The sequence below is a fragment of the Legionella massiliensis genome (assembly GCF_000756815.1).
In the GTDB taxonomy this organism is placed as follows: domain Bacteria; phylum Pseudomonadota; class Gammaproteobacteria; order Legionellales; family Legionellaceae; genus Tatlockia; species Tatlockia massiliensis.
Genome location: NZ_CCVW01000002.1, coordinates 1 through 230,686 on the forward strand (window position 1 = coordinate 1; position 230,686 = coordinate 230,686).

Genomic DNA, 230,686 nt, shown 5'->3' on the forward strand with positions numbered 1-230,686 from the left:
TGATGATACATGATGAAATGGGAATAAAATCCCGAAATACACTTTGGTTATATCTTAAGAATTAAAAAGAGGCTAGGACAATTGGGACGGCTGGGACAGCATGTAAACACTGGCTTTAAACTGTCCCGTTATGTCCCAAAACTTAAAAATAATGGGACAAATTTCTGGTTCATTGCAAAACTTATTCCCAGCCCCAAAACTTAATAGTAAAAACATATACTCTAGACGTTCCTACCCCCTTGATTCTGGGCTTTTGCGTAGGCGTTCCATCTGCTGCAGGTACTAACCAACCCTCATTTATTAATACCCGTACTACTGATCGTGGCTCAAATCCCTGACAGAGTTCGTTTTTAAATACTCCCGGTAAAACCATAAATCATCGGTTTTATAGAATCCTGCACGATTTTGAATCCGAGCATTGTTTGGATCATTCACGTTATCAAAACGACTAGTGCCATAAGATTCAAAAAAAGCCTTAACCTGAGCCAAGATTGCTCTGTCTTCTCGATTTCCATCACTACCAAAATGCTCTAGCCATGCTTGGTAACATTTATAAGCTGCATTTTGGGAGTCGCCTGCTGCCCAGCCAGTCAAACCATATTGGCTGGCTAACTCACCTGCAACAGCAACTAAAGCAAAACGGCGTGCTACTCGGATAATCTGTTCCGTTGAACCCGGTAGGACAACCCTATTCACAAACTCCTGTATTGACTCAGCAATCTTTTCCGCAATACTTTGTTGATTGGCAACGACCTTCTGCAACCAGGCTAACCCTACCGCACCATAATACTTAGAGGCATATTCTTTTAAGGATAAAGCCATAGTAGCTGGACTAAGCTGATTATGGATTTTTTCAAAAATTCCCATCTTCAATCCAGCATCGGCTTCAATATCAGCAAGCCTAATCTCCTGACCGACATTTGTCTTTTGACCTACTTTGGCCATAAGAGACATTAAGGACTCCTCGCCTGCGGAGAGAAAGAACAATTACCAGCGAGATGATGGTCTAACTGTTCCCTGACGCGAGGCGCGTGTTTTTCCTTGGCCATTAGCGAGTAGATAAGCTGCCTCCCCTGTTTCTTTTGGTTCCATCTGACTTAATTCATCGAGAATCAACAAGCCGTCATTATGCAAGGCAGCCAAGCCTTCAAGGTCGTTAGTCGTGCTACGCCATAATCGGCAATAAGCTTGAGGATTTCCCCAAACCGAAGCAGCTACTTTTAAAGCAGTACTTTTGCCGCTTGAGGAAGCACCTCTGAAGTGAAAACCACCAGAATCTTCTCCTGCAATCCTTGCCAAAGCTGGAGCAAAAGCAGCAGAGATAGCGAAAATCAATCGTGAATTGCCAGATGCGAGCAGTGCTATTGTTTCCCGCCAATTTTCAACGGTACCCGATACAGACATTGCTGATTCGACAGCATGGCTATTTTGGAAAACAACTTTCTCGGAAGAATGACCAATGGTTTGCGAAGCAGCAACAAAAATATCCTCATGCCAGCCCAGCTTATCAACGCATCGCGCCCTATCTTCTACAGGAAAAACCTGCAAATAACTAATGAGTAAATCGCGAGCTAGTCTATTCGGCGAAATGGTTAAACCAAGACAGGCTAACTCTCTTCTCACCTCAGACGCATCGCCTTGTAATAGAGACAGAGGCACTGCCCATTGATGAGTCACCCGATCATCATCCTGCCATTCCAATAATCGCCCCCACTCTCCGCTTTTCGCATCACGGGTTTTAGCCACTACGTGTAAAAACGAGCAAATCCATCGGGGAGCGGTTGGATTGCCATCTTTGTCTTTGCCATAAAACGACAGACCCTGCTCAGTTAATTTAAAATACCCGCCTGCATAGTCACAGAGCACAGGATAATTATTGTTTGTATTTTTTAATGTAATAACTTGGTTTTGTTGCATGACTATTTCCTCCAGCAGAGTTCATGGAAGAGAGAAAATCTATCCTTCCGTGAACAGTTTATTCATTCAGTGACAAGTGAAAGGAACTGCCCTTCATCACAGGTAGAACGATAGATTTTTTGTCGCTGGAGAAATGACATAACGTCAGATTTACGATACAAAACCTTGCGGCCAATTTTAAGGTAAGGAACACCCTTTCCTTCCCAACGATTACGTTCTAAAAGCTGGGTTGAACAGTCTAAAACTGCTGCTAAAGTTTGTTGATTAAATAAAGCAGAATCTGGTGCAGATTCAAATTCGTTTAATAGTCGTAAACGGGTTTGTTTATTATTCATATAGCCCTCATCAAATGATTTATTCATTCAGCATAATATCGACGGTTTGCGTCTTGCTCGATGAATATCAGTTGACTATCCGGCCGGGTTCCCTTGAGGGAAAAAGTCGTGATATTTCGTTTGCCGTCACTTTAATTGAACCGTAAAAATTCACAGTTCAGACGAAGTATTGCGTGGAATTTAAAGGGCCGTCAAGGGCTTTGGAGGCTTACGATCAGAATGATACTAAATGATATCGATTGATACTCAAAAAATTTTTCTTGCCGGATTTGTCCCTGATGTCCCAATTGAATTTTTTACTTTGGGACAACAAAATTCAGTGTTTGTATAGTTGTCCCTGTGTCCCGTTTGTCCCAGTGATTTCTATTAACTGATTTTCATAAATCGCGGAACTATGGAACCCTCATATTCAACTTGCTCAAAAAACATTATTTTAGGTCGAACCCAAATTTGATCTTTACCAAACTCTTCGCATTCATAAAGCGCTTTATAAATAATCATCTCTTCTAATGTTTCACTATGTCTGGCTACACCAATCACCTCGTATAAATTTTTATTTTTAAAATGCTGGTATTTGCCACAATAATCTTCGTTAGCTGATTTCATTTACATTGTTCTCTATTCTACTATATTTGCACCGAAGTAATTTCTTTGCTCTGTACTAATAAATGCTCGCATCGCTTTGTGATAATTTCCTGATACTGCCTTAAATATTTTTTTTCATTCTCATCAACTAACAATAATTTGATTTCCTCTTGCAAAGCATCTGTTAATCTTTCAATTAAATATATCAAACGATTTGTTACTAGCGATCTTGGTAATCGGCAAGTATCTGCAAAATCAGCTAATTGATAAGCATAGATGTTATTCTCATCAAATTCATCGCCTAATGCCATAGCTAGTGCATGCTCATATTCAGGGTACATTTTTATATTGACCAAATCATAAAAGGGTGCCAGTGAAATACCCTTTGAGCCAACAAAAAAACTTATATTTTTCCCGTGAGCATCACAATTAAAAATCAAAATATTAAATAAAACCCAATCAAGGATTTGTTGCTTGGTTTTTGCAGGATTTATACACTGATTAGCAAAATCAAACAGCTTAGGTAAGCTTACCCCATCCCTAATATGTGCCACATCCCTGCTATTTCCAAAATTTTGTTCATATTTGTAATCGGGTGGTAGATTCAGTGCTTGACAACCATCTATTAAGTGGCGTCTTTTCACAATATTGTTAGTAATCGATTTCCTGTCAAAGCGCTCTACCAATAAAGCTGAATGCGGGCCAAAATGTTTTATCTGGACATTCGCCACATTTAAGGCACAACGTTTAGCTAAACGCATAGAAAGATATTCGTTTAAAACAATAGATGAATTTTTTTTTGTCTCAAATTTGAGGATATGAGTAGAACACAAACTACCTTCTCCAAAACCAAGCTGTCCCTGATCGTTAAGGACTACGTTAATTTTATCCTGTACTCCGGCAACTGAAAGACGAGGTTTTCCATCCCAAATGATTAGACTATATCTGTCGCGATGGTCTAAACGTTGTGCTAATTCCTCATCAGTGATTACTCGAAAATTAGCTTGCTCTGGAATTAGTTGATTAGAGGCTAATATAACTAAGGAACCCGGTGTATCTAGTCCTAAAGCTCGAACCAGACCAAAGGTATTGTTTCTACTTAAATGAAAGTTATTCAATAATTCTTCTAGAGCAGCTCCCTCGGGTAATAAATTTCGTAGGAATCGCTGCACATTTAGTGGTGGAATCTCTTGCTGCAAGGGCAAATGTGGAGAAACTGCATACCCTTCTCTTTTCCAGGGATCAGAATAATTCCAATATAACTGATCATCGATAAGTGCTAGTTGCGCTATTTGATCTTTGCCTAAATAAACATCTAAAACCTGCTTAGCTCCAATCATTTTCACTCTCATTACTTGTCCATGGCGCTACATGGAGTTTTATTCCTAATGCAGAACAAATTTGTAATACGCTTCCTAATTGACAAGTCGATTGGCCATGTTCAACTTTCATCAATGTATCTTTAGCTACACCGCATAATGCAGCTGCATCCTCTAAGCGCAAATCACTTTGCGTTCGACGCGCCTTAATTATTTTTCCTAGCAACTCTGCGGTAATTACTTGTTGCAGATTCGGCGTTTCTAATTTTTTGATTTGCTTGGCCATATAATCCTACTACTATAGTCTTAATTAGAAATCTTAATGAAACCTCTTCATTAATCCTACTATTATAGGATTAATCTAAAGAAATAGTAAATTTTAAATATAATCCTATACAAATAGGATTATATTTAAAAAGCTAATTAATTTCTTCAACTTCTGGAGTATTAGCCATCTGACAATTTAAATGATCAGCGATACGTTGCATAGGAGTTCTTAATCGTTCAACATCCCGCATAATATAGCCAGCTGTCACATCATTTGTCATTTTGTGATTCAACAAGCGCTTTAGTGCATAGGCCGGTAAGTCCAAGCTTTCTGCTGTTGTAGCAAAGGTTCTTCTTAAATCATGCACTGTAAAAGAAACTCCCGAGAGTTCGACCACTTTTAACATTGCCTTTCTTGGTTCCACAACATGACCACTTTTACTTGGTGCAGGAAAAACAAATTCTTTTGTTTTGCTTTGCTTCCTTCGCAGGAATAATTAATAGAGAACATCAGACATAGGCAAGGTATGAATCTCTCTATTTTTAGTATCTTGTACAGTAAAGGTCTTCGCTTGAAAATCGATGTCCTTCCAAGACAAAGAAGCTGCTTCCATCCGTCTTAAGCCTGTATAAAGAATCAATAAAAAATAATCTTTCCACATCGTTGCTTGCGGATAACTTTCTTGCTCACCGAGCTTTGTTAAAGCCTCAGACCAAGCAGCTAATTGATGATTTTTGATCATGGTATTTTTACGATCGACTCGGTACCAACTACGCGCATGTGATAAATATTCCACTGGATTAATCGCAATAATAGGTTGGCCATCATCTAACTGATACTCATGAACAGCAAAATTAAATACCGCACGTAAAACTCGCATCGCATAATTAGCCCGTGCTTTACTATTCGTTTGGCCATATTGCGCGTGACGCTTGGCAATCATTTCTCTTGTAATATTAATCAGGGGTTTGCCAAGCCCATCAGGCATCACTTGCTTTAGAACACTTTGATAATCTTTGATAGTCAGCGCTTTTAAATCTTTACGGGCTTTAAGGTAATCATTAAACACCTCCTGCAAACTAAGCGATTTAATTTTATTTGTCTTATTCTCAGCAACAGGATTATCCCCTTTCGCAACCTGCCCTAATAAATGCTTTGCCTGCTTGCGCGCTTCTTCAGCGGTAAGCTGACCATACTTGCCTAGAGTAATGCGTTTAACTTTATTGGTAATGCGAGTTTCAACAACAAAGCTTTTTACTCCGGCAGCAGTCACTCTTAATGCAAACCCTTTTAATTGCTCATCTCGATAAAACACCTGATCTTTTCCTTCCACAGGTTTGATTTTATCAATCACCGATTTAATGAGTTTCACCGACTTATTGTTTTCCATATTCTTCTCCAGAGAAAACCGAGGATTAATTTCCATGTAGACACAAGGAAAAATTATTTCTCATAAAAAAAACCTGAACCATATAAAGATGTTCCAGCTGCGAGAAGAAAGAAGTGATTCTATATAATCCTCTTGATGGGGATGCCATCACAAGCTCAATTACAATCTGATTTTTCGGCAAGAGTGCGTAACTAAAGGCAGAGCTGTTGTTAGCCTATAACCCCGATGATTTAATCATCCTCAGCAGCCTTCACCTAGCGTCATTGGGGAATATGATTTTCTAAAAGATGGAAAAATTAAATAGTTAATAATTAAAAATCAATAGGTTCTATAACTAAGGTTGGAGTAAGCTGGCGGTTCTACTCATTCACAACCCCTAACAGCTCATTCATCAGTACTCTGCTGAAAATCCACGATTAACTGTCAATTTCCGATGATAAAAATTTCCGAGGCTTTGTAGAAACTTGCATGGGTTTAACTCTTCTGAGGTAGGTAGGTAATCGGACTTATCAAAGTTAGCTTCTTGCTGACCATTTGCTAGGGTTGGAGCTATAAAACCAGAGCTAATGCATGCGTAATGAACATTCTAAATCACCCTAACATATCCCCCAGATGCTTGTGAAATTTCCTGGGTTGTATCATTCAATATACTATTTAGCTCGTCACTGCGAATTTCCACATCTGCTCCATAAACAAATCTAATCGCTTGCCAATACTCTGACACTAGTTAACAGTAAGAGCTGTCAAGCGTTTTTGTAAGACATTTCTCACAATATTTACCAATCCGGTCTTAATGACGCACAACATGAATTACGTCATACTAATATCCATGGAAGTTGCAAATTTGGGGACATTGATGTCCTTAAAAGGAAACAATACAAGGATGTATTGACCACAGGAAGTGGAATTTGCAACTACCCCCTACCCACTGCTAAGCAGACAACATAGTTAGTACAAATGCTCTAACGGAGTATACTATTTTCATTTCAATCAACCATTGTAAAAAATGATAAAGATATCGGGATTGATAGCTAAAAAATAGAAACTATTTAAGGATGAAGTAATGTTTTATGACAAGTTGTATCAATCTAAATTAGTCACAGCTGAACAAGCGGTGGAACGAATTAATAATAACTCTACGTTAGTAGTAGCAATGGGTGCAGGGGCTCCACCTGCCTTGTTATCAGCTATCGCACAAAGAGTTCTTCATAATGATCTGCAAAACCTTTCAGTGTATTACAAAATCGCTACTCGCCATTTGGCAGATACCCTTCTAACCGAAAAAGTTTTAGAGAAAATTCGGGCTCATAGTTTTTTTGTGGCAGGTATCGATCACAACATTATTAAAGAACAACAGCAGACGGGTAAAAAGCTATTGAGTTTTGTGCCTTGTAATTTCAGTCAGATTCCCCGTGTATTGCGAGAAATTATTAAAGTTAATACATTTATAATCACTGTGTCACCTATGGATTCTGGTGGTTATTTTTCTATGGGAACTAATAATGATTATGCTTCCACTGCTGTAAGGCAATGCGACCAGTTATTATTGGAAGTGAATCCAAATATGCCAAGAGTATTTGGTCAATCACAAATTCATGTTTCTCAAGCTGCCGCTATCGTTGAAAACACGGCACCGCTAATAGAGTTCCCCTCCGCATCGCCCAGTGAGAAGGATATTAAAATAGGGAAATTGGTTGCCCCCTTAGTTCCAGACGGCGCTACAATACAACTCGGTATTGGCAAAGTCCCTGAAGGCATTGCTCGCGCACTTGAGGGACATAAAAACCTGGGTATTCATACAGAACTCTTTTCTAATGCCATGACGCAATTAATCCACAAGGGAGTTATCAACGGAAACAATAAGTTTATGAATCCGCAAAAGCATGTCTTTACTGTAGCTCTTGGTGATAAAAATACTTATGAGTATATGAATAACAATTCGGCCATGGAAAGTTATTCTTCGGAGTACGTGAATGGCATTAATACCATCGCTTTGCAAAATAATTTTGTATCCATAAATACCGCGATTTCCGTTGATTTATATGGTCAGGTGAATGCTGAATTTATTGAAGGTCATGAATATAGTGGCTCAGGAGGGCAATTTGATTTCGTCAAAGGGGCTGCTCTGGCAAAAAATGGGATTTCTGTCATCGCTCTTCACTCTAGTGCAAAAAATGGGGCAGTATCTACCATAGTTCCCAAGGTTGAAATGGTAACTGATGTACGTATGGATGTTGAATATATTGTGACAGAAAATGGCATAGTAAATTTGCGAGGAAAATCAACAAAAGAGCGTGCTCTAGCCTTAATTGAAATAGCAGATCCCAAATTTCAGGAAGAACTGATTCAAGCGGCCCAGAAATTAACATTAATATAAGAGCTCTTATGACATTAATAAAAACCAAAATTGAAGATGCAATTGGTACTATCGCCTTAAATCATTATGAAAGAAGAAATGCTCTGAGCTCTGAGTTAATTAAATCATTGTTACTCGCGTTAGAAACCATGACCAATAAAAAAGTAAAGGTGGTTGTTCTGCGACAAGCAGAAAATTATCCCGTTTGGTCAGCAGGCCACGATGTTACAGAATTGCCCCTAGCTAATACTGATCCTTTACCTTATAACGATCCTTTAGAAATCTTGTTAAGAGCAATACGTCATTACAAAATCCCTACTATTGCAATGATTCATGGCTCTGTCTGGGGAGGTGCATTCGATCTCGTTATAAATTGTGATCTCATTATTGCTGATGAAAGCTGCACTTTTGCCATGACCCCTGCAAAACTTGGCTTACCGTATAATGCCAGTGGTATTCAACATTTTCTATCTCGCTTACCTATCAACTTGGTAAAGGAATTATTTTTTAGCGCAAATCCTATTAATGCCGAACGAGCACTTCACTATAATCTTATTAACTCCCTCATTCCTGAACTGCAATTGGAAAAGTATACTTATGATCTCGCCAAAACAATTGCCAGTCGATCATCTGAAGCTATTTCCGCTTTCAAAGAACAAGCAAGAATTATTAATGATTCTTGTGTAATTTCGCCAGAGCTATTTGAATACATTGAGCAAATTCGGCGTAATGTCTATCAAGGGCATGATTATAACGAGGGAATACAGGCTTTTTTAGAAAAAAGACCGCCTAAATTTAATTAATTTCCACCTACTTTTTGGATATAAAATGCGTTATTACCCATCCATTACTTACAGAGTAACTCATGAGAATCTTTAGAAAGAAAAATAAACCCTTTTTGACAATTAAAAAGAAGTCGGTGAAACCTGATAATTTCTTAATCAAAACTCTTCCAAAAATTGATTATGCTGAAGCGTTAGTAGGCAAATATAACCCCAATAAAAATTATCCAATTGAAATCATAGCAGACTTATTTTTCAACGCCTCTCCACTATGGGCTCGTCATCTTTTAAATATCAGGAATAGCCTGGTAGGCTGGCTCGGTCTTAAAACACGAGCCATTCCAATAAGCAAAAAAGTTGACGTTACACTCATTGTCGGAGAAAGAATTGGACTATTTCGCCTGTTTGAGATTAATCTCACAGAATTGATATTTGGTGAGGATGATAAGCATTTAGATGTGCGAATGATTTTAAAAAAATCTGATAATGAACTTGCAATAATTACACTGCTTAAGTTCCATAATATCTGGGGAAGATTTTACTTTAAAACCATTCGAATTTTTCATCAAAAAATCATTAAATCACAGTTAAAACAAGTGATAAAAAAACTAAATTCCCTTTAAGTTTTCGCCATAGGTTCCACTTGGATTTGATTTTAGGGTTGTTGAGATAAATGTACGCTTGTATCCTTCTTCAAATTGCTATTATCTAATTGTTTCGGGGTCTGCTTAAATAGCAAACTCAGGCTTCCTAGCTGGCTAATATTTTGAGTAGGGTCTCGTAATTGTTTAATCCATTGAGGCCGTTCACAATTAGTCATCCGTTTCCATTCCGTCAAAACGATATCGTCAATTTCTTTTTGAGGGGGATTAACTCCAAAGTGTTTTTCATAATCCTTTATGAATTTGCTAATGAAATCTTCTGCTGTTATTTTTTCGAAAAAAATAGCTAAGGATCTTGGTTGTTGCTCTTTTAAAATTTTCCTTATTTCAAGTGCTAGCTCATTATTCCATTTTTTATGTGTTTCTATATGGGAATCAACGATGAGTTTTAACCAGTCTTTGAATGAATCAGAAGGTTGTTCTTCCAAAAGTTTTTTTAAACTTTTAAAGCTGGTTTTTGCTAAATCTTCTTGTGCAAGCTTTAATAATTGATTACTCAGTGAAAGATTTATTTCTCTTAAACAAAATATGTTTTTTAAGACACCCAAAGATCCTTTTTCTTGACCTACCAAGGCACGATAGAGAGGTTGATCCGCAAGATGATCCGATTTAAGAAAGCTTCTACCATCTACCCCAAATTTTTCAAGACCATGAATTGAAAATAACTGTATTCCTCTTGCTAGTAATTTAGTTTGTAGTCGCGGTAGAGCTGAAATTGTTTCTGGATGAATAAAAGAGGTGCGAAGTTTGCCCTGAGGTAACAATTCAAAATCCTGTAAAAAATAAAAATCCATGATTTTTTCTTCTGGGTTTTCCTCTGGATTTTCTAAGGCAACCTGATCAATATAGTCAGTTAATTTTTTAACTTCTTCTTGAGAGTTAAAAACTGTATTTGGAAAGCATTTTTTTATAAATAGCTTGTAGTTACTTTCAAATTGAGAATTAAAACCTGTATCCGTGGAGCATTTTTCTACAAGTAATTGGTAGTTATTTTCAAATTGATCAGAACGGTTTCTTAGGCAAGCAAGCAAAGCGTCTTTTTGAGTAGGACTATGAAAAATTGATAGGCCTCCAGACGTTAACGGTATCTTATCAAAAATACTCGGAAACCTTTTGTAAAGAGATACGGCATTACGTATAAATTGATTATCTAAATCCTTCGTAGCTCGGTACAGGGAAAATAGATTGTCTTTTAATGCGGCATGCTTAAGAATGAACTTAACTTCGTTTTCAGGAAGCGATAATAGTTTTAAAGTAAATTTCTTCTTTTCCTTATTTTTATAAAAACAAGCAAATTGAGGGTTACGCTTTTTAATTGCCTCTAAACTCCAGATTTCCATTTTCATGTTATTCCATGGATTAATTAGAGTAAATTCATATCCACCAGGTACTTGGAGATTGGGTGTTATACTGTGAATTCTTAGTGCATGATATCCATGAATTATCCCCTGCCTATCTGGCTTACCATAGGCCATAGAGATATAGACTGGCTCGTCCGGAATAGCTTTTTTTAACTTGATTACTTGCTCAATATTCTTCAAAGAACCCGCTTCAAATCCAACAATTTTAGCCATAAAATCAGGTGCAGTACCTGCATACCGCCATTGACTATTATGTGCTTGAAGACTATCTGCATTTGAATCCAAAAAATAATAAGAGCTAAGGTGCTCTAAAATTAAAACAGCTAAACTATTTGTTTTGGCACCCCTCGTGTCTTTAACAAAGGTTTCCAGGGAAGCTTTAGGTATGGTAATAATGTCTTGATTATCCCTATACTCATAGTGATAATTTTTTTGATTGATCTTATTAGGTTTAAGAAAAGAACTTTGATCACTGCGCTTAATTCTTACTTCTACGTCTCCATTTTTTAGCTCAGTAAACATGTTTTTTAACCTTTTTCTTCCCTCCGTAGAGTTATAAAGACAATCAAAAACAGTAAGTAGATAGCAATCACCTATACTGCCTTGTTCTATAAAAACAGGCTGGTCATTTTCAGGAAATAAAGGGGGCATGGCAAAACCTCATGAGTCATTTATATGTTCAAATAGATATCGCAATTGACAATTTTCTACTTCGAGCTTGAAGTTCAAATGTCTGAGTAAAATTTAATCATATTGATGTTAGCCAAACATTAGAAAGGAATGAAAATATCGACTTTGCCTGTTTCCAATTTTGATTACCCTTAACGGGTGATTGATAAGTAATAAGGGCTTTGGGAGTCGCGAACTATGAATTTGAGCTAATTATTAGAACTCCATTCTTGATTTTAGCCTACTTTTAATGTGCTAAAATAAATTCAATAGGTTTCACTTAATAGAAAAACAAATTGTATGAACAGCAATGAATTAAAATCTTTTTTAATGGCCTACGAATACCGCTCGTTTACGATTGCTGCAAAGCGTTTGCATATAGCTCCATCAACTATCAGTAAACGCATTAGTAATTTGGAACAGGTGTTTAAAGTAAAATTATTTGAAATGAGAGGCAACATGCTTTTTCCAACCACAGAAGGAAAGCAACTTATCCCTTATGCTCGCTCTCTTTTACATACCATGTGCAATGCTCTTGATAATTTTAAAAATCCTCAGCTTTCTGAAATCCCAGTTATTATTGGTATTTCAGCCTATCCATCCTTGCAGTTTTTACCGCGATTCATCAATTATTTAATCAAAAATGAAATTATTTTCCCTAATTTTCAAATTAAGCAAATGCCAAAGCCAAGCCTAGTTTCAGCGCTGCAAAATGGCATGATTGATATTGCTTTAACCTCCGAGGATTTAATAGTTGACAGTGAAATCAAATCTAATCCGCTCAAGGAGGAAGATGTGTTCTTTATTGCGACACCTACCCATGAATTAGCCCAGGAAAAAAATATCGGTCTAAAAGAGCTCTCTCAATATCCATGCATCTTAACACAGCGAGGTTTTGCTATCCGTGATAATTTGGAATTTATCCTTTTGACCCAAGGGCTAACTCTTTTTGTAGAACATGAATTACTTTCTTTAGACGCAATAAAACTATTGGTGAAAACTGGCTTAGGATGGAGTGCTTTGCCCGAGCAATACTTCGATGACGAGTTGGTAAAATTAGAGCTTCAAAATCACTCACAAAAAATAACTCTGTGTTGGTATTGCCATAAAAATCGATTCGAATCAAAACTAATACAATATATAGGCCAATTGTTGAGTGATGGCATTAAGCATATTTACATAGCCTGAAGTATCTTGTTTCATTAAGAAAGCCGCCAACTTAACTTAAAATTAATTTTTAAACACTTCATAGTCAATAAATACGGCATGAGCAAAATATTTGTCACAGCAAGAATGTATTTAAAAGGGGCGCCCAAATTAACGGTCAATGGCATTTATGGGATTACTACCCTTGAATTAGGATAAAACTTGTTTTAAATACTAAGCGCCACTTGACGGTTCTTAAATCAAAGTGTGACTGAGGTATCATATTTAATGCAGGGCTTTCGGCGGTCCTGTATCACAGCAGCCTTTCTGTTTGTAGGGATAGCCAACTTTACATTGGTATCAACTAAGCTACCTTACTTATTAGCAGCAGAACTTTATCACTATGCTTTTCATTCTAGACACCAGGCAGGTGTATCAATACCCGCTCAACATCGTTATTTTCTTCAAGCTTGCCATAATATTCATTTTTCCATCGAGGATGAATAGCCGATGCAGGAATGGACTCTAATGGTTCACTGATGACTAGTTTGTACTTTTTGAAAAATTCGACTAGAAACCCCTTAAATGCATACTCAACAAAACTATTCCCTGCAGGACATCCGCGACTACCTGCTGAAAATGGAAAAAAGTTTTCACCGATAAAGTGTAATTCATGAGCTGCAGCCTGTTTCATGAACCGCCATGGGTTAAATAATTCAGGGTTCCGCCATAATTCTGGATCATGATGAATAGGACGAATTGCAAAGAATAAATAAGCATTAGGATAAATAGTACAAGAGGATTTTTGGCCGTTTGTACTTACAACATCTATGACTGAACTTTTTGATGTATAGCGAGGCACCACGGCTGTTGGAGAAGCAAAACGTAGGGCTTCTCTGTAAATACAATCTAAAAATAGAAGCTGCTCAAAGTCTTGGGGACTGTTTAAGTCTACATCTTTAACTTCATTTTGTAGTTGCTCAATAATATCGGATGATGCACTAACATAGGCTAAGGCAACCATGATTAAAAAGGATAAATTACTCTCAACAATGAAGCCAGCACCAGAATGTGATGCGATTAATTTTTCCTTCATTTCTTCTGAGCTTTCATTACCAGTTGATTCGAACTGAGTACTTGCATAAGCATTTTTACTCAAAATCTCATCGCTATTTCCACTAAGGATTTCAGCACTCATCTGCAATATTTTCCTGCGCATATCAGCAAATTCATCTGAACTAGCATCCCCATCAGCAATTAGATCATTAGCTTCTCGTAAAAATCTAATATATTTTTTAGGAAATTCACTAATTCCTAAAAAACAATTGCCAATAATTTTTGCGCCAATGTAGGTAATATTATCTTGAAGGCTTAACTCGTCATCCCAAAATTGGTCAATATTGGTTCCTAACATTCTTGCATAGGAAAATGCCTGCGTGCTCGATAAATTTCGGGTGATTTTTCGCTTTTCGCTGCGTGCTTCTTTACCCAATTGATTTACGATAGTTGTTGCACCCGTCGCCTCTTGCACACGGTCATGTGGTTTGCGCGCTTTTTCATCTTTATTTTGCTCGCCATATTGAGCAATAGCTGTTAAATTCTGCCTTGTACCAGAAAATATATAAATAGAGGGAACTAAATTCGCGGCCCGAGAAATTAATGGAAGTTTTCGCAAAACTCCGCCAAGTGGAAGTGGATCAATAATGGCGACCCCTGTCTCCTTTGAGCGCTCATACCCCTCACTCATAAAATATTCACTACCATTTTGCCAAAGTTGATAAGCATCATTTACTGGTCTTATAAAGTTTACATTGAAAAAATTATCTACACTTTCCAGGACATATTCAGCAAACTGAGGTATTACCATCTGTGGTAAGGCATTGTTATCAGCTTCTTTACCCATATTGCGTTCTTGCATAAAATTAACCCTAATTGTGAATTGATTACTGTGTAATTTTTCTAACTTATCATAAAACAGGTTCAAAATTAAACACAGCACGACCGATTAAAAATAGAGCATTATACACAATTTTAGACCGTTTTTGTAGGTAAGAGTAATCTTATTAGATAAAGAAAAAGTAATGAGGCGAGGCTTCTGGCACAAAGTACAGGCCTATTATTTAGGTATAGCAATGCAGGTAACTTCAACTAACAATTCAGGAAGGGCTAATGCTGCAACCCCTACAGAAGTGCTAGTATAAGAAGAAACTGGCATGCATTCTTTTCTCGTTGCAAAATAAGCGGGACCATTTTTCTCAATGTTAATAATATAGGAGGTCATGGATATAATTTGTTCTAGACCTGAGTTTGCAGCTTGAAGAGCATATTCAATATTTTTAAATAATTGTTTAGTTTGGTCTTCAATATTATCTGCAATAACTCGTCCTTCTTTATCTTGCCCTGCCTGGCCAGTGACAAAAATTAAATTATTCACTTGGACGCATTGCGTGAATCCGTATTTTTCATAAGAAAGTAACTCTGAAACCTCAATTACCGTTTTTGTCATTATTCGTCCCTCTTTTTATCACCTATCTAGAAATAGCCTATTATATACATACAATGTCAAAAAGGATTTACCATGAATACCGTCATGAACTGGATAGATCTTGGCTTTTTTATTATTTTTCTCTTATCTTTTATCTTTGGTCTAGTTCGTGGATTCATTAGAAGTATCGTATCACTATTTTTTTTGATTGTGGCGGTTTATTTAGGCATTAAGTACGCGCCTCAATTAGCTGAGTACTTTGCAAAACCGAAGGGAAATGATCAGGCTATTCCCTATCTGCTTTTGATTGGCATGTTTCTCCTTATTTTTATAGTTACGCTTATTATTGGAGGATTTGTTAACTATTTTTTAAGAATGATATTTCTATTTAGTGATTTAGGGTTTATTGATAACTTTTTTGGAGCCTTATTTGGTCTTGTTCGGGCGGCAATTATAACTATTATTATTATCTACATTGTCCAGCTGACTCCTTCAGCCTCTAAACCAGAATGGCGTGAATCAAAAGTTGTTATGTATTTTCAGCCGATGACAGAATGGATAGTAAACAAGATATCTCCTACTCTTCAGAATTTAAAAGAAAAAGTGAACAAAACAATTGAGAAGATTGAACCTAAGAATAGTGGGTCTACAAATACTGTACCTGCTAATACTCAGCCTGTTAATACTCAGCCTGCTAATACTGGAACCACAAAATTTTAATCAAAATAGAGTTGTTTATTAAAGAGTTACGTTCTTCTTATACCGTTTAAGCCTGAGTGGAATCCATTGTAATAGGTTCCTTAAGCGCAAAATTCTGTCATAGGGTAATAGGTCAGTCCCATCACGAATTCCCGCGGTCAAGCCGCGGGAATTCGATACTGGGGCGGGGCTGACCTATTACAAAAAAGGCTTAGGTAGAATGGCTACGCGCCCTTTTTTCAATCGCAAAATTTAAATCTGAATGTCATACAAGCAAAGAAAGTTATAGATATTTAATGAGCTCTGCTGAATATATCTTATCAATGCTACTAAGGATGGGAATTCGACCAAATCTTACCAAATGCTATATGTGCAAGCTGATCTCTGCCTTTAATTCATACCCTTATCCTTTAACTCCTTCAACGCATTCTGATTTTTTTTAATATCTAAATGCATTCCCTTTAAAACTTGAGGAGCTTTTGTAAACTGAATATCGGCGTATTCAACGACTTGAATACGATTACCCCAAGGATCTAAGAAATCTAGAAACTGACCATCAATTAATTTTGCCCCGGCTTTAATGGCTAATTCTTTTACATTATTACGATTGTCTACAACCAGGCCGAAATGTCTTCCTTTATCAGGAACAGTGTTTTCACTTTTCATTAATGCCAGAAATTGATCACCTAAATCGATAAAAGCCATTGATTTTCCTTTGCCTCGTAATTTAAAAGAGAAAATTTCTTCATAAAAGCTGAGAGCTTCTTCGATATTCCCGACTTCAAGAGCAACATGATTAATTCCAACTAAATTAGGTTTCTGCATCATTTTCTCCTAATTTTGGGGTTACTTACTAACTATAGTCGATACTGAGATCGCTTGTTTGTTTAATTAAACACAGACTTTAACTTGAGGATCCCCGAATATCTTTTATATCAACCATTAGTAATTCACATACGGACTATTAGCTTTCTAATAGCAATTTTAACTCCTCATTAATCAATCAAATAGCGCAATTATCATTCAATCAGCGACAGTGATTACATGTCGTCTGATTTTTCAAAATTATTGATTATAGGAAAAACAAATATGGCAGCTTCAAACGAACATATAACGTCATTGGTAGATGGATGATTCATTCACCTTAGCCCCAAAAACTTCGTTGGAAAAGGCTTGGTAAACCCACAGATTTATTTCAACCAATCTTACAGAGCGGGGCGTTAATCCCTGCTCTACACACACTTAACTTTGAGGAAATGGAATGTACTAACACTGAATCCTTTTCCATATTTTTTCCTATTCAAGAAATTATCAAGGAATCATAGATATTCTTTATCTATCTAATGGCTCTATATTAGTAAACCTTATAGAAGGAGGATCAGCAATAAGCTGGTTGTTAATATAGCCTCCCTTCAAATACAAGTCACCTTGAGGAGGTGATGCGAAACCTCCCCAAAGAGTGTCTCTATTCTCTACAAAGTTATCACTCGTTTTGGTTTTTATATTTAAAGGACCGCCATGAGGAACTCCACAGGGTGCCAGCAGACATTCATGGATCGACATTTCAAACCAGTGACCATCCAAATATCCACGAGCCGAGCCGGCCCAGACAGGAACACATTCATCCGAAATGGGATGTGTATGAGCAGCAAATGAATCCCCAGGCGCGCAACGCGTTAAATGAAATCCGCATTGACGAGTGCCATGTCCAGGCCACAGAATAAATCGCATAGGACTGCCATTAGCATTAAATTCGGCCCCTCTAAAGACATTGAACAAAGCGCCATTACGACGAATATCAGATGATTTTAAATTCCAGGCGCGTATCTCTTGATGAGTGTCTCTATAACGAAGGAAATTGGCAGGAGAAATTTTCCCGCGACCAGCTGTTTTCTTTGCCTCTTCTGCTGCGTCAAAATCAATAGATCCCAGTTCACGAATATAAAAACCCGCGGCTTCATATAAACTTACCAAAGGAGGGGTAATCGAGTGCACCAAAATAAAATCTTCCTTATTGCTGACTGGATTACGCAATGCGTGCGGAACATTTTCCGGAAAATAGGCCATATCACCAGGCTCAATACTTACCCATTTTCCCCGAAGATATATTTCGCCTTTACCTTGAACACATAAAAAAGCCTCTTCTGAAATCTGATAAGTATACATGGGAGATTCCATCTCAGGCGACAGTGTTGATACATGTACGCTTTCTGTTTGAAACCCATTCCCTGGCCATGCAATTAACCTTGTTGGAATATCATGCAGTATTATTTCAATTCCTTCATTCAGATCACCGATCGCGCCTGCCCGCCTAATTTCATCATAACTACGGTTTTTAGCCAGATAATCTTGTTTTGTTAGTGCCATTTTATTTTCTCTTAAATTTTATCCAAGTATAGACCAGTTGCCAGGATTTGCTATTTGGCCTTGTTTTATCAATGATGTGAGGGAGCAATAAATACGGGTTGAAGTAATCTAATAGATGCAGACATCCAGGTTAAGAGATAACGTGCTTAACAGGGGAAAGTAATGACGATAAATCCTAAAGAATTTAAACTTGATACAATTAGCCTCTTCTTAGAACAAGGTAGGTCATAAGAATGCATTGAAGTCATTTGTGAGGTTTCAGTAGAGTATCGATGAATGTGCTGTTAGGGGTTGTGAATGAGTAGAACTACCAGCTTAGACCGACCCTAGTTATAGAACCTTTTGATTTTAATCGTTAATTATTTAATCTTGCCGTCCTTTAGAAATACATAATTCCCAAGGGCTCCAGGCAAAGAGTTACCCAATGTGATTGAGAAGTCTCAAGAAGAGATAGAAGAAATCATTAACTTTGTTTAATCATCAAATCTTCCTGACGAAATAAAGCCTTTTGTGATTGGCTGTATTAACCTTGCCTCATGGATACCCAAAGCGTTAGTCGAGCATAAAATTACGGTATCGAATTTAAAGCGGCTTCTCTTTGGCAAAGGCGCTAAAACTACTCAAAAGCAATCACCAACGATAGCAAAGCCCGACGCCATCACAGACGCTGAAAAATCAGAGGCTTCTAATCAAGCCCCTTGTGAGGCTAAAAAACCTAAAGGACATGGCCGTCTACCCCACACCGCATATACCCATGCTATAGAGATGTCTTTAGTCACGCAGCTCTGCCGCAAACTCAGAATAAAGCTTATGTATCCGATATTACGTATATCTGGACTCAGGAAGGCTGGCTTTATTTAGCGGTTGTTATGGATTTATTTTCAAGAAAAATAGTGGGTTGGAGTATGGGTTCTAGAATGGTTTCTCTTTGTATATAAAAGATGGCAAGATCAGTCTACTTCTATATCTCTTGCAGCACATCTATTTAGGCACCTTCATCTCCTTTATTCCTGATTATCGGTTGCGTTGCAAAAAATATTTCTTGCTTTTAGAGACAGCTCCTGAATTTAATATGATCAATAGCTATTTATTGTCAGAGTAACAATGGAGAAGCTTTGGGTTTCAAAAAAAACAGGTGTCATCATCTTGCTTGGCAGCGTACTGCTAATGCTTGTGATTGGCTTATTGCTCCCACCTATTCCACAATCGCAAAGTTATCACAACTTTGCCGATCAACGAAGTTGGTTAGGTATCAACAATGCCTTCAATGTTTTATCTAATCTGTCTTTTGCCTTAATAGGAATTTGGGGCTTGTTCCTCTTATTTTCTCATAGCAAAATCCAGTTTATAGATAGTAGTGAGCGCTGGTTTTGGGTCAGCCTTTCGCTTGGACTGATTTTGGTAGCATTGGGTTCAGGCTACTACCATTTAGTACCAGACAATAGTCGCCTAGTATGGGATCGGCTACCGATGACTATTGTTTTTATATCATTTGTCTCAGCCCTAATATCCGATAGAATAAACAGCCGTCTAGCTTTTTGGTTATGGCCTTTTCTTCTAATGATTGGCATTTTTAGTGTTTTACAATGGCATGTTAGCGAGCTTCATGGAGCTGGTGATTTGCGACTTTATGCGGCGGTGCAAGCCTATACATGCTTATTAGCATTGATAATGCTGCTGTTGCAGTCTCATTATACCCGCTCCTGGGATATCGCTATAATTACCTTGTTCTATGGTTTAGCAAAAGCATTCGAACTCTATGATGCACAGATTTATCAGTTCTGTAGAGGTATTATCAGTGGACATACTTTGAAACATTTAACCGCAGCATTATCGGCTTTCTGGATGATTCGGATGATATGGAAGCGACAAATTTTATAGAGCGCACGGGTATAAATTAGGGAAATTAGCTTGGCTTTCTTTGTTGAAAGAGAAGAGCCTTAGGGATAAAAAGATGAGAATTTTATATAACCGTTTGTTATTGAGCAGTTTTTTCATTATTGCACTGGTTGTGGTAGCCTTTATCTCAGCTTACGTCGTCCTAAACTTCACGGGTGCTGGCCCAATCCCTTCTCGCTCAGCATTCACCTCTCGTTTACCCAGCATCCAGAATGGAGATCCTCAGCGCTTTCAATTTTTTTACAGCACCAATCGCATTAATAATAAGCAAACCATAAAAGACCAAGGAAACCAACTCAGTAATAATATTACCTTCGGCACATTTAATGTACGTATTTCCCCCTATTTACCCATAAAGCCTTTGGCTTGGTTTGATACCAATAACATGGAGTGGTTAGCCCATAAAGAACTACCTGAAGATCAATTTTTGTCTCAATTACGTCAAGCTGTACTTGCTTCTCCGCAAAAATCGCTGTTAATTATAGTTTGGGGTTATAGAGATTGGTTTCAGTCTGCAGCACTCAAAACAGCCTATACTGGTTATGTCTTAGATATTAATACACCGATCTTGCTGTTCGATTGGCCAGGTAATCAAGGAGATGGACTTAGAGGGTATCGGTCAGCCCAAAATATAGCGAACCAGTCTGCTCCTGATTTGGGTAAGGTTCTCACCTCCGTTATTCACCACGCAGGAGCAGACAAAGTTTGGTTGATGGGCAGTAGCCTTGGTTGCCAACTAATCTGTGATTCTTTCGATTGGCTAGCTAAACGACCAGACATGCTCCAGGGAGGTCCTAAGATCGATCATGTAGTGTTTTCTGCGCCAGATGTCTCTGCCCAAGCTTTTGATGAAAAATTTGCCGAACAAGTCAAAGCATTGTCCAAGCATTTGACGGCCTATGTAAGTTCAAATGATCGTGCCTTGCTAATGAGTTATTGGTTGAATGGGAGCCGACCACTGGGTCGAAAAGCTCAAATCTCGATACCTCCTGAAGACAGAACTACCGAATATGAGTACGAGGAGGCTCTTGAATTGCTGAATTTACAGAGCAAAGGAGCAAAAGAAGTTTCTGTTGTCGATGCAACGCCAATTAACCGTACTAGGAATTTGCATCACTTCTTTACTGATTCGCCAGAGTTTTTTGATGATCTCTTTCGTCGTTTATTACAGCCAGAAAATAACCTTAGCCGACCTCTTTATACTGTTCGAACAAAAGAGAAGTCTACCTATTGGATTTTATGGAACAATTAAGTAATTAGAGTATCAATTCTGAGAGACTTTTGAGCTAGAGGCAGTAAGGACTGTGAAGTCCCTATTGCCCGATGGATGTCTGTTAATATTGAGGACCAGCATAGGTATCCAATGGCGCTGGATGCAAGGTTGAGCAATTTAGAAAATCATTTGGGGATAAATGAGTTACTGGGGAATCAAAACAACCTTTTTCAGCATTTTCTTTGCTATGCAGTGAAAGATCACCTTTGCCGTTAACAAGGATTACTGCAGAATCATCGATATGCCAAACAGGAAGATCCAAATCTTCATCAATCGGACCCTTTTTTGCGATTTTAATCTGATAGATTGCGCAAGAGTCTGCAGGTTTAATATCAGACCGCTGGATTGCTAAAGCAGATCTTCTAGGGGTGTGCCTAGCATTACCTTCATTATCACGAACCAAGGCCATCAAATCTTTGTTATTAATATCGGGTTGAAAATTTGCATCAGACTCTATTTTTTTGCATGCAATCTCAAAATTATTTGAGAAATGTGTAAATTTAGTTCGCATATATTTTTTTCCTTACAATCTTAGATATAGCTATTAATTGTACATAGGTTTGCTTGTCAAGGCTGCGGATTTATTGAAATCAGGCAGGCTATCTCAAATCCAGAGCCAAGCCCATATTTTAATCACATGGCGCATATTTTGTCGAGAAATACTGCAAGCAAAAAGGAAGGGACAATTGTTTACTCTTCTTAAGTTGAGCAATTAATAAAAAGTTGGCTGAAAACGGTCTGAATTGCGTTCTGCAACAGTCGTTGCAAACTCCCACAGATATCCTTCAGGATCTAAAACACGAAAAACGCGATCTCCCCAAAACTGTAAAGAAAGAGGAGCTACTATTTGCAAACCATAATCCATTGCTTTTTGATAACGGCTATCTAGATCATCACAATAAACATAGATTTTCACTGGCGTTTTTGTATTGGAAGCATAGGGACTTAACCCCAAATTACTCTCTTGATCATCAAATGTATCTGGCAAATAAAGACAAATATTTGAGTTTTTATAAGTGATTCGGGCTGATGTGAATGCAGGGGAAATTCCTCCTCTTTACACACTAAAGCGGCACCGTTGAGGACGACATTACTGAGGAAGCGCGGAAAGTAGCAAAATTCCTCTTGAAAAATAACGCGCAGCTTCACAGCAGCCAATTTGGCGCTGCGTTCTTTGATAATTACGAGGAATGCTATAGTACATCTAATCCTAGAAAAAACAGTTGATGTGCCCAATAGGAACTGATCTGAAAGGTCTAGAAATATCAGGTTGGCTCAATTGCTTAAGAGATACTAATCTTATCTATAATAATGATTAATGAATTAATGAGGAAACTATGAACGTCATTCAGATAATAAATAATATTGAACAAATAAGACAATGGAGCCAAAAAACAGACACGAGTAGATTACCAGAAAATGCACGCGACAAGATAAAAGAGCGTGACAAAGTAAATCATGCTAAAGCAAAAGATAGCCTCATCAAATTACTCAATGTTATAACAACCTCCCATGATGCAGATAAAATAATGTATTTCAAAAAGTTAGTGGTTGGTTATGGCTTGGGTGATTTATTATCTTCTAATGACATTCTACCTGCTTCCGAGATGCATCCCAATTCAGGTCGTTGGGGTATTCATTATAATCATTCTTTATATCAAAAAATTCTTCCTTTATGTCAATTAGCCTATCTTGAGGAAAAAAACGGGATCGCAGAGGATCATGCGCTCAAGTTATCTCTGATATTTAATGATGAAAAGTCCGTAAATGAATATCTAAAAGCCATTTCTGTAGGCACCAAGTCAAGATATCTTGTTCATGATGCCTGTTTGTTTGATTTACCTGCACCTGAAGAATGTAATTTTGAGCAATGGAAAAAAATAGCTAATAAAAAATCATACATGGCAAATCCACGTTTCAGAGAGTTGCTTCCTCATATTCCGGCAATTGAGGCTATTGCACAACGCCAAGAGAGAAAATCACTAAATATCCAAGCAATAACCGCTAAAGAAAAGGAATTACAATCAGTAAACCAAAAATATTCGAAAATTGAACAAACTCCTATAATCAATCCAACAGAAGCAGACAAATTAAATCGTAAACAAGAGCTAATGCAATTAAGTCAGGAAAAATCTCGCTTGAGTATAGAACTTGCTGAACTGAGTAAAGGGTTACCTTTACAAGATGCCTCTGTAACAATATTACAAGCCTTTTATGAAGCGTATAAAGCGGATAATAATGCAGCGCATAAAATCCTAATCGACCATGGAATTAGCACACAAAATATCGAATTATTTTATTCTCTTAAACGACACAATGACGATCAGGCCATACCGGCAATCCTAATTAAGGGCTCTGATCTTGGATATCCTAACTGTTATTTAACCAAACTTGATACCCAAAGTGATGCTGGTGCTGCACTTGCTGCTTGCCTGGGAAAAATAACCGATTGTTGCCAATATCTAGGCGGAGCAGGTACTGATTGCGCGAAACACGGCATTGAGTCGCCTAATAGTGGATTCTATGTGATGTTTCAAGGGGATGAAAATTATCCCAATCTGACTGATCGTATTATTGCACAATCATGGGTATGGTGTGATAGAGACGGAAACTTGTGTCTTGATTCTATAGAAGCAGTCTCGCAAGTACATTTATCTCAAGTTTCTGATTTTTATCGCTACCTCAGTATAACTCTATGCGAAAATCATGGCATCAGACAAATAAATACTGGCGCACAAAGCGGTATTACCACTCAGATAGCATTACAAGACTATCCAACAATCAAACTGAACGCGATAGATTATATAGGCTATAGTGATTCCATCTCTCAATTATTAATAGCCGACGCATCGATGCCTTATATTTTTTTGGGGAGAGTAGATTCAGGGACTCTTCAACACAAGATTACGACCAAAACACATGAATACTTCAAGGGATTATTTAGCAGCAATACAGACTTAAAATCGAATGTAGAGTTACAAAAAGCGATAAGCTATTTGATCTTTTCTACTCAAGACCAAGAAAGTAGCCCTCTCTATCAGTTGTTAGTTGATGCAGCAGGTAATCGAACAGAAGAGCTTATTCAGCTAATTCAAATTAATCGTAAATATGTTGATCACTTGAATAATAACGAGCTGAATCTTGCCTTCGCTTTACTTGATCAAGGTGCGTATATTAATTCCATAAACACTCATGGACAAAGTCTTTTGCATGCAACAGTACTATCTGCCAATCATAAATTACTTGAACAATTAACTGAACGGAACATTAATCTGGATATTCAGGATACATATGGGAACTCCGCTTTAATCAATGCATTGGAATCGCTCCTTTATACACAAAAATCAGAAGAAGGAAGAGCTATTGCTCGATATCTTGTTGAGAAAGGTGCCAATGTGGATATGAAAGACGACTACGAATTTACCCCATTAATAATTGCCGTAAGGAATAACGATCTGGATATGACTCGATATTTAATTGATAAAGGTGCCGGAATTGATATTTATGATGGATATATGAGAACCGCAATGTTTTGGGCGGCAAACGGAGGTTATTGGGAGGTTTTTTCTGAACTAGCAAGTAAAAATTGCAGAACTGATGTAGTAAATTATATAAACGAAGATAACCTATTAATGACGGCTCTCAGAGGCCAAAATCGCGATATAATTCGTCACCTCATCAATACGATGCCCGTTAATATTCATTATCAAAATAAGAGAGGCGAAACAGTATTACATTTAATGGTACATCATTCTGAATTCTTTAACATGATTATCGCTTCACTATCCGCAGATCAACTATTCAAAGCACTTAGTGTACGCAATGTTGATGGCAATACAGTCTTGCACTATGCAGTGAGCAATCCGAAGCTTTTACAAACCATACTTCAGCGTCTACCAACAGATAAAAGAGTCGAATTGTTGTTTTTAGCTAATTCTGATGGCGACACATTGCTAATGCTAATAGCAATAAATACATATTTTTTGGAAGACACCCTTGAGCTTATTCCCGAATCGCAACGGATAGAGTTAATCAGTGCCACTGATAATCAAGGAAATACAGTACTGCATCGAGCCTCCCACAACCCAGACACGTTGAGAACCATTCTTGAACTTATACCTGAGACTCAACGATTTGCATTAGTAAATTTGTGCAACAAAAATAATGAAACGGTGTTGCATTTGGTAGCAGCGAATTATGGTTCTTTGAAGGGAACTCTTGAATTTCTTACTGAGCAGCAAAGGGTCGATGCAGTAAACCGTATCAATAATAAAGGCTTGAGTGTATTGAGTATAGCATCTACAAATCTTCAAATACTGAAGGCAATTTATGAATTATATCCAGAAAACCAAAGACCAGAAGGTTTTGGTGGGCCAAATGAAGAACAAGTTTTATCAGAAATTTTAAACGCGTTTAAACAACAACGACAAGTTGATTACTATTCTTATGGCGACGAAAGTTTCGAGCTCAATTTTGATGTAGCTGTAAATGAAAATAATACAACTGAAGCAAACGAACCAGCGACATCTTCTACCGATAGCTCAAATGATGAGCTTTATGAAAAGCTTAGTATCATTCTGGACAACCCTGAATTTATTGAACCGGGCGTAAAACTAAAGAGTTCGTTGTATCCAAATTTATCCAAGCTAAAAAACGCTCTGAATCATAAAGAGGCGTTTAATGTAATCCAAGAGATTGCGGCCAAAGGAGTTGCAAAAAACAAGAAAGTCAAAGAGACAGCATCGCCAGAGAGGTACAGTTATATTGATAAGCGAATTAGTTTATTGACAGCAATAATGGAAGCCCACAATTTTGAACAAGCGCTTGAAAATATAAAAGAAAAATTACCAGATATAGACATTCCGTACAACTTTGTTTCTTAACCTCGTAATAGGTCACCCCCATCCCAAAATCCCGCGGCTTGACCGCGGGATCTATGGGCTCAGAGTGAACACCGGATCCCGCGGTCAAGTAGATAAATACACTCAAGAGAATTAAAGCATGATGATCAAAGCAGCTATAGGGCAAATCATTTGCTCAAACATACTGAATATTCAAAGGCAATTGGAGAGTTCAAAGATACGGTCATTCAATTAACTGCTTTTTTCAGTACCACAACAAAAGAGCAACTAAACCCAACGGAATATTATATTCGCTCAGGAGTTCCCTTCCCTGAGGTTGAAAATGGCGTCGCGCGCTTAAAAGAAAGCAAATTAGAGACGCCAAAGACGCTTGAAAACAAATCGCAAATGGTTAAGCGTTTAGAGACAATTGCCCAGAATGGCAAAGCGGTGAAAACTCGTTTTGAGGAAATGCGAGCAATTACTGAGGAGTTTTCTATAGTTGTCACAAAATTAGCTTAGCTATACTTACCTAATTAAAGATTGGGGAAACGGAAGAAGTAATATCTTGAGTTGCTAAGAATTTGTAATTGCCTTACACCTACAAGTAGGACTCTAAAAATTCCAACATATCCGCTCTTGCTTCCTCTGCCAGTGATGTTGGCATCATAGTAAAACCATGGATACCTCCAGGGCAAAGAATGAGTTTTGCTTCATTTCCTGCAGCCAGCCATCGCGTATACATAAATAACGAATCATCCAACAAAGGATCTAAGGTACCAATAGTAAAGAGCGCTGGCGGCATTGATCTTAAATCTGCATAAAGGGGCGAAACATAATGATTAGAGTGTTTTCCTCGGTGGGTTTAAATCACTATGATAAAATGGTTATTTTGAGAGCAGAGAAATAATGACCTCTTCCAGGCAGATAACAACATGAGCCGCACGTTTCTTACTAATATAAGTCAGTTACTTAATGAACACGGAGAAATCTCTGATACCCTACCTGCTTCGGCGAGGAAACGTACTGCAGCAATTATTGGAATTATCAGCTCAGTAACGGCATCTGGACCTTGCTCTAAGGCACACATTTTATGCTGGAATAGTGTTCATAAAAAACGCTGCACAGGAAAAATTGATGCCTGTATCGACTCAAGAAGTTTCTTCATTATCTGGCATTGCTTGCGCTGCGGGGATAATGGCTCCATTAGCCACTGGCAAAATACCCTTTGGGATGGTGGTAGTCGCTAATATAGGGCTATAATCAAGCTCCCGCGCACTGAGATATAGGCGAATAAATGACTGTTGAAACCCGCTTTGTGGTGATTCGCAATGGCCAGGAGGTAGAAACCTTTGTGGATAGAAAAGAAGCTGACAATTACGACAAAATGCTGGATATGGCAGAATTCATTGCAGACCTGCTGGAAAAGTCTCCTGTTGAGTTAACTGAACAACAACGTGAATCATTAGGAATCTATTTGGCTAAACGTCGCGAAGAGCTTCTTGCCGTACTGCAGCCTAAAAAGGTGAAACCGAAAACCGATGAGTCTGCGTAGCAGTCAGTCCTCTGATAAATTTTACTTAAAAATTTATCAGAGGACTGTAAATTCCGCGCATTAAAAATCAATAGTTCAAAATAGATGACTTTTCAATTCTGTAGAGCTACTACGCTCAAAGCGTTTAAATCATGTAAAGCGTTGATAGATTCCTCATGCCCTTGATCCGCAGCCATTTGAAAATATTTTTTTGCTTCCTCCATGAATTGTTCGCGTTCATTGGGGCTTGGAAAGAATTGAGATGATTTCGCAGTTTCTGCTCGTTCTGCTTTTCTTGAATAATATTTTCCTAGCTTATACTGGATATTTTGTACTTTTTCTTGTGTGTTTCTTAAGTCGCTTTTTTCAGCAGCGTTTAAAGATTTCTCAGGAGCAGTGAGTGTTTCAATCCATTTAAGCGATTGGTCACAGGCCTTTTTGAAGAATTCAACCCAATAGGACTCTTCCCTTAATACGCTTGGATCTTTAAGTCGTTCTTTGGCAATAGGATGCGAGCTTTGTTCGTAATATTCAAGCGCTAAAAATATATCAGGCTCTGATGAACCTATATCCTCTCCTGTAGAAAAACATAAGCCTGAATAAAAATCACCTAATCTCAAGGCTGCTTCCGGATGGTTTTTACTCAGCGCAATTTTCAGGAAAATCTCTGCTTTTAATGAGCTTTTTTGAGGCTTAACAAGGTTTTCATGATATTCCCGCGCAATTCTCCTTGTTTCTTCCGGCGTTTTTTCACTGAAAAAAGATTGAAATGTGGGAGGCAAACTATTTTTATATAATCGTTCGACAACACCAGAAAATATACGTGCCGTCTTGAATATAAGTTCCGACGGATCTTCTGCAGGTATATTTTTTTCAGGAGTTGAAAGCATCGGGCTGGCAGGTATAAGTAAAGCAGAAAATACATCTTTATTATTTACTGGCAGTAATGGTTTGAGTCGAGGCAAAGGTTCTTGTTCTGACAGTTTTTGGGATTCCATGAGGAGACTCTGTTCTTTATCGCAATGATCAAGGAAGAGCTTTCTTTTGTGATGCACTGCTTGCGCATAGTTCAGATAATACTCAAAAGCCTTATTTGGTTTACCCCTTTCATCATATAAAAGACCCAGTTCGAAATAGGCTTCGTCTATGCCTTGTTTGCTTGCAGCAATAAATAAATCTTTAGCTTTTTCTTTATTCGTCTCCGTACCTTTTCCATACATATAACATAATCCAAGAGCAAAACTTGCTTGGCCTAAGTAGGGGTTTTTTGCTGCTTTTTCATACAATTCAAAGGCTTTCTTTAATGCTAATTCCTTTTTAGGTTTGAAAGACTTTTGTGTATTTAACTCCTTCATCAAATCGCTGTCACAGCCTATATCATGTTCATAACACCAGCCTAAGTGAAACATTGCTTCGGTATGGGCATTGTTTTTCTCGTAAGCTTTTTTAAAATTGTCGAAAATTTCTTTTTCTCGTATTTCCTTATCAAAGCCAGAAGGCCCCCATCCGTTTTTAAGTGATTCTCCCAGATAAAAGAAGGCTGGTACGTATCCCGCTTTGCTCGCAAAGACAAAATAGCTGTGTGCGCTGGAAAAGTAGCCTTCCCTTTTATTATAAAGGCCCAATTCCAGTGCCGCTCTAGGACACTCTTTCGCAAAGGCCTCATGAAAATACTCAAGGGCTTGCTTCTCGTTCTTTTCAACGCCAAATCCTCTTTCATAACATTGACCTAAAACAGTGATTGCATCTGTGATGGATTGGCTCGCTTGCTCAAGAAGTGGAATCACTTTTTCTTTAGCTGTTTTGGTATCCAGGCCGTCGATGATATTCAATGCGGTGCTATATACAGCAGGTATATAGTTTTGCTGTGAAGCACGCTCACACCAGCTAAGTGCAAGATTCATATCCTTTTGAATACCTAAGCCGTCGCGATAACAGAGAAAAAGATTATACATTGCTTCGGCAGAGCCAAGGTCAGCCGCTTGTTTATAACAGATAAAAGCTTCAATCAGATCGGTTTTTGTTCCTGTTCCAGTTTGATAACACTTTGCCAATGCACATAGCCCTTCCGTATGTGTTGTACCTTTAAAAACGCTGAAATGTTTTGTAAATGCTTCTGTCTTACAATCTAAAGTTGTACTTCTTATATCGTCTGATAATAACAAAGCAGCTCTATAGCGCGCATCCAGATTGCCTGCATTAGCTAATTGCATATATTTGTCATAGGCTAACGGTCTGTCTTGCTTAATGCCGAATCCCAATTCCAGGCAACGGACTAGTGCAAATCTTGCTTGATCATTTCCTTTACTTGCAGCCGTCTTATAAAGCTCATAAACAGTTTCACGGGATATGGACACACTGACTGTGAAGTCCTTTGCTCCATAGAATTGTTCCATATAAAAGCCTGCTTTATAGGCAGCTTGGTGGGATGCTTCTCTTGCTTTGTAATAATATTCAAAGGCAAGTTTATGGTTTTGCTCAGTTTCATAAAGCTCGGCTAATCGCATGGTTGCGATTCGATATCCCAAGGCATCAGCTCTTTTATAATACTCGATAGCCAAAGTGCGATTCGGCTCTGTTCCTATTCCTCTGAAGTAACAGTCTGCAAGCTTAGTTAATCCAGCAGCATGTTGTCCAATATTTTGATTGGCAAAAATCTTGTAATGCCAGTTAAATGCTTGTTTTTGAGCGTCTTCTAGGGTTCTACCCGGCATGAGTTTTTCATAATTAGCTAATAATAAAAAAGCTGCCTGAAAATGAGCCTCCGGGATATTCGCCAAGCTGGCTGCTTCCAAGTAATGCCCATAGGCTTGGATTTCACTTTTTGGCGTGCCAAAACCATCTTGATAAAATTTCCCAAGCTTTAAACAAGCTAGTGCATACCATCTATTTTGAACGCGCCATTCTGATGTGGTCTTTTCTGCGAGTTTCAGGGCTTGAGCATAAACAGAACAAATAGTTTCTGGTGTTATTGCATAGTTATTGACCGCTTCAATCATCCCTGCCTTATGGCGGTTTTCTATAAAGGAACCTATAAAAAAGCCTGCTTCTGCATAACCACCTATAAACGCCTTATTATAAAGAGCAAAAGCCTCTATCCCGTTTTTCTGAGTACCTATGCCCCTCATATAACATTGGGCTAATTCGAATATAGCCGGTGTGAATAACCTGTCAGCAGCCAACTTGAATTTATTGAATGCCTCATTCGGATTATTTGATTTTAATTTAATTCCTTCTTTATAAAGAGATTCTGCATGAAGATCTTTATCAAGTGCTATTCTTTTATATGGATTTAGAAGCGTATTTTCGGATGGTCTTTTCATGAGTTAGTCTGCTTTTGGTTGGGGACCCTATAGCTATACAAAAAGCTGAGCGTCAACGTCTGTTCTTTCTAAAAAGTTTACAAAGTAAAGATGAGTGCATTGCAGGACAGATTTATCGCTGAGCAAGTTTCATGAATGGTTTTGTTACCTTATTCATTCCATCTTTACCTCACCGACAAACCCGTTTAATGATTAAATCTAGGAAAATTCCAGTCCTCTTTCGTCCTTAGAGAGAAGATAAGTCGTTTGCTTGGATAAGTTTAATCTCCAAGGCAGCCTATTATGGTTTTCCTATATTAAGGAATACTTAACTGGGTTACGCAAAAATACCGGTCAGAATCCTAAAACCAACTCCGGTATTCTTTCATTGAAACATGAGCTCGAATACAATTTGATTGGTGCCTTTAATAAAGCAAGTTCCAACATAGCCATTATTCGTTAGTTGTGTTAACTGCTCATCATCCAAGGCGGATACTGTACAGCGATTTACAGTCTTTAAATTTGATGTTGTTTCAGATAAATTTTTTTCCATAATGCATCTGAATGTATCCGGGTATTCAGCACCTAGATAGGCAGGAACAGTTTTAACAATTTTATAACCATGCTTCATATAAGTGGAAATTACACGTCCATTTTGGGGGATCACTGCTAGTTGACAGTATTGTAATGCATGTTCTTTTGCAATTTGTTCAGTTAATTTGATGAAATATTCGCTTAAGCCTAATCCATAGAACTCTTTTTTTATAGCAGCACCCATTCCAAAAAGACAATTAGGTCTTTTTTCACGCCATAGGTATCCCACTATTTCCTTATTCACTAACAACCACAATAGAATATCTTGCTTATTATAGGCAGATAATAATTCATCATTCGTTAAAACTGGAGGACAACGAGATGCCTCAATACCTAACTCGCTCATCACTTCAATAAGGTGAATACGATCAAACTCAATTAAAAGAGGAAAATCTTTCGGTTTAATCGTTTGAGTTTCTATAATCATACACGACCCTTTAAGAGCTATTTATGGGGTTGTAATTCGTATTTGCCCCGTTCCTGTAATTTAACCCTAAATCCAGTTTTCATTGGCGGTAAAGGCGATGGTTAGCCAACGTTGAGGCGTATCTTCACCAATAGCCAATGCGATTTCATTGCGAATCTCATCCAAGGTTACAATGTTCAAAATTAGGTAATCCTTGGGGACTACTATATGTATTTCAATAAATTGTGCTCTCCCTATTTTTGCAATATAGCTTGTATAAGTTTTAAAATGACGTTGTTTGATAAGTTCATCTAAAAATGCTCTTATTTTTTCATCAAGCTCTAAGGGAGCCATACGAAATATATCTCGCATGGCATCACCGACGGTGGTCATAGGCACAAAAATCAAACAAGCAGTAAGAATTGCTAAAATAAGAGGGTCAATGTAGACCGTAAAATATCCATAGGGTCCGCCATTCAATAAGGCTGCGATGCCAAATGCTAGTAATAAAGAGGAGGAAATCAATGCGGACATTAACCAGCTTTGGATGTCTAATCGCAAGAATTCAGATTTAATTTTGCGGTTCTTTTTAGTCAAGTAAAAATACATACAAGTAGATAAAAGAAATACCAAAAGAGCAAATACAAATGCCGCGTCAAAATTCAGTTCATGTCCACCAGACATTAAACTTCCAATTGCATTGATTAGTGCATAGGTACAAAGAAGTATTAAGATACTGCCATTCAAAACAAGAACCATAGGTTCTATATGCCAGTAACCATATTGAAATTTCCGATTCCCTTTACTTGTTAAAAGGCGAGCAACAAAAAAGGCAAGGGTTGATATAACGGTATCCACCATATTAAACATACCATCAAAGACAATAGCCAACGAACCTGACAATAATCCAAATATAATACCTACTACAGCCAAGAGGAAGGTTACCCCTATGGATAATTTAAGCGCTTGTTGTTCATGTAACCCTTCTTGTGTTTTCATTTGAGTAATCTTTCCTATGGATTGGCCTAGCCTCATGGCGCGCCAGGTCTATTTAGGGTCTTTGCTTTTTTAGAACGCGATATGGTGTGTAAGAGCGAGCTCAAACAGGCAATTCAAAACAAGCCTTCGAGGAAGGACTGATTATGTAACCTAGCCCTTTCTTGCTTAGATCCCGGCCTGAAGGTCTCTCCTGTTATATTGATAAGGAGAGCTCTTGGTTTTCATTCTTCGGTGAACTATTTAAGCCATCTCTTGCAAATAAGCCAAAGAGACTAAGGCCACCAGCACAAAAGGCCACCGCTCCGATACTAAAAAGTATTGGATTAGTCATAGCAAGCCCAGCAATCAATAAGACTCCACCTGTTACAAGTGCCAAACCAGATAAGCATTTAAAGTAGAAAGAGTAATTAGTCGCACCAGTATTATTTCGAGCATTTGAAAAAGCAATATCGATTTTATTCAATGGGCGTAATTCACTTTGCTTAGTTGCCAACAAAAAAGCATCCAGTGGTTTTGGTGCCATGGCGAATAAAGTAATTGGTCCATTCTCTTGGCTTTGAGTAGAAAGCTCAACATAATACCGTTCGTCAAAAATCTCAGCTTTTTCTGTCCCATCAGTAAAATTAGCAACAATACCTGCACCTTCAAAAAAGACGTTAAGCTGATTGACCTCAACGATACTCCGCTTCTTCCGAATACGGGCACTTTCTGCGATATAAGTGTTGACCTGAGTTTGTGATGCTGAGGCGCCTTTATCTGAAAACTTTGCTTCACTCTCAATTTCGACACGCAGATCATCCACACGAGGCAAACCATAAAAATTTTCTAGCCCGACAAAAGCGTTATAGATTCCTTGGTTTGTTTCGAGTTTACTTTGTATTGAATGTTGGTTAGAACTATGAGGGGCAACAATATGAAGTTCTACTCCCTGATCCTCTCTTTTTCTAAGCGTAAAACCATTTATAATTTGCTGATTACCTTCTTGAAGCGAATTAAGAGACTCTAGCACTGCATCACTTAAACGAAAGTCTCGAACAATCCAATAACTCTTTCCATCTTCTCGTATGAATGGCTTTGTCCACTTCTCATTTTGCGCAATTTTTGTAGTGAAAATGACTTCGTCAGCATTTTCAATATGTACAAAGCTGTTCGCTTTAGTTTGCAAAGCCTTATATAACTGCGGGCATCTTGATCTTACCGCACTAAGGAATTGGTTTCTGTCGGCCAAACCAATTGTGAATTCAAATTCTAAAGTCTCTCGCTTTGGAGCATTTAACAGCTCGACCCAGTCAATATCATCGAGCAGCATATCAAGTTGTTCTTTAGTTACATTCTGGTTTAGCTTAGCAACAACTTGTCTTCGTTGTTCTTCATCCAGGCCTGCATAAGCAATTAAAAATTGTATCGCGTGCATAGGAGAACGGGTAAATCGATCGCTGAGCACACTTGGATCTTCTGCATCAAGCTGGCTTTGCATTTGATTCAGCAGCACAAAAAGTTCATTTTCTTTTAAATCAGTCAGAGATCTTATAGTCATTTTTAATACTTACACATCAAAAAAGGATGCTAAGGATAGCATATCTGCAACTCTTGGCGAAACGACCAATATAAACTTAACTCGTTGTATCACAGCAATATTCACTAATAGGAAAAATGGGAGCAACTGATGGGTTGCGCGCTTACATTGCGGTGATTCCAGAAAAACGTAAAGGGGTTAAATAATGTAGGCTGGGCTGACAAGCCCAACCTATAGTGAAGGGAAAGGGAGTTTTCCTTAATTTAATTATTGTGCTTATGGAGTCGGGTTATTATTCTCAAGCATCAACTCAACCAGAGCCTCTTCCTCCTGATTCAAAGCCATGCTCAAAGGGCTAGCTCGCTCATTATTTTCCTGTTGAGGATCAGCGGCTCTTAGTAATAGAAGTTGAACCAAAGGGAGTATTCCTGGTTTATCAGCATCCGCAGCCTTTAGATAGTCACTTGTTACCAACAATAAAGCACTATCACCAGCACTATTGGGAAGGCTAACAAGGCTTGGATCTTCTATTAACATATTTTCAATTTGAACCAGGTCATGTAATAAAACTGCTTCAAAAAACGCATTATGGACAGGATTAACGACTGGCTGTGCTGCGGGTGCAAAAAAGCCTAGGCTATTCCCAACCTGTGATTCCTCTACCTGTGAACCAGAGGGCTGATGCATTGATGATCTTGTTGGAGCATTGTGAGCGGTAGGCCGCACAATTCGGGTATTCAATAAATCAAATGGTGTCTCTATCTGTGAACTAGAGGGCTGAAGCCTAGATGAGCTTGTTGGAGCATTGTGAGCGATCGGCCGAAAAATTAGGGTTTTCGATAAATCAAATGGTGTCTCTACCTGTGAACTAGAGGGCTGAAGCCTAGATGAGCTTGTTGGAGCATTGTGAGCGATCGGCCGAAAAATTAGGGTTTTCGATAAATCAAATGATGACTCTACCTCTAAACCGGAGGGGTGATGGCTAGATGAGCTTGTTGGAGCATTATGACTTGTCAACCTATGGGGAATCATGGAATTCAAGAAATCCATTTTGCACTCGATACTTGCAGAGGATGATGTTGAAGGCATCGTTTGAGAGCTCAGCTCAGGAGTTGTATTCATAAGCGCTAAGAGCCGTTCACCATATTGTTTAGCACCTATAGCCAAACGTGCATCAGACCAGCCATTGTTTGCCATGTTCTCAAATTGATCTGCCAAGATCTCTACAGCGTTTCTATTGTCTTTAGATCTCAGACGAACCTGAGCACCTCTCTCGAGCAGGCGATCGATAATGGTTGAGTGTTGAAAATAATCCTGGCAGGACATTTCCAGTGCTGTCATCAAAGGTGTAGTACCATTTGCTAGTGTTGCAATGTTAACGTCAACAGAAGGATAGGCAAGGAGAGCCTCAACGGCCTCTTGTTTCAGGCTACGGCAGGCCGCAAAAAGTGGTGTCCAGCCTCTCAGATTAGTAACGTTGGGATTAGCCCCCTTGTCTATCAGCCGCCGTATTTCATCTGGGTTGTTTTTACGTACAGCCAGAAATAATTGCTCTTCAAGAGAAACACTGGCTTCCAGTATTTGTGTTTGATTGGGCGTTGATGCAACATCCTTAGACGGCTCTTCAATTAATGCTCTTATAGCTGCTTGAGTATGACGAATAATCGTAGCAACTTCGATCTGAGCGCTTACACTGTAACCGTGGAAGTTTGAAGCAGCATTATTCCGGTTATTCCAAAAGGAACTAATCATTTGCAACGCCATGCGAACATTGAAGTCGGCTACATCTTCAAACCTGTCTTCGGTGCTCATTGCCCTGCGCAGAAGCGCTTTGCGTTCAAGTGGATTTTCTATTGCATCGGCAATATCCAAAAATGAATCTTCCAGCCCCTTTCTCGTACTTTCAAGAATTTGAGTATACACAGGATCAACATAAACTACCTGGCTGCTGGAAGGGCCTTGTACAGGAACCACAGGAGACACAGGTGCAGCAGTAGCGTTCAGGTTCCTAAGGTTCACTGTAAGTGAATTCAACAGGAGCGGAGAAAAAGTGTTAACCAGCCTTTGCTTGATAGCAGGCGACATGCTGGCCGTATCTATATAGGTTTTGACCGCATGGTCAACTTTTCTATGAAAGAACTGTAGGCTCTCTGCCCTAGCGGGAAGAGTTGACGACTCCGTACGAATCGGTGGAAAAGTATTACGACCTATGATTGGCTGCTGACTCAGCTGCATGCTGCTGACATCGCTCAAAGGCCACATTTTAACGGCAGGATTCTTCGGGTCGAAGGCAAGAGCAACCGGCACTGTAGGTTTAGAATAAGTAGAAATGGTCACACCACCCCTTATTCCCCCGAGGTCAATCACCATATCCCCCACATTGGGAATATCTATCAGACCAAAGTGAATATTGGAAATCGACGTAGCTTCGTGGTCATGGTCATCAGGAAGCCAGCCAACACGCTTTTCCCGCCCAATTACATACATCGATGCCTCTTGATCCTCAGCTAGGGTCTGCAGGATTATTCGTGTATACACTTTTGCTGCCATGCGATTAAATGCCGCTTCTTGCACAAGCTCTTCATCATGTGGCACATTAGGTGGCAGTTTTGCCACACTTCTAATAAAGTCTTTGACGGCGTTGATATCGCCTGTGACCTCACGTTTGTACACTTCATCATAAACTTCTAGCACGTCTGCAATTCGCACTCTCTTCATTCCCGGCATCATAAGCCCCTAATAAATTCTGAATTTTTTGATGCAGGTCAAAAGGAGAATCAGACATATTGAATCACAAGCTTTTACCTGCCATCTGAACTTACAATTATCTCAAGCCATCGCTTAATGAATGCTTAAAAACCTTAGTAACTTTCTAATAGTTGGGATTAAAACCAAATACCCCTTATGGAGCAAACATCAAGAAGCCCCCACTGAGGACTTAGTGCCTAAGCTGACTTCTTAAGATATATTAGACTCATGGCTCCGTTGCAAAAATGTGGACTAGCTACGCGCTGCTTCGATCGGCTGGACGGACGGAAGGCTATTGGAGTAGACCAAGTTAGTAAGACGATGTACGGTGAAAGACTTGAAAGAGCACCTGGCCAAGGAAGAGGTAGAGAAAAGGGGCAGTCCCAAAGGCTTGTCTCAATAATAAAATGATATTGGAATCCGAGCACCTGAGGGTATGTATTTTTAAGTCGGATTAAATTAGGCTCTGCAGCAGGATAATGAAAACATCCTTCATATTATTTATTACTCCAGATAATTATAAGTTGTCGCCATCTTTACTTTTTAAGGAAGCAAGATAGAGGGTTTCAATTTCAGTCCTTGCCCATGGTGTTTTGCGCAGGAATTTAAGGCTTGATTTGATGCTGGGGTTGGAAGAAAAACAGTTAATCTTGACTCTTTCCGCCAAGCCTTCCCAGCCATAACAGATCAACAAACTATTTAAGATAGCCTCTAGGGTAATTCCGTGCAGTGGATCATTAGAAGTTCTTTCCATCAACTATACCTTTTCTTGTTGCTCCCCTCTTTCTGAACTGCCTTGAGAGCTGAAATATAATCTGTAGTTTATTAAACTAGCAATGAGTTCAACATCATCCATTTATGCTGACCTTTTTGCAAGACTGCAGAAAGGTCAGCATTTATGCAACAACGCCCTCTAGCAGACTCAAAAATAACTGGTGGAGTTTGCTTTAACCGATTCATCTGCTCGAGGTGATCTCCTTTTGCTTGAGGCAGTAGCTCATCCAAGAGTTTATTTCCCTGATGTCCATTTACAGTATAATTTTTGAGCCAGGTCATAATCTCTATTTCATCCCTTAAGGCTTGAAGCTCATTTAATGGACCTGAATTATTAACTTGCCTGGCAAAAAAGCTAAGATTGCTTTTCTGAGAGGACTGCTCTTGGAAAAATCTAGCTGTTTTAAAAATTTAATGAGTTCTCCGACATACAAGAGATGAAATTGAGTTGCGCCAAGTTTCCTCATCAACTTATAACGTACCGCAGCAGGACTTAACTGCATTTGCAAGCCCTCAAAATGATATTTCTCAAGGGATAGCTCTGTGGCTTGTAAGGTCTTTGAGTGTTTTCGTTTTCTGGCATTCATGGCGAGTTGACGAAGCTCTCCACAGAATATTGCAGCGAGGTTATCTTCTTGCCAGGCTGATACAGGCGAGCGAGGCTCATCATTTCTTTTGTTCTTATGAACACCACTACTTACTCGATAGCGATGCTCTTGCATAAAACGTGAAGATACAGACTTTCCCTCCGAACTTTGCGGAAAAGCTTTATCGAATTTAAGCACTCTTTTGTTTTTGCTGAGCAGTCTTTTTTCCAATGCTTTAAAATCAGAATTGGCTGATTTTTTATCTATTTTTTCATAGGGAAACTGAATACCGCGATAGCGAACTTCCTTTAATAATCGTAGACTTATCATTTGACAAATTAGAAACTCAATACAATCAATTTTTCTTAAACGAAACTCTTCACTCTCATTGCGATAAGTCGTTGCTATATAATCTTCTACTTCTAATAACTTTTCTTTGAAATAATCAGAATCAACAAGAATTTCATCATTTATAAAATCAAATTTATCCTCAAATAAAATAGAGAATACAAGCTGCCTTAATTTTTTATTAGATTTTAACTCTTCTGAGGTGGGTGTGTAATCAGACTTATCAAAGTTAGCTTTTTGCTGATCAAAATATTTATAATTCCTCATCTCTTTATAATTTATAATTTTTTTTGGATCAAAAATTTTCTTATGCAATTTTCGGAAAGTTCAACAATTTTCTCGGATGTTTTTAATATAAAATATGTCATAAAATTAGCGATTAAAAATCAGCAAAAAAACAAGCGACTCATCATAGTAAATGGACAATATTTCGTCAATTTATTGATTGTTTATTTGATCTAATAGGCGCCGTCAACTTAACAATGAGTTAAACTGAGTATTATTTATCAGCATAGCAGTATGGAGTTACCATCGGTTTAATGACAGTTATCGGATGTGTCGGAGCATCTACTATAGGCCTAGTGTGTCGCCTTTGTTTTACAAGTCAAGTAAAGCTGTTTTATCTTTGAAATAAGCTAGTCGTAAATAGCCCCCATATGTTTTTTAATAATTCTATATTACTCATTCATGGCTTCTTAGTGATTCTTAACAATCAAATAAGCTGCAACTAAAAGAATAGGTTAAAGATTAATCAGACTTAATCTAGATTTTGCCTACTCCAAGAAAAGAGAGCCTTTATTTCTCCCTTACTTTCCAAGGGCTTTAATAACTTTGTTGACCTCTTCTTCAATAATTTTATTAATTTCTGAAATTTGATCAGAATAACCAACAGACTCAACAACTAAGCTAGCGACTTCTTCGTAAAAAGCATCTCGTTCGTGATGTTGTTTTTCTAAAAATCTTTTCATATCATCCTCCGGAAGCAATGTTATTTCGGTAATGGCTCACGGTTGAAAAACCTCCGACCGGGATCCGAGTAACTGATAATAGGTTATAGACGATGATTTATTGTGTTATCTTCTAGTTCATCTCCTGGTTCTCGATGTTCATATTTAGCACGTTTATCATTTATAAATCCTTTGAAATCGGTTGAAACCAAACCTCCTCTTTGCGCTGCCCCTAACACCCTATTCTTTAGAGCACTGTCGTTATAATGCTCAAAGAAGGCTTTTGCAGAAGCTGTTTCTCCAAATTTGCTAGTAAATAAAGAACCCCAACTACTTTCTCTCTGTCTTGACGCAGCAATAATAAAGCGCAATAAATAATTATCTGCATCTTGAGGGCTAGCTGCGTTCTCGTATAAGGATTTCAAATTATTTAATTGGTCGCTTTTAGTTTGATGGCTATCTGTTGAAAGATGAGACTTTTTACTTAAAGCAGCAATTGCAGCATCCATAGCATTTACTACATCTGCGTTTACATAGTTTTTATTCTTTACCAAGGGAGGGGCAAGCTCATCTTTGTTAGTAGGTTTCACACCAGGCACAGAGTTAGGATTCTTTACAACAGGCTCCTCTATCCTGGAGGGATCTGTCCGTTGTAAGCTGTCTACGCGTTGTAATTCCGCTTCAGTGACTGGTTTTTTATTAAGAAGTTCCCTAAGGTCAGCAAGTTCTTCCCCTTCTTTTGCTAGTTTTTTATACTCAGCAAGCTCTACAGTGGTAAATATTGATAAACAAATATCAATATTATTTACCCCAGATTCTCTTACTAGTTTAATGGCTTGAGATACTGATTTAGCTATGGCTTTTTTATCATTTCCAAAAGCGCTTCCACCAACCATGGTAAAAGAAACTGGAATACGTTTGCCAGGATTCTGTTGAGCCTCTAAAATAGCAACTGCGGCGACTGCTTTATATTGTGCGCCAAGTAAAATCTCTGTCATTTCGCTTAAATGAACAACAGCCTTAGGTGTTCTTTGAAATGGCGCATATCGACCTAAAGCTAGCCCTGAGTTTAGTACTTGAATTGCTGTTTGATCAGGTACACCATCAATAGCAACGCGCTCTACATTTAAAACAAGTTTATTAATATGTTTCTTTAAAAATGCTAACCCTTGCTCTTCTCGCCCTTCTTTGGGTGTTAAATAACCAAAGCGATAATCAAATAAATTATTGAATTCAGCTTTTAAAGCGGGATGAGCTAATATGGCTGCAAAACTATCGCAACTTCTGTTATGCGCGTAACGAGCAATAGCCGCACCGCCAGACGTTCTTTGCTCTGCAGGTCCTTGAGTAGGATCGGTATGAAAATTATCAGGTTGAGTCAGATACCGGCCTTGAGATTCGCCATTGTTAAATTGCGAAGCAATTTGGCGTACAGAGCCGTTCATCGAAGAAAATGCAGGCGCTTTTCGTGCGTCACAGCCTTGTAGAAGATATAAACCAACTCTATGCTCTGCCTTTTCCTGTGCGCCATCTGGTATTTGCCCTAATAAATCACCAATAGAAATCATTGTGGGTTTTGGGCAAGATTTTTTACCTGAACGAATCTCATCTACTAATGATGCTGTTTCTGAAGGCTTTGCTTTATCAGGACTATATTCAGGAAAAACAGGGATAATGGGATTTTCAAAAAATGATTTAGCTCGAACTATATTCATCTCCGTTGGAGGAAGAGGTTCAGTCTTTTTAATCTCAATTTGAGCAGATATGTGGCCTAATTGAGCAGTAATACTGGCTGAATCATTATGAGTAGCAAAGTCCCAATGTTTATCTAAAATAGCACCTGCTTCATACTGAGGTACTCCTTTTCTGATTAGTTCCCAACGTAAAAATTCTTCAATAGAGCGAACAGTACAATTCCCAGTAGTTTGAGGGGCACTTAAAACAGAATGAGTAGTTTCTACTGGGCCAAGACGAATACTTTGATTTAACTTTCTCCATTTAGCTTGCTTTTCTGCATCTAATGTACCTACTTCATTGTTCGGCCCTTTTTTACCTGGGAGATCATGAAACACAAGCAAAGCTCGTTCTACATCAACTAGTTTAGCAATTTGCTCTTGCATTGCTTCGTCACTATAGGGAACACCAACTGGTAGTAAAACCTCTTGAGTACATACGGAATAGGTTTTTCCATCCGCATTAGGAGAAAATATCTCATGATACAAGGCAGGAGGATCAGTTCTTATATCATAAGTAGTTCCAAAACCAGCGTTAGAAACCGTTCTATAAACTCGGTATCGCTCTATTGTTTTTCCATCACCAGGTCTAACCGGATTACCGTCTTTATCTACACCTTGTTTCCATATAGAGACAATAGCGCTATGGGTTCTGCATCCTCCACCTTGGAGTACAATTTGATCAGTGGTGCCAGAGCTGGGTGGAATAGGAAAGAAACTAGGAATATCACGAGTTAAGGTTTTATCGTCCTCAGAACTGGCCATAAAACTAGTTTGTCTATCAACAATAGCACGTCCATTAGGATTACCAGCAACTAGATCTTGTCTGTATTGAGTTAGAGAATTACTTATGGAATGCCCATAGCTTAAGCGTTCACGTAAGGCCGTAATTTCATTCACTTCAGCTTTAAGGCCTTTTGCAAGCGCCTTTCGATATTCTGGGGAGGAGGGAGAAACTCCTAAAGGAGGAATATCACCAGCTAGAGCTTTATAAACATTATATAAACGCTGTAGTTCGGTTTTATTTAATTTATCATAGTTGCTTGCAATGTAAGTTAATAATGACAAACCATAGGCGGTAGTTGCAGCAAAAGGGTAATAACCATCTTGTGAGCCATCTACTAACGCATGAAATAAATTTAATCGTGTTGAATTCCCTTCATCATAATACGTGGAGCCCTGACCAATCAGTGCCCCACGAGTAGTATGGGCACCTTTTTGTTGTGAAGATACTTTATCGCCTAGCTCCATCGCCCTTTTAGCTGCTGCTATAAAAAACTCATGGGAGGGGAGTTCTTCCGTGCTCACAGAAGAGATAATAGCGGGTGGTTTTTTGGGTATTACTACAGCAGTATTTACAAAGTCTAAGGCCGGTATAGAAAAATGCTTCAATATTCCAGGTAATACCCGCATCATTTGTTGATGGACATAACCCAAAGCACCTTGCTTAACTAATACTCCACCTTTTTCACAATAAGCTTCTATGCGATTATTGTCATAGATTCGGAGGACTCTCTTGTTATCGGTTGGGTATGCATTTCGTCCTTGCACCTCATAATAGACCTTTCCTTCTTTATCTATTTTACGATCTATATTATCAACGTAATTGTTTCCCTCAGCGTCTTCTAAAATAAATGGTTTAGGCACTTCATTAGACTCAATTTTATCTTGCATGATTTTTCTACTTTCATGGGTAATATGGTTCCATTTTAAAAGTCATGTATTAAAGCTTACTTAGAGAGGTATGAAACAATAGAATGGCTGATTCTGAGTTGGAATATGGACGTCGAATAGTCAGTTCTGTAATTTGGCCTGGGGCTCCGGAACCGGTTGCTTCATCTTCTCCCAATCAAGGGGTCGATTCAGAAAACGGAAATTAAAGCACGCTAAGCCGGCTTCAAAGGGGCTTTGTCGCAAAAATTTTTTGATTTTAATAGAGTCTCTTGTTTTTCAGGTGTCTCAGGCAATGCTCAAATTCAAGTGGAAACATTTTAAACAGGATATTATTTTGATGCTGATGAGATAGTATCTTGCCTATGCGTTGAGTTACCGTGATGTTGAAGAGTTGGCACTGGAACGCCGCCTGAAAGTAGATCATTTCACTATCAATCGCTGGGTAATTGAATATGCCTCCCAGCTAGAAGAAATATTTCGTAAAAGGCCTGGGACTAAAGATCGGCGATTTTGCCGACATTTGAAGACTGCTTTTTAATGATAGATTTAGTCCTGGCGCGGCTTTTAGGTACTAATTCAAAAGCAAAATTTTTCCTGTTGGAGGTGGCATATCCTATTAATAATAATTTTTAACCATAAAGGAGGCCAACAAAAAATCAAATGTTTCCTTTAAAGTCTGAGGTTCCTTATAATGATTAGAACTATCAGCTTACTCCGACCCTTGTTAAATAACCTATTGATTTTTAATTGTTAATTATTTAATCTTACCGTCCCTTAGAAATGCATAATTCCCAAAGAGATTCTTTTATAAATACTTAAAGTTAATAAAGCGGGGGTCTTTACTACCTCACCCTACCCTCTCAATCTCCGAAAACACAATAAAAAAGTGGTTAAGAAATGTGGGCAATATTCTGAGTTTGCTGCAAGCGTGCGTGACTAAAGATACCTCTTTTGTTTAGCCTATAGCCTCGATGATTTCTGACCTTTCTGCCAGACTGCTGAAAACTTACAATAAAGGGCATACGAAAAGTGATATTCTTAATAATGAGAGTCGGCCGATTCATTAACAATCCACTGATAGATTTTCCACTTAACTCAAAATGATGTTTGACTTTTGATTTTTTCTAAAATATATAATTTGAGCATGGTGGCCGTACAGACGCCTGCATGCTTACATCGCCAATCCCTGTATAGCTCTAATAGTTGTTGATGCTGAGTCTTTTTTTGATATTAGATATATTTATTTAAAATCATATTGTTAGTATTTAAATACAAGGAGCTCCAATGAAGACTATATTATTTATTTTGTTTATTGCATTTAATGGCACCCTTTTAGCAAGCAATTTAGGCAAACAGACTTATGAGATGGCATGTAAAACCTGTCATGACTCACAGGTTGCTAAAGGCATGCATGCGCCTGCTGCCTTTAATAACAAAGCATGGGCTAAACGTTTTAAGAAAGCCGCCATTGAATCAATAAATCACCCATCTAAATATAAAACAGCAATGGACTACTTACTTTATAGCGCTAGCATAGGCAAGGGATTAATGCCACATGGCGGCTTATGTAAAGAAGCAGTTATGTATCATAAAAATTGCTCTACTCAAGCTCTAGCAGATGCAATTAATTATATGTCAGGCAATTGATTCTCAATAAGAGCCTACCCGATAAATGCCTGGCTTCGCCCGCCAGATGCGGGTCTGTTCTTTTTTAAAACTGCTTCAGTTATAGTTTTTACCATTCCCTCGAACAAGCCTTGATACCTCAGAAAAATAGCACTGTCTTTTTGTATGTTTCTGTATTTCGGGCGTGAATATCCAACCTGTATATCGCAGGTTAAACATCATTTATGGATGCTCCCGTTCAGGAATCTATCCTGGCCGCAATCGATGCACCATAACATTGATGGAAGCAATCTTCACCCAGGCTTCCGCACTGGCCTCATAATATTCATAGTCCTTGCTGAGCCTTCTCTTCCAGTTAAACCAGCCAAAGGTACGTTCCACAATCCATCGCCATCTCACAATCTGGAATTTTTTCGGTGGCCGTCTGACAATTTCCAGCACACACTGAAAGAGGGATAAAAACCATTCCTTCAATGGATTGCCTCTGTATCCGCCATCAGCCTATAAGAATCCCTGGCTGTGTTTTGGAAATATAATTCGCAAGTTGGTTAACAACTCCATCTCCCTCAATATGACCATTCACTGATCAAAAAAAGGATCTATTATAGGTAATTAAAGCTATTAAGTGTTTAAATAAGACACATGACTCTTTTTCGCTAGGATCCCGGCCGGAGGTCTTTATAGAGTCATTTAATGTGAGCAGGATATTACCGATAAATGCGAGAATAGTGATTTATAAACGCGAGCAACAACACCTAGTGCTCCTGAACTTGAGCTGTGATGCAATAAATACAGATGAAATTTGGGTTAACTTGTAGGCTATATCAGGGGTTGTAATTCGCATTTGCCCCAATCCTGTAATTTAACCCTATATGTTGAAGGATAAGTTTTTATGATTAACTTTTATTGGACTGAAGAAAAAAGACAACAAGATTTACACGCTGCTACTCAGGGTAAACTACCTAAAGAACAAGGCGAATTGTTTTTACAGCTTATTTATCGTCAACGCACGTTATTAAGCCTTATCGTTCAAAAATTTAAAAAAGATCCGCATGATCAAGTAATATCAGCTTTATTAAACGAATATTTATTTTATTATCGGGAGCAACAACAATCTCTTATGGCGTTTGGACTTTATGAACTAAAAATGTTCTATCTGCCAGATATCCCAGATACCAAACCAACATCCAATCAACCTGCTCTATTAGCTAATGAAATGATGGACCATCAGAATCAAACGAAACAATTTTCTGAAAATAATCTATCGCAAGATAAAAGTGAAGTAATTAATATCGAAGGGGAAAAAATTACCCGCGATACATTTTATAAACGAGAATGTTGTCTTAAAGACAATCCCGCGCAATTTACAAGCCAGATGGAGCTACAGCAAGCTGAATTTCGCGAGGATAGAACAGCATCAGTGGGTCGGCAACAAATCACCTGGGTGTCAGAATCAGGTTTTTATAAAAAAACAAAAACCCCCCCCTCTTTTAATGTAAAATCTAGCAGGAGCAGGTTAAGTACAGTAGAAAACTTTGCTCCTAATCAATACCATTGGTTTCACAAAAATGTTACTAGTGACTTACCCAACACTCCTCTCACTGCGATGAATTTAAATAACCAATCTAACAATTTGTTACCTCATGCCCCTCCCACAGCGGATAAAGCACAAAATATTTCTCATACGCAAAAAACCATAGTTTGCGAGGAAATTGAGTTAGATTTTTCTGAGGAGATTGTAAAGCAATTACACGATGATCCTTCCCTGGAAACATTGATACAATCATTTAAATCGAAGGCACCCTCTTTATCCAAGATTCATTCCAATGCAGATGATGTACTCCAGACAACTTCTAAAAAACAGATTACACCTCAGTATAACAATCATAGTTTTTTTCCATCATCACGAGTGATATCGATCCCCCTCCAGGATTTTCAACTTTTTTTAAATTCCCAAATATACATACTGCTCGATCTTATTGGAAATTCACCACTGAAAGAGCATTCCGACACACTGAAAGCTTTAGTAAAAGAAAACAATTTCTGTAAAGTTGCAGTATTCTGCCATGATTTATTAGAGCAACATAAGGATAATAGTCTACTATTGGCGCTGCGAGGAGAAGCCTATCGTCGGTTAAATTGTTTTGAGTTAGCGTATAAAGATTTACATCAGTTGTTGAAACAAAATGGTAATTTAATTTACTGTCCAATGATACTCCATCAACTTAATGAGCAGAACGAAAACATCACTGCGGCAAAAAACTCAATTTGATGACGATTAACCTCCGGCCGGGATCTTAACGAAAAAGGGGCATGTGTAAATTACATTCAAATGTTTGCGCAAGTTTTAAGCAAACATTCAGGCTAATTCATATTTAACACGCGAGAAATTTACTGACGAAAGATAACAATTTCAATACGACCATTCACTGTTCAAAAAATCCCCAATTTATATTTATTTATGGGTAATTAAAGCTATTAAGTGATTAAATAATACACATGGCCCTTTTTCGTTAAGATCCCAGCCGGAGGTCTATTGGTTCAAGCGGTGTACCAAAAAAGGTAACCATAGATAAAAGCGGTGCCAATAAAGCGGGTATTGATACTATCAATCGTACGCTGGCTCTCCTTTTCATGAGAGGTGGTGTATTCCTTCAGCAAGATTGATGTGAGGCAAATCAAATACCTCAACAATATCGTGGAGCAGAATCACTTGATCTAGAGACAAAAAACTTCTGCGGGGACTATATGAAAAACTTAGATGTCAACGCCCGATACCTTTATAACCGCCTGCCACAGGGCGTCCTGATTTACTCGGTCATCGAGGTGTTCATATCGCATGATCTCAATGGGACCCGTCATCTTTTTTGGAGGCGAGCAAAAGAACTTTCCAGAAACATCGACACCAAACTTCGAGGCGGCGAGATATCTTTTGGCCCCTTCATCAACTGAATGTGACATTCCAGGAATAAGTTTCACGATTGGCATCATCACGTGCTTCATTATAAAACCTAGATGACGAACCGCCTGGGTATCTGGAGCGGCGCCAGGAGCAACTGCGTATACGGCTATGTTTTCAGGAATCTTTCGCGCAAGAGCCGCGACCCACCACGCGATAAATACTTTAGCGTCAGTGTAAGCCGTGTTAGGATTGTATTTTACATTCGGGGAGCTGCGCAAAATCGCTTCTATGGCTGAAACTCGGTCGCCTTTGGACTCTTTCGTTGCGAATGCTGCCAAGTCAGTGTATTTAAACATGGGCACGTCGCCGCGCGCAGGTTCCGCACCGGCAATAACGATACGAGTGCCCGCGGCCAAAAGTCCTGCCTTTAAAAGCCCTATCGTTAACTGGTGATGGCCGATGAGGGGCGCTTGCGACGACTCAATATTCTCACTGGTCACGACACGTTCTTTACCCGGCATCAAACCAGCGTTAAGAAGAAGAAAATCTATGGGTGCGCCTCGCTTAACTAGAACGGCGAGAGCCTTCTTCACGCTGGTAGAGAAATTAAGGTCTAGGGCAATACCAGTAAAATTTTGCGTTCCGGTCTCTGCCTTCAATCTATTAACGGCTTCATCGACCCCTGGCTGGCTGCGCCCAGTGACGATAACGTGGTTCCAACCATCTTGGACAAGTTGCTTGGCTGCCGAATATCCTAAACCAGACGTAGTGCCGGTCACGAGTGCGAGATTTTTTTCCATATGCCCTCCTCCTTGAAGTTTGTGCTTATTACATTACTTAAAAATAGAATTCATGGTTGTTTCGACCATTTGCTCCAACGTTCGAACATCTCGTATATTCACTCTCGCCATAACGTTCATGCCCATTGATGTGCCTATAATTGCGGAGGCAAAAGCCGAAGCGTCTTTTTCGTGAGGTATTTCACCTGCTTTCTGGCCTTTTTGAATTTGAGAGAGAAAAAGAGCATGCATTTTCTCCACTGACTCCCGTATTTTTTTTTCCAACGGAGGAGGCACATTATTAAGGGAGATAGCAGTGTTAACCAGAAAGCATCCACCAGGGAACTTCTGGTCAGTACAACAGCGAATTTGCTCAGCAAAAAAAGCCTGAAAGCCAGCTTTTACTGAGCTCGCATTAACCAGCATTTCAACCTTTGAAAAGGCGATCTCTTTTACGTAAAGATCAATTGCCTCTTCAAAAAGTTTCTTCTTGTCGCCAAAGGTATCGTAGAGGCTCGACTTACTTAGTCCCATCGCTTCTAAAAGTTCCGGGAGATTCGTTGAATCAAACCCGCGGGTCCAAAATACTTCGATGGCCTTACGCAATACTATTGTGCGGTCAAATTCTCGGATTCTTGCCATTTCTACAACATACTAATTCCGGACCATTTAGTCCAGAATAATTTTTACAGGTGCCGTGCTTCTACTTAGGTGTAAGGGGGTGACAATCATTGGAACGAAAAGGTACTCTAAGAACAGCCCCCTTAATTCAAGCCTAATTTTTGTTATTTCTGCATCCGTTCCTTTACCTCAATAATAGCTTTTTTTACAAAAGGTTCTTTTGTTATTTCATCTACATAGTATTTTAGGGATGGCCATCGTTCGCGATTAACAGTATACCCTGCTAATTCTAAATTTATAAAAGATGCCGTAATGCTAATATCAGCCAAAGAAAAGCTATCTCCTACTAAATATTTTTTATTGTTAACTTGTTGCTCGAGGTAATTAAAAATTTCTGGAAGCTTTGTTTCTATAGCATTTTGTACCGCTACTTCGTCAGGTGTCTGCCCAAATTTTACTGCGAGTAATTTATTAAAAAAAATACTTAAAGTTGTAGGTATTAATACTGTATCAGCATATTCTTCATACCATAAACATTGAGCATAACCTTCGGGTTTAGAAGGATAAACTGGAGTAGATGGGTATTTTCTTTCCAGATAAGCACAAATTACTGATGAATCGGGAAGAAGCAAATCATTTTCTTGATAAACAGGAGTCTTACCAAGGGGGTTTAATTTTAAGAGAGCCTTTTTATGCTCATGTAGAAAAGGAATTATTGTCTTAAGCTCAAAATCCAAGTTTTTTAAATTTAGTACTATCCAAACCTTGCGTACAAAAGGTGACACTACGGAACCATACAGTATTCGTTGTATATTCATTAAGACTAGTCTCCACTTAGGGAAAGGTGCCGATAAAAACTGGCGCGAGAAATTTTTAGGGTTTTGCATAGGCATTGTTGCATAAATCAAAGTTAGGTTAAATTCCATTCAAATAGGAAGTTGTTATTTCATTTTTATAGAAATTGGCATACCGAGAGAAATCATACGGTTTAAAACACGCGTAGCAATCCCCCCTTCTGTTTTTTGCTGCGGTAATACTCTCGCTTTCATATCCGGGCCAATGATTTTTTTGTAACGTAAAATGGCTAGCTCTACATGGCTGCGAAGACCATAGTTGTTTAGTTTTTGCCATGCCATACGCCCGGCCTCCTGCAAACGACGAATATGCTCATCGCACTGAGTGTTCTCTTCCTAACTAATCACAGCAATTGATGGAGGAGGAATGACGATCTTTGCGTCAGGCTGCTTCTTCAAGATGACCTCATTAAGCTCAAAGCTATCATAAGCGCCATGTCCTTCTTGCTTTGGCCGCATGCTTCTCCTGGTGCCATTCGGATTTTCCGTAAACCTTAAGTCCTGTAGAATAAACAATGACATGGCTTCCCGGGGTTAAGGTTTGGGCAAGATTGCTCAATTCCAGGTTGATACTGCATTTCGAATGCGTGGAGAAATCAGGAATTTCCAATTCAAGATGCATGAGTTGAACCAATGAGTTGGTAAATCCCTCTGCCTGTCGCAGTGGCAAGGAAAAAACCAACCGCAAAAATAAATAGGTCTCTATCGCCAATCCCGAGTGATCTTTTGGTCGACCTCGGCCACCAGTTTTCTCGGGCTTCCAGGCTTTAATCACATCTTCTGTAAACCATATCGTAATATCACCCCGCTTTCTCAGCGCCTCGTTATAGTCTGCCCAGTTTGTTACTTTATACTTGGCTTTTTTAAATTTATGGCGGTATTTGTCATTATGCTTATTAGGCATGAGTTAAGCAAAGAAGAGAGAAAAGGGTGGCATGTTAACAACTAGGTACACTATCAGCTATCTTGCTGTAAATTAATACAATATCATCCATTTATGCAATAACGCGACAAAACCGTATAAAGTTGCTTTTTTTACCTGACTTGGTAGCGATACTCTTTGGTTCGAAAAATAATTTTGCTAAGCTAATTATTAATACAACTATGGATAGGTGAAATATGTCTACAATTTCTCATGATAGAATTATCAACGCGAGTTGTGCAACAGTCTTTAAAGCGTTAACCACTGCTCAGGGATTAAGATCATGGTTTACTAGACAAATTCAAGGTTCTGGCCAACTTGGTACAGATTGGATATTGAGCTTTGAAGATCACCCCTCTTTTGACTGGAAAATAGTATCAATCGATAATGAAAAATCGGTAATCTGGAAGTGTATAGAGGGGCCAGGGCATTCTCAAGGCACAGAAGCGAGATTTCAGTTAAAGGCTTCGTCTAATAGTCAATGCACTCTTACTATTAGCCATCAAGGCTGGAATAAGGATGATCCCAAATTTGCTCGCTGTGTTGATATTTGGCGAACCCTCATGCAGCATTTGCAAGTCTATTGTGAAACAGGTATTGCTTCTCCTGTTTACCACTAATAAGGATATCCCATGCCACAACAATCACTACTTGATTTTGTAAATGATCTGGAAAACGCGAATATGTTGGAGCGAATCAAGGAGGAAAAACGTGTTGATGAGTTACCTCAAATCATGGAAAAGTATCCGCTTAAAGCAGTTTTGGTGGAAAAAATTAAAGATTGTGAGTTTCAATTTTTAGCTAATGCTTATTCTAATCCTGAGCAATATGCCTGGGCTATGCAATGCAAAAAAACTGAGACCGGCTTTAAAATTGCGGAAGCAGCCAGTGGTCGTATCAAGCCGGTCATTGTAGATAAAGCACCTTGTAAAGAAATAATTTTAAAAGGCGATGAGGTAGATCTAACTAGGCTGCCTCTTTTCTTACATCATGACCGCGATGGTCATGCCTATACTGATGATAATTTACTAATTAGTAAAAACCCTGATACGGGAGTTTATGATTGGGGAATTTATCGCAGCATGTTTCGCACTAAAAACTGTAAGACACTCGATATGACTTGCACCTCACATAGGCAACGCATACATGCACAAATTGCGGCGGCACAGGGCAAGAACTTGGAAATGGCTATCGTCATCGGTGGGCCTATTGTAGATAAATTAGCTGCCTTACAAGGTTCAAGTGATGAGGTCGATGATTTTGAAGTTTTAGGCAGTTTTTATGGACATGCCGCACAATTAATCCAATGTGAAACTATCGATGTATTAGTACCGGCTAATGCAGAAATAGTATTGGAGTGTGAGCTTTTGGCTACTGAAGGATGGATACACGACGAAGGTCCTTTTGGTGAGTTTAGCGGTATGTATGGAGGTGGCTTAAAACAGAATATACGCTGCAATGTTAAAGCCATGACTTATAAAAAAAATGGCATCTATCAATATGCCACTATAGGCTGTTCCCATCCATGGTATACCGATAATATGTTGCAATTACCAGCTATTGAAGCCGATTTATTTAACTGCTTACAACTTGCTGGAATTAAGGTTCTGGAAGTTCGCTCACCAGAAGGTGGCTTATCCAATATGGCTTACGCGAAAATTCATAAGACTGGTGCTGGCGACGCCAAGCAAGCTCTAGGAATCATGCTGACAGGGTCTAAGCAGGGTTTACCCAAATTGGCTTGGGTCTTTGACGAAGATGTCGATATTTGGGACGATAAGCAAATTCAATGGGCAATGGCTTTTCGTTACATGCCTCATCGCGACACTCTCATTATTCCAGAAACCAATACGATGACAGTTGATCCAAAAATAGCAAGTTTCGACCCACCTGGTACAGCATCAAAAATCGGTTTCGATTGTACTATCCCCTTAGGCCCAGGATATAACCTGCATGATTTTGACCGCAGCGCAGCAGTTAATTTAGGTGATCCACCAGAAAATCTAACTCTCATGTCAGAAGAGGAATTAACGTCTAAAATGTCTGACTTTATTAAAACAAAGCCACGTTCATGGCGAGAAATTTTAGTGGAATATCATGGCCAACCTTATCCTATTATTTACCGAGCTTTTGGCAACCTTAGGCCTTTATTAGGCCGTATGAATGATGAACCCTGGTACCGGTATACCTTTTCACCTAGCAATTTTGTGAATGGGAATGAAGGTAAATAATTCAAGTGTTCACACCTCCTTCTATCTGCATGCAAAAACGTAAAGGAGGATTAGTGACTCTGCCGGTTCTTAAACTGAGCTAGCTCAGGAAAGTTATACTCTTGCCAGCCAGGAATCTCAGCCACTTTGAAATACAGTGTTTTATCAACACTATTGCGTTCGCTTGGCGGTATTTCATCAACAATGGAGCCGAATGGATAGGTGGCATCTATTCCCAGAGCTGAGCCTAACCGTTGATCTAAGGGCAAGTCATCAGGCACTGATGGATCAAGTGGGCCTGCCGGGACATCACCGATGATAATAACATCGGTCTGGGGCTGCATTCGAAATGACATAGCCCACTGTACTTGATCGGGATTTTGCACATCGATATCCGTATTAACAACTACGACCATTTTCGGTCTAACATTAGAAGCTATGGCAGCAAGAATAGCCTGCCTTGCCTCACCAGAAAAACGGGGCTCCATCGCAATAACCATATAAAAAGAGACACCGCCCGATGCCGGTATTGCCACCTGCTTTATAGTAGGGAATTGTTGTTGCAAGTTATTTAATACTGAAGCTTCAAAGGGAATCTGTTTGAGAATATGGTTTTCAGTAGGAGGTACACCTGTTAATAAAGCTTGAAAATAGGCATTATTACGATGAGTAATAGCTACAACCTTTGCAACGGGCTTGGGCGAGCCTGGCGTGTAATATCCAGTGTATTCACCCAAGGGCCCCTCAAAGACTTGCTGTGTCAAATCAATTTCCAGTTCTAAAACAAATTCTGCAGCAGCTGGCACCATGAGATCTATCATTTGGCATTTGATTAGCTCCACTGCTGCGCCACGTAATCCCCCGGCAATGTCATAGTCATTAGTATTATCAGATGATTGAAATTGGCAGGTGTACTCCAAAATAGGGTCAACACCAATGACAATAGCTGCATGATATTTAGTTAGCCCCATTTTTTTAGCTTTAGCAATATGTTTGCCAAGTCGATGGGAAGGTTGGGCAAGAAAAGATAAGCTGGTAGTGTTAATGTATTCAAAACGATAATTTCCTAAGTCGGTGATTTTAGTTTCCGGATCCTGACTTACAATCAGACCTGCGGTAATGTAAGGGCCCCCATCCAATGGGCTGTATTTGGGAATAGGAAGTTTGGATAAATCAATTTGAGTGCCTCTTAAAACATTTTCACAGTTAGCACCATACTTGACAATCACCGGGGGAATAGGCTTATTTAGCCCTTTCATAATAGTCTCAAAAATAGTCTCTTCAGTAGCTTGGAATGCTAACAAAGCCTTTGCTCGGCTGTTATAAATACCCCCTACTAAAGGATAATCCGTGCCGTTATTTTTGAATACTAAAGCAGGGCCGTTTATTGCTGCACTCTTTTGCAGAGCTTTGCCTAGGTCTACTTGAATATCCACATAGCGATCTACTTCTAATAGGTCATTCTGTTTGTTTAATGCACTTAGAAAATCACGAAAATCTGCATACGCCATAATTCCCCCCTAATAGGTTCAATAGCCAAAGAAGAACGATTAAAAATTTCATCCATGAAAAGCATTTAATCTATATTTCATCTTACCAAGATAGCATATTTAAATTTTATTAAATAATCAGACCTTAGGGAGGGCTCTTTGGCATTAGTACAGCGTCGCATTCGGGAGATGTCTCATTACACTCGGCGTGGGCACCGTCAAGTCAACTTGACCAATTAATTGTGCTTAGTGTATAGTTATAACCAATTCTGATTATTTAATAGTCTACTCAATCCTGATGCTTTACAAAGATATCAGGCGTTTCGCGACTTATCTTCTCCAAAGTAATGTTGGAGGACTGGTATTTTCCTAGTTTTAATCATTAAACGGGTTTGACGCTTAACTTATGAGCTAATGGGTCTAAAACTTTGACCATCATTGAGTCTATAGTTCTGCGAAAACTTAGTTTCTCCAGAATCATTGTCTCTGCTCATTTCAATAAATCAACTTAATATTGATGGAGTAACAATATGAACATTGATGAATTTAATAAGCAATTTGCTGAAATTACAAATTTAACCTTAGATGAAGTTACATCAGACGGCGTTGAAAAAATTGTTTTTGAGCATGCCAAAAGATTAAATCCAGAGCTTAATAATCTCGATTTTAAAATTGATGGCCAGGCAGTTTACTCTGTAGAAAATGATAATTTAGTTATCTCTTATAAGTCTCTGAATAATCGGGAAGACTTTGCCAAAATAGCCAATGCCTATAATGATTACTATGAGGGTATTCAAGTTGATCTTACAGATTGGGAAGATCGGAAAAAGAACAATCCAAATTTCTACTTTGCTTTGGTGATAAATGTAAACGTTTTTTTAAAAAAAGCTTTACCTGATTTTGTAGAGCAAAGGATACCCAATAATAAATTAGCAAATACCTATAAGGCAGTTTTAGCTGATATAAGAGCCCCTTCAATTTTATCTAAGCAGGGCTTTAGGAAGAACCCTTATCGCGGGGGCTATGTTTATCCTCAAGGATTATCTTTATATCCATCGGCTGTTGTTAAAATCCAGAAATCTCAAGAAGATGTTAAGAGCCCATCTGCTAGTGAAAGCCAAAAAATACAGCTAAGAAAACTGATTACGAAAATTTGCACGAATCACGATTATTGGAGTGATAAAATTAGATGTGGATCTAGGTTTCCAGATGGTATTAGTCAGATTATCGATATCAGTAATGATTACCAACTTGATCAAGCATTACAATTAATTGGTCAAACTGCAGACTATAAATATAGCCCCTATTTTCAATTTGCTCATTCCTTTTTTAGAGGGCGGGATTCGAAGACCAATGAGCTTTATGGAATACTGGCTAAGCTTAATCAAGGGGTTGATAGCAGAACGGTAAGTACAGTGATTGGGGATTTAGAAAGGCAATTTCCTACTGAAGAGTCAGCAAACGAAAAATCAAATTTGCTCGATTTATCATAAAGGCCTGAAACTAAAGATCGTCGGTTTTGCCGCCATTTGAAGACTGTTTTTTAATGATGTATTTAGTCCTGGCGCGGATTATAGGTACCAATTCAAAATCAAAACTGTTTGCCTTTGGTCGTGACATATCCTATTAATCAAAATTATTAACCATATGATAATAAAAACAATATTACAATTATCAGGCTTTTTATAAGTTAAAATTTCATCGCAATTTTTAACTTATAATGGCGACAAAACCGACGATCTTTAGTCCCAGGCCTATAAGTATAATTATGACAAGGCAAGAACAATGTTCCGTGGTTGTAATAGCGTGACTGACACCCAATTAGAAAAAATATGAATTTACCTTATTCATAACTACTGAGGCTCCTATTATCTAACTAATAAATCTCTTCAATCTCAAAACGAAAAGCCTGATAAGAAGGTGACTCATAGGGATGAGATTTCTTTAAAGCCACAACGGCAGCTTTTATTTGCTCTTCAGTACAGATAATTTCTACTTTATATTCGAGCACTTTTTCAATTAGATTTTTATTCGATAACCGCCTTAAGGCATTTTGAGTTGTATTCTTATTCACACTAGCAAATAAATTTAGATATTTCCCAGCTAATTGCGGGCGCAGGTAGTGCCAATCGGTTTGAGCCATAATTTTCTTAAAAGTTCTTAAGTAAAATAAGAACTTTTAATAACTTCCTAATTTATAAGTGAGGAAATAAAACGGGGCGGCCTGTTGAAAAATATGATCAAAGTTGGATCAAAGTAAGCATCATTTTACAAAGAATAAAAAATACCAGTTTTTTGATATTCAATGCTATGGCAGCGAAATAGGCTTGTATTTGTGTATTTTCTAATCCCCTGTACTGAGCTCGCTTTAAGTCATGATAATTTTTTAGCTCATTCATTATCCCTTCTAATTTCCACATCCTTTCATATAACTTTTCTTTAAAATATTGTTGATCCATTTCGTTTATCATCTGATTATAAAGATCAGCATACCTACTTCGAGTCACATACCGAGCTGATCCCTTATTTTTAATCTTGGCTAAACACTTTTGGGCAAAAGAGCATTGTTTACAATCCTTTGTTGAGGAAATGTAGGTAGTGGTATCCCCATGAGAATGACAGGGATTTAATAGGCCTAGCGCTCCGGAACTTGCGCTGTGACGCAAAAACGCCCAATATATTGGATTGATAATGAACTAATAGTCCATATATAACCCAGGAAGGCTCATTGAAATTAGTTTAAGCAAAACAAAATTTTAAATCAGCTGATTATCAATATCAATTTGCATTAATAAAATAAAATTAGTAATAAATTTTATCTATATTTTTGCATCACAGCGCAAGTCCCGGAGCACTAGGCCTTATTACAGTATCCAAATTTAGTTCCTGTTCAATCGCTTCCGTACCGGATACCATCTTTTTCAGTTGATAAATCGAATACAGCACAAATTACCCCTTTTCCTCAAAAATAGTACGCTTCATCTTGACCTATCTGCAAGAGTGCAGATAGGTCAGTTTCTTATATCTCGGCCGTCAGTGACATTACTGGAGAAAAAATTAATCAGTATTAATCGTTAGTCAAGACTGTTTTTTTATTATTTATTTGTTATCATCTCCGCCCATAGTCTTTCTTTGTAGACGATGTGGATATTTTATTTTATCAGCTCGCCTTTTTCAGTCCATACTCATTTACTTATTCTGTTAAGTTCTTTATTCATAAGGTCTGTTGGTATTAATTGCTTTTGAAATACCATGTTATGTTATCCACAAATTCTGTGGATAAGTTTGTGAATACTCTGCTAAATACTTTGATTGGATGGAAGCCCACTGTTTGATCAGCGACGCATCAAGACCTCAGGATGGGATCCTGTTTAAAAAGAGTCATGTTTAATTTTTAACCTCTATAAATGGTAGCGAACCCAATTGTGGCAAAATTAACGGTTTGGGGATTCTAGGTAAGTAGAATGGCCGGATCACTCCGACTTAACCTAGTAAATTGACGACGCCCTCTAGGTCATTAATGCCAAAACTAGATTTATATACGGGGTGCGACAAGCAACGGAATTTAAAAGATACTCTAAGAAATCAACCAATTGAAAATTAATAATTTTATTTTTAATGCTTATTGTTAGCTAGGGTTTTATAAACGCATTTTATTAATTTAAATTTATATTTAATGGATTACTATAGAACTAAATTTGGCGTTAGAGTATCTTTTAATTCCGCTGCTTGTCGCACCTCAATATCTATTACTCCCTGAAGGCCAAAGGTAAAAAGCTTTGTAGTTCAAACCTGTATTGTCAACAAAGTTAAACGTATGGTTCATTACATTAGAACCGGATTGCCTATACAAACAATCATTGCTACCATGAATTCACTTGTACTTAGGGATAGCTTGATGAAAAAAAGATGCTTTATTTATCAGATGATTATAGGACTAATTACCTTTAGCCTTATGTCAATTACACAAGCAGGTTTACCTGTTCTGACCTTTACACCGATAACTTCAACCTCTCAAAGCGTAGTAGAAACTGGAAATGTCACCATACAGTACCAAGTGACGAATCAATCTCAGCACCCTCACACCTTTGCACTCCTCTCAGTTCCTGGTGTTAATCAGACGACGACTCCTGGTAATTGTGCAAATCCTTTTATTCTTTTTCATCAGCACTCATGTACCCTAACCTTAACTATATCGGGGAATACATTGACAAGCCAGGGTATAACAGCAGTTACTCGCGGACCTACTGCTTGCCAATCTGATTTAAATGGCATACCAAATCCCAATCTCTGCTATGGACCCTTGCCTAAGGATGAGCTGAATATTCAAGTAATTTCACTCTTTCCTAATGGCAGTAGCTGTACTGATAACTCACAATGCAAGACTAATTCTTGTATCCCTGCGACACAGACTTGTGGATTTTGCATAAGCAATAGCGATTGTGGATTGGGTAATTTTTGTAGTAGCAATGGCCTTTGCCTATCATCTAATGGTAATCAATGTCTAACTAGTGCAAATTGTATTACTGGAAGTGTCTGTAATGCAGGTCTTTGTGTTGCTCCCAACGGCGCTTCTTGCTTCGCTAATGCAGCTTGTCAAAGTGGCGCCTGTTCGACTACTAGCCACACCTGTCAAGGTAAGAGTCTAGGGGCAACCTGTACTAGCAATAAAGATTGTCAGAGTAATTTTTGCAATAGTGGTGTTTGCTCAACCCCTAATAATGGTGTTCATTGTACCTCTAATGCAGAATGCCTAACTAATTACTGTACCCCATCAAATACCTGCGGCGCTCCCAATACAGGACAAGCCTGTACTACGGGAGCGACTTGCCAAAGTGGGGTCTGTATTGCGGGTAGCTGTACTGCCCCGGCGATTTCTTGCTCTACTGGCTCTGCCTGCCCTACTGGCCAGGTTTGTTCATCGGGTCATTGTGTCAATGCCTGTGTTCCAAGAACATGTGGAACTCTCACTGCCTGTGGCCCTATCAGTGACGGTTGTGGAGGACTAATCACTTGTAATAGTTGCCCTAGTGGCCAAACCTGCGGCGGTGGAGGAGTTCCTTATCAGTGCAGTGCTACTGGTGGGGCTTGCACAAGCAACGCGCAATGCGTTGCTAGGAACCCGGCTACTCCTATTTGTAATATAGTTACAAACCAGTGTGTGTCAGCTGTCTGTACCCCACTTACCTGCGCTCAGCAAGGATTTAACTGTGGTGCTGCTGGAAATGGCTGTGGAGGTACAATTACATGCGGCACCTGCAGTGGAGGACAGATTTGCGGACTCGGTGGCCTATCACGATGTGGTTGAGTTAGATAGAGCTTGTGGTGAAGTTGAGGGGCGGGCGGGGTTTTAACCGAAAGAGCCATGTTGTTTCAAAAGAGTTTGATAGGTATCACTACGCCCCCCTGTCTGAATGATGAATCACACCCTTGGGTGGTTTGCTGCGCGTGATTGCCATAATTAGAGCATCATCAATGAGTTGGCTAACCAGCCGCGTCCCCATAGCCCAACCAACGATCTTTCTATTGTATAAATCAACTACAGTCGCTAAATACAGCCATCCTTCATTGGTTTGGATATATGTGATATCAGATGCCCAGGCTTTATTTAAACAGAGGGGTCTAAACTGTCTGCCTAAAATATTTTAGGCTTCTTGTTTACGTTGGCTTGGTATTTTCTTAGACCAGGCATAATAGGCGCCTTGATACACCTAAAATGAGGCAAAGGCGTTTGGTGGTGTGGAAAACCGACTGTTCTTTAATCATCGCGTAGATCGCTGGCTTTCCTTGGCGAAAAACGCGGCTGCTTTTTTTAGTATTTCACGCTCCTCCTCTAGCTCAGCAATACGTGCTTTCAGGCGTCTCAACTCTAGTTCTTTCTCATCATGCTTGGGCTGATTAGGGAACGCATTTTCTTGTTTCTTATGTAACTGTTTTCGCCAGTTATATAGATTGTTTTCAGCAACCCCCAGTTCCTTAGCTACTTGCCTTACTGACTTATTTCCTTGCTCAAGAAGCTCTACTGCTTTTATTTTAAATTCTTTTGTGTAGTTATTGTTGCTCATCATTACTCCTAGTTTCTGGGATTATACCCATTAAACAAGGTGTCCGGTAAATGGAGGGAGGTTCAAAGATGCATGAGTTGAACCAATGAGTTGGTAAATCCCTCTGCCTGTCGCAGTGGCAAGGAAAAAACCAACCGCAAAAATAAACAGGGCTCTATCACCAATCCCGAGTGATCTTTTGGCCGACCTCGGCCACCAGTTTTCTCTGGCCTCCATACTTTAATCGCATCGTCTGTAAACCATATTGAATTACTTCTTGCATCCAACGCAACATAGATGACGGCTACTATCTCAATAAGTGTGTCTTTCCCATGTCAGACCAGAAGAGCTATTATCAGATTGAAATTCCCTAACCTCTTCTGGATGTACAATATTATGGGTAGCAATTAAAAGATTTTGAATTATTTCATTATCCTTTGGAAGATTTCCCCCAAGGTCTGCACCAGGTAATCCATCCTCATAATTATTGTAATGATGATTAAATGCTTCCAAAATTTTTTCTATGTCACTTCCTTTAAGAGTACTGCAATCATGAAAAAAACTTGCTTGAACTACCCGCTTACCGATAAAACTTTGTAATTTTTCGCTATATTTATCAGCTTCTGCACCATCTGGAAGCTCAGAAATTATTACAGGCTCCTCTTTTAGAGATGCAACAACACCACCTGCAGCATATGGCAATGCCCAGGGTGTATAAGTAAAGGTTATTTTGATATACATTTTTTATCTTATTTAAAATTTAAAATGAGGCTCCATTTTAAAAGTCATGCATTAAAGACGACTTAACGCAGTAGGAAAAATTAGAATAACTTATTCTTAATTGGAATATCGATTTTGATCACCGTTGCGTTAGAAAGTTGTCGGAATAACTGTCGATTTTCAGCAGGGTGCTAAAAGTCAAACCTTTAAGGGGTTCTTTTCATCAAGGTACGAAATTTCCCGGCCCAGCCTTATAACCCTTTACCAGCCTAAGCTGTAGCCAATAAATCGATTTTTTTAGCCATCTGTTTTTACTATAACCATATGTAAATAAATACATTTCTTTGGTTGTGGAACTCATGATTTCCAATAAAATTAATATGCTTCCATCATAATATAATTTGGAGTAATTAGCCGGAGGACATTTCCTATTATTAACTATTTATTTTTTATATAAATTGTAAATATTACTAATTGTGATATTTTACGACTTGGAAAAATTAGCTTAAATCTATAATTAGGGAGAATTAAGGATGTTAAATAAAACTGGTTTACATTTCATCAACCTCGCTTTTGGTATTATGTTTACTTCTAATGTTTTTTCTGCATACACACCTATTATCTATTCCAATAACAGGTAAAAAAAATGGATTATCACTCTAATTAATACACTAATAGCTGTAAATAGGGTTTTGTCGCAGAAAATTTCGAAACTTTAACAGAGCATCGTCAACTTAACAGAGCGTGGCGCAAGAAAGCACTGCTGTTGAATTTTATCAGGCTGTGTTAGTTACCGGGCTTATTGGTATCCCAATTTCTGTATTTACTATCGATTAAGAACTATAAAAAATAGTAGTTGGGGTTTGAAGTCCAACGGTACGGAAATGTACGTTAAGCGAAGATATAGATTTAATAAAGAACAACTTAATTTGTTTATGTTTTTTTTTAAGATTAATAGAATATACTTGGTCAATTAATTTGTTGTTTTTTTTGATTTATAAATCATGTGGTTAGTTCTTATAGTATGTTTCCGTACCGTTGGACTTTAAACCCCTAAAATTTCTAGCTTGTCTTTCTATTGAGCCAAGCGGGCAAGGATTTTAAAAATTGTCCCGTACAAAGGGCTGTGCAAATAAATAATGGCTGCCTTAATATTTCCTTAAGCTTTCGATTTGATTGCGAGATGCCCAATTCTTTTCTATCTTAGATAATATGCAACCTAGCAACTGAGAGGATAATGAATCTAACCAATCTAAAATCATTTCTGGCTGTAGTCGAGTATCGCTCACTAACTCTTGCAGCCAAGAAGCTCTTTGTTACCCAATCAGCAATGACTAAACGTATTCAAAAACTCGAGGATGAGTTAGGTGCGCGATTGATTATTGTTGATGGTGTAAAAACAAAAATCACCGATGCAGGTAAAATTTTTATTCCCTATGCCAGACAAATGTTAGCGATGGATAATGAGATGCGAAACAATATAGAGCATCTTGAGCAGCAGTCAAAATCCCCTGCCTTAATCCTTGGAACCTCCATCTATCTAGCCCACTATATAATCCCCTATTTTGCGCAATATTTTTACTCACAAAATCAAGGAGAACTGATTGATATCAGGGTCATTAATGAAAGAGATTTTTTTGAATATTTGGACAATGGGTTAGTTGATATAGTGCTATGTACAACACGACCGAATATCGATAAAACCATCTATTGGGAAACCCTTTGGCAAGAAAAACTAAGCTTAGCTTTTTCTGTCAACCATCCCCTAGCAAAAAAAGATAAAATTAGCTTAGCTGATCTTGCAAAATACGAAGCTGTATTTCCAGAGAAAAAAGGCTATATTCGAGAAAAGGTTTCCGAGCTATTTTCTAATCATCACCTAAGCCTAAATAGCACAATGGATGCAGGCTCAATCTATACTGTAAAAAATTACATTTCCACAGATAATTATTGGAGTTTTATTCATCAACGATTTCTCGATATGACTGAATTAAAATCTGCCGAATTAGCTGAAGGATCACTGACAATGGCTTTCAGCGTCTATTGCATAAAACGGCGTCATCAAGAGAAATTAATTTCTCTTTTTTTACAGCAATTCAAACTATGGATGGCTGATTCTGACATTATCAAAGCCTATTCTCTTTCTTAATTTAATCCCCCTCTAACCCCACACTGCCATTAAGTTAACGCCAGTTATAGACGATCCGTTCGGGCTGAGGTATCCCCACAAATTTGAAATTCAGATGTATGACTAAAAAAATGTATGCTAATTGCATAAGTTGATCTATTTTTCTGTCATTCCTGCGCAGGCAGGAATCTATCTCCCAAACAGAGTGATGGCCTTTGCTTGAGAAATGGATTCCCGCCTACGCGGGAACGACATAAGAAAGAGCATAATGATTTAGTAAATAACTATTTTTTGAGTTACAAATTCGTGGGGATACCTCAGGTCTCGAAGCCTTTCACTGTGACGCTTCTAGACCTGAGCTAACGCTCACTCCTCAGCGCGAACGAATATAAAAATCCTTAACTTAATGGCAGTGCCCTAACCCAGGGGGGGATTCCTGCTAGGAATAACCATAAATATCTTTCAGTCAACCTTAATCACCTATTAATCGCCACTTTATAAACTAGAGAAAACTTGCAGAGAAAAATGCAAATTTTATTAGTGAATTAAGGAGATTATTATGAAAGAGAAGAGCCTAAGTATTAAAGATCAACTAGCTAAACTAGTTTCTGAAAAACCCTATCCTGATAACTATGAGGAAGCTCTAAAAATATGGGATAAATTTAATAAAAAGCATCAGTTTTATATCCCTGGGGCTCAAGAAGAGACTAATAAAAAAAGTGCTCCTGATGAAATTCTCAAAAAATATTCAAGTCCAGAACAGCAAAAATCGATTGTTCTTATACAACAATATTGGAAAAAACTTAGAAGCCAAGATAGCTTAATGCAAGTGCGATCTAAGAATCATCCTTTTCAGGGATTTTTGGGAAATGAGCCTGTAAAAAAATCAATTAATTCCCAAAAACTATCGCAATTAGAAAATGCAATTAATGAGGGGAACTGGAATGATGCAATATTTCAGGACGAAACCATCCCCTATCTTACCCTATCCTTATTGACGTCTAAAAAAATTTCAGAACAACAAGGCCTTACAATTTTAGAGCGTCATCAAACCTTTAAAGATTATCCTCCCAAGCAAACTTATAGGATCTTGGATGATAATAATCAGTTTACTGAGGATGCAAAAAAAATCTTAATTGATTCAATGCAAACAATGAACTTCCTTAAACCACTTTCAGAGAGACAAATTGAATCATTTCGGGTGCTCATCATGTGTTTGCCAAAATCAGAACAAATCTTTTATACAACAGAGCTAGGCGATATAGCTATTTCAACAAGCTTTGGTGCTAACTTATCGGAAGCATTCGACACCATTACCGTACGTAAAGGAGAGGTGATTCACATGTCTAATGGTGCAGAACATGCCTCAGGGATTGCTCGTTTTGGTATTGATGAATATGAGGTACCGAAGGGAGAAATAGGTTCTAAGGTGATAGCGGATATTGAAAATAGAGTAAGGGCAGGAGAAAGGCCTCAGGCGCTTCACTATCCTGGAACTATCCCATATGGAGACATCCATAGCTATTCTAATGTTAGTTTTTTTACCGCCTCACGCCATGATGCTGGTCATGCGCTGGGTCAATCGTGCACACCCAATCCTTTTCTACGTGCCTTTGATCGAATGATTGATGTTGCCCGCGCAGCTACTGATATTAAGTCATCCAAAGAAATCTGGTCCTGGACCGATCGTGACTATAATTATTTTCTTTCTAAAAACAAAACCCTTAGGTTTGACCCAACAAATCTGAGTGAAACAACTGCATTGTGGTGCGAAATGCTATCTTTAGGCGATGCAGATTCACGCTATAGCTTTAATGGCTATTTATTTAATAACAAAACTCAGTGTCCGCCAGTACTTGGAACTGCAATTTATATTGATATGCTAAAGCATCCAAACCAATGGCTTGAGCTCAAGATCGCTCCAGAATCCCTAACTGGCGAGTACAAAAAATCCTATGAATTGGTGAAAACAATTTATGACAATATTAAGAATGATCGCCCCTCTATCCAACTATTAAAGTGCCAACTTTATTTCAACCTAAATTTAGAGAATAGAGCAGCAGAGTTTGGGCGTTTAAATGAATTAATTAATAATAATTCTGAAAAAATCTCTACACTCTTGGAATTTAAAAAAGTTACAAAGGCTACTACGACTAAAACTCATGGAACCAATTCGCTTAATCTAACCTTCAATGGCGTACCCACTGATTTAATTCGCAGTAATACCTATGATTTTATTAAAGATACTATTGAGAAAGGCGAGAGTAAAATATTAGGGCTTGTTGATCCTAAAGTCTTACCTCAATTGCCGATACAAAGCCGTTATTGTTTAGAGTTAATAGGAAAAGGAAACTCACAAAATATTCTTAAAAAGGTAAAGGAGGAATTAGGATTAACCAGTGCTCATATCCAAAACGCCGAGGACATCGATAATTTATTTACCCTTACTTTCAAATATAATGATATATCCTGTCTTAAACCTTTAATCGATTCAGGAAAGATCAGCATATCTCAGCTCTTAAAACTAAAGAAAGAAAGCCATGAATATTTAAACCAATTCAACCAAGAAGCAATAACCTTAATCACTCAGGATGTAATGTCGCTAGACCAATTTTTATCGATGGCTAAAAACGAGAGAACAACATTATGTAGATTATTACAAAATGAGCGAGAAACCTCTTCTGAAAGGCCGCTAATGGGTCTGTTATGTGAAGGCTATTTGTCATGGTCTGAGCTTATTCACATGTCAGCAGACGAAATAGAAACAGCCAAGGAATCAACAGTCCTAGCAACACTAGGGTCCTAAGGCCCTAGCCAATGAACTCTGATTCTCGTGCTTTATTTTCAAGAAAAAAATGAATTGCCGCGGTCTTCTTCGCTCAAGAAACGAAATAAAATATTCGTTTGTTGCCCAAAATAAGAAGACCTGGCCAGTTGGCGTAATGTGCCAACTACTGGGCATTACACGGTATGGCTATTACAGTTATCAGCACCGCCAAAGAAATAAACCAGATGATCTTGCGCATCAAGAAACTCTCGAATGGGTAAAGAAAATAGCTGAAGCCAGCCAGTATTGCTATGGAAGCCGCAGGATGAAGAATGCTTTAAATGCATTGGGTTATCCAGTAGGTCGAAGACGAACTCAAAATTTAATGAAAGAGGCGCAAGTTTTTGTTCGCTATCGCAAGAAATGTAAAGTGACAACAAATAGCAATCATAAACAACCGGTTTATGAAAATGTTTTAAATAGACAGTTTGACGTTAAAGAGGCAAATAAAACTTACGTATCCGATATTACTTATGTCTGGACTCAGGAAGGCTGGCTTTATTTAGCGGTTATTATGGGTTTATTTTCAAGAAAAATAGTGGGTTGGAGTATGGGTTCCAGAATGAAAGCAACATTAGTCTGTGATGCTCTGAATAGGGCTATTTGGCAGCAAAAGCCATCAGCAGGACTCGTTGTTGATTCAGACAGAGGAACTCAAGTGCGACATGAGGTTGCTTAGAAGAGTTGTCCTACTAATTAGATAGGACTATTTGTGCTACCAAATAAATCTAGGGTTCTGAATAAAGAGCGAACCTGACAATGTAGCGAAAGGCGAATGCCTGGGTTAAAAGCCGCGAGGCGAACAACCTTCTGCTAGCTATAAGCGGATAAGCGCTAGATAGTTGGTAGGGTAAAGATATCTGAATTTGTATACAGGTCGTTACTCTGAACAAGTGAAATATAAAGGTCGACCGATAGTCATGCTGGTAAAGGATACGTGAGAAAGCAAATGCCTTGCTGTAATGGCTTCGTCAATTGAACTCAGTCTAGCTCAAAGTTAAGTTGACGATGCCGAAAAGGAGCTTGAATTTATTCCATTAGAGGCTCTTGATGCTGTTTTTTATAATGTTGTTGCTTCTCAAAAAATCACTTTGAATCTGAGTTGAACCTCCCTTGTGTATTTATTTATGGCCATTAATCACTAAGTATTTTAATAATCAAAGAGGGCTACATACATACCAAGACTATTAGGAAATTAACGCTTTACCATAACAAGTTAATTATTATTGATAACTAATACCCCCACGGCTTTTGTATTTTAATTAAAGAATAAATACCGTTTATGAAAGAAAAAATTGCACAAAATTTATAATGTTACAATAAAGTCATTAACATAAAAGGAGATTTCTATGAGTGGCTTTTATCGGGTGGTTGTTTCGGGTAATGCTGAATATGAGGAGGCCTATTGCCATGGAACCTATGAAACGAAAGCGAATTATGTTTTTGAAAAACTTACCTTTCTAAAATCCATAAGAACACTGGCCTCAGTTCACAAGAGAAATTCTCATATCGATTACATGGCGTGTAGCCCTTTAGAAGAGCACGAAACTCTTGTTCGATTTTTATACTCACTATTTCATGGTTTACAACAGCAAAAATAATGTTATTGCTAAAGGTGAATTTAAATCTAGTTCTCTTAAATTCACGCGGAAAGAAGTAGACCAAAATATGATTAGGGGTTCCGTGGAAGAAGTGACAAAAGTATGCGTTTCAAAAAATATTGATTGATATCAAAAAGTTATAATGACTCCTTGTAAGGAAAATATTTAACCAAATCATTTGTTGATGGTGTTATTTAAAATAAAATTATAGAAGAATTTACTGCAAATAGTTGAAACGAACACTTTTGTCACTTCTTCCACAGAACCCCTATTACTGCGATTTTAATTTAATTACTGTAACTAGAACTTAGTTGCGATGGGTCTTCATAGGTAATTGCCAACCTTTCTGCAATCTTGCAGAAAGGTCAGAATTCATTCCATTGATTGTCGCACCCCAACTTCTTTTGACAAAACAATGAGTTATTTTCAAAATTCTTTAGCGTTTTTGCGTCAGAGCGCAAGTTCCGGAGCGCTAGGCCTAGTATAGCTCTCGGGGAATCAAGGACGGCTAACGCAAAAACCTTCGGATGCTGTCAGCGATTTCTTGCACATGGGTTTCGAGCGCAAAGTGTCCTGTTTCAAAAAACTCTACTTTCGCATTAGGATTATCACGTTTGAATGCTTCAGCACCTGGAGGAAGAAAAAAGGGATCGTTTTTACCCCATACAGCTAAAAATCTCGGTTGATATGTGCGGAAATAGTTCTGAAACTCAGGATAGAGGGCAACATTCGATTTATAATCACCGAACAAGTCCAACTGAACTTCATCAGCACCTTTTCGCCCCATATAATAGTTGTCGAGCGAATACCCATCTGGAGAAATTATCGAAACATCATTGGTCCCGTGTGTGTATTGCCAAAGTGTTGTCTCTGGAGTTAAGAAAGCGCGTAATGCTTCCCGATTAGCATTTGATGCCTCTTTCCAATATGCCTGGATTGGCCTCCAGCCATCACTTAATCCTTCTTCGTAGGCATTCCCATTTTGAGAAATAATAGCCTTAATACGCTCTGGATGTTTGAGTGCAATACGTAAGCCAGTTGGTGCCCCATAGTCAAATATATATACCGCGAATTGATTGAAAGCAATGATCTCTGTGAATTTATCGATCACATTCGCAATGTTATCGAATGTGTACTTGAATTCAGAACGAGGTGGCATATCTGTCCTGCCAAAACCCGGTAGATCGGGCGCCACAATATGGAATTGATCAGAAAGAATAGGGATCAAGTTCCTGAACATATGGCTCGAAGTCGGAAATCCGTGAAGCAAAAGTAAATTAGGTAGCCCCACCTTTCCCGCTTCTCGGTAAAATATATTGAAGCCATCAACCGTTGCATTCTTGAAGCGAACGCTATTCATTCTATTTCTCCCTCAGCTAATCGACTTTTAGTCCGTTTATATGTCTTATAACTAATATAAAATGTAAATGCCCCTGTTGAATAAATCAAATCCATGAGCTACTTCGTATCAGGCTATCGAGGTTCGGTTGAGATCCTGGCGGAAAGGACCGTTTTCTGTTTATTTTTAGTTTAAGTTCTATTTTCCATACAAAATGGTAAGTAAAATAGGTAAGTGGATACTTTTATTGCTACGAATGGTAAAAAAATACTTTTTGTAAGGAGAGCTTTCTATAATCTTGCAGAAAGCTCACAGATCATCTTTAGGGCTGTGTTGCAAAAAATATCATAAACGCAAAAATCTGAATTTCAGGCGCAGGTCAGCAATATAATCCAAATTGCTCATTAATAAATGAGATTTCATTACGATTTCCGTACATCCAGATATTAAACTGCCCCTTTTTAAACATTCGCATGACTTCAAAACCCTTGATAGTTGCATAGGCGATTTTCATGGAATGGAATCCTCTCACAGGATTAATAAGTCGCTTGAGCTTGCCATGATCTGCTTCAAGCCGGTTATTACGATATTTTATCTGTGAATGGCATAAGTGAGAAGCCAGTTTTCCTTCCCGTTTTAGCTCCTTAATTGCCTGACCATAAATGGTATTGCGTCGGTGAGATAGGTAGAAATCAATCGTATTCCCTCGCTCATCAATTGCACGGTATAGGTATTTCCATTCTCCTTTTACCCTGATGTAAATTTCATCCAGGTGCCATCTGTTGGAATAACGCCTTTTATACCATTCCAGCCGTTTCTTCAATTCTGGCGCATAGTGCTGAACCCAGCGATACACAGTAGTGTGAGCTATTTCTAACCCGCGTTCCTTCATCATTTCTTCTAGATCACGATAGCTGATTCCATATTTACAGTACCAGCGTACGCATTGCATAATCACTTCGCCATGAAAATGGCGCCATTTGAAATCCCTTGGTTGGTATTTATCCATATCTTACCCCCAGCATTAATTAGGTAAGTATAGGAAAGTTAATTTTTTGCAACGCAGCCAAATCTAGCCTAATGAAAGGTAATTACCTATTTCGGCAGTAACTTCATTATTTTCATCTAGCCACCCCATCCTCTTCATTACCTCCTGACTACGTTTTCCACTACCTTGTTCTGACAGTCCTCTGGCATGTTGAACTAACTCCCTTAATGACTTGTTCTCATCCACATTGCTGCGGGCAAAAAATGAATATATACCACACCAGGAGGCTTTGTCAGCGTCCCACTGTAGCTCATATTCTTTGAGAAAACGGCTTTTTAATTCAGCCGATTCGTTGTTTAGTTTTTCTGCTAATTGCCTGTGATTTTCTGCTGTTAATCGTTGCTTTTCTGCACATAGGTAGCCAACAGCATCTGCTGATTTTTCATATCCTTGGGATGCTTTCCTAATTTCTTCCATCTGGGGTTCTGATAAATCAAGTAGATATTGAGAAGGACAGCTAGAAAGCAGGCGTTGGACTACAGCAAGATTTTCTAAAGAAATGGCCATCACTATCAACGGAACGAAGGTGTCTTGCGGAATTGAGGTTAAACCATCTAAATTCTTATTGAAATAAATAAGACCTTTTTCTCTTGCCTGAGCAAGGGCCTGCTTAAGAAAATCATCATCATTAAGGGCTGCGGTTAAATCTTGCTCTAGCAGCCTGCAATATTCAAAAGTAGAAGTTTGAGTAGTGTCGCTGTTTGGATCGTTATTGCTCATTTCAGTTATTGCAACAGCAACACCATTTGCAAGATGCCCTAATCCTCTGATTGGAGAAGAGGAATAGCTTGACTCACCTCCCGACTTTAAGAGCCCAAGGTTTGGCACCAAGGGCCAACCTGATCCTGAAAAATCGGAGACAACGTCCCAAAATATATAACGAATTAATGGAGGTTCAGAGGAGCCATTGACCGGTAGTTCAAGTAAAAAATGCTGGCTATCATCAGTGTATTGAATAATAGATATTGGTAACTGAAAAGTGAAGGCAATTGCATATTCACTAACAATTTGTCTTAACATCTTTCGTGCAAATATTGGATCACGCAGTTGTTCTCTTAAAACCCTTAGATTCGGGGGATTGCCAACAACTCTGTCGCGAAGACCTTTTGGGTTATAGATGACAAGAGACTCTTCTTCACAAAGACTTTGTAGCTGTTTGGTAACTAGCACATTTATTGTAGCATCAGGCTTCCCCTCCTCTTGAGCAACCATTGGAATCATTTCAAATTGTTGTGTTTTTAACCCCAATTCAGTGATGAAATCCAGTATAGCTTTTTCAGCACCGATGCGATCATCCCAAACACCTTTAACTTTATTCGGAAGGAAAAAACATTGATCGGTATCTTTGATCTTCCAGACATGTTTTTCAGAACCACTAGCAAGATATTCAAAATCTGATTTTTTGTAAGTTTGACCCTTTAATTGGAAGTTAATTGCTGTATTTGGACTCTGAAAGCGTTTAAACCATTCTCGCATGACTAATCCTAAATGATAATAATGAGCGCCCCATTTTATCATTTAGATGAAATATAATTCTGTTTGAATTTCTTATAGTCACTATATGTATTTTTAATATAAATCCAATGCGGCTTCTTGCATTACACTAGGGCTAACTTAAATTAATTGTATCTATCTGGTAGAGGTCAAAACTGAAAATAGATAGGCAGATGATCAGTAGCATACGAAGAAAAAAACCAGAAATGATCTAATATTAAACTAGTAGATTGTATTTTGGGCTGCGTTGCAAAAAATTAACTTTCCTATACTTACCTAATTAATGCTGGGGGTAAGATATGGATAAATACCAACCAAGGGATTTCAAATGGCGCCATTTTCATGGCGAAGTGATTATGCAATGCGTACGCTGGTACTGTAAATATGGAATCAGCTATCGTGATCTAGAAGAAATGATGTCGGAGGTGCTTTGCTTGAGCGCGGTCGCATATTTGATCATTTCATCATATTGTTGGATGATTAGTTCCCAGTTGATAAAAATTGAGTATTTTCATTTGATTAAAAGAAATAATCTTTAGAAAAAGAAAACCTTTTATTACCATTAAGCTCTATACGAGTAAATTCTATACAGCGTCTATTGGCAATGCATTTCCAATTTTGCTGATTATTAACATATTGATTTTTTTTAGTTTGAAATACAGATTGAGTAAATGATGCTATATTTTTAGACATCACTTCCGTTCGCGCGGAATTAAAAATAAAAACCTCTATATTATCCTCTCTCATATGTGAACCTAATAGCTGGCTATGTTCATAGGTATTTTTGTCTGAAATATATTTAGTGTATTCATCAAAAGGCTTAACTGTTAGATCTATTCCCCTATTACTGACTATAAAAGCAGTAAATGCTGTCATAGAAATTTCAACATAACCTAGATCGGCACTTGTATCTTCAAAAAATTTTAATCTGTAATAAGCTACCTCAGTAAAAGCTGTTTCAAGCTGTAAAGAGCCGTACCAAAGAGAGGGCTCGTAAGTACTGCCAAATCGAGAGCCGTATTTTAAAGGAGGGTATCGAAATGGAGTAAATATTAAATAATTTTTTTCTTTTTCAATTAATGGCTTAGATTCCTCCATTAATTCTTCTAGTAAATCATGTTCTTCTATTGAGTCAACTAAATCACGAGAGCTTAAAACATGCTGATCTTCTACTACTCTCCATGGTTCAGCAGTTATTTTACTGATGAATTGTTTTCCATCACGCAACCCCCATATATTCATAACTTTCCACGCATTGCATCTATATAATTCACTACCTCGACTAAGCCAGTAACAGTTTTTAACTGATCAATCGGTTTTTGTTTAAAATATTTATTGTCACTATTTAACCATAATTTTGCTTTTTCATGATTATTTCCAATTAATGAATTTAATCCTCTATAAACTCTTAAAAGCAGTAATGCTATTTCTCCCTCTTTAGTCGCTGGCGATATCCATGCTTTACCTTGATTTAATCGTGTTACCGTAGATTCACTAACTCCGATAATGCTGTGTAAATCCTTACCGGTTAAACCATAAAAATCAGCCAATTTTAAAATAGCCTTAGTTAAAACCAGCTCTTTTTGATGATCAATTTTTAAGGAAGATTTCATAAGGCACCCCTTTCTCTTAAATTTCAATTGAAATTATAGCTCATGAAAGTTGCATCTGCAAAAAGAGATTCTTTTATAAATCCTTAAAGCTAAAAAACGGGCCCTCTATTAACTTCCCTAGCCTCGTTCCTAATTTGATGCAAACTTAAGGGGTAATGGGGTTTGAAGTCCTCACGACTGAAAACGTACGCTAAGGTAAAAACCGGTGCCATTTAAATTCAATGCGACTCATTAACGCGCATTTTGATTTATCAAACATTGTTATTGAGCTCATTTTTATATTTTTTAATTCATTATAAATCATTTGGTTACCGCTTAGCGTACGTTTTCAGTCGTGAGGACTTCAAACCCCAATATTTGATCTTGATTATTAATAAATCATCATGTTAATTAATTTAGCTTTAGCCAGCGCATATTATTTATAAACCAGAATTTACTTCACAATATAAATAGCCCCCTTCCCTCTTCTTTGAATTACAATGCTCAATGACTCCTTGTTAGAGCAGTGATAATGTCTCTCTCGCGGTTGGCGCCTTAGGGTTTCTTTGTTCAAGTTCATTCGATATACGAATGTTTAAGTTATTTACAAAGGCATAACGATTTGAGAACGAAGAGGATGAGGTTCCTATCTTTAGGTCGTTTCGCATCCAGAAGCCTGAAGCAGTCTTTTCCGATCGCAAAATTCCATATTTGTGAAGTATATGGGTGTATTGCTCATCCACTCTTTTCAACATTTCGCCTAAACCTGGTTTCATAATCAATTGATTTAATAGCGCAGGTTGGTATTTATTGAGACTGTGAATTAATTGATCGAAGATTTTTAATGTAAACAAGGATTGTTTTAAACCATCCTGTAGACCTTCTTGCAGACCGATAACCTCATTGATAAAAACTTCCAGCAGGTTAAACTCTCTTCCCCTGCGATCTTGAGAAAGCTTTTTCAAATCCCCGTTCAATTCCAGAAGTCCTTTACTCCACTCTTCGTTTTTGCTTTCCAGAGCTTTTAATACCAGAATAAGATTTTTTGACAGGCTGTACTTTTCATCTAGTTTATTAAATTTAAACATGGGTGCGTAATGGTGGAAGGGGCGCTTTCTATCTATTGCATCCATGAGTTCAAGATAAATGAGTTGACGATTAACGTCATAATATTTATCGGCAGCGTTGAATAAGGCATCTTCATCTTTATATACTTCATCCAAATCCATAATCACATCATTATCAGCTAGGAAGTAAGCAATTTTGTTTGGATATCGAGGATTAATTCGGACTGTCCGCCCAACTTTTTGCGAATGATCTCCTACATTGCTTCCTTTATTTTTGGCATATAAACCCCAGACAACATCCGGATCGTCGTAACCTGTACCGAGCATATCCACAACAACCAGAATGGCAGATGTTTCCAGACTTTTTCTCTTGAACTGCTCAATCCACTTTTCATAGTCTTTAATCTGAGAGTGTATCGCTTGAGCCAACTTAGGTTTTTTCTTCTGCTCTGCATCACCCGACGCAGCCTTTTCGCGTTCAGCCTGCTCCTGATTAATAGCTGCAGCTAATTGTTTCGCCTCCTCAATGCTGCTGGTATAAATAATCCCTTTATAGTAAACAAGCGGCTTGCCCATTGGATGAATATGGTCCCAAATAGATTTGACGATTTGCTCATGCTTCTTATGATTCATTTCTTTATTAAACGAATAAGAGACACGATCAATAATTAAAGGCGCTGTCTTACCTGCTTTACGCGAATCGGCTCGCGTAAACACAAAAAGCGGCTGGATGTCGTTGCCAGGAGTTGCTGAAAAGCCTAAGACAGACATACCACTCTGCATCAAATGCAGCGCTTTCTTTTTATAGAGATGAAATTCATCCAAGATTACCAGACGTGGTTTACGATGTTTTTCTAGACACTCGACTTTTTCCGCTAGCACTTTGGAATAACTAGCGTCACAAAAAATAAAAACACTCGCCTTCTCCCTTAAAGGATTATTAGTATTAATAAAATCTGCAGTGACCGCATTTTCCCGGCTATGCACCGTAATCACATTTTTTTCTTCAATTGCAGAAGCTTTCCCCAATATTTTAAGAGTTCTGATGAACTCCACGTAGTATTGGTTGGCTAATTGGACCGTTGGAACAATGATGTGAATAACCGCGTCTGAATCCTGCATTATCAGAAAATTGGCCAGCAGAATCCCTAATAAAGTTTTACCACCACCAGTATTAAGTCTTACAACACTATGAAACTCCTGTGATTTACTGACGGCTCGTAATGCGTCTGCCTGATAAGGGTAGAGATATTCAACGATCTCTTTGAGTTGCAAATAGTCAGCTAATTTATCAGTGGGGATAAGTTCGTTAAGTTTGCAACCAGTCCAAAATTGAGCAATAAACGAGCTGTTGCAGGCATTTGCACCTCTTTTCAGTTTTTGTTTCGCTTCAACAGGGCCATGTTGCTCCGGCTCAACTTCTTGTGATTCTTTTAAGTCTGTATCCTCATCAGGTAGGTCCCGTTGATTATTGGACTGGAAAATAATATCGCGATAATCGTAATTCGTGATCTGAAGGCGTTTCCTTTTAGCCATATTCAGACAGCGTTGAATTTCTTCTTTTAAATGACCAAGACTACTCAGCATCCACTGTGCATGCTCTTCCTTTACTCCATCCGGAACAAAACTCACCTCATCAATTTCTTGAATATCTTCAATTAAGCCTCGCGCAAAAGATTTCGCAGCATTTTTATTCCGTTTTGCCCGGAGCAAGCTGATTGATTCTGTAGGCGGCAGATGCAAGAGGCGTTTGGGTAATTCGATATTATCTGCTTGAGTCTTGCTGTAAGCATCAAAAAGGGCAAAATCAATAACCATTTGAAAATAAAAATCTTGCATACAATAGCCTGAATAGATTGATGGATATCCAAGGACAAATACATCTTCTGCAGACATTAACTTCAAAACCTTGGCTGTTTGCTCAAAATCCACAACAAATAATTTATAACAATAATCTGGCTCAACGTAATAATAAGGCTTGTTTGATAAGGTTTGCATGCCACACATCAACGCTTGCTCATTATCTCGAGCCTTCATAAGGGACGCAGTGGTCTCTTCCCAGTTATTAATGGGTGTAAACTCAGTGGCAGCCTGAATCAGGGTTATATTGTCATCCAGATAAATACAATCTTTAAGTCTCCATGCATAAGACAGGATAAAGGCAGTTAGCCGGCGAGCCTGGATATCCTCGGGGTGATAAGTTCCATGGGTCGCTGACTCTAAAGAATCGGTTATTAAAAACTCTACATTCTCATTATAATTATTCTCATGAAGCTCCTTGTACTCATCGGCTCCCACCACTACTAATAGGCGCTGCCTTGCGCCAAGTATTGTAGGATCAGGAATCATTGCCTGTTCTTTACGACCGGCAAAGATAAAAGTAACTGTTTCATCGTTGGATGGCAGGCTATCTTTAAGGGTCGAAAGCCTAAATTTTGACTTTCCTATAGCTATTTCATGAGTTGTTCTTTCTAAGCCTTTTGGTTGGCGGCAGGACAGGAGTATTTGAAAGTTAAACTTACTGATGTAATAGGTATTCCTTTTTGAGCCAACGGAGAAAAAAGGCGTTTTGGGAATAGCTTTGTATTCTCGGGAATATTTCCCACTAATCAGGGCATTTTTTTTCCAGGGTTCTTTTCCAGTAATTGATGTTTGTTCAGATTTTTTACGACGCTTTGTAGTTGACGATAAGGGCTCTTCTAAATTCGTTGCATTTCCTAACCGTTTCAGTGATTGTTCTTGAGACTCTTTTCCTTTGTAATTTGCCGTTTGATTTTTTGAAGCAAACGCAGCGGTCACTGGCGAAACAATCAGTTTGACTTGAGTTTCAGAATTTTTTGGTAGTTCTCGGAGAAAAGTAACATATTGAGTGTAGCCCCCTTGTTGTGCACCTTTAATAATAGAATTAATATTCGCTCCTGAACTTCTCAAATACTCCGAATAGTGGAGATTTCCACCCTTAGCAGCATTTAAGGCCATTAAATCAATATCAGCTCCTTTTGCTCTCAGTAATTCTGCATATTCACGATATCCGGTGAAGGCAGCATGATCTGCCAGACGCTGCAATTTAATAGGTGGGTTTTGTGTGCGTAAAAATTCCGCGTACTCCCAAAACCCGCCCCTTATAGCGCCCATAGCCATCATTGCTCTATCAGCTCCCTGCTGTCTCAACTTCTCAGCATAGGCCCGCCGTCCACCAGTCGAAGCTCCTATCGCAATTCCATTTGGGTTTGCACCAAGGCCCTGTAATTTTTCTGCATAGGCATAGTTTCCACCTTCTGCAGCAGCAGGTGCAATCCATGTAACAGCTGCACCTTCAGAACGGAGAAATTCAGCATATTTTAAATGCCCCCCTTCCACAGCACCTCTAGCAATATGATTAATATTGGCACCTTTTCGACGCAGGCGCTCTGCAAAATACAAGTTACCGCTCAGGGCTACTGCTTCTGCCACTTGGTTGATATCAGCTCCATCATTAATCCATTGCTCAATCTTATCAAGATACCCTCCAACCGCCAGACCTCGAGCAAGGTTATTACTTTGCCCTCCTTCACGATTTATTTCTTCAGCGTATTCGTGGAAACCGGTAGCAGCGGTATTAAATGTAAGAAAACCGATAGATAATAAATTTTTGCTGTAGAGTGATTTTACAAATTCCAGGTGCTGACCTCGTAAAGCGCCTCGCGCAACAGCACGAATATCAGCCCCTTGCAAATTAAGCTTTGAGGTCAATTCCCAGTCAGCTTGAGCCGCCGCTCCCTCTGCTAGGGAAGAAATACTCGCACCCTCAGCCTGTAAAAGCTGCCTATAAGAGGGTTTTAAGTGCTCCGCTGCTCCAATCGCAATTATATTGATATCAGCTTCGTAATCTCGTCGCAGCAATTCGCAGAAATTGATATTTCCCGCTCGCGCAGCACCTCTGCCTATTAAATCAACATTCGCCCCAAAACTTATTAGCAAATTAACTGCAGCTTGTTCATTTTCAAAGGCCAATAATTCTGCTGGAGTTAAATCGCTACCTACTTTTCGCACATCCACACTAATGAACGGAGAAGATAGCAACTTTTTTAATTCTTCCTTTTTCCCTTCCTTGGCAAGATTGTAGATGGTGTCGAAATAATTGATGAGGGATTTCCATTTTAGAACCATAAACCAATAACCGGCTTCTTCTGCTCCTTCTACTACAGATTTAAGGGATGCGCCTTGCTCAATTAATGTACCCGCATAGTCGAAATGACCACCGCGTGCAGCCCCTTTGGCAATATCGTCAATGTTTGCACCCTCGAGACGATACGATTCTGCTTCTGAAATAAATCCGCCGTTAGCAGCCCCTTTTGCAATAGAATCGAGACTTGCACCTTTTGGCCTTAAATAGTCAATATATATCCAATCACCAAAGGATGCCGCTGCCTCAGCCATGCGATTGATGTCTGCAGATTTCACTAACATCTCTTCTGCGATATCGTAATTTTTGCCTTGAATAGCACCTATTGCTATTAAATTTATATCAGCACCTTGATTTTGCATGGAAAGTGCATAACGAGGATTATGACCCTGGGCGGCTCCCTGAGCAGCGTACCTGATATCAGCATTTTTGAAAATCATCAACCAATTCGTTAATGCTCCATTTCCTGCACGAGCTGCTCCTCGGATAGCCAAATTCTTGTCGGCTCCCAGGAGCAATAATAAATTAAGTTCCGATTGTCTTCCCTCAAAGGCCAAAAGTTCCGCCACACTAATATTTTCTGATTTTTTAAATACATCGATACTGACATGCTGTTCTTTGACATAAGCTATAAGCTCGTCTTTTTTTTTCGTAATAGCAAGCGCGTAGATTGTTTCAAAATAGTTCATAATAAACCTTTAACTGTTACTTTCAGAGCGGATTAACTGTGTTCAACATTGTATTATTAGCTTGCACATACTTCGATTAGCCATGGTAAAAAATGGAGACTCTTCTAAGCTATTTGAAGATTTAAAGCTGAGGGAAATACTTCGGTTGATTTGATTAAGCTCATCTTGATTTGGTTGAAAATTATTTATTGTTTATAGTCCAATAGTTAGTTTTAAACCAAACGTAATAGTTTTGAAATATAAGCCTATTTTCAACTGCTTTAAGTTCAAACTGGTAAATTTCATAAAATTCTTAGCTAAGCAATAAGAAAGAAAAATGGTGAACTTTACCACAATATGATCTTTAAAACATATAGGAGTCGATTCAGAAAACGGAACAAATCGCAGGCTAAACCGGTTGTAGCGGTCTAAACTTGCCAGCACCGATATTGGAGCTGCTGCGCTAGAGGTAATCGCCGATCAGGTTGATGGGCTTCCTGCCGTGCGGCGACAGGTACTTCAACAGCGCATTATTCGGCTCTATCGAAAATTTTTTGGATAATTGAGGCTAGACATATCGTAAAACTGTTTCCAAACAGAGGAGTCTCCCGTATTGTTCATCTGTCCTTTTTTAAGCATTCGATGCAGCTCAATTCCCGCAATTGTTGCTTCGGCCGATTCAAATGATTTAAAACCAAGGGTAAATTTGGTGATATTTTTAATACCACGGTGGTCTTGCTCCACCATATTATTCATATATTTTATTCGCCTTACTTCAATGAGCAAATGCCACAATCCATAGATAAACAGCAGATTGTTAATACGTTCCAGTGCTGCTGTATTGGAGCCCGATTTATCAATATTAACCTTTAGCGGCAACCCACTAGAGCCAATTGCCTTTTTGAAAAACTTCAATACAGCAGGACGATCCCGGGTTTCTGAAAGCATAAAATCAATAGTGTTTACTTCTTTATCTACCACACGATAAAGGTAAACCCATTTTCCATTAACTTTGATGTACGTTTCATCCATTCTCCAGCTGCCGCCAACGGCTTTCTTTCTTTTTCTGAATGACTCCTCTAATTGCGGTGCATAATGAATAACCCATTTTTGAACTGTCGAGTGATCTACATCAGCACCTCACTCCTCCATTAATTCTTCAATATTTCGGTAGCTCAGTGGATAAGCAAGCTTCCATCTCACCGCCATCAATATGAGATCATTGGGAAAGTGACGTCCTTTAAATATGAGCATTATTCAACCACTCAGTTGCTTTGGAGCGGCAGTATAATTTGGATTGTCTATTTTCGACAGAACCGCTCTATCTTCATAGTATGTTCATTGCCAGTTTGGGCTGGATATGCGTTAAAACCCTTTCCGCTAGAATCCCGGCCGACCCTCTCTTTGCCAGAAGCCTGATCCTGATAAATATCGTCCTTTAAAACGCCTGCCTGAACAAGCGCATCTATTTGCAAATCCAGAGATTAGGATCCATCTGTTTTTGAAACTCGCGCATAACCCACTAGGGCACCGTCAAGTTAACTAAAATGCCCACAAATATAACGATTAGAGCATTTTGTTCATATATTGTTAATAAATATTTCTTATAATGATTATTAATTAAACAAATGTGAGATTGATATGATAAATAACGACGAAATATTAGCAACGATTGCCACGGATCTCGCTACAGAAGAGAGAATTTCAATCAGTAAAATGCTTGAGTTAATCAGTTCTGCTGAAGATCCTGAGAGTGTGGTGCAAGAATTGGATACGATTGAAGGTGGTTTATTGCATCTTCTTATTTCAAAATATGATGACCTTGATATGCTTCTTGCCTTCCTTGCAGTCTATTCAAAGAGTATTAATCCCAATCAAGTAGAGAACGGAGAGACTGTTTTACATAGGCTGGCTAAAGATGATCAGCTGGAATTAACAACAATATTACTCTCAGGTGAACTTGAGTTTGCTGAGAAGCCTAATTTATATATTGTTGATGATCAAGGGAGTGTACCGGATGCATTAGCAGGTGTTAATACGGCACCCATTTTTAAACAGGCGCTGAAAAATGACTTTGTTGAGCGTGTTGTTTTGGTTCAATCATGGGCACCTGATTCGATTTTCAATTATCTTATGGACACCAATCAGTTTGATATTCTCGATTTTGAAACCCCGAAAAACTCTGTTGTTAACGCATTAGCAGAAAAAGATGGCCTGATATCTAAGGATGGTACCATTGGTGGTCATCTGGATTTTGTCAATAATCTCTATTCTGATGATTTTGTTGACAGACCTCATACTCATTGGACATGGAATACGCTTTGCCAAGCAAATATTGGCGGCTCCTGGGAAGATGCCCCGGTTGCAGTGTTAGAACCTCTAAGTAGTTTTAATAATGTTGAAGGAATTGCACCCTATGACACCACGATCATGGGTCCCCATCGTCTCAGTGATCAAGCTATTATTTTAGTACCCCAGGCTGACGTCCAACGAGTTACAGCCCGCCTTAAAGAAAATGGAACTTTCGCAGGACAAATTAAAGGTTATGCTGCGAATCTATCCTTACGGGATGCTGTCAGAGCAGAGATAAGCGCTAGCTATCCTCAGGCAGCAAAACTTGTAAATAGCAATGGCCGTGAGATATCCCAGGTTGTCATTAATAAAGGAGGTAATAATGCCGCGGCTAATGGCTATAATTATATAAATGGCTATTTTAATACAGTTTCCATGGAAATTAATGGCACCGTTAAACCATTGATGACCGGTGCGAGTAATGCAAGCCTCCCTGCTTATAGAGAATATGGTCAGGGAAAACATGTCGGTATGCATAATGGTTCAGTAAGTGATATAGAAAAAAATCCTATCTTTAAAGTACTTAAAGAAGTATCAAAAGAACCTAATAAGATTTCCACAAATTTAACTCATTTTATTGGCAAAGAAGGTGCTAGAGATGTTAATGAACTTTGTTCAGTAAAAGCCTACAGCAGTTATCAAGCACTGCATGCTTATGACCAAAGCACTGGAGCACATGATTTTGCTGAGTATTTACTTAAGAAAGCAATAATTGCCGACTTTAGAGCCTATCATCAGCAAAATAATAATCCTCAACCGCTGAAGACTGAGCAACTTAGAGCAATGGTCGATGAGAGTTATGGCGCATTAAAAGCTGCCTTAAACAACATAACGACTGCTACACCCGATTTAACTGCATATCGAGCTATCCTTGCAGAAACCCATACCAAGGTTTTAACTCCGCCAAAAATTATGGAGAAAAGCGTCAAGTTTAGTATCTGGTCACAGGAACCTTCTCAATTATCTAGCGAGCTCGCAAAGGATATAGACGCTGATAATGCAGGAGCCGTTGAGAATGATGGTGTTGTTAACCCTTTAGATAATAACGTTAAAGTTAATATGTAAACTATTAACCTAACACCCTAACATTAAGGAGGAATCTGCCAACAAAATGCAGCTTCCTCATCTCTCACTTATAGCTTCCTAGGAACTTTGTGCTCAAAAGTCTCAGAGGTTTCGCCGTCTAATTTATTGCCCGATTCAATCTGCCTTTTTGCGCTTGAGTAAAAAAAGTCCATTCTACTCATTTTCAACTTTACGTCCGTCTAATGTGTCTTCTGAACATAAAAATTAGAATATTCGTCATATTTCGCATCAAGCACTTTATCCAGGGTTTTAGGTGTTTTCAAACCATCCAAAATCGCTTGAGGAAGGTTGTTTGGAAGTACTATTAAATCAAAATTTAATAGTAACGAGGCTTTCAGGTTAATTAGTAATAACTGAGTAATCGCTAACACTATGCTGCGGAGTCTTTCATTGCAATGAGACCGGCGATCCATTTTTGATATAGATCTTCATTTTTTACGCCATTCTTTGCCCTTATATCTTCAAAAGCCTTGAGGATCGAATTAATTAATTGCTCTTTATTATCCTTGCGCATCAAATTACTGATATAAACTTCATAAACCTTATCGGACGCTGCACTTATAATTGCTTTGGTATAGGTATTAATTACGCCTCGATCAATAGCTTCTATGGACTTGCTATGAATTGTAGACTGAACAATAGGACTAGTTTTTACTTTGGCTTTTTCATCCTCAACTTCTTTTTCTACACTATTATTTGCTGCAAAAAAAGAATTTCTCGCTGGTAGATAGCATGCAAAAGAAGAATGAGGCTTTTCTGTATAACGTTTTGAATTATCATGATTTTTGTTTAATTTAGCATGTAATTCAGCTGTAGCATCTGAATATGCCCTACCCCCTAACTCTATTATTAAATCAACAACGAGATGATTTGGCAAATCCCTCTGTCTGCCGCAAGGGCAAGGAAAAAACCAGCGGCAAAAATAAACAGGTCTCTATGGCCAATCCCGAGTATTCTTTTGGCCGACCTCGACCACCAGTTTTCTCTGGCCTCCATACTTTAATCGCGTCGTCTGTAAACCATATCGTAATATCACCGCGTTTTCTCCGCGCTTTCGAAACGTAGTATCAACCTGGAATTGAGCAATCTTGCCCAAGCCTTAACCCCGGGAAGCCATGTCATTGTTTATTCTACAGGACTTAAGGTTTACGGAAAATCCGAATGGCACCAGGAGAAGCATGCGGCCAAAGCAAGAAGGACATGGCGCAAACTCCATATAGCCGTTGATGAAAAACATCAAATTATTGCCTGGGACATCACACCCAACTCAACAGGTGATACGACAGGTGATACGACAGGTGCTTATGATTTGCTCGCCCAGGTTGAGCATGAGTTCAAGGTGGTTATGGGAGATGGCGCTTATGACAGCTTTGAGCTTAATGAGGTCATCTTGAAGAAGCCGCCTGACGCAAAGATCGTCATTCCTCCTCCATCAATTGCTGTGATTAGTCAGGAAGAGAACACTCAGTGCGATGAGCATATTCGTCGTTTGCAGGTGGCCGGGCGTATGGCATGGCAAAAACAAAACAATTATGGTCTTCGAAGCCATGTAGAGCTAGCCATTTTACGTTACAAAAAAATCATTGGCACGGACATGAAAGCAAGAGTACTACCGCAGCAAAAAACAGAAGGCGGGATTGCTACGCGTGTTTTAAACCGTATGACTTCTCTCGGCATGCCAACTTCTGTAAAAGTGAAATAACAATGGGCTAATTGAATGGAATTGAATTTAGTCTAACTTTGATTTATGCAACAACGCCAAAAAAAACTGTGGCCTTCGTCAAAAAGGTCAATATTGATAAATCGGGCTCCAATACAGCAGCCTTAGAGTGTATTAATAGCTTGCTACTTATTCATGGATTGTGGCTTTGACTCATTGAAGTCAGGCGAACAAAATATATGAACAATAGGATTAAGTAACACCGTGGTATTAAAAATATCACTAAATATACGCTTGGCTTTAAATCATCTGAGGGGGAAGCTATACTTACCCGCAGAGCACCTCTAATGGTGTAGAGTCCTTAATTCCCTTTTGGGACTTTAATTAAAGGAATTAATTAATGTTGCCCACTATTAAAAGAGTTTCTACCTATAGTAGAAGTAGTGCTCAAAATAAAATTATGGTTCTTGCTTCTAAAGGTTATGAATTAATTGGCTCACTTCCACCTAATTTATCGGTTGAGGCAAATTTAAAATTAGCCGTGTTCCTGTTTAAAAAAGAGGATCGTTTCTATCAGTGTAAAGGGAAGTTTTTATTTTTGGACTGCCCAATTTCAGAAATAGAACTCTGTTTTGATGAGCAACTAAAACCTCTCGCCCATAAACCATTTTCTTCAATTTTCACTGCTAGCTATATTTTTGTTCTTTTAAAATTTCAAGAAACATATGGGCTATTTTTAATGAGGGAAAATGCTGATGTTTCGGGGCATGATTTTTTGGCGGGAGATTGGAAAGAGGGGACTATTGGAGGTGAGCTTTATTTTGAAGAAGGAATGCCTCTACTAATCGCACCCAAATCTGGTAGTTTTCGTGTTTCTCCAGATAAAGCTCTAACCGCATTAAAAATAGTTTTAGGGTCTGAGGCTGAAAAAATTTTTTATTCTTGTGTGGAAAAAGAGGAAGTGAAAATAGAGCTAGAATGTCGTAAAAATGATTATAGCCAAAGCAAATTTTTAACTCATACAGCTTTTTTTACACCTTCTCTGCCTGAAGGTAGGAAAGACAAAGATAAAGATAAAGATAAAGATAAAGATAAAGATAAAATATATTGCTGTGCCCTTTCTTAGATCATCTCACTATCAGAATAACATTCTATAAATTCTTTCTAACTTAAGAGCAGGGAGCTATATCAACTAAGCCCAACACTGAGGCCACAAAAAAGTAATTGATGGTTTGAATGGACATAAAGAAACTATTGAGAATAGCAAATCTATCCTATACGGCCTGGGACTAAAGATTGCCGCTTTTGCCGACATCAGAGGAAAAGTGCCGATACAGGCTGTTATAGGAACTTTTTAGGATGACTAACAACAAAAATATACAATTCGACGAATCGCGTGACATTACGCCTACTGGCAGAATTTCTAGTGATAATGCCCTGTCGATTTTCCTCGAAAGAGATAATAAGCATAGAGTGTGTACGCAAGAAGAATTGGAAGCATAATGACGACACCAATTAAAATAAATTTAAGCGTTGAGTCAGGGGCCGCGGCTTCCCAAACCGTCACCTGATGCGGAATTAAATAAGGATAAACACTGATCGCAATACCTATATAAGCACAAAAAAATACAACGATACTGTAGATGAATGGCTTGTATTCACTTGTTGAATCTAAGTTTTTCCAAACTTGATAAAGTGCAACTGCGGAAAGCACGGGTAGCGGACTCAATAAAAACACGTTAGGAACACTATACCAACGATGAAAAATTTCATCACTATGTAAAGGGGTCCAAATACTAACAAAAATCAAGAATAAACCAACTAATACTAACAATCCTCGTGCATGATGAATCATTGTACGCTGCAACCTTCCAGTGCTTTTGATAACCATCCAAGTTGAACCTAAAAGAGCATACCCGCAGATCAAAGCAATCCCGGTACACAGACTAAAAGGAGTTAGCCAGTTAAGATTATTAATAGTCATTGAAGATTCATTGATAGAAAAACCCTGAACAAAAGCCCCTAAAATAACTCCCTGAAAGAATGTTGCGGCAACCGAGCTGATTGCAAAAGTCCAATTCCAGATTGCTTTTGATCTCTTTGCTTTAAAACGAAACTCAAAACTGACGCCGCGAAATATTAAAGCAATCAGCATAAGCATGATTGGCATATAAAGAATAGGTAATAGCAAACCATACACTTTAGGAAATGCACCATAAAGCATTGCTCCGCCAAAAACGAGCCATGTCTCATTACCATCCCAAACAGGGGCAATGGAATTCATCATCGTATCACGGTCTTTTTCATTCGAAGTAAAAGGAAAGAGAATACCAATACCTAAATCAAAACCATCGAGAATGACATACATTATAATAATAAACCCAAGAAGCACGGCAAAAATAAGTGGCAACATTATTTTTTCTCCTCAGGAATGTCAGTCATGTATTGAAATGCATGATGCTCTATTTCTTCTTCTGTTAATGTTTCTGGCCCATGGGCAATTAGCTTGAGTAAATAATAGAGATAAAAACCAAAAACAACCCCATAAGCAAGAATAAGCAAGGTAAAGGAAATCATCACCTCTTCATAACCTATTGAGGATACTGCATCCTTTGTTTTTAAAAGATTATAAACGACCCAGGGTTGTCGGCCAATTTCAGCGGTTAACCATCCAGCAATACTGGCAATAAATCCTAATGGAGCCATTGCAAGACACCACCGATGAAACCAGCGATGTTTAAAAAGAGTGCCTTTTAAATGCAGTATAACCCCTACTATGGCAGTAAATAACATCAAAATTCCAATACCTACCATAATGCGGAATGAGAAAAATACAGGGAGCATGCGCGGTTGCTCAGCCGGAGGAACTGAACTCAAACCTATAAGCTCGCCATTCCAATCATGTGTGTTAATAAGGCTTGCAAGTTTTGGCACCGCGATTTCATAAAAGTTTTTTTGTTGTTCTTGTGATGGAATAGCAAATAACACCAAGGGTGCTCCTTTTTGTGTCTGCCATGCTCCTTCCATTGCCGCTGTTTTTAAAGGCTGGTAATGATACACATTAATACCAACTACATCGCCTACACCTATTTGTAATGGAACTAAAATCAGTGCCGCCCATAAACTAAACGTCAAACATCTTTTGGCAATCGCATCACACTTTTCTTTTAACAAATAATACCCAGAAACAGCCATAATGACAAAACATGTGGTCACATAAGAGGCCAGTAGCATGTGAATAAAACGCGGAATAAAACTGGGATTAAATACGACGCCCCACCAGCTATCAACAATATATTTCCCCTCAACCAATTGATACCCGCTAGGAGTTTGCATCCATGAATTCGCCGACATAATCCAGAATGCAGATATTGTTGTTCCAATAGTTACCAGAAGCGTGGCAATAAAATGAAGTGTTGGCGGCACTCTTTTCCAACCAAAGAGCATCACTCCTAAAAATCCAGCCTCGAGAAAAAAGGCAGTCAAGGTTTCATAAGCAAACAACGCACCTAAGACGTTTCCAAACAGCATGATGAAGGGGCCAAAATTAGTGCCAATTTGATAAGCTAAAACAATTCCAGATACGACCCCCATTCCAAAAGTCAAAGCGAAAATCTTAGTCCAAAGCTTGCAAATTTCGAGATAAATTGGATTTTTTGTTTTCAACCAGATTGCTTCCATAATCACTAGAAAAATTGCAAGACCCAGATTTAATGTGGGAAACAAGATATGAAAACCAATACTAAAACCAAATTGAATGCGAGACAGAATTTCTACAAGCATAAAGACCCCTACTCCGTGTATTCATCTTTAAATTCTAGCATAGTTGCTCTCACAGAAGGGCAGCGTCAATTTAACGATGGGCTAAACTGTCTTTAGTTTACTTGGGACGAAGCCCAAAAGATATCGCTATCCATTAGAGCTGATTAGCATAGCAGTATGGAGTTATCATCGGTTTAATGACAGTTACCGAGATGTATCAGAGCGACTACTGCACCGAGGTATAGAAGTGAGCTATGAAACGATACGTCAATGGTGTATTAAATTTGGCCCTCATTTTAGGGATGTAATTAAGAAGCGCGAGCCAAGCCTCTCTAGTAAATGGCATTTACCAGAAGCCTCTTCGCTATTGCTGTCGGACGATATACCAATTCAGCATCGGTGCAACGGATTCAATTTAAGAAGGCCAAAGATATTTGGCAACTTGCCGCATATCAACTCCTTTGCGCCTAAAATTTGTTAACCGATCTTTCTTGCGTTATCAAAAGTTAAATTGACGGCGCCCTTTGGTGAAATCAGTCCATAGATGATTTTAAGGGCTGTTGAATTAGCCAAATTAGACCCCGACTATGATTTAGCATCAGCCCAACACTTCATCTCAGAGCTAGGGTGGAGAGAATTCTCTGTTTATTTGCTTTATCATTTTCCAAGGCTTGCATCTGAGAATTTTAGAAAAGAATTTGATGGCTTTCACTGGTGAGATGATGAGCCTTAGTTTGCTGGCAAAAAGAACTGACTGGCTACCCGGTCACTACCCCTAATTCAATAAATTACAAATGGTTATAAAACTAAGCGTGGAGGGTGCACAGGCGCAATATGATTGAGCAGTCTTACCGTGGTATTATAAATATCACGAAATATACATTTAGTCTTAGATTAAGAAACTACTGCTGGAATTGAGTTGCATCGAATGCAGAAAAGAGTCGATGGAAAAGGCAGGGCAATATGTCCTCTTGAATTTAAGGTTAAATAAGGCGCCGTCACAAGCTTTTATAAAATTTAGAACCATTAAGCCGGACAACTATGAGTATTTTTCAAAAGATAGCTGCGGCGAAAAAGACAGAGATTGCCGCTCTTAAAAAAAATTCGGTGAGTTTTGCGCGACTTCAGGTAAGCACTAAATCGTTAGCGGCTGTCCTTACTAGCGAGCGCTTACAAATTATTGCTGAAATTAAACGGGGCAGTCCGGGTATGAAGGAAGCTTTTGAGCCTCCGAATTTACCTAAGATTATAGACGCTTACAATAAGTCAGCTGCAGCTATTTCTGTGGTCGTGGAAAGCCAATTTTTTAATGGCCAAATAGAAGATATAAAATTCGTAGCAGATAACTCCCCAAAACCTATCTTGGTTAAAGAGGTTGTATTAGATAAAGTTCAGGTTGATTGGCTGCGGTATAATGGCGCCGATGCTATACTTTTGAATGCCAATCTTCTTTCAAAGCAGCAACTTAAAAAACTATCAGATCATATTATCTCTTATAGAATGGAGCCATTTGTTGAGGTTCATGATATTCGAGAATTTTATACTGCTTTAGAAATAGGAGCGCAAATCATAGCCATTCATAATGTAAATCCCTCAACATGGGAAACTGATAATGGCGCAACTGAATCAATACTTGAAAGTGTAGGTATTGAATATTTAAAAGATAAAGTTCTTGTTTATGCTTCGGGCGTTAAATCATTGAATGATTTGAGCAGAGTTAGTAAATACACGCAATTTAATGCTGTTCTTATAGGTACAGCTTTCATGCAGAATCTCGATTTGGTGCATCGTTTCAACGAAGAATTAACAAATAATATTTAAAAGGGGTATCAACCCCATTCCTGTAATTTAACCCGTTATACGATTTTGCAAACTGTAGAAGGCACTTGCTCACAACAAGATGGGCTCTGTTTATGCTACGGGAGCAATTACTAGCGATTGTGTAGTTGTTTTTAGCGAAACCCCTAATAAATAGGCATTCAGAGACTTTTTTCTATACTTAAGTAACACCGATAATTAACTTGCGGCATTAACAGGATTTAATCATTTCCCACACTATAGGGGTCTGACCCTAAATATCATAAAGGCGGATTTTTACTTTTTAATTTTTAAGCAATAACACAACCTCATATTAAGTCCCTCAATATGACATATCCAAACAAGTAATTGGATAAATATTAATCACCTTGGTTTAATGTCTATTAGCTCTTTTGAAGCATTTAAGCCAAAACATAGGAAGTAATAATGGAGTCAAAATCTGATAGTACCGTTTTAAGTCTGGAAGCACTGCACGCCAAAGCCTTAGCACTGCAAGAAACCCAGGATTTATTAGGTCTTATTCAATTCCTTGATTACTTTAAAGACAAAGCCATGCCCGAAGACATTGCTTTGATCTTAATCAATACGTTAATGGGGCATCGTCAGGTTAACTTTTTATAGAGCAAGTAAATAGCGGATGTCTAATTTTAGGCGCCAAGCAGCTCAATAGCAGCGTCATTCCAAATTTCTTTTGCCGATTGAAATTGGCTTCTTCGTTGTTGGGCTGCTTTGGTGTATCGACCCACGGCGACTGCAAAGAGATTTCTGATGCTCCCCATGAGTGCGATAACGCTCTGCGCCCCTGCGGGTGATTTAAAACGAATGAGGCACTTTTCTTTTCTTCGCGTGGGTTGATGGGCATTTTCTACCCGGTTGTTGAGCCCCTTATGCGAGCGATGCGCGACTCCTTTGCACATTTGGCGAATTGGCTTGGTGTAGCTCCTGAGCGTGTCTGTTACAATCACCCGAGGTATGGGATGGGCATCCAATAGACGAGACAAAAAGCGGATGGCCGCCTTTTTATTGCGCCGCTTTTGCAGAAACACATCCAGTTCATAGCCCTCATCATCCACAGCACGCCATAAATAATACGCCGCACCACGTATGCGTAGTTGCTGCTCATCCAAGTGCCATTTGTCCGATGCTCTCGACGCGCGCTTCATAATAACATTCTTAAAATGAGAACCAAATTTAATGCACCATTGACGTATTGTCTCATAACTGACATCAATTCCACGGTACAGCAAACGCTCCGATACATCTCGATAACTGTCATTAAAACGGTGGTAACTCCATACTGCGATGCTGATTAGCTCCAATGGATAACGATATCTTTTCGGTTTCCTTGCCAGCATCACGATCTTCCTGTAAATAAAATACAGTTTAGGTCAGAACTTAAATTGACGATGCCCTACTACATCATCGTCCCCTATTTCGATAGGCCCTTCCACTCTTCTTGGATATCGTAGTAAAAAATACTCATCGAGCTTTTCTAATGTACACTTAAATTGCTCATTTAATTTTATTTCCGGAAGTAAGTTAACTAAATTAATAAGACTATGTTTATTTGGAAACTCTTTAAAGTAATGTAAAAGCCATGCTTTTAAAATCTGTTCAAATCCCAAATGAATCAAAGTTCCTGCCGAGTCAAACTGACTAGGTTCACCAGATTTTAATAAATACAAACCAGTATCTATATGATCATATCCAAAATGAAGGAAATCCTCTTCTAAATAACCATCATCCTTTTTAAAGTTCTTTGTCATTTTAATCTACAAAAAACTTCTATAATCAATTTTAAATTTTTCAGCTATACGCTTTGCTAATTCCTTTCCAATAGTCCGTCTACCATTCTCCATTGCAGATAAATTAGTTTGAGAAATATTTAAAATTTTAGCTAACTCAAGTTGGCTTAAATCTTCTCGATGACGCAAACCCTTTAACAAAAGGCCTGGTTCACCATGTTCTCTAATCAGATCACCAAACACGTCATCAATAGATAAATGCGCTTTGCTTTCTTCTTTAACCCTATACTTTTCTATAATACCTACTGGCAATGCATAATGCGCTCCATGCCAAGTAACCATAGCAATACTTTCAGTATGGGGCTTTTTCATGTGTTCCGACATAATACACCTCAATAAGTTTTACTTGTTTATCTATCACTTCCCAACAACAAACGTAGGTGGGCTTTCCTTTCATTAAATGGCAATGACGTTTGTCCCCTACCATTCCTTTTAATTTTCCATAATTTTTCCAGCCTCCACTTGTACTTGGCCCATTTCGCTCTATATCGCGAAGCAAAAGCAATAACGTAGTCTTAGCAGATTTAGGTAGCTTATCTACTTGCTTGGCTGCTTTATTTGTTATTTTTATTGTCCAGTTCATAAAAAAATAATATATCATTAATTGATATATGTCAATATTAGACTATATAGAGTATAAATTGCTTGAGAATACTTAATATACAAAACGTGAATATAGACCAAGAAATCCAAAAATTTATTGCTGAACTCCAGCTGCCAAAAGTTATATATTCTAAACTAAGCAAATATATCGGTGGATTGGTTTTTAGCATCAACTCACGTCTTTTTAATTCTGCGCGGGCTAATGAGGGCGTAATATTTTTTGATGCACTATGATTGATACTTTTTACAATATTATCTTTATATTTGAAATAAGTTTTATCGTCATTTAGGCATGTTTTCCTCGCTGTCTCATCATCATCGCTACTGAGAGTTTTTGTATTGTCAGACAATATAAGTAAAGAAAGATCTGTGAATGCATGCAATGGCATCGTCAATTTAAGTTCTGACCTAAACTGTATTTTATTTACAGGAAGATCGTGATGCTGGCAAGGAAACCGAAAAGATATCGTTATCCATTGGAGCTAATCAGCATCGCAGTATGGAGTTACCACCGTTTTAATGACAGTTATCGAGATGTATCGGAGCGTTTGCTGTACCGTGGAATTGATGTCAGTTATGAGACAATACGTCAATGGTGCATTAAATTTGGTTCTCATTTTAAGAATGTTATTATGAAGCGCGCGTCGAGAGCATCGGACAAATGGCACTTGGATGAGCAGCAACTACGCATACGTGGTGCGGCGTATTATTTATGGCGTGCTGTGGATGATGAGGGCTATGAACTGGATGTGTTTCTGCAAAAGCGGCGCAATAAAAAGGCGGCCATCCGCTTTTTGTCTCGTCTATTGGATGCCCATCCCAAACCTCGGGTGATTGTAACAGACAAGCTCAGGAGCTACACCAAGCCAATTCGCCAAATGTGCAAAGGAGTCGCGCATCGCTCGCATAAGGGGCTCAACAACCGGGTAGAAAATGCCCATCAACCCACGCGAAGAAAAGAAAAGTGCCTCATTCGTTTTAAATCACCCGCAGGGGCGCAGAGCGTTATCGCACTCATGGGGAGCATCAGAAATCTCTTTGCAGTCGCCGTGGGTCGATACACCAAAGCAGCCCAACAACGAAGAAGCCAATTTCAATCGGCAAAAGAAATTTGGAATGACGCTGCTATTGAGCTGCTTGGCGCCTAAAATTAGACATCCGCTATTTACTTGCTCTATAAAAAGTTAACCTGACGAAGAAGCCAATTTCAATCGGCAAAAGAAATTTGGAATGACGCTGCTATTGAGCTGCTTGGCGCCTAAAATTAGACATCCGCTATTTACTTGCTCTATAAAAAGTTAACCTGACGATGCCCAAAAAATATATAATTTGACCACATAATCCTAATATTGTACAATCTGTATTATTTAATAGATTAGAGAAAAAGAAAAATGAGATATTTCTATTGTGAACAATTAAAACAATTTTATCGTATCGAAGATACTCCGAAGAAGATATATGCGTATGAATCTGAAAAAACACAGTGGACTGAAATTCCTATTACTCAATCAACACTAGGAAATAATTGTTATGAATATACTCTTGATATTGGCATAGCAAACACGAAGGCACTCCTTAGAGAGCCTGATATGCATACGATAACTAATTATGTTATTTTGGAAATTACAATATGGAGCAATCCTCAATCTTTATTCGGGAAAACTCAACACCTAAAGTTAATTGAAATACCGCTTCAGTATATACAAGCTCAGAATCCAGAACTATTAAAAGATTCTAATCCCAATACTAATACAAATTCGCAACAGCAACTCCAGAAGATTTCAAAAGGATCTCAATCCTTTTTTGCTGAAAGTAATCAAGAAGATAAGCATTATGATTTATCTGAAAATCAACGGAGAGCTTTAGAGGCGCATCGAGAAACATTAAGAAATCGTTGGACAGAGTATCACTTTCTAAGTTGTATATTTTTTTGCTTTAGTTGCTTTAGCACAGGCTTTTCCAAAACTGAAAAAATCGAGGAAATTACTCGCTTGCTAGATGCAGGTGTAGCCAAAGCAGAAGTTGTAGAGCAAGGTTATACCGGCAGTATTGTATTAGGCGGTAGTGTTAATAACTGAGTCATTTATTCAGAAATTGTATAATCACCACAATCACTTGAGGATTGATTGTTGTTGCTAACACTTATAACTCAGCTACTCGAGGCTAAAGGGAATTAATTTTGTCGGCATCGTCAGGTTAACTTTTTATAGAGCAAGTAAATAGCGGATGTCTAATTTTAGGCGCCAAGCAGCTCAATAGCAGCGTCATTCCAAATTTCTTTTGCCGATTGAAATTGGCTTCTTCGTCAGGTTAACTTTTTATAGAGCAAGTAAATAGCGGATGTCTAATTTTAGGCGCCAAGCAGCTCAATAGCAGCGTCATTCCAAATTTCTTTTGCCGATTGAAATTGGCTTCTTCGTTGTTGGGCTGCTTTGGTGTATCGACCCACGGCGACTGCAAAGAGATTTCTGATGCTCCCCATGAGTGCGATAACGCTCTGCGCCCCTGCGGGTGATTTAAAACGAATGAGGCACTTTTCTTTTCTTCGCGTGGGTTGATGGGCATTTTCTACCCGGTTGTTGAGCCCCTTATGCGAGCGATGCGCGACTCCTTTGCACATTTGGCGAATTGGCTTGGTGTAGCTCCTGAGCGTGTCTGTTACAATCACCCGAGGTATGGGATGGGCATCCAATAGACGAGACAAAAAGCGGATGGCCGCCTTTTTATTGCGCCGCTTTTGCAGAAACACATCCAGTTCATAGCCCTCATCATCCACAGCACGCCATAAATAATACGCCGCACCACGTATGCGTAGTTGCTGCTCATCCAAGTGCCATTTGTCCGATGCTCTCGACGCGCGCTTCATAATAACATTCTTAAAATGAGAACCAAATTTAATGCACCATTGACGTATTGTCTCATAACTGACATCAATTCCACGGTACAGCAAGGGGTATCACCCACATTCGTGTCAAAATTTACGGCTTGAAGGCCAGTTTTTCTCTGGGGTTCTTCGCAAGAAGGTACGAAGAACCCTAATGATAAACCTCTACCAAGACCACAGTATGCAGGAAATTATTATGCTGCGTTCATAATTGGCCCTAGTGGGCACAATATTGAAGATGTTTTTGACCCCAAACCGTAAATTTTGACACGAATGGGGTCACTACCCCAATAAGCGCTAATGCGGTAGCCGCGGCTGTTTTATTTTCATTTTTGATGGCAATTAAATAGCGGGTTTTTCTTTCCCTTAATGTCAATAAGTTACTTTTAATACCGCGCTTAAACATCATGAGGTCACCTTCCCAGTGACCGAATTCAATACGTTCATTAATGCCTGGAGGTCGATTAGTAATAAGCAATTCACTAGGAAATCTTGATTGACGTAAATGGCGTTTAATACGTAGCTTATGCTTGCGCCTTAGACATGAATAAAATCGATTACGAACTGCATAATCACTATAAATATAACGGTAAATCGTTTCATGAGAAATACGCATTCCCACGTTGTTTTCACGCTTTAAACGCCCTTCTATTTGCCAAGGTGACCAACCACTCGAGAGCTTATCATGAACATAATCGCGAAGTTGCTTATTACAGACTAGTTTTACTTGTCGTTTTCGACGTTTTAAATAACGCTTATGGGCAGTCTGGGCTAAATAATAAGGCTCATTATCAGTCCATAAGCTAACAAACCTATTACGCTTTATCTCTCGATAAATTGTGGAGCGGTGCACCTTTAATAGTTTTGCCATCTTTGATTTAGCATAACCTTTGACCAGCATTAAACTAATAAATTGTCTATCTAACTCCGTTAGCTGCTTATAACATTTTCCCATCTTTCTCTCCCAGTACAACTGATGATAGTTTAATCATCTGTCGCACTTCGGAAAAGATTCTGCCGATTGAATGAACTTTGAAAATATAAAAGCATGGTATATTGCCACAGAAAAATTAAATAGACTTACTCTTTTTAGTGCGATTTATAATCCGAGAAAACTTCAAATTCAATTACAAGAATATGCTGTATTAATCGTGGACGGGCGCTGTTATATTTCGGACAGATAATTTCATTTTTTTGTTTTTTATATTCTCAATTGGGAAAATACACCAAGAAGGGGGGATTTAAAAAGTCCCTCCAAAGTGCCTGGTCAAAAATAAAACGATGCTGATAAATTATTTTTTTATTGACTTTCCTGCGGAATATTGTCCTTTTGTATGATAGCCTCTGCTTCTACCTCTACTAAACAATCACCTACTAAAGTGGCCTGAATTAAAGTATTAACCGGCCGAATTTGACGAAACTTATCACCATGAATCTTGGCAACTATTTCCCAATCACCAATATCGCTAACATAAATTCGTGTACGAACAACATCTTTTAACGTACCGCCTAGATGCGTGATAGCCTTTTCGATTTTATTAAGGATGAAGTGCATTTGTTTTGCGGGATCATCTTTACCAATAATAATACTGTTTGATTCGCTGGCTGTCGTACCTGCAACATAAATATTATTATCAATACGTATCGCACGTGAGAATCCGGCTATCTCTTCCCAAAGAGTTTCAGTTGAGTATAACTGTTTATTAGTGTTGTTCATGCTTACTCCTACTTGCTCAATTGATCCTTGGCATTTTTCAAAACTCTATACACTGTTGCCGGTAAGCCCCCCATTTTTAACTGAAGTTAAAAGTAGAGGATTAGGCAACTAGTGCCAATTTTTGCCTAGGAGGAATGCCTCCAATAGCAGTATTTGGACGTTCATTGTTGTATATCCATAACCATTGTGTCGCATGGTGTTGTACCTCAGCAATAGATTCAAATAAATATTGGCTTAACCAATCATACCGAACAGTACGGTTATACCGCTCAATATAAGCATTTTGCTGTGGTTTACCTGGTTGAATAAAGACCAATTGTATTTGATTCTTATCAGCCCATTGTTCTAACAACTTGAAATATCCGTATTAGCCACCGCCTTTCTCGCCAATTCTCGTCGACGTGACGGTGTTACCACTTTTTTTCAATGGCCTCTTTGAGTATCTCCGCTTTCAATCGTTCCTCCGCATACATCTTTTTAAGCCTGCTATTTTCAGCTTCCAGCTCTTTTAACCGCGACATCATTGATGCATCCATTCCTCCAAATTTAGCTCGCCATTTGTAAAAGGTTGCTGCGCTTATAACATGCTCTCGGCAGAGTTCTGAAACAGGGCCGCCGCCTTCGGCTTGTTTTAGAATGGACAGGATTTGGCTATCTGTAAATTTTGATCTTTTCATGAAGAATCTCCTCCTATATAGCGTATGAGAAAATTCTACTTTTAACATCACTTATTTTTCGGGGGGATTACCAAGGACTCCAAATCCCAAAAGTAATATTCTGAAATTAGAGGTTATGCATCAGGGAGCAGTTTGTAAGTTAGGGATATGCAAGCTAAAATCTTCTGATATCAAACTATAATCTCATTCCAAATGAGAAAACAGGAAATAACCTATGCTGGAAAAATACTTCATAAATGAGCATTAACATACAAATAAGGCTTCGCCCTATAAGATTTGGTTTTCTAGTAAAGCCGGATGACTCTAAAAATTTAACCAAAATATTTGAAATAAATACGTGCTTATGGGGAGGTCAATTTAATCCAATTATCCCCTACTTTTCACGCGTTCCGAGTTGGTGGGAAAGAATAAACTTTAAATTTGATAATGCTAAACAAATAATCAATGGGTATCTTGATTTCTTTGAACCTGACTTTTTAGTTGAAGCGGAACCAGGTCTTTCTGAGAAGCTGGGCTTTGATTCAGACAGAGTCTTACAGCTGCACGAAATTCTCAAATATGATGAACAGAAGCTTCGCAGATTTGGCTTAACTTTAAATGACCTTTATCGCCATTTATATAATAAAGAGTTTCAGTTTCAAAAAAGATATAAGCAAAATTTTATTCAAATAAAAGCCGATAAAAAAGAGCTTTCAAGCTTTACTGCTTGTATATTTGGCAACTTTCCGCGGCAAGATTTACTAGATTATTTTGAAGAAAATTATCAATATGTTTTTGAGCCCTCAATTCTAGTTTTGAATGGCTCCACCCTCAATGAAGTTTATAGATCAAACTACATTTCTCCCTTAATGATAGGAAACCAAGAACTTGAAATAAATTACAATGAAAATCAACCGCCTACATTATTTATCTTAGATATAAGCAAATCAAGGGATTTGATAGATTTTTGGAATTTGCGGGCTATTCATAAGGATATGCTTGCTATACCTCTTCAGTATATCGAGGAATTATCTTCTTTTTGCAAAGAGTATATTCTCAAGCATCACCGCCCTCTTCCCGGAAACCATAATGGTGTCATGATTCATCCTACCTGTATGTTTTCTCGCTCTATCCCGGAGGGGGATATAGAACAAATTCATAAACAATATTTACTTGTAGAATCTGGCTCAAATACAATTCAAACCTGGTATCCTCCAATTTGGCGTGATCAACCAAATTATACTGTCAGGAAAACACGCCCTATACTAAATTCCAAAACTATCAGCTTAATATCTGCTATAGAGAATAATAATTCTAAAATTCGTTTTGACTCAATATATCCTGATTTCTCAATCCACCTCAATGGTTCATACGGGATCGCTAATGTTGTCAAGCTCCGAGACGATACTAATCAAAATCAAATTGCCACAGTGTTTCCCTGTAATTACAAAAATTCTTTCTTTTTAAAGTTAGGCTTCTCTACTGATAGTTACCTCTCTACCACTGAAGGAGTTGTTTTTTTCCCAGAATTTCAGAACGTTACTGAATCCTGGGATTTAGTGGATTGTACTACTGCAGTCAATACTTGGTTTAATCAGAATAACATTAAGGCTGCAGTTTCTGATGCAGGAAGAGCAACACAACAAATTATTCAAACTCTTGGTGGCTTCACAGGAGTTTCTTCGATAGCTCATAGAGAAATTGTTAAATTACTTAATAAAATTTCCCAAAAACCGATTACACGCAGTGCTCAATATCAGAAGTTTCAAAATGCAGTATATAAAGCCATTAAAAATACTTCCCAGAAGGAAAATGTTTTTAAACGACTGATCGAGAAAAAAGCAGTAGAACTTGGGTTAGAGGTAAAGTGTGATAATTGTGGAAATTGGAGCTGGTATTATGTAAATCAACTTGACTATGAATTAACTTGCGACCTTTGTTTAAAGAAATATCCTTTCCCAATTACCTGCCCATCAAAAAACAAATGGTCTTATAGAGTTATTGGACCATTCGCATTACCGGATTATTCACGAGGCGGCTATTCAGCATCTCTTGCTATTCGATTCTTTGCAAACCTAGGTTTAAGGAGCTCTAATCTAACGTGGTCAGCCGGCCAAGAGCTATCACTACCTTCAAGAGAAAAAGTAGAAGCAGATTTTATACTTTGGTATCAACGTCAAACTCATGTAGGCCCTAACTACCAAACTGAAATTATTTTTGGAGAGGCCAAAAGTTTTGGTAAAGAGATATTTGAACAAGATGATATTGATAAAATGAAGCTACTGGCTGAAACATTTCCTGGATCAATTTTAGTATTCGCTACTATGAAAAAACCAGAAGACCTTTCAAGTAAAGAAATTATTAAACTAAGAAAACTTTCAGAATGGGGCCGTTCGTATAATAAAGAACGTAAACAATCAAGAGCACCAGTAATTATTTTGACAGGTACAGAATTATTTGCAGGCTATTCGATTCAACAATCTTGGATAGAAAAAGGAGGAAACTTCAAAAAATTGGCTGAATCGTATAGTCCTTATATTCAAAACTTAAGGATTTTAGCCGATCTCACACAGCAACTATATCTCTCCATGGAATCATATAATAAATGGCTCGAAGATAAATGGAAAAAAAAGTAGTAGTGGCATAAAGAGCCATTTAAGAAATAAACAGCTCTTCAATTGTAGCTTGCATTTCTTCCTGACTAGGTTTGGCATAACGAAAAATTTCTTTAATCGACACATTACCGCTGATTTCTTGCGCGAAATGCACGCCATGTTTATCAGTCACTCTCTTTAAAAAAGTATGTCTTAATTTATGAGGAGTAAACTCAAATTTTTCATGATCAGGCAAAAAAGCCAAAGCTTGCTTTAATACTCGCTGGCAAATCCGATACACATCCAAGGTCTTGAGGCGAACTCCATAACGACTTACAAATAATGGCTCTTCTGGCTCAGGGCTTCTTGCCTCAAGATAACTCTCTAGTACTCCCCTCGCTTCTTGCGGCAATGGGATTTTATTAGATACCCGCTTTGATTTATGGCGCAGAACCTGATGAAGCCCCTTACTATGATACTGATAGACATCCAGCGTAACTAATTCTGACTCTCGAAGGCCTGTACTCAACAAGGTATAAAAAATTGCCGCCTCCATTAATGGGTTTTGGTTTTTGCGAGTACAACTTTTTAATCGTTGTTCACAAGCTGATTTTAAGCGCATCAATTGTTTGGAGGTTAGGCCATTCCAATCCGGCGCATCAGTTTGTAGATCTTTGACTTGAGCAAGTGGGTCACCAGCTAGCAATGGGCGTTGTTTATGTAACCATCGACCAACATGACGAATTGTTGCCATTGTTCTATTCACCGAAGTTGCTTTATAAGGTTTGCCTGTTTTTTCCGAAACTGTTTGGCAAAGTTGTCGCTGAAATTGTTTGCTTACAGCCGGCGTCCAACTATCAACCAGATCATGCCCTACTTCATTTTGAAAGAAACTTATAAATTTGGACAAATCTTTCATTTTCGCTTGTTCAGTTTTTTCGGGCGCCCCTTTCACATGCACTGAGTAATAATAGGACAACCATGCTGAAAGCGAATTGGTTTCAAAATGAACAGCCAAAGGATGGCTAATCTTATCTATCACAAACTTTTGAGTTTTCACATTTTCTGTCATTTTTGCCGCTCAATGAATTCAAGGGATCATTAATTGGCATTGTAAGCTATTTCGCCACTTTGAGATAGATAAGGTACGTTATCTATCTCTAATACTAATATAACCATAATTTACTTTGCACGTCCTTCTTTTCGTATTTTATATACACCTGCTTGACATATACCTTTTTTAGAGCCAAAATACCTCTTTTAGAGGCATCGAGAGTCTACCGTGAAATCAAGAATAAATAAAACCCGGTATGCCGTATTGGGAATGTTGTCCTTCTCACCCAAATCTGGGTATGAGATAAGCAAGGACATTCAAAACAGTACCAACTATTTTTGGTCAGAAAGTGATGGGCAACTTTATCCGATTCTGAAACAGCTGACTGAGGAAGGATTGGTGGTTTGTATTGAATCTGAAACTTTGCCGGGCAAACGCAGTAAAAAAATATATGAACTGACTGACGAAGGCCATGCGGCATTGCAGGATTGGTTACGTCAACCCCCGGTGACGTTTACGGTGCGTAACGAGTTTTTACTGCAGCTATTTTTTGGTCATGAACTGTCATGGCAGGAGAACCGGGATAAAATCCAGGCACTGCAAACGCAGTTAACGCAGGAGCTGGCGGTATATGATTCTATCGAAATACGGATTAAAGAAAACAGCCAAGATCCTACCTGGCTACTGATGGCTCTGGCCTATGGTCAATTTGCCACAAAAGCAGAAATTGCCTGGTGCGAAGAGATGATTCATCAACTGGAACAGCAATATGGGAAGGGGAAAAATGAGTAATGGTGATAATCCATTTTTGCATGGAGTATTTGCTCCGTGGAGAAAAGAAGAAACTTTACAGAAGCTGGAAGTAGTTGGCCGTATCCCTACTGATTTGCAAGGGGTATTACTTCGCAATGGTCCCAATCCGCAGTTTGAACCACTGGCTTCCTCTCACTGGTTTGATGGGGATGGCATGATACATGCCATCCGGATAAAAGAAGGACAGGCAAGTTATGATAATCGCTGGGTGAGAACAGACCGATTTCTCCAAGAACGAGCTGCAGGCAGGTCATTGCCTGACTTGGATCATACTACTGCGAATACCAATATTATTATGTATCAAAACCAGATCCTTGCTTTAAATGAGGGAGAGGTTCCTACCGAAATGCAATTGTCTAACCTGGATACTTTGGGGCATTTTACGTTTGGTGGACAAATCACACGTGCTTTAACCGCTCATCCACGGTTTGATCATCAGCGTAAGGAGTTTTTAACCTACAGTTATACGGATCCAGATGGGCATTTGCTGTATTACCGTCTGGACTATCAACAGCGTTTGATTGCACATCACAAGATTGACTGGCCTTATACGTCAATGATTCATGACTTTATTAACACTGAACATTATGTGATTTTCCCCATCTTTCCCTGCACACTGAGCTTTGAACGTGCACGACGAGGGGAAAGTGTTTTTATGTGGGAAGGAGATCAGCTCAATACCCTTTTTATTGTGACCGATCGTCAGGGTAAGGAAGTCATGCGTATCGAAACTGATCCCTGCTACGTTTACCATTTTGGCAATGCCTGGGAGCAAGGAAATTGTATTATGATCGATGCACTCGTTTCTAAAATCGAGCCTCTAATGCCAGACAGACGCGGTAAAACAGCTTCTGCAAAGGAAGGAGCGGCACGTTTGGGCCGATGGTGTATTAATCTTGAAAAACGCTCTATTCAATTGGAGTTTTTAGACGAAACCACAGGAGAATTTCCACGTTTTGATGAGCGCTTTAATGGCTATGGCTATCGTCATCTATATATGAACGGTCAGAAAAATTCTGAGGGTCTTTTTGATCGGATTGTGCATTATGATTTACAAAAGGAAATACTTGTCGTACATGAGTTTGGACAAGATGTTCCAACTGAGCCTGTATTTGTACCCCGTTCACCGGAAGAAGGTGATGGTTATGTCTTGGCCGTCGTATATCGTACTCAGGAAGATCGCAGCGATGTAGTCATTTTGGACGCGCAACAGATCGACGCAGAACCTCTTGCGGTGATCAGAATTCCACACCGAATTCCCTTTGGATTTCATGGGAATTTCATAAGTTTATAGCCAAAGTTCAGCGAATATGTCGGGTCGGACCAAAAATATGTAATCCTTTTGTTTTATATATAATATTTTTGGTCTGACCCTATTGTCGGATATACCTAAAAACCCGACTCTTAGAAGGAAAGGCTTTTCACCTCAGTGCTGGTGATTTGACTGGATACTTTGTCGGCATTATAAATTTTCATAGCACCAATAATTTCTCTGCGCATCTCTTGTAATTGCTTAGCATAAAAGTCCTTGCTTTCTGTATAATCAAGGGCCATTTTTACTGCTAAAAATACTTTATCTGCAGTCATCGATTCTGTAATTTGGCCCAAAATTCTGTCAATGTAAGGTACTTTAGCCTTGGCGGAAACACTGCCTTCAAAGCTGTTCTTTAGCCAATGCTTTAACAATATAGAATGGATATTATTAATAAACTTACTTTGATAATTTTCAGTAGAACTTTGGACTTGATTGCTTTTAATTAACCAATTTAAGAAATGAAATGAGATGGAATTTGGTGCTCCATTTTGCTTTTGAAGTTCTTCAATCACCATGGGAATTAATTTTTTAAGTGATAATTGAACGATGTTCTTTGTATTGGCATCCTGAATAATATAGGGTTCATTTGCTAAAATGTGCTCCATAACCTCGTTAAATGGTAACGATATAGCCTCTCCGCTTAAAACTAGATTTATATTTAATCGTTCATATTTTGTAGGATCGAGAACTTCTGCATGCTTAGTAAATAGTAAAGGTTCTATTTGACTACACTGATAAGCCTTTGCCCAATAATTAGCACCATAATCAAAACCAAATTGTGAGTTAGGTAAAACATCTTCCTTAGTAATGAGTATGACTAGAGGCATTCCCTCATAGACGAAATTATAGGCATCAACATTAGCAGTGGCAATATCTTGCAATTGAAGGCTAGAATCGAACTTAAATTCTTTAGAAAGGCTCTCTGCATCAGGAAAATGCTGTACAAAACGTGCATGATTCCCCTGAAATCCATTTATTACCCCCCTTGCTCCTGAAGAGTAATTTTTAAATAGAGGATGAGCTGGGACTGTGTACCCATAACCCGAAAAATTCGCTACCCCTGATAGTGAGGCATCCATGATTCCAGAATAACAAGCGATTGCGGTCCCTTTCTTTAAAATTCCTGGGCCTCTCCAAAATAAACCTTTCCCCACTTGGTCATTGATATCACATACAACTAGATTAGGTATAACTGTTTCAACTTGTTTCAAATACTTTTCAGCTGCTTTTTTCTGTTGTTGAATTAGAGCTGGAAGATTAGATATCTTGTTTAAAATAAAGGATTCATTAATAGATTCTTGCGGGTAACGTTCTGAGTAAACTGCATAACCACAAGCTAAGGTATGCAATTTCCCTTTCTGCTTTTGGTAAGATTGCACCAAAGTATCTTCAATCAGTAAATCATCATGCCACTCAAAATTAAACTGCATTGCAAACTCTTGAGGGCTAATTTCTATAATATCATCATTGCCACAAAGCGGTTTGGAAGAGTAGTTAACTGTATGTGTTTTTGGAAGATCTAACACTGTTGAAGGCATATAGTATCCTTTGAGTTATTTTAGAGCAGCATAGTATATATGAATTTGAAATTTATTTAAACTTAGTGTTTAATAAAAATCTAATTTTTGTTCGCACTGAGCAACTCAGCCCCTTTGGGACAAATATCAGGAAGGACTTCGAATCAGAAGCCCCTTATCCGCCCTTCGGGCACCTTTTCTCCACGCTTAAGTGAAGGAAATAATGAAAACCGTTCTTTGAGAGAATTATTTGATGTAGGCTGACCTTTCAGCAGCCTTGCAGAAAGGTCAGCGTTGAATCCGAGTACAATTAATCCGAATGTAAAATCCGCCACAAAGCAGAAATAAAAACTATACCTGCTCTCAAAAAACGACCTTTCCTTAAGACTTCATTTTGGCGATTAGTTCTCAAAATTCCTAATTAATAAAGGAAGTTGTAAAATAATTTTATGCATATTCACAGTCTGTGTCCCATTGTTTACTTATGCGATTTATTTCCATTTAAAATTTGGCAAACAAGTACAAGACCTTTAATTCAACTTATAATTGTTTGCTTGTACTTGAGAATCCTTAGCCACCAAACAAGGTTGAAGAACTGGCTGATGCTTGGTTAAAAATGCGCCCATTTCCAAAAGAAAAGCATCGGTTTCGTCAAGAAACAAATCCGCTTTTGCAAAGTTTTCTTGTTCTTGTTGTCGTTCAACTTCAGTTCTTTCAACAAACCCATCGGTTAGCTGTTCAAACCGACTGCTTATTGAGCGCCCTTCCTCGACTCTAAGTGGTTGCACGTCATCTTTTAACTCTGCAATATCAATTTTAAAGCGTAGTGTTGATTGTTCTAGTTCTTCCGTATTGCAATTAATTCGCTCAGCTTGTTGGGACAAACTGTCAGTAATTTGCCGAAAGCTTTCCGAAAATTCCGTCTCAATAGTTTGCATAGTCTCCGTATGGGCGCTAAATGCGGCCTTTAATTGCTCAAACTGCAGTACAGCAGCCTCATACCGTTTAACTTTTTCATCTAATATCTGGGCTTGGGCATTATAGGTATCAACAACCTCGGCATTCGCTTGTTCAAATTCCCTTAACTGCCCAATTAAAGTAAAGAGCTCCTCCTCTGCCTGCTGAAGCTCTAAAATCGATTGTTTCATTTCCTCTTCGCGCTGCACTAATCCCTCTGACAGCTGGGTAAAACGTTTTTCATCCGATTGGGTATAATCATAAAAAATATAGGCAATAGCACCATATAGCGATAAAGCAATAATAGGCAAAGTAATAACCCACGCTATAGAAAAGGCCAGACCAATAAGGGCTGCTACCCCACCGATTGTCAAAGCAATTAATCCTTTTGCCCACCATGGTAAGCCCCAAAAGCGTGCGGCAACCTTGCCAAAGGTGCTTTTCTCAACATCAAATCGCTTTCTTTGCAAATCCATATCGGCAGTATATAAATCGGCCTGCTCACGATGCGCCTTAATACGATTGGTCGTCTCTAAAAGCTGAGCCGGTAACGACTTGGTCGCTGGTTCTTCGATGGCTATTGTTAACTCTTCTTTCTTATATGTCATAACATTATTCCTTTACTACGTTATTAATTAGAAAAATCTTAGATTAGTTTGAGATGATTGACCTGATTCTATAACAGGCTCGGTCACTTCATTTTGTAAGCCAGAGATAATTTTTTCTTGCTCAAGAATGGTCGTTTTTGCTTTCTGCAAACAAGCAGTTAACGCAACAATTCGTTGCTCAGCTTTAGCATATTTTTCAGTTTGAATATCTAAGCTTGTTTTAAGCTCAGTGTTAGATGATTTCATGCGCTTTATTTTCTCGATAACTTGACCCGCATAGTCTCTTTCACCGCTGACTTGAGAAATTGTTTTTTTGATAAGATCTAATTCTGTTAAGGCATTCTCAAGCTTATTAACCGCCTCAGCAAGTCTCGTTTTCAGTGCCTCATAGTCATCGGTTATCTTGAGGAGCTGTTCTGTTTTCGATCTCAGTTCCGCCATTAATTGTTTGATAAGCTCATTTTCTTGCTTTGTTTCATCAATAACTACCCGGCCCAATTCATGATGTTTTTCAGCTGAACCAATACTTTGTTCTATATCCTCTATAGCAGTAGCCGTTCGTTTTTGATTATTTGCGATATCCCGCATGGTTTCTTCTGAAGTTTTAGATACGCGTTTAATGGTTTTATCGAGAGAGCGTTGTCGTTGTTTTTCACGAAATGACGCTTCTTTATCAAGCATCTCATATTCCTGCTCGACATCAGCTTGACATGTCTGAATTTTCTTCACAATAAGGTAGCTAACTGTGCCACCAACCAAAAGCCCCCCTGCTACAGAGCCCCCAATGATTGCAACAAGCGCCTTAGTCGTCAGTGAAATTGCTGCTAATTCTAAGATCATTTTATTTTTCTCCTTTCCTTTATTTATCCAAGTACCAGGAGAAAACCCAACTCATAGAATCTAAATCTAAAGACAAATCCATTTTCTGAGATTGAATGCTTTTTCCCTAATACAGAAGAATTCTAATTTTTTTTTTTGATAAAACGCATTAATTATTTAATGCAAAGTTAGTTTTAACGAAGCATTCCAAAGAAATTTCAATGATTAATTCATAAGTTAACTTTCACAACTTTCAATAGTATTTCTAAGAAATAATCCTTATTAAAAATTCTATTTATCTCTCGTGTGATATAGAATGCGTCGCGTGTAATGTTGAAAGGAAAACACATGAAAAAGTCCCAAATTATGGAGTTAATTGAGAGCTATAACGGCGAGGTCAATTGCGAACCCCTTATTGCCCAAGAACCCTATCAAAAAGGCTGGATGAAACGGCTGTTAGATACTCGCACCCTAGGTATATTAAAGCTCGAGACCTATTTAGAGTCTGAGTCTGTCAAACAATTAGCCGCTGATGATGAAATTGAAGGCGAGAATCTAATGCAACTGCTTAAAATCATGTACAGAAGGGATCAGCGAATTCATAAAACAAGCAGAAGTTATGAGAATTATCCTGAAAAAAGTACAAATCGCGTGTACAACCGCTTGTATCAGATTTTACTGTTAGATTCCACGATACAAGCTGATATTGGCATCCCTTTTTCCCATACCAAAGCCCTTCATCAAGCCCTTTTTAGTCGGATAAGGAATAAAGTACTGGCTAACATGGAAGATAAAGCAAAAACGACCTATGAACAGGAAGACGTGCCCGATAAAGGTAATAGAGGGTTTGTACGATTAGGATTAGCCCTTATTTTTGGTAAACGCATTAGTTATCATTTTGACCACCACGAAACCCCGCAACTCGAACAGTTAACACGCCATGTCAAAGAAATTAACTATGACGAGCAATATGCGCGAGTAGAATTTCATTTTTTAAATGGCGAATTGCACGATGCAATACTCCTAGACACTGATATTCACTGCGATCAAGATATTGAAACGGGCCTTGACTGGTTAAAGCTGGCCTCGGATAACGGGGATAAAAATGCCAGTCTTCATTTGGCCGCCTATTATGCGAGACGAAAGAATTATCGGTTAATTAACCCAACGCTTGATCCTGATAAAACCTTCGATTTGTTGACCCTTGCCAGCGAGCAAGGCTCATCGCTCGCAACACGTGTCCTAGACGAATGCCTAAGTTTTGGCATGGTTTCAATTTACAACTTGGATGAGTCATCTGCATTAATCCCTTAAGATTTTTGTCGAAAAGGTTTCGTTCTCCCACACATTGATTGAACGCTAAACCATCTCTGAGCAGGGCCTGACGCCCTGCCCTACCTTGGTTCTCTGCCTTTAACTCCTGAACTGCACTTTTTACGTAGTTTAATCAATATATCCTTAAGTCTGTCTCACTAAAATAACCTCCATGCAATATAGCCAAACTATACTTCAGTCAATTTTATAAATAGCAAACTGGGTATACCCCCTTTCATGAAAATTACTGGAGGTTTTATAAATGCAAGCAAAGTTTGAAGAGCCTACGTTCGATACTATTATGTTAGAAACACCATTGTTCTCAGTAGAAACTGGGAGGCAGATCAATTCTGATATAACTTATCTACACCCTAAAGGTATAATTTTTAAAAATGCTGAGCTCTATTCGCTTTTTAAAAAATTCATGGATGAGTCAACATTTGGAACCCCTCCCAGCTCACTGACGCAGTATCTAGCAGTATTTGATGACAACACAAAAAGCGTTAAATTTGATACACGCCATGGAACAGACAATATTATTGGGAAATTTTTTTTGGAAACCAATTTAGATTGGCCAAAAGCCTATTATGAAGGGCGAAACTATATAAATCCTGAATATAAGCAACCTGTAATGTTTATGAAAGAGGCTGAGTTGAAAAAATACTATGGTAAAGGTGTTAAAACAATTGACTTACCCCACGTGGGGGCAGCTGTGATACCTGAGGCCATTATAGAGTTATTAAACAGTTTCGATCCAAGGGATTACATCAAAGAAGCTGCGCCAGTTATTGCCCAAGCCTATCGCACTAATCCCGAAGGTACCTTCCGATTTTTTAAACAAGATTATTTTCTAGCTGAAGTTGCTCATCAGTTTGATCCAAAGCTTAGTAAGTTTGAGGCCGCAGCTAAACTAAATGATACTATCAATCAATCACAAGTAGTGTATGAAAAGATGCTGGCAGAGCGCCCCTTTTCTTTTCAAATGGATAAAATAAGTTTCAATCGTCGGAATGGAACTCATGTTGAGATTAATGCATCTCCTTTTTTTATTGACTGGCTTTTCCAATTTGAGCTCGGCAAGCCCGTTAAATTTGCCAATGACTTCGTAATTTTCAAAAAATCTGAGAATGTTGTTTCATTTAATAAAGGAATTGGAACACCTGGAATAGAAATTACAAAACAAGGAAACAGCTGTTTTGTATGCAATAATCAAAAAGCAGATTTATCTGATAAATTGACTACAGATGAACAAACAACAGAGAGAAGAAAACAGCTAATAGCTACCTTATCCCATCTTTATAGCTTAGGGTACAATAAAGCTAAACCACTTGCTGATAAAGCTCCAGCACCCACTGACGCATCATTTTCTGAACCTGCTCCTGAAAATAACGAGATATGTCTCATAATGTAGCATTAACACGGCGGGATTCTGTGATGCTTTGAGATTTCAGGATCCGACGGATGAGCCCTGAGAGCTCCTCCGTTTTGGTTCTGTATTAATTATGATATAGTAGCGCTCCAATCAATAGGAATAACTACTATGTCAGAAAAAATACGCGGTACAGTTAAATGGTTTAATGAAGCTAAGGGCTTTGGTTTTATTGAAAGTAATGGCAAGGACTATTTTGTTCATTTCAGTGCTATTCTAGGAAGTGGTTTTAAAACTATTCCTGAAGGTGCTACCGTACTCTTTAAAGCAGGTAAAGGACCTAAGGGACCACAAGCTGAAGAAGTCGAAATAGTTTAATCTAAAAACAGGGTATTTTAAGGAAAAAATCTTTTTTTGTCTTAGATAAAAGATCGGTTAATTCATTGGATTAAGGCAAGACAGCATAAAATGCTGATTTGCGTGCCGACCCCCCCAATTGTAATAGGTCAGTAAGTTAACCACCGCGGAGCGGTGGTTAACTTACTGACCTATTACCTTCTTTTTAAAACAAAAATCTTTCATTTTCTGCTCTGAAAGGTTTGAGACATTGCAAAATTTATATAATCTAAATAATACAATTGCCAAAAGGGACATACGGGTAACCTATAAGAGTTCCTCCTTACTTATCATAATCAATCAGGGAAATTAAGAATCTACTTTTCTTGCCAATCTATACAATACAATTTATTAGCCTGAAATTAAAAATGGTTCGAATGTAATGAATCAATAAAAGACATGCAGTGTCTAGTATTAAATCTTTTTGGGTATGAAATTTTTGAAAATGCTTTATTCCAAAGTAGAATGAGTCAATAAAGGAGTAATCAAATGGCAGGAATGCATTCATTAAATTAAAAGAAATTAATATGATGAAGAAAAAAATCTTATCTCTATTACCGCTTATCTTTATGCTTTTGTGTCAACTTGCATACGCTAAAGATGATGTTGGTCGCCAAATTGAAGCTAAACTGGATAAAGCGGCAACGAATCTTATGGAAAATAAGGATATCCCTCAATCATGGCAACTCATGGTTGAAGTATCACAGATGCTCAAAGTGCATCCTGAATATAATGATGGTGAAATCGCAGAAGGTATTGCTGATGTGTTGACCACGTTGCTAACGAAACCGTGGAAATATGCAAATCCATACTTTACTGGAAAAAATAGCATGGAATTCAATCATTTTGTCCTTGACCATATCAATGAAATTTATACTGTTGAGGATTTAAAAACTGTCAAAAAAAATATAATGAATGGTTGTAATCAAGAGCAGTTTACTATTTGTAAGCAATTAATCACAAAGATAAATGATGCAATAGCACTACAACCGTGATTTTCCCTAAAGCGCCCCAAATAAAAGGTGATACACTGGTGCATACCAACCGATGTATGAATTATGCCACAATCGTACATAATATATTCACTAAAAATTGTTTTGAGAGGTTTTTATGGCTAAAATTGTATATTTTTCAACTGATTTTGATGGATGTTTTAGTCATGAAACCTCAAGTGTAGCTCTAGGTATAGGGTGGGAAAATTCAAAATCAAAAGAGGACGCGAATGCGGCCTATATCACTTCGAATGGGGAAATCCTCGAACAATTTAGAGCCCAAAAAGGAGATCAAACCGTTCTTTTAGTCGGCTCTAATCGTCAAACTCCATTTATCGATTTAAAAAATGGGGGAGAAAATATAAAAACGGTGTGTCCAACCGGTTCGGTTTTTCCCGTAATGGAGGCAATCACTGAGGAATTGGGCGAAAATACAATATTTAATCCTTTCCTTCTTTCTGATTTAGAAGCCGATGTAGTTGAAATTGGGCAAACTCATAGAAAACTTAAAGAGAATGGATATTTAAAAGATAATGGAGCCTATAAGCCCGAAATTAGCGATCAAGATTTCATAAGAGATGGTTTTCCTCAATATAAAGATGATGAAAGTAAAGCCTCGTTATTAGTTGCTCAAATGAAGCTTGCCGCGATGACAAATCCTGATGATGAAATTGAGTTTAATTTCTATGATGATCGAATTGATATTGTGGAAGGTCTTCAAAACTTTTTTAAGGCGAATCCTGAACTAATACCTGAAAATGTAAGCTTAAATCTATTTGGATATTCAGGACCCCATCTGACTCAAGAGCAGGCCCAAGAAAATCTCTCGAATTTTATATTACATACAACAACAGAATTAGAAAAACTTGGCAACCCAGAAATAGAAGAGACATTAGATCCAAGAACATTAGGAGTATTATCTGATGCTCAAAAAAATAATTTTCCAATAATATTTAGAGATCCAGTAAAAAATGAATTCAAGATATATCGACGTGATATAGATGGTGTATGGGGTTTCGAAAGTTTTAATGGCGTCATTCCTGATATGGAGCCTCCCGAAAAATTTAATGCTTTGTTTTATGGACCTGGAAGCTCTAATTATCTTCCCACTACAAGAGAGCCTCTTGTATTTGACTTTTTAAAAAGAGTACATTTTCTACCAATTCCGACAACAAGACCGTCAAATAGAGTAGGTGCAAAGGATGTCTACGCCTATGGGGCTCCAACTCGAATTGATACTATAAAAGGAGAGGGAAGTATTCCTAGGGAAGTATCTGATTGGAAACCGCTTTATCAAGCAATTCGTCAGTCTTCAATACAATCTGATGCAGGTATTGATGATAAGTTGTCTGTTGCAAGTAATTTCTCTTTATCAGCTTTCATAGCTCACACCTACACCGGCCCAAATCCTCAGCCTCCTTTAGAAATTCAAACCTTTATTTCTCAAAAATTAAGTAAGATGAGTCCTCCGGATATTGCTTCGCTCCTTATTGATAGCAAAATAAGTGTTTCTGCGGTAGAAAAAATACTTGAGAATAGGGGAGACAAAACTGAAATACTGATAAAGATAATAAGAAAACAGGAAGAAGCGTTGCAAGGCGAGTTGGAACCTGAAGAGCGTATTCAGCTAGAAGCTGCTTTACTTGAACTGTATAAGACAACGATTAATTTGCGCAATCAAAATCTTTCATTAGTAAAAATCACTCAAAGTAAAAATTTAAGTGATACAAGAAATGCACTTTGTACTTCGATTGACGAGGCAATAAAATCACCTGACTTATCTCTTGATGATTGTCGAAATATATTGAAAGTACTCAGTCACGCTAGCCTTGCCATAGATAAAAAAGTAGATCCGGATGTTCAGTTTAATTCCATTTGTGAACTTGGTAATCTTTCTGACGAGCTTGTTGGTAAAAAGTCAGAAAATTTGAGTACAGTCTCTGTAGTCTGCGGGATCCTTGCTCTTGTCGCTGCAGTAGTTGCCCTTGCCCTTTCGTCAACAGGTATTGGTTTGATAATAGGTTTAGCTGTAGCAGGAGCATTAGCAGCAGCATGTGCTAGTACTGCAATTGCATCTAATGTTACCGAATCCGACTTGTCAAAAAAAGCTAGTGATTTCAGAAGTGCACTGGAAGAAATAATAGAAAAGGATGGTTTAGATGAGGATCGCGAGCAAACTATTTATAGTAGGTTGCATTAAAAATATATCCTTGTGCCTTAAACACTTTAAATGACTGATGCTGCGCTGCATCAAGGCTAGGTTTGATTTTTTTGTGTAGATACCTATGAGCTTGTCTTATCATTATTTTGATATTCTTCTTTTGATAAGCGATACAGGACATGCTTTCTTAATGGACTATCAACACTTAAGCGGGGATGCTCAAAATCATCCGGTGGGTTATGGTGCATACCTATTTTTTCCATTACTCGACGAGATGCCAAGTTATTAACAACAGTAAATGAAACCAGCCGCTCTATGTTCAGGCAATTAAAAGCATAATGCAAAACCGCTTTGGCCCCTTCAGTAGCATATCCCTGATTCCAATACTTAGATGACAAGCGCCAACCAATTTCTACGGCAGGCGTAAAATGGGCATCAAATGAAGGTGTCATTAGTCCTAAAAAACCAATCATCTCTTCTGTGGCTTTCAATACAACAGCATAAAGCGTAAACCCTTTCTCTTGGTAATGTTTGATAATGCGGTAATCCCCCCATTTTTAACTGAAGTTAAAAGTAGAGGATTAGGCAACTAGTGCCAATTTTTGCCTTGGAGGAATGCCTCCAATAGCAGTATTTGGACGTTCATTGTTGTATGTCCATAACCATTGTGTGGCATGTAGTTGCACCTCAGCAATAGATTCGAATAAATATTGGCTTAACCAATCATACCGAACAGTGCGATTATACCGTTCAATATAAGCATTTTGCTGTGGATTTCCTGGTTGAATAAAGACCAATCGTATTTGATTTTTATCAGCCCATTGTTCTAGCAACTTAGAGATATATTCAGGGCCATTGTCACAACGTATTTGCCGGGGTTTGCCACGCCATTCAATGATTTGATTAAGAGCTCGTATGACCCGCTCTGCCGGCAAAGATAAATCAACCTCGATAGCAAGACCTTCGCGGTTGAAATCATCGAGCACATTAAATAACCGATAACTCCGACCATCTTCTAACTGAGCATGCATAAAGTCCATCGACCAGCATTCGTTGATTGCAGTTGGTACCGCCAATGCCTCTGGCTTTTCCCTTATTAACCGTTTTTTGGGTTTTATCCGCATGTTGAGTTCTAATTCCCGATAGATTCGATAAACGCGTTTGTGATTCCAAACAAACCCCTTCACATTACGCAAATAGAGAAAACATAAGCCAAAACCCCAATTACGTTGATTCTCGGTTAAACGCATCAACCAATCCGCTATGATTACATTTTCATCATCTAATTGTGGCTGATACCGATAACAGGTCTGACTGAGACCAAATAACTCACACGACAAGCGAATTGAAATATCCTTATTAGCCACCGCCTTTCTCGCCAATTCTCGTCGGCGTGACGGTGTTACCACTTTTTTTCAATGGCCTCTTTGAGTATCTCTGCTTTTAATCGTTCCTCTGCATACATCTTTTTAAGCCGGCTATTTTCAGCTTCCAGCTCTTTTAGCCGCGACATCATCGATGTATCCATTCCTCCAAATTTAGCTCGCCATTTGTAAAATGTAGCAGCGCTAATAACATGTTCTCGGCAGAGTTCTGAAACAGGGGTGCCACCTTCAGCCTGTTTTAGAATCGACAGAATTTGGCTATCTGTAAATTTTGATCTTTTCATGAAGAATCTCCTCCAATATAGCGTATGAGAAAATTCTACTTTTGACATCACTTATTTTTCGGGGGGATTACCATGCGATTAATTAAGGCTGTGGTTTCTTCTCGATTACCAATCTGAGGTAAGTATTCACAGACTTTGGGATCCTGATTAATTGCTGTCATATCATCAAGATCGCCAACAACAAAGGTGCGCAGTATCAATCGCTCTGTTTCTAATATATTCATAACAATATCGTCTAAAGTATAGGTATAGTAAGTTGCCGATCAAAGAACAAAAATTGTGCTAATCTCAGGGAGGAAAATTTGCAACTATCCCCCTCCCCTATTAATTGATCATTTATTGCGGTTCCGATTAACATCAATTGCAGATGGGACTGGAATATTTTGTCCGCACTCGCAGTGACAATCCATAAAAGGATACAGCAAGTGACTCTAGCTCTATTGAGCTTAATGATGACCCTGTTCATTTAGTATAAATTAACGACAAACTTTTTTCATATCCAAATCGCGTTAATATGCAGGTTAATTAGTTGTTCCAGATGGATTTAGCACATAGCCTTGTTTTTTGACAACTGAGCTACTACAAGTAAGGCTGCAAACAAATTTCCTTGATATAAGCCAATCTGATATGCTCTCATTTCAAATCAACATACACAGGTTTACCATGACTATTTCTATGTATAACTCCTCTGTCCCAGTATTTAAACAACTTCTTTCAGCACTGGGTGCTATTTTAACTAAAGCCGAACAGGCTGAGGTAAAATCAGAAACCTTACTGCAGGCACAGCTATTTCCAGATATGTTTGATTTTACGCGCCAAGTACAAATCGCAACTGACTTTGCTAAAGGCGTATCAGCTCGTTTAGCTGGTATTGAGGTTCCTGCCTATGAAGACAAGGAAACAACCTTTTCTGAACTACAAACACGTATCACTAAGACCTTAGAATTTATATCAAGTATTAGCCCTGATGAAATCAATGGCAGTGAGGATAGGGAAATTATTACACGTCCAGGCACACCTAAAGAGAAAAAATTTAAAGGAGAAGACTATCTTTTACACTACGGATTACCCCAATTTTTCTTTCACATCACAACTGCTTATGGCATTTTGAGAAGCCAGGGGGTTGAAATCGGAAAACGTGATTATATGGGTGCTTTTTAAATAATCTATCAGAAGGAGCAATCAATGACTGATAAAATCAAAGGTAAAGTAAAATGGTTTAATGAAACCAAAGGTTTTGGTTTTGTTGAAAGCAGCGGCAAAGATTATTTTGTGCATTTCAGCGCTATTTTAACCAATGGATTTAAAACCTTAGCCGAAGGTGCCACCGTATTATTTAAGCCTAGCCAAGGGAAAAAAGGGTTAGAGGCTCAAGATGTTGAAGTGATTTAACCAACTATGGCCATTGCCACATTAAAGGTCAAGGGATTGGCCATTCACTTATGCTTAAAGCCGCAACTATGCCAAACTGCAACAAGCGATGACAATGACTGTTGAAACCTTGGCACCAGAAGAATCTGATGAAAATTATCTAAAAACTTATCATTTCCATGAGAGCCAAGGATTCAAACCACTCTTTAATCTTAAACCTGCCGGCTATGAGTGGAATATGGTGTACATGCTAAAAACCCTTTTCTAATTTTATATGCTAGTGCAATTTTTCATTTCAATTTCCAGCAAATCCTCTACATTTTCAAACTCCTTTCTATAGTCGTCAGGCAACTCCTGTCTTTTGTATTTATAATTATTGCCCGCTTCATTTATGTTAGCCTGTAGCTCTTAAATTTTGCATTACACTGATATCTTTCACCCCGCTCAAACAAGCTTTTAGGCATTGGCGATAATATTTTTGATCAGCCCCCCATTGCAGGTATTTCGGCGGCCTCCGACACCTCTAATTGCAACTCTAATTTAAACGGCGAAGTAATAAAGATAAGATTCTCAGGTATGAATGCTGGGCCAGATACAAAATCAAAGAAAAGAAGAGGAATCTATGTTTAATAATAAAATAATTAATGACACTCTTAACCTAGATAATCATAATTTAGAAGAACTTCCTGATGGATTATTAAGCAGCTTAGGTAGCCTGGGAGGAATTAGCCTTTATAATAATCAGCTAAAAAATCTACCTGATGATTTGTGGTCAATAAAATCTCTGAAACATCTCAATGTTTCAGCTAATAATCTGACATTCCTATCCGAAAAAATTGAATATCTAGAGGCATTAGAAACCTTAGATCTAAATGCAAATAAATTATCAGGTTTACCTTCGAATCTAAATAAAATTCCTTTAACAAAATACCTGTACATGGCAGATAATGAGTTTGAGGAAATTCCTGAAGTAATTACTAAGTTAGATAAATTAAAATATCTCAATTTTTCTGGTAATAGAATAAAGCAATTACCAACTGCGATTGGAGGTTTAAAGAGTCTTTTAGAGCTTAGGGTTTATAACAATCAAATCAAAGAAATTTCCGCCTCAATCAATCAGTGTAATAAACTTAGAGAAATTCATTTGATGAAAAATCAAATTAAAAATTTACCCTATGATCTAAGTAATCTGAGCGAATTAAGAATCATGGATTGTTCAGATAATTTAATAGAATCAATCCCAAATAGCATTCGGACCTTGTCGTCGCTTAAGATTTTAAATCTTCGTAATAATAGGTTAACGTTTCTTGTAGAAGAAATTGGGAGTTTATCTGAACTGCTTTATTTAGATTTGAGAAATAATGATTTAAAAGAAATTCCTAAAAACATACTCAATCTCCGAAAATTGGAGAAATTGGATTTACGATGCAATAAGAATTTTAAATATCCTGATTGGCTAAATGAATTACAAAACAATGGCTGTATAATTCTAAATTAATTGACAATATATCCCTATTATAGACGATATAGGCTAGCTCCGCTAAGCTAGTCCTGGTAAGAAGCACAGAGTATTTTTGTTGCATTCGCAGATCGAATTCACCCAAGGAAAAATACTTTAATCGAATATATTTTGTATATTTCTTCTCAAGCTCGAAGTATATTGATTAGTTCGATTGTTAAAATCGAATTATTGAATGTATAAACAGATTACCGGCAAAGATAGGTAATTTTGTTTTAACAGCCACCTAAATTTTCTTTTTAATAAGGACATATATGAAGAAAATATTACTTACAGCCGTACTGTCAATTATCTTAAATGATTGTATTGCCTATACTCCGATTGTTGCACCTCAACCTACTACTTGTATTACAGCTAATTTTAGTTCAACAGGGAGTAGTAGCTGGCAAACAACCTCCTTAAAATTAACCAATAACTGCAACCAAGCCGTCGATTTCCAAAACTCTACAATAACCTTCTCCAATGCAAGCACTCTTAATAGCCAAACGTTTTGGGGAAATTTTTCACCCTTATCTTATCCAACTAATAACTTAGTAATTAGTTCACAACAACAAGGGTCAGGGACTTATTTATCAACGCTAAATTTACAATTCCCAAATTATTCTGGTGCGAACAGTAAATTGCCGCAAGGAGGTTCCTTTACCCTTATTTATGGGTCCCCTAAAGCAGATTATGTTGCAAATAGTGTCAATGTTTATTTAGGCTCTCCAGTTGCAACTGGCAACATCAATTTAATTAATACAACTGCAAAACCAGCGAATCTAACCCAATCTTATGCTTTAGTAAGCGTCACTCTAAATGGCTCACCAGTAAGTAACGTTCAGATCCCTTGGTCTGGACAGCAGACCCTATCTGGTTTAGCTGCAGGAACCTATGCTATTTCACCAATGAATGTCACAGATAGCAATGGGCTTATTTATCAAGGAGCGGCTAATCCTGCAACAGTTACTGTCGTTGCAAACTCAAGCACGACTTCTACAATTAGCTATACCCCACAAGCAGGAACAGGCCAAATTAAAGTCAATAACTCAGCCTTACCTGCTCAATTATCAGGCTATACAGCTGTTCCAACAGTTACTTTGACTCGAGCTGATAATAATAGCGCTATTACTAGTCCAGTGGCGTGGAATGCAACAACCACAGTCAATCAATTAACAAGCGGGGTGAGTTATAGTTTTTCTACAGCTCTGATTAATTATAATGGTTATAATTGCGCGCCATCTTTTGCGCCCACCTCTGCAATAGCAGCAGTATCAGCCCCAACAGTGCAATTAACCTATACCTGTACCCAAGTAACACAAGCTAATGTGCCTATTACTATTAGCGGAGCACCTTCAACCTTATCTTCAACCATAATAACTTTTACAGGTACCGGAAATACCGCTGCTATAAGTGAGACAATACCCTTAGTTAATGGAGCAGGTTCAGGGACTATACAATTAGTTGATGGCGCTATCTATACAGTAAGTGCAACATCGGTAAATGGCTATACTATCAGCTATTCTCCGCAGCCATTAACCGCCTCTTCATCCACTCCTGAGACAATTAGCTATACACCCAATTCATCTAGTAATAAGGGACGAATCATCGGCTACCTGCCAGGATGGGTAACGCCACCCGCGGCTACTGCCCTAGCCAATGCAGGGTATACCCATGTCCTAGTGGCTTTTGGTGTGTTTAGTACGACTACTCCCGGAGCAATCACGCCTGCGTTCAGCGCAATAACTCCTGCCTACATTCAAGCCTTGCAAAGTGCAGGGATGAAAGTGTCGCTTTCATTAGGAGGTGCATCGACGAGTGTAGCGGATACTACAGTCAATTTTCATCAAGTAGTTTCAGCCGCTTCATCGCCTACTGCATTTCAGCAAACGTTCATTAGCTCATTAGAGAGCTTAATGACTCAATACAATTTTGATGGTTTTGATTTTGATATTGAGAGTGGTTTAAATGCTGGTGGCACCTTCGCTAATCCAAGCGGTGATATTGCTATTTTAGCCAACATCATCAATACGATGCATACTAACCATCCTAATTTGTTACTTAGCTTAGCCCCGCAAATTGCTAACATTTCTGCTACTTCAGGATTTGATGCTACATGGGGTAATTATGCGTCCTTAGTCATGCAGACCCACCAGTCTTTAGCATGGGTTGGTATCCAAATGTATAATGCCGGCTGTGCTTTTGGGATAAACTTAATTTGTTATGACCCTAATAATACAAGTAGCCCTGATGCCTCTGTCGCTATGGCAACTGATTTACTAGCCAATTGGCCAGCAAAAACCAGCTCAGGCCAGGCAACAGGTTTCCAGCCTTATATTAGCTACTTGACGCCATCTCAAGTGGTATTAGGGTATCCCGCACCAAATGCCGCTGGTTCAAGTGATGGTTCGCCTGCCGCAGTGATTAGTACAATAAAACGCGCTATCCAATGCTTACGTACCGGTATTGTCAGTTCTACAAGCTGCGATACCTATGTTCCCCCACAAACCTATCCTGGATTTGGAGGGGTTTTTGACTGGGAAATTATCCATGATCAAAGTAATAATTATAATTTTGCTACCAGTTTAGTTAATTGCGTAATAAATAATAATTGTGCTTGAATATAATTTATCCCCGCGTCAGCGGGGATTTTCACACTGCTGCTTTATCCTAAATCTCTATATCAATACGCCCCTCTTTTAGGGCTTGTTGGACATGGAGTTGGTGTAGTGTAGGTATTTTCTCGTGAAGTTATTTCTTGTTCAGTTCTGTTCAAACCATTCTTGGTTCGTTCATCAGGAGCTTTCTTTTGATCATTTCCTAATTGCATACCAATTTCTGCTCTTATAACATCGCTAGCCTTCATTGTACGATGCTGCACAGGAGCAAATGGAATAGTTTGAGTGTTTTGATTAGACTGTTTTATAAATTGAGCATTGTCATTTGTATATCCGTCGCATCTTTTTTTCATTGCATCAAGAGCAGCCCACTCTGCTGGCGATCTTAGTATAGGCAGACTCCCGTACCCTTCCTCTTGAGCCTTCTTTAAGTCTTTCAGAAATATTTGAAGAATTTGTGCATCTTCTTTAGCAGACCGTGCTGAGCGGTCAGCAGGGCCTCTCTGGGCTCTATGTTCGCAGGCGCTTAACATTCTATTAAATTCTTGAATATAGTCATCTACACTACCGATCGTGAGTTCACTTTCATTGTTCATTTAAAAAACTCCCTACACCTGATGTATTCATTTGTTTCTTACATTTCATTGTAAAACTTAAGGATTACCCTGGACTTAAGAGCACAGTAGTATTTTTCATGGGCATATTCCATAACGGAATGAGGGAAGGAGAATTTTAAAGCTGAGCCGGCCCGACATTAACGACATCCGCCCCAATAACCAAACTTTCTATCCACATTTTCAATACTAAATATCAAAAATGCGGCATGTTAGCATTTTGACTATTGTGGTTAAATAATAGCCTTTAATTATTCAATTATGGTTGAGCATGTGTCAAAGCAAAAGGATGAACAGCTCTAATTCTATAATCTTTCAAGGAACTATTTACAGTGCAATATAAATTAACTGATGGTCAAAATAAAACCGTTGCTGTGCTGGTTAAAGAAATCCAACAAATTCCCGTGTATATGTCTTCGCTTGAATTGGATTTAAATCAACTGGGCGCTAGACCTATAGAGGAGTTAGTCCAGATATTAGGAGCAATCCGCGATAACCTTACCGAACTTAATTTGTATAATAATTCTCTAAGCAAAAAAACTGGAGCAGAACTAGCGGAGGCTTTTAACGCAATCCACGATAAAGTGACTAGGCTTAATTTGGGTTTCAATGAACTGGGCACAAAAACTGGAGAAGAACTGGATCAAGCCTTTATTGCAATCCGTGCTAATGTGATTTCGCTTGATTTGAATTCTAATGGGCTGGGCAAAAAAACTGGAGAGGAACTGGCTAATATGATACGACATTTGCCTCGAACAATAACCCACCTTGACTTATCTAATAATCATTTAACTGAACAACATCTGTGGGCAATGCTTCCTGCCTTACGACTATCAAATATTAAAACTCTCGATCTTGGAGATACAAGAAAATATAGCTTGAAACTAAAAACTGAGCTAATTGGACCACCTTTACTGAGTCAACTCTTGGAGAACTTAGGCCATTTCAGTCAATCGCCGCAAGAACAAAATCCACCCTTGGTAGATGTTATACCACTTGTACCAACAATGTAGCTGGAAAATAGAAAAGCCACTTCTCAGTAATAAGAAGTGGCTTCTCTGAGTTATTAGCATGGATTCCATTGTTTAGTGCGGGGATCATACCATCTGTGTTGGCCTGGATCGCATTTACCTCCAAGCCCAGTAGTCCCATTTGCAACACACTGTGCTGGATTGTATGGGTTTGGATGGTACCCAGTTTTGCAACCCTGCCGAGCTTCCGCAGTAGGAACAAGACAAAAGGTTGAAGCAACGAAAATTGCTACTGGTAGTACTTTCACTACTTTAGAAATAGTTATTGTGTGCTTAGTCATTGAAATCCTCCTGATTATTTTTTGACTGGCATCTCAATTATAGCAGGTTTAAATTTGCCAGAGACGGAGGAGCAGCCCTCTTAAACCTGTAACACAGGTTGTTATCTTTAAAATTCGTAATAGGGGTCCCCCCCATTCCGAATTCCCGCAGCTTGACCCATAGGTATCTACACAAGTGACTGTAATAGACGCAAGTCATCCAGAGCGCAGCGAAGGATCTCCGGGATTAGCACGGTGCCACATTCAGGAGATCCTTCGCTGCGCTCTGGATGACCTAATGTTGAGACAAGGAGGGACATTTGTGTAGATACCTTGGGATCTATGGGCTCAGAGTGAACACCGGATCCCGCGGTCAAGCCGCGGGAATTCAATACTGGGGTGGAGCTAACCTATTACTAAAATTCCAAATTGGAATCCTCCATGCCCAACTAAGTCATAAAATAGGTTAATGAGCGGGAGCGACAGGCGATAATTTAATCAAATCTCCTAATTGGCCTTCGTAAAACATATTTCCTGAATAATAAGGCTGAATCATTGTACCTTGCGTCATTGCTGGTAATAGAGGCGAACGTGCAATTTCTTCACCAGTTAAAGCATTTCTCCATACCGCATAATCATTGTGGTTATTACCCGGAATTTCTCCGTCCGGGATGTCTGTACCGACTATGACACGGCTTAATGGCGGATTGATAAGTGCTGTGAACTCGGTCGTTCGTTGATCAGCTTTCCAAACAATTTGTAATCCGCTATTAGAAATGCTGATGGCCGCAATTTTTCCAGGTAGTGCATCGCTTGCGTATATCAAATTGGTGTCCGAATCACCAGAAATCGACATAGGTGCCCAGCTTATTGACGGAGAAAATGCAGCAGCAATTAAAGGAGAAATAGGATCGCCCAAAAAGGGTTGAATAGAAAATTGGTTTGCAGCATTCCCCTGATTAATACTAATAACACTGAGAGCGGTTGTGGCAGGCAGCGTATTGGTTTGCGCGATCACCCAATCATTCACTACTACAAATGAAGTACAAAGTGTTTGGCCTGCTAAGGTAATGGTTCCTGGATTCCAAGAACTATCAGCGATAAATACGCCATTTTGAACGATATAACGGATGGCTGTTGTGGCCTCAAGTAAATAAACATAATCTTTACCATTGTAACGAGTCACAGTTGGCCTAGCACCTACAGGATTTGTTAGAGTAATTTGATGAATCCATTGCATAGTTTTCGGATTAACTGAAACAAGAATAGACGGCGGTACGTCGGTTGGATCAGGGCAATCTAATAATGCATTTGGGCCTTGGATAGTGCATCCCGCCTGACGATATACCGACTTCATTACAATAGTCCCATCTTGCGTCGCATTGAAACCATTGAACGAAGTATTTTCGGGAAGCCCTCCTCCAGTCGGAAGTACCAAGATTGAAATCACTTTACCTGTAGCTGGATCGAGTTTTGCCAAACGGTAGCCGTAACTTACGTAAAGGTATCCATCCTCTAAAATACCTAGAGAACCTGGATAATCCCATTCACCGTTATGATGCGTATCAATGAGCTGAGTGCGCCAAATAGGTTCGAGAGTATCTGGATTCACTTGAGCGACATAAGCACCGATAGAGAGCGGAACATCGCCATAACCTCCGCCATAAATATAAGCAAGATTGTTATTAAGGTAAGACATATTGTATCCAGAGGGATACCTGCTAGTAGAGTTTAAGGTATTAACGGTGTTGTTCCCACTCATTGAACCGGCAAAGGTGGCTTGAGGAAATACATGTGAACGGCCAGAGTTATAATGCTCAAAGGCTTGTAAAGATGGATACCAGGGTGCGTTTGTATTAATACTATTAGTAATAGCAATATTTGCTGCTGATAGATTGCTAACAGCGAACAGACAATAGCCATTAGCTATCATAGTACAACCAGTCAGCTTATAACCTGGGGTATTAATTTTTATGCCCGCAGCAGGGTAAATGTGATTGGGAATGGTGCTTAATATGTTTAAATTTAAATTATTAACACTATAAATTTGACAAGATAGTGCTCCTACTCCATTAAGACAGAGTGTGAGTGATATAGGTCCTGGTGCCCCGCCAGTCGCTGTTATATTAAACAACAAACCACTATATGCTAATTTTGCCTGACTCATTAATAAAAAGAGTAAACCAATAAGATACTTAGATTTCATATAAAAGCTCGTCCTTTGAGTGATAGGTCTTTATGATCTTGAGCACAGGCCTTCCTTGTTTAAATAATCATTGAGCATATGATTGCATTGGCATAATTACTACCCGTTTTCAGCCTGTTTAGCACTTGATTATTTGCTTTATTGAAGCTGCCTTGGCCTAAATAGAAAAATCGATAGCCACATTCTAGAGGTGCTTGACCAAAAACCTGATTGATTCTTACGCCAAATCCAGCTGTAGCACTGAATGTAGTAGAGCTATGGCTAGAAAAAATGTTATCAGGAATCGTTATACCATCTAGTGAATGCTCTTTAAATCCATCCGCTTTTATGAAATTTGGTCCTATGCCGGCATCAAGGGTTAGCGCATATTTAGGAAATTTTGTTTTAATCGTTGATTTTGCAATAGCATAGACAGGGTAATGTCTAAGATTGTAATGATAGGAAAGATTAGTGAATAAATTTTCTTGAATGACATCGCCTACTACGCCCGTTTTCGCCAGATAGAACGCATTAATTCCATAGCTCATTCTAAAAAATGATGTTTCTTGGCCATCTAGAAAATAGCCTAGTCCGACCAGACCGTTACTTCTCTTATGCTTGGTTAGAGTAAATTCATCCCCAACTAAGTCTTGAATATTAATATGTTGTGCCTGGCCTTGGCTGCTCCAATAACCGCCAAATTGAATAATTACATGACCTTGTTTCAATGAAGAAGGAAGACTAGATAAAAAATTAGGGTTTGGCAGCGCAATGGATGCATGGATCCCAGTCAATACAAAAAGCAAAAATTGCCAGCATTTATTTTTATTAAAAAACATAGAATGTCCCTATCAATTTCAGTTCCTTTTCCTGAATTGCGGTTGATACTAACATAGAGTTGTACCCTTTTCACCGGCAAAGAAACTCTGGTACTTCATATCACGACTACGTCGAAGACGTTTCCGAGCTGATATTTTAGACCTGTTCTTTGCAATTACTTTACGACTACAGCCCAATACTTAGCTTGACAGAAAAAACACCTGTTCATAACATATACAAGATATAGAGCAAAATTTAGCCCTAAGGGCTGGGAATATTAAATGTCATCTTCTAATAACGATACCGCTAAAAATTTACAAAAATATAAAGAGCATTTAGAGAATTTAGCAAAACAAAGAGATTTGGATTTCGCCTTATCCCTAGAACAACCCCCTATTATTCTCGATGATATTGATGAAGAACTGGAGCTAGGCGCTGATAAACCACAGTTTCTCATGTTTCAGGTTAATCCCGCTCCGCGAAAAACAGCAAAATCGGAAAACGAGAAGGAAGAAGAAGAACCAGAGCCACCACAAACTATCTGCATAGCAATTATCCTAGGTCCTGATGGCAAAGTTCTTGCCTATAGCATAGGCCTTAATGGTTTCTCAGATGAGTTCCATGATGTTTCAGATCTAAATATTAGTTTGGGCGCATTCACTAATCAATTGCACGGCACCTTAGGTTCAACGCTAAAAGGCGGAGGTTCCGTTGATCAGGCTATTGATGCGGTTCGAAACCAATTTCCTGGCAGCAGAACCTATAAAGATACTCCTATGCAAACTCGAGCAAATGAGCAATTTAAAAAATGGTGCGAAAAAAATGATAAGCCCGCAGCAAAAGAGAACGAGGCGACAGCTCCTTCAATTACACCTTTTAATACAACCCCAAAACCTTGGTAGAAATTATGGTTTTAGCTAAGAAATACTATTACTAATAGGTCAGCCCGGTCACCCTCCCAAAGACGTACGCCATGTAGAACGCAGAGAGACATCTCCTGATGTGTAGCACAGTGCTAATCCCGGAGATCCCTCACTATGTTCGGGATGACGGGGTGGGAGACGTGACCTATTACACTTATTCGCATCCATATGACATGGCGGGCAAGATTTACCAGTTTTTTGATACCGTTCATACCATCCGCAATCTTCTCTTTATTATTTAATTTAAACAACTTACCATAATAAATACTTTTACTTCTTACTAAGCAACGGATTGCAAATGAAAAAAAATAAATTATTTTCAGGATTAGTTTGCTTTATTTGTTCCCTCTTTATGATGGTCTCTGCACAAGCAACCTCAATACCCTTATGGACGTTTACTCCGCTCACACCAACAACAATTCAAGTACCTACCAATAGTACTGCCATAGTTCAATATACTGTAACCAATATGTCTTCCAAGCTTCATACGCTGATGATGGTTCCTATAAGTGGTATCACACAAATAACCAGTGCTGGGTCTTGTCCAAATCCCTTTGTTCTAGCACCTACACAATCGTGCACGCTCAGCCTACAGGTGAATGGAAATTATCCTGTGTTGGGTGGCCCCCTCGTATGCCAGCAAGATCCCAATGGATACCCCAATCCACACCAATGTTATCATCCATATCCTGCTAATCTTTTAAATATTGGACTGACCTCACCTCAAGTACCTACTTTATATGCAGGTACACAAATTGGACACTTATATTATTCAATCAATAATGGTGCTACTTGGACTGCAACAACACCACCTGCTAAAGGCAATGCGATCAACTCTGTTGTTGCGACAAGTGCCCTATTGTATGCAGGTATTGCTAATGGAACTGTATACTCTTCAACTGATCATGGTAATACCTGGTCAGCGATTGCAACGCCTGCACCTGGATTTGCTATAACTAGCCTTTATATTTCAACGACTACCCTCTATATAGCAAGTGCCAATGGGAATATCTTTATCTGCACCCTCAATGGAAGCTATTGCACCCCCACTAATGCACCAGCCCCAGGCTTTGCTGTGAATGGGATTTTTGTAAGTGCTAATGCGTTATATGCTGCAAGCGCGAACGGCAATGTTTATTATTCCAATAATAATGGGTTCAGTTGGACAGCCATCAATGGCCAAGTTGATGGTAATGCTGTGAACTCAGTTTATGTTGCTGCAAATACCTTATATGTGGGTACTGCAAATGACTATATCTACACAAGTACTTCATTAACTGGTGGCGGAACTTGGAAACCTTACGCCCATACAGCCTACAGTTTGTTTGTCAGTGCAGATGGCTCAGTAGTTGGTGCAGGAACAGAAGGTGGCTATCTATATTCCTTAAGTGCTGGAGAAGAGCTTGGTTTCGTTACCTACAGCCCGATTAATAGTGTATTCCTTTTAGGATAATGAGGTATTGAACCTAAATCCTAGATATCCTTACTATGGAGATAAATCATGATCCTAAAAAACGAGTTACTTATCATTTCTCTTTTTTCAGCAACCTTAGTTATTTCTACAACAACTTGGGCTAAATCTGAAATAAAACAGGTCAATTTTCATAATATTGAACTATCTACATTGCAAAATGCAAAACGAGTCGGACCTGTAGCTCCTCAGCAAACAATTACTTTCAATGTTTGGCTTAAACTTAGAAACCAAGAGAAGTTCGACCACTTTATAAATGAATTATATGATCCCAATAGTGGTCATTATCAAAAATTCTTAAGCAAAGATGAGTTTAACGCTAACTACGCTCCAAGTGAAAAAGAAGCACAGGAGGTGGAAAGCTATTTCATCTCGCAAGGAATGAAAACCAAAAGAGTCTATACAACAATTCAGGTCACGGCAGAAGCAAAGAAAATTGAGCAAGTATTAAAAATCAAGCTGAATAACTATCTCTATAAAAATAAATTAGTTTACGGGAATGATTCTGAGCCGAGAGTCAACTCTGAGGTTGCAAAATACATCTCCGGGATTAGTGACCTCAGTAATATTCCTTACGGTCATCCTAAAATCCGTCAAGAGCCCACAAAAAAAAGGAAAACGCTTGTAGAGTTTCAGGGGATTCAGCCCGTTGAAACACTGAATCTGATTTGGGATTCATTTATGCCTAAGGCCCTACCTACGACTACCTCTTTAAACGGCTTTACAGGCCAGCAAATGCGAACTGCTTATAATCTGGCTGGCATTGCCCCTATTAATGGCACAACCATAGATGGCACAGGGCAAACCATTGTCGTTATTGACGGCTGCACTCATCGAACCCCAACAGAGCTTATGAATGACGCTAACCAGTACAGTAGTGCCAGCTCGTTGCCCTCACTCACTACAAGCAATTTTACCGTAGTCGACTATCAAGGAACGCCCTATGGTCAACCGTCCTATATCAATTGTTCTGGCTCTGGCTGGGATGGTGAAATTGCACTTGACATTGAAGCCTCGCATACGATGGCGCCAGGAGCCAACATTGTTTTAGTACTGACAAACAATATTAACAATACAGAAGTAGCAACAACGATTAATACAATTATCAACAATAACTTCTCACTTGGTGGCTTTGCAAATGCTTATGTCGTTTCTAACAGTTGGGATAATAATTATGATCTGCAGAATGAACCCTTAGACGCCACCTTACAAACAGCAGCGGGGATGGGCTTAAGTATTAATTTTGCAGCTGGGGATTGTGGCGATCAAACCTACAATAGTTCTTGGACTTGTTCCAAGTATGGAAATACACCATCGATACAATACCCAGTAAGCTCTGCTTATGTCACTGCAGTCGCTGGAACAAGCTTATTTGTTGACGCTAACTATAATTATGCCTTTGAATCAGGATGGGGCAATTATCTTAATGGAGCCCCCTACTCCGGCAGTATGGGTGGTATTAGTCAATGGCGTAATTTTCCGTCCTGGCAGGCACCTATCACTAATTTTACTGCAGGTGGATATGGTCTTGTAGGTAGCTACAACAAACGTGCGATTCCCGATATTGCCATGGTAGCCGATTATTATACTGGACTGATTATTTACGAGGGCGGGTCATTTTATAAAACGGGTGGAGCCAGCCAATCGACTCCATTATTTTCCGGGGTACTCACGTTAGTCAACCAAGCTCGAACGCTATTAAATGGTGGTACACCAAATCCGATTGGCTTGGCAGCACCCTATTTCTATACCTACAACAGTCAGTTAATCTCTGGGAAAGCATTAAACCTTATTACTCCTCCTCATCAAATCATCAGTGGCGCAACACCTGTTAATAACGCCCCTGTTGGTTCTCCACCACCTAACTCTGCTTTTAATATTCACGTATCTGGTGATATTGTCACCTTTAATTGGGATGGGGTGTTGAGTATTATTGAGAATCAATCATGGAATGATGTTGTTGGGACTGGCTCACCCAATGTTCCTAATTTTGTAAGCATGATGGCTCAGTTATAACCTTACAAGTAATAGGTCACCCCTACCCCGAATTCCCGCGGCTTGACCGCGGGATCTATGGGCTCAGAGTAAGGTGCGTCTAATCAGCGGATCCCGCGGTCAAGCCGCGGGAATTCGATACTGCGGGGGCTGACCTTACCCTTACAAGATCAAGGCGAGGTAATGGTCTATAGTAATTAAGAGCAGCTCTCTGAAAAAGTTCCTATGAAAACTATAGACCCTATTGTAATAAACTCTCAGGCGACTTTAGGTGAAAGCCCTATCTGGTCAGTGCAAGAAGGTATTTTATATTGGCTTGATTGCCTGCTACCTGGGATATATTGTTTTAACCCTCTTACAGGGGAAAATAAATTAATACAGCTGGATCAAATTGTCACCAGTCTCGCGCTCTATTCGCAGGATCGCTTACTAGTTACCGTTGAAAATGGCTATGCTTTTGCCAACCTTACAACCGGTAAATTAGAAGGCTTTGCTAATCCTTATCCTAAGCTTGATGTGATTTTTAATGATGGAAAATGTGATCGTAAAGGGCGTTTTTGGTCTGGTACAGCAGCCAAAGATTGGATATCACCCCTTGGTATGCTTTTTCGCTTAGTGGATGATTTATCATTTAAGCCCATGGATAAAAATTTCATCCTATCCAATGGTATTGGTTTCAGCCCCGATGATAGCTACATGTATTTTATCGATTCATTAGCTTATAAAAGCTATCGCTACCGTTTTGATTTAGAAAAGGGAACAATTACTAACCGAACAGATTTTATTAATTTCCCTAGAGAGGAAGGCATACCAGATGGTATGACGGTTGATGCTGAAGGATTTTTATGGATTGCGCTATGGGATGGTTGGTGTGTAAATCGCTATAGTCCGCAAGGGGAAAAAGTAGGGTCTATAAAATTACCAGTCCCTCGCCCCACTAGTCTTGCATTTGGCAATAAGGATCTTAGAACCCTCTACATTACTTCAGCAAGAATGGGGCTAAGTGATGAACAGTTATTGCAAAGCCCTTTGTCCGGCAATTTATTTGCCGTGCAAACGGCTTTCCAGGGTTTGGCTGAACCAGCCTTTATCACTCAGTAATAAGTCACTCCCCCTCCGTCATCCTGAGCGTAGCGAAGGATCTCCGGGACTAGCACAGTGCCACATTCAGGAGATCCTTCGCTACGCTCAGGATGACGGGCTATGTTAGGGTAACGGGGGTGACATTACATTATTCAACAGAGCTTGGGATGATATTTAGCCTGGCCTATTTATAGATTTCATAGACTCTTGAGTTAAAACTTCTTTCAGGTTCTGGAAAAAAAGCGAAGAATTAGAATGGCTTATTCTTATTTGGAATTTGGACAAAACCTATCCAACCACATTAGGTGGGTACACATCCATCACAACAGCAAGGCTACCTCAGAGAAAGGCTCGTACACTCTCTAATAATCAAAAAAACTTGTCGAACTTAACTCCGCGAGAAACTTCTTTTTCAGCTATTTTTTGTGCAATAGCCATACTCCGTCATTGCGAGCAAAGCGAAGCAATCCAAGGTTCGAAGCACGGCACCTTGGATTGCTTCGTCAGGATTTAGTGCCTAAGAGGGTGACCTTTTTGTAGGTTTAAGGCTATGGCAGGAAGGTTTGCGTATTGTTGTTAATAGTTAGCTAACCGCAAAGACCCAATAATATACACATTGATTTTCTTTGAATCTATTTGCTTATTTAATGTGTATATAGGATTAACTATTATGAAAGAGCCCTTCGAAAAGCCTGTTAGCAATACTCCGAAATCTGCTATCCCTTCTTCTGCAATGCACAGTGAGATCTGTACATGCACCATGTGTATGAAGAGCAAATTACAGGCAGAAGTAGTCAGTGAGCATTTACATAGCTTGCAATCTACTATGGTAGATCGCCGAAATCCAGATGCATCTGGTGATAGCAAACCATTAATGAAAGCTGCCCAGGCCCATGCCATTCTTAAAGCTGGCGCAGAAATAAATATGTTGGCTGCAACAGGAATAAGTGAATCTGATTTGCCTTCTTCAACCAATAAAATTCAAATAACCTCACCGCAAGAAATAACTATCAAAGCAGTCTGGAAAAATAAAGATCAGGAACAAGGTGTCAGTGGTAGAGGTGCAAATGTCTTTGGAAGTTTAGGAGTATTACTTATCCCCTCTGACTATAAAGAAATTAACATTCCTAAAATGAATGCACTCGCCGTACCCACAGCATTTTTAAAAAAATACGGTGCTGAACTAATTCCCCTGGAACAATCATTTACCATGGATAAAGTAGATGATCCCTCACTAGAAAATTTATATTTAGTCGAATATCAATGGGATAACGATTACATCCAAGATTATGTAATGAATAAAAAAGGCGGCGGTGGATTATTTGTAGAAACACACCCCTTTCCTCATATTTTTACCCCATTATCGCCTGAATGCAGTGGTGCATTGATACTCGGCGTAGATCGTGGCGATGGAACATTTAATTTTGCTGCCTTCGAAATACCCTTTGGCTATACCATGAAAATTGATAGCAATGTAATTCATGGAGACTCATTCTTTGTTGGACCTTATGCTATAGCATTAACCGAAACTGAGTTAGCAGACTCCGTTCTTTTGAAGCAAGATAATCCTGAGCGTGACATACAAAAAGTAGCTCAGATTCCTACAAAAACTGTTTCATTACCTTTATCTAAGGGAAAGAGTTTAGCCACTAAGATAAATAGTGAGATAGATGATAAAGTTCGATTCACAGAGCCAACTAAAAATAACGTGAGCTTTTTTAAACCGCCAGCTCCTGAGCTGTCAACAGAGATTAGCCGCGAATTCAAACCTAATCCAGTTAAAAGTTATATTCGCACAGAGGCAAAAGACCCTTTAACCGATGCGCCCATTTATCAACATTCTTTTAAGGTTGATGATACTGAAGTTGCAAGCATAACACTTTATGGCGTTGATTTACCTTGTCAGTCTGAGGATGGCACCCGGACAAATGTTCTGGAAGTAACAGGAATGTTAGATGAGTTGGATCAAGCAACATTTCAAGATACCTGTTCCATTCTTCCTAAAACTCACTTCCAGATGACCTATGAGGGTGCTGCAAATGGTGCCGCTGTAGGCGCTATGCGTGGTTTAACGAATGTAATGGGACAGGAGCTGACTCAATCGGGATATAGTGGGTTTAAATCGCAGGTTATTAGTCAAGGAGTTTTTTATAGCGGGCATTTTTTGTGGCGATTAAGCGCAGCTTATCAAGCCAACCCTAGTATAGATAACTATACTGCTATGTACCAAGCCGCAGTAGATACTTCTGCTGTAGCTGTTACTAATGTCGTACTTGGAGCAAGTAGCTCCGGTTTGCAGCAAATGGGTAATACGCTGCTCCAATCAGGGTATAGTATTGCTGGAAAAATAACGAATACAGCTGCCGGTATAATTCCTTATGCGAATTATGCATACCAACTAAAACACTGGGCGCTCTCTCCTACCCCTATAAGAACACTAAAAGAACTAACGGTATCTACAATTTCAAGTATTGCCAGTGGTAGCATCGCTCAGCATGCTACAGAAAAAGCATGTACCTTATTAGGACAAACTGTAGGATTTTTCAGATCAAATGATTCAGCGAAGGTTTCAGCTCAACAATTAGAGGTGGATGATAGCCCTCTTTTAGAGATCTCTACAGGTTAATTGAGGTTCAGCTCGGATAGCGAGGCTTATGAATGTTGTAGATCGTGGATCATCGTAATAGGTCCCCCCTTCCGTCATCCAGAGCATAGCGAAGGATCTCCGGGATTAGCACAATGCCGCATTCAGGAGATCCTTCGCTATGCTCTGGATGACGGGCTATGTTAGGGTGACAGGGGTGACCTATTACGGATCATAATTTTATATACCTATTTCCCCCTATTCTCCTTTCAGAATAAGTGAATGAGAAGTTGAGGTCGCTATCAATTTACCCTCTCTATTTTTAGCTTCTGCTTTTAAAATTAGTAATGTTTTGGATTTAGCGACTAATTCCGCCCGAACTATAATAACCTCATCTTTGACAGTAAAGGGACGAATAAATGTACATTAGTTTTCTTGATCATCGACTAGACACCGACCTCTGCCGTAGGAAAATTGCGAGCGGTTGCCAAGCGTCAGCCCTGATTCCATCAGATGTTGGCCGAGAGACATTTGCCTTGGCTCCCATGCTTGCAACGCAACTAACACGTCATGTTTATTCTCAGCGAGTGCTTCGGATAAGTCCATCGCGCTCGATGCTGCTTTTGACGTACTAGCGGCCGTATGTGGGCGGAGAATAAATCCAGCATAATGCGGCTTCGTACCGAGAAACAGCAACTCGCGCACATACGAATGCGACCCATCTGCGGCGATTAACATATCAGCAGTTCACGAGGTTTGAATATATCTATTTATTTATAATAAATTTTTTTGGTCAGACCTCTAGATGTTATTTTTGCAGTACTATCAATTTTTGAATGCACAACTTCATTTTATAATGAGGAACCGGATGCCATGAAGCAATAAATTCACCAATAATTTCAAATCCAGCTTTTTTATAGACATGAACCGCACGCTCATTCGATATTTCTGGATCAATAAGCACTATTTTTGCATCAGGAAATTGGCTTAGGATAAATTCATGAATCATCTGTACCGATAGCCCCTTTCCTATATAGTCCAACCTACAAATAAATAAATCCAGCGTAATTGAGCCCTCAGGATATTCCTTTGATGGCTCTATTTCAGACGTAATTAAATAGGCGAATGGGACATCTTTATCATAGGCTATCCAATGAGTAGCCCAGGACTCACCTTCGTTCAAAAACGCATTGATGTCTTTAATAGTATTATTTAGACCATCGCCATGAAGCCATTCATTAATATGAGGTTGATGAATCCATCCTAATACTAGTTCATGTTGAGATTTATTCATTGGCGTGAAACAAAAACGAAAGCTATTTTTTTGAGGTGTTTTAATCATTTTAGGGTACTCAGTGGCTATTATTTTGAATTGTATCACTGAGATGAAGACTATAAATACAGTGGGGGTCACTACCATTATGTTAAGGGCATTTGTCATTCCCGCGAAGGCGGAAACTATTTCTAGCTAAGCACAGTGCTAATGTAGAGATGGTTTCCCGCTTTCGCGGGAATGACAAAACCTTCCTTAGCCATAACTGACGTTAACTTAATGGCTGACGTTAATTTTAAATGATGCAAGTAAAACTACGAACATCATTGTAAACACGGTAATTAGGGCCATAGAACCATAAATTTCTAAATGAGTTGAAGCACCAAAGGGGTCAACTAATTGTGTTAAACCTTGTATGCCGTAAATAGCGACCGCTTCTCTCCAAAAATTTTTAGCTGAAAAAACCTTAGGCTTGCTTGTAGCCCTAACATCATGTTTGGCAATATAAACCGCAAAAATTTGATAGATAATATAAACCACTAAGAACCAACCAAAATAATTTTGCAGTGGAACACCAAAATATGCTCCGCCATCTTTCCACACCCATAATGAATAGACAGTTGAAGCAAGAGGATCCATGCAGATATCCCACATCACCATAATAAAAGCAGCGATAAAAGGCACAATAAATATCTGCCTTCCTGTAAGTGGGGTAGCGTATTGTCCTAGAAGGATGTGAGCCAAAATCCACGAAGCGTAACCTGTTCCAAAATATGCAAACATTATTATGAGGGGCACATCAAATAACCTTGGTCCAGCTAATTTATCATAATAGTAATGCCCGAAAGGAAATCCGGTCTGAATGCTTAACGCTTCAAAAAAATGACTGATAAACCAAGTTATTACAAAAAATATAATTATATTCTTTGTTCCATAACGTTCCTTACCATGTAGGCAGGCTGCAATAAAAATAGCCAAGACGAGGATAATAGGTAAAACAATCTCTGCGACCGGACCATGCCAGACAGCAGAGAAAAGCGTTATTAGAAGATAGATAGTAATTACTATCCATCTAATTATACCCCGACTATTACTCGTCCCTTTATCCTTAGTCATTTAGCCTGTCCTTATACTTGTACCATTTGAAAAACTTACACTATAACACCCCAAAAGTCCTAGTGTATGCTTAGGGAGCAATCTGCACTAGGCTCTCTATATTCATGCATTTTCAGATCTTCAAGCTCAGCAATAACCTTAGACAAATCAACTTGTGTTCTACTTTTTGCTGGTTCTAAATGAAATATCTCAATTAAGAAATCCCATATAATATTAGGTATTGTATAAATACCACCTCGCCTACCATATTCCTCAGATAAATTGGTCGCGGTCATGATGATGTCCTGTAGTGACTCTAAGTCAGACATTTTCTGTTCAGCCTTGGTCAAAACGCTTCTTTGTAGTGTATCGCTTTGAAATAAACCACCAAGACGGCTTTGGCTATTTACTATGACTTGAATAACCTTTGCTTTGGCATATAAGACGTCATATTTTGCTTTTTGTGCTGGAGTTAACTCTTGGGGTTTATATCCCGCAATATCAGCCAGTTCAGTACAGCTTTTCATCGCACTAATCAATGATTGGGGATGTTTGACTAATAAAGGATTATCAAAAATAGATTTGATACACTCATCCAATTCTTGTTGGTAACTAATTGTTCTCCCATCGCTAGTTGTATAGCATTCATCCCCCAAAGATAGCTTATTGTCCATATGTCTCGTTAATGGAGCTAGATTCTTAAAGGTGCGGGCTATAATTTCTAAGGTTTGCACAACCCTCCTTAAATCTTTCTCCTTAGCAGGCACAGTTAAAGCGTTTTTCTTAAATAGATGAGTTATCTCTTGGGGCCTTAGGTTCTGAAATCGCTCATTAAACGTAGACTTATCAGCATTTCCAATTTCGATATGTATGCCCCTTGTTAAATTTTCAAGCATAATATGATCTTTCTTTTCTTGAACTTTGTTTTCAAACAATGCGAATTCAGCATTATCCCCTAAACAAGCCCCTAGAAAACTTGACATATCCATACTTAAATTTTGAACAAGAAAGTATAGATATTCTCTAGATTTATTAATATCCTGCGAATCGTCCACGCCTTCAGAACCGTTCAGATCTGCAGCATTTTCCACATCTTCTATGGCACCTCTTGGGCGCAATATGTCTAAAACTGCATCGTGCTTAAAATGATTTTTTAAGGCTCTATTGGTAAATGAATAGGTATGTTCAAATAACTGATATATTCTCTTAGATTGCCGCAAATTTAGTTCAAATGTAAATTGTTTAATTAGTTCGTCAAAAACCAACCTTGCATCTTGCGCCCCTAATTCTTTATCTTGGGAAACATAAAATCGATTAATAGCTAAACGTAAGCTCATAAGAGAAGTAAGAAAACCTAGATTATCTGTTTCAATTTTTGTAGCAGCTTGTATTAGATCATGGCAAACATCTTGCACCGATTCATCTTGCGCACACAAAGTGCTAATCGATTTATCTTCTTTTTTATACATCTGAGAACATCCAAAAAGTACGAAGAGTATCGGGATTTAACAAGATGAGCAAGTATTATCAAAGGTTAAATAACTTATTCATAACTGACGTTACTTAGTGGTAATGGGTAAAGAAGTGGCCGGATATTTCTCCATATCATCTTTTACAATCACCCCACCATTAATTGCTGTTGCATTTTTCCAATCAGCTATAAGCGTTGGGAAGGCAGGATTTGCAGGACTAACCCACCAGGCCCAGGCGGTATAACTACCATTGGTCTGATTCAAAAATAATAGTGTATTTATATAAGAAGAAGCAAAAGAGTTTGGATAATCCTCTGGCGCATTATCACCAAACTCTGTAAAAAGCATAGGATACTTATTAATCACTCCCGCTAAGCTGGAATAAATAGACTCATAACTTCGACGATAGGGATGGGAACCATAGACAATGTTGTCACCTTTTATAGCGTATTTATATTGGTCCGCTTCACTAAGAAAATCCAGATTAAAGCCCCATTCCAATCCATTAATAATGCAAATATTCTTTGCGCCAGTGTCTCGTACTGCCTCATACAATTGTTGATAACCTGAAAACTGTGAATTACCGCTTAACCACTCGTCTTTATTAATTCCCTGAGGCTCATTAAATAATTCGAACAGTACTGTTCCAAAATCTTTATATTTTGTCGCTACTTCCGTCCAAAATCTAAGGGAGTCCTTATTAGCCATTTTTGGCTGACCAGCCCCTTCTTTGGTCCAGTGTAAATCTAATATGACTGCCATCCTATTTTGAGTAGCGTAATAGATAATTGCATCAATAATTTGCTTGTAAGAACCTTTAACATCTATTGCCTTTGAGTTAAACCATAAATCTTGAGTTAAACTTACTCTGATAGTATTAGCGCCCCACTTCTTCATATTTGCAAAATCCTGCTCACTAAGAAACTGTCCTTGTTTATCCCATTCTAATGATGGTCTTGCAAACCCTTTAAGCCTAATGACAGTTCCATCATTATCAACGATGTTCTCGCCCATAACCTTTAAGACATAGGGGGTATCTTTTTTAGTGGTATAAACCGCAGGGGTTGCCAGGGGGGCGTTGGGGAAAGGTCCGCTGTCGGCAGAACAGGTCTCACTATTTTACCTGTAACACTAATTAGCCACTGTGAAGGATTTTTTGGTTCTACTTTAAAGCCTAAGCCATCTATATAGTAGCCATTCATTTGTTCATTAACATATTTTACAAAGCTTACTGTTGCATCATTGTTTAAAGTAACAGTTCCATAATAATTCCCTTTTTCATCCGTAATATTCCATACACTCCACTTATCATTTGCACCAGGATTCGTTGGAATGCCAGCCCCTATTGAAGAACTGCAATTACTATATCCTGCCGTATAGGTACCCCAAGACCCTCCGCCATTAGCTTTAAGAGTAATTGATAAATTGGGATTAGAACCCTGGCCGAGATAGTTACATAGGAATTGAGGAGTTGCTGCATAAGTGGAGGTAAACGCGAGCAGCAATAAAATAGTGAGCAAGAAATTATCTTTTTTCATTAGATTACTCTGCAACAAGAGCCATTCTAGAAGTATAGTATTGGAATTAATAACTGTTGAGGACTCTACCTCAGCCCGAACGGTTTTGGGTTTTGAGTGAGCATCCCTAACTTAATGGCACAGTAACTGCTGTCCCAGCTCGCAAGGTGGCCGCAATTAACGCAGCTTCAGCAACTTCTTTAGCACGACCCGGCATGCACTCTATATTGATATTAAATACACAAATATGACATATCGATACAATCAACTGGATTTATTTAGATCAAACCGCTTAAATATAAGCCGTTTAGTTGGCGCACAGAATACGCTACTTTGTGGGTCAGACCAAAAATACTTCTTATAAAACAAAAGGATAAGTCGAAATTCACTCTTATTTTCTTTTTTAAAAGCTAATTTTAATAGGAAAAATAGCGTTTAAAGTATCATCTACTGATATAGCTATAGAAACAGTGGTTTTTTCTTAAAATCCATTTTTATTATGAAATTGGGGTTTTAAGGCTAGTAATCGCAATGAATTTGAATATATCTATTTATTTTATAATGCGTTTTTTGGGTCTGACCCGGTATATGTTACTTTTTACTTACAGGTTTACCAATGAGACGCAATGCATCAACAAGCAAACAGACTGCGAAAAAGCGGAGGCTAAACTTACCGACTACTGGTCAGCAACAGGCTCCAACAGCAGCACAACTAGGGATTCAGCCGGGAGAGGCAACTACTGTACAAGGAGATCCTGTATTTGTTGCTATTCCTGTTGCCCAACAACCAACCCCTGTATTTGTTGCTACCCCAGTTGCTCAACAGCCAACTCCTGTATTTACTGCTCCCCAAGTTGCCCAACAAGCAGCAATTACCCGACCACAAACTTACACAAACACAGTACCTCAACAAGCCGACTTTATTTCTCCTTCCAATTATGAGGCTCTTATGCAGCAAATTGATGGGATGCTGCAGTCCAGAAACTTAGATCAAGCCCTCACTCTTATAAACCAGCTTTTTCTCAAGAGCCCCACCAACTTCTCACTGCTGCATAGACGAGCAACTGTGTATTCTATGCAAGGCAAATGGTATGAAGCCGAAAAAGATTTAACGGTACTTATCGCCGCGTATCCGCAAAATGCAGGATATTTATCCAGGCGAGGATTAGCCTACCGTTTACAGGAAAAATTTGCAGATGCTGAAAAAGACTACACCTCCCTGCTAGATATTGCATCTGACTCTGACACCATATTTCGTAGAGGTGAAGTTTATCTCATGCAAGGTAAATATTCAGAGGCTGAGCATGATTTGAATCGCGCCCTTCATCTTGGCAATGATCGCGCATTGGTGCTACGAGGTGATCTTTATCGTCAAATGGGGAAATGGCAAGAAGCTGAAGACGATCTTAATCAATGCTTGTTGAGAAACCCAGGAAGCAGCCTTGCTTTAGTGACAAGAGGTGACGTTTATCGTCGTCAAGGAAGATTGCAAGAGGCTGAAAAGGATTTGACTCAGGCTTTGGCAACTGCACCAACCGATGAACAAGCCTTATCCTGGAGAGGAGACGTGTATCGTAGACAAGGAAAATGGCAAGAGGCTGAAAAGGATTTTAATCAGGCACTTCGTATTGATCCAGCAAACGATTTTGCCTTATTGAGACGAGGCCATGTTTATTGTATGCAAAACAAATGGCAAGAAGCCGAAAAAGATTTTACTGCTGTCCTTAGAGCTAATCCTCAAAATACCTACGCTTTATCTTGGCGAGCAGAGGTTTATTACCGGCAAGAATTGCTATTGGAAGCTGAGCAGGATCTAACTCAAATACTTCGACTCGAGCCTGCTAATGATTTTGCTTTATTAAGACGGGCTGATGTTTATTGTAAACAAGGTATTGTGTATCTAGCCAAACAAGATCTTAACAGGGCTCTTGATTTATGCCCGACTAACGATTTTGCTTTGTTACAAAGAGCAAAATTGTATCATCTTGCCGATAAGCTTAATGAAGCGCAGGAGGAATATAAACTTGCTATCTCCTATAACAAAGACAATGAATATAGCACTTGGGGAAGGCTGAATTTTACTTGGGATACAGGTGGTTTCTTAGACGCAATAAGCCATAATCTTTACACTGTGATTGGCCCCTTAACTAATTTTTCATCCTTTATTAGTCGTGAGAGTTCTACTTGCCTCTACCATTTGAACAGAGATTCCGCAGATTTTAGTCAATTATCTTTTTTTTCCTACCCAGGTAGCAAATCTGTTCTTATGAGTGAATACGAGATACATCGTTTAGAGGGACTATTTTTTAACAACGAATTGTCTTTACAAAAAAAAGGGTTTTCCCTTGATACAAATACCCCTGAAAATCTAGTTGCACATAGCAAAGCCCAGAACAAGCGTGTCGATTATGCCAGCAAATTGGAGAGGTTAAGATATTTACATGCAGCCTTGCAATATCAACCTGGCTACTTACCCGCTTTGCTTGCCAGGCTAGAAATTTGGATTCAGCTTGGACATCAAAAGGAAGCCTTTGTCGATTTAAATGAAATATTAAAGCAGGATCCAAATCACAGTACAGCACTTGCCTTAAAAGCCAGACTTTACCTAATGCGCAATAATCCTGATGACCTAGAAAACGCTGAAGGTGAATTGCAAAATGCATTTGAAAATGATTCTGACAATGCTGCTGCTTGGGCTGTTAAAGGTCATCTTTGTATTCGCAAGAAGTGCTTTGAAGAGGCTCGACAGGCGTTGACCTCCGCTCTAGCTAAGGATCCATTAAACGATTATACCCTAGGCCTACGAGGCCGCGCTTTGTACCACCTTGACCATTTTGATGAAGCTGAAAAAGACTTTCAGCATGCACTTCTGGTTAATCCAAAAAATAAAAATGCATTGCAGGGGCTCCTTAAGATGTATTGCTCTCGGGAGAGTTGGTCGGCCGCAATAAATATTGCCAATCAATTGATAGAATACGGTCATTCCTCAAAAGCTCTCCAGCTACGCTCTCAAGCCTACTACAAACTCGGTAAACTAGAAGACGCGCTAAGAGATTTAAAGCAGCTGCTGTTCACTAAGGATTACGATTGGGAAGACTTGCTGAGAACTGCCCTTATTTACTTTGAACAAGGCGAATTGGAAGACGCTAAATTTCTTGTCTTCCGATCACTCGCAAGAAATCCAAATGCTACGCCTACCTTATGGCTGTCTTATAAAATTTCTTGCGCTCAAAATCAATTTCAAACAGCGACAGAAACGATTTTCACCCTAATGCGTACTAATAAAGATTCCTCAAATTTTTTACAGAGCCATGATTTGGATCCAGTAATTTTGGGCGACATCTATTATCAGCAAGGTAATTGGTCTGAATCTGAACAAATGTTAACAAGGGTCATAGACTCTTCTTTAAATGAAAAAGAAAAAAGTTATGCCTTAACAAAGCGTGGTCTGATCTATAACAAACACTATCAATCCCAAATGGCTGAGCAAGACCTCCTATTAGCCTATACCCTTGACTCAGAGAATGAGTTGGCGTTAGAAAATCTGGTTCAACTCTATAGTTCCCAGAATAGATGGTCAGATGCAGAGGATATTTTAACTAAACAGCTTGCCTCTAATCCCGAGGACGTTTTAGGTTTACAGTTTCGAAGCAAAATTTACTATAACCAAGGTAAATTATTAGAGGCCATAAAGGATTTACACAAGCTGCGCTATACCGACGCTAAAGCTGAAACCTTGACAGAGGCTTTAACTTTGCTGGCTAGGTCATATTATGACCTGCATCGTTTAAGTCCAACTGATGCTGTTATAAATTACGATGATCTTGAGGAGGATGATGATTTCAGTGGAGATGAGGAGCTTATACAAAGCAATATAGAAAAACAGCAAGAAAATGCTTTGCAAAGGGCTGAAAGATACATCAAGGAAGCACTTCCATACAAGTTGGCAAATGAAACTGCCTTAGTGCTCTATTACAAGATTTTGCGCCTGCAAAATAAATTGCCCCAGGCAAAGGAAGTACTAATTACTCTAATTAGAATAAATCCCAGTTTCCCTTTGACTCTAGAAATGCTGGAAATCCAACCAGGCGATACAATTGCCCAGATGATTCGTGGTCAGATTTTCTATCATCAAGACAAATGGTCAGAAGCTGAACAGGATTTCCACCAGGTTCTATCTCATCTCTCTAAACATGCTCCCCAAGGGATTGGAGAACAAGATACTCTCTTAAATCCATCAGAAGAAGAGGTTTATCTGAATCGAGCAGATGTCTATGTTAAGCAAAACAGGTTATTTGACGCTTTATGGGATCTTCAGCGAGTGTTGACTATTAATCCACAAAATGATCTTGCCTTGACAAAGCAAGGAGAAATTTTCTCTAAACAAAAAAAATGGGTAGAAGCAGAGTTTAAAATCAATCAGGCTCTTGCTATAAATCCTCAAAACTATGCTGCCTGGCAACAACGAATTTACATAAACAATGCGCAGGAAGCACAGAAAAAATCTGATCCTCTACAAGAACCTTCTCAGGTTAGTGAAAGCAAATTTGCAAAGACTGAGCAAGGATTATTGCAGTTACAAGAACTTGCACCTGAAAATCTTTCTCTTTATCAGGCACAAGCCTTCCTGCAATTTAAACAAGGCAAATTTTCAGAAGCAGAGGAAAATTTAAAAAGGTTAATTCTGTCCGGTAATCCTAAATATAAGATTCAAGCCCTGATAATCCTAGTTGATGTTTACATGAAGCAAGAGAAATGGCCTCAAGCACAAGAGGTTTTAGCTCAAGCGCTCTTGCTTTCCCCTCAGAATCACTCTCTAACCCTAAAGCGAGCCCTGCTATATGGTTTGAGCGACAGATGGCAAGCTGCTGTAAGAGATGCAACTCAGGTTTTACATGCGGATCCCGCTTGCGAGCTTGCTTTGGAAATACGTTCAATAGGTTATTTGAATATTGCTCGAGACTGCCTCATGGAAGCAAAATGGGCTAATAAGAATTTACCAGGGATAGCCGTAAATAAAGTTGACATCGTGAAAAATGCAGAGAAAGCTGAACACGATTTAAAGCAATTGCTTAGGCTTCATCCAAACAATGAGGAAACACTTTTGCATTTGAAGCAAGCTTACGCCTTTCAAGGACTACCTCAAAACTATGGGTCTCAAAGAACAACCTCTAATAATCTCGGACTTCAGGCCCTTACTGGATTAAAGACCTCTGATCCCTTATATAAGCTGTTGCAACTAGCTCAAGGCTATAGAGAAACAGGGCAGCATGATTTAGCGATTATTTGTGAAGATAAGGCTCATCAGCTTCAGTTGGCGAATGGCAAGGGAGTACCATCTTTGCAGACTTTCGGCAAATGGGCATTTTTCGAACATGAGAAAAACATCGCTCGGCAGAAAGATGTGCCTAAGAGTAAATGGGGAGCTCAAGCTATACAAGAGAATTTGCAGACCAACGGTATTACTCGCCAAACTCTTGAGGCCATGAATGGAAAAAGAGCTAGCTGGGAACCTAAAGATTCTGTTTTTGATCAGCTAGATGAGATGGAAGGAAGAAATACTCGTCCCCGAAGATAGTAGTAATAGCCCCCCCTTCCGTCATCCTGAGCGCAGCGAAAGATCTCCTGAATGAGGCATCGTGCTAATCTCGGAGATCCTTCGCTGCGCTCAGGATGACGGGTTATGTTAGAATACGGGGGAAACCTATTGCCGTCGATCTATCAAAATTGAAAAGTTATGTGTTTAATGGTACTTCCATCCTGCTCATATTTAACAGCAACTACATAACCCGTTTTTCTACCTTTAACAGCTTCAATTGGCGTACCAGCAACTTCCCAAAGACCTAAGGTACCAACATCAAGAAGGCCATGCATTGCTGCACGGGCAGCTGAGCCGGTAGGCATAGTTGCACGAAAGTTCTCAGAAGCGAGTTTCCCCTGCTTACTATTAGTATGATCGATAGGTATAGCTCCAGCAGCAATCAAACATGAACGTGTTTTGCAAGCGCCCAAATCTTTCGGATTTACACCATTTCCTTTCGATGCCATGACAACAGAGCATGCAGTTAGTGACACACTAATGAGGATAATCAATAATTTTCGAATCATTGTGAACATATTAAGTCTACTTAGGATTAAAAGTGAGCGGATAATAGCACCGCTCAAAATATTTTCATAGCTAATGCCTCACTACATTCTCATAGTATTCGAAGGTACCTCTGGCTCAATTTGTTTTATTCGATACAAGTTATCTGGAGCCCCATCAATTGCTTCTAACACTTCTTTCAATTGCACGATGTCATCTTCGGACAAATCCTCATCGACCTCATCAACAACTTTGCTTAAATTACCATCCTGGTCAATTGTATATTCAATATCATTGACATCATTTAATTCATTTAGAAATCGTGCCTTTGCGTTAACTGAATCCAAGCCAATGACCTTAGCGCCATCTTCAGTGAACTCTACTTTAATCGATACCTGCTGGTTATAACCATGCGTAAGTCTATCTAAAAGCGCCTTTTGTCTGTTATAGACTTCCATTTCTTTGGTTGTGATAAATAAATTGAGGAATCTTTGCCATAAGCTGTTTTCAACAGGGCTAGGTAAACGGAAGTCAAGCGTAGCATCCATTGCATCAATTATTCGATTAGCTGCCCCTAATAGGCCTTGAGTTATCTTGGAGACTTTGGGTTTATCATCCATCATAGCAAAAAAGCCTTCAGAATCAGCTATTAGTTCCCGAGCCTCGAGTAACGCACCCTGGGCCTCAACTAATCCGGGAATTTCTATACCAACTGTTTCAGCATGGACTACTAGTTGATCAAAAGCCTTAACAAACCTTTTTGCTTGCTTCATATTGTCAATATCAAGCGTTGGCTGTATCCCTTGTATAGAAGTAAGCTTTGCCAGTGCTTCCATCGGGGTATTAAACTGCTCATGAAACCTTGTTTGCCTGTCCCGATCAGCATCCTCTTCGTTTCGTACAGCCTCTTGATAGGCGTTTGCCAATTGACTTAATCTCTCCGTTTTTTCCTCCTCTGAAGGTGACTCTGACACTACAGCTTCTGTATCATCATGAAGTTTACTTGTTAGTTTTGCTATTTCGGTGTTCATGAGCTTTATGGACTTGGCTTTTTCAACATCAAGAACTTTTTGAGTAAAACTCACAATGATTGCTTGTACAAACTGATTAGCTATTTCTTCTTCGAAGTTGCGCTTGCAATATTCGCCATATAAATTGTTGATAGGAGGGACCAAACCTTGCCCCGCAAAATTAATCGCATTGATAACCTTGCGATTTAATTTGCTACCACTCTCATCTAAAAGAATAGGTAAAATATCATCCAATAATGATTCTGTATAAGCTCTTAGGCCAATTTGTGTAACTTCGGCTGATATTTTTTCATAGGCAGGGATAGGCCAGTGCATTTGCTCAAATATTCGGGATAGTTTGCCTAGGCTGTCTTTTGCTTGTAGAAGAAGATCCTGAGGATGATTTTCTTGTATACTTTTTTCCGTTTTCTTTGTTGTCAAATAAACTGCAAGGCCTGTATTAAGGCAAGAAGCAATTGCTTTGCCTGCAGATGTTTTAGATTGAGCATTCTGGTTATAAAAGATTTTCCACTTAGACATAACAATTCCACAATAATAATTAAGAATATTAGCAATTGTGTTCTATTAGGATTAAGAAATACTTAAAAAAAGATCTAAGTATTGAATGTTCATTATTCAAAATTTATATAAGAACAAGTCTATACGGGTCAGACCAGAAATATTTTTCTCAATTTGAATCATTATTTTTTCCTACCCTAGTATCTCGGGCTTAACCTCAGAGACTATTAACTTAGCTCTCAGTATTTTGTTGTGGGACTCTAAAAGTTGATAATCAGGCCTAAGAATAGCTTAAGGTCTCCAGTCATAAAATATACCTAATGAAGTAATTTTATGCACGCAGGGTGATTGTCATGCTAAAAATCAAAGAAATCGTTATCTCTAGTCCAACTTCTGGCGAGACCAATTTATCTTCCTATCAGATCAAAAATGGCAGACGGCCACTTATCATCGCTATGGGACACAATAGCTCTGATCGGGTCTACAGCATGTTGGGTTATATAACAAACTTGATGCAAAATGCCGCGATAGCGCATTCAGCAAATTTACAAGAAAATGCAGCCCTCCACGATGGCAGCGAATTAATTACACGTGTCTCCTTGGATGAGTTTAGCTTTTACCCTAAAGATAGACCACTAACTATCGATGAATATAGGTATATTATCGGAGAAGTTTATAAGCTAGCGAAAACCTTACCCCCAAATGTGCATATTCAGCTTGCCACCTTCCCTGTCTACTGGCCAAATGGTGTAGTACAGAATTGTAATTTGTATGTCCAATCACCAAAACGAATTGGTCAAGAACCTTTGATTCACCATATGTCAAAAGAGAACGCCTCACATATAGATTTTCAATATGGTTATTTGAATCAGGGAGTAGCGCGGTCAATTCCACTTACAGGTGATCGGCCTGACCTTGATAAGCGATGCGAGCCAGGACAAGACTGTGATCCTAATTTAGTTTTGCGAGGCACTGGAGTTGCGGTATACGATGTCAATCAGTATAAAAATGCGCTTCGAATTACATCAGCGAATGGGCAGAAAGCGCTTCAAGTTGTCGATATCTGTTTGGATCATGCTTATGGTGTAGGAAAACAACATTTAAGTGCTCTAATGACTCAATTGGGACTGAGAAGAGAACATGTTCCTGTTCTCGCTAGTCACATTATTAGCTCTAAAACAATTGACGAAGAAGAAGCGAATGCAGCAGCTACAGTAGTCCATGCCGATGTTCGAAACGGAAAAGTGGGGAAACATAAGCCGGTTTTTGCTAAACAAGCCGTTAACTTTAACGTTGGAGGTTTCGGAGCAAACGCTCAATACAGCGTATACCAACCTAAAGTCGTTGGTTTTTTATCGGGAAAGGATTTTGATAAGGCAATAAATTATAATTTTCTAGGCCATCCTGTAAATGTAAATGCCATTTATGGAAACGGCACGACGATGCTTCATGACATTGTTAATGATATAACCACAGAAACAGATTTGAAAAGAACGCTTAGTCGTATTCAAACTTTACAAAAATATGGCCTATCAATTGATATTCCTAATGCTCAAGGATTTACCGTAAGAGAGCTAGTCTGTCGGCAAACAGTAAATGCTCTAAATTCAAGGGATGATGTTCTTTCACTTATGACGATGCAAATTGCCAAACAGCTTGGTATTACTACCAATCAGATTATCGCATCTGATACACCAAAGTCACCCTTAGCAATCCCTCCCAAAATTGAGGTACCACCTAAGGTTAATCCCAATAATATCCTCGATAACTTTATTGAGAGAACAATTATTGAATTCAAAATAAAAAATAAAGTTGATCTTTCTTATGCACAGCAGATAATAGAAAACCAATTATTTGATTATTATTTGGGCAAAATTGAAGTGGATAAACTTTCAGAGATCTATGGATTTCGCCAAAAGTTTATTGATGGTACGTTCTCCAAACAAATGATTATGGAAACGTTCAAAGATTATCCTGACTTCCAAAGCAAAATCGCAAGACATGAAGAACGAATCGCATTAAAAAAAGAAATAGCAGAATTGAAAATGAAATTAGCATCTAAGGAACATGAACATCCCGATCCAGATAAAACCACAAACCCAGTAAATAAACACTCATTCTTCGGTACATCACAGAGTGCTGAAAAACAAGCTGAAGTGGAAAATGCACCTAATAGTCTATACCACGACTGAAATTGGCCTGTTTAAACAGCATGGTTTTCCCATATTCCCATGCTTCAGCTGCTTCAATTAATAGTCTCCATTGACCATAGGTATTTTTAACCCATGCAGCAGATATCACTTTACCCATAATCATAGACCTTCTGTAGATGATGATTTCGTTTTATGGTTTACTAAAAACTTATAGTATCCAGGGTTTCCACTATGCCTACCACGAACGATATAGCACCTAAGGCTAAAAATAAGTTTTGGCATTTTTTCCTCACGATGGCCAAACCCTATCGTTGGTGGTTTTTGGGCATGTTCTTTGTTGGTCTTTATGCGTCGCTTCATAGCGTCTTACAACCCTATGTTCTAAAAGTTTTATTAGACAGGATAGCTCACTCTAATAATAAAAATTTTCTAGCTCTTTGTTTAAACCCTGCCCTACTCTTAATTTTTTTAGGCTTTTTAATTACCTTGGTTTGGCGGTTTTATAATTATATAGTTTTGAAATCATTGCCAAGAATGAAAGCAGATATCATTGCGGTTACCACTGCTTATCTAAGAGAGCAATCCTATGCCTTTTTCCAAGATCAATTAAGCGGCACTCTTAGTGCCAAAATATCCGATCTAACCTCTAATATTCAAAATATCGCCAATTCTTGGTTTAACATTGCCAAGCAGGGATTAACAATTTCGCTATCGATTGTGATGGTTGGCTTAGTAAATCCTTACTTCAGTTTGATCTTTGCCGCTATTTCCCTGGTATTTATTTTCCTTGCTTATTACTGCTCAAACAGCATAAAACCCTATGCAGGTGCCTATGCGGAAGCAAAAACAAAGAACACCGGCAGCATAGTGGATTGTTTTTCTAACGTTTTAGATATGCTTTTGTTTGCTAGGGAACGCTATGAATCGGCTTATCTAAGCCAAACAACAAAGGATGCTGTTTTACAAGAAACAAAGATGCAATTTAAAAACATGGTGAATGCGTCCTTACTAGGAACCTTTGCTTGGTTACTGCAAGGCTCATCCATTTTATTATTAGTTTTTCTAGGAAATAAAGGGTTGATAACGGTTGGTGATTTTACCCTTGTTTTTATTTTATCGATGACTGTTATCGATCAAATATGGTTTTTAACAGAAAATTTATTAGTTATTGGCGAACAAACGGGTACTTGTGAACGCGCGCTTGAGACAATTTTTACTGAACATCTACAAAGAGCCCATCCCCCGGAGTCTGTCTTAAATGTTAAGAAGGGAGAATTGAAGCTGAATCAAGTTAATTTCGCTTACCTAGCAAATAATTTGGTAATAAAAGACTTTAGCCTTCATATACCAGGCGGCACAAAGGTTGGCTTAGTGGGTTACAGTGGTGCAGGTAAAAGTACTATTGTGCAGCTAATAACACAGCTTTTTGATGTCAGTGATGGGGAAATACTCATTGATCAACAAAATATTTCTACAATTAACAGAAAAAATTTACGTGAAAATATTGCCTTTATTCCACAACAGCCCAATTTATTTCATCGCTCAATCTTTGAAAACATTTTATATGGAAGAGTTGATGCCTCCTATCAAGAGGTCATAGAGGCTTCTAAAAAAGCCCATGCCCATGAGTTCATCATTAATTTACCCAAGGGCTATGAGACGATTGTAGGTGAGAGAGGTGTAAAATTATCTGGCGGACAACGCCAACGCCTCGCTATTGCAAGAGCAATCTTAAAAGATGCCCCAATATTGATCTTAGATGAGGCCACTAGTTCCCTCGATTCGATTACCGAAAAGTTACTGCAAGAATCGTTGGCAATCGCCATGAAGAGTAGAACCGTTATTGTAATCGCTCATAGGTTATCCACTATCCTTTCGATGGATAAGATAGTTGTCATGGATAAGGGAACGATTATTGAAATAGGAACACATCAAGAACTCATTGCAAGAGCTGGGTTTTATAAGGACTTATGGGATTCTCAAAGTGGTCATAGTGCTATTTAAAAATAGCATGTCGGACCTGACCAAAAACATGCAACTTGCGCTTATTGTAAATCAAGTGTACAATTTCAACCCATTTATGTCTGTGATAGTCTTATTAAGACCAACATATATAAAAAACTGAGGAACTATGTATAGAAGAGAAGAAAAAGGGCCTTCCACTTTTTTTCAAGGCCTTAACGAAACCTTATTACCACAAAATGAATTAGAAGAATTAGAAGAGAGCAAACAAAGCGATTATCCCACTTATATTGTGGGTAATGATCCGGTAATTACAGGCTTGGATAATTATAAATCGGATAAGAAGATGGGCTTAATTGCGACTGGCGGCCTCCGATCTATTCTTTTTGCTTTACAATTGAATAATTCCAATGAAACACCACAAATTATCTTAATTGATAATAGTAAATCTGTTTGTAAATTTTGGCGGGAACTGAAAAAATTCGTCGAACTTAAGGAAACTGAAGACAGCTTTCTAAGTTCATTGCCTCAGTTTTTTCAGGATAATGCGTCTTTATGTTATAACCATATTGAAAAAGAGGGAGTTAGCTATCAAAGTGAAATATTTGATAGCACAACGGAGACTCTTAGGCATAATCAAAATCCACAAAAATTTTTAGAAGCTATTATCAGCGAATTTGGATATGAATCATTCCGCTCCACTCTTATAGAAGCAAAAGTAATCAATCAATCCTGGACAAATAGAAATACCTTTGTCCAAGTTATGAAAGTGCTACAGCAATCAGGGATCGAAAATACCTACATGTACCCCTCAAATATCTTTGCTTATATGCAGTTTGATGCTGAAACAAGCGATGACGCGCCGAAAGTTTTAGAGAATATAGCCCTAGTTAACCCTAAGCTTTGTATCCATACCGATCTTCATTCCATATTTAGAACTTCAGCAAAAGCCTATTTAGTTGAAGCTCACAATCCTGAAGAAGTAAAAGAACTATTGGCCATTAAGCAAATCGATATCACTGCTACAATTATGGGATTTAGCTGGTGAAGGGACAATAGGTAGACAATAGGGGTCAGGAATAACCAAAGGGGTCTGACCCAAAATATGTATTATAAAATAAATAGATACATTCAAATTTACCCGGATTACTACCCTTAAAACCTAATTTTAATAAGAAAAATAGGTTTTAAGAAAAAAATCACCGTTGCCATAGCAATGTCAAAAGATGGCCTTTAATGTATTAATTAAGAAAAATACTTTATAAATTCTGGTGAACCAATTATTTTATTTTCTGTCCAGAATGGCTCTCGATTCAATTTTCCTGCTTTTAGGACATCATTGATTGTCTCTTGATGGTTCTCTTTAAAACTTTCAAATGAGCTATACCCTAAAAAAGCAACTAGCTCCGTAATTGCCAGTACTTGATAACGTTGTCTGCCAGAAAACAACTCATAATAACCGCAATGTTCCCATTCTATGGGGTGTAGAATTTGTCCAGTCCTTACCATATTCATATCGATATAAGTAAAACATCGGTGCAGATAATCTTCAGCCTCTACTATGCTAACGTGATACCTGTCCTCCCAAAACGCCCCTGTTCTCTTTTTTCTTAGGTTATATTCTTGTGCAGTTCGTCCTGCTACTAGCTGCATGGAAAGTGGCACGGTATCCTCATTTGTACACTTCACCAATAAATGAATATGATTTGATGTAATCATGTAATTTAAAATGCTAAAACCATAACGTTTTCTTGCTTCAAAAAGCCAATAACGATATCTATCCCTGTCTTGCTTGAATCTTAATAAAAACTGCTTTTGGTGACAGCGATGCGTTATATGAAACACTTCGCCAGAGGCATACACTCTACTTGCTCGAGGCATCTTCTTTCCTTTATTTGGACTTCCAGATGCCATTCTCTGCTAACTATATTAAATATTCAAACTTTAAAAAATAGCTTCTCCTTAAACGTTACTTTTCTTATTAAAATTGGCTTTTAAAGAGAAAATCAAAGTTAAATTATTAGTTATCTTTTTGTTTTATATATAATATTTTTGGTCAGACCCCCACATTGCCTCTACTGGCTGCCCCGTTTGTACAGCGATTAAAAGAGGTGTATCACCTTGAGCATTCTCTTCATTAACATCAATATCCTTGTTAGTGAGAAGTATTCGAATTGCTCTAAAATGCTCATCCTCAGCAATGTGAAAACTACTAATCTTGTCGCGACTCTCTTTGTCCGCCCTTTCCTTAATCGCTTTTGTGAGAGGTGTTTCGTCATTAGCATCAAGATCATTAATATTACCTGTCATAGTCTTTTTGTTCAAAAAACGAACTACTTCAAGTATAGATAATATTAGCGGAAAAAAGGTTAGTCTGTTTGTAGTGGTTTAGTATTCAAATAACAAGGCTATGGAACTTTAAGACTTTAGGGGTCAGACCCAAAATATTATATATAAAACAAAAAGATAACCAACTTTTTAATCTTGATTCTCTCCTTAAAAGCCAATTTTAATAATAAAAATAGCGTTTAAAGAGCAACGGTAGTTTTTTCTTAAAACCTATTTTTATTATTAAAATTAGGTTTTAAGGGTAGTATTCGGGATAAATTTGAATATATCTATTTATTTTATAATACATTTTCTTGGTCAGACCCCAATATCATTGCCTGAATGTAGGGAGCGAGACCTTGTGTCCCCCTATTTTTCAAAAAGTGAACGATTCTGATATTTTTTGAGTTGTCGACGGCGGTTTCTCTCTAGTACTGTCTTCTGCAAAGAAAATACCATCATAACCGTAATAACTAGATGGACTAGCCAAACTAAGTTCTGAACCTGTTTTCATTAGTTTCAAGAATTTTTCATAAGCTGTTTCAACGTTGTGAATCCTAGTTGCAACCTGAATAAGAGGAGATTTTGAGGTTTCATCTATCTTTGTCTGACCTGTACTTAAATCGATAGAGAGTGGTAATTCCTCAAAGGCTGCCATTGCAGGATCTAGAGTTATCATTGCTGATAAGCTGTCCCAAAATTGTAATTTTCCATAAAATAATTCCTCGCCCATCGCTATTAATAAGGTCGTTAACATGCTTTTAACTAACTTTAATGAGGGCAATGATTCCTTATCTAATCTTGCATAAAACTCTTTAGTCATAGGCATTTGGCAGGTAATGTCGATTGGGACAAGTCTTATAGGAAGATCTTTAGTCGAAAAAACAATTTCTGCTGCTTTGGGATCAGCATAAATATTCCATTCTGCCACCGTATTTTTTGTATCACGTATCAGATCCGAAATATTTCCAGGTACGTTTACCGCGCCGCCCATGATGGTTAGGTTTTCAATTTTATCTACACAATCGGGATGGGCGAGTATCAGCTGGGCAATGTTGGTTAAAGGACCTGTTGCGACTATCGTTACTTTTTCATTACTAGACATTAATGTGTCATAGAGTAATTGCACTGCAGAATCTGTAACCTGAGAATCCGTTGAACTTGGCACCTCTGTATTATTTAAAATTGTATCTGCTTCCTGTGTAATATATTCAGGAAAGGATGTGCCCTGATCATCAAGGGAAGAATTAATGCCATAGGCGACGGGGATTTTTACTGAAGGTTTTAACATTCGGCATACGCGCTCCATGTTTTCAGCACCAATCTTTGTAGTCGATTCTCCGTAGGTTACAGTGACAGCCACAACCTCTGCATTAAGTAGTAATAAACATAATGCCATTATGTCTTCATAGGCAGCATCGCCGTCATGTATTACTTTCATTACAATTCCTTGGTTTATATTTTAATTTCCAACTTAGCTTAGTTAGCACCGTCAAGTTTGTACGATTCTAAATTGTGCTTCATTCAGGAGATCCTTCGCTGCGCTCAGGATGACGGAATGTAATAGTAACTCACCCAAACTCAGTTTGGCCCACAATCTTGTTTGCTAGCAAAGCCTCGATTTGTTGTTGGGAATAATTGAGGGCAGCCAAAATAGCAGCTCCGTCAGCACCAATACGTGATGCTGCGTTAAGCCTATCACTTGGAACACCATCAAAGGCAAACCAGGTTGGCGCAAAACCTTCGTTTTTCCATCCATCTTTTTCACGTTGCTGAAAACGAATTGTTTTTGATGGTTTATCTCTGTGTCTGTTAGCTAATTGTCTACAAGTTTGGATCGGTACTGCTTTAATACCCTGTTTTCTTAGATAATCCAAAGCCTCGTCAACGTTTTTTTCTGCTAACTCCTTGGAAAGATCTTGTTTGCCCTGTGCGAAAATCCAACCGTTTGCTAAAGAATATACCCTTTCTCCAAGCGTCATCCCGGTAGCAAAAGGGCCTCTTGCAGAAGCAGGTTCGGTTGCATACTGCAAAGTCAGTTGTGCTAAGGTTGCCGCAGCAGCGAGGGAAGTTTCAGCCCAATCGCCCTGCCCGTCTTTACGATGCTCTCTGGCTGCCAAAGCGCTAACTGCTGCCCATACTGCCAGGTACCCGCATAGATAATCGACTGTGGATGCAACACCGTGAAAAGAGGGGCATTCTTCCCTCCCGAAACGCGTCATGATACCAGTAGAGCCTTGCAGCGCTGGGTCGTATCCAGGATAACCATGGCGTTCGCCTAAAAATTGGCCGCGATAAGCAGATAATTGAACCCCTATGGCCTTGGGATTTATTGATTTTAAAGATTGTTGATCAATTCCCAAGCTTTTCATTTGCTCATCTAACATATTAGCTAGAATGATATCCGCCTTTTTTACAAGGTTTTTGATAACTTCAAGGCCTTGATCAGTTTTAGCATCAATGATGATACTTTTTTTACCTGTACCAAATTCGCCAGTCCAGGTAACGACAATGGTAGGAGAATGTTCAGGTATTGCTGGTACGATTTGATAAACAATTGCTCCCAGCTCAGCCATCATTCTTCCTGCCGCAGGCCCTGCGACCACATTACAAAAATCCAATACGATATACCCTGTTAAGGGTAAGCGAACCGAAGCAGCTCCTGTTAATGCTGGTAAAGCAATTTTTCGAGCCGGTATCTTGGCTTCTTGCCGGCAGGCTTTTAGTGGTGGATAAGGTTTTGCGCTGCTCAGCCAGGATGAACGACCAATTTGCAATTTTTCACAGCCTTTGACCTCAGTGAAGATACCTGCGTGTTTCGCTTTAGAATCTTTTTTCCATTCCTCCCAATTTTGCATGGCAACACAGGGGAGACCGATACTGCAAAATTCTTGCTCCCATTCTGCTGCCGTTCTTTGAGCAAATGCTTGCTCTAGCATATCGGCCAACAAAGAGGTCATAGTAAAATTAAGCGCCATAGAATCTGCCAAGTTTCTTCCTAAATACGCTTGGCTTTGTGGCTGATAGCAAGATACATCGGCCATTCCGGCAGCTAAGGCTTGTTTCCATAAGCCAAGATGCTGCAACATTTTTCTGGTCAAACGCCGGTTAGGTGCAGTCATTGGTAAAATAAGGCGTTTATCCGCAGCCCAGTATGGTGAGGCCAAGGGAGTAAACCGCTGCTCCAACCAGAGTTGCTTAGCTGGATTTTTAGCAGCTTCTACCGCAATTTGTTTAAAGGTTTCGGGACTTAATCCTTCAGGTAAACCACCAACAACAGTAGGTGCTAAATGCTCAGGAATACCCTCGGAGGTTAGGCACAAAGCGCCGATAGCAGATAATCCGCTAGCCATGCGAGATACGATAATTGTTCTACCCAACCCACAACTCTCTCTGTCTAGCAATGAGGCAGCCAAAGCAATAGCTCCGTTTACTCCAGCATAAATCGAACATAAAGGCAGCGGTGTATATATGACCGGACGGCCAAGATAACGGGCGGAGGTTCCCATATCGGTGAAAAAACCCAAGAGTGCATTAAGCAAGTCATCACTGCAATCGTCTGCCAGATCACCGTAATCTTCATCGCCGGGTAAGGCAGCGGTGATTCGCATTAGGATTTGATGGGGTAAAAGGTCGATAGCTCTATCGCCATCTACAATAATGATGTCAGCAGAAGAGTGATCGATTAATGAATCTGCTGGTAGTGCAATTTTGCCTCTATTCAAATAATCATCTAAGGGCGTATTGCTTGCCTGCTGAAGATAAACTTCGGCACCTTGATCAGCAAATAATAAACCGGTTAAACGGCCTGTTAATTGATGGCTTAACTCGATAATTCGAGTAGATTGATAGGGAAGTCTATGCATGAGAGGGCATTCCAGTTCGTTGATTTGCCAAAATATTTTCTATACCCAAGTAACATCATGTGACCTGATAAGATAAATGTAAAGTAGATTTCCTATGAAGGCCTCTGCTAACATGCCTTTACCTACTCATGGAAATCAAAAATATGAAAAATATTTATAAGTTATGTTACACAACACTTTTAGCCTGCTCTACCCTATTATCACCAGCCGACGCATGCACAAGAGCACTTTATCACGGAGCTGATAACACCATTATCACTGGACGTTCTATGGATTGGAATGATTTCAATATTCCCAATCTTTGGGTTTTCCCTCGCGGCATACAACATTCTGGCCAGCCTGGCGGGAAACCAATGAGTTGGGCAGCGAAATATGGTTCTGTTGTGACAAGCATGTATGACTTAGCAAGCGTAGATGGTATGAATGAAAAAGGTCTTGTCATGAACCTTCTATATTTAGCTGAGTCTGATTATGGGGCAGCCTCGGCAGATATACCTTCGGTATCAATTAGTTTGTGGGGACAGTATGCCTTGGATAATTTTGCCACAGTCGATGAGGCAGTTAAGGCTTTTCAAACTAATCCCGTACATGTTCAGCCCTTCAATTTACCGAATAACAGACCTGCTACTGCGCATCTGTCTTTATCAGACAATACCGGTGATTCTGCGATTTTTGAATTTATTGATGGTAAATTAGTTGTTCACCATGGAAAACAGTACACGGTAATGACAAACTCCCCTATTTATTCACAGCAGTTAGCATTGAATGACTATTGGAAAACGGTTGGCGGTACAGCGTTTTTGCCTGGCACCGACCGTGCAGCAGATCGGTTTGTCCGCACTCAGTTTTATATTGATACTATTCCTAAACAGGCTGATCAAACTCTTTTAAAAGGTATTCCCAACCAAAAATTCGAGTATCAGGCTGTCTTAAGTGTACTTTCTGTAATACGCGCCGTATCCATTCCAATGGGTATTACCACGCCTAATCAACCTAATATTGCAACAACCTTATGGCGGACCGTAGCTGATCAAAAAAACATGGTCTATTACTATGACTCAGCTACAACACCCAATGCCTTCTGGGTATCTTTTGACAAGCTAAATTTCAAGGAAGGTTCTCCTGTGCTTAAGTTAGCCTTGGATAAAGGCCAGGTTTATTCTGGAGAGGCTAACGCAGAGCTAAAACCTGCTGAATCGTTCAAGTTTCGCTAATAGGTCAACAAGCCCCGTCACTAAGCTCCTCGCTATGGCCGGGCTTAGTGCCTACGAGGCTGACCTATTACTACAATATTGATTTATTAATAGGTCGGATAATGTTTCAAACTACCTTATATGTTATTTATGATGGTGAATGCTATTTTTGCAATCATACCGCAAAGGCTTTAAAAATTAAGGAAGCTGTTGGTGAGTTAGTATTGATTAATGCCAGGGAAAATCATGAGTTAATCAATGAGGCGCTTAGGCAAGGATTTGATATAAATGAAGGGATTGTGGTCTATTACAGACTAAAATTTTATCATGGAAAAAAAGCGATAAATTTACTTAACAGACTTGCCGATAAATCAACGATTTTTAATAAGCTTTCTCATCTTATTTATAAAAATAACTGCGCTACGTTTCTCGGGTATCCTTTTCTAAAACTACTGCGAAATGTGAATCTTTCTTTGCAGGGAAAATCCAAAATTCAAAATAAAGATTTTTGCCCTATCTTCAAACCTATTTTTGGCGATGATTGGGAGAATTTACCTGAGGTATTAAAACGGCATTATGCGAACCGCCCTTATTCAGAGGATATCACTCGAGCAAAGGGACATATGACGATTACTTTTTCTCCAATTATGAAACTCTTAGCCCCTGCCCTATCACTTTTTAAAGTATTTGCTCCTAAGCCCGGAAAAGATATCCCTGTTGAGGTTGATTATTTAAGTAGTCCAAAGAATTCCTCTTTTATTTTTGATCGTCGCTTTTATTATCCTCATTTAAACAAGCCCTTTACCTTCAAAACCACCTTATGGCAGATTAAAGATAAGCTAATTATTGATACCTTCCGTTTTGGAATCGGATTAAAAATGCGTTATCAATTTGATGGCACAAAAATTCAATTTATCCATCGCGGATATGCTCTTGTACTAGGTAAATTGCGAATCCCCTTACCTTTAACCTTTCTATTAGGTAAAAGTTATGGTGAGGAAACTGCATTAACAAATTCTAGTTTTCATTTCTTTATAGAGTCTGTTCATCCGCTATTTGGCCTTATTATTCGATATGAAGGGGTGTTCAATCTATTTTAATGGCGTTGCGGCATTTTCCTGACATAGGTAAAGCCATATCTAAATGAAAGATCAAAAAAGTATAACTTTCTATTCTCTATCTTTAATAGTCACTATTAACTAAAACATATTCAATTTAATTATTTACAAAGCAAATAGCGCGATAATAGACCATGTGTTTAGAAACAATGAAGGAGCTAATTATGCACGCGGTTTACTGTTATAAAAGTTATATTAATAGTGATGATTTAGGAGCAAAAGCGCTTGAGGATGTAAGTATTATTAAATCTAAAAGTGGGTATTTACAATTTGAATATCTAACTTTCCCTAATTATTCATCATCTACAATGGGGAGAGGTTGGGGGGCCAAAATCACATCAGGCACTATGGATATTTATGAAATTAAAGATGAAAGTGCTTACCGTGTAGCGCAAGTGGCTATTATAGGAAACAAGCTAGATATTAAACCTCATAGTAATGAGTCTTTTTACCCAGGCACTAGAGCCCCATCGGATAAAGAAGATCTTATTGAGACAGTTACTAATCTATTTGCACCCCAGATTAAAGCCCTGACAGAGTTAAAAGAGCCTGCTCTTACAGCGGCATCAAGGGGAACTAGTAAGGCTGTCTTTTTTCAGCCAGGACTCACCAACTTTCGAGAAAGCAGTGATGATAAGCACAAATGTCAAATCCTATAATCAAGGGCTTTGTCGCGAAAAAATTAAGAACATTGGCGAGTTTATTTTGATCTTTTTGACTCAGTATTAGTTTTGTTGAGGAACTTATAATGACACCCGAAGAAATGATTGTTCATGGAGCTGATATCAGCGCTCACTATTTAAAAGACAACCCTCGATATAGAATTATTCGCTATAACGAAAATGTTTATGCGGTCAATCTTGATGAAAATAGAGTGGCTACTGATTTTATTCACTTGTGGAAAAGCCATAAAGGGAACAATCCAGTCGAAGAGCGCGAACTAGGCCACGGAGCAATAGGTACTGTATATGCTAAAACAGAGGATAAAGTTAAAAAATCCCCATTATTTTTCACAGCAGGAATGGGGCGATTCCCTAAAAGAAACCGGGTAGACCCGGATGAGTTTATCCAGAATAAAAGCGACAGCAATAGTAAAATACTAGATCAGCTATTTGCGCTTAAACAAAATGGCCTCAATTCAGTTTTTGTCTTTGGGTTGCATAGCATAAAAAAACCAGATAATCCCATGTTTTTTATGCCCAAAGTAAGCTCTTACAAACCACGACATAAAGAATTCAACCGCATGCAAATCGACTTTATCCTTAAATTAAAGCAAGTTAATGAAATGGGATTTGCTCATGAAGATTACTGTGGATCGCTGAGTGTCAAACATTCAAGTTTTCAAAATGAAATGGTGACCCGGGATGGAATCACATTGATTGATATGGACAATGGACTTCTTGAAATATATGCCATGCATAATCCTTTGTGCGGCCAACAGGCACGGATGAGAGATCAGTGGTTATTAGTCTATCTTAATAAAAAGAATGTGGACGTTTTAAATGACCTGGAGTATTGGTATCAAACGCATAACTACGAACCTATCTCTGAGTCTCCCGAGGAGATTTTAAAAATTGTAAAAGATTTACCTAAACAAATTGTGGACAGTATTACTCAGCAGGCAGCACAAAGAGTTAGCGGATCAAGTCACAACAGCTGGGTGACACAATCCAGTGAACCAAGCCCTAGTTATGCCGAAGAATTAACAATTGCAACTGTTCTACAAACGTTCCCAAGCTCATCAATTGATAGCAGTGAGCAACAGGTAGCAGCATCCAGTATACCCCCTACTTTTGCAGAAGGCTCAGAAACTGATCTGCTGTCGCTCTCAGAATCACCAGTACCCCATATAGATCATCGGGATCCACAGGCAGAAGCATCTAGTATACCCTCTGCTCCTCTAGAAGAATTATCAACTGATCCGCAATCGCTCTCAGAATCCTCAGGAACAAGTAGGGAAACTAGTGAACAACGGGCATCATCCAGTGGGCCTCGACCTGATTCGGTAGAAAAATTAAAAACTTTACGTAATATGGTAGTAACCAAACAAGAGTTTTTTTGGGTCCGGAAACATAATCTGGATAAACGTGGTGACAATACCCCGGAAAACTTATCTAGTAGGCCCCATAAAAAGTTGGCGTCATGACTAAATCACGGGTAATAGGTCCCCCCCACACCAGTACTGAATTCCCGCGGCTTGACCGCGGGATCTATATCGGAGCGGGGCTGACCTATTACAAGGACGTACGTCATGTCGAACGTAGAGAGACATCTCCTGATATGTAGCACTGTGCTAATCCCGGAGATCCCTCACTATGTTCGGGATGACGGGCGATGTTTGGGTGACGGGGGTGACCTATGACAAAGACGTACGTCATGTTGAACTTAGAGAGACATCTCCTGAGTGTGGCACTGTGCTAATCCTGGAGATCCCTCACTATGTTCGGGATAACGAGCGATGTTTGGGTGACGTAATAGCAAGGTTTTTTGCCTAAGGGGCTGACCTATTATGAATGTTCTTAAATCAGATTTACTTCAACAAATACATTTTTCTGATCCGACACGACATGCCCTCTCTAGCATCTGAAATTGACTGTTAGATAAGGACCACCTACTGCAAAATTACCTTGAGTATGCTTGGCACTTGATATCGAGGTACCTGTAGCTGGCTGCATTTTGCCATAGAGAAGAGAGCCCGCTAATTGCCCCACTAAATGCATGCCATGATTAAAGTTATAAAGAGTTGTTCAGGATTTTTCGGCGCAAACCATAACACATTAATTATAAATAAAAACTAGCATTGCTATCCTGCTTGGTTGTGTGCTTCGGCATGTCAAAGATCTCAGGTTACAAGGTTGATGTCCTATAATTAACCATTATAGGTAGGAGACTATAACCCTTTGACCCTGTCAAAAATGTCAGTGGCTCATAGATAGCCTTGTGGGTGAAAATTTAGTCAATTAACTTGCTGAGAAAATCTATGAAAAAATTAAAATCCCGTGTTCTTCCAATACTGACAGCATCGTTACTTTTCCCTCTGGCAGCGCATGCATCACTAACTCTTTATACTACTGGTTGGTCAATGTACGGTGAATCCCCCTATGAGTACGATGGTGCTTATAAAAATGGTCAGCCCTACGGCAAGCTAAGCTATGTCTCTAACCCTGATATGGTTGCCCAATTTAATAAGGCTGATGTTGTCGCTTGGGGATTTTTACAGGTATGGAATAATGCTGATCCTAATCAGGCGCAGTACCAAATTCCTGCGTCTTGGAATGGTCTGATGCATTTTGATGATCTATGGGGCGAGCTACCATTAGAAGGATCCTGGGTTTCTCCCCTACCACCGGAAACAAATGAATTTCTGGATTTCTGCCGAACCAATGCAGGGGCTTGTGCTGCTGTACAAATGAATGGTACTACCAAGGTAAGGGAGTTATTTAATTACACTGATCAGAAAGGCGTTGGCCAGTTGAATAGCTTCGGCGCTTTTATCAATTCAAGTAAATATAAGGCAAAACGAATTATCGCCGTAGGCGGAGCAAATACACCAGAAAATAAAGCAGTAAGTACCTATACCTTTGATGCTATTTTTGCAAATCAAGATAAATTTCTAACCCAATTTAAAACCTGGATGACTCATTTTAAAAATCTAAAAGGGATTGACTACGATTTTGAACCACCGATTGATGTGCAAACCGGTGGCCAATTACCACCTGATGCAAAGACTCTGGCAGATTATAAAAACCTGTTTGAGCTTGTTAAAGCGAGCAGAACCACTTTAGGAAAGGATGCTTATATTTCAGTGACAATTACTGTTAACAAAGAGTATTTAACTGCCATTAATAAGTCAGTAGAAGGTGGATGGTTTAAGGCTGTTGCGCCTTATGTTAATTCTGTCAATTTGATGACCTATGACTTACACGGACCTTGGAGCCAAAGTTCGGATCCTTATACAGCCGTTCATGCTTATCTCCAACATCCAGAGACTAGTCATAAGGATGAGTTTGCCATCAATTACGGAACCGATGCTATTACCGAGCAAGTGTTAGGCTATGGTATGCCCAAAGAAAAACTACAAGTCGGTCTTGCAGCTTACGGTCGAGGTTTTTCTGGTGTTGCTCCAGGCGAAGATAAGGAACTACCAGGTTTTGAACAGCCCTGGACTGGTCCTAGCCATTTTCCAACAACCTACTCAAATCAAGATGGTATGTTTCCCTATAAGTCCGTAGATCAAGCAATTAGTCAATTAGCTTACAAAAGCTATGATATTAAAGCCTTAGATAACGAAAACCAGCCTATAGTCCTCGGTTCTTATCTATATAACCCTTCGACTAGACAGTTTATTGGTTATCAGTCGCCTGCGGCAGTAAAGGCGGTTTGTCAGTTTGTCAAAACGAAGCAATTGCAAGGTGCGATTATGTGGAGTGCAGATACTGATTTACCAGTATCGAATCCGAACAGCTTGGTCGCTGCTTATAAGAGTGTTTGTAACTAGTGTGTCGTGGAGTTTTTTAAACGCCACTGCCATTAAGACATCCGTTCGCGCGGAGGTCTGTGCCTAAGCACATGTCTCGAAGCGTCACTATGAAAGGCTTCGAGACATGTGGTATCCCCACGAATTTGAAATTCAGAAGTGTAACTAAAAAGATGTTTATTTATTGCTTAGACTGGTCTGTTTTTCTGTCATTCCTGCGCAGGTAGGAATCCATCCCTCAAACATGGTGATGGGCTTCGCTTGATAAATGGATTCCCGCCTACGCGGGAACGACATAAGAAAGAGCATAATGATTTAATAAATAACTATTTTTTGAGTTACAAATTTGTGGGGATACCTCAGTTCGAGACGGCCTAAAGGCCTCCCCAGCCCGAACAGCCTTGAGGTAGCGTCCAAGGCCCAACCTATAACTGCGATCTTTACGTAGTTTAACCAATAAGTGTTTAAGTATTCCCCTCTAGAATAACCTGCTCGCTAATTAAGAAAAATAGCCAACCTATATTTCAATCAATTTTATCAATAGGGATTTTATTTGCGCAGAGATGGATTGGCTCCAATATAAAGCAACTACATGCAGTACGAATTCATACTGCATATATAAAATTTTTCACTAACCATAGGCCTGACAGTTATTATTTAGCCAACAGCTAGAGATAGTTAGGGAATAGGTGCATTGCCCTACTGGAACTGTATTAGTGTTAGTTTGGGGATTGGTTATAGGAGTTAATAAGCCAATATTATCGCCCTCAATTTCACGCTTATACATGGAAATTGTATTATCCTCATTGTTACTACAGTGTTGAGCATCAGGGTAATTATAACCGTTAGCTACATAACCAAACTGCCCATTCTGACTAAAAATCATCCTATCGACCGTTCCCATACCTGTCGATACTGAGGCAGGAGTTAGGTAACTTAACATCCCATCATCCGCAATAGCTATCATAAATATAGTGCCTTCAGAGGTAGGAATATAAAGATTTTTACCATCAGGAGACATATTAAAATAAGTTGTCGTTTGCCCCTCAGGAATCATAAGTACAGGTAGGGCTGATAAAGTTCCTTGTGCTGGATCAATTTGATAAGTAAAAACAGAACCGCTACAGAGAACGAAGAGGAATCGATTATCAGGGGATAAAATCATATCCGCTGGATTTACTCCTGTTGGAACCTCTTGAAGATAGGTTAATATACCTGTTGCTGGATTCACCTTAAAAGTAGTAATAGTGCTGGTATACCCATAAAAATTTCTAACATAGGCAAATTGTCCACCACTTGTAAATACTAGCGACATGGGCCAATGAGCCCCATAGGGCAGGCCACCATCTTGTGTACTTGCTATGGTTTGAATGTTTTTTAAAGCCCCATATGGTCCGTCCATGACATTGTAATTAATTTGATAAACACCAATAGTATTATCGCCAGAATTGGGGATGTATAAGAATTTTCCTTGGGGATCGACAATAGGATTCTGTACATTCGAACCTGCTGATACTACGCTGTTATCAGGTAGTAACTCTAACCTACCGGTTGCATCATTTATTCGATAAGCAGTAATTGTACCGCTGCTGTAATTACCTAAATAAGCAAATTCACCGGATGGTGTAAAGGCTAATGAGCCAGGGTTATTTTCAGGATTTGGTATAGAGGTAAATTGGCTTAAAGTAAGATCAGACTGATCAATAGCGTATGCGCTTAATGCGTATTCATTCAGATTAGAGTCCCATCCCTTCCCATATAAATAACTTCCTGAAGGATCTATCGTTAAAAGACTTGCACCATTGGAATTGATTACTGGCTCTGACAGTAGAGTTAATAATCCAGTTTGAGCATCAATATTAAACATATAAATATACTGATTACTTCCACTAGGAGCATAACTACTAGCGGCGTAAATAACTTCCTGGCCTACAAAACGAGGCTTAGCGAATACTTCTCCTGCACTGTTGGTTGCTATTAATGTACTAATTACGGGGAGAATCCATTTTCTTTTACCTGAGATCATCTTAATTCCTTATAAAAACTGCTAATGATTTGCAATAAAGCTGGGCTTTCAATTAAATACTCCGAGAAAATATTATCTTAAACTGAGATGGACAGCAAAAATCAGACGTTATTATCAGTTTCTCTTATTCTCTGGCAAGATATCTGTGGCTATATAATAACAAGTGGAAATTTTTATCATGAACTCAGTCTCTAATATATTATTTAAATTTGCAAATAGCTTTGATCTCAAAGATTGGGATGGATTAGAAAACACATTGATGGATGATGTCGAATGTGATTATCAAGACTTGAGAGGAAAAAAGAATACTTACACTAAAATCGAATTCGTTAATTTGAGAAAAGAAACATTAGGTCACTTAAAAACGCAGCATTTGTTTTCAAATTTAGAGATTAGGTCTGAAGAGAAAAGCGCCTACTGCAGATTAAGTGCAATTATTTATAGACAAGATAAAGATGGGAAAAAATTTGATTCTCATGTTATTTACAACTTTGAATTGTGTAAATCATCAAACAGCGAATGGAAAATTCAGAAGATAAAACAGATTGTTTTATGGAATGAAGGCGACTCTACAATACATAAAGGCGTTAGATAGTTTTTAATATATTTGATACTTATTCTTTACTCACCATTTATATTTGAATATATGGTGTAATAGCTCACCTTGATCTTGCCCCACCATTAAAAAATAGGGAAAAACGACAAAAATCCCTAGATATCTGCCTCAATAAAATTTACTCCTTGAAACCTGGATAAGATGGAACTGTAAACCAAGTAATTCAAGGAGAGTCATCATGAGTAAAACAGCCAGATATATGTCACGTGCAGCCAAAGAAAGCCAAATCAAACATGCTCATACAAAACTACAAGGTTTGGAAGCAAGCCTTGCACAGGCTAGCACAAACACTGATGTCCTTCGATATGTCCGAGAAATCCAAGAGCTTTTGCAGAATTCACCCAATGGAGCGAGCGCATTACTTAAGCAAGCTTTAGATGAGAATAATCTAATAAAAATTAAAGAAAGTACCACACAGGCAATATCCGCAGCAAATACCCAATATGAAGCTGAAAAAGCGAATTTCTTAGGCTTATCCAAATGTCTTGAACTATCTAATAAAGCCAAATCAAAAATCGCTTTAACCTCTGGTTTTTCTAATAAGCCAAACAATTCCGATTTATTTGTAGCATTCATTATCTGCCTTAATTTAGCCATCCGCGCTTCAACCGTTTTCGCTGAAACATACATAACCTTCGCAATTTTTTTATAACTAAAACCCTGCAAATAATAATAGGCCGTATGCGCCAACGTATAATTCAGTTCGACAATCTGATTATTGATTGGTAGTTGAATCATTTTAATTTGGGTATTCTCGATAAAATAATCAATCTCCCTGTAAAACTCTTCTTTTGCCAAGGAGTTTTTAATTATCCCCAAGTCTTTAAGACTGATTGCATGCTCTAAAGCAATCTCAATAATTTTCTTTGCCTTGTCTCTGAAATAGAGAATAAAACGTTCAAGAATTTCCTGATGATGTAAATAAAAATCATTGACCTGGTAGTTATTGCAGGTCGTCGCAAAATTGAAATGCTCTTCCCTGTCAGCAGAACTTTTAATGATGGTAAGGCCGTGATCGATATTGTAATTGTGGCGGGCATCATCATAGACATGGATTACTGGGCTGTCTTTGTTGATTGCATCCCAGAGAATCGTGTCATGTTCAGGCTGATAGGCAGAGAGGTAATCGACATAATTCTTATCGATACAGTTTTTAAGCCAGTCATAGTTATTGGTTAGAAAAATGAAATTATCATTCACTGACAATTTATAAGAAAAAAAGGTTAAATCGAAGGATTCAAAAAGTGGTTGGGCAATTTTACTCACCGCATCACAGCCAGCCTTGAGGAACTTATCACCCAATTGGAGTAATTTCTTTTCTCTCAATTTCGCTCCTGATCTAGGTTTTTTATTATTTAATTTAAACAAGTTACCATAATAAGCTCTAGAAACAAGCAGCGTTAAATGTAGTTGGATGCAGTAAATGAAACCTTGATTACGCAGCGTAATCAAGGTTTTCCTTAGATATGGATAATCATCAATTAAGCTTTTGTGGATTGGTGACTATTACCAGTTTAAAACCCAGGTTGAGTCAAGGTATTTAAGCCAGTATCCTCCAAAGCTGTATTGATAATCCCTTCTTTTAACCAATCGTCTTCAACCAAGCTATTTTTACAACTTGTATCATAGATTTTAAGTCCGTTTTCTTGCACCTGGATTTCATAGCTCCCAAGACGGATAGCAGGACGATTTTCTTCATCGTTAGATATTCCCAAGACCAATCCATTTCCTAGATCGAACCACTCACCAGCTTTACATCCTAAGTTATTCACTTGTTCTATAATGAGCCTCATTAGAGCGCTTTCCTGCGAGTTTTGCGGCTGCGAATGGGAAGAACTAGAAGAACTCGATGAAGGGCTAAAGAATCCCTGAGAAGCACTTGATGCAAAAAGCGGTTGAGAGCTGATGTTTTGGTCTTTTGATACCATTTTTATTGCCTTATCCAATAATATCTCAACATCATCTTCAACAAGCCCCTTGAGTGCTACGCGCCCTTGATCAAGCGGGGTTTCCAAGATTAATTTTTTAGTTGCTTCGTTAAAAATATCTGGTCCCAGATTCATTTGTGTAAGATATTCATTGAGAATCTCTGCGATTTCTTCTTCGCTTATACTTAAATTGTGCAAGGCCTTAGCGCTAATTTTTGCTGATACTTCGAAGAGTGATAGCGGTTTATCTTCAAGATTCCAGCCGAAATGACTAATATCCCTTTTACTTTCTTCTGAATGGGAGGGCTCAGCTGGAGCTGGAGCGACACTTGCAGGCATATAAAGTTGTCGATAATGCTCAAGAAAGGTCTCTTTGTCTTGCTGAGTGATAGCTTGGTTAAATATAAGTTTGGTAAAAATGGTTTTTAGCTCATAGGCATGACTGAAGGCTGCTTTAGAATCTTGAGAGCTGGAACTGGCACCAGCAATAGTTCGAGAACCATAAAAGACACCTAAATCAATAGGTAATAAATTCTCAAAGGCGACATCTGGATATCGTTGGCCATCAAGATTTAAATTCAAAAATGATCGTAACCTAAGGTTTTCTCTGTCAATCTCCTTGACTGATAAGCGATAAGAATCTTTTCCAGTTGGGCAAAATTCGATGAATAGTTTCCCCATCTTTACTTTCACAATTTCACGCCCATTCTCCTCGGGTCGAATCACAAAATCGTCATCACCATACAAGTGCTGTTCTAACTGCTGATCTGAAATTTTCTGAAGCTTTTCGATATCATAGTAAATTGTAAACTGGCCTATGTAATTACCATCTTGTTGCTTGTAGGATGGACGAACAAGCGAAACATATGGTTTTATGTCACTTATTTTTTTGGCATCACTAATCACCTCAGCACTGCTACCTGATAAAAACGGATAAGCCCTAACCATTGCCATATAACTTCTATAACGGTCGTATTGAACCGAATGAGACGGATAGAGTCTGAGAAATTCCTCAACGCTTTTCACCTCAGCAAAAGAAACCATAGAGCTCTCCTGCACAGCGATGCTTTGCTGCTGATGAACACTCTCTTGCTTACCCTTATCTTTTCCCACAGTCTTGTTAAACATTGTTCTATTTCCTCTGTTACTAAGGTTTCTGGAAGCAGGCAGCCCCTCAAATTTCATTAAGTGAAAACGATCCCTTTTGCTTCAATTTCTGTTTTCAATAATTAATTTTACAGAGGTAGTCTTAGGTAGAACTTTTGTTACAAGATCAGATATCGTGAATGGTATACAAATATTAATGAGTCCTTCAGCTTTCATATTGATTGCGAGACTCTCGATTTTTTCTATAAATTAGAGGACGAGGTAGGTGCGCGATTGATTATTGTTGATGGTGTAAAAACAAAAATTGCCGATGCAGGTAAAATTTTTATTCCCTATGTCAGACAAAGGAAGGTTTTGTCATTCCCGCGAAGGCGGGAAACTATTTCTAGCTAAGCACAGTGCCAATGTAGAGATGGTTTCCCGCCTTCGCGGGAATGACAAATGCCCTTAAAAGGAGCAAGGACAGATGAGGGTTAGCTATCTTCAATGCCGCTGCTCAAACTCAGCATACAAGTCATAATCATCACTGTCCGTGATCATAACCTCAACCAAATCCCCAACCTTAACGCTCTCGTCAAGTGGGAGAAAAACCAGACCATCAATTTCTGGTGCATCACTTTTAGAACGTGCAATGATTTGCTCATCATTGATTTCATCAATTAACACCATTTGTTTGCTGCCAATCTTATCTTCTAGTTTTTCTCGGCTGATTTCTGCCTGAATTTGCATAAAGCGATGATAACGATCTTCCTTAACCTCATCCGGTATAGGGTCGGCTAATTCATTGGCTTTAGCTCCTTCAACAGGAGAGTATTGAAAGCACCCCACCCTATCCAAACGCGCTTCTTGTAAAAAGTCGAGTAACTCTTCGAACTCTTCCTCAGTCTCGCCAGGAAAACCAACTATAAAGGTGGAACGAAGAGTAATATCAGGGCAAATCTCTCGCCATTGCTTAATTCGAGCTAGGGTATTTTCGCTCGAAGCTGGGCGTTTCATTGCCTTTAATACTCTTGAACTAGCATGCTGCAAAGGGATATCCAGATAAGGCAAGATGAGGCCATCACGCATTAGAGGAATAATTTCGTCAACATGGGGATAGGGATAAACATAGTGTAAGCGTACCCAAATTCCAAGTTCACCGAGCTGCTCGCACAAATCATAAAACTGAGTCTTCACGGTTTTGCCCTGCCATTCAACAGGTTGATAGCGCGTATCAACACCATAGGCGCTGGTATCCTGAGAAATAACCAGCAACTCTTGCACCCCAGCAGCCTTTAATCGCTTCGCCTCGCTCAGTACCTGAGTCATTGGATAACTTTGTAGCTTACCGCGCATCGTCGGAATAATGCAGAAGGTACATTTTTGGTTGCAACCCTCGGAAATTTTCAGATAGGCATAATGTCTAGGGGTTAATTTGATCCCCTGAGGTGGCACAAGCTGGGTAAAGGGATCAGCTGGCGGCGGCAAATGCCGATGTACAGCACGAACAACCTCTTCATAAGCATGGGCACCACTAATATGCAAAACCTCAGGACAGGCTTCGCGGATTATATCGGCCTTCGCGCCCAAACAACCGGTGACAATAACCCGGCCATTCTCCGCCATTGCCTCTTTAATAGTATCCAACGATTCTGTTACTGCGGCATCGATAAAACCACAGGTATTCACAACAACAACACCTGCATCCTGGTAGGTTGAGACGAGATCGTATCCTTGCGCTCGTAATTGAGTAATGATTCGCTCAGAATCAACCAGAGCCTTGGGGCATCCCAAGCTGACAAAGCCCACTTTATGATTCATAATTTTCTATCTGTAAAAAAAGTGGGCGAATTATAACGCTTTACGGCCTGTTTTGTCTAATGGTGATGGGGTCTGCTTCCTAGACGCCAAGTCTTAAGTTAATGAGATGTGAAGTGACTATTAGGTCTAATCCCCCAAAGCAAGATCCAACTGCTTCAAAAACTTATTTGTCGGGGTTTCACCAACTAAACGCAGATTCGTTTGTTCCTTACCCTGCTTATTAAGAAATACAAAGGTTGGTGGGGCTACGACATTAAATTGACTTAGCAAGGCTTTTTGCTGTTCTTTGTTTGCCGTGATATCAACCTTTAAAACTACAAAATCTTTTAAGACAGATTCCACACGCGGATCTTTAAACAACGTCGCTTCCATAACCTGACATGAACTACACCAATCGGCATAAAAATCTAGCATAACAGGCTTCCCTTTCGCATTTTTTAAGGCTTTTTGTAACTCATTGATTGTATTGACCGTTTTCGTGTCGGAACTCTTAATTGCAGCGGAGGCTTCTACTCGAACTAAGGGCTGTAAGGGATTAGTATTTCCCATACTTGCCCCAACCAAAACCAAAATACCGTAGAGTAAGAGCATTATGCCCAAACCTTGGCCAAATTTTTCCAGGTTTGTCTTCGATAAGGCCAGAGCCCCACAATAAATACCGGAGAAAATCATCAAGGCCGCCCACAGCCCCATCACCAAGAGACTGGGCAAGATACGCCCCATCAGATACAGTGCTACAGCAAGTAACAAGACCCCAAAAAATGTTTTGACAGCATTCATCCACTTACCCGCCTTGGGTAGCCATTTCCCAGCAGAGGCACCAATTAGCAAGAGTGGAGTTCCCATGCCTAAGCCTAAAAAGAACAGAGCCGAGCTGCCCAAGGCCATATTACCGCTATGCGCAATATAACCCAGCGCCCCCATTAGAGGAGGTGTAACGCAGGGCGACAAGATTAGAGTTGATAAGGCTCCCATAATAGCGGCACCAATATAATGTCCGCTCGATTGGCCTCGACTCAAATTCGCTAATTTTGCCTGCCATGAGACAGGTAGGCGCAGGTCATAGTAGCCAAACATCGATAGCGCCAAAATGACAAAGATAAGACTGAAAAGACTAATCGCCCATGGGGTCTGCATAAGCACCTGCAAATTCGAGCCTAGGGTAGCAACCACAGCACCTACCACAGCATAGGTAAAGGACATACTCAGTACATAGCTCAGTGAGAGAAAAAAGGCTTTGCGCGTAGAAATCTCATGGCCATGCCCGACAATGATGCCCGAAAGAACAGGAATCATAGGCAGGATACAAGGTGTAAACGCCAGCAACAAACCAAAAAACCAAAAGCTTAAAATTACAAAAGCCCAGTGATGATTAATGAAAACAGCCTCTGTCTCATCCTGAGGTGGTTGAGGAGGCTCTGCAAGAGATGTACTTAGTGACTCCCCTTCCAGGCTCACATCAGTCAGCGCTAAATTGTTATCAATAGTTAGCTTAATCTGCCTGGTTTCAGGTGGATAACAAAAACCGTCATCCGCACAGCCTTGGTAATGCACCTCAATCAAAGATTCGCCAGGCTGTTCACCAAGAATGGCAACCGGCACAGACAGCTTATCACGATAAATAGTGTAAACACGGCCTTGTTTATCAACCTTCTGCATCGTTTCAGGGAAACGGATAGTGCCTACATGAACATTAGAATTCGGAGTTTCATCCAGTTTGATACGGTCACTGTAGAGGAAATAACCTGGCTTAATTTGCCAATTGATGATCAAGGTATTCGGATCGAAAAGCTTTGCTTCGATTTGAAACACTTCTGACGCTGGCAAGGGTGTCGCATTAGTCAAGAATGCGAGACTCCAAAACACTGCCACTAACAACCATTTTTTCATGAAATGCTCAAAAACCTGTAAAATTGCAGACCATTGTAGTTGCAGAGTAAAAAAAACCAAAATTTTTTTACCTTCTCCCCTTGAAAGCATTTTAGCTGTCCCCATATATGGCAGTCATCAGCGCTGCATAGCGATTTTATGCGGGGCTAAAAGTCAGAGCTACTCTGAACATTATAGGTGATTAACCAAATCAGGAGAGAACTAGTATGAAAATTCGTCCTTTACACGACCGTGTTGTTGTTCGTCGTTTGGAAGAAGAACGTACCACAGCAGGTGGTATCGTAATTCCAGACAGTGCTACTGAAAAACCAATGCGCGGTGAAATTATAGCTATTGGCGCAGGTAAAATTCTAGACAATGGCGATGTTCGTGCCTTGGCTGTAAAAGTTGGCGATGTAGTCCTGTTTGGCAAATACTCAGGTACTGAAGTTAAAGTTGCAGGTCAAGAATTAGTTGTGATGCGCGAAGACGACATCATGGGTGTGATTGAGAAGTAATCTGAAGATTAAAGGAGATTATAAGAATGGCTAAAGAATTACGTTTTGGTGACGACGCTCGCCAACAAATGCTTGCTGGTGTGAATGCATTGGCTGATGCGGTTAAAGCAACTATGGGCCCAAGTGGACGTAACGTTGTATTAGAAAGATCTTTTGGTGCTCCTACTGTTACCAAAGACGGTGTTTCTGTTGCAAAAGAAATTGAATTTGAAAACCGTTTCAAAAACATGGGCGCACAAATGGTTAAAGAAGTTGCTGCTAAAACTTCTGACACCGCTGGTGACGGTACAACAACTGCGACTGTCTTAGCTCGCTCAATCGTTGTTGAAGGTCATAAAGCAGTTGCTGCTGGCATGAACCCAATGGATCTGAAACGCGGTATCGACAAAGCAGTTACAGCAATTACTAAAGAACTGCAAAAAATGTCCAAGCCTTGCAAAGATGGCAAAGCTATTGCTCAGGTTGGTACTATTTCTGCTAACTCTGACCAAGCGATTGGTTCCATCATTGCTGAAGCAATGGAAAAAGTAGGTAAAGAAGGCGTAATTACTGTTGAAGACGGTAATGGTCTGGAAAATGAATTATCTGTTGTTGAAGGTATGCAGTTTGACCGTGGTTACATTTCTCCATACTTCATCAACAACCAACAAAACATGAGTGCTGAGCTTGAGCATCCATTTATCCTCTTAGTTGACAAGAAGATTGCTACTATCCGTGATATGTTGTCTGTTCTTGAAGCAGTTGCCAAATCAGGCCGTCCTTTACTGATCGTTGCTGAAGACGTTGAAGGTGAAGCACTGGCTACTCTGGTTGTTAACAACATGCGTGGAATCGTTAAAGTATGTGCTGTTAAAGCACCTGGTTTTGGCGATCGCCGTAAAGCAATGTTGCAAGATATTGCTATCCTGACTAACGGCCAAGTGATTTCTGAAGAAATTGGCACAAGCTTAGAAACCGCTTCTCTGGAAAGCTTAGGAACTGCAAAACGTATCGTTGTTACCAAAGAAAACACAACCATTATCGATGGCGAAGGCAAAGCAACTGAAATCAATGCTCGCATCGCTCAAATCCGCGCTCAAATGGAAGAAACTTCTTCTGATTATGACCGTGAGAAGTTACAAGAGCGTGTTGCCAAACTGGCTGGTGGTGTTGCGGTTATCAAAGTTGGTGCTGCTACTGAAATCGAAATGAAAGAGAAGAAAGCTCGTGTTGAAGATGCTCTGCATGCAACTCGCGCTGCGGTTGAAGAAGGTATCGTTGCAGGTGGTGGTGTTGCCCTGATCCGTGCTCAAAAAGTATTGGATGGCCTGAAAGGTGACAATGCTGATCAAGACATGGGTATCAACATCCTCCGTCGTGCAATCGAATCTCCTCTGCGTCAGATCGTTGCTAATGCTGGCTACGAATCATCTGTTATCGTTAACAAAGTTGCTGAACACAAAGATAACTTTGGTTTCAACGCTGCAACTGGCCAATACGGTGACATGGTTGAGATGGGTATTCTTGATCCAACTAAGGTTACTCGTACTGCCTTACAAAACGCAGCTTCTGTTGCAAGCCTGATGTTGACCACTGAGTGCATGGTTGCTGACCTACCTAAGAAAGATGAAGGTATGGCTGGTGCCGGCGACATGGGCGGCATGGGTGGTATGGGCGGTATGGGTGGCATGGGCATGATGTAATCGCCCCCCCCCCTCCGTTCAATAAAAACCCGCCTTTTGGCGGGTTTTTGTTTCTAACGAAATGTAGCCTGGGTGCAATCCTTCTCGAGCACACAAGCATCAGTCATTTAAAAGTTAATTCGCTATATTAAAAAACCAGCAGCCTTTTTAAGATTTGTTTAATCTGAAAATTGAATAATACCACACAGAAATTATATCAATTAAAGGACCTCTTAATCATGGCAGCAACTGAAGAAGCAATACGCGCCGAACTAGCCTTAAGTCAAGTAATAGAACACCCAGCAAACATTATCTTTGCACGATCTCCCAAAGACGATATGACCAATAAGGATATAATGGCTTACTATAGTAGGCTGATAAGACAGAAAAATGTCGGGTCATTCCTTATACGAGAAAGCAGGGTGCCAGGCTGTCTTTCATTAACTATCCATTCAAAAGTCGAGAAACAAGGCGTGCAAGTATCAGAAGCAAGTCATTACCGTTTTTACTTTGCAAATGGTAAATGGAATACACACTCGCCTGACACACCCTTACCTGATTACACTCCCTTAAACCTGCAAACTATCGGCAGGAGAGCTCAGCAATTTTTAGTTCTTCTTGACAGCTTAGGCTTTTCGCATGACAGGATGATCTTGGCCACTACACAACAAGCTAGCAGTATCCCTGCCTATAGCAGCTATGTACGTCTTACGCCCCCTCCTCTACCCGTGCAAATAATTAACAGTCCTGTTGAAGGCATGGTAAAAGTCCTTTCTGCGGTCAATGAACTGCGCGAAAATCCGCAAGGCAATACCCTATTCAAAGTAGTTCTGGAAAAGTACCAAAGCAATCTTGATGATGAAGGAATCGCTGAATTGTTTGAAGAATGGTTGGCCCATACTCCAGCAGAAGGTCAAGTGACACTACTGGATCTTGTTCAATGTCCAATAAACCTTTCATTAATGACAGAGCCCTATGTCCTTTCAAGCGGACATGTTGTTAATAGTGATATCGCGCCAATGTTGACATTTTGTCCAATGACCAAACAACCTCTTGACCCGCTAAGGGGAAAGCCACTGCCTGAGATAGACCTTTATAAATCTATGCTGGCTATGGCCTTAACAGGATTCAGGGAGGCCGTTATCAGCAGCTTGAAAGAAACTCAGCAAAGCACAACAGCCAGCTCTTTAGGATTTTTTGCATTAAGCCCAAATCGAGCTAGTACAAACTCAAGCCATGCTGCTGCACCTGTAGATGACTCTGCACCACACTCAGGTTCACCGCCATTAAATTGAGAAGGTTTTGTCACTTCTAATGTGAAGATTGAAGTATTCCGGATGAAACCTTAATTGAGCTGCGCTGCATCGCAAACTAGGATTTAATATCCAAAGCAATTCAGGCTCTTATTTCGGAGTCAAAGAACTTGCTTCAGGCAATAACTTATCCAAGTTTTTTTCATAGGCATCCAGACTAGTTTCAAACTGCTGTAAAGGCAGCTTTCGAGCGTCACTCATGCTTTTTGAACTTTGAAAAACAATGGCAGGATCCGGTAATCCCATGATTTTTCTGCTAATTTTACTGCTCAAGCTTAGAGAATTATGTTGATACTGCCTGATCGCTTCAATATTGGCTAAAATCTCCTTCGCAGTATCCTTCGAAACACCGCATCTTGCCTTAAAGGACGCTTCACTAACAAAAAAACTAAGCCCCATAAGCGTACTTGCCTTAGACACAAGCTCATCTAAGAGGCGAGGCTGCGTAAGCAATTTATCAAATGTGTAACCTTGGTCCAGTGCACTTGGACTGTTAGCTAGCGCCTCTGTAGCAAGATATAGCTTTTGTATCTTTTTAACGCCAGCAAGCAAATCCTGTAAATCTGATACCTCATAGCCCTTCACCTGCAAAGCATTAACTTCGACTTCCTTAACCCTTAATGCTCTTGTTTCGTACTCTTCTTTTGATAGCAGATCTTCAGGACGAGCAGCCATAATAACCCCTTTAAAAAGTTAAAACACTTGTCTCATTTAAACCATATAGATCTCATTGAGATCAGATTGAGTTAATAATAGCACCAATTATCATAAAAGGGGTTTAACTATAACTTCCAACAGGGGTAGAAAGCCGTTCAGCCGCAATTGCAATCCGAGGTAGAATCTTTATCTTGGGATGGCCCTCAGGCAAGGCAAAGAAACTATTCGAATTAGAAGCTACCTGAGGGCTCACTTTTGGCTCACTCAAGGTTTTAGCAAACTCCTGCCAACACTTTTTCAGCAATGGTGTTGCAAGAATAAATTCAGCTTTGTTCGAATCAACAGAAAAAGGAATAGAAGAATAGTTACGAATACCCTGATCGACTAAGTACGCTTTAAATGCTTCAAACCTATGTTCAATTACATCAAGAGTACCTATTATTTTCAGAGGGCTAAAATCTTTTATTTTCTGATCTAGCTGAGCAATTTTATTGCTTAACGCTGAAATATAACCCCCTGCATCATTTTCTTGCATAAAATTAAGATGCAAGGTAGTCCGTTCATGGCCCAAAATACTATCTACTAAACACTTTAGAGAAAAAATAGGACAAGAGCCGCCCTCTTGGAAATAACCTCGTTCGTTTTGAACTTGAGATACTTGCTTCATTAAAGGGTTGAATGCATTTTGCGTCAGGTATTGAAGAGGTTTCCTATAAGGAATCCCACTCAGCACTTGATTGGCATGGAATAGGCGTCGCCATTCAACTCCCTCTTTACTTTGAGGATCAGAGCGTCTTGAGGACAGGGTATGATCACCGTTTCGACGATAAAATTTTAATTGATGCTCGGTGCTAATTAGCATTTTTAAGGTAGATTCCATTACCTTCTGATACTCCCCTGGATCTGAATAAGGGTTAATAGGCATATGTTCAAAACCCCGATCATCTGAATAAGTACAGGGAATAATTCGAGTCACATAAGTTCCCCAGCAGGTTTTTGCTGTGCTATCTATGGTATGGCAATTTGCACCTAAATTATTTTCAACCTTAAAATACTCATAATGATGTGGTATTTCCAATGGATTGGCTTGTTCGCCGTTTTCCAGAACACCAACTTTGATTAATCTAAAATTAGACATGTGGGTTGCCATCCCCCCGCTATCCAAAATGACTTCATCCGTATCAGAGTTCCCTTTGTCATCAGGCAAGAAGCGTGCAGCTGAAAAAGTAGCCTTGCCATCTAAGTTTGAATCTGGGTTGCCATACAAGAGATCCTCTGCATTTTGGTTAATGGCAGCATAAATCTTACTTCTAATATCTTCTGGTAACTCTGCTATTGGGGTACCTCTAGGAAGGGAATGTTCTATTAAATACTTCTGATAAACATCAGTTTTAACATAATCCATAAAGATGATATTTGACTTCAAAGATTGCAGCAGATTTCCATCACGATCATAAGCAGATAAACGAGCAGCAACCGCATAGAACAGATCATAATCCTCCTTTGGCATGGCATAACGATGTAATTCAGCGTAAGTTCTTAGGGATAGCGCATAAGCAGAGCAATATTCTACATCCATGATCCTGCCAGTATTATCATAATCAAGCGCTAAATTTTTGGCCAAATCCAAGCTTTTGCTCATAGAGTGTTTCCGCATTTGCTGCAGTAATTTCTCTAGACGGGTTTTTTGCGCCTGCAACATTTTTAGCGAGCCCTTGGGCGCAGAAGAACTGCGGTAATAGCAAGCGAGTAAATGGCTCAAGAGGCTGCTTGAAACTTCTACTGATTCGGCCTTACTTATAGGATCATAACTTTTTTTGGCTCCCATATGAGCAAAATTTTGCAGCAAATATTGTTTATGGCTTTCATTAACAACTCTAAGATGAATATTAGGTGGTGTTCTGAATTGAGTTTGCGCTGGGGCATTAAAGCCTAGACGTGCAAAATAGTGATTTATATAGATTTCGAACGCCTTTGCATCAAAGTATCCCTGATTAATATGTTGAAATTGGAACTTTAGCTGCAATAGAACGTTGTTGTAACTTTCCTTAGTAATGCTCAAACCCTCAACCCCCTCATGTGTTGTGATATACCCGCCATAGCTTTGCATGAGTATGTCAAGATATGGCCTATTCTTTGGAATTGCCGGCAGGAAAACACGATCAATTACTTTTCCTTCAGTAATAGTGCTAATTCCATAAACAGATAAACACCACTCTTTAAAATGCACAACACACCTCAGTTAATAAATTTTAATAATATCAAATGGTTAGAAAACAGATTCTACCTGGAATTGGTTCATCTGTATAAAAAAATGGAGTATACACTAAACTTATTAACTAAATATTAACCATTTATTAAAAGAAAGAGTTTGCTTTGCAGAGAAAAAATCAACCAAGTGTAGCCTTGATGCAGAGTACGTAATCAAGGTTTTCTTTAGACAAGGATAATCATCAACTGAACTTTTGTGAGTTAGATTTTGGTGAATTTTAAATGAAACCTTGATTACGCTGCGCTGCATCAAGGCTACACTTTTTAAAAAATACGCCTAGAACCTAGGCGGCCCTCATTGATTTATAGTTACTGCTTCTTTCTGTGCGTAATCTTTGAATTTATTCTGACTATACCGCCCTTTCTTCAGCTCTCTTAGTAACTCTTTGCGAAAACCAAGATAATCGACTTCAAGAGCGTGCCGAATTGCCTCTTTGTACCGAGAGCTAGATTTCTTCATTTCTTTGTCAATCTTTGCCGGTAAATTAGCAGGACGTTCTAACCTGCCAGCAATAATTCCTGCAGCAATCTTTGCTTGATAATCAGCAAGCGGCCAGATACATCCTTGGGGTTGAAATAAACCGATAAAATATAAAGAACTAAACTGTGAATGCATCATTTTTCGGTACAAGGGAATAGAGGTTAGACCGCTAAAATCAATAAGATCTTTTGCGAAAAAAGGAAAACTCACCTTATAACCCGTAGCAAAAATTATGACATCAAATTCTTCTTTACGGCCACCAACAAAATGCACGGTAGAACCTTGTATACGCTCAATACCACGGCGCGGTTTTACCCTGCCATGTCGAATAAAATATAGTAGTTCTGTATTAATTGTCGGATGAATATCCAAGGGTTTGCAATCTGGTTTTTGTAAATGATATTTAGGGTATCGTCCCTGAAGAATTCGAATCACAAAACTTACTAAAATTTGTTTTAACCAACGTGGCAACATTCTGATTATTGAAAACATAATATCCGTCGGTTTTCCAAAAACAATTTTCGGAAATATATGTTGGCCCCTACGCATACTAATACAGGTTTTTGGCGAAATACGGGCTATTTCTACAGCGATATCACAAGCAGAATTTCCCCCTCCAACAACCAGTACCCTTTTATCCCTGAAAGGAGCTGCTTTTTTATATTGATGGGCATGGATTAGGCTGCCATCAAATTCGCCATAGGAATCTGGCATAGCCGGATCCCAATGGTGGCCATTTGCGACAAGCAAATAATCAAAAACCTCTTCTTGCACACCAGTTTCATTGCGATAAATCACCCGCCATTTTTCATCATCCTGGGGTATTACCTGCTCAACAACTGTATTAAATTGAATAAAACGACCAACACCAAAATGCTCTGCATAACTGTTGAAATACTTAAGGATTTGCGTATGAGAAGGATAATCGGGATAGTCCGCAGGCATCGGAAAATCCTCAAATTGTGAAAGGCGTTTAGAGCTGATTATATGGGTCGTTTCATAGATGCTGGAATGAGAATTCTCTTCGTCAAAAACCCAATTACCGCCGAGACGTTCATTTTTCTCAAATACAACAAAGTTAACTAAATTTTCTTGCAGTAAATTTTTTGCGGCTGTAAGGCCGCAAGGCCCCGCACCGATAATGCAAATTCGTGGTGAATTATCAAAAGAATTATTCATAATAATCTACTTTTCTGAGCATAAAACTTATTGCTCTAACATCCTTTATTAACTATTAATTTTAACATCAGTTATGGATAATACTGGCGTTAATTTTTTTTGAGCCTGCAGCTGCTAAAGTTTCCTCAAGCATCAGCCTTTGAACCTCTTCATTCTTATCGATAGTAAAATGATTGACTGCAACCTTTTTGAAGGTATCAACGTTGACATTTTCTATCGTAGTATGCGCAGGATCCATCGCCTTGACTCTTAGGCCGCTGAACATGGGTACAAAAGATGGCTTGTATATATTAAGTACATGTTTCACATTCGGAGGAACTTCTAGTGGAGAAACAGCATCGATAGTAATTAGCAGAGCAACTGGAATATTTTTCTTAGCCAAGCTTTGCGCTACCTTAATTTGTTCGTTCGCGCCGAGTGAGTGCCCAGCTAAAATAATTGGTCCAGGCAGCTCTTTGGTTCCATAATTTTTAATAATGTAATGGCTTAAAGTATTAGCCTTATACCAAACCGTACTTTCGGTTCTAATGCGATATTGTCGTTCAAGAGTACTTTGCAGATGATTCATACCCTTACTAAAGACGCCCCCCAAACCACCACGCATCACAAAAACCTGGGCCTTGGATTTGAAAACATAGTCTTTATTCTTAGCCAGACTCTGCGTGCCGGCAAGATCAAAACAGCCAGTTAGAGAAACTATGGATAGTAGCAATGATAGATAAAAAAAGAGCTTAGGCAATTTTTGATGGCTTCGAGAACCCATATTTCACTTATTCCTCAGTAATTGGTCGGTCGATTTTACATAAATTTGCAAAGGGATAAAATATTTAAAGCGGGAAAACACATTACTGTATCCCGCCAAAACCATCAAATCATCTAGCGACCACCACCGCCATGACCACCGCCACCGCTGCCACCACCCACGCCACCACCATGGCCACCACCACCATAACCATCATGTGACTCAGTTGAGGATTGAATTGATTGGCAAGCCGTTAAGCTACCGGTTATAGCTGTAAAAAACAGTAAAGCAATAATTGTAGCTATCCTTGTCATTTTTTCTCCTTATCTAAAAGAACCTTATCATAGGCTTTTGTCGGATGATTAGTCAAAATTTCAAATCCATTTCTTTGCGAATTTATTTTTTGACAGCATTAAGATCGTCTACTAGTTTTAAATAGCTTGTTAAAACATATCCAAGTGCGAAAGATATTTGACTCATACTAACAATACAAGGAGGTTGTTATGTATTTAAGCAAGCTAGGTTTTTTCAAGGAACAGGAAAATCTTAAAAACAATAATAAGATCAGCGAGTTAAATCACATAGCTGCAAATCTAAAAAATAGTACTCTAAGAAGGATGCTCTGTGCTTATTTACAGCAAGAACTTAATAGCCTAAACAAGGATAAAAAGTCGAAGCTGGCAATCGAAAAACAAAAACGTCTTATTGCCCGTTTAAAATTTACCAGAGGAAAACGCCAAGCAAAGAAACGTTTAATTTTGAGGAATAATCATAAGGTTGAACTGATAGAGGTTAAGAAAAAAAGAGCAAAACCAGCAGTTAGATATTCAATGAGATAAATCATGCATTCCCCTTTCCGGGGAATGCTTTTAACTCTTCGCTATTGCGAATTTGACATACCCAGATCAGAAGGTAAATCTTGTTGATTTTCTGCATCATTTTCTTCAGATTTTATTTTAATTTCCTCAACCTTATTCAGACCAAAAGCCCGTTTCAGATAATCAATAAATATTTGCCCTAAAGAACGATTATCCATAGCTTTTTCAATCCGTGGATCGTTATATGTTATTGCATTGTAGCCAATAGATATTTCTGGCTCGCTTTTTAAGCAATTTACAATTACTTCACCTTGGGCTTCTATTACGGGAGATCCATCTTCCTTTTTAATAGAGCTCTCTTCTGCCTCTATAGAAACCTCTCCATTAGGGAATGTAACTGTTTGATAAGGAATCCCATATTTATCAAAGTATTGTTCACTCACTATAATGTTTTGAACCGTAACATGTTCTTGAATTTTTATTCCTTCTTCAATGGGAATTATGTTAATAGTTTGGACTGTAGCACCAACAGTAGCTTCGGAAACCCTACCATTATGAACATGCGAAGCATCTGCCTCTTCCGCTGTTGCATCTCTTTCCATAGCGACTGAAAGTGCTGAGGTTACAGGATATAACAGGCCACCTTGATGCAAGGTTTTTTGAAAAAAGCTGAGAACTTCTGCTTCATTTTGTACAGGTTTTTTCATTTTTTCCATAAGAACTTCTTTAAAGAAGTTTTCTACGTCACTCTTATTGGCGAAATTATTATAATTTTCAGCATAATCACTAAGCGGTTTACCATCGATATATACATTAACAGGTTGGTCCGGGCTTTTTGTACTAGCTGCAGCTCGCCTCCAATCTGCGGCTAAATTTGTTGAGCCACCAGCTTCCTTGGGTTTATCAATACTCAGAGAACTATGTGTACTATGAAACTCCGCCCATTTACTTCTGCTCATTTTTTTACCTTATCGATATTAATTAGTGATAGTTTAGTCCCATTAAATTAACCCAGTATTAAGTCTTATCTTCAATTTTCAATAATTCTTTTTACGAAACAAAAAATGTGTCATACATAGAAAAAGCGCAGGATTCGCAATGAAGTAGAAGATCTCTATTTTGTCCCGTACAAAGTATAATTATAAACTATTTTGAGAGCCCGAACGGGCATGCTCGGGCGAAAGATTCAAGTTGACGGCTATCTACCAATAAGAATAAAAATAGCAGCTACCAAAGCGATAACCGCAGTGATCGTGCTAGGGATCGCAATTGCAGGAGCTAAAATAGTAAGGGCAACAATAATCAGATAAATCGCTAAAAGTATGAAACCGATGTTCTTTGTGAATCGCATAATTAATTCCTTTTAGTTAAAGTTAGTTAAACCCTCGGTAGATTAGCCTGTTTTTTGACTGCGAGTAAAGTTAGTTCACTGTTAGCCTAGAGCTTTGCAAATCCAGAAACCTCTTTCCAAGCCAGCTCTTCCCGGCTACATTCGCTAACAATTGCATGTTGTGGTCCATGCTGAAGCCAAGTGTAAAATAGTTCTAACTGATCTTTTTCGCCACAAGCAAAGACTTCAACCCGGCCATCAGCCAGATTTCGTGCCCAGCCGCTCAGCGCTAATTGTTCAGCCTTCTGTTTTGCGGAAGCACGAAACCAAACCCCTTGAACCTTGCCCGATACATAGCAACGCATACATAAACGCTGAGTCATAGCGATATCCCTTTGCTGACAATTTGAGTTTAAGTATTATTCATCATCCTTATTTCAACAAGAAAGCAGCACAATTCTCAGCTGCGCTTTGTTCATTCAAACCAAGGTCAACTCTTTTAGGCGGTTCTTTAGGTGATGCGGTAAAAAATGTCGCTATGCTATTAGCAAAATACTGCTCAGGCAAATAAGGTTTACCTAAATGAGAATAGGCTGGTTTACCCTCCAAAGCGGCTTGATTCAATAAGGCACCAGGCACAGCTTGAGCAATCCGATTAGCCGCTGCCGCCGCCTCCGCGCCGCTTACATTAACGCGCTGGAAGACAGATTGATAAGCGGGATTGTTAATTGTCAAATCGGGAGACTTGAAGTGCTCTACTAAGTTATCAGGCAGAATAATTTTAAACTGTAGCGCAGCATTAAGATGATTTGCATAGACGTCTAATATCGCTTTCACATAGGCATCTATGTAGTCTTTAGTACCTGGATGAAGGCCAAGGCGTAATTGCATGCCTGGATGGTTCGGCAGTTCAGTCAGTAAACAATCCAAGAATCCTGTATCAACAGCCAGATCTTGGGTCGTAGCACTTAAGAAAGCCAATTGTTGAGCTACGCCTATCTTTAAAAGACCTCTGGTTGCATCCAATTTCTCAAGTGATGGTGCTTGCGTAGCATAAGCATTATCAATACTTAAATGCCCGATAATCCCTGCTTTGAGCTCAGGACTAAAATCCTCTCTTGCGGTATCTAAGGGTAAAGCCCATTGCAGGTTCGATTTTGTTGTTAATGCGGGCAAGTATTCCCATAACTCATGCCCTTCTGGCTTGAACATAAATTCATAAGCCATCAGTACAGGAATCTCATTGAGACACTCTGCAACCTGCAGAGGTATTTGATTTTTGGAAACCGAGGGAACACCTATATAGGCCTGAGCGATATCCTGTCCTTTAATATAATGAACAATACTCTGAATTTGTTCGGACTCACAATGCAATTCTGGGCAAGACTCGCTATCCAGCTGCAATATTTCAGCCAACGCTTTTTTCTCAACAACCAAGGGCGATTGAAAACTATCTACTGACTTCTGGATAACCTTAGATAAAGCAATAAGGACAACTTCATGATGCTCAGGCTTTGTTTCTATCACCTTGATTGTCTTATAAGCCAACTCAGCGTCCCCATTAGAACTCACAAGAAATGCAATTTTCAAAATATACCTCCTGACAAAAAGATCGATTTTAATCCACAAAAGCAATTATTTGAACAAAATAATTTCAACTAACGGAAAATAAAAGAAATTTGTTAATCGTCTAGTATTTGCCGCTGACTTTGGTCTAAAGTATATAGCCATAGCTTTGCGCTGTTCTGGGAAAAATCTTGAGGGATCAAAGATGAAAACAACTAGCAAATCAAATTGGTTCTACGCCCTTAGCTTTACACTCAGTCTATTAACCTCTAGTAGTTTTGGAGGAACAGTAGAAAGCGACATCAGCTCTTATCAGTCTGGCGAATCCTATAGCACCATTGAGGAAGATGGTAATTTTTGTGGAAACGGCAATCAATGTGGCGGTCCCACTGTGGCTACGGTCAATCGTGTTAAACGCTGTAATGATCCGCTAATCTGCCCAAGTTGGTTTCGACGATATATTATCAATCCAATCCGCGGCGCTATACGTACTGGCTGGGACTAGTTTCTTTATACTTGCTTTTTAAGGATAATTTCTGTGCAAAAAGATCAACAACGGCTGTTAATTCTTTCAAGTTTAGGTGGCGCCTTAGAGTTATACGATTTCATTATCTTCGCTATCTTTGCCAGTTATATCTCAGATGCTTTTTTTCCTGCCAGTTCTGAGGTTGCAAGCCTAATGGTTGCTTTCGCGACCTTTGCGATTGGTTATTTAATGCGGCCTTTGGGCGGCATTATTTTCGGTCATTTTGGCGATAAATTTGGTCGCAAAAAAACCTTTACTATTTCCATTCTCATGATGGCAATCGCCACCTTAGGTATAGGCTTAACGCCAACTCACAATTCAATAGGTATTACAGCCTCAATATTGATTATCCTTTTTCGCATTATTCAGGGCTTTTCCATTGGTGGTGAAATTCCTGGGGCGATTACCTATGTCACCGAATCGATGCCAGAACGTAAAGGCCTTGCCTGCGGTGTTATTTTCTGCGCTTTATTGACTGGGATTCTTTTAGGTTCTGTCGTTCATGCAACAATCATCACCCTACTTTCGACTGAACAATTGCAGAGCTATGGTTGGAGAATTCCCTTTATTCTTGGCGGTCTTTTTGGTTTGCTAAGTTACCATCTCCGTAAAGATCTTCACGAATCCTCACAATTTTTGGCGATTGAACAATCCGTTGAAAAATTCCCTATTGTCACCGTTCTCAAACAACAATTCGGTTCTGCAATTGCCGGCGGCCTCATTGTTGCTCTCTGCGCTGCAATAATCACATCACTCTTTTTGTTTACCCCCTCCTATTTCACCTCCGTTTTACATTTGCCAGCCAATGCTTATATCTGGCAACGTTCTCTAGCAATTGCCTGCGGCTCTAGCCTTTGTATTTTATTTGGTTATCTGAGCGATATTTTAAATGTGAGAAGGCTAGTCACTTCCTTAGCTTTACTCACCGCAGCACTCGCTTTCCCGATTTATAGCATCTATGTCTATTACCCTAAACTTTACTATCTGGCTTTTATTGTCAGCTCGCTGCTGCTTGGTGCCTCAGCCGGTATCATTCCAGGATTGCTTTGTGAATTGTTCCCGACAAAGATTCGCTATAGTGGAATAGCAGTCAGCTATAATCTTGGTTTTGCTTTTTTTGGCGGGTTGACGCCTGTTATTTCACTGTCACTCATTTACTATACCGGTTGGCTGACTAGCCCTGCACTCTATTTAGTGAGTGTTGCTTGTCTGGCAATCCTGTCGCTATGGTTTTTAGGACAAAGATACTCTTTTTTCAATACGACAAAAATCCAACCACAAGAAGCCATCAAAAACACAAATTGATTAATTTTAGATCTTTTGCTAGGATCGTTTTTTTATTTGTATAAGGCTTTAAGATGAAAAATCACTTAATCTCAGGCGCCGCACTCATTCTTGCTTGCGGCATAGCACAGGCTAACGTTTCTACCATTCTTATAAAAAGTACCGGTGATAATCAAAAAAGCCAAATTCGCTTTACTTTGAACAACCAAGCTAATGCAGACATTATGTCAGATTCAGCCTTGGTTCCTGCCTCAGCCAAAGTCCTTGCCCCCCAAGATGCCGTGACCTTTAGTATTGATGCGCCTGAAGAAGTAGGTACCCAACGCATTCGCTACAACAATGGCAACTTAGGTTGTGATTTTTACATCGATACCCAAAGCCAAACCGTAATGCCAAATATGCCACCAGCCTTCTTCAGCTATGTCACTGCAGTGCCAATTAATGCCGGCACTAGCTGTGATGTAAATGCTATTGGTGGGGTCAACCATCTGGCTGTTTCTTTTATGAAATTCAACTAAGGCATTCGGGGTTAATGGCTAGCGCGTCATCCCCAACATAGTGAGGGATCTCCGGGTTTAGCACCGCGCTACACATCAGGAGATGTCTCTCTACGTTCGACATGACGTACGTCTTTGGGAGCGTAGCGAAGGATATAGTTGGATCTATTTTCCCACTGTCAAAGAGTTCCCGAGCTATTTGGCTATTATTTGACGAGATTGCCTAATAAATAGGGATATGGCTTAGATCATTGTTCCTAGAAATATCAACTCCCTCTACAGCCAGAAATTTCTTTAGGTCATCCCCAACCCCCCAAATTGCTGCCACATGTAAGGCAGTATTACCGTGTGAATCTGCACTATTAATAGTTGAATCTTTAGCAATTAAAGTGTGGGGGTAACCTATTCGCTGAACTAGAACTATTAATCCTCGCTCTTACCAAATTTTATAGACAGTGATACCATCGGCTTGGATGCTAATTAGGATACATTGACAGGACGGTCGATATGGACAGAGGTATCAATAAGCTCGTAATACTCATAGCAGTTATTTCAGGATTTGGTGGTTTTCTTTTTGGTTTTGATTCCAGCGTCGTTGCCAATATCCAGGATCAGGTTACAGCTCAGCTTTCGCTCACGACCTGGGAATGGTCTAAGGTCGTTAGTTTTAGCCTTTTAGGCGCTATTTTTGGGATTCCTCTAAGCGGACTTATTGCAGATCGGCTTAGCAGACGCTCTCTTTTAAAATTAGTTGCTATTGGCTTCATTGTTGGGACCTTGCTTTGTGCCCAAGCCAGGGAGTTAAACATCCTTCTCTATGGCAGGTTTCTAATTGGTATCTGTATTGGCATTGCCTCCTATATCGCCCCCCTATTTATTGCTGAAATTGCTCCACCGCAGAAACGCGGCGCACTTATTCTTATCAATGGCTTAGCCATCACTTTTGGCCAGGCTGTCGCCTATCTGATCGGTTATTTTTTCCACGATATATCACCCACAAGCTGGCGATTTATTGTAGGTATGGGAATTATTCCCGCCCTTGTTTTATTTGTCGGTATGTTTTTTGTCCCCCACTCGCCAGGTTGGCTCATGAAACGATATGGGGCAGAGCGAACCTTAGGCACCTTGAAGAAAATCCGTGCCGAGGGTGCTGATATTCATGCTGAACTTGATGAAATCATGAACCATATCAACCATAACGCCATAGTCGACAAGCGATTATTTTTAAAACCAACGATTATCGCTGTGCTCTCAGTAGGTATCGGCCTGGGGGTTTTCCAACAGTTTTCGGGCATCAATGCCATTTTGTATTATGGTCCGGTTATTTTTGAATCAGCTGGTTTCGTTCCGGTAAAAAACGCGATTCTCGCTACTTTTTGGATAGGCCTGCTCAATTTTATCTTTACGGTAGTTACCCTATTCTATGTCGATAAAATCGGCCGACGTTCTTTACTCTTAGGCGGGACTCTGCTTGCCGCCCTCAGTTTGTTTGTTGTATGCCTCTTCTTTCAATGGCATTCGTCTATCCAAAGTTTTGGCGTACTCATCGGCTTATCCTGTTTTGTTGTCGGCTATTGCATTAGTGTCGGCTCTTTATTTTGGGTGCTTATTTCTGAAATTTTCCCCTTGAAAATCCGCGGTATGGCTATGAGTATTGCAACGGTCATCCAATGGGGTGCAAACTTTCTGGTGTCTATTTCCTTTCTGCAAATTTACCAAAGCTATGGCGAGGTTTTCACCTTTGGCCTCTTTGCCTTGCTCTGCTTCTTAGCCTTTCTGTTTAGCTATTATTTTGTTCCTGAAACAACAGGAGTTCCCCTGGAGAAAATTGAAAGCAATTTGGCAGCAGGGAAAAGAATTCGTGAACTTGGACAACCTATAAGCAAAAGCCGAGACAAACAGTTGGAGCTCGAAAACAGTGATGCGTATTTAACCTAACCCGGAAAATTTTATGAATAAAACAAGAACATGCAAAATTGGTATTATTGGTGCAGGGCGAATCGGTAAGTTACATGCCGAAAACATCAAATACCGCTTGCCTCAATTTGAGCTCATGGCGATTGCTGATCCCAAACTGGATCAGGTCTGGGCTGAATCCTTAAATATTCCCTTAACAAGCTTAAATGCCGAGGAGCTAATTGAGGATAAAAATCTCGATGCCCTGATTTTAGCAACGCCTTCAACCATGCATTGCCCACAGATAAAAGCCGCGGCCAACACGGGAAAGGCTATCTTTTGTGAAAAACCAGTCGGTCTTTCGGAAGAAGAAATTCGCTCAACCCTGGATGTCGTTGCCAGCAATAATTCCCTGCTCCAACTTGGCTTCAACCGGCGTTTTGATCCCAGCTTTGCTACCCTGAGAAAACGAGTTAAAGCAGGTCATATTGGCACCCCCCAACTAATCCGCATTACCTCGCGCGACCCTGCCTGCCCGCCTAAGGAATATTGTGCAACCTCCGGTGGTTTATTTATGGATATGACCATTCACGATTTCGATATGGCACGCTTTCTCGCATCTTCTGAGATTGTTGAGGTTCATGCCATGGGCGCTATTCTGATCAATCCTGATTTTGAAGCCTATAACGATATTGATACGGCCATTATTCAATTGCGCTTCGCCAATGGCGCCTTAGGGGTCATTGATAACAGTCGGCAAGCGGTATACGGCTATGATCAGCGCATAGAAGCCTTTGGCTCAAAGGGAATGTTACAGGCTGAAAATCAGTTAAATCATGCGGTCAAAGAATACCTGGCGACTGAATCCTCCTTTGCCAACCCGCTTTATTTTTTCCTTGAGCGCTATGAGCAAGCCTTCTTAGCGGAATTACAGGCCTTTTATCAAGCCTGGGCAAATAATGAACCCAGCCCTGTTTCTGGTTTTGACGGTTTGCAAGCCCATTTAATTGCTAAGGCGGCGCAACAGTCTTTGGTGAGTAATCGTCCTGTGGGTTTAAGTTAGAGAGAAACTTAGCCACTGAGAACGCTACCCTCATCCGCCCTTCGGGCACCTTCTCCCTAAAAGGGAGAAGGGATACCCCTAATTTTTCCCTTCACCCCTCTGGGGAGAAAATGCCCGAAGGGCAGATGAGGGGGGCTTCTCAATGGCCCTTTGCATAATAAGTTAGGATTAACCATGAAAAAAAACGTTTTCCAATTTGAACCAGATAGACCCATCGACTTAATTTGCATGGGACGAGTTGCTGTTGACCTCTACGCAGAACAGATTGGCTCTGAATTAGCCGAGGCAGAAAGCTTTCATAAATACCTTGGTGGTTGTGCGGGCAATATTGCTGTCGGTACGGCCCGGCTCGGCTTAAAGTCGCTGATGTTTTCCTGTGTTGGCAAAGATGAAATGGGGAAGTTTCTTAAAAACACCCTTAAAAAAGAAGGGGTTGCAATCGACTTGCTCTATGAAACAGCTAATCATTTAACCGGCTTAGTCCTTCTCGGAGTTAAACCTCCTTCGGATTTTCCACTCATGTTTTACCGCAAGGATTGTGCCGATATGCAGCTAAGGCCAGAACATGCCGATGCTGAAATCATCGGCCAAGCCAAAGCTATTTTAATTACCGGAACAGCCCTTTCGACTGAATCTATGTTTGCCACCACGCTTCATGTTGTCGAACTTGCCAGAAAATTAGGCACAAAAATCATTTTCGATTTAGACTTCCGCCCCGTCCTCTGGCAATTAACCACCGTTGGTAACGGCGAAACACGATATATTGCTAGCGCTCATGTCAGCGAAACCTATCAGAAAATCCTACCCTATTGTGATTTGATCGTAGGCACCGAGGAAGAGATTGCGATTGCCGGGGGCTTTGACTCTAAGGCTCAGGCGCTGGCAACTCTGCGCTCACTATCTAACGCACCGATCGTCGTAAAATTAGGCGTCAAAGGTTGCCAGATTCATTTTGCCCAGGCCTCATCCTCCTCAGCCAAACCCTTTCCTGTAGAGGTGTTAAATGTCTTAGGAGCAGGCGATGGTTTTATGTCTGGATTATTACGCGGCTTGTTAACCGGGGCTGATTGGCAGAAAGCAATGCGCTTTGCCAATGCTGCCGGTGCGTTGGTAGTCACTCGCCATGGCTGCTCACCGGCAATTCCCTATTGGGATGAGCTCAATTATTTCATGGAGGAATTTGCTCAAAACCCTCTGGTTTGGAAATCGCAACGCCTTGCACAACTTCATCAACAAGACAGCCTAAATCAGGCCTCTCCAATACTAATTAAAAACCCCCTGGGCTTTGATGTCGGCCTTAATCCCATCCTAAAAACTGATGAAAATGATCCGCATTCATTGATGAATTTTTATTCGCTAAAACTCCATCAAGGCCAATCATTCCGCTTTAATCCTAGGGTTGAATTTGCTGCGCTGCTAATGACGGGTCGAGTGATTTTTAATTTTGACAACCAATCCATCAAAACCGAACGTGCCGATTATTTTTCCCAGCCACCACGCGTTTTGCATGGCGCTGCCGGACTAAATGCAACCGTTAATGCCTTAACTGATTGTGAAATTTTACTGATTGAAACCGAGAATGACCGCTATTTTGCCCCCGTCTTCTTTAATGAGCATAATAGTGTAGAAATCGATCATCGCGGCAAAGATCTCTTGGACGATACCTCCTATCGGATTGTACGAACCGTCTTTGATAAGCGGAATCGCCCCGAATCAAATCTAGTGGTTGGTGAAATCATCACCTTTCAGGGACGCTGGTCAAGCTATCCTTCGCATTATCATTCGCAACCTGAAATTTATCATTATCGCTTTTCTGAACCCCAGGGTTATGCCTTCGGTGAAAATGGCGCAGAGACCCTGCGCATTGAGCAGAATGACACCTATCAAATAAGCCAGGGGCAAACCCACGCTCACTGTACTGCGCCTGGTTATGCCCTTTATACCCTATGGTTTATTCGCCATCAGGAAGAAAACCCCTATCTTTTACCAACCTTTCTTCCACAACACGCTTGGACACGGGACTCTTCCTCTAACAGACGTGTATGGAAGCTTAAAGAAAACCATGGAGATGCTTAGGATGAAAAAAATTCGTTTAACGATGTCTCAAGCCCTATTACGCTTTTTGGCCAATCAATATATCAGCCTGGATTCTGAAGAATACCGCTTTGTTCAAGGTGTCTTTGGTATTTTTGGCCATGGAAACGTAACTGGAATTGGCGAAGCCTTGGAATATGATGCCCATGGCCTGCTCTATTACCAGGGACATAATGAGCAGGGAATGGCTCATGCTGCAACCGCCTTTGCCAAGCAAAAAAACCGCTTAGGGATCTTTGCCTGTACCTCCTCAATTGGTCCTGGCGCAACAAATATGATCACCGCAGCAGCAACAGCAACAACTAACCGCCTCCCGCTCTTACTGCTTCCCGGCGATATTTTTAGCTGCCGCCAGCCTGATCCCGTTTTGCAACAGCTAGAAGTCAGTCATGACTATACAATCTCAGTCAATAACTGCTTTAAGCCTGTTTCCAAGTATTGGGATCGGATTTCACGCCCTGAACAATTAATGACGGCATGTATCAATGCCCTGCGGGTGTTAACCGATCCAGCTGAAACAGGTGCAGTGACCCTGTGTTTGCCCCAGGATGTGCAAACGGAATCCTATGACTATCCTGCAGAGTTTTTTGCGAAACGTGTCTGGGAAATTGAACGAGAACCCGTTAATGAGCAAGCGCTTGAACGTGCTCTAAGCTTGTTGCAGAAGGCCAAGAACCCACTCATCATTGCCGGCGGCGGTGTACATTATTCGCTAGCCACTCAAACCCTGGCCGCCTTTGCTGAAAAACACCAGATTGCCGTTGCTGAAACCCAGGCTGGTAAAAGCGCCTTAGCCGCTACTCATGTCTTAAATATTGGCGGCATTGGCGTTACCGGTTCAGCCGCATCCAACCAGCTTGCCGCCCTTGCTGATGTCATACTCGTTGTCGGTTCTCGTTTGCAAGATTTCACCACCTCCTCAAAATGGGGATTTAAGAATGAAAACTGCCAACTGATAAACCTCAATATCAGCCGCTTTGACGCACTAAAAATGAATAGCCTGATGCTAAGGGGCGATGCGCGCTGCGGCCTGGAGCAACTATCAGCAAAACTGGGAACCTATCAAACCTCTGAGCGCTATCAGCAGGACATTAAAAACTACCGCGACAGCTGGTATCAGGAGGTAGAACGGGTGTGCTCCCCCTCTGCAACAACAGCAAAGGGTCTACACCAAACCCATCTCCTAGGAGTCTTAAATCAATTTGCTAATAAGGATGATGTCATCGTCGCCGCTGCAGGCAGCCTACCCGGTGATTTACATCGCTTATGGCATTCAAAAGCCCCCAAAGATTATCATCTTGAATACGCCTATTCCTGCATGGGCTATGAAATTGCCGCAGGGCTTGGCGTCAGGCTAGCCAAGGCTGAGGGCGAAGTCTATGTCTTAGTCGGCGATGGCAGTTTTATTATGTTGCATTCGGAATTACTCACTGCCATTCAAGAGCACAAGAAAATAACGATCATCGTCTTTGACAATCATGGCTATCAATGTATCCGCAACTTACAGGAAGCCAATGGCAGTCAGGGTTTTGGTAATGAATTTCGCTATCGTGATCAACAAAGCAATCAACTCAAAGGTGATTATCTTCCTGTTAATTTCTGCCTCTATGCCCAAGCCTTAGGGGCTAAAACCTTTTATTCCGAGACCTATGAGGCCTTTCAACAAGCCTTGAATGCGGCTAAAAAAGAAACTAGCAGCGCTGTCATTGTTTTACCTGTACTTCCTAAAACAATGTCACAGGGCTATGAAACCTGGTGGCGGGTTGATGTAGCGGCTATCTCACAATCTGAAGCAGTGAAAAACGCCTATCAAAACCTGCAAACACAACTTGAGACTGTTAGGGTCTGTTGACATTTGATGTCACGACCGAAAATCAAGCTAATTTGCGAAAATTTTAGCTTGAGTTCGTTAAATAGAGCTGGCTATTCGCCTCACTCAAGTTAAAATTTGCGCGAAATTATCTCGATTTTTGGTTCGCGCCCTCAAATATCAACAGACCCTAAGGATTACTAAGATGACGATTAAATTAGGTATTGCGCCGATTAACTGGTGTAACGATGATGACCCCAATTTGGGCGGCAATATCAGCTTTGAACAATGCATCAGTGAAATGGCCTTATCGGGCTATATTGGTACTGAGTTAGGCAATAAATATCCGCGCAATGCTGAGCAATTAAAACAAGTTTTAGCCGATAAGGGTCTGGTCTTGGCAAGCAGCTGGTTTAGCACCTATTTCACTGAGGACGATAAATACGAGCAAACCCTGTCAAATTTTCTCGATCAACTCAGTTTTGTCCGTGCTTCAGGCGCGAATTATTTGAATATTTGTGAATGCGGACATGCTATTCAAGGCAGCAACCTGCCTATTTTAGGAGAACATAAGCCACAATTTAATGAGCAGCAATGGGACAATTTAATTCAAGGTTTACATACTCTGGGTCGAATCGCTTATGATCATAAAATGCAATTGGTTTATCACTATCATGCGGGTACCGGCGTGTTTACTGAAGAAGAGATTAACTTTCTGATGCAAAATACCAGCCCCGAGTTGATTTCATTATTGTTAGATACAGGCCATGCAGCCTTAGCAGGGATCAACCCTGTTAATCTCATTAAGAAATATAGTGAACGAATTCGCTATGTCCATCTTAAAGATATCCGCCAGTCGGTCTTTGGTACTCTGCAACCTAAGCAATTGAATTTTATGGACGCAGTCAGAGCTGGGGTTTTCACTGTTCCCGGTGATGGCAGTATTGATTTTGCCCAGGTGCTGGCAGAATTAAAGCGTATTAACTACCAAGGCTGGATGATTGTTGAAGCAGAACAGGATCCTGTCAAAGCCCCACCGTTGGAATATGCCCAAAAAGCACGCCAGTTTTTAGAAGAAGCACTTTATTGAACTTGGCGCGTTAAAATGCTCCAATAGAGCCGCGGTTAATGTAAATTGTAATAGGTCACGCCCCCGCATTCCGTCATCCTGAGCGTAGCGAAGGATCTCCGGGATTAGCACGGTGCTTCATTCAGGAGATCCTTCGCTACGCTCAGGATGACGGACTATGTTAGGGTGGCAGGGGTGACCTATTACAGTAAATTTTTTATCAGGAGTTTTACCATGACAATAAAAAAGGTTTTTTGTACAGCAGTTATTGCCCTCTTTGCTACGGCATCAATGGCAGCAAATTTTCAAATTAAACGTGGAGATTTACCTGACGGCAGTAAAATTGATGTGGAACTACGCACAAGATCTGGTGATTGCTCCACGTTTCCAACTGATCAAATGCATTGCCTGGAAACTTATAGCAAGCTCAAAGGCATCTCTGCAGAGAACATTGACCGCTATAATGCAATTAAAAAGTTTGAGCTTGAAACCACTGTGCTTCTGAATATCGACATAAATAGCCAGCCTGTAGCTTCTTGCCAAATGTTACAAACTCGACTTGTTCCTAATGCAACTATTGTGATTAATAAAGAGGGTTGTGTGATTCAATAGGTTTTTAAGACCCCTCATCCGCCCTTCGAGCACCTTCTCCCCGGCGGGGAGAAGGGAAAACAAGCAGAAAAATCCCTTCGCCCCTTAGGGGAGAAGGTGCCCGAAGGGAGGATGAGGGGCATTCAAAAACCATCTCTCCCAAACGAACCTAAATCCAATTTACAGCAACTAAAAACTTCTATATCATCCTGCGTATTTTTTAGTTTTTTCAAGGATGTAAAAATTATATGAAACTTAAAAACCTTTCCTTCGGACTCCTACCCCTATGTTTTTCATTGATTACCCATGCAGGCACCATGGGGGAAAGCCCTGCCCACTTTGAAGTTTCAGGAGCCTGGCTCTATTTGCAGCCCATGAGTAACAACCATACTTACGCTTACTATGTGGCTGGCGAGCAGCCTTTTTCTCAGAGCTGGCATGCCCAATCGGTCGATCCCTCTTATACCTCAGCCTTTGAACTGGGTTTGTTATACCAGTTTAGAGACAGTTCACTGGGGGCAAGTGTCGATTGGATTCATTTATCGTCGAAAGACTCGGCCTCTAAGCGAGGAAATCAGACAACGCAGTTTACCAATGTTGCCTTTGTAGGCCCACCCTTTGATATGGGACCCCAAGTCTTTGGTATTCGCCGTGCTGAGACGCAACTAAAATATAACTACGATAACGTAGCGATAAACCTGGAAAAGAATTTTACGCCATCGACAGAAAGGATTAAGGCTAAAATTATGGCGGGTATTAATCTGCTCTCTCTAAAGCAGAACTTCTCGACCACCTTCGGCAATTTTGTTGGCGCGACGACGCCACTTACCGCACCCCTGCCAGCCGACCCAAATTTCTCATTCAATATTCATTCAACCTCCAAATTTAGAGGCCTAGGCCCTGATTTAGGACTAGGTGGTCAATTAGAGCTCTTTAAAGGCTTCAGTCTTGTTGGAACAGTCTTTGGTTCTTTAAACGTTGGGCAAACAAAGGTTGATGAAGACTTCCGCTCGACTTCAACCACGCTGCAACAAAACGGTTTTGCTGTTAGCAGACAGCAAATTACAACACCGAGTAAAACCCAGGTTGTGCTCGGCTTTGACGGCAAATTAGGCCTTATGTATCAAATCCAAACCAAGCAAGTGCCCAATTTTAGCGTGGAATGTGGATACCGATTAATTTCATATCTGAATGCCATCTCAACCACTTCCCCACAAAACCTGGTGGAAACAGGTACCACCCCTGGCTTACCTGATTTTGCAACAGGAACTATGGGTATCGTATCGGCAGCACAGCAAGACAGACCCTTTAATTTGAATGGCCCCTATGTTGCCTTAAAGTTGAGCGTTGCCTGAGGGAATAGCAGATGAAAAAAATTCATAGCTCGTTAAGGGAGGGGTAATCTAATTGATCTAAAGTTTAGCTAGGTAAACAACAAGGTACCCATCATGAACCAAGGAAAAATTTTAGAAAGCAGCTCTTACTTTTCTGCTTTGCTAGTCTTAGCTGCTGTTCAAGGCTTCTTGATTATGCTTTCAATATATGGAAACCTAGTTTTTACCCCCTCCCTGTACCCTTGGACTTTAGGCGCATTTATCCTGGCTTTTGCTACAGATAGATCCCTTATTCTGCTCTCTCAAAGTTTAAAAATAGAAAAACCACCCGCTGCAGGGAATAATCGCCGCAGTAAACTATTTAGCAACTATGTAACCCTTTCTAATCTTATCGGCTCTATTGTTTTTATTTTCCTCCTCTATACAACGGGAAAGACGTACTTCCTTCCCTTGCTTAAGCAAGTATTTCCAGGGTCTAAAGTTGCTTTTTCTTCAAAGTTTTTTGCCCTGATCGCAGGCTACCTAATCTATCTAATCACCCGATCTCCGCTGAAGAATTTTTTTAACTCTTTCTTTGATAAGATTGCAAAACCATCAACCTATAAACTGATCAATGATGGCATTGAGATAGAATTCAATATTACTAATCTGGGTAAACAAAATTTAAGAGAAAACTACAATCTTGCTTTTTTAAGCTTTGAACATATTGAAAGAATTCATGTGTTTCCTTCCAGGATGGATGCTTCTTCTTATTATCAGTATCAAATATCCCCTAGCACGAAAATTCATGTAGCGAAAGACTTCGCTAAGCAAAATCAAAAACAACCTGATTATTATATTGGCCTCTCTGGCAACAATTGCACCAATGTCCTCATAGAAGGTCCTAATTTATTTTATTTGATAGGCTTTAAAACAAAGGATGCTACTGACTTAACTGATGCCTTTAAGGCTTTTAAAGAGCGGGGGTAAGCATTCACGCCCTGCATTCCGTCATCCAGAGCGCAGCGAAGGATCTCCTGAATGTGGCACAGTGCTAGTTCCGGAGATCCTTCGCTGCGCTCCCAAAGACGCACGTCATGTCGAACGTAGAGAGACATCTCCTGAGTGCAGCACTGTGCTAATCCCGGAGATCCCTCACTATGTTCGGGATGACGGCTACATTGGGATAACAGGAAAAACAAACCCTTTATTTTCTACATCACTCTGTTATACTCCCCAGCCTCTTTGACCGGTATTCTCATGAACCTTATGAAACATCTCAATAATTTCATACATGACGCTGCTCTCGCTGCCGGTTTAATCTATGCCTTAAAAGCACATCGTACCTTCAAACGTTTTCTCTTAGCTGTCTAGCTAGGCTCAATCTTAAGTTTTTAAAAAGTTTTGGCTAATCCAGGCCGATTTTTGTTTTAAATTTAACACTGAGCTTATTATGAAAAATTTTGATTTTATTATCGTTGGCGGCGGTACAGCCGGATGCATTATTGCCAATCGCTTATCAGCAAACCCAAACTACAGCGTTTTACTCATTGAGGCAGGAAGAAATGCCAATCATTTATTTACTAAATTACCCGTTGGCCAATCAAGAATAGTTGCTAATAAGAATTGGGACTGGCGTTTACCTGCGCAGGCAGATAGTTCCTGCGCAAATCGCGAGGCAATTTGGCCTGCAGGAAAATGCCTGGGAGGCGGTAGTTCTATTAATGGGATGGTCTATGTTCGCGGCCATCGCCTGGATTTTGATAACTGGCAAGCCTTGGGTAATGAAGGTTGGTCATATGCAGATGTTCTTCCCTATTTTAAAAAGATTGAATCCTTTCAGGAGCTGACAAGTCCATATCGCGGCACGACGGGTTTGTTGAAAGTTCGTGAGGTTATTAAACCCCACGCGCTTACTCGAGTCTTTATTGAAGCCGCCCAGGAATTAAGAATTCCTTTCAATCCAGATTACAATGGGAAGGAGCAAGAGGGTGTTGGTATTTGCCAAACCAATCAATCCAAGCGTTGGCGCCAAAGTACAGCAGAGGCTTATCTTAAGCCAGCAGCCAAGCGCAAGAATCTAACTATTATTAGCGAAGCCACAGTTCATAAGATTAATTTCTCCGCTAAAACGGCCCAAAGTGTCAGTGTTTACCTTAAAGGGGGTTTAGAACTCTTTCATGCCACCAAAGAAATTATTCTTTGTGCCGGTACCATGAACTCAGCAAAACTACTTTTGCAATCCGGTGTTGGTCCCGCTGATGAGCTCTTTAGCCAATGTATTCATCCACTTAAGGGAGTGGGCAAGAATTTGCAGGAGCATCCCAACAGCTGGTTAAGCGCCTTGGTTAATCTTTCAACCTATAATACTGACCTACATCCCTGGCGCGGCCTGAAGCATCTTTGGCAATGGTTAAGCCAGGGCGGCGGTGCCTTAGCAACACCCATCGCCCATGCCCTTTGCTTTCTCAAGACAAGAAAGGATTTATATCAACCAGACATTCAAATCCATTTCACGCCCTTCTCTTATGAGTTAATAAAGGGCAAGTTATCACTGTCTAAACAAGCCGCCTTTGTCCTTACCCCCAATATTTGTCGTCCGAAGACTCGCGGCTTTATCAAATTACAAAGTGTTGATCCCAAACACCCGCCCTTGATTTCCTATCAAGCCTTAGCCAATGAGCAAGACGTACAAACTCTTCTGGCTGGCTGTCAATTTGCTAGAAAGCTCATGCAAAGCAAGGCATTCAAACCCTATGTGCTCTCTGAGCGTTTCCCCGGTGGAAACATCAATAGCGAGCAAGAGTGGATAGACTATCTTCGTAATCATTCTTCCTTAGGCTATCACCCTGTTGGCAGTTGTAAGATGGGAAATGATGAAAGCGCTGTAGTCGATAGCTCGCTCAGAGTGCATGGCCTACAGCGCTTACGTGTTGCTGATGCTTCAATAATGCCGGTTATTACCTCAGGTAACACTAATGCACCTACAATGATGATCGCTGAAAAAGCGGCGGATTTGATTTTGCGGGCTTGTGATTGAGCTTAGTGGCACCGTTCGGGCTGAGCAACTCAGCCGCTTGGGGGCAAATATCGGGAAAGAACTTCGAACCAGCCCCCCTCCGATACTTCTTAAGCCCTTAGCCTAACAGCTATAGACTTAACAGCCCGCCTACATCGACTATACCGAAATCCCGCGGCGTGACCGCGGGATCTATCTCCTGTCACTACTGAAAATATGGTGCGCTTGCTCAATAAAAGGGATAAGAATAAAGGGCAAGTTATCCAAATGTGTGATGCTCTGATCTTGCCTCGAAATCCCGGACACCAACTTTATGTTGCTAACTGAAATTCATCTGGTGTCAGATATCCCCGAGTAGAATGTAGTCGCTGCCGATTATAAAACACCTCAATGTAATCGAATGTGAGTTAGCGGCAAACAAATTACTTATAACGTTACCGCTTCACTCTACTGAAAACACACCATCATTTTGAATATGAGATATCAAGATAAATGATGAGATTTAAGAATAACATTTGATTATAATTAGCCCACAATGTGGTGTTATGAATCAGCAAACAAATTATGCAAGTTATTATCAAGCAATTAGTCAAAAAACTATTTTCATATACTGGGTTTCCCCACAATTTATATGCGGATGTTGGTCCATCTGATGGAACTATTCATTACAAATCACAAATAGTCCTAATGACGGTTCACAGAGAATATCATCGTTTAGAAACAAGTGACGACCTTGGAAAACAAAGAAAAATGATAAGTTTGTTTCTTGGAGGAACTATTTATACGATGCTCCAGGATGAACTAAGGTATGGCTATAATATAGGTGCGCATGCAATTGCTCAAGAAACATGGAAGCACGTAGAACGATCCGATGCCCAAAACAATGAAGGTAGATTACAAAATATCTATGCTATAGGTGATTACGTTTTAGCTAACCTATCAATCCTCCCAGAGGATTTTTATACACGAGGACGGAAATATCTAAGGGGAAACACCGATCCCTTTGCCGCTCCCGAGCATGAAAGAGCCTATTTCTGGCCTCTCGCATCAAATATAGAAAAAATGAAGCTCTTGTTACAGTTTTGCTTTAAATATAAAGATAATTTAGAGCTTCCTGAAATAGACTCTGATGATCTGGCAAATGTACAAATATTAGAAGGGATTTCTAATGTACCACAAAGAATTATTTCTGGGGAAACTGTAGAAAATAGACCAGTCGGTCAACGTTTAACGCGAGATAATATTGACGATAATCATATAGCAACGATAACAACAAAGGCCATTAATTTGGAAGAGTTTGGTAATTCTTCTCCTCGTTTTTTCTCTTCAAGATCAGAAGATAAGCAAGAGTCACAAAATTGGGACTTTGCTCATCCCTCGACTGGAATGATAATTCTTGCTGCCTGTGTACCAGTTATTGGTTGGGCTTATCTATTATTCGTGCTTTTTAATGCGCTTGCTGAATCTTGTTGTATAAATAATGAAAGCTGTTCTAGAGGAGTGAGCGCTAGCTCACGTCTCGAAGCACTGCTGTGAAAAGCTTCGAGACGGCCTAAAGGCCTCCTCAGCCCGAACGGATTCATATGCATAACCTCATCCAAACGAAGGAATCTCCTTCCTAAGCCCCTCCTCAAAATCACCCAAGTACTCCGCTGAGTCAGTTGGTGGATTAGCAAAGAAGGTGCCGGAATAACCATGCTTTACCGTGCAAGCGAACAACTACAGCGTTTAACTCGGCGTTTTGTGTTTTTGAGAAAATAAGCCCTTTGGAAATTTGGAAGAGATCGGCTGCACAAGCGCCCTGAGCTAGCACATTGCTTAAGGTATCAAATTACTCTAATAAATTACTTAGGGCTGAAACGCCTAACATGCCCGTTTTATTTTTTATCGTTTTTTGCCCTTCGACTAACAAAAGTAAGCGCTTCACATCAATACTGTCTTTAAACACTTGCTGCTTGCCAGCAGCCTGTCCTTGGTTGTAAATCAAGTTAATCAGATTATTGGGATGCAAACCTCTGCCCCGGCAAAAATCAAGGATTTCAGTCTGCAAGCCTTGATTCAGGCATTCATCAACATGCTCAGATTCCTGCGCTGCCCGCTCAGCTATTTCCTGATAAAGCGCTATGAATTCCGAGTCTGGCATTTGCTCTTGCCTGGTGATAGCTGCAGAACTCATAGCACTTATAATACCCTGGCGATTAATTGAGCGCTTTGTTACTTCAGCTACCGCTTCATCGGGAGCCATACAAAAGGAAGGCGCCAGCTTGCCAGGGTTATTTTGCATCTTATGTTTTAAATACTGTAACAGGGTGAGGGTAAAGAAGGTTTTCCCTGCGCCAACCCCCATATCAATCTTGCCAGACAACTTCCTACCAGAGGCCGAGCGACGCTGTCGATAAATTCTCGGCAATTATTAAAAAGTTCTAATTGATAATCACGCAGGCGAGCTGGAATAACTATTTCCTATGCTGGAGCTAAGATTATTCAAGACTAAGTGTTGGCCTTCTGGAATACATTCCAGAATAACTTGCGAACCATTAACCGCTCTCGGATTTGCACATTATAGGATGTCGGGGTTATGCCAAATTGTTGCTCTCGGGTCGGTGCAAAACCATTTTGCCTTTCAACATAGACTTGCGCCAGAACAAGCTTACCATTGATATTGAGAGCAAGATTGGCAATGCGGGCATTAATAAGTTCCTCTTTCACATAGTCAATTGAACGTTGTATAACCTGTTCAATCACATCATAGGGTGTTTCTTGAGTAACCGATTTTTGTGTTAGTAGGAAATTAAACAAGACTTCATCATTGCTGCCAGGCATGTGATCCTTTTAACTGGATAGAGTGTTCAAAAGAGGAGCATTATAGATCTATGTTGATAAATTGTAAGCACGTATTGTTGTGCTATAGTTAGTTTGAAATTCACTTGGAGTTAAAGCAAAGGATGCAATCATGACTAAAATTGTTCTAAGAAACCTGATGTTACCCACGCTAACCTTAGTATCAACCCTCGCCATAGCAGATACAGCTAATTGGCAAGTTGTTCCTGCTGAAAGCACACTTAGTTTTACTGCCACACAAAATAATGCGCCAGTAACAGGGCAATTTAAAACCTTCACCGCCGAGCTCAAATGCAACCTGGCACAGCCTGAAACCTGTGGCTCCAACATAAAAATTGTTGTCGATATCAATTCCGTTTCCGATGCCTATAATCAGCTCTCAGATACGCTGAAAACAGCAGAATGGTTTGATACCAAAGATTTCCCTAAAGCTGTTTTCCAAACAAGCCAAGTCAGCAAAACTGGGGACAAAGCTTATGAAGCGAAGGGCAGCTTAACTATTCGAGATAAAACACAACCGGTTACCCTAAGCTTTAATCAGACAGATGGTACGGACTCCAAGGTAGTATTTAAGGGAACCACAACCATCAAACGTACCGCCTTTGGCGTTGGTACTGGTGAATGGGCAGACACTAATGCCGTCAAGGATGATGTACAGATTAATTTTACGCTTTCGGCAGCAAAGCAGTAGATTTCCCACGTCACTTATTTGACAAACCGTAGCTTTGATGCAGCGTAGCGTAACCAAGGTTTTCCTTAGATAAGGATAATCATCAACTGAACTTTGCTAAGTCAGATTGCTAATCCCGGAGATCCTTCGCTACGCCCCCAAAGACGTACGTCATGTCGAACGCAGAGAGACATCTCCTGATGTGTAGCACTGTGCTAATCCCGGAGATCCCTCACTATGTTCGGGATGACGAGGTCTTTATCGATGTTTGCCCAAAAGGGGCTGGGGCGCTCAGGATGACAGGACAGTCTGAGTTCTGAATAACGTATTGCCCAGACTTATTAAATGTCTGCTACAATCCCCAGCAAATTTTAGCCAGCACAGAACCCCATGGAAACTGAAAAACAGATTGCTGCCATATACGTAGCAAAACCCGAATTTAAATCCGAGCTTTGCCAAGAACTAGGAGAAGTTGCCAACCTGGTTGAGGATTTGGTTTTTTCGACCGTGAAGAAACTCGATGTCTGCTTTGCCTTAGATATCTGGCTGGAGCCACAGATTGTTGAATTTCAAACCATTTCTGAGGCCGCTAGAATTCTGCGTCAGGCGGGTAAATTCTGGTATCAACATCCCATATCCCATCATCGACGTGCCTGCTTAATCGAAGAACAGCTAAGAACTTACAACAACCTAAGCCGCCATTTTCCAATTGAAGCGGACATTCCACCAATTGGTGCCTTCTCACTTCTCGACAAAAATACCCTGGTTTACAGCGCAAAACGTTTAAAAAAGTGGCCACAGGGTAAATGTTTTTTTATTGAAGATAAGATTAATCCTCCAAACCGCGCCTATTTAAAATTATGGGAAGCCCTAACACTCTTAGGCAAATACCCTAAACCCGGCGATAGAGCCTTAGACCTTGGTGCATCCCCTGGCGGCTGGACCTATGTTATGCAATCGCTGGGAGCCCAGGTCACCGCTGTAGATAAAGCCTTTTTGGATGAAAAAATTGCCCGGCTTCCCGGTGTTAATCATCTGCAACAAAGTGCCTTCGCCTTGGAGCCTGCCGAATTAGATCAAAACTATGACTGGGTTCTCTCAGACATCGCCTGCTATCCCGAGCGCGCTTACAGCCTAATTATGAAATGGATAAGCTCTGGCAAAGCCAAACAAATGATTTTCACGATTAAATTACAAGGTGAAACTAATTTACAAATTATCAGACAGCTGCAAGCCATACCCAACTCACGCACCTTGCATATGTTCTACAACAAACATGAGGCGACTTTTTTCTACCCGATGACAGAAAATTGACTAAAACAAACCATTATGGTTAAATCGAGCGCAGCAAACACAATGGGTTATCAAAGTCTGTGAGGTAATTATGTTTCAACGCGAAGAACCAAATCCTTTTATCGAACGTTTAAGAGAGTGTTTCTACACTACATTGCTTGAAATGGCGCTCGCCGAAGAAGATATAAATATCGCAAGATTCGAGGGTTATATACTAAGTTTTATCAAGCAAATTATCCTCAATGGACTTAATTCCTCAAAAAACATAGATCATGGCATCCGGCTTTTTCCCGGTTTAGTCATAGACGATGGAAATTGCCCTGGGATTTACCTGGCATTTTTCCAAGGACTAAAACAAATTAATGGGCGATTTAGATTATTAGGCGCAGAACACGATTTAACCATGTCGGAACTTCCGCAAGCCTTGAATGAATCCATTGAGCAGTTAGCAAGCAGATTAATGGCAAACGATGTTTTTCAATTCATGCTACCGCAACTTATGGAAATCACAGGCCTAACTGAGGCGAAGCGACCATTAGATAGTCAGGGAATCACTAAAGAACTGATTCGGGAAACCTTTTATGATGAAATGGTAACGCAAACATTTGATGCGATGTCACTAGGATTAATCACTGGTGATGACCTGGAAGGTCAAGAGTCCTTTATTTATTTTGCCTTATCAAGTCTGACTATTGTTGCAGCTATTATCAATTCCAGGCATCAGCCAGGCATTGAAGTCCTGAACCAAAAATTAGTAACCCTGGAAAACTGTCCACAAGATGATAACTTTCCAATTTTTGTAAGCATAATCCTTGAAGCCAAAATTTTGATGCAAGCCCTTTATGACAAGGACAACAACATTTCACCCGAGGACTTGCTGGCTTTAAAAACCCTTTTAGTCTCTTACGCCAATGAACACGCTAAAGAGCAGGAATATAGTGAGAATATATCAACCTGTGCAAAAGCGATTAATAAAATGAGCATCAAAATTAGTCAATCGCCTATGTTCAAACAAATGATTTCCTCGGTTATTGAAATTGCGAAGCCAACTGTTACGCAGACCTGTTCTTGAGGTGAATTTTTGCAAGTATCCTCTCAGCCGTCATTGCGAGGAACGAAGTGACGAAGCAATCCAAGATTCGGAGCTCTGAACCTTGAATTGCTTCACTGCATTCGCAATGACGGCAGTAGGATTATTGCAAACCAACCCTCTTTAAATAATCAAGCAACCCCAGCTCATCAAGCCGATCACTCTGATAAGCAATATAATTATCCGGCCTAATCAAATAAACGCTGCCAGATTTTGCCTGATAAATCTTTTTAAAATTATCGTCCAAATCACTTAATAAGGTCAGGCTTGAATTTTCTGATAAGGAAAAATCCCTTGGTGCAATCAGATAGCTATCAGCAAGCACAGCTAAGGATTCCCGCAATTTTTCGCAGGTTTCCAGCTCATTGTTAACCATCGACGAATCCGCATAGATCAACAATTTGAATTTAGGTCCTCGCAACAGCTCAAAGAGTCTGAGGGTGAAATTGCTAATATCGCGTTTCAGCATAGCAACATCTGGCGCGCGGTCACCGGCTTGGCAAGACTTGTCTTGTAACTCCCCCTTCGATAAGGAGCTGTTGCGATAATTAATAAGAGTTTGTGAATTAACCAAGAGCGCATAATGCGCATCGCTGGTACCTAAATCCTTGGCTACCATGCGTTCATGGGTGCGGTTAACAACATCCATACCCACTGGATGGCGTTCTTCATGATAGCTATTCAACAGCTCAGGCTTTGCCCGCTTTTTGAGGACTAAGGCCAATTTCCAGGCTAAATTATAAACATCCTGAATCCCGGTATTTAAGCCCTGGCCACCAACAGGTGGATGAATATGTGCGGCATCGCCAGCTAGAAAAACACGCCCGGAAGCATAGAGATTCACAATGCGATGGCTAATTTGGTACATCGAAGACCAGCGTAAGTCATCCAAGGTTAGAGCGACAGGAACTGCTTTTTTAAGCACCTCGTTAAATTGTGCGAGTGTGGGTTTGCCATCTTTGATTTTTGCCAATAAGTGCTCTGGCACAGTCGTGGATATTCTAAAGCGTCGATCACCGCGATAAGGCACAAAGACCACCGTATTTTCGAAATCCCCATCATTGTAGTTGAAACGATAATTAGTTTGATGTGGAAGTTCCCAATTCACTTGCACATCAGCCAGCATAAAATGCTGCGGAAGCTTGCCGCCTTCAAAACTAAGATTCAATAATTTCCGAGTTATACTGTGCGCTCCGTCACAACCGACCAAATAGCTGAGGTGAATCTTTTCCTCAGTATTCGTTTTATTGTTGTGTAAAACAGCATGAACAGCTTGCTCATTCTGCTCAAAACTAAGCAACTCAATCCCTTGCTCGATCACTACCCCCTGCTCCTGCAGCTCATTAACGAGAATATCTTCTAATTTAAATTGGGGGATGGATAAAAACCCAAAGGGTAGCTCTGGTAATTCGATAAGACTGGAATGAACTTCTTGGCCATTCTGAAAGACTCTTGTCTCTTTGAAACAGAGACCCTCATTGATAATAGGATTTAAAAGACCCACATCATCCCAAAGCTCAAGCGAGCGCGGTTGAATGCCTAAAGCCTTACAATAGCCCTGCCGGCTAATTAGCTTATCAATAATGCGACAGGCTATGCCTTGTCGTCGCAATAGATAAGCCAGCATCAACCCAACTGGGCCGGCACCTACAATTAAAACCTTAACTTCTTGATCCATTCACTTCCCCTCATTTTTAGTATCTTCGTCACTATGCTTTTTTATCCCCTCGCCACCGCACGTAGTGTGGGGGAGAGGGTTAGAGACACTACCATTAAGTTAAGGGCATTTGTCATTCCCGCGAAGGCGGGAAACCATCTCTACATTGGCACTGTGCTTAGCTAGAAATAGTTTCCCGCCTTCGCGGGAATGACAAAACCTTCCTTGACTTAATGGCAGTGAGGATTAGGGAGAAGGGGTTAAAATTAACTTGCGCAATCAACCTTTTTGGTTTTGTAGTCGCTATGCGACACCCGTGTATCCCCCTCACCCCACCCTCTCCCCCACGCTTTGCGCGGTGGAGAGGGGACTTTTTTTTATAATCCACATCCCGCGGTAAGACCGGCTTAACCGGGGGAATTCAATAAAATTTTAACTTTGATATAAATCAAAGACTTTACTTATAACCACAACATCAGCGAACTGCGAATCGTAGACCGGCGACTGCAGATCCGGTTGTAGTAAATTATGGTGTAGCAATTGATGATAAAGCTTATAAGCCTGCTTGAGCTTGGCAAATTGCCCCTGCTGTAAAACCCCTTCGGCATACAAGGTTTGCAAGAGGCTCAGGGTATTGGTATAGCGTGTCAGACTTTGTTTGGGATTTGCCAACACCAAATATTGCACAAGAAATTCAAGATCAAGCAAGCCGCCGGCGGCAAATTTGACTTGCAGCTCATCATTATAACGATTAATCCTTGCCCGCATTGCCAAGACATCAGAGCGCAAAGCCTGTTTATCACGGGGTGAAAATAATACATCCGTCTTCAGCTGCTTAAAGGACTGGCGAACCCGTTTATTCGCTGAAATCACCCGGGCCCGCAGCAAGGCTTGATGCTCCCAGGTCCAAGCCTGAGTCCGCTGATAATCGATAAAGGCATCAATATGGCTAACCAGCAAACCAGCTGAGCCAGAAGGTCGCAAGCGTGTATCGACAGAATAAAGCACGCCGGCCTGCGAACGGGTTGTTAGCATATGCATAATTTTCTGGGTCAAGCGAGTAACCAGGCTTTCCCCATCAGGCAAGGATGCATGGACGAAAACCAGATCCAAGTCAGAATTAAAATTCATTTCCCTACTTCCTAATTTGCCATAGGCAATAATGGCGAAAGACGATTTAATTTTCATAATTTGCGGATAGCGCTGTGATAATTGTTGACAGGCAAGCAGGAAAACTTCAACCACAATCACCTCTGCTACATCTGCTAAAAAACGGGCAATCCGCGAGGCATCATATTGTCCATAGAGCTCAGCGCGCGCAGCAATAAGCCAGTGTATGAGTTTAAATTGACGTAGAGCATCCTCTTGCAACTCATACTCTGGGCAATGCGCCAAACGCGCCCGGAGCCTTTGCTCAAGCTGGCTGCGCGACGGCAATATCTCGTTTCCTTCCTGATCAAGCAGAATTTCTAAAAGAAAGGGTTGGTTGACCACTAAGGAGCTAATAAAGGGGCTGTGCTCAAACCAATAGAGCAACTCTTTGACTACCTGTGGATTCTCAGTCAGCAAAGCCAGATAGGCACTGCGGCCGACAATATTTTCCAAAAGATGCAAGACTTGCAGCAATACCGCATCAGTCTGCGGCACCTTGGTCAATTCACTCAACAAAAGCGGCATAAAGCGATCAAGCCGCAAACGGGCAGCCTGAGTTAAACGGCGGCAGCGTGGCGCATGCCTAAAAGCATGGAGCATCTGATAACAATGTTCAGCCTGTTGAAAGCCTAGGCTGGCCAAGAGATTAATCGCCATGGAGGTTTCGACATGCCCCTGCCATAAACTGGATAATTGATTGGCAATCAGGCGATTTTCATCCTCATAGGAATCAACAGTTCGTAGCACGGAACGAAAAATGGTTGAAACTATCCGTTGATATTGCTGTAAACGATGCTGCAATTGCTCCCAATTGTCGTAGGCCATCATTAATAAAATTTGCGCCTGTTTTAACTCATCCTTTGGCAAAGAGTGTGTTTGTTGGTCATTAAGGCCTTGCAGGCAGTTTTCCAATTTTCTAAAAAAAAGATAGCTCTGTTTTAAGGCAGCGGTTCGTGTCAGCAAGCCGTCTTGCTTGAGCGCATCCAAGGCGGCCATAGCGCTTTGCTGTCGCAGATGGGGCAAGCGCCCGCCGCGGATAAGCTGAAAACTCTGAATGATGAACTCAATTTCACGAATCCCACCTAACCCCCGCTTAATATCATCCAACATAGGATTAAGCTGCACTTCGCGCTCAATCAAGGTTTTCATCGAACGCAGGGATTCAATCACGCTGAAATCTACGTAGCGACGATAGACAAAGGGGACTATCAAACGCTGAAACCAGGCTTGGTCTGAGCCAATCAAACGCGCCTTGACCATGGCATAACGCTCCCAATCACGCCCCTGCTCTTGATAATAGGTTTCCATTGCCGCCAAAGAGCTCACTAAAGCACCACTATCGCCATTAGGACGCAGGCGCAAATCAACGCGAAAAACAAAGCCATCGGCGGTAACTGATTGCATTAGCTGCATAAACTGCTGTACCAGCTTAGAGTAATATTGTTGATTCGTTATATTTTCCTCACCCTGCGTGAAACCTGCCGCAGAGAAGGCAAAAATCAAATCGATATCAGACGAGTAATTCAGCTCCCTCCCCCCTAATTTCCCCATAGCAAGCACATAGAGCTCACTAGCCTTCCCCCCCTCATCAAAAGGCTGGCCATAGCGTTTGGTCATTTCCTGCTCACAATAGGCAAGCGCCTTTAAAATAAGAGCATCCGCACAATCAGACCAGGAAGCCATAGTTTCTGCGGTATCAGCCAGCCCCCCTATCTCACGTAGCATTAAACGCAGAAAATAACGATGGCGGAAACGGCGGAGGTCACGAGCAAAATTGCTAGACTGCTCGCTGAGTTGATTAAGCAGGCTTTGATAATCCGCAAAAAATAAAGGTTTTGAGCAATCATCCTCTAGAAGAAGCGAGTTTAAGATTTCAACCTGACGATTCGCATAATCACTATAGAGCAACAGGGTTTGCAAAGCCTCGCGCAGAGGATGCGCCAGATTAGCAAAATATTTAAGAAAGCCCGTCATTTTGGCTTGTAAGATAACAGGCACCTGGATCAGCTCTTGCATAGATAGATTCTTCGAGAAGACATACCCAAGCCTATCCAAGCTTGTGAAGAAAAACAAATTTTGCAACCCCGCATAACATTCCTTAAGTACACGTCTTTCCTCCAAACAAGAGCAGGTCATCCCGAACTAAACCCTCCGTCATCCCGCCCCCCCGTCATCTCGAACATAGCGAGACATCTCCGGGATTTGCACTATGCCACATCCAGGAGATGTCTCACTACGTTCGACATGACCTACCTCTTTGGAATACACCATTCCGAACAAATCCCCCAACACAGTGAGGGTTCTCATCCCGTCAGCAGCACAATTCCTAGCATAATGACCAATACAAATCATCCCACTGAGGATTTAATACATTAATCAAGGCTTGTTTCTTTTTCCGCGACCATTTTTTGATTTGCTTTTCTCGTTCAATGGCTACAACAATGCATGAACAAATTTCATAATAAACCAGTCGATCCACATTGTATTTTTGGGTAAATCCTACCACTAGTTTATTCTTATGTTCATAAATACGGCGTATCAAGTCATTAGTGACGCCAGTATAAAAAACATTATTGTGCTTATTGGTTAGAAGATAAACGTATGACTCTGTATGCATGTACTATTCCTTGTTGTGTTGGACTGTGTTGTTATTTCTGATTCCTCATAACCCCTGGATAGTACCAAAAAATTAGTCGGGAAATACATCCTTCACTCCAAACAAAGCCCTCGCCATCCCGAACAACTCCCCCGTCATCCCACTCCCCCGTCATCTCGAACGTAGTGAGAGATCTCCGAGACTCGTACTATGCCACATCAAGGAGATGTCTCACTTCGTTCGACATGACGTATCTCTTTGGAATACGCCATCCCGAACAAAACCCCCATCATCCCGCCCCCCCGTCATGTCGAACGTAGTGAGAGATCTCCGGGATTTGCACTATGCCACATTCAGGAGATCTCTCACCACGTTCGACATGACGTATCTCTTTGGAATACGCTATCCCGAACAAAACCCCTGTCATCCCGCCCCCGTCATCTCGAACGTAGTGAGAGAGCTCCGGGATTTGCACCATGCCACATTCAGGAGATCTCTCACCACGTTCGACATGACGTATCTCTTTGGAATACGCCATCCCGAACAAAACCCCTGTCATCCCGCCCCCCGTCATCTCGAACGTAGTGAGAGATCTCCGGGATTTGCACCATGCCACATTCAGGAGATCTCTCACTACGTTCGACATGACGTACCTCTTTCATAACACAGTGCCCTCTGTTTCGCTCTGGAGTAACTTTGTCAAACCCCCAAAATCCCTACTATAGTTAGATAGTATTTTCAACAACTCAACGGATATCACTTACAAGGAGATATATCATGGGATATGTACAAGTTGATGCCTCCACCAAGGTTTTTGTGGAAGATTGGGGGTCAGGCAAACCTATTGTTTTTATTTCAGGCTGGCCCTTTGATCACCGCTGCTACGAATATCAGTTCACTCAATTGCCTAAACAGGGCTACCGTTGTATTGGCATCGACATGCGTGGTTATGGACTATCTGACAAGCCCTGGGGGGATTACAATTACAACGTTTTTGCGGACGATATTCTCAAGGTTTTACGTCATCTCGATTTGCACGATGTCACTCTCGTAGGCCACTCAATGGGCGGTGCAATTATCATCAATTACTGTGCCCGCCATCACAACGAACGAGTATCCAGCTTAGTGCTCATGGGTGCAGCCGCACCAATTTGGACACAAAGGCCTGACTATCCTCATGGTTTTACAATTGACCAATGTAATGAATTGCTCAATCTATGCTATTCAGACAGGGCTCAACTCCTAGAAAATTTTGGTAAGATCTTCTTTTATAAAGAAGATTCCGTAAGCCCCAAATTTGCCGACTGGATGCAAAACATGGGTATGGAAGCCTCTCCCTACGCCACCTCCGAATGTATTATCGCCCTGAGAGATACCGATCAACGTAAAAATTTAGCAAAGGTTCTAGTTCCCACTGCAATTTTCCATTCACCTAATGATAAAGTGTGTCCATACGGCTTTGCTGAAGAAATGCACAAAGGCATTAAAAACTCAAAAATTATTCCTTTTGAGAAAAGCGGCCACGGCCTGTTCTACGATGAATGGGAAAAATGCAATTCTGAGCTTATGAAATTTGTTGACGAACACTCTAAATAAGAGTTCTGCAATACCGTTTTAAACGGTATTGCTTTAACAAAATTTATAGGAAGATTTATCAGTAGAAATACTGCTACACTCTATATATTAGTTTATAAATATTTTGCTATGTAGTGATTTATTAGCGGAGAAATGAAGATGGGTATAAAGCTAAAGCGGTTAAGAAACCATGAAAAACTTGGACAATATGCTGCTAGCTTGGAGCGTTTTGACGAGCTGAGTTTAGATATCGAGGAAACCGATCTCACGGCAGAAAATGTGACTAAGCTCGCAAAAGCATTTCAGATTTATAAATCTGCTAACAAGCTTAATAAAGATAATTTTTTTGATATTTTAGACAATTTCAAAAACAACCGTAAACAATTTGACGCTTTTGTTAACCTGTATAGTAACGAAAAGCAGGCTAACTTATTTAAAAAAGTAGATCCTGAATCTCTTCTTAACATGGATGAAAATCAATTATTGTTTTTGAATGCTGTATTAGCCAAAACGAACCCCAAACATGTTAATCAAGAACTTATCGACTTTGCACTGGCATTTTCCAAAAAACCTGGGGTTAAACCAGAGCACGCACAACAACTTTCCGACTGTTTAAATGCCATATATGGCGCAGAGGTACCTATAACTCAAGCTTGGTCAAGCAAAAATAGATTACAAAACTTTTTGAAACAGGTAGACAGTAAAAATATTAAGGATGTCAGTACAGTTCTAAATAGCCTGAAAGAGAGCGAGGCTCTGAATAAAGATTCTTTTGATAATGTAATGAACAATGCACCTTTTTTATCTCGTAGCAATGATATTGAAAAAATTTTTGAAGACATGAGAGAGGTTGGGCTACCAGTAAAAGATTATCAACAAAGAATTATACAACTTGCCGTAGATGATGACTTTGAGCCTTTGGCAGCCACACATGACAGGAGGGATCCCTCTTTTAAGCTACCGGGGCTAAAAGATGTTTTACACGGCTTAAGCTCTGTAGAATTACCTAAAAAAGAAGGCGCTAAAGAAGCTCCAAAACTCGGCTTAAAACCCAAGCTTTTAGACACTTTACTAGCTAATGTTGACAAATTGGATGGTAAAGCTGCTTCGCTTAAGGAGTGTTTCCAAGCGCTTGTAAACAATGGCATACCTCATAATGTAGATGGTAAGAGTAATAGACTGGAAGCCCTCATAAAACTTGATGATTTTACTAAAGATAAAAACTGCACAAAGATAAAAGCTGTTGCATCTATCCTAACAAGCTTAGACGGCAGCACTCCCCCCCCTCCTAAAAAGCCATCTTTCTTAGACGGCAGCAAACTTGATGATATTTTGGCACAAGCTGCTCTCCCAAATTCAAAATTAGTAGCAAATGCCCCACAAATATGCAAAGCATTCGATGCTGTACGAGAAGCTGGTATTTCATTGAAAGGCCTAAGAGGGCCTATTATGAGTATGGAGAACAGCAAGGATTTAGAAAATCTGGCAACTATCTTAGGTGAATTGAAAGCTGACCCTAATAAGCCTGATCAGATTAAGGAAAAACTGGATACAACCGCTGTAAAAGTGTTAATTGCAAATACTCCGAAGATGGACAAAGAGAACGCACAAGCTCTTGGGAAAGCAATAAGGCAACTGCAAAATCACGGTATTGCTCTTACAGACACTACCACTGCAATAGCGCAGGCAGTAGGGACGAATAAAATTGGCCAGGATAATAATTTAAATAAACTTCTAACGCTTAATACAGCTCAATTAAATGCTGTAAGTACCATTCTTTCCAAACTGCCAAAGAATATCAACAACGAAAGTACCTTGAGACATATACTTGATAAAGGTACTTTGACAAAGCTCACGGCTCTCTTCCATCCCATGACCGTACAAAGAGATGGTAAAGATGTTAAATTCACTAGCTTTGCAGATATATACGCTGATGCATTTGAAAATATCAATAAGGCTGGTGTTGATCTCAAAGGGCACAGAGCAGATATCCTTAAAATGAGCCCAACTGAGGCGTTTGCTCTCAGCAACATCATGCATGGACTGAAAAAGTCCTCTATCCCATTAAATACAACAGAATTTGAGACTCTAAAAACCAGCATGACTGGCTTAGTTAATAACATTGTTGGTCAAATTAAATTCGATCCGACTAAAAGTCGGGATCTGCAGATATATGACGCAATCAATGCTCATACAAAGCAACTCGGCGAAGTCATAGGATTAATAAGAGGTAATGGACACTCTCTAACAGGATTCACTGCTGCACTTGGACAACTAATTGGAGATAAAAAACTTAGTAAGGACAGTCATCTAGCACGCCTTTTAGAGATGAATACTGCTGAGGTGACTGCGGTTAACAAGGTTTTAAGCTCACTTAAGGGCGAAACAATTGACGAAAATATCCTCAAGCATGTTATGGCAAAAGCAAAAGATCTCAGTACAGACACCTATACTGTCGGGGAAGGGGAACATAAAGAAACGTTTACTAGAGCTGAGCTTGCAGCCAATATTTTTAACCTAATGGATAAGCCTCTGAAAATTACCCAGAAGGGGCATCGTGCAGATATCGTTAATATGAAAGCTGATGAATTGCACGCCTTTCACAGTATACTGGAAAAATTAGGACCTAAAATTACAAAACCCTTGGATGCAACCGATTTTGGCATCCTCAGAGCAAGTATTCCAGCCCTACTAGATAACCTTATCGGGGATGACAGAGATCCCAGCAAGAATACACCAGCAATACAAAAGGTTATAACTGAACACACTACATCACTTGGTAACGTTATAAATATTATACAAGCGAACCATCACTCTCTAACCGGTATCGGTGCTTATGTAGGACAGAAACTTGGAATAGATAGCCTCAAAAAAGATAGTCATTTAGGTCGGCTCTTAGAAATGGATACCGATCAACTAAAAAGTGTGGAAACGGTTTTAGGTTCACTTAAAACAGAAACTGTTAACGAAAGTATTCTTAAAAAGATTTTGGCAGCAGAAAATCTTCAGGAAATACTTGAAGTCGACGAGCAAGAATTAACCAGGGCAGATCTTCTTAGTGATATCTTTAAAAAGATGGATGGCACCGAGACTAGTATAGGTATTACACAAAAGGGGCATCGAACAGCACTTCTTGAGATGCCTATAGAGGACTTGTATGCTCTTAAAACCGCATTAGATAAAATCCAAAAACCTAAACCACCTGCGCAACCCTTGGATGCAACCGACTTTACAGCTTTAAGAGAAAGTATACCTGTTATTAAAGAGAAATTTTTTAAAGAGCTGGTAGAGCCTGAAATTAAAAAACTAGACAGCTTAAAAGAAGAGCTTAAAGCACTTGAAGCTGAACTTCTCAGTGCCAAGGATGAGGTAATCGAGCTTACAGATATCGCCCAAGGTAATGTAGACGAAGAAGATGACGATGCATTTTTTGATAGACTTGACAGCATTCTTCCTGATGATGACGAAGACTTAGGCGGCGATTTTGACAACGACTTAGAAGATGCACCTCCTTCTCTTTCAGAGAGAATAGCACAGCTAAAATACGATATTAGATCTCAAGAGAAACAAATAGAAGAAAAAAAAGCTGAGGCCTTAACTAAAGCCTATGCTCATGCCGGAAAACTTGGTGAAGCAGTTAATATGATAAAACAACAAGGTGTTGCTCTAACTGGCGCATCGGCTGTTGTTGGGCAAGCTCTTGGTAGCTCTGCCCTTAGTCAAGATAATCTGATAACTAGTCTTGCAAAACTTGGACCGAAACAACTCGAATCCGTAACCAACATCCTGAATGTACTAGGCAAGGACCCTAAACCTGGTTCAACAGAATTTAATTCGAAAATCGTTAATTTCCTTATTGAAAATAGCGATGAGCTGGCTGAAGTCGCTAATAAAAAAGGTAAACCGCCTACTCCAATAACAAACGCAGAGGGAAAGGAGCTCACAAGAGGAGAGATTATTGTTAACGTCCTTACTGAAATGAATAATGCCGGTATTCCTTTTAAAGATCGCCGTGAGCTAATGAAAAAAGATGCTGAGGAACTGAATAATCTTGCTAGTGTACTCGGTGAAGTTAATAAAAAATTAACTGAGCTTAATGGTGGCGTGAGCAAGCCACTACCTTATAGCACCTTTGAAATGATACGCGATAATATTGGCGCCTTTAAAGGACAAGACGCTGAAAAGTCTAAAGCACTTGCAAGCTGTATAGCCTCTCTAACAAATAGTGGCATCAACCTCAAGAATCCCTTGTTTGGCAATAAAGTTGAAGAGCTAATGAATAAGAGTGCTAAGGAGTTAACTGAGGTAGCAAAAGTTTTAAACGTCTTAGCAGGAAAAGCAAATTTAGACCCTAAAACTTATAAGAATCTAATGGAGAGATCGAGTAACCTAGTTACTGACACAATAGAAAGAACCTTAAAGGATGGTACTACAGTTACTCAAACAAGAGCTGATTTACTTGTTGAGGTTTATGGCAAAATGAGGAAAGTGGAAGGCTATAGACAACCACTCATGGATCTCGATTGTAAGCAGTTAGAAAAAATGAGTAACAAATTAGATGAACTGAAAGCGAACGGTAAATATTCAACATCCACAGATATTAAAGGGATAATAGAAGACATTAAAGAAGACCCCAATTACGGCGAACCCCTAATACGAATGGATAGGGCTTTATAGTAATATTTAACAGCTAATATTAAAGCAAAGACAATGCGGGTAAGAAATTTACCCCGCATTTTTTGCTGTTTATAAAACTTGAAATTGTGAGGGCTAGAAGAGAGTTCCTGATTAGGGTATTGTCTTTACTCCAACCTTGGAGTGAATAAAATGAGAAAGCACTCTGCAATTTATATCCTGGCTAATAAAGCCCATGGCACACTATATACAGGCGTAACTTCCGAGCTTATCGCTAGGGTATATCAACAATAAACAAGGCTTCTTAGATCATTGCTCTACTAACAGATACCACCACGTCACTCTGAACCTTGGATTGCTTCTCTCTGTTCGCAATGACGGTTGAAAATAGCAAAATCTTTCCCACAACAAGCCACAACATTTGCAATTTCCCTAAAAAAAACGTTGAATTAGGAAAGAGCTGTAGCAATCAGCAATTTATAGGCTATAAATTAAAAAGGAGTTCTTAGATCTTATGAGCATTATGAAGATAGTATATTTTTTTGTATCCCTTCTGTTTTTTTCCAGTTTTTCCTTGCACGCCGAGGGTGAGGTATTGAAAGTTGCGGTCAATGGCTACTCCCCTCCCTTTGTCATGCAATCAGCGAATAAACAATTATCTGGCTTTGACATCGAGTTGATGGAGAATGTTTGTAAAAGCATCAAACGCACCTGCCAGTTTGAAATGATGCACTTTCAGGATCTGATCAAAGCTGTGCAAACTAAAAAGGCTGATGTTGCTGTTAGCTCTATCTTCATTACCCCTGAGCGCGCAGCCTTAGTTAACTTCTCCTTGCCCTACCTCCCAAGTAACGCACTTTTCCTAGGCCCAAAGGATAAGATTAAAGGCCCCTTTAATTTAGGGATGCTAAACAATAGTACTATCGGTGTTGAAAAGGGAACTATTTTCGACAAGATGGCGGATACCTTGGGAATTCAAAACCCTAAAATTGTTAGGTACGATAAATATGCCGACGAAATTGAGGCCTTAAGAGACAATAGTATTGATTTTGCCTTAATGGATGAGCCTGCAGCACGGTATTGGCAAATCCAATCCTCAGGAATCTTTATGGCCTTGGGACAACCGATGGTTTATGGCTCTGGCGCAGACCTTGGCGTAGCAATTGCAGTCAATAAAGAGGAAGGCGATTTGCTCAATGAAATTAATACGGCTTTGCAGGAATATAAAAATAGTAAGGACTATAAAGATAATTATGATCGCTATATTGCTTATTTCTGAGAGTTAAGGTGACGGGGGTGACCTATTACCAACGATACTTGTTAATCCTTTAGCCCGAGCTACGGACTTAACACAGTCTGCCTACATCGACTATTCCGAAATCCCGCGGCATTACTGCGGGATCTATCTCGTGCGACTACTAGACTCCGCGGTTGATGCCCATAGATATGTGTAGCCTTGATGTAGCGCAGCGTAATCAAGGTTTTCTAGTGCAAATTATCTCGAGAGTTATCCCCTTAGAGGAACCTAGTATTAGAGAGGACTGTTAGAAGGTTTTTTTTGAGGAATCGGAAAACCTTGATTACGCTGCGGCTACGTTTGATTTTTGTAATATGCCCCTTCCGTCATCCTAAGCGTAGCGAAGGATCTCCTGAATGGACACCGCGCTAACCCCAGAGATCCTTCGCTACGCTCCCAAAGACGTACGTCATGTCGAGCGTAGAGAGACATCTCCTGATGTGTAGCACTGTGCTAACCCCGGAGATCCCTCACTATGTTCGGGATGATGAGGTCTTTATATCGATGTTTGCCCAAAAGGGGCTGGGGCGCTCAGGATAACGGGCTATGTTAGGGTGACGGATTGCCCTTTTACTGGTTTTTTTGTGTAGATACCTATGGGGCGATGCTAGTAATAGGCCACTCCCCTAATGTAGAGTCTGACCCTTGGTAATGCAGTAGGTAATCACCTGGCGAGTTACAAAGTCGCCCTTAGATGCGCCATAAACAGATTTAAAATGCTCTGCTAAGATCATGACCCATGAGGAAAGACGAAAATCCATTCGCTTTTCTTCTTGATTAACAACAACTTCGAACAATCCCAGTGAATCGGTATTCTTCTCATTCGCATATTCTTCCATGATGCGTTGCGCAGCGCTCATATCCTTGTGTTTAGTTGGCCAATTCTTATTCATCTTACCCCCTACTTCATGACAACGGGTTGAATAACGTCTAGCAAAGCATCGTTATATCGCATATCATGCCACATTTTGGTCATTTTTTCAATATTGTGCCCATTTTTTTATCTCTTGCATCCCCACTCTCTTGTAATTCCTGCCAAAGAGTGACAAACAAAACCATGATGATAGGCCCAACGAATAATCCTAGCAAGCCAAGTGTTTCAACTCCACCCAAGATACCAAAGAGTACTGCAAGAAAAGGTAGCTTAATGGCGCCGCCGATTAAAACTGGTTTGATGAAATGATCGGCAACAAACATCACAACAGTTCCCCAAATTATCACAATAATTGCGCTAACCATTTTGCCTGCAGCAAAGAGAACCAGGGCAACTGCAGTAAAGACAACAGGGACAACGAAGGGAATCATTGCAGCAAACGCAGTTATAAAGCCAACTAGGGTTGGGGCTGGAAAATCGACAAAGAAGTAACAGAATCCCATCAAAATACCCACGCCAAGGCCTACTAAAATGGTGCCATTCACCGTTCCTCGCAGAGCGGAGGGTAAGCCATCTGCGTAACGGAACCAGCGTTCGCCTAGGCAATAATTACCAATCTTGTTGATCTGCTGATATAACTTGTCGCCATCGCGATAAAAGAAAAAGAGGGATAATAGGGTGAAACCCAGTTGAAATCCACGATGAGCAAGATCGGCACCAACCTGTTTAGCATAATAGCTCAAAGGTGTTAAAGATATATGGAGATTAGAGAGTAACCCTCGGACATTTCCAGGATGACTGATATTAGCATCCCAGTAGGTAACCAGATCATTTCCTACTAAAGGAAATTGCTTGATAAACTCAGGGGCTGTCCCGCCCACTTTATTTACTGTCTGTAAGTAGTTGATGAATAACTGTAATTCTGTAACAAGAACCGATATTAACCAACTTAAAGGCAGTAATAATAACAGCGCAAACATCGTGGTAAATAGCAAGGCAGCCAAATTGGTTCGTGAGCCAAATAAGCGCAGCCAGCGTTCATAGAGGGGGTAAGTAGCTATAACAATTATCGCAGCCCAAACCATGGATGGAATAAAACGGTGAACAATAAAGGTTGCCATAGCCACAATTGCAACTGTCAGCCCCATGCTTAGTAATTCTTTATGTCCTTCATTCATTTTGCGAAACCCCATACCAATAATTGTAGAATCAACCAAGCAGGTACTGCGGCCAGCACGTCATCTAGCATAATTCCTAATCCACCTTTGACCCTTTCATCAACCAATCCTATTGGCTGTGGTTTCCAAATATCAAAAAGGCGAAAAAGAAGAAAACCAGCGATCATCCAAAACAAACCAACAGGAACCATTGTCATCGTTAATAAATAACCTACAACCTCATCCCAGACAATTCCTGAATAATCATGCACACCCAATTCACGCGAAACCTTATCACTGACCCAAACACCGAGGATAAAAGCAGCTAAGGTAAACAATAGATAAACTGTTAGTGACTGTCCGGCAAGTAATAAATATAAAGGTACTGCCGCTAGGGTTCCCCAGGTTCCAGGAGCAACAGACATTAAGCCGCTACCAAAACCAAAGGCGATAAAATATGCAGGATCCTGCCAAACTTTATTCGAAATTTTTATGGTGTTCAATTTGCGGTACTCCTTTCATTTAAAAATGGCTATACCCAAGAGGAACAAGCTCCCGAATCCCCTCTCCGTCAATATTCATACGCATACCAGGCTTCTCTTCAGTCTGCCCTATGGGGAAACAGCTTAACCCAAGACCTTTAAGAGAGGCTAACAATCTTTTCTCATTTTGCTTAGGGACAGTGAAACATAGCTCATAATCGTCTCCGCCTTCCAGGGCGAAATCAACTGCCTGCTCCGCCTGATACTTTTTAACCAGCGGATGAACAGGAATAGAACTATGGTTAAGGCAAGCCCCTACCCCGCTCGCGACGCAGATGTGATTAAGATCAGCGCTGAGGCCATCAGAGATATCGATTGCCGCAGAGGCACAATCCTGCAAGAGTTCTGCTAAATCAACACGGGGAACCGGATGCTGTAATTTTTGCATCAGCACCTGTTTATCAAACTCATCAGAGAGATCAACTGGCAAAAAGGTTACAGCAAGTGCTGCAGCACCTATCTGGCCGCTTACATAAATCTTGTCGCCAGGTTTGGCACCAGAGCGCCGTACAGCCTTGCCCTTAGGCGCCAGGCCATGAATAGTTAGGGTCATGCTTAAAGGACCATGGGTCATATCACCACCAATTAAAGCAACGTTAAACTGCTTTAGCGAATCATGTAGTCCCTGAGCAAAGCGCTCAAGCCAGCTTTGATCAAATTTTGGCAGTGTGAGTGCTAGAGAAAGCCAGCAAGGCTTTGCGGCCATAGCAGCAATATCACTGATATTGACCATAACCGCTTTAGAAGCAATATCATAAGCATCCCAACTCTGCAGAAAATGGACGTCAGCAACCAGTGTATCCGTGCTCACCAACAAGTCCTGATCGACAGGGACACTGAGGCAGGCAGCGTCATCACCTATGCCAAAGACGATATCATCACGGTGCAGAGCAGGTGCTTTAAAAAAGACATCAATTAATGAAAATTCATTCATTGCCTAGACTAATTTCAACGGCTCTGGCTTTTTGCGCCAGATTATTTAGCACACCGTTAACATAGCGGTGACCATCCTGGGAACCAAATTCCTTGGCTAGAGAGATTGCCTCATCTAAAACCACCCGATAAGGAATTTCCGGGCAATGATACAATTCAAAGGCACCCAAACGTAAAACGGATAATTCTACCGGGTTTAGGCTTTGAATTGGCCTATCGAGAAAGGGCAGCAGATTTTCTTCTAAAATACTTAGATGCTCTGGCACGCCATGTAATAAACGACAAAAATACTCCGTATCAACCTTTTCCATATTATTCGCTACACGAAACTGTGTCTCGATTTCATAGATCTCATGGCCTGACATTGACCATTGATAAAGCGCTTGCACGGCGAGCTTACGAGCGCGCCTTTTGCCGCTGATAGTTTGTTTTTCCACAATTACCTCACGAAGTTCTATCGTCTTTCATCTGATCGATAGTTTGTCTGAAATCACTGACGTCTTTAAAACGTTTATAAACCGATGCAAAGCGTACATAAGCAACATGATCGAGACGATACAGTTGCTTCATTACCAGTTCACCAACCTCGCGTGAGTCGATTTCTCGCTCACCACTACGCCTGACTTCCTGCATGATCGTGATTATCGCTTCTTCAAGCGCATCAACACTTACTGGCCTTTTTTCCAAGGCACGCAGCATGCCGGCCCGTAAGTTAGTGATGTTAAAGGGTTCACGACGACCGTCCCGTTTAATGATCGAAGGCATGATTAGCTCAGCTGACTCAAAGGTAGTGAAGCGCTCATGACAGAGAAGACATTCACGCCTTCTACGCACCTGCGCTCCCTCTGCAACTAAGCGCGAATCAACGACTTTGGTTTCTTCTGCATGACAAAATGGGCAATACATAATTATCGATACACCGGAAATTCACGACACAATTGCAACACTTGCTCTTTAACTCGGGCAATAGTTGCCTCATCATTTACATTATCAAGCACATCGGCTATCCATTCTGTTAGGCGGCTTACCTCTTTTTCTTTAAAACCGCGCGTTGTAATAGCGGGTGTGCCAAGGCGAAGACCTGAGGTGACAAAGGGTGAACGAGGATCGTTAGGCACTGTGTTTTTATTAACAGTGATATTTGCTCGCCCTAAGGCTGCATCAGCTTCTTTACCTGTAATATTTTTCTCTATCAAATCCACTAGCAAAAGGTGATTTTCCGTACCACCAGAGACAATCGGATAACCTCTGCTCTTCAATACTTCTACCATTACCTTAGCGTTCAGCAAGACTTGTTGCTGATAGAGTTTGAATTCAGGTTGCAAAGCTTCAGCAAAGGCCACTGCTTTGGCTGCAATAACATGCATTAAAGGACCACCCTGCATACCAGGAAAAACAGATGAATTTAGTTTTTTCTCTATCTCTTCATTCGCGCGCGCCATAATCATCCCGCCACGAGGTCCACGCAGCGTTTTATGGGTAGTAGTGGTTACCACATCGGCAAAGGGAATTGGCGAGGGATAAAGGCCTACGGCAATTAAGCCAGCAACATGGGCTATATCCGCCATTAAATAGGCGCCAACTTTATCAGCGATAGACCTGAATCTTGGCCAATCAAGAACCTGCGAATAGGCTGAAAATCCAGCAATGATCATTTTAGGCCGGTGTTCTAAGGCTAATGCCTCCAACACATCATAATCAATTAAGCCTGTTTGCGGATCCACACCATAGGGGATCGCTTGATATAATTTTCCGGAAAAGTTCACCTTTGAACCATGGGTCAGGTGGCCACCATGAGGTAAGGACATACCAAGGATGGCATCTCCGGGCGATAGCAAGGCCATCATTACTGCGGCATTCGCCTGTGAGCCAGAATGAGGCTGAACATTCACATAATCTGCGTTAAAAAGCTGTTTTGCGCGCGCGATAGCAAGGGTTTCTGCCATATCGACATATTCGCAGCCGCCGTAATAGCGTTTTGCAGGATATCCTTCGGCGTATTTATTGGTCAGAACTGAACCCTGGGCTTCTAAAACGCGGGGACTGGCATAATTTTCAGAAGCAATCAACTCAATATGCTCTTCTTGTCGCACGCGTTCGGCTTCAATAGCTCGCCAGAGCTCATCATCAAAACCTGCAATTGTGTAATTTCGATCAAACATGGTTCTTTTACCCCCTCAATCTATATATTAATTATACAATCGCTCAGTCAGGTGCGTAGACAAAAACTCCCTTCTCCCCTTGTGGGGAGAAGGGATGTCTTATTTACACCAGAGATACTGCGAGCTTCGTTTTCAGGCTATTTTACAACCAGGTCGTTAATTACTCGTTTAACACCCATAATGTTTCCAGCAAGTGCGCCAGCACGTTGTTTAACGGCAGCACTACTCACAAAACCACTTAATTGAACTTGGTCTTTAAAGGTTTTAACTTTAATAGTAAGCCCTTTGGTACCCAATTTATCGACTAATTCTGCCTTCACTTTGGTAGTTAAAGCGGAACTATCGATATACTGACCAGTACTTTCGCTGGTTGGTGTTGGGGAGCATGCGATGATTGATAAAACAGAAAAAGCCAGAACAAATATCTTAAGCACCTTTAGCATTATTTCTCCTTTACGATAAAACTGCCAAGATTACCACAGCTGCCATGATGAGGAAACTAGGAGAGAAACTTTAGATATCGGTCGCTGAAGTTTATACTGCAAGCGGGGCTGATGTTGCTTGGTCCGAAGAAGACCGTAGCCTTAGGGCTGTTTCGCCTGAGCATACTTATTAATAATTACTTTTGACTTAGCTGCTTGATGGCTATGATTTGGCGTTATCACAGTCTTAGGGTTTGGACGATGACTAGGAATTCCTGACATAGCAACAGCATGTTGCTGGTTTGATCTATGAATGTCTGGTTGAACGCCTTCCCGCTTAGAAGTATTTCCTGGAAATACAACCTCTGAAGCTATTCCAATTGATGGCAATAAGACGACCAAGATAAGCAAATATTTCATAAAAATCCCTTAACCATTAACAAATAAAAGAAAGGCACAATCTCTCGGTTGTGCCTTTAAATGTATCTTAGAGCCTATTAATTAACAATTTCGATAGGATATGGGTATGAAGAGGAAACAAAATTCTTGAAAACGACTTTGCTAAACCACCCGTTAGTAGTGATTAACAAATTAATTCCTTGTGGGCAGTAATAGGCGTCGTAATCATACAAATCGATGATGTGTGATTCATAATATCCCCAGGAAGCTGGACCAATGTAAAATTCATTCACTATACCGCCATATGGTGATACCACTTGGCCTGAAGCTGTTAGTGAATAGCTACTCTTATTGATGATCTGCACCTCACAATAGCCTGGCATTTTTGCTTTTTTCACAGCCGTTTTTACGTCGGGCTTAGCTGGATAAACAGCACGATGACTATTCTCAGCATTAGCAGATGAGAAAAAAGCTATCAGACCAACAAAAAGCAAGGACTTCAATTTCATTATTGTTCTACTCCTGAGTAATTTGGAAGCCAGATGTTAGCAAAGCGTTAAATTTAGTCAACAGGTTTTTTTTGATACCAAATATCGAGTCATATTAGGGAAAATTCAGAATTGGAGTGCAGATATACAGTATTTAGGAGGATATGGTAAAATCCGCGACTTTCATTCGTACAGGTTAAACCATGGACAAAACGTATTCTCCGCAAGCCATCGAGCAATCAAGTTATGAAAAATGGGAAAATCATCATTATTTTGCCCCAAGGGGAGAAGGTAAGAGCTATTGTATTATGTTACCCCCGCCTAATGTGACAGGCAGCTTGCATATGGGGCATGGATTTCAGCATACACTTATGGATGCTTTGATCCGCTATCAGCGCATGCGCGGTTCCAGAACCCTCTGGCAGCCGGGTACTGACCACGCCGGTATTTCCACTCAGCTCGTCGTTGAACGCCAGCTTGATGCCGAAGGCACCTCTCGCAAGGAGATGACACGCGAACAATTTCTAGCCCGAGTCTGGCAGTGGAAGGAAGAATCTGGCAATACAATTACCCGCCAGATGCGGCGTATTGGTTCTTCAGTAGACTGGTCACGCGAACGTTTTACCATGGACGATGGCTTATCAGCTGCTGTACAAAAAGTTTTCGTACAACTCTATGATGAAGGTTTGATTTATCGCGGCACTCGCCTGGTCAATTGGGATCCCAAATTAGGCACAGCAGTTTCTGATCTCGAAGTTTTATCAGAAGAAGAGGATGGCTTTTTATGGCATATCCGTTATCCCTTGGTTGACTCTGAGGAATCAATCGTCATCGCAACCACCCGCCCAGAAACCCTTCTTGGTGACTCAGCGGTTGCCGTTCATCCTGATGATCCTCGCTATCAGCATCTCATTGGTAAAAACCTGCAGTTACCGCTTTGTGACCGAGTCATTCCAGTCATTGCAGATGATTATGTTGATCCCGAATTCGGTAGTGGCTGCGTTAAAATCACACCCGCCCATGACTTTAATGATCATGAAGTTGGCAAGCGCCATAATTTGCCTTTAATCAATATCTTAACCAAAAAGGGAACTATTAATAAAAACGCCCCTATTGCTTATCAGGGCATGGATCGTTTTGTAGCTCGTGAGCAAATTATTGAAGATTTAAGAGTTGCAGGGCTTTTGGTTAAAACAGAACCTCATAAGTTAAAAGTGCCACGCGGGGAAAAATCAAATGTTGTAATCGAACCCCTACTCACTGATCAGTGGTATGTAAAAATTAAACCTCTGGCAGAGCCTGCTATTGAAGCGGTGAAAAAGGGAGAAATTCGCTTTGTTCCTGAAACCTGGACTAAGACTTATTTCCAATGGATGGAAAACATCGAAGACTGGTGTATTAGCCGGCAACTCTGGTGGGGACACCGCATTCCAGCCTGGTATGATAACCAAGGCCACATCTATGTAGGTTATAGTGAAAATGATGTTCGTTTTAAATACAAACTCGATGATTCACTACCGCTGAAACAGGACGAAGATGTGCTGGATACTTGGTTCTCCTCTGCTCTCTGGCCCTTTTCAACCTTAGGCTGGCCTGAACGTACCCCTGAGCTTGAGCAATTCTATCCTACCTCAACGCTTATCACCGGCTTCGACATTATTTTCTTCTGGGTCGCCCGAATGATTATGATGGGATTGAAATTTACCGGCAAGGTCCCCTTTAGAGATGTAGTGATTACCGGCCTTATTCGCGATAGCGAAGGGCAAAAAATGTCTAAATCAAAGGGGAACGTGCTTGATCCTATTGATATTATTGATGGAATTGATATTGAAAGCCTGATAGAAAAGCGTACTTCCAATCTCATGCTCCCCTCTGTTCGCGACAAAATTGCCAAGGCAACACGTAAGGAGTTTCCAGAAGGCATTGCTGCCTATGGTACTGATGCCCTACGCTTTACCTTCTGCTCTCTGGCTTCCACCGGCCGTAATGTCCGCTTTGACACGGGACGTGTTGAAGGCTATCGAAATTTCTGCAACAAATTATGGAATGCTTCTCGCTATGTCTTGTTGAACACTGACGAAGAACAGGTTGATTTTGGCGATGGTGCCTTCCAATATAGCCCAGCTGATCAATGGATCCTCTCGCGTTTGCAGCATACCATAGCCCTTTGCCATCATTATTTTGAAACCTACCGCTTTGATTTATTGGCAAACACGCTCTATGAATTTGTCTGGCATGAATATTGTGACTGGTATCTCGAATTGTCGAAGCCCGTCCTTTATGACACCCAAGCTTTAAGTGCAATGAAGCGAGGCACACGCCGTACTCTTATCCATGTACTTGATCAAATTCTTAAATTATTACATCCGATAATGCCTTTTATCACCGAAGAAATTTGGCAGCGAACCTGCAAATTCACTAGCCAAAACGGCGAAAGCATCATGCTAAGTGCTTATCCTACGGTGAATAAGGATTTCATTAATGAGGAAGTTGAAGAGGAATTAGCCTGGTTGAAGTCGGTGATCCAGTCTATCCGCACGATTCGCAGCGAAATGACAATTTCGCCAGCCAAGCTTATTCCCCTCTTATTCCGCAACACGACAGCCATCACTAAAGCGCGAATTGAAAAATATCAGGGCACACTCATAGCCTTGAGTAAATTGACTAATATCCGCTGCATGGATGAGAACGAAACAGCCCCAGTATCGGCTTCTGCAGTCATTGGCGAGATGGAGTTACTTATTCCAATGTCTGGGTTGATTGATAAGGAAGCGGAGTTAGCGCGTTTAAATAAAGAAATTGCGAAGCTTGATAAAGATATCTCGCTCGCTGAGGGTAAATTGAATAACCCCAAATTTACTGACAACGCACCGGCAGAGATCATTGCCAAGGAACAGGAGAAGTTAGCGCAGGCAAGACTTGCAAAGGACAAGCTGTTGCATAATAAGAAAACTATAGAGACGCTTTAATTGTGGTTTTGGCCTTGGAGAAAGTTCAATTTTGAGCCCCGTTTTTCTCTCGAGATGGACCAAAATTGGACTTTCCTAGGTACAGAGTGATCTATTACTAGTTTTGTAGTCGCTACGTGACACCATTATATCCCCTGACCTCCGTGCGTAGCGTGGGGGAGAGGGGGTTAAAATCAACTTGCGTAAGCAAACCTTTTGGCTTTGTAGTCGCTAGGAGACACCATCCACGGATTTCGCTGCGCTACATCCAGGCTACCATACTGACTTATTCTACCGCTTCACTATGCTCTTCATTATCGATCTTAGCCATTTATGCGCAGGATCATCATTATCCTTCGGATGCCAATATTGGCTGCAAACATATTCATCGATTTCAAAAGGTACTGGAGCGATTTGCAGTTTCAGCAGCTCTCTGTTGATCTTTTCTGCTACGCGGCGAGTCGTCATTGTTAGATACATAGTGCCGGGTAGAGAAAGTATTGGTAATAAGCCCTGCCCTACCGCAACAGCGACAGGTTTTGTATAGCCCAAGGCATTTAAATATTTATGGAAATAATTCTTAAATGGCGTTTCTTCTAAAACCATTTGAATGAGTGGGTAATTTAATACAGACTCCAGACTAATTTTACCATCCTTGAATGCAGGGTGCTGATCACAGCCAACAATAACCCCCTCATCTTTGAATAATAATTGGCATTTTAAATTTTCTGGCACACCCTCATACATCCCTACCACTAAATCTAATTGATTATTTTCAAAAACCTCAATTGAAGTCAGATACTTAGGATGCAGAAGCTTGAGCCTTATATTAGGCGCTAACAGTTCCATCTGGTGGA

At 39.8% G+C, this 230,686-nt stretch carries 182 protein-coding genes and 15 pseudogenes (1 of these 197 cut by a window edge); 86 read left to right on the forward strand and 111 right to left on the reverse strand.

Annotated features, from left to right (window positions below; genetic code table 11):
- Positions 1 to 181: 181 nt before the first annotated feature.
- The 6 genes and pseudogenes from BN1094_RS07310 to BN1094_RS07335 form a co-directional block, all read right to left on the reverse strand.
- Positions 182 to 1,917: pseudogene (locus BN1094_RS07310) on the reverse strand (DUF927 domain-containing protein).
- Between the two features lie 62 nt (positions 1,918 to 1,979).
- Positions 1,980 to 2,252, reverse strand: a complete 273-nt coding sequence (locus tag BN1094_RS07315; RefSeq protein WP_043874534.1) for a MerR family transcriptional regulator — start codon at positions 2,250 to 2,252, stop codon at positions 1,980 to 1,982.
- A 366-nt stretch (positions 2,253 to 2,618) separates the two neighbouring features.
- Entirely contained in the window at positions 2,619 to 2,858 is a 240-nt protein-coding gene (locus BN1094_RS07320) for a DUF1653 domain-containing protein (protein ID WP_043873812.1), read from the reverse strand.
- Positions 2,859 to 2,878: 20 nt separating this feature from the next.
- Positions 2,879 to 4,177 (reverse strand): HipA domain-containing protein, encoded by a 1,299-nt coding sequence (locus BN1094_RS07325; RefSeq protein WP_099908996.1) that lies wholly within the window; start codon positions 4,175 to 4,177, stop codon positions 2,879 to 2,881.
- Complete coding sequence (locus tag BN1094_RS07330; RefSeq protein WP_043873813.1) at positions 4,164 to 4,442, reverse strand: helix-turn-helix domain-containing protein; 279 nt, start codon at positions 4,440 to 4,442, stop codon at positions 4,164 to 4,166. Before BN1094_RS07330 ends, BN1094_RS07325 begins: the two co-directional genes overlap by 14 nt.
- A 133-nt stretch (positions 4,443 to 4,575) precedes the next feature.
- Positions 4,576 to 5,814, reverse strand: a pseudogene (locus BN1094_RS07335) (tyrosine-type recombinase/integrase).
- A 1,063-nt stretch (positions 5,815 to 6,877) separates the two neighbouring features.
- Between BN1094_RS07335 and BN1094_RS07340 the strand changes: the two are divergent.
- The 3 genes from BN1094_RS07340 (at position 6,878) to BN1094_RS07350 (ending at position 9,575) form a co-directional block, all read left to right on the forward strand.
- On the forward strand, positions 6,878 to 8,191 hold the full coding sequence (locus BN1094_RS07340) for an acetyl-CoA hydrolase/transferase family protein (RefSeq protein ID WP_043873814.1): 1,314 nt from the start codon (positions 6,878 to 6,880) through the stop codon (positions 8,189 to 8,191).
- A gap of 8 nt (positions 8,192 to 8,199) precedes the next feature.
- A complete protein-coding gene (scpB, locus tag BN1094_RS07345; protein ID WP_043873815.1) occupies positions 8,200 to 8,973 on the forward strand; it encodes a methylmalonyl-CoA decarboxylase in 774 nt (257 codons plus the stop codon).
- Between the two features lie 62 nt (positions 8,974 to 9,035).
- Positions 9,036 to 9,575 (forward strand): DUF2867 domain-containing protein, encoded by a 540-nt coding sequence (locus BN1094_RS07350; protein ID WP_043873816.1) that lies wholly within the window; start codon positions 9,036 to 9,038, stop codon positions 9,573 to 9,575.
- 32 nt (positions 9,576 to 9,607) lie between these two features.
- On the opposite strand, the gene BN1094_RS18810 is transcribed toward BN1094_RS07350, so the two are convergent.
- Entirely contained in the window at positions 9,608 to 11,626 is a 2,019-nt protein-coding gene (locus BN1094_RS18810; protein WP_052403192.1) for a hypothetical protein, read from the reverse strand.
- Positions 11,627 to 11,944: 318 nt separating this feature from the next.
- On the opposite strand from BN1094_RS18810, the gene BN1094_RS07360 reads away from it, so the two are divergent.
- Positions 11,945 to 12,832 (forward strand): LysR family transcriptional regulator, encoded by an 888-nt coding sequence (locus BN1094_RS07360; RefSeq protein ID WP_043873817.1) that lies wholly within the window; start codon positions 11,945 to 11,947, stop codon positions 12,830 to 12,832.
- A gap of 373 nt (positions 12,833 to 13,205) precedes the next feature.
- On the opposite strand, the gene BN1094_RS07365 is transcribed toward BN1094_RS07360, so the two are convergent.
- Positions 13,206 to 14,708, reverse strand: a complete 1,503-nt coding sequence (locus tag BN1094_RS07365; RefSeq protein ID WP_043873818.1) for a cytochrome P450 — start codon at positions 14,706 to 14,708, stop codon at positions 13,206 to 13,208.
- Positions 14,709 to 14,906: 198 nt separating this feature from the next.
- Positions 14,907 to 15,296, reverse strand: a complete 390-nt coding sequence (locus BN1094_RS07370) for a RidA family protein (protein WP_043873819.1) — start codon at positions 15,294 to 15,296, stop codon at positions 14,907 to 14,909.
- Between the two features lie 72 nt (positions 15,297 to 15,368).
- On the opposite strand from BN1094_RS07370, the gene BN1094_RS07375 reads away from it, so the two are divergent.
- A complete protein-coding gene (locus BN1094_RS07375; protein ID WP_043873820.1) occupies positions 15,369 to 15,995 on the forward strand; it encodes a CvpA family protein in 627 nt (208 codons plus the stop codon).
- Positions 15,996 to 16,364: 369 nt separating this feature from the next.
- Here the strand turns inward: BN1094_RS07375 and BN1094_RS07380 are convergent, their stop codons facing one another.
- The gene (locus BN1094_RS07380; RefSeq protein WP_245614246.1) at positions 16,365 to 16,802 is read right to left on the reverse strand and encodes a VOC family protein; all 438 of its coding nucleotides are present in this window, start codon (positions 16,800 to 16,802) and stop codon (positions 16,365 to 16,367) included.
- Between the two features lie 504 nt (positions 16,803 to 17,306).
- A complete protein-coding gene (locus BN1094_RS07385) occupies positions 17,307 to 18,341 on the reverse strand; it encodes a cupin domain-containing protein (RefSeq protein ID WP_043873822.1) in 1,035 nt (344 codons plus the stop codon).
- 800 nt (positions 18,342 to 19,141) lie between these two features.
- Between BN1094_RS07385 and BN1094_RS19505 the strand changes: the two are divergent.
- From BN1094_RS19505 to BN1094_RS07400, 3 genes and pseudogenes are all read left to right on the forward strand, one after another.
- Positions 19,142 to 19,261 (forward strand): annotated as a pseudogene (locus BN1094_RS19505) (DDE-type integrase/transposase/recombinase); the annotation flags it as partial.
- 184 nt (positions 19,262 to 19,445) lie between these two features.
- Entirely contained in the window at positions 19,446 to 20,222 is a 777-nt protein-coding gene (locus tag BN1094_RS07395; RefSeq protein ID WP_043873823.1) for a hypothetical protein, read from the forward strand.
- 73 nt (positions 20,223 to 20,295) lie between these two features.
- Complete coding sequence (locus tag BN1094_RS07400; protein ID WP_043873824.1) at positions 20,296 to 21,492, forward strand: alpha/beta hydrolase; 1,197 nt, start codon at positions 20,296 to 20,298, stop codon at positions 21,490 to 21,492.
- 82 nt (positions 21,493 to 21,574) lie between these two features.
- Here BN1094_RS07400 and BN1094_RS07405 read toward each other — a convergent pair whose 3' ends face one another.
- A complete protein-coding gene (locus BN1094_RS07405) occupies positions 21,575 to 22,024 on the reverse strand; it encodes a hypothetical protein (RefSeq protein ID WP_043873825.1) in 450 nt (149 codons plus the stop codon).
- Positions 22,025 to 22,225: 201 nt separating this feature from the next.
- On the reverse strand, positions 22,226 to 22,501 hold the full coding sequence (locus BN1094_RS07410; protein ID WP_141650441.1) for a VOC family protein: 276 nt from the start codon (positions 22,499 to 22,501) through the stop codon (positions 22,226 to 22,228).
- Between the two features lie 349 nt (positions 22,502 to 22,850).
- Here BN1094_RS07410 and BN1094_RS07415 point away from each other — a divergent pair, with 349 nt between their 5' ends.
- The gene (locus BN1094_RS07415) at positions 22,851 to 26,396 is read left to right on the forward strand and encodes an ankyrin repeat domain-containing protein (RefSeq protein WP_043873826.1); all 3,546 of its coding nucleotides are present in this window, start codon (positions 22,851 to 22,853) and stop codon (positions 26,394 to 26,396) included.
- A 150-nt stretch (positions 26,397 to 26,546) separates the two neighbouring features.
- Positions 26,547 to 26,876: a hypothetical protein gene (locus BN1094_RS07420; RefSeq protein WP_043873827.1), complete on the forward strand. Its 330-nt coding sequence runs from the start codon at positions 26,547 to 26,549 to the stop codon at positions 26,874 to 26,876.
- Positions 26,877 to 26,955: 79 nt separating this feature from the next.
- Here BN1094_RS07420 and BN1094_RS07425 read toward each other — a convergent pair.
- Positions 26,956 to 27,192, reverse strand: a pseudogene (locus tag BN1094_RS07425) (alpha/beta hydrolase); the annotation flags it as partial.
- 97 nt (positions 27,193 to 27,289) lie between these two features.
- Here BN1094_RS07425 and BN1094_RS07430 point away from each other — a divergent pair.
- Positions 27,290 to 27,604 carry a hypothetical protein gene (locus tag BN1094_RS07430; protein WP_043873829.1) on the forward strand — a complete coding sequence of 105 codons (315 nt, stop codon included), beginning with the start codon at positions 27,290 to 27,292 and terminating at the stop codon, positions 27,602 to 27,604.
- Positions 27,605 to 27,651: 47 nt separating this feature from the next.
- Entirely contained in the window at positions 27,652 to 27,909 is a 258-nt protein-coding gene (locus BN1094_RS07435; protein WP_043873830.1) for a YebG family protein, read from the forward strand.
- 92 nt (positions 27,910 to 28,001) lie between these two features.
- Here BN1094_RS07435 and BN1094_RS07440 read toward each other — a convergent pair whose 3' ends face one another.
- The 11 genes and pseudogenes from BN1094_RS07440 to BN1094_RS07485 all read right to left on the reverse strand — a co-directional run bounded on the left by BN1094_RS07440 (position 28,002) and on the right by BN1094_RS07485 (position 43,516).
- The gene (locus BN1094_RS07440; RefSeq protein ID WP_245614247.1) at positions 28,002 to 30,887 is read right to left on the reverse strand and encodes a tetratricopeptide repeat protein; all 2,886 of its coding nucleotides are present in this window, start codon (positions 30,885 to 30,887) and stop codon (positions 28,002 to 28,004) included.
- Positions 30,888 to 30,968: 81 nt separating this feature from the next.
- Positions 30,969 to 31,211: pseudogene (locus tag BN1094_RS20285) on the reverse strand (hypothetical protein); the annotation flags it as partial.
- 364 nt (positions 31,212 to 31,575) lie between these two features.
- Positions 31,576 to 32,211 carry a GNAT family N-acetyltransferase gene (locus BN1094_RS07445; RefSeq protein ID WP_043873832.1) on the reverse strand — a complete coding sequence of 212 codons (636 nt, stop codon included), beginning with the start codon at positions 32,209 to 32,211 and terminating at the stop codon, positions 31,576 to 31,578.
- Between the two features lie 66 nt (positions 32,212 to 32,277).
- Positions 32,278 to 33,189 carry a cation diffusion facilitator family transporter gene (locus BN1094_RS07450; protein WP_043873833.1) on the reverse strand — a complete coding sequence of 304 codons (912 nt, stop codon included), beginning with the start codon at positions 33,187 to 33,189 and terminating at the stop codon, positions 32,278 to 32,280.
- Between the two features lie 193 nt (positions 33,190 to 33,382).
- The gene (locus tag BN1094_RS07455) at positions 33,383 to 34,726 is read right to left on the reverse strand and encodes a hypothetical protein (RefSeq protein ID WP_043873834.1); all 1,344 of its coding nucleotides are present in this window, start codon (positions 34,724 to 34,726) and stop codon (positions 33,383 to 33,385) included.
- 255 nt (positions 34,727 to 34,981) lie between these two features.
- Complete coding sequence (locus tag BN1094_RS07460; protein ID WP_176695271.1) at positions 34,982 to 37,423, reverse strand: ankyrin repeat domain-containing protein; 2,442 nt, start codon at positions 37,421 to 37,423, stop codon at positions 34,982 to 34,984.
- Positions 37,424 to 37,970: 547 nt separating this feature from the next.
- The gene (locus BN1094_RS07470; protein WP_043873837.1) at positions 37,971 to 38,207 is read right to left on the reverse strand and encodes a VF530 family protein; all 237 of its coding nucleotides are present in this window, start codon (positions 38,205 to 38,207) and stop codon (positions 37,971 to 37,973) included.
- Positions 38,208 to 38,278: 71 nt separating this feature from the next.
- Positions 38,279 to 38,509: a hypothetical protein gene (locus BN1094_RS07475; RefSeq protein ID WP_043873838.1), complete on the reverse strand. Its 231-nt coding sequence runs from the start codon at positions 38,507 to 38,509 to the stop codon at positions 38,279 to 38,281.
- A gap of 35 nt (positions 38,510 to 38,544) precedes the next feature.
- A complete protein-coding gene (locus BN1094_RS07480; RefSeq protein ID WP_043873839.1) occupies positions 38,545 to 39,429 on the reverse strand; it encodes a hypothetical protein in 885 nt (294 codons plus the stop codon).
- A 539-nt stretch (positions 39,430 to 39,968) separates the two neighbouring features.
- Positions 39,969 to 40,130: a hypothetical protein gene (locus BN1094_RS19240; protein WP_176695270.1), complete on the reverse strand. Its 162-nt coding sequence runs from the start codon at positions 40,128 to 40,130 to the stop codon at positions 39,969 to 39,971.
- Between the two features lie 83 nt (positions 40,131 to 40,213).
- Entirely contained in the window at positions 40,214 to 43,516 is a 3,303-nt protein-coding gene (locus BN1094_RS07485; protein WP_043873840.1) for a hypothetical protein, read from the reverse strand.
- A 1,284-nt stretch (positions 43,517 to 44,800) separates the two neighbouring features.
- Between BN1094_RS07485 and BN1094_RS07490 the strand changes: the two genes are divergently transcribed.
- Complete coding sequence (locus BN1094_RS07490) at positions 44,801 to 45,163, forward strand: c-type cytochrome (protein ID WP_043873841.1); 363 nt, start codon at positions 44,801 to 44,803, stop codon at positions 45,161 to 45,163.
- A gap of 225 nt (positions 45,164 to 45,388) precedes the next feature.
- Here BN1094_RS07490 and BN1094_RS20290 read toward each other — a convergent pair.
- A pseudogene (locus BN1094_RS20290) lies at positions 45,389 to 45,631 on the reverse strand (transposase); the annotation flags it as partial.
- A 403-nt stretch (positions 45,632 to 46,034) separates the two neighbouring features.
- On the opposite strand from BN1094_RS20290, the gene BN1094_RS07500 reads away from it, so the two are divergent.
- Complete coding sequence (locus tag BN1094_RS07500) at positions 46,035 to 47,414, forward strand: hypothetical protein (protein WP_043873842.1); 1,380 nt, start codon at positions 46,035 to 46,037, stop codon at positions 47,412 to 47,414.
- A gap of 485 nt (positions 47,415 to 47,899) precedes the next feature.
- Here BN1094_RS07500 and BN1094_RS07505 read toward each other — a convergent pair whose 3' ends face one another.
- The 5 genes from BN1094_RS07505 to BN1094_RS07525 all read right to left on the reverse strand — a co-directional run bounded on the left by BN1094_RS07505 (position 47,900) and on the right by BN1094_RS07525 (position 51,202).
- A complete protein-coding gene (locus tag BN1094_RS07505; protein WP_043873843.1) occupies positions 47,900 to 48,844 on the reverse strand; it encodes an SDR family NAD(P)-dependent oxidoreductase in 945 nt (314 codons plus the stop codon).
- Between the two features lie 33 nt (positions 48,845 to 48,877).
- Complete coding sequence (locus tag BN1094_RS07510; RefSeq protein WP_052403195.1) at positions 48,878 to 49,465, reverse strand: TetR/AcrR family transcriptional regulator; 588 nt, start codon at positions 49,463 to 49,465, stop codon at positions 48,878 to 48,880.
- Between the two features lie 143 nt (positions 49,466 to 49,608).
- A complete protein-coding gene (locus BN1094_RS07515; RefSeq protein ID WP_176695272.1) occupies positions 49,609 to 50,262 on the reverse strand; it encodes a glutathione S-transferase family protein in 654 nt (217 codons plus the stop codon).
- Positions 50,263 to 50,385: 123 nt separating this feature from the next.
- A complete protein-coding gene (locus BN1094_RS19515) occupies positions 50,386 to 50,580 on the reverse strand; it encodes a hypothetical protein (RefSeq protein WP_099908997.1) in 195 nt (64 codons plus the stop codon).
- A 142-nt stretch (positions 50,581 to 50,722) separates the two neighbouring features.
- Positions 50,723 to 51,202 carry an IS5/IS1182 family transposase gene (locus tag BN1094_RS07525; protein WP_052403197.1) on the reverse strand — a complete coding sequence of 160 codons (480 nt, stop codon included), beginning with the start codon at positions 51,200 to 51,202 and terminating at the stop codon, positions 50,723 to 50,725.
- A 215-nt stretch (positions 51,203 to 51,417) separates the two neighbouring features.
- On the opposite strand from BN1094_RS07525, the gene BN1094_RS07530 reads away from it, so the two are divergent.
- Positions 51,418 to 51,840, forward strand: a complete 423-nt coding sequence (locus tag BN1094_RS07530) for an SRPBCC family protein (RefSeq protein WP_043873844.1) — start codon at positions 51,418 to 51,420, stop codon at positions 51,838 to 51,840.
- Positions 51,841 to 51,852: 12 nt separating this feature from the next.
- Positions 51,853 to 53,451, forward strand: coding sequence for a UbiD family decarboxylase (locus tag BN1094_RS07535; protein ID WP_043873845.1), 1,599 nt, complete (start codon positions 51,853 to 51,855; stop codon positions 53,449 to 53,451).
- Positions 53,452 to 53,501: 50 nt separating this feature from the next.
- Here the strand turns inward: BN1094_RS07535 and BN1094_RS07540 are convergent, their stop codons facing one another.
- Positions 53,502 to 54,941 (reverse strand): UbiD family decarboxylase, encoded by a 1,440-nt coding sequence (locus BN1094_RS07540; protein ID WP_043873846.1) that lies wholly within the window; start codon positions 54,939 to 54,941, stop codon positions 53,502 to 53,504.
- Between the two features lie 509 nt (positions 54,942 to 55,450).
- On the opposite strand from BN1094_RS07540, the gene BN1094_RS07545 reads away from it, so the two are divergent.
- Positions 55,451 to 56,413, forward strand: coding sequence for a hypothetical protein (locus BN1094_RS07545; RefSeq protein WP_043873847.1), 963 nt, complete (start codon positions 55,451 to 55,453; stop codon positions 56,411 to 56,413).
- Between the two features lie 383 nt (positions 56,414 to 56,796).
- Here the strand turns inward: BN1094_RS07545 and BN1094_RS20105 are convergent, their stop codons facing one another.
- Together BN1094_RS20105 and BN1094_RS19250 are read right to left on the reverse strand one after the other, a co-directional pair.
- Entirely contained in the window at positions 56,797 to 57,063 is a 267-nt protein-coding gene (locus BN1094_RS20105) for a hypothetical protein (RefSeq protein WP_245614250.1), read from the reverse strand.
- A 97-nt stretch (positions 57,064 to 57,160) separates the two neighbouring features.
- The gene (locus BN1094_RS19250; protein ID WP_176695273.1) at positions 57,161 to 57,586 is read right to left on the reverse strand and encodes a transposase; all 426 of its coding nucleotides are present in this window, start codon (positions 57,584 to 57,586) and stop codon (positions 57,161 to 57,163) included.
- A gap of 1,232 nt (positions 57,587 to 58,818) precedes the next feature.
- On the opposite strand from BN1094_RS19250, the gene BN1094_RS07560 reads away from it, so the two are divergent.
- Entirely contained in the window at positions 58,819 to 60,228 is a 1,410-nt protein-coding gene (locus tag BN1094_RS07560) for a Dickkopf N-terminal cysteine-rich domain-containing protein (protein WP_043873849.1), read from the forward strand.
- Between the two features lie 94 nt (positions 60,229 to 60,322).
- Here the strand turns inward: BN1094_RS07560 and BN1094_RS19255 are convergent.
- The 4 genes and pseudogenes from BN1094_RS19255 to BN1094_RS07570 all read right to left on the reverse strand — a co-directional run.
- Positions 60,323 to 60,565: pseudogene (locus BN1094_RS19255) on the reverse strand (DDE-type integrase/transposase/recombinase); the annotation flags it as partial.
- Positions 60,566 to 60,682: 117 nt separating this feature from the next.
- Positions 60,683 to 60,985, reverse strand: coding sequence for a transposase (locus BN1094_RS07565; RefSeq protein WP_043872922.1), 303 nt, complete (start codon positions 60,983 to 60,985; stop codon positions 60,683 to 60,685).
- 62 nt (positions 60,986 to 61,047) lie between these two features.
- Positions 61,048 to 61,251: a transposase gene (locus BN1094_RS20295; protein ID WP_176695274.1), complete on the reverse strand. Its 204-nt coding sequence runs from the start codon at positions 61,249 to 61,251 to the stop codon at positions 61,048 to 61,050.
- 25 nt (positions 61,252 to 61,276) lie between these two features.
- A complete protein-coding gene (locus BN1094_RS07570; RefSeq protein WP_043873850.1) occupies positions 61,277 to 61,705 on the reverse strand; it encodes a hypothetical protein in 429 nt (142 codons plus the stop codon).
- A gap of 1,216 nt (positions 61,706 to 62,921) precedes the next feature.
- Here BN1094_RS07570 and BN1094_RS07575 point away from each other — a divergent pair.
- From BN1094_RS07575 to BN1094_RS07590, 4 genes and pseudogenes are all read left to right on the forward strand, one after another.
- Positions 62,922 to 63,833: a LysR family transcriptional regulator gene (locus BN1094_RS07575; protein ID WP_043873851.1), complete on the forward strand. Its 912-nt coding sequence runs from the start codon at positions 62,922 to 62,924 to the stop codon at positions 63,831 to 63,833.
- Between the two features lie 538 nt (positions 63,834 to 64,371).
- On the forward strand, positions 64,372 to 66,618 hold the full coding sequence (locus BN1094_RS07580; RefSeq protein WP_043873852.1) for a hypothetical protein: 2,247 nt from the start codon (positions 64,372 to 64,374) through the stop codon (positions 66,616 to 66,618).
- A 46-nt stretch (positions 66,619 to 66,664) separates the two neighbouring features.
- Positions 66,665 to 67,297 (forward strand): annotated as a pseudogene (locus BN1094_RS07585) (IS3 family transposase); the annotation flags it as partial.
- A 691-nt stretch (positions 67,298 to 67,988) separates the two neighbouring features.
- Positions 67,989 to 68,240 carry a hypothetical protein gene (locus BN1094_RS07590; RefSeq protein ID WP_043873853.1) on the forward strand — a complete coding sequence of 84 codons (252 nt, stop codon included), beginning with the start codon at positions 67,989 to 67,991 and terminating at the stop codon, positions 68,238 to 68,240.
- Positions 68,241 to 68,748: 508 nt separating this feature from the next.
- On the opposite strand, the gene BN1094_RS07595 is transcribed toward BN1094_RS07590, so the two are convergent.
- The 3 genes from BN1094_RS07595 to BN1094_RS07605 form a co-directional block, all read right to left on the reverse strand.
- The gene (locus BN1094_RS07595) at positions 68,749 to 69,600 is read right to left on the reverse strand and encodes an alpha/beta fold hydrolase (RefSeq protein WP_043873854.1); all 852 of its coding nucleotides are present in this window, start codon (positions 69,598 to 69,600) and stop codon (positions 68,749 to 68,751) included.
- Between the two features lie 358 nt (positions 69,601 to 69,958).
- The gene (locus tag BN1094_RS07600) at positions 69,959 to 70,588 is read right to left on the reverse strand and encodes an IS6 family transposase (RefSeq protein WP_043873855.1); all 630 of its coding nucleotides are present in this window, start codon (positions 70,586 to 70,588) and stop codon (positions 69,959 to 69,961) included.
- A 63-nt stretch (positions 70,589 to 70,651) separates the two neighbouring features.
- Positions 70,652 to 72,103, reverse strand: a complete 1,452-nt coding sequence (locus BN1094_RS07605; protein ID WP_043873856.1) for a hypothetical protein — start codon at positions 72,101 to 72,103, stop codon at positions 70,652 to 70,654.
- 317 nt (positions 72,104 to 72,420) lie between these two features.
- On the opposite strand from BN1094_RS07605, the pseudogene BN1094_RS07610 reads away from it, so the two are divergent.
- Positions 72,421 to 72,546: pseudogene (locus BN1094_RS07610) on the forward strand (IS6 family transposase); the annotation flags it as partial.
- A gap of 94 nt (positions 72,547 to 72,640) precedes the next feature.
- On the opposite strand, the gene BN1094_RS07615 reads toward BN1094_RS07610, so the two are convergent.
- The 4 genes and pseudogenes from BN1094_RS07615 to BN1094_RS07630 form a co-directional block, all read right to left on the reverse strand.
- Positions 72,641 to 73,363, reverse strand: coding sequence for an RES family NAD+ phosphorylase (locus BN1094_RS07615; RefSeq protein ID WP_043873857.1), 723 nt, complete (start codon positions 73,361 to 73,363; stop codon positions 72,641 to 72,643).
- Entirely contained in the window at positions 73,360 to 73,734 is a 375-nt protein-coding gene (locus BN1094_RS07620; RefSeq protein WP_043873858.1) for an antitoxin Xre/MbcA/ParS toxin-binding domain-containing protein, read from the reverse strand. The genes BN1094_RS07615 and BN1094_RS07620 overlap by 4 nt, the downstream gene beginning before the upstream one ends.
- 497 nt (positions 73,735 to 74,231) lie before the next feature.
- Positions 74,232 to 79,634: a DEAD/DEAH box helicase gene (locus BN1094_RS07625; RefSeq protein ID WP_043873859.1), complete on the reverse strand. Its 5,403-nt coding sequence runs from the start codon at positions 79,632 to 79,634 to the stop codon at positions 74,232 to 74,234.
- A gap of 519 nt (positions 79,635 to 80,153) precedes the next feature.
- Positions 80,154 to 80,870, reverse strand: a pseudogene (locus tag BN1094_RS07630) (IS6 family transposase).
- Between the two features lie 384 nt (positions 80,871 to 81,254).
- On the opposite strand from BN1094_RS07630, the gene BN1094_RS07635 reads away from it, so the two are divergent.
- Complete coding sequence (locus BN1094_RS07635; RefSeq protein ID WP_043873860.1) at positions 81,255 to 83,030, forward strand: hypothetical protein; 1,776 nt, start codon at positions 81,255 to 81,257, stop codon at positions 83,028 to 83,030.
- A gap of 391 nt (positions 83,031 to 83,421) precedes the next feature.
- On the opposite strand, the gene BN1094_RS07645 is transcribed toward BN1094_RS07635, so the two are convergent.
- Entirely contained in the window at positions 83,422 to 83,928 is a 507-nt protein-coding gene (locus tag BN1094_RS07645) for a hypothetical protein (RefSeq protein ID WP_043873862.1), read from the reverse strand.
- A complete protein-coding gene (locus tag BN1094_RS20300; protein ID WP_081935089.1) occupies positions 83,906 to 84,082 on the reverse strand; it encodes a transposase in 177 nt (58 codons plus the stop codon). Before BN1094_RS20300 ends, BN1094_RS07645 begins: the two co-directional genes overlap by 23 nt.
- A 23-nt stretch (positions 84,083 to 84,105) precedes the next feature.
- Here BN1094_RS20300 and BN1094_RS19270 point away from each other — a divergent pair.
- From BN1094_RS19270 to BN1094_RS07655, 3 genes and pseudogenes are all read left to right on the forward strand, one after another.
- Positions 84,106 to 84,753, forward strand: a pseudogene (locus tag BN1094_RS19270) (IS5 family transposase); the annotation flags it as partial.
- Positions 84,754 to 84,764: 11 nt separating this feature from the next.
- Positions 84,765 to 84,923: a hypothetical protein gene (locus BN1094_RS19800; protein ID WP_176695276.1), complete on the forward strand. Its 159-nt coding sequence runs from the start codon at positions 84,765 to 84,767 to the stop codon at positions 84,921 to 84,923.
- 188 nt (positions 84,924 to 85,111) lie between these two features.
- Positions 85,112 to 85,837: a hypothetical protein gene (locus BN1094_RS07655; protein ID WP_043873863.1), complete on the forward strand. Its 726-nt coding sequence runs from the start codon at positions 85,112 to 85,114 to the stop codon at positions 85,835 to 85,837.
- A 297-nt stretch (positions 85,838 to 86,134) separates the two neighbouring features.
- On the opposite strand, the gene cydB is transcribed toward BN1094_RS07655, so the two are convergent.
- Together cydB and BN1094_RS07665 are read right to left on the reverse strand one after the other, a co-directional pair.
- Entirely contained in the window at positions 86,135 to 87,124 is a 990-nt protein-coding gene (gene cydB / locus BN1094_RS07660; RefSeq protein WP_043873864.1) for a cytochrome d ubiquinol oxidase subunit II, read from the reverse strand.
- Positions 87,124 to 88,494, reverse strand: a complete 1,371-nt coding sequence (locus tag BN1094_RS07665; RefSeq protein WP_043873865.1) for a cytochrome ubiquinol oxidase subunit I — start codon at positions 88,492 to 88,494, stop codon at positions 87,124 to 87,126. Before BN1094_RS07665 ends, cydB begins: the two co-directional genes overlap by 1 nt.
- Positions 88,495 to 88,633: 139 nt before the next feature.
- Between BN1094_RS07665 and BN1094_RS20110 the strand changes: the two are divergent.
- From BN1094_RS20110 to BN1094_RS07675, 4 genes and pseudogenes are all read left to right on the forward strand, one after another.
- Positions 88,634 to 88,828 (forward strand): annotated as a pseudogene (locus tag BN1094_RS20110) (IS6 family transposase); the annotation flags it as partial.
- 165 nt (positions 88,829 to 88,993) lie between these two features.
- A pseudogene (locus tag BN1094_RS19520) lies at positions 88,994 to 89,188 on the forward strand (deoxyribodipyrimidine photo-lyase); the annotation flags it as partial.
- A gap of 326 nt (positions 89,189 to 89,514) precedes the next feature.
- On the forward strand, positions 89,515 to 90,294 hold the full coding sequence (locus BN1094_RS07670) for an indole-3-glycerol phosphate synthase TrpC (RefSeq protein WP_043873866.1): 780 nt from the start codon (positions 89,515 to 89,517) through the stop codon (positions 90,292 to 90,294).
- A 423-nt stretch (positions 90,295 to 90,717) separates the two neighbouring features.
- The gene (locus BN1094_RS07675) at positions 90,718 to 90,912 is read left to right on the forward strand and encodes a hypothetical protein (RefSeq protein ID WP_043873867.1); all 195 of its coding nucleotides are present in this window, start codon (positions 90,718 to 90,720) and stop codon (positions 90,910 to 90,912) included.
- A gap of 26 nt (positions 90,913 to 90,938) precedes the next feature.
- Here the strand turns inward: BN1094_RS07675 and BN1094_RS07680 are convergent, their stop codons facing one another.
- Genes BN1094_RS07680 through BN1094_RS07695 form a run of 4 tightly spaced genes read right to left on the reverse strand, consistent with a single transcriptional unit; the run spans position 90,939 to position 92,679 of the window.
- Positions 90,939 to 91,646 carry an IS6 family transposase gene (locus BN1094_RS07680; protein ID WP_043873868.1) on the reverse strand — a complete coding sequence of 236 codons (708 nt, stop codon included), beginning with the start codon at positions 91,644 to 91,646 and terminating at the stop codon, positions 90,939 to 90,941.
- A gap of 33 nt (positions 91,647 to 91,679) precedes the next feature.
- Complete coding sequence (locus tag BN1094_RS07685) at positions 91,680 to 92,057, reverse strand: HEPN domain-containing protein (protein ID WP_043873869.1); 378 nt, start codon at positions 92,055 to 92,057, stop codon at positions 91,680 to 91,682.
- 6 nt (positions 92,058 to 92,063) lie between these two features.
- Positions 92,064 to 92,408: a helix-turn-helix transcriptional regulator gene (locus BN1094_RS18815; protein ID WP_052403198.1), complete on the reverse strand. Its 345-nt coding sequence runs from the start codon at positions 92,406 to 92,408 to the stop codon at positions 92,064 to 92,066.
- Positions 92,389 to 92,679 carry a type II toxin-antitoxin system RelE family toxin gene (locus BN1094_RS07695; protein WP_043873870.1) on the reverse strand — a complete coding sequence of 97 codons (291 nt, stop codon included), beginning with the start codon at positions 92,677 to 92,679 and terminating at the stop codon, positions 92,389 to 92,391. The genes BN1094_RS18815 and BN1094_RS07695 overlap by 20 nt, the downstream gene beginning before the upstream one ends.
- Before the next feature lie 460 nt (positions 92,680 to 93,139).
- Here BN1094_RS07695 and BN1094_RS07700 point away from each other — a divergent pair, with 460 nt between their 5' ends.
- On the forward strand, positions 93,140 to 93,847 hold the full coding sequence (locus tag BN1094_RS07700; RefSeq protein WP_043873871.1) for an IS6 family transposase: 708 nt from the start codon (positions 93,140 to 93,142) through the stop codon (positions 93,845 to 93,847).
- Positions 93,848 to 94,090: 243 nt separating this feature from the next.
- Positions 94,091 to 94,777: a hypothetical protein gene (locus BN1094_RS07705; protein ID WP_043873872.1), complete on the forward strand. Its 687-nt coding sequence runs from the start codon at positions 94,091 to 94,093 to the stop codon at positions 94,775 to 94,777.
- A gap of 272 nt (positions 94,778 to 95,049) precedes the next feature.
- Here the strand turns inward: BN1094_RS07705 and BN1094_RS07710 are convergent, their stop codons facing one another.
- From BN1094_RS07710 to BN1094_RS19280, 4 genes and pseudogenes are all read right to left on the reverse strand, one after another.
- The gene (locus BN1094_RS07710) at positions 95,050 to 95,649 is read right to left on the reverse strand and encodes an IS6 family transposase (protein WP_081935093.1); all 600 of its coding nucleotides are present in this window, start codon (positions 95,647 to 95,649) and stop codon (positions 95,050 to 95,052) included.
- 151 nt (positions 95,650 to 95,800) lie between these two features.
- Positions 95,801 to 96,538 (reverse strand): IS30 family transposase, encoded by a 738-nt coding sequence (locus BN1094_RS07715; protein ID WP_052403199.1) that lies wholly within the window; start codon positions 96,536 to 96,538, stop codon positions 95,801 to 95,803.
- 345 nt (positions 96,539 to 96,883) lie between these two features.
- The gene (locus BN1094_RS07720) at positions 96,884 to 97,300 is read right to left on the reverse strand and encodes a RidA family protein (protein WP_043873873.1); all 417 of its coding nucleotides are present in this window, start codon (positions 97,298 to 97,300) and stop codon (positions 96,884 to 96,886) included.
- Between the two features lie 100 nt (positions 97,301 to 97,400).
- Positions 97,401 to 97,977 (reverse strand): annotated as a pseudogene (locus BN1094_RS19280) (transposase).
- Between the two features lie 236 nt (positions 97,978 to 98,213).
- Between BN1094_RS19280 and BN1094_RS07735 the strand changes: the two are divergent.
- Complete coding sequence (locus BN1094_RS07735; protein WP_043873876.1) at positions 98,214 to 100,592, forward strand: hypothetical protein; 2,379 nt, start codon at positions 98,214 to 98,216, stop codon at positions 100,590 to 100,592.
- A gap of 19 nt (positions 100,593 to 100,611) precedes the next feature.
- Here the strand turns inward: BN1094_RS07735 and BN1094_RS07740 are convergent, their stop codons facing one another.
- On the reverse strand, positions 100,612 to 101,622 hold the full coding sequence (locus BN1094_RS07740; protein WP_043873877.1) for a tyrosine-type recombinase/integrase: 1,011 nt from the start codon (positions 101,620 to 101,622) through the stop codon (positions 100,612 to 100,614).
- A 210-nt stretch (positions 101,623 to 101,832) separates the two neighbouring features.
- Here BN1094_RS07740 and BN1094_RS07745 point away from each other — a divergent pair, with 210 nt between their 5' ends.
- Together BN1094_RS07745 and BN1094_RS07750 are read left to right on the forward strand one after the other, a co-directional pair.
- Complete coding sequence (locus BN1094_RS07745; RefSeq protein ID WP_141650444.1) at positions 101,833 to 102,396, forward strand: PadR family transcriptional regulator; 564 nt, start codon at positions 101,833 to 101,835, stop codon at positions 102,394 to 102,396.
- Positions 102,389 to 103,711, forward strand: a complete 1,323-nt coding sequence (locus BN1094_RS07750; RefSeq protein WP_043873879.1) for a carotenoid oxygenase family protein — start codon at positions 102,389 to 102,391, stop codon at positions 103,709 to 103,711. Before BN1094_RS07745 ends, BN1094_RS07750 begins: the two co-directional genes overlap by 8 nt.
- 110 nt (positions 103,712 to 103,821) lie before the next feature.
- Here the strand turns inward: BN1094_RS07750 and BN1094_RS07755 are convergent, their stop codons facing one another.
- The 3 genes from BN1094_RS07755 to BN1094_RS07765 all read right to left on the reverse strand — a co-directional run bounded on the left by BN1094_RS07755 (position 103,822) and on the right by BN1094_RS07765 (position 107,654).
- Positions 103,822 to 105,270, reverse strand: a complete 1,449-nt coding sequence (locus BN1094_RS07755) for an SET domain-containing protein (protein WP_043873880.1) — start codon at positions 105,268 to 105,270, stop codon at positions 103,822 to 103,824.
- 509 nt (positions 105,271 to 105,779) lie between these two features.
- The gene (locus tag BN1094_RS07760; protein WP_043873881.1) at positions 105,780 to 106,814 is read right to left on the reverse strand and encodes a hypothetical protein; all 1,035 of its coding nucleotides are present in this window, start codon (positions 106,812 to 106,814) and stop codon (positions 105,780 to 105,782) included.
- Positions 106,815 to 106,841: 27 nt separating this feature from the next.
- A complete protein-coding gene (locus BN1094_RS07765; RefSeq protein ID WP_043873882.1) occupies positions 106,842 to 107,654 on the reverse strand; it encodes a hypothetical protein in 813 nt (270 codons plus the stop codon).
- A gap of 327 nt (positions 107,655 to 107,981) precedes the next feature.
- Between BN1094_RS07765 and BN1094_RS07770 the strand changes: the two genes are divergently transcribed.
- The 5 genes from BN1094_RS07770 (at position 107,982) to BN1094_RS07790 (ending at position 113,904) form a co-directional block, all read left to right on the forward strand.
- Complete coding sequence (locus BN1094_RS07770; protein ID WP_043873883.1) at positions 107,982 to 108,947, forward strand: SEL1-like repeat protein; 966 nt, start codon at positions 107,982 to 107,984, stop codon at positions 108,945 to 108,947.
- Between the two features lie 262 nt (positions 108,948 to 109,209).
- Positions 109,210 to 110,358, forward strand: coding sequence for a hypothetical protein (locus BN1094_RS07775; protein WP_043873884.1), 1,149 nt, complete (start codon positions 109,210 to 109,212; stop codon positions 110,356 to 110,358).
- A 129-nt stretch (positions 110,359 to 110,487) separates the two neighbouring features.
- On the forward strand, positions 110,488 to 110,694 hold the full coding sequence (locus BN1094_RS07780; protein WP_043873885.1) for a cold-shock protein: 207 nt from the start codon (positions 110,488 to 110,490) through the stop codon (positions 110,692 to 110,694).
- A gap of 545 nt (positions 110,695 to 111,239) precedes the next feature.
- Entirely contained in the window at positions 111,240 to 111,707 is a 468-nt protein-coding gene (locus tag BN1094_RS07785) for a hypothetical protein (protein WP_043873886.1), read from the forward strand.
- 115 nt (positions 111,708 to 111,822) lie between these two features.
- Positions 111,823 to 113,904, forward strand: coding sequence for a hypothetical protein (locus BN1094_RS07790; protein WP_043873887.1), 2,082 nt, complete (start codon positions 111,823 to 111,825; stop codon positions 113,902 to 113,904).
- A gap of 83 nt (positions 113,905 to 113,987) precedes the next feature.
- On the opposite strand, the gene BN1094_RS07795 is transcribed toward BN1094_RS07790, so the two are convergent.
- The 3 genes from BN1094_RS07795 to BN1094_RS19650 form a co-directional block, all read right to left on the reverse strand.
- Positions 113,988 to 114,404 (reverse strand): GNAT family N-acetyltransferase, encoded by a 417-nt coding sequence (locus BN1094_RS07795; RefSeq protein WP_081935095.1) that lies wholly within the window; start codon positions 114,402 to 114,404, stop codon positions 113,988 to 113,990.
- 42 nt (positions 114,405 to 114,446) lie between these two features.
- Positions 114,447 to 115,534 (reverse strand): IS3 family transposase gene (locus BN1094_RS07800; protein ID WP_099908999.1). Its coding sequence is split into 2 segments (ribosomal slippage): positions 114,447 to 115,273 and positions 115,273 to 115,534, totalling 1,089 coding nucleotides; the frame shifts between segments, so codons are not numbered across the junction.
- Between the two features lie 47 nt (positions 115,535 to 115,581).
- Entirely contained in the window at positions 115,582 to 115,758 is a 177-nt protein-coding gene (locus tag BN1094_RS19650) for a GNAT family N-acetyltransferase (protein ID WP_141650445.1), read from the reverse strand.
- A 439-nt stretch (positions 115,759 to 116,197) separates the two neighbouring features.
- Between BN1094_RS19650 and BN1094_RS07810 the strand changes: the two genes are divergently transcribed.
- From BN1094_RS07810 to BN1094_RS07825, 5 genes are all read left to right on the forward strand, one after another.
- Positions 116,198 to 116,695 (forward strand): DUF1993 domain-containing protein, encoded by a 498-nt coding sequence (locus BN1094_RS07810; protein WP_043873889.1) that lies wholly within the window; start codon positions 116,198 to 116,200, stop codon positions 116,693 to 116,695.
- Positions 116,696 to 116,719: 24 nt separating this feature from the next.
- A complete protein-coding gene (locus tag BN1094_RS07815) occupies positions 116,720 to 116,926 on the forward strand; it encodes a cold-shock protein (protein WP_043873890.1) in 207 nt (68 codons plus the stop codon).
- 94 nt (positions 116,927 to 117,020) lie between these two features.
- Complete coding sequence (locus BN1094_RS19525; protein ID WP_176695277.1) at positions 117,021 to 117,173, forward strand: hypothetical protein; 153 nt, start codon at positions 117,021 to 117,023, stop codon at positions 117,171 to 117,173.
- A gap of 354 nt (positions 117,174 to 117,527) precedes the next feature.
- Complete coding sequence (locus BN1094_RS07820; RefSeq protein ID WP_043874551.1) at positions 117,528 to 118,403, forward strand: leucine-rich repeat domain-containing protein; 876 nt, start codon at positions 117,528 to 117,530, stop codon at positions 118,401 to 118,403.
- Positions 118,404 to 118,678: 275 nt separating this feature from the next.
- On the forward strand, positions 118,679 to 121,024 hold the full coding sequence (locus BN1094_RS07825; protein ID WP_043873891.1) for a glycosyl hydrolase family 18 protein: 2,346 nt from the start codon (positions 118,679 to 118,681) through the stop codon (positions 121,022 to 121,024).
- A gap of 62 nt (positions 121,025 to 121,086) precedes the next feature.
- Here the strand turns inward: BN1094_RS07825 and BN1094_RS07830 are convergent, their stop codons facing one another.
- Positions 121,087 to 121,617, reverse strand: coding sequence for a hypothetical protein (locus BN1094_RS07830; protein WP_043873892.1), 531 nt, complete (start codon positions 121,615 to 121,617; stop codon positions 121,087 to 121,089).
- A gap of 350 nt (positions 121,618 to 121,967) precedes the next feature.
- Between BN1094_RS07830 and BN1094_RS07835 the strand changes: the two genes are divergently transcribed.
- Positions 121,968 to 122,648 (forward strand): leucine-rich repeat domain-containing protein, encoded by a 681-nt coding sequence (locus tag BN1094_RS07835; RefSeq protein ID WP_052403201.1) that lies wholly within the window; start codon positions 121,968 to 121,970, stop codon positions 122,646 to 122,648.
- A gap of 53 nt (positions 122,649 to 122,701) precedes the next feature.
- Here BN1094_RS07835 and BN1094_RS07840 read toward each other — a convergent pair whose 3' ends face one another.
- The 3 genes from BN1094_RS07840 to BN1094_RS07850 form a co-directional block, all read right to left on the reverse strand.
- Positions 122,702 to 122,947 (reverse strand): hypothetical protein, encoded by a 246-nt coding sequence (locus tag BN1094_RS07840; protein ID WP_043873893.1) that lies wholly within the window; start codon positions 122,945 to 122,947, stop codon positions 122,702 to 122,704.
- 445 nt (positions 122,948 to 123,392) lie between these two features.
- Positions 123,393 to 125,132 (reverse strand): hypothetical protein, encoded by a 1,740-nt coding sequence (locus BN1094_RS07845; RefSeq protein WP_043873894.1) that lies wholly within the window; start codon positions 125,130 to 125,132, stop codon positions 123,393 to 123,395.
- A gap of 59 nt (positions 125,133 to 125,191) precedes the next feature.
- Complete coding sequence (locus BN1094_RS07850; RefSeq protein WP_052403202.1) at positions 125,192 to 125,950, reverse strand: hypothetical protein; 759 nt, start codon at positions 125,948 to 125,950, stop codon at positions 125,192 to 125,194.
- Positions 125,951 to 126,211: 261 nt separating this feature from the next.
- Here BN1094_RS07850 and BN1094_RS07855 point away from each other — a divergent pair, with 261 nt between their 5' ends.
- From BN1094_RS07855 to BN1094_RS19805, 5 genes are all read left to right on the forward strand, one after another.
- The gene (locus tag BN1094_RS07855) at positions 126,212 to 126,832 is read left to right on the forward strand and encodes a hypothetical protein (protein ID WP_043873895.1); all 621 of its coding nucleotides are present in this window, start codon (positions 126,212 to 126,214) and stop codon (positions 126,830 to 126,832) included.
- Positions 126,833 to 127,151: 319 nt separating this feature from the next.
- On the forward strand, positions 127,152 to 128,306 hold the full coding sequence (locus tag BN1094_RS07860) for a hypothetical protein (RefSeq protein WP_043873896.1): 1,155 nt from the start codon (positions 127,152 to 127,154) through the stop codon (positions 128,304 to 128,306).
- Between the two features lie 48 nt (positions 128,307 to 128,354).
- Positions 128,355 to 130,340, forward strand: coding sequence for a S53 family peptidase (locus BN1094_RS07865; protein WP_043873897.1), 1,986 nt, complete (start codon positions 128,355 to 128,357; stop codon positions 130,338 to 130,340).
- Between the two features lie 204 nt (positions 130,341 to 130,544).
- A complete protein-coding gene (locus tag BN1094_RS07870) occupies positions 130,545 to 131,420 on the forward strand; it encodes an SMP-30/gluconolactonase/LRE family protein (RefSeq protein WP_043873898.1) in 876 nt (291 codons plus the stop codon).
- Between the two features lie 652 nt (positions 131,421 to 132,072).
- Positions 132,073 to 134,028 carry a hypothetical protein gene (locus tag BN1094_RS19805; RefSeq protein ID WP_176695278.1) on the forward strand — a complete coding sequence of 652 codons (1,956 nt, stop codon included), beginning with the start codon at positions 132,073 to 132,075 and terminating at the stop codon, positions 134,026 to 134,028.
- A 766-nt stretch (positions 134,029 to 134,794) separates the two neighbouring features.
- Here the strand turns inward: BN1094_RS19805 and BN1094_RS07885 are convergent.
- The 5 genes from BN1094_RS07885 to BN1094_RS07905 form a co-directional block, all read right to left on the reverse strand.
- Positions 134,795 to 135,328 carry a GNAT family N-acetyltransferase gene (locus BN1094_RS07885; RefSeq protein ID WP_043873900.1) on the reverse strand — a complete coding sequence of 178 codons (534 nt, stop codon included), beginning with the start codon at positions 135,326 to 135,328 and terminating at the stop codon, positions 134,795 to 134,797.
- 207 nt (positions 135,329 to 135,535) lie between these two features.
- Entirely contained in the window at positions 135,536 to 136,375 is an 840-nt protein-coding gene (locus BN1094_RS07890; protein WP_043873901.1) for a carotenoid biosynthesis protein, read from the reverse strand.
- Between the two features lie 59 nt (positions 136,376 to 136,434).
- On the reverse strand, positions 136,435 to 137,823 hold the full coding sequence (locus BN1094_RS07895) for a hypothetical protein (protein WP_043873902.1): 1,389 nt from the start codon (positions 137,821 to 137,823) through the stop codon (positions 136,435 to 136,437).
- A gap of 90 nt (positions 137,824 to 137,913) precedes the next feature.
- Positions 137,914 to 138,840 carry a glycoside hydrolase family 5 protein gene (locus BN1094_RS07900; RefSeq protein ID WP_043873903.1) on the reverse strand — a complete coding sequence of 309 codons (927 nt, stop codon included), beginning with the start codon at positions 138,838 to 138,840 and terminating at the stop codon, positions 137,914 to 137,916.
- A gap of 5 nt (positions 138,841 to 138,845) precedes the next feature.
- The gene (locus BN1094_RS07905) at positions 138,846 to 139,364 is read right to left on the reverse strand and encodes a hypothetical protein (RefSeq protein WP_043873904.1); all 519 of its coding nucleotides are present in this window, start codon (positions 139,362 to 139,364) and stop codon (positions 138,846 to 138,848) included.
- A gap of 595 nt (positions 139,365 to 139,959) precedes the next feature.
- Here BN1094_RS07905 and BN1094_RS07910 point away from each other — a divergent pair.
- Positions 139,960 to 144,921: a tetratricopeptide repeat protein gene (locus BN1094_RS07910; RefSeq protein WP_043873905.1), complete on the forward strand. Its 4,962-nt coding sequence runs from the start codon at positions 139,960 to 139,962 to the stop codon at positions 144,919 to 144,921.
- Between the two features lie 143 nt (positions 144,922 to 145,064).
- Here the strand turns inward: BN1094_RS07910 and BN1094_RS07915 are convergent, their stop codons facing one another.
- Positions 145,065 to 145,460 (reverse strand): hypothetical protein, encoded by a 396-nt coding sequence (locus BN1094_RS07915; RefSeq protein WP_245614253.1) that lies wholly within the window; start codon positions 145,458 to 145,460, stop codon positions 145,065 to 145,067.
- A 72-nt stretch (positions 145,461 to 145,532) separates the two neighbouring features.
- Entirely contained in the window at positions 145,533 to 146,978 is a 1,446-nt protein-coding gene (locus tag BN1094_RS07920) for a hypothetical protein (RefSeq protein ID WP_043873906.1), read from the reverse strand.
- A gap of 332 nt (positions 146,979 to 147,310) precedes the next feature.
- Between BN1094_RS07920 and BN1094_RS07925 the strand changes: the two genes are divergently transcribed.
- Complete coding sequence (locus BN1094_RS07925; RefSeq protein ID WP_043873907.1) at positions 147,311 to 149,149, forward strand: hypothetical protein; 1,839 nt, start codon at positions 147,311 to 147,313, stop codon at positions 149,147 to 149,149.
- Here the strand turns inward: BN1094_RS07925 and BN1094_RS19810 are convergent.
- Positions 149,127 to 149,267, reverse strand: a complete 141-nt coding sequence (locus BN1094_RS19810) for a hypothetical protein (protein ID WP_176695279.1) — start codon at positions 149,265 to 149,267, stop codon at positions 149,127 to 149,129. The two genes, BN1094_RS07925 and BN1094_RS19810, sit on opposite strands and share 23 nt — an antisense overlap.
- 74 nt (positions 149,268 to 149,341) lie before the next feature.
- Here BN1094_RS19810 and BN1094_RS07930 point away from each other — a divergent pair, with 74 nt between their 5' ends.
- Complete coding sequence (locus BN1094_RS07930) at positions 149,342 to 151,114, forward strand: ABC transporter ATP-binding protein (protein WP_245614255.1); 1,773 nt, start codon at positions 149,342 to 149,344, stop codon at positions 151,112 to 151,114.
- Positions 151,115 to 151,241: 127 nt separating this feature from the next.
- Positions 151,242 to 152,120 (forward strand): hypothetical protein, encoded by an 879-nt coding sequence (locus tag BN1094_RS07935; protein WP_043873908.1) that lies wholly within the window; start codon positions 151,242 to 151,244, stop codon positions 152,118 to 152,120.
- Positions 152,121 to 152,317: 197 nt separating this feature from the next.
- Here the strand turns inward: BN1094_RS07935 and BN1094_RS07940 are convergent, their stop codons facing one another.
- The 4 genes from BN1094_RS07940 to BN1094_RS07955 all read right to left on the reverse strand — a co-directional run bounded on the left by BN1094_RS07940 (position 152,318) and on the right by BN1094_RS07955 (position 157,266).
- A complete protein-coding gene (locus BN1094_RS07940; protein WP_052403203.1) occupies positions 152,318 to 152,953 on the reverse strand; it encodes a transposase in 636 nt (211 codons plus the stop codon).
- A 156-nt stretch (positions 152,954 to 153,109) separates the two neighbouring features.
- A complete protein-coding gene (locus tag BN1094_RS07945) occupies positions 153,110 to 153,397 on the reverse strand; it encodes an ankyrin repeat domain-containing protein (RefSeq protein WP_141650446.1) in 288 nt (95 codons plus the stop codon).
- A gap of 379 nt (positions 153,398 to 153,776) precedes the next feature.
- The gene (locus BN1094_RS07950) at positions 153,777 to 154,841 is read right to left on the reverse strand and encodes a nucleoside hydrolase (RefSeq protein ID WP_043873910.1); all 1,065 of its coding nucleotides are present in this window, start codon (positions 154,839 to 154,841) and stop codon (positions 153,777 to 153,779) included.
- Between the two features lie 130 nt (positions 154,842 to 154,971).
- A complete protein-coding gene (locus BN1094_RS07955) occupies positions 154,972 to 157,266 on the reverse strand; it encodes a CoA transferase (protein WP_043873911.1) in 2,295 nt (764 codons plus the stop codon).
- Between the two features lie 143 nt (positions 157,267 to 157,409).
- On the opposite strand from BN1094_RS07955, the gene BN1094_RS07960 reads away from it, so the two are divergent.
- The 5 genes from BN1094_RS07960 to BN1094_RS07985 all read left to right on the forward strand — a co-directional run bounded on the left by BN1094_RS07960 (position 157,410) and on the right by BN1094_RS07985 (position 164,075).
- Positions 157,410 to 158,480: a linear amide C-N hydrolase gene (locus BN1094_RS07960; protein ID WP_043873912.1), complete on the forward strand. Its 1,071-nt coding sequence runs from the start codon at positions 157,410 to 157,412 to the stop codon at positions 158,478 to 158,480.
- A 101-nt stretch (positions 158,481 to 158,581) separates the two neighbouring features.
- A complete protein-coding gene (locus tag BN1094_RS18825) occupies positions 158,582 to 159,559 on the forward strand; it encodes a DUF4166 domain-containing protein (protein ID WP_052403204.1) in 978 nt (325 codons plus the stop codon).
- 182 nt (positions 159,560 to 159,741) lie between these two features.
- Entirely contained in the window at positions 159,742 to 160,236 is a 495-nt protein-coding gene (locus BN1094_RS07970; RefSeq protein WP_043873913.1) for a hypothetical protein, read from the forward strand.
- An 89-nt stretch (positions 160,237 to 160,325) separates the two neighbouring features.
- A complete protein-coding gene (locus tag BN1094_RS07975) occupies positions 160,326 to 161,723 on the forward strand; it encodes a hypothetical protein (RefSeq protein ID WP_043873914.1) in 1,398 nt (465 codons plus the stop codon).
- Positions 161,724 to 162,557: 834 nt separating this feature from the next.
- Positions 162,558 to 164,075: a glycosyl hydrolase family 18 protein gene (locus BN1094_RS07985; RefSeq protein ID WP_043873916.1), complete on the forward strand. Its 1,518-nt coding sequence runs from the start codon at positions 162,558 to 162,560 to the stop codon at positions 164,073 to 164,075.
- 610 nt (positions 164,076 to 164,685) lie between these two features.
- Here BN1094_RS07985 and BN1094_RS07990 read toward each other — a convergent pair.
- Positions 164,686 to 166,080: a lactonase family protein gene (locus BN1094_RS07990; protein ID WP_043873917.1), complete on the reverse strand. Its 1,395-nt coding sequence runs from the start codon at positions 166,078 to 166,080 to the stop codon at positions 164,686 to 164,688.
- A 178-nt stretch (positions 166,081 to 166,258) separates the two neighbouring features.
- On the opposite strand from BN1094_RS07990, the gene BN1094_RS07995 reads away from it, so the two are divergent.
- A complete protein-coding gene (locus BN1094_RS07995; protein ID WP_043873918.1) occupies positions 166,259 to 166,675 on the forward strand; it encodes a nuclear transport factor 2 family protein in 417 nt (138 codons plus the stop codon).
- Between the two features lie 258 nt (positions 166,676 to 166,933).
- Here BN1094_RS07995 and BN1094_RS08000 read toward each other — a convergent pair whose 3' ends face one another.
- From BN1094_RS08000 to dsbD, 4 genes are all read right to left on the reverse strand, one after another.
- Positions 166,934 to 168,022, reverse strand: a complete 1,089-nt coding sequence (locus BN1094_RS08000; protein ID WP_141650447.1) for a helix-turn-helix transcriptional regulator — start codon at positions 168,020 to 168,022, stop codon at positions 166,934 to 166,936.
- Positions 168,023 to 168,210: 188 nt separating this feature from the next.
- Positions 168,211 to 169,752, reverse strand: coding sequence for a hypothetical protein (locus BN1094_RS08005; RefSeq protein ID WP_043873920.1), 1,542 nt, complete (start codon positions 169,750 to 169,752; stop codon positions 168,211 to 168,213).
- A gap of 462 nt (positions 169,753 to 170,214) precedes the next feature.
- Positions 170,215 to 171,531: a 30S ribosomal protein S12 methylthiotransferase RimO gene (gene rimO, locus BN1094_RS08010; RefSeq protein ID WP_043873921.1), complete on the reverse strand. Its 1,317-nt coding sequence runs from the start codon at positions 171,529 to 171,531 to the stop codon at positions 170,215 to 170,217.
- A 126-nt stretch (positions 171,532 to 171,657) separates the two neighbouring features.
- Entirely contained in the window at positions 171,658 to 173,421 is a 1,764-nt protein-coding gene (gene dsbD / locus BN1094_RS08015; RefSeq protein ID WP_043874559.1) for a protein-disulfide reductase DsbD, read from the reverse strand.
- A gap of 206 nt (positions 173,422 to 173,627) precedes the next feature.
- Between dsbD and groES the strand changes: the two genes are divergently transcribed.
- The 3 genes from groES (at position 173,628) to BN1094_RS08030 (ending at position 176,874) form a co-directional block, all read left to right on the forward strand.
- Positions 173,628 to 173,918: a co-chaperone GroES gene (gene groES / locus BN1094_RS08020; RefSeq protein WP_043873922.1), complete on the forward strand. Its 291-nt coding sequence runs from the start codon at positions 173,628 to 173,630 to the stop codon at positions 173,916 to 173,918.
- 26 nt (positions 173,919 to 173,944) lie between these two features.
- A complete protein-coding gene (groL, locus tag BN1094_RS08025; protein ID WP_043873923.1) occupies positions 173,945 to 175,600 on the forward strand; it encodes a chaperonin GroEL in 1,656 nt (551 codons plus the stop codon).
- A 218-nt stretch (positions 175,601 to 175,818) separates the two neighbouring features.
- Positions 175,819 to 176,874, forward strand: coding sequence for an SH2 domain-containing protein (locus tag BN1094_RS08030; protein WP_043873924.1), 1,056 nt, complete (start codon positions 175,819 to 175,821; stop codon positions 176,872 to 176,874).
- A gap of 108 nt (positions 176,875 to 176,982) precedes the next feature.
- On the opposite strand, the gene BN1094_RS08035 is transcribed toward BN1094_RS08030, so the two are convergent.
- The 5 genes from BN1094_RS08035 to BN1094_RS19815 all read right to left on the reverse strand — a co-directional run bounded on the left by BN1094_RS08035 (position 176,983) and on the right by BN1094_RS19815 (position 182,536).
- Entirely contained in the window at positions 176,983 to 177,567 is a 585-nt protein-coding gene (locus BN1094_RS08035; protein WP_043873925.1) for a hypothetical protein, read from the reverse strand.
- A gap of 103 nt (positions 177,568 to 177,670) precedes the next feature.
- A complete protein-coding gene (locus BN1094_RS08040; RefSeq protein WP_043873926.1) occupies positions 177,671 to 179,779 on the reverse strand; it encodes a hypothetical protein in 2,109 nt (702 codons plus the stop codon).
- 336 nt (positions 179,780 to 180,115) lie between these two features.
- On the reverse strand, positions 180,116 to 181,480 hold the full coding sequence (locus BN1094_RS08045; protein ID WP_043873927.1) for a flavin-containing monooxygenase: 1,365 nt from the start codon (positions 181,478 to 181,480) through the stop codon (positions 180,116 to 180,118).
- A 67-nt stretch (positions 181,481 to 181,547) separates the two neighbouring features.
- The gene (locus BN1094_RS08050; protein ID WP_043873928.1) at positions 181,548 to 182,243 is read right to left on the reverse strand and encodes a hypothetical protein; all 696 of its coding nucleotides are present in this window, start codon (positions 182,241 to 182,243) and stop codon (positions 181,548 to 181,550) included.
- Positions 182,244 to 182,356: 113 nt separating this feature from the next.
- Positions 182,357 to 182,536 (reverse strand): hypothetical protein, encoded by a 180-nt coding sequence (locus BN1094_RS19815; RefSeq protein ID WP_043873929.1) that lies wholly within the window; start codon positions 182,534 to 182,536, stop codon positions 182,357 to 182,359.
- Positions 182,537 to 182,725: 189 nt separating this feature from the next.
- On the opposite strand from BN1094_RS19815, the gene BN1094_RS08060 reads away from it, so the two are divergent.
- Positions 182,726 to 183,061, forward strand: coding sequence for a hypothetical protein (locus BN1094_RS08060; RefSeq protein ID WP_043873930.1), 336 nt, complete (start codon positions 182,726 to 182,728; stop codon positions 183,059 to 183,061).
- A 41-nt stretch (positions 183,062 to 183,102) separates the two neighbouring features.
- Here BN1094_RS08060 and BN1094_RS08065 read toward each other — a convergent pair whose 3' ends face one another.
- The 4 genes from BN1094_RS08065 to BN1094_RS08075 form a co-directional block, all read right to left on the reverse strand.
- Entirely contained in the window at positions 183,103 to 183,999 is an 897-nt protein-coding gene (locus BN1094_RS08065) for a hypothetical protein (protein ID WP_043873931.1), read from the reverse strand.
- 239 nt (positions 184,000 to 184,238) lie between these two features.
- Positions 184,239 to 184,391, reverse strand: coding sequence for a hypothetical protein (locus BN1094_RS19820; RefSeq protein ID WP_176695280.1), 153 nt, complete (start codon positions 184,389 to 184,391; stop codon positions 184,239 to 184,241).
- Positions 184,392 to 184,477: 86 nt separating this feature from the next.
- Entirely contained in the window at positions 184,478 to 184,753 is a 276-nt protein-coding gene (locus BN1094_RS08070) for an acylphosphatase (RefSeq protein ID WP_043873932.1), read from the reverse strand.
- Between the two features lie 49 nt (positions 184,754 to 184,802).
- Positions 184,803 to 185,960 carry a hypothetical protein gene (locus BN1094_RS08075; RefSeq protein ID WP_043873933.1) on the reverse strand — a complete coding sequence of 386 codons (1,158 nt, stop codon included), beginning with the start codon at positions 185,958 to 185,960 and terminating at the stop codon, positions 184,803 to 184,805.
- Between the two features lie 181 nt (positions 185,961 to 186,141).
- Here BN1094_RS08075 and BN1094_RS08080 point away from each other — a divergent pair, with 181 nt between their 5' ends.
- The 12 genes from BN1094_RS08080 (at position 186,142) to BN1094_RS08135 (ending at position 201,119) form a co-directional block, all read left to right on the forward strand.
- Positions 186,142 to 186,441 (forward strand): hypothetical protein, encoded by a 300-nt coding sequence (locus BN1094_RS08080; RefSeq protein ID WP_043873934.1) that lies wholly within the window; start codon positions 186,142 to 186,144, stop codon positions 186,439 to 186,441.
- 33 nt (positions 186,442 to 186,474) lie between these two features.
- Positions 186,475 to 187,767 carry an MFS transporter gene (locus BN1094_RS08085; RefSeq protein WP_043873935.1) on the forward strand — a complete coding sequence of 431 codons (1,293 nt, stop codon included), beginning with the start codon at positions 186,475 to 186,477 and terminating at the stop codon, positions 187,765 to 187,767.
- Between the two features lie 53 nt (positions 187,768 to 187,820).
- Positions 187,821 to 188,264, forward strand: coding sequence for a hypothetical protein (locus tag BN1094_RS08090; protein ID WP_043873936.1), 444 nt, complete (start codon positions 187,821 to 187,823; stop codon positions 188,262 to 188,264).
- Between the two features lie 486 nt (positions 188,265 to 188,750).
- Positions 188,751 to 190,181, forward strand: a complete 1,431-nt coding sequence (locus BN1094_RS08095; RefSeq protein ID WP_043873937.1) for a sugar porter family MFS transporter — start codon at positions 188,751 to 188,753, stop codon at positions 190,179 to 190,181.
- Positions 190,182 to 190,194: 13 nt separating this feature from the next.
- Positions 190,195 to 191,202: an inositol 2-dehydrogenase gene (gene iolG, locus BN1094_RS08100; protein ID WP_043873938.1), complete on the forward strand. Its 1,008-nt coding sequence runs from the start codon at positions 190,195 to 190,197 to the stop codon at positions 191,200 to 191,202.
- Between the two features lie 174 nt (positions 191,203 to 191,376).
- Complete coding sequence (gene iolC, locus BN1094_RS08105) at positions 191,377 to 193,278, forward strand: 5-dehydro-2-deoxygluconokinase (protein ID WP_043873939.1); 1,902 nt, start codon at positions 191,377 to 191,379, stop codon at positions 193,276 to 193,278.
- A 1-nt stretch (position 193,279) separates the two neighbouring features.
- Positions 193,280 to 195,148 carry a 3D-(3,5/4)-trihydroxycyclohexane-1,2-dione acylhydrolase (decyclizing) gene (gene iolD / locus BN1094_RS08110; protein ID WP_043873940.1) on the forward strand — a complete coding sequence of 623 codons (1,869 nt, stop codon included), beginning with the start codon at positions 193,280 to 193,282 and terminating at the stop codon, positions 195,146 to 195,148.
- A gap of 163 nt (positions 195,149 to 195,311) precedes the next feature.
- Positions 195,312 to 196,196 carry a myo-inosose-2 dehydratase gene (gene iolE, locus BN1094_RS08115; RefSeq protein ID WP_043873941.1) on the forward strand — a complete coding sequence of 295 codons (885 nt, stop codon included), beginning with the start codon at positions 195,312 to 195,314 and terminating at the stop codon, positions 196,194 to 196,196.
- Positions 196,197 to 196,409: 213 nt separating this feature from the next.
- Entirely contained in the window at positions 196,410 to 196,787 is a 378-nt protein-coding gene (locus tag BN1094_RS08120) for a hypothetical protein (RefSeq protein WP_043873942.1), read from the forward strand.
- Between the two features lie 227 nt (positions 196,788 to 197,014).
- Positions 197,015 to 198,121, forward strand: coding sequence for an Lpg1974 family pore-forming outer membrane protein (locus BN1094_RS08125; RefSeq protein ID WP_043873943.1), 1,107 nt, complete (start codon positions 197,015 to 197,017; stop codon positions 198,119 to 198,121).
- A gap of 93 nt (positions 198,122 to 198,214) precedes the next feature.
- On the forward strand, positions 198,215 to 199,069 hold the full coding sequence (locus tag BN1094_RS08130; RefSeq protein ID WP_043873944.1) for a hypothetical protein: 855 nt from the start codon (positions 198,215 to 198,217) through the stop codon (positions 199,067 to 199,069).
- Positions 199,070 to 199,532: 463 nt separating this feature from the next.
- Positions 199,533 to 201,119, forward strand: coding sequence for a GMC family oxidoreductase (locus BN1094_RS08135; protein WP_043873945.1), 1,587 nt, complete (start codon positions 199,533 to 199,535; stop codon positions 201,117 to 201,119).
- Positions 201,120 to 201,409: 290 nt separating this feature from the next.
- On the opposite strand, the pseudogene BN1094_RS19655 reads toward BN1094_RS08135, so the two are convergent.
- Positions 201,410 to 201,499 (reverse strand): annotated as a pseudogene (locus tag BN1094_RS19655) (IS3 family transposase); the annotation flags it as partial.
- Positions 201,500 to 201,662: 163 nt separating this feature from the next.
- Here BN1094_RS19655 and BN1094_RS08140 point away from each other — a divergent pair.
- Positions 201,663 to 202,634, forward strand: coding sequence for a hypothetical protein (locus tag BN1094_RS08140; RefSeq protein ID WP_043873946.1), 972 nt, complete (start codon positions 201,663 to 201,665; stop codon positions 202,632 to 202,634).
- 295 nt (positions 202,635 to 202,929) lie between these two features.
- Here the strand turns inward: BN1094_RS08140 and BN1094_RS08145 are convergent, their stop codons facing one another.
- Together BN1094_RS08145 and BN1094_RS08150 are read right to left on the reverse strand one after the other, a co-directional pair.
- Entirely contained in the window at positions 202,930 to 203,463 is a 534-nt protein-coding gene (locus tag BN1094_RS08145; protein WP_141650448.1) for a hypothetical protein, read from the reverse strand.
- 125 nt (positions 203,464 to 203,588) lie between these two features.
- On the reverse strand, positions 203,589 to 203,921 hold the full coding sequence (locus BN1094_RS08150) for a hypothetical protein (RefSeq protein WP_043873948.1): 333 nt from the start codon (positions 203,919 to 203,921) through the stop codon (positions 203,589 to 203,591).
- 130 nt (positions 203,922 to 204,051) lie between these two features.
- On the opposite strand from BN1094_RS08150, the gene BN1094_RS08155 reads away from it, so the two are divergent.
- The 3 genes from BN1094_RS08155 (at position 204,052) to BN1094_RS08165 (ending at position 206,974) form a co-directional block, all read left to right on the forward strand.
- Complete coding sequence (locus BN1094_RS08155) at positions 204,052 to 204,630, forward strand: YceI family protein (RefSeq protein ID WP_043873949.1); 579 nt, start codon at positions 204,052 to 204,054, stop codon at positions 204,628 to 204,630.
- A 369-nt stretch (positions 204,631 to 204,999) separates the two neighbouring features.
- On the forward strand, positions 205,000 to 205,923 hold the full coding sequence (locus tag BN1094_RS08160; RefSeq protein ID WP_043873950.1) for an SAM-dependent methyltransferase: 924 nt from the start codon (positions 205,000 to 205,002) through the stop codon (positions 205,921 to 205,923).
- A gap of 70 nt (positions 205,924 to 205,993) precedes the next feature.
- Positions 205,994 to 206,974, forward strand: a complete 981-nt coding sequence (locus tag BN1094_RS08165) for a hypothetical protein (RefSeq protein WP_043873951.1) — start codon at positions 205,994 to 205,996, stop codon at positions 206,972 to 206,974.
- A gap of 121 nt (positions 206,975 to 207,095) precedes the next feature.
- On the opposite strand, the gene BN1094_RS08170 is transcribed toward BN1094_RS08165, so the two are convergent.
- From BN1094_RS08170 to BN1094_RS08180, 3 genes are all read right to left on the reverse strand, one after another.
- Positions 207,096 to 208,670 (reverse strand): FAD-dependent monooxygenase, encoded by a 1,575-nt coding sequence (locus tag BN1094_RS08170; RefSeq protein ID WP_043873952.1) that lies wholly within the window; start codon positions 208,668 to 208,670, stop codon positions 207,096 to 207,098.
- Positions 208,671 to 209,081: 411 nt separating this feature from the next.
- Entirely contained in the window at positions 209,082 to 211,817 is a 2,736-nt protein-coding gene (glnE, locus tag BN1094_RS08175) for a bifunctional [glutamate--ammonia ligase]-adenylyl-L-tyrosine phosphorylase/[glutamate--ammonia-ligase] adenylyltransferase (protein WP_043873953.1), read from the reverse strand.
- Between the two features lie 310 nt (positions 211,818 to 212,127).
- A complete protein-coding gene (locus tag BN1094_RS08180; protein ID WP_043873954.1) occupies positions 212,128 to 212,418 on the reverse strand; it encodes a GIY-YIG nuclease family protein in 291 nt (96 codons plus the stop codon).
- Between the two features lie 756 nt (positions 212,419 to 213,174).
- Between BN1094_RS08180 and BN1094_RS08190 the strand changes: the two genes are divergently transcribed.
- The 3 genes from BN1094_RS08190 to BN1094_RS08200 all read left to right on the forward strand — a co-directional run bounded on the left by BN1094_RS08190 (position 213,175) and on the right by BN1094_RS08200 (position 219,886).
- A complete protein-coding gene (locus BN1094_RS08190; RefSeq protein WP_043873956.1) occupies positions 213,175 to 213,993 on the forward strand; it encodes an alpha/beta fold hydrolase in 819 nt (272 codons plus the stop codon).
- A 198-nt stretch (positions 213,994 to 214,191) separates the two neighbouring features.
- Positions 214,192 to 218,649 (forward strand): hypothetical protein, encoded by a 4,458-nt coding sequence (locus BN1094_RS08195; protein WP_141650449.1) that lies wholly within the window; start codon positions 214,192 to 214,194, stop codon positions 218,647 to 218,649.
- A 481-nt stretch (positions 218,650 to 219,130) separates the two neighbouring features.
- Complete coding sequence (locus BN1094_RS08200; protein WP_043874560.1) at positions 219,131 to 219,886, forward strand: transporter substrate-binding domain-containing protein; 756 nt, start codon at positions 219,131 to 219,133, stop codon at positions 219,884 to 219,886.
- A 644-nt stretch (positions 219,887 to 220,530) separates the two neighbouring features.
- Here BN1094_RS08200 and BN1094_RS08205 read toward each other — a convergent pair.
- From BN1094_RS08205 to BN1094_RS08250, 10 genes are all read right to left on the reverse strand, one after another.
- Complete coding sequence (locus tag BN1094_RS08205; protein ID WP_043873958.1) at positions 220,531 to 220,797, reverse strand: hypothetical protein; 267 nt, start codon at positions 220,795 to 220,797, stop codon at positions 220,531 to 220,533.
- A 79-nt stretch (positions 220,798 to 220,876) separates the two neighbouring features.
- The gene (locus BN1094_RS08210) at positions 220,877 to 221,956 is read right to left on the reverse strand and encodes an AI-2E family transporter (RefSeq protein WP_043873959.1); all 1,080 of its coding nucleotides are present in this window, start codon (positions 221,954 to 221,956) and stop codon (positions 220,877 to 220,879) included.
- Complete coding sequence (locus BN1094_RS08215) at positions 221,953 to 222,438, reverse strand: phosphatidylglycerophosphatase A family protein (protein WP_043873960.1); 486 nt, start codon at positions 222,436 to 222,438, stop codon at positions 221,953 to 221,955. The genes BN1094_RS08210 and BN1094_RS08215 overlap by 4 nt, the downstream gene beginning before the upstream one ends.
- A 19-nt stretch (positions 222,439 to 222,457) precedes the next feature.
- A complete protein-coding gene (thiL, locus tag BN1094_RS08220; RefSeq protein ID WP_043873961.1) occupies positions 222,458 to 223,411 on the reverse strand; it encodes a thiamine-phosphate kinase in 954 nt (317 codons plus the stop codon).
- Positions 223,404 to 223,847, reverse strand: coding sequence for a transcription antitermination factor NusB (gene nusB / locus BN1094_RS08225; RefSeq protein WP_043873962.1), 444 nt, complete (start codon positions 223,845 to 223,847; stop codon positions 223,404 to 223,406). The genes thiL and nusB overlap by 8 nt, the downstream gene beginning before the upstream one ends.
- A 7-nt stretch (positions 223,848 to 223,854) precedes the next feature.
- On the reverse strand, positions 223,855 to 224,316 hold the full coding sequence (gene nrdR, locus BN1094_RS08230) for a transcriptional regulator NrdR (RefSeq protein ID WP_043873963.1): 462 nt from the start codon (positions 224,314 to 224,316) through the stop codon (positions 223,855 to 223,857).
- A 2-nt stretch (positions 224,317 to 224,318) separates the two neighbouring features.
- Positions 224,319 to 225,572: a serine hydroxymethyltransferase gene (gene glyA, locus BN1094_RS08235; RefSeq protein WP_043873964.1), complete on the reverse strand. Its 1,254-nt coding sequence runs from the start codon at positions 225,570 to 225,572 to the stop codon at positions 224,319 to 224,321.
- 137 nt (positions 225,573 to 225,709) lie between these two features.
- Entirely contained in the window at positions 225,710 to 226,015 is a 306-nt protein-coding gene (locus BN1094_RS08240) for a BON domain-containing protein (protein ID WP_043873965.1), read from the reverse strand.
- A 141-nt stretch (positions 226,016 to 226,156) separates the two neighbouring features.
- Positions 226,157 to 226,414 (reverse strand): hypothetical protein, encoded by a 258-nt coding sequence (locus BN1094_RS08245; protein WP_043873966.1) that lies wholly within the window; start codon positions 226,412 to 226,414, stop codon positions 226,157 to 226,159.
- A gap of 77 nt (positions 226,415 to 226,491) precedes the next feature.
- Positions 226,492 to 226,902: a hypothetical protein gene (locus BN1094_RS08250; protein WP_043873967.1), complete on the reverse strand. Its 411-nt coding sequence runs from the start codon at positions 226,900 to 226,902 to the stop codon at positions 226,492 to 226,494.
- A 182-nt stretch (positions 226,903 to 227,084) separates the two neighbouring features.
- Here BN1094_RS08250 and BN1094_RS08255 point away from each other — a divergent pair, with 182 nt between their 5' ends.
- Positions 227,085 to 229,850 carry a valine--tRNA ligase gene (locus tag BN1094_RS08255; RefSeq protein WP_043873968.1) on the forward strand — a complete coding sequence of 922 codons (2,766 nt, stop codon included), beginning with the start codon at positions 227,085 to 227,087 and terminating at the stop codon, positions 229,848 to 229,850.
- A 270-nt stretch (positions 229,851 to 230,120) separates the two neighbouring features.
- Here the strand turns inward: BN1094_RS08255 and BN1094_RS08260 are convergent, their stop codons facing one another.
- Positions 230,121 to 230,686, reverse strand: partial view of a LysR family transcriptional regulator gene (locus tag BN1094_RS08260; protein WP_245614256.1) — the 3' portion only. The gene runs 349 nt beyond the window's last position; 566 of the gene's 915 nt are visible here — the last part of the coding sequence; the start codon falls outside the window, past its right edge; it ends in the stop codon at positions 230,121 to 230,123.

What these genes read in the sequence shown, in the direction of transcription:
- BN1094_RS07830 (WP_043873892.1), bottom strand. Translation starts at nt 121,617, where the DNA reads ATGAACAATGAAAGTGAACTCACGATCGGTAGTGTAGATGACTATATT.
- BN1094_RS18825 (WP_052403204.1), top strand. Translation starts at nt 158,582, where the DNA reads ATGTTTCAAACTACCTTATATGTTATTTATGATGGTGAATGCTATTTT.
- BN1094_RS07930 (WP_245614255.1), top strand. Translation starts at nt 149,342, where the DNA reads ATGCCTACCACGAACGATATAGCACCTAAGGCTAAAAATAAGTTTTGG.
- BN1094_RS07765 (WP_043873882.1), bottom strand. Translation starts at nt 107,654, where the DNA reads ATGATCTTAGAATTAGCAGCAATTTCACTGACGACTAAGGCGCTTGTT.
- BN1094_RS08250 (WP_043873967.1), bottom strand. Translation starts at nt 226,902, where the DNA reads ATGAAATTGAAGTCCTTGCTTTTTGTTGGTCTGATAGCTTTTTTCTCA.
- rimO (WP_043873921.1), bottom strand. Translation starts at nt 171,531, where the DNA reads ATGAATCATAAAGTGGGCTTTGTCAGCTTGGGATGCCCCAAGGCTCTG.
- BN1094_RS07780 (WP_043873885.1), top strand. Translation starts at nt 110,488, where the DNA reads ATGTCAGAAAAAATACGCGGTACAGTTAAATGGTTTAATGAAGCTAAG.
- BN1094_RS07560 (WP_043873849.1), top strand. Translation starts at nt 58,819, where the DNA reads ATGAAAAAAAGATGCTTTATTTATCAGATGATTATAGGACTAATTACC.
- scpB (WP_043873815.1), top strand. Translation starts at nt 8,200, where the DNA reads ATGACATTAATAAAAACCAAAATTGAAGATGCAATTGGTACTATCGCC.
- BN1094_RS07785 (WP_043873886.1), top strand. Translation starts at nt 111,240, where the DNA reads ATGATGAAGAAAAAAATCTTATCTCTATTACCGCTTATCTTTATGCTT.
- BN1094_RS07515 (WP_176695272.1), bottom strand. Translation starts at nt 50,262, where the DNA reads ATGAATATACAACGAATACTGTATGGTTCCGTAGTGTCACCTTTTGTA.
- BN1094_RS07695 (WP_043873870.1), bottom strand. Translation starts at nt 92,679, where the DNA reads ATGAACTGGACAATAAAAATAACAAATAAAGCAGCCAAGCAAGTAGAT.
- BN1094_RS18810 (WP_052403192.1), bottom strand. Translation starts at nt 11,626, where the DNA reads ATGCCCCCTTTATTTCCTGAAAATGACCAGCCTGTTTTTATAGAACAA.
- iolC (WP_043873939.1), top strand. Translation starts at nt 191,377, where the DNA reads ATGAAAAAAAACGTTTTCCAATTTGAACCAGATAGACCCATCGACTTA.
- groL (WP_043873923.1), top strand. Translation starts at nt 173,945, where the DNA reads ATGGCTAAAGAATTACGTTTTGGTGACGACGCTCGCCAACAAATGCTT.
- BN1094_RS07505 (WP_043873843.1), bottom strand. Translation starts at nt 48,844, where the DNA reads ATGGAAAAAAATCTCGCACTCGTGACCGGCACTACGTCTGGTTTAGGA.
- BN1094_RS07740 (WP_043873877.1), bottom strand. Translation starts at nt 101,622, where the DNA reads ATGACAGAAAATGTGAAAACTCAAAAGTTTGTGATAGATAAGATTAGC.
- BN1094_RS07995 (WP_043873918.1), top strand. Translation starts at nt 166,259, where the DNA reads ATGAACTCAGTCTCTAATATATTATTTAAATTTGCAAATAGCTTTGAT.
- BN1094_RS07755 (WP_043873880.1), bottom strand. Translation starts at nt 105,270, where the DNA reads ATGCCTTCAACAGTGTTAGATCTTCCAAAAACACATACAGTTAACTAC.
- thiL (WP_043873961.1), bottom strand. Translation starts at nt 223,411, where the DNA reads ATGAATGAATTTTCATTAATTGATGTCTTTTTTAAAGCACCTGCTCTG.
- BN1094_RS19810 (WP_176695279.1), bottom strand. Translation starts at nt 149,267, where the DNA reads ATGGGTAAAGTGATATCTGCTGCATGGGTTAAAAATACCTATGGTCAA.
- BN1094_RS07670 (WP_043873866.1), top strand. Translation starts at nt 89,515, where the DNA reads ATGAGTATTTTTCAAAAGATAGCTGCGGCGAAAAAGACAGAGATTGCC.
- BN1094_RS07855 (WP_043873895.1), top strand. Translation starts at nt 126,212, where the DNA reads ATGTCATCTTCTAATAACGATACCGCTAAAAATTTACAAAAATATAAA.
- BN1094_RS08090 (WP_043873936.1), top strand. Translation starts at nt 187,821, where the DNA reads ATGAAAAATCACTTAATCTCAGGCGCCGCACTCATTCTTGCTTGCGGC.
- BN1094_RS08130 (WP_043873944.1), top strand. Translation starts at nt 198,215, where the DNA reads ATGAACCAAGGAAAAATTTTAGAAAGCAGCTCTTACTTTTCTGCTTTG.
- BN1094_RS07475 (WP_043873838.1), bottom strand. Translation starts at nt 38,509, where the DNA reads ATGACCTGGCTCAAAAATTATACTGTAAATGGACATCAGGGAAATAAA.
- BN1094_RS07970 (WP_043873913.1), top strand. Translation starts at nt 159,742, where the DNA reads ATGCACGCGGTTTACTGTTATAAAAGTTATATTAATAGTGATGATTTA.
- BN1094_RS07600 (WP_043873855.1), bottom strand. Translation starts at nt 70,588, where the DNA reads ATGGATAAATACCAACCAAGGGATTTCAAATGGCGCCATTTTCATGGC.
- BN1094_RS07325 (WP_099908996.1), bottom strand. Translation starts at nt 4,177, where the DNA reads ATGATTGGAGCTAAGCAGGTTTTAGATGTTTATTTAGGCAAAGATCAA.
- BN1094_RS07470 (WP_043873837.1), bottom strand. Translation starts at nt 38,207, where the DNA reads ATGGAAAGAACTTCTAATGATCCACTGCACGGAATTACCCTAGAGGCT.
- BN1094_RS07385 (WP_043873822.1), bottom strand. Translation starts at nt 18,341, where the DNA reads ATGGCACTAACAAAACAAGATTATCTGGCTAAAAACCGTAGTTATGAT.
- BN1094_RS07545 (WP_043873847.1), top strand. Translation starts at nt 55,451, where the DNA reads ATGAACATTGATGAATTTAATAAGCAATTTGCTGAAATTACAAATTTA.
- BN1094_RS07960 (WP_043873912.1), top strand. Translation starts at nt 157,410, where the DNA reads ATGAAAAATATTTATAAGTTATGTTACACAACACTTTTAGCCTGCTCT.
- BN1094_RS07815 (WP_043873890.1), top strand. Translation starts at nt 116,720, where the DNA reads ATGACTGATAAAATCAAAGGTAAAGTAAAATGGTTTAATGAAACCAAA.
- BN1094_RS08205 (WP_043873958.1), bottom strand. Translation starts at nt 220,797, where the DNA reads ATGAATAAGAATTGGCCAACTAAACACAAGGATATGAGCGCTGCGCAA.
- BN1094_RS08240 (WP_043873965.1), bottom strand. Translation starts at nt 226,015, where the DNA reads ATGCTAAAGGTGCTTAAGATATTTGTTCTGGCTTTTTCTGTTTTATCA.
- BN1094_RS07925 (WP_043873907.1), top strand. Translation starts at nt 147,311, where the DNA reads ATGCTAAAAATCAAAGAAATCGTTATCTCTAGTCCAACTTCTGGCGAG.
- iolE (WP_043873941.1), top strand. Translation starts at nt 195,312, where the DNA reads ATGACGATTAAATTAGGTATTGCGCCGATTAACTGGTGTAACGATGAT.
- BN1094_RS08200 (WP_043874560.1), top strand. Translation starts at nt 219,131, where the DNA reads ATGAAGATAGTATATTTTTTTGTATCCCTTCTGTTTTTTTCCAGTTTT.
- BN1094_RS07365 (WP_043873818.1), bottom strand. Translation starts at nt 14,708, where the DNA reads ATGCAAGAACGCAATATGGGTAAAGAAGCTGATAACAATGCCTTACCA.
- BN1094_RS07775 (WP_043873884.1), top strand. Translation starts at nt 109,210, where the DNA reads ATGCAAGCAAAGTTTGAAGAGCCTACGTTCGATACTATTATGTTAGAA.
- BN1094_RS07770 (WP_043873883.1), top strand. Translation starts at nt 107,982, where the DNA reads ATGAAAAAGTCCCAAATTATGGAGTTAATTGAGAGCTATAACGGCGAG.
- BN1094_RS07375 (WP_043873820.1), top strand. Translation starts at nt 15,369, where the DNA reads ATGAATACCGTCATGAACTGGATAGATCTTGGCTTTTTTATTATTTTT.
- BN1094_RS08005 (WP_043873920.1), bottom strand. Translation starts at nt 169,752, where the DNA reads ATGTTTAACAAGACTGTGGGAAAAGATAAGGGTAAGCAAGAGAGTGTT.
- dsbD (WP_043874559.1), bottom strand. Translation starts at nt 173,421, where the DNA reads ATGAAAAAATGGTTGTTAGTGGCAGTGTTTTGGAGTCTCGCATTCTTG.
- BN1094_RS07405 (WP_043873825.1), bottom strand. Translation starts at nt 22,024, where the DNA reads ATGCGAACTAAATTTACACATTTCTCAAATAATTTTGAGATTGCATGC.
- BN1094_RS07790 (WP_043873887.1), top strand. Translation starts at nt 111,823, where the DNA reads ATGGCTAAAATTGTATATTTTTCAACTGATTTTGATGGATGTTTTAGT.
- BN1094_RS07605 (WP_043873856.1), bottom strand. Translation starts at nt 72,103, where the DNA reads ATGCGAGAATGGTTTAAACGCTTTCAGAGTCCAAATACAGCAATTAAC.
- BN1094_RS07715 (WP_052403199.1), bottom strand. Translation starts at nt 96,538, where the DNA reads ATGGGAAAATGTTATAAGCAGCTAACGGAGTTAGATAGACAATTTATT.
- BN1094_RS07870 (WP_043873898.1), top strand. Translation starts at nt 130,545, where the DNA reads ATGAAAACTATAGACCCTATTGTAATAAACTCTCAGGCGACTTTAGGT.
- glyA (WP_043873964.1), bottom strand. Translation starts at nt 225,572, where the DNA reads ATGTTTGATCGAAATTACACAATTGCAGGTTTTGATGATGAGCTCTGG.
- BN1094_RS07500 (WP_043873842.1), top strand. Translation starts at nt 46,035, where the DNA reads ATGATTAACTTTTATTGGACTGAAGAAAAAAGACAACAAGATTTACAC.
- BN1094_RS07675 (WP_043873867.1), top strand. Translation starts at nt 90,718, where the DNA reads ATGGAGTCAAAATCTGATAGTACCGTTTTAAGTCTGGAAGCACTGCAC.
- BN1094_RS08125 (WP_043873943.1), top strand. Translation starts at nt 197,015, where the DNA reads ATGAAACTTAAAAACCTTTCCTTCGGACTCCTACCCCTATGTTTTTCA.
- BN1094_RS07440 (WP_245614247.1), bottom strand. Translation starts at nt 30,887, where the DNA reads ATGATTGAAGCGGTCAATAACTATGCAATAACACCAGAAACTATTTGT.
- BN1094_RS08165 (WP_043873951.1), top strand. Translation starts at nt 205,994, where the DNA reads ATGTTTCAACGCGAAGAACCAAATCCTTTTATCGAACGTTTAAGAGAG.
- BN1094_RS07490 (WP_043873841.1), top strand. Translation starts at nt 44,801, where the DNA reads ATGAAGACTATATTATTTATTTTGTTTATTGCATTTAATGGCACCCTT.
- BN1094_RS07845 (WP_043873894.1), bottom strand. Translation starts at nt 125,132, where the DNA reads ATGAAATCTAAGTATCTTATTGGTTTACTCTTTTTATTAATGAGTCAG.
- BN1094_RS08150 (WP_043873948.1), bottom strand. Translation starts at nt 203,921, where the DNA reads ATGCCTGGCAGCAATGATGAAGTCTTGTTTAATTTCCTACTAACACAA.
- BN1094_RS08045 (WP_043873927.1), bottom strand. Translation starts at nt 181,480, where the DNA reads ATGAATAATTCTTTTGATAATTCACCACGAATTTGCATTATCGGTGCG.
- BN1094_RS07915 (WP_245614253.1), bottom strand. Translation starts at nt 145,460, where the DNA reads ATGTTCACAATGATTCGAAAATTATTGATTATCCTCATTAGTGTGTCA.
- BN1094_RS07975 (WP_043873914.1), top strand. Translation starts at nt 160,326, where the DNA reads ATGACACCCGAAGAAATGATTGTTCATGGAGCTGATATCAGCGCTCAC.
- BN1094_RS08095 (WP_043873937.1), top strand. Translation starts at nt 188,751, where the DNA reads ATGGACAGAGGTATCAATAAGCTCGTAATACTCATAGCAGTTATTTCA.
- BN1094_RS07455 (WP_043873834.1), bottom strand. Translation starts at nt 34,726, where the DNA reads ATGACTATAAGATCTCTGACTGATTTAAAAGAAAATGAACTTTTTGTG.
- glnE (WP_043873953.1), bottom strand. Translation starts at nt 211,817, where the DNA reads ATGCAAGAGCTGATCCAGGTGCCTGTTATCTTACAAGCCAAAATGACG.
- cydB (WP_043873864.1), bottom strand. Translation starts at nt 87,124, where the DNA reads ATGTTGCCACTTATTTTTGCCGTGCTTCTTGGGTTTATTATTATAATG.
- BN1094_RS07825 (WP_043873891.1), top strand. Translation starts at nt 118,679, where the DNA reads ATGAAGAAAATATTACTTACAGCCGTACTGTCAATTATCTTAAATGAT.
- groES (WP_043873922.1), top strand. Translation starts at nt 173,628, where the DNA reads ATGAAAATTCGTCCTTTACACGACCGTGTTGTTGTTCGTCGTTTGGAA.
- BN1094_RS07575 (WP_043873851.1), top strand. Translation starts at nt 62,922, where the DNA reads ATGAATCTAACCAATCTAAAATCATTTCTGGCTGTAGTCGAGTATCGC.
- BN1094_RS07530 (WP_043873844.1), top strand. Translation starts at nt 51,418, where the DNA reads ATGTCTACAATTTCTCATGATAGAATTATCAACGCGAGTTGTGCAACA.
- BN1094_RS07615 (WP_043873857.1), bottom strand. Translation starts at nt 73,363, where the DNA reads ATGAATATATGGGGGTTGCGTGATGGAAAACAATTCATCAGTAAAATA.
- BN1094_RS08080 (WP_043873934.1), top strand. Translation starts at nt 186,142, where the DNA reads ATGAAAACAACTAGCAAATCAAATTGGTTCTACGCCCTTAGCTTTACA.
- BN1094_RS19815 (WP_043873929.1), bottom strand. Translation starts at nt 182,536, where the DNA reads ATGACAAGGATAGCTACAATTATTGCTTTACTGTTTTTTACAGCTATA.
- BN1094_RS19515 (WP_099908997.1), bottom strand. Translation starts at nt 50,580, where the DNA reads ATGGCATGGCAAAAACTAAACAACTATGGTCTTCGCAGCCATGTAGAG.
- BN1094_RS07685 (WP_043873869.1), bottom strand. Translation starts at nt 92,057, where the DNA reads ATGACAAAGAACTTTAAAAAGGATGATGGTTATTTAGAAGAGGATTTC.
- BN1094_RS08210 (WP_043873959.1), bottom strand. Translation starts at nt 221,956, where the DNA reads ATGAATGAAGGACATAAAGAATTACTAAGCATGGGGCTGACAGTTGCA.
- BN1094_RS07620 (WP_043873858.1), bottom strand. Translation starts at nt 73,734, where the DNA reads ATGAAATCTTCCTTAAAAATTGATCATCAAAAAGAGCTGGTTTTAACT.
- BN1094_RS07680 (WP_043873868.1), bottom strand. Translation starts at nt 91,646, where the DNA reads ATGCTGGCAAGGAAACCGAAAAGATATCGTTATCCATTGGAGCTAATC.
- BN1094_RS07820 (WP_043874551.1), top strand. Translation starts at nt 117,528, where the DNA reads ATGTTTAATAATAAAATAATTAATGACACTCTTAACCTAGATAATCAT.
- BN1094_RS07635 (WP_043873860.1), top strand. Translation starts at nt 81,255, where the DNA reads ATGATAAATAACGACGAAATATTAGCAACGATTGCCACGGATCTCGCT.
- BN1094_RS07665 (WP_043873865.1), bottom strand. Translation starts at nt 88,494, where the DNA reads ATGCTTGTAGAAATTCTGTCTCGCATTCAATTTGGTTTTAGTATTGGT.
- BN1094_RS07885 (WP_043873900.1), bottom strand. Translation starts at nt 135,328, where the DNA reads ATGATTAAAACACCTCAAAAAAATAGCTTTCGTTTTTGTTTCACGCCA.
- BN1094_RS07950 (WP_043873910.1), bottom strand. Translation starts at nt 154,841, where the DNA reads ATGAAAGTAATACATGACGGCGATGCTGCCTATGAAGACATAATGGCA.
- BN1094_RS19525 (WP_176695277.1), top strand. Translation starts at nt 117,021, where the DNA reads ATGACTGTTGAAACCTTGGCACCAGAAGAATCTGATGAAAATTATCTA.
- BN1094_RS07395 (WP_043873823.1), top strand. Translation starts at nt 19,446, where the DNA reads ATGGAGAAGCTTTGGGTTTCAAAAAAAACAGGTGTCATCATCTTGCTT.
- BN1094_RS08170 (WP_043873952.1), bottom strand. Translation starts at nt 208,670, where the DNA reads ATGGATCAAGAAGTTAAGGTTTTAATTGTAGGTGCCGGCCCAGTTGGG.
- BN1094_RS08135 (WP_043873945.1), top strand. Translation starts at nt 199,533, where the DNA reads ATGAAAAATTTTGATTTTATTATCGTTGGCGGCGGTACAGCCGGATGC.
- BN1094_RS07955 (WP_043873911.1), bottom strand. Translation starts at nt 157,266, where the DNA reads ATGCATAGACTTCCCTATCAATCTACTCGAATTATCGAGTTAAGCCAT.
- BN1094_RS07735 (WP_043873876.1), top strand. Translation starts at nt 98,214, where the DNA reads ATGAGCATTAACATACAAATAAGGCTTCGCCCTATAAGATTTGGTTTT.
- BN1094_RS07905 (WP_043873904.1), bottom strand. Translation starts at nt 139,364, where the DNA reads ATGAAAAAAGATAATTTCTTGCTCACTATTTTATTGCTGCTCGCGTTT.
- BN1094_RS08050 (WP_043873928.1), bottom strand. Translation starts at nt 182,243, where the DNA reads ATGGGTTCTCGAAGCCATCAAAAATTGCCTAAGCTCTTTTTTTATCTA.
- BN1094_RS07340 (WP_043873814.1), top strand. Translation starts at nt 6,878, where the DNA reads ATGTTTTATGACAAGTTGTATCAATCTAAATTAGTCACAGCTGAACAA.
- BN1094_RS07625 (WP_043873859.1), bottom strand. Translation starts at nt 79,634, where the DNA reads ATGAACTATTTTGAAACAATCTACGCGCTTGCTATTACGAAAAAAAAA.
- BN1094_RS20105 (WP_245614250.1), bottom strand. Translation starts at nt 57,063, where the DNA reads ATGGCTCAAACCGATTGGCACTACCTGCGCCCGCAATTAGCTGGGAAA.
- BN1094_RS08180 (WP_043873954.1), bottom strand. Translation starts at nt 212,418, where the DNA reads ATGCATACAGAGTCATACGTTTATCTTCTAACCAATAAGCACAATAAT.
- BN1094_RS07860 (WP_043873896.1), top strand. Translation starts at nt 127,152, where the DNA reads ATGAAAAAAAATAAATTATTTTCAGGATTAGTTTGCTTTATTTGTTCC.
- BN1094_RS08160 (WP_043873950.1), top strand. Translation starts at nt 205,000, where the DNA reads ATGGAAACTGAAAAACAGATTGCTGCCATATACGTAGCAAAACCCGAA.
- BN1094_RS07580 (WP_043873852.1), top strand. Translation starts at nt 64,372, where the DNA reads ATGAAAGAGAAGAGCCTAAGTATTAAAGATCAACTAGCTAAACTAGTT.
- BN1094_RS07320 (WP_043873812.1), bottom strand. Translation starts at nt 2,858, where the DNA reads ATGAAATCAGCTAACGAAGATTATTGTGGCAAATACCAGCATTTTAAA.
- BN1094_RS07935 (WP_043873908.1), top strand. Translation starts at nt 151,242, where the DNA reads ATGTATAGAAGAGAAGAAAAAGGGCCTTCCACTTTTTTTCAAGGCCTT.
- iolG (WP_043873938.1), top strand. Translation starts at nt 190,195, where the DNA reads ATGAATAAAACAAGAACATGCAAAATTGGTATTATTGGTGCAGGGCGA.
- BN1094_RS07840 (WP_043873893.1), bottom strand. Translation starts at nt 122,947, where the DNA reads ATGACTAAGCACACAATAACTATTTCTAAAGTAGTGAAAGTACTACCA.
- BN1094_RS08140 (WP_043873946.1), top strand. Translation starts at nt 201,663, where the DNA reads ATGCAAGTTATTATCAAGCAATTAGTCAAAAAACTATTTTCATATACT.
- BN1094_RS07895 (WP_043873902.1), bottom strand. Translation starts at nt 137,823, where the DNA reads ATGTATAAAAAAGAAGATAAATCGATTAGCACTTTGTGTGCGCAAGAT.
- BN1094_RS07810 (WP_043873889.1), top strand. Translation starts at nt 116,198, where the DNA reads ATGACTATTTCTATGTATAACTCCTCTGTCCCAGTATTTAAACAACTT.
- BN1094_RS07850 (WP_052403202.1), bottom strand. Translation starts at nt 125,950, where the DNA reads ATGTTTTTTAATAAAAATAAATGCTGGCAATTTTTGCTTTTTGTATTG.
- BN1094_RS07590 (WP_043873853.1), top strand. Translation starts at nt 67,989, where the DNA reads ATGAGTGGCTTTTATCGGGTGGTTGTTTCGGGTAATGCTGAATATGAG.
- BN1094_RS07350 (WP_043873816.1), top strand. Translation starts at nt 9,036, where the DNA reads ATGAGAATCTTTAGAAAGAAAAATAAACCCTTTTTGACAATTAAAAAG.
- BN1094_RS07700 (WP_043873871.1), top strand. Translation starts at nt 93,140, where the DNA reads ATGCTGGCAAGGAAACCGAAAAGATATCGTTATCCATTGGAGCTAATC.
- BN1094_RS08255 (WP_043873968.1), top strand. Translation starts at nt 227,085, where the DNA reads ATGGACAAAACGTATTCTCCGCAAGCCATCGAGCAATCAAGTTATGAA.
- BN1094_RS19650 (WP_141650445.1), bottom strand. Translation starts at nt 115,758, where the DNA reads ATGAATATATTAGAAACAGAGCGATTGATACTGCGCACCTTTGTTGTT.
- BN1094_RS08030 (WP_043873924.1), top strand. Translation starts at nt 175,819, where the DNA reads ATGGCAGCAACTGAAGAAGCAATACGCGCCGAACTAGCCTTAAGTCAA.
- BN1094_RS07565 (WP_043872922.1), bottom strand. Translation starts at nt 60,985, where the DNA reads ATGAGCAACAATAACTACACAAAAGAATTTAAAATAAAAGCAGTAGAG.
- BN1094_RS18815 (WP_052403198.1), bottom strand. Translation starts at nt 92,408, where the DNA reads ATGAAAAAGCCCCATACTGAAAGTATTGCTATGGTTACTTGGCATGGA.
- BN1094_RS07360 (WP_043873817.1), top strand. Translation starts at nt 11,945, where the DNA reads ATGAACAGCAATGAATTAAAATCTTTTTTAATGGCCTACGAATACCGC.
- BN1094_RS07370 (WP_043873819.1), bottom strand. Translation starts at nt 15,296, where the DNA reads ATGACAAAAACGGTAATTGAGGTTTCAGAGTTACTTTCTTATGAAAAA.
- BN1094_RS07865 (WP_043873897.1), top strand. Translation starts at nt 128,355, where the DNA reads ATGATCCTAAAAAACGAGTTACTTATCATTTCTCTTTTTTCAGCAACC.
- BN1094_RS07760 (WP_043873881.1), bottom strand. Translation starts at nt 106,814, where the DNA reads ATGACATATAAGAAAGAAGAGTTAACAATAGCCATCGAAGAACCAGCG.
- BN1094_RS08065 (WP_043873931.1), bottom strand. Translation starts at nt 183,999, where the DNA reads ATGAGCAGAAGTAAATGGGCGGAGTTTCATAGTACACATAGTTCTCTG.
- BN1094_RS07430 (WP_043873829.1), top strand. Translation starts at nt 27,290, where the DNA reads ATGAGCCGCACGTTTCTTACTAATATAAGTCAGTTACTTAATGAACAC.
- BN1094_RS07990 (WP_043873917.1), bottom strand. Translation starts at nt 166,080, where the DNA reads ATGATCTCAGGTAAAAGAAAATGGATTCTCCCCGTAATTAGTACATTA.
- BN1094_RS19805 (WP_176695278.1), top strand. Translation starts at nt 132,073, where the DNA reads ATGAAAGAGCCCTTCGAAAAGCCTGTTAGCAATACTCCGAAATCTGCT.
- BN1094_RS07525 (WP_052403197.1), bottom strand. Translation starts at nt 51,202, where the DNA reads ATGCCTAATAAGCATAATGACAAATACCGCCATAAATTTAAAAAAGCC.
- BN1094_RS07985 (WP_043873916.1), top strand. Translation starts at nt 162,558, where the DNA reads ATGAAAAAATTAAAATCCCGTGTTCTTCCAATACTGACAGCATCGTTA.
- BN1094_RS07940 (WP_052403203.1), bottom strand. Translation starts at nt 152,953, where the DNA reads ATGCCTCGAGCAAGTAGAGTGTATGCCTCTGGCGAAGTGTTTCATATA.
- BN1094_RS08070 (WP_043873932.1), bottom strand. Translation starts at nt 184,753, where the DNA reads ATGACTCAGCGTTTATGTATGCGTTGCTATGTATCGGGCAAGGTTCAA.
- BN1094_RS07900 (WP_043873903.1), bottom strand. Translation starts at nt 138,840, where the DNA reads ATGGGCGAGAACATCGTTGATAATGATGGAACTGTCATTAGGCTTAAA.
- BN1094_RS19240 (WP_176695270.1), bottom strand. Translation starts at nt 40,130, where the DNA reads ATGAAAAGATTTTTAGAAAAACAACATCACGAACGAGATGCTTTTTAC.
- BN1094_RS07330 (WP_043873813.1), bottom strand. Translation starts at nt 4,442, where the DNA reads ATGGCCAAGCAAATCAAAAAATTAGAAACGCCGAATCTGCAACAAGTA.
- BN1094_RS07460 (WP_176695271.1), bottom strand. Translation starts at nt 37,423, where the DNA reads ATGAAGAGAGTGCGAATTGCAGACGTGCTAGAAGTTTATGATGAAGTG.
- BN1094_RS19820 (WP_176695280.1), bottom strand. Translation starts at nt 184,391, where the DNA reads ATGCGATTCACAAAGAACATCGGTTTCATACTTTTAGCGATTTATCTG.
- BN1094_RS07485 (WP_043873840.1), bottom strand. Translation starts at nt 43,516, where the DNA reads ATGCAAGATAAAATTGAGTCTAATGAAGTGCCTAAACCATTTATTTTA.
- BN1094_RS07705 (WP_043873872.1), top strand. Translation starts at nt 94,091, where the DNA reads ATGAGATATTTCTATTGTGAACAATTAAAACAATTTTATCGTATCGAA.
- BN1094_RS08155 (WP_043873949.1), top strand. Translation starts at nt 204,052, where the DNA reads ATGACTAAAATTGTTCTAAGAAACCTGATGTTACCCACGCTAACCTTA.
- BN1094_RS08120 (WP_043873942.1), top strand. Translation starts at nt 196,410, where the DNA reads ATGACAATAAAAAAGGTTTTTTGTACAGCAGTTATTGCCCTCTTTGCT.
- iolD (WP_043873940.1), top strand. Translation starts at nt 193,280, where the DNA reads ATGAAAAAAATTCGTTTAACGATGTCTCAAGCCCTATTACGCTTTTTG.
- BN1094_RS07570 (WP_043873850.1), bottom strand. Translation starts at nt 61,705, where the DNA reads ATGTATATCAAAATAACCTTTACTTATACACCCTGGGCATTGCCATAT.
- BN1094_RS07445 (WP_043873832.1), bottom strand. Translation starts at nt 32,211, where the DNA reads ATGATTATAGAAACTCAAACGATTAAACCGAAAGATTTTCCTCTTTTA.
- BN1094_RS07720 (WP_043873873.1), bottom strand. Translation starts at nt 97,300, where the DNA reads ATGAACAACACTAATAAACAGTTATACTCAACTGAAACTCTTTGGGAA.
- BN1094_RS07450 (WP_043873833.1), bottom strand. Translation starts at nt 33,189, where the DNA reads ATGAAAACACAAGAAGGGTTACATGAACAACAAGCGCTTAAATTATCC.
- nrdR (WP_043873963.1), bottom strand. Translation starts at nt 224,316, where the DNA reads ATGTATTGCCCATTTTGTCATGCAGAAGAAACCAAAGTCGTTGATTCG.
- BN1094_RS07380 (WP_245614246.1), bottom strand. Translation starts at nt 16,802, where the DNA reads ATGATGCAGAAACCTAATTTAGTTGGAATTAATCATGTTGCTCTTGAA.
- BN1094_RS07920 (WP_043873906.1), bottom strand. Translation starts at nt 146,978, where the DNA reads ATGTCTAAGTGGAAAATCTTTTATAACCAGAATGCTCAATCTAAAACA.
- BN1094_RS08245 (WP_043873966.1), bottom strand. Translation starts at nt 226,414, where the DNA reads ATGAAATATTTGCTTATCTTGGTCGTCTTATTGCCATCAATTGGAATA.
- BN1094_RS07910 (WP_043873905.1), top strand. Translation starts at nt 139,960, where the DNA reads ATGAGACGCAATGCATCAACAAGCAAACAGACTGCGAAAAAGCGGAGG.
- BN1094_RS07595 (WP_043873854.1), bottom strand. Translation starts at nt 69,600, where the DNA reads ATGAATAGCGTTCGCTTCAAGAATGCAACGGTTGATGGCTTCAATATA.
- BN1094_RS07540 (WP_043873846.1), bottom strand. Translation starts at nt 54,941, where the DNA reads ATGGCGTATGCAGATTTTCGTGATTTTCTAAGTGCATTAAACAAACAG.
- BN1094_RS07750 (WP_043873879.1), top strand. Translation starts at nt 102,389, where the DNA reads ATGAGTAATGGTGATAATCCATTTTTGCATGGAGTATTTGCTCCGTGG.
- BN1094_RS07890 (WP_043873901.1), bottom strand. Translation starts at nt 136,375, where the DNA reads ATGACTAAGGATAAAGGGACGAGTAATAGTCGGGGTATAATTAGATGG.
- BN1094_RS07415 (WP_043873826.1), top strand. Translation starts at nt 22,851, where the DNA reads ATGAACGTCATTCAGATAATAAATAATATTGAACAAATAAGACAATGG.
- BN1094_RS07510 (WP_052403195.1), bottom strand. Translation starts at nt 49,465, where the DNA reads ATGGCAAGAATCCGAGAATTTGACCGCACAATAGTATTGCGTAAGGCC.
- BN1094_RS07655 (WP_043873863.1), top strand. Translation starts at nt 85,112, where the DNA reads ATGTTGCCCACTATTAAAAGAGTTTCTACCTATAGTAGAAGTAGTGCT.
- BN1094_RS07480 (WP_043873839.1), bottom strand. Translation starts at nt 39,429, where the DNA reads ATGAGGAATTATAAATATTTTGATCAGCAAAAAGCTAACTTTGATAAG.
- BN1094_RS07435 (WP_043873830.1), top strand. Translation starts at nt 27,652, where the DNA reads ATGACTGTTGAAACCCGCTTTGTGGTGATTCGCAATGGCCAGGAGGTA.
- BN1094_RS08190 (WP_043873956.1), top strand. Translation starts at nt 213,175, where the DNA reads ATGGGATATGTACAAGTTGATGCCTCCACCAAGGTTTTTGTGGAAGAT.
- BN1094_RS08060 (WP_043873930.1), top strand. Translation starts at nt 182,726, where the DNA reads ATGTATTTAAGCAAGCTAGGTTTTTTCAAGGAACAGGAAAATCTTAAA.
- BN1094_RS08035 (WP_043873925.1), bottom strand. Translation starts at nt 177,567, where the DNA reads ATGGCTGCTCGTCCTGAAGATCTGCTATCAAAAGAAGAGTACGAAACA.
- BN1094_RS07535 (WP_043873845.1), top strand. Translation starts at nt 51,853, where the DNA reads ATGCCACAACAATCACTACTTGATTTTGTAAATGATCTGGAAAACGCG.
- BN1094_RS07400 (WP_043873824.1), top strand. Translation starts at nt 20,296, where the DNA reads ATGAGAATTTTATATAACCGTTTGTTATTGAGCAGTTTTTTCATTATT.
- BN1094_RS07315 (WP_043874534.1), bottom strand. Translation starts at nt 2,252, where the DNA reads ATGAATAATAAACAAACCCGTTTACGACTATTAAACGAATTTGAATCT.